Source organism: Paraclostridium tenue, assembly GCF_039521565.1.
Classification (GTDB): Bacteria; Bacillota; Clostridia; order Peptostreptococcales; family Peptostreptococcaceae; genus Paraclostridium; species Paraclostridium tenue.
The window spans coordinates 1-180,206 of record NZ_BAAACP010000007.1 but is presented as its reverse complement, the minus strand read 5'-3'; the positions used below and the strand labels follow the sequence as shown (position 1 = coordinate 180,206).

Below are 180,206 nucleotides of genomic sequence, written 5' to 3'. Positions count from 1 at the left end.
TTTAAATAAAATAAAAAAACTACCTTAAATTTAAGGTAGTTTTTTTATTTTATTTAAATAAGACATAAGAAAAGAAAAATGAAATTGAAATATTTTATAAATTAAAAAACGGAATTTTAAAAACAAATTGAAAATTTAAAAATATTTGTTGTGGTTGATAGAATTAATGTGCTACCATTATAGCAAATAGAAAAAAGGGGGATGTTTTATGGGAAAAGCAGAAGTTAAAAAAAGGAGTCTTTTGATGAAATGTCTAGACTCAGTAGAATATATAGGAAATAAGTTACCACACCCAGTTACATTGTTTGCAATGCTATGTGTGGCAATAGCAATTATATCTGCAATAGCAGAAAAGATGGATTTAAGTGTAACAGCAGAACTTATAAATAGAGAAACAATGAAAGTTGGAGAACAAACTATAAAAGCGATTAGTTTATTAAATGGAGCTGGGTTTAAATATATGTTAGAAAATGCAGTAACTAACTTTACATCATTTGCTCCTTTAGGCGTAGTGTTAGTAGGTATGTTAGGAATTGGGATTGCAGAAAGTTCAGGATACATAGGAACACTTCTTAAAAAAATTGTAAGTATAACACCAGCAAAGCTGATAGTTCCAACGGTTGTATTCCTTGGAATAATGTCAAATGTGGCGTCTGATGCAGGCTATGTTATATTAATTCCTCTTGGTGCTTTAGTTTTTATGGCTTATGGAAGACATCCTTTAGCTGGTATAGCTGCAGCTTTTGCAGGGGTTTCTGGAGGATTTAGTGCAAACTTACTTATAGGAACTGTTGATCCTATGCTTGCAGGAATAACAAATGAAGCAGCTCATATAATAGACCCAACAGTAAATATAAGTGCTACTGCAAATTATTTTTTTATGTTTGTATCAACATTTTTAATTACTATATTAGGAACTTTGATAACTACTAAAATTATAGAGCCTAAACTTGGAAAATATAATAATAAAGATGCTAAATTTTCAGATGGAATGTCAAGAGCTAATGATTTACAAACTATAAAACCTGAAGAAGCTAAGGCTATGAAAGCTGCAAACTTAACTTTACTATTTATGGTTTTAGGATTAATAATACTTGTAGCTATGCCAAATTCATTTTTAAGAAATTTAGAAAAACCAAACTTCTTAAATTCTATAGTAGATCATTCTACTTTGATGAATGGTCTTATACCGATAATAGCTATACTATTTTTTGTACCATCTGTAGTTTATGGGAAAATAGCTAAAACTGTAAAAAATGAAAAAGAAATAGCAGCTCATATGAGTAAAGCAATGAGTTCTATGGGTGGATATTTATGTTTAGCATTTGTGGCATCACAATTTATAAAATATTTTGAGTATACAAATTTAGGGACAATAATAGCTGTAAGAGGGGCTGAATTCTTACAATCAATAAATATAGGTGCAATACCATTGTTAGTAGGATTTGTATTTATAACAGGATTTATAAATTTATTTATGGGATCTGCATCAGCTAAATGGGCTATAATGGCACCGGTATTTATACCTATGTTTTTAAAATTAGGAATAAGTTCAGACGTTGTTCAAGCAGCATATAGAATAGCAGATAGTTCAACAAATATAATATCACCTCTTATGAGTTACTTTGCAATGGTTATAGTATTTATGCAAGCTTACAAGAAAGATACTGGAATAGGAACTGTAATATCACTTATGTTACCATATTCTATGACATTCTTAATAGCTTGGACTATACTATTTATAGTTTGGATGGTTACTGGAATACCGATAGGATTTTAGGTTAATATAAAAAGAGTTATTTTTTAGATAACTCTTTTTTAATTGTTATAAATTTTATGAAGTTTAACTTTTATTGAGAGTTTAAAAAAATTTGATATTATATTTTTCTAAATTTAATAAACATTTTATTTTGAGGATTTTATATTTAACTATATTTGCTATAATTTCAGGCATAGCCACATTTTTAGGACTTGGAACTATGGAGATTAATAGTGGATTTAGTTCTTATGGTAATCTAAATAGCTTATTATTATGAGTGAATTGTAAACTTATGTAACATTTAAATATGCTTAATTGTGATAGAATTAATATAAATATAACTATTAATTAGGAGGAATTAAATGTTAGTATTAACTACTGAAAATATTCCAGGAAAGAAGATAACAAAAGTTATTGGTTTAGTAAAAGGAAGTACTGTAAGGGCAAAACATATAGGGAAAGATATAGGAGCTAGTTTTAAACAATTAGTTGGAGGAGAATTAACAGGATATGATGAAATGCTGGAAGAAGCTAGAAAAATAGCTATAGAAAGAATGGTAGAAGAAGCTAAAAATAAAGGAGCAAATGCCATAATAGGATTTAGATTAACTTCAGCTGCAGTTATGCAAGGAGCAGCAGAGATGTTAGCTTATGGAACTGCAGTAGTTATAGAAGATAATGAGTAATTTGCATTTATGAAGTTATATAATAATTAATAAGATAAAAAAATCTATAGATATTTCTATGGATTTTTTTATTTTTAAAATAAATACTTTATGATAAAAAAGTAAACTATTATAATATAATATATTTAATAACTAAATTAAGTTGGTTTTTATAAAAAGCAACAAGGAGGTACAACTATGGAATTTATACTAAATATATTAAAACGCATAGATATTCCACTTTGGATAAGAAATAAAGAAGGTAAAATTATTTTTATAAATAACAGTTTGCAAAAAAAATTTGATATAAGTATAAATGATATAAATTTTAGTATGGAGAAAAGTGTAAGCAAAGAATTAAAAAAGTTATATGATATTATGATTATGCCTAAATTTAATTCATCTTTTACATATGAAATAAAAAATAAAATATATAAACCAATAATTCTTTTTTGTGATGATAAATCAAAAAATGAAGTAGCAATATTAATAGATGTAACTGATGTTTCTTTTAAATCGAATAACCAACAAATAAATATGTTAAAAAATGTAATAGACAATATACCTGAGTTGATTTTTTATAAAGATGATAAGCTTAGATACGTTAGTATAAACAAAGAATTTAAAAATTTTTATGAAAAAATAGGAGTTAAAGATATAATAGGTAAAACAGATTTAGAATTTTCACTAGACAGCAGTTTTACTAGAGCATGTAAAGAGCATGATGATATAGTTTTAAAAACAAAAGAAACATTATACTCAGAAGAAGAATTTCCTATACCAGGAAAAGATGAATTCTGTACTTTAAACAGCGTAAAAGCACCTATAATAGGAGAAGATGGTAATGTATTAGGATTAATTGGAGTTGCAAGAGATATAACAGAACAAAAAAAATTAGAAAAAAAACTTAGATATTTAAGTTATACAGATAGATTAACAAGTTTATATAATAGAGCATATTTTGATGAAAAAGTAAGTGAATTTATAGAAAATAAAAAATTTCCTATAGGAGTTGTAATAGGTGATGTAAATGGACTTAAAATAGTAAATGATACATTAGGACATTTAGATGGAGATAGGCTTTTAAAAGAAATGGCTAATGTACTTAAGGAATCATGTGGTGATAAAGGATTGGTATTTAGGTGGGGTGGAGATGAATTCATAACACTTATCCCAAATTCAACCGAAAAAGATTGTCTAAAGCTTATCGAAAAAGTAAATAATCTTTGTGATAAAAAAATTTATGATAATTTTAAATTAAGTATATCACAAGGTCATTCTATGATTAATGAACATACAAGCTTAGATGATGCATTAAGAGATGCTGAAGATAAAGTGTATAGACAAAAAATATTAGATAATAAAAGTGTTAGAGTATCTATATTAAATACTCTAAGAGAAAGTTTAGAAGAAAAGAATCTAGAAACACAAGAACACACAAAAAGGGTCGCAAAGTATTCTGTAAAGGTAGGAAAAGCCTTAGGTTTAAATGATGAAATCTTGGAGAAACTGGCTTTGGTTGGAGAACTTCATGATATAGGAAAAATTGGTATACCAGAACATATATTATTAAAACCTGATAAACTAACAAATGATGAGTATGAAATTATGAAAACTCATGCTGAAAAAGGCTATAGATTAGCATTATTACTTCCAGAATTAAGCTATATTGCAAGGGATATATTAACTCATCATGAAAGGTGGGATGGAAGAGGATATCCACTTGGACTTAAAGGAGAAGAAATACCATTAGTAGCTCGAATCGTTTCTGTTATAGACTCATTTGATGCTATGACAAATGACAGAATACATGAAAGAAGAATGAGTAAGTATAAAGCTATCAAAGAAATTAAAGCATGTTCAGGCAAGCAGTTTGATCCTAAAATAGTTGAAGTATTTTCAAATATAATTGAAAATGAATTAGAAAATAAAAAATATTGAATAAATTTAAAAAAGTATTGACAAAATAAAGGTAATAATCATATTATTAAATTAAGTAAATAAACTAATGCGTTGATGAGAAAAAGTAAAATTAATGTAGTCTTACAGAGAGTTTCCGGTTGGTGAGAGGAGCAAAGGCAAGTTAATTTGAATACCTCTCTAAGCAGCACTCCGAAAGATAACACCCAGTAGGCAGTAGCCGGATTTTGCACACGTTATAGTGCTAGAGTATCCCAAAGTAATTGGCGTACTTGAAGAGGTCGTTATCGTGAGGTAATGATAAATTAAGGTGGTAACACGTGAGTAGTACTCTCGTCCTTTTATATAAGGACGGGAGTTTTTTATTGTATTGGCGCCGTATAACAATTAAATTACTATCCTTAAAGATTAAATATTAATTATAAATTTTAGGAGGATTAATTATGAAAAATATACAGGAGCAAATAAGGATAATATCTAAAGGTGTAGATGAAATAATAGGTCTAGAAGATCTTAAAAATAAATTAGAATTATCACAAAAAGAAAATAAACCATTAACGGTTAAGTTAGGGCTAGACCCTAGTGCACCAGATATACATTTAGGTCATACTGTTGTTTTAAGAAAAATGAAGCAATTACAAGACTTAGGTCATAAAGTGGTAATAATTATAGGAGACTTTACAGGAAAAATAGGAGATCCAACTGGAAAATCTAAAGCTAGAAAAGCACTTACAACAGAGCAAGTATTAGAAAATGCTAAAACATATAAAGAGCAAATACTTAAAATTTTAGACAAAGATAAAACCGAGATAGTTTTTAATAGTAATTGGTTATCTAAGTTAAGTTTTGAAGATGTTATATGGTTAGCATCAACAACTACAGTAGCTAGAATGCTTGAAAGGGAAGATTTTAAAAATAGATACGAGAGTCAAACTCCAATATCTTTGCATGAGTTTTTCTACCCTTTAATGCAAGGATTTGATTCAGTTAAAATAAAAGCTGATATAGAATTAGGCGGAACAGATCAAAGATTTAATGTTTTAATGGGAAGGTCTTTACAAAAAGCATTTAATCAAGATTCTCAGGTAACTATATTTATGCCATTATTAGAAGGATTAGACGGAAAAAATAAAATGAGTAAAAGTTTAGGTAATTACATTGGAATAGATGAAGAAGCTAGTGTAATGTATGAAAAAGCGATGACTATACCAGATGATTTAATAATAAAATACTATGAACTTGTAACAGATATACATCCTGATATAGTAGATGATATAAAAAGAAACTTAGAGGAAAATAAAGTAAATCCTAGAGATATAAAAATGAATTTAGCTAAGGAAATAGTGAGATTATACCATGGAGAAGAAAAGTCCAATGAGGCTGAAAATAGATTCAAAGAAGTTTATCAGAAAGGCCAAATACCTAATGATATAAAAACTGTAGAAGTTTTAAAAGAAAAATTTGATTTAATAGAAGAACTAGTTAAAAATAGTTTGGTAAGTAGTAAAAGTGAAGTTAGAAGACTTATATCACAAGGTGGTATAAAAGTAAATAATGAAAAATTAGAAGATATCAACAAATTAAATATATCTGATACTATGATAATACAAATAGGTAAGAAAAAGTTTATAAAGATATGCATTAAATAATATTTTTTAGAAAATAAACATTTATTTAATATAAATTAATTAATATGAGTATATAGTTTAAAATTAAAAACTATATACTCATATTAAAAAAATTAATAAAAATCTGGTTTTTTATCGTTTAATTCATCTTGTCTTTTTTTAATTACATTTTTAACTTCTTCTTCACTTAAATTTGATTTAGCTATTATATCTGATATTCCCATATTACTTTCAAGCATTCTTTTTACATGTTCAACAGCTTTTTCATATTCACCTTTTTTTAAAGTATGACTCATATAAACACATCCTTTCTAAACTTAAATTTCCACAAAAAACTTAAGTTATAACTGTAAAATAATACACATAAAAATATTAATATTAATAAAAATTGATATTAAAAGAATATACAGGTATAATTATTTTAGAATAAAATTAAATAAAAGGAGGGAATAATAAATAGTTTGTCAAATGAAATAAATAATGTATAATATTAAAATAAGAAACATGGTATAATTAAAAATAATAGAAAAATTAAGTTGCTTTATAAAGGGAGTTATAATATGAGTAATATAAAAATAATCTGCGATACAATGAATGATGTGCCAAAGAACATAATGGATAATTATGATATAGAAATACTTCCTGCTACAATCATATTTGAAGGAAAAGAATATAAAGCAGGAGTAGATATAGATGGAGATGAGTTTTACAAGTTATTAAGAAGCACACAAAGTATACCATCAACATCACAAGTAACTTATGCTACATTTAAGGAAATTTTTGAAAAGTACGTAAGCGAAGGTAAAAAAGTTTTATATCTAGCAGGTTCTTCTGCAGCATCAGGAACTTATCAATCAGCTATGTTAGCTAAAAGCGATATAGAAGGAGATGTATATATATTTGATACATATGGACTTTCTATCGGAGGTGGCCTTTTAATAGGAGAAGCAGCAAAGCTTTCAAGTGAAGAGCATGATATAGACTACATAATAAGTAAGTTAGAAGAATATAAAGAAAAAGTACAAGTATATTTTTCAGTTGATTCATTAGATTATCTACAAAAAGGTGGAAGAATATCTGGCACTAAGGCTGCAATAGGTACTCTTCTTAATATAAAACCTATATTAAAGATAGAAGATGGATTAGTTAAGCAAAAAACTCAAGTTAGAGGAAGCAAAAAGATAATATCAACATTAATAGAACAATTAAGATCTGAAGTAGGAGATAATTTTTCTGATAAAGATGTCTATGTTGGATATGGAGATGACATAGAGGAACATAAAAAATTTATGGAAAAGGTAAAAGAAGAATTAAATCCAAGAAATGTATATCCATTTAGAATAGGAGCTTGTGTTGCTTGCCACTCAGGACCTAGTGTTTTAGGAATTGGATGTTTTAAATAAGGAATCATAATATATTTATAAATACAAAAGCCCTCTAAATTTAGAGGGCTTTTATTTGCAATTTTTTTGAATATATAGTAATGAACTTTTCATATCATTAAATTCATTTTTAGAAATTATCAATCTTTCTATACCATTATAAAAACCATATACATCAAATATTTTATCCACTTTAACTTGTATAATATTATCTATAATATTTATATAAATGCATTTAGAATACTTATTAAAAGATTTAAATATAAGTAATTTGCTACTAGTTAATTTAATCATTTTAAATCCATTAAGAAATAAATTATTATTTAAAAAATTTATAAATTCATCCATATAACTACCTCCAATTTAAAGTATTAACATACAAATGAATTTATATAACCTATATTGTAGTAAAAATTTTTGGCTTGTATAAATTTACCTATTGTAGTAAATTAAAATCGTAAATGAGTGACATAATATATACTACTTAGGAGGATTAAGCTATGAAGATTAATAAGGATAAATTCATATATGAATTTACTAGAAATCAAGCTACTCATGAAGAAATACATGAAAATATATTAGAAGGTATGAATGTTCACGGTGCAAATTTTATCATATTAATATGTGCAATAATAATAGCATCAGTAGGGCTTAACATGAATGCAACAGCAGTAATTATAGGTGCTATGTTAATATCTCCTTTGATGGGATCTATAATAGGGATTGGATATGGAGTAGGAACATACAATGTTAAATTATTAAAAGATGCATTTAAAATATTGATGCTTTCAATTGGAATAAGTATAATAACATCAACACTTTACTTTTCTTTAACACCAATAACAACAGCAGGTAGTGAAATATTATCAAGAACTAGTCCAACAATATGGGACGTTATAATAGCATTTGTTGGAGGTACAGCTGGAATGATAGGTATAACTCGTAATAAACCTAGTAATGTTATACCAGGAGTTGCTATAGCAACTGCGCTTATGCCACCTCTTTGTACAGCAGGTTATGGACTTGCTACTAAGCAGTATGATATATTTTTAGGTGCAGGATATTTATTTTTTATAAATTGCTTTTTTATAACCATATCAACACTTATAGTTACAAAAGCTTTAAATATACCAACTAGAATAAACATATGTGATGAAAAGCAAAAAAACGTTAAGAAATTTATAATAATAGCATCAATTATAGTAATAATCCCTAGTATGTTTTCCGCTGTTAACATGATAAGAGAAACCATAGATGAAAGTAACTTAAATACTTTTATTAATCAAGAGTTAAATGGACAATATGTAATAAGTAAAAATATAAGTGAAAAAGATAATACAATAACTTTGGCTCTTATGGGTAAAAGAATATCTAATAGTCAATTAGATGAATTACAACAAAGCCTTCATCACTATGGATTTAGCAATAAGAAATTAATTATTAAACAAGATGATAACAATTTTAATGATATAGAAAAATACATAAATGATATAAAAAATAAAAATAGTGATTTTATAAAAGATAATAATATTTCTAATAATAAAGAAGAAAACAATAAAGAAATATCTAATCAAACAGAAGTAGAAATGATAGCTAGTGAACTAAAAGCTATATACCCTAAAATAAATGACGTATATACAGGGTATGTTTTTGGAGAACAAGATAAAAATAAAGAAATACCTATACTTATAATATATAGTGAAGATGATTCTTTAAATAAAAATATAGAAACTATTAAAAATTGGTTTAAAACAAGAGTTAAGGCAGATGATGTTAAAGTTTATATACAAAATCCCACTATAAAAGAAGAAGTTGAAACTAACAATTAATAGAAAGCTAATTTTAATTATATAGTTATATATGTAAAAATATGATATATTTTATATAAACAGGTTACTATAGAGTATTTTATTAAAAATACTTTGTAGTAACCTATTTTAATACTTTATATTGGAGGAATATATGAATAAAACAATAGGAGTACTGGCTCATGTAGATGCTGGAAAAACTACGTTTTGTGAACAGTTACTATATCATACAAAGTCAATTAGAAACAGAGGGAGAGTAGACAATAAAGATACTTTTTTAGATAATCATGAAATAGAAAGACAAAGAGGAATAACCATATTTTCAGAACAAGGAAAATTTATATATAATAACTCAAATTATAATTTGATAGATACTCCAGGGCATATAGACTTTTCACCAGATATGGAAAGAGCTATAAGTATAATGGATTATGCAATTGTAATAATAAGTGCTGTAGAAAAAATACAACCACATACTAAAACAGTTTTTAGACTACTTAAAAAATATAATATTCCTGTATTTTTCTTTGGAAATAAAATAGACAGAGAAGGTGCAAATATTGAGAAGTTAATAGAAGATATAAAATTAAATTTAAGTGAAGATGTAATAGATATAAGCACTAATCTGTATATAGATAATGAAATAAATTTAAGTGAAGAAATTATTGAATTTATAGCTGAAAGAGATGAAGAATTACTTGATAAATATTTAAATGGAGAATATAATAAAGAACTTTGGGTAAATAAATTAATAAAAAGTATAAAAAATTGTGATATATACCCATTTCTTAAAGGTTCAGCATTGCAAGATATAGGTATAGAAGATTTTATAAAAAAGTTAGATTATTTGACATATACAAATTACCAAGGAAATAATAATTTTATAGGTAAGGTATATAAAGTTAGATATGACGAAAATAAAAATAGATTAACTTATATAAAAGCTATTAGTGGGAATTTAAAAGTTAAAGACGAACTTAAATATATAATAAATGACGAAGTAATTACTGAAAAAATAAATAATATAAGAGTTTATAATTCAAATAAATATGAAAATGTCAATGAAGTCTTTGCAGGTCAAATATTTGCGGTTACAGGACTAACTAATATTATAACCAATGAATATATATTAGATAAAAATCTAGATATAAATAAATTTTACGAAAATTATAGTATAGATAAAGAAATTGATATAGTACCAACACTAAAGTCTAAAATTAAATTTGATGAAAGCCTTAATATAAAAGATGTGTTAAATGTATTTAAAATATTAAATGATGAAGAACCAGCATTAAATGTAAAATGGAATGAAAATTTAAAAGAAATACATATTCATGTTATGGGAAAGATACAGCTAGAAATATTAAAAGAGATAGTTAAGAATAGATTTAATATAGATGTAGATTTTGGAAAATGTGAAATATTATATAAAGAGACTTTAAAAGAAAAAACTATAGGATATGGACATTTTGAACCATTAGGACATTATGCTGAAGTTCATTTACTTATAGAGCCATCTACTAGAAATAGTGGGATTATATTTAAAAGCAATGCTCATGTAGATGATTTAACTATAGGGCATCAAAATCTAATTAAAACTCATATATTTGAAAAAGAACACAATGGAATACTTGGTGGATATCCTCTTACAGATATTAATATAACACTAATTACAGGAAGAGCACATACTAAACATACTAGTGGTGGAGATTTTAGGCAAGCGACTCTTAGGGCGTTAAGACAAGGTCTTGAACAAGTTGACAATCTATTACTAGAACCATTTTATAAATTTAAAATTGAGATAGGCATTGATTATATAGGAAGAGTATTATCTGATATACAAAAAATGAGTGGTACTTTTAAAGATCCTATTATAAGTGAAGAAATGTGTATTATAGAAGGAAGAGGACCTGTGTCTACATTTATGGACTATCAATTGGAATTAATTAGCTTTAGTAAGGGAACTGGAAGCATTAGTTTTATATTTGATGGATATGATGAATGTCATAATAGGGATGAAATTTTAGAAAATAGAAATTATGATAAAGACAGTGATAGTGAGTATACCTCTAACTCTATATTTTGTTCTAAAGGACAAGGATACATAGTAAAAGGAAGTGAAGCTAAAGAATATATGCATTGTCTAAAATAACTTTAAATAAACTACTTAATTATATTATTCTAACTAAAATATAGGTTAGTATATTAATTTAGGTAGTTTATTTTTTATTAAAATACCATAAAATCAAAGCATATATATAATAATTGCAAATGGAATATGTATATGTATTCATTAATATAATATAAAGGTTATATAATATATTTATAGGGGGGATAATTTGTGAAAACATGCAAAAACTGTGGCAAAATCTTAGAACAAGAAGCTCGTTTTTGTGATGGATGTGGTTATGATACTACTAAAGAATTATATAAAAAAACTATGAAAAAGAAAAATAACTTATTAAAAGTAGTTGTGGCTTTATCACTTTTAGGGATAATATCTGTAATATTATTTTTCACACTTAAAGATACAATTTTATTAAATTACTATAGTAAAAAAGGAGATATAGAAAGTTCTAATATAAAATCTATTGATTATTATATTAAAGCTATAGATATTAAATATACAGAAGAGTTAGTGGAGAAAATAAGAAAAGAAGTAAGCGAATGTAGAAGTTTTGAAGAAGAACTAATTAAATTAGAAAAGATTATAAATAGCAAAGACTTGAGTAGTATGTATATTGAAAATTATGTAAAAAAAGCAGAAGAACATTTTGAGAATGGAGATTATGACCAAACATTAAAATATCTATCAAAAGCTAAAGAATATAATTTTAAACAAGAAAATTTTAAATATTATAATAAGCTGATAGAAATTCAAAATCAAAAAATTAATGAACATATAAAAGAAAATAACTTACCTGAGAATAATAATGAATATATTATATATGATAGTCATATTAGATATCTAACTAAATCAGAACTATATAAATACAGTAAAAATGAATTAGCATTAATTAGAAATGAGATATTTGCAAGATATGGATATATCTTTAATAAAGATGAATATTTCAATTATTTTATCAATACTAGTTGGTATATCCCAAATCCAAATTTTAATGGAAGTATAAATGAATTAAATACTATAGAAAGATATAACGTTGAGCTTATAAAAAGTTTAGAGCAAGGTTATTAGGGGGGAGAGTTTTTGTATTGTAAAAATTGTGGAAGCAAGTTAAATGAAAATGCTAATGTTTGTACTAATTGCGGAGTAAAAGTAGGAAATGGCAATAGCTTTTGTAAGTTTTGTGGGAATGAAACTAATAAAGATTCAAAATTTTGTATAAGTTGTGGAAATGAATTAAATAAGCCATATATACCAAAGAATACAAATAATAATAAAAATATATATTGCAAAAATTGTTCTAATGAAATGAGTTCACAATCATCTGTTTGTACTAAATGTGGGGTTAAAAGAGGAAATGGAAATTCTTATTGTCCAGAATGTGGAAAAGAAACTGATAAAAATGCAGATGTATGTGTTAATTGTGGAGTTAATTTAAATAATAAGTTTTCAGTTATAAAAAGTATAAATAAATCAAATTCTAAAGTTGGTTCTGTAGGTAGTAAGAGTAAATTATTAGCTATAGTACTATGTTTGATATTTGGAACAATGGGAGTTCATAGATTTTATGTAGGTGATAATTCTCAAGGATTTATTATATTAGCACTTACTTTAGCTGGAATAGTTACTTGTGGAATAACTACTATAATTAGTTGTATATGGGTGATTGTAGACTTTATATTAATAATATTAGACAAGATAACAGATGAAAATGGCGAAGCACTTCAGTGGTAAAAGAATTAGGTTGTGTGTATATATAATAGGAATTATAATTATATATTCTATACCTATTAGTTTTATCGAAAGCAGAAGCTTTTGCCTTTGGTATAATTTACTTGGGAAAAAATGTTTTGGTTGTGGAATGACTAGGTCATTTTTTAATTTATCTAGATTTAAAATATTAAAAGCTATAGATTATAATTTTATGATAGTTTTTATGATTATACCTATATTTTTAATTATTAAGGATATGTTTAATATATTAAGGCATGAGTTAAAAAAATTAAATAAAAAGATTAATTAGTAAAAAGAAGTATGTAGAAAATTTTCTACATACTTCTTTTATTGCTATTTATATACAATATGTTACAATAATATACGGCTAAAAACATATTAGGAGGAAGATGATGGACATTTTAAAAAATTTTCGTAAAGTTATAACGCTGATGATAATTCTATTTGTGATTATATCAATATCAGGTTGTTCAAAAGATAAAATTTCTGAAGTTAAAAATAAAACTAATGTAAAGGCTTATAATAATGAAAACTTATTAAATACAGAAAATCAAGAAGCACAACTTCACTTTATAAATACTGGAAATAGTGATGCTATACTTATAAAACAAGGAAATCAAGCAGCATTAATAGATGGTGGAGATAATGATGATGAACAAAGAGTTGTAAATTATCTTAAAAACAATGGAGTAAAAGAATTACAATATGTATTTGCAACACATCCACATGCAGATCATATAGGTGGACTTGATGCAGTAGTAAAAGAAATACCTGTAAAAAATGTGTATGTTAGCAATGGAAGTGCAAATTCAAAGACATATTCAGATTTTATAAATGCTATGGCAAATAAAGGATTACATCCTAGTGTACCTTTATTAAATAGTGAATTTAAATTAGGAACATCAAAGTTTAAAGTTTTATCTGTAGCAAATTGTGATGATCCTAATAATAATTCAATAGTACTTGAATATACAAATGGAAATGATAAAGTACTTTTAATGGGGGATGCAGAGTCTGAAATAGAATCTAAGATAAATGTAGAAGATGTTGATTTGTTAAAAGTAGGTCATCATGGATCTCATAGTAGTTCAACTCCTTCATTTATAAATAAAGTAAATCCAGAATATGCTGTTATAACAGCTGGTGAAAACAATAAATATGGACATCCTCATAAAGAAACTATGGAGACTTTAAAAAGTAAAAATATCGAAGTACATAGAAGTGATGAGTGTGGAAATATAATATTTATATCTACTGGAAATGGCTTAAAAGTAGATTGTAAAAAAGGAAGTTATAAAAGTGGTAGTGAAAAAGGATATATAGTTACTTCTAATGATAATTCAAGTGATAAGAACTATAGTAAACACCCTAAAAATAATATATCAGCTACAAAGCCGAAAACATCACAAAAGTTAGCACAAGAACCTGTAAAAAATAAAGGAAAAATTGTTTATTGGACGCCAAACGGAAAGTCATATCATACAACTAAACAATGTTCTGCATTAAGTAAAAGTAAAACTATATTTTCAGGAACACAATCTGAATCAGGTAAAACTGATCCTTGTGATAGATGCCATTAAAAGATAAAACAAATAATTGAAAAATCTATTATAACTAATATTTTAATTGAACAATTTATCAATTGCTGATATATTATAATACTGTAAATAAATCAGTGAAAATTTAAATTATAGAATTTAGACATAAGTTTTTAGCATCAGGAGGAAAAAATGATAGATATAGCAGATTTAAGATTTGAATTTACAGAACAAGGAGAGTCTAAAGAAGTTGATTTTATGGGACTTTGTCAAATAACAGAAGACCTTTTATGGTACTGTGAAGATACAGATACTATAGTATTTGGATTTGAAGATGATAGTGAATATAGATTAAGTATAGATGAAGACACAGAATATGAAGATATACAAGATTTTTTTGATAATATAGCTGAAGATCAATGTATATCTGATAGTGTAAGTATAAAATTATTAAATAGTAGAGAATAATTAAACATAATAAAAGCTAGTAAAAATTACTGGCTTTTTATTATGTTTAATTTACTGTGAGTTAAATACAAAAAAATTAAAAATAAAAAATATTTCTAAAAAATGTATACATATTTGAAATAAGTGTTATAATAAGTATTACAGTAGTTAAAAAGATTACTGATATTAAATAAATGAAGCAAAAGTTTCATGTAGGTATTTAGGAGAACATTTCAATGACTAATGGAATAGTAAAATGGTTTAACAGTGAAAAAGGATTTGGATTCATATCAGTAGAAGGTGGAGATGATGTATTTGCTCACTTCTCAGCTATACAAAAAGATGGATTCAAAACTTTAGAAGAAGGTCAAAAAGTAAGCTTTAATATAGTTGAAGGTGCTAGAGGTCCTCAAGCAGAAAACATAACTATATTATAATTATAGATTGTCTTTAATAAGATCCCAATTAGGGATCTTTTTTAATTTCTATAATAATTATTTTTTATTTTTAATTAATACATTATTATAATAAAATATTAATTTTCAGAATATAATGAATATAAAGAACTTAAAGTTAAAAGGGGGGATTACATATGGTTTTATTTAATCCAGTAGTAATTTCTATTGCTGTAATGATAATTCTTTGTTTATTTAAATTCAATGTTTTTTTATCAATACTTATAGCAGCAATAGTTGCAGGAGTTTGTTCAGGTATGCCAATAGGAGATACTATGAGTATTTTAGTTGGAGGAATGGGAGGAAACGCTGAAACAGCACTAAGTTATATATTACTTGGAGCTTTAGCTGTAGCAGTTAGTAAAACGGGGCTTGCATCAATTTTAGCAAAAAAAATATCTAAGATAGTTAAGGGCAAAAAATTAACACTTATCTTATTGATAGCGTTCATATCATGTTTTTCACAAAATCTTATTCCAGTACACATAGCATTTATACCAATATTAATTCCATCACTGTTAGGTCTTATGAATAAATTAAAAATAGATAGAAGAGGGGTAGCTTGTGCATTAACTTTTGGATTAAAAACCCCATATATTGCAATTCCAGTTGGATTTGGATTAATATTTCAAAATATTATAAGAGATCAAATGATAGCTAATGGAATGGGAATAACTACAAGCATGGTAACTAGTGTAATGTGGATAGCCGCACTAGGAATGATTTTAGGTTTATTAGTAGCTGTATTTATAACTTATAGAAAGCCAAGAAATTATAAAGATGCAAATATAGAAGCGATTGAAGAAAATGAAATAGAAGAGAAAATGACTAAAAAGCATTGGTGTGCGCTTTTAGGAGCTGTAACTGCATTTATTATACAAATTTTAACAGGGTCATTACCTCTTGGAGGCCTTTGCGCAATAATAGTGCTATTTATAACTAAATCTATAAAATTTGATGAAATAGATGAGTTAGTTGATGGTGGTGTAAAGATGATGGGTCTTATAGGCTTTATCATGCTTGTAGCTGCTGGTTATGGAAGTGTATTAAGAGAAACCGGAGCTGTTGAAAGCTTAGTAGCATCTGTTTCAGGGTTAGTTGGAAATAGTAAGCTTATAGGGGCTGTACTTATGCTTTTAGTTGGACTTTTAGTTACTATGGGTATAGGAAGCTCTTTTGGAACATTACCTATAATAGCTGCTATATATTGCCCATTAGGAGTTAGTTTAGGATTTAGTGTAAAAGCAATAATACTTTTAATAGGAGTTGCGGGAGCATTAGGAGATGCAGGTTCTCCAGCGTCTGATAGTACACTAGGGCCAACTGCAGGGCTTAATGCTGATAAACAACATGATCATATTTGGGATACTTGTGTTCCAACATTTATGCATTATAATATACCTTTGTTAGTATTTGGAGTAATAGGTGCAATGATATTATAAAATATATTAAAAAAGCTTATCTAAAATAATTAATTGAAATTAACTATATTTAGATAAGCTTTTATTTATTATACACTAAAGAGATTTTTATTAATGCCGATATAGCAAACAGTATATCTAATATTTTTATTCATATCAAAGATTTATTTTAGTTAAAAGTATGGGGAGAAGTATGAAGACAATAGAAGTATTAAAAATATTAAAAAAATATAATAAAGTAATATATGAGGTTATATATAATTTAAAAAGGGAAAAAGAAGATGATGTATTAAAAGCATTAGTAGATCAAGTATATAAAAATAGGGTTGAATTGAAAAAGTGTATAAATAAAGAAAGTTTTATAAAGGATAAAACTATATATTCTTTAGTTATAAATTTAACTAAAGAAGAAAGAAAATCACTTTTAGAAAGATTAAATATATTTAATGATGTGGATATTGAAAAATTAGAAGATGTACATAAGGCTATAAAAAGTAATTATGATAATTTAACTTTAAATAAGAAGTTAAAAGTACCAATAGATTTAGAAGAAACTATAGAAAAGTATTTTTATGATATAAGAAATGAAAGAAATAAAAGTTGTACTAAATTTATGATTTTTTTAATTATAATTGTAGTATTTACAGGATTTATAGCTTAGCTGTATTATAAAATATAAATTGGTAGCAATTATTAATATAACTAAAAAAACAAGAGTAATTAAATTCTATATTATGAATATAAGAACAAAATATATAAAAATAATTAATTAAGATAAAATATTACATTTTATCTTAATTAATTTAATTAATTTAAAAAAATTCAAAAAAAATTAAAATATAATTAAATTTTCTGAAAAAGTAAGTTTTCTAAATAATGTGATATAATAAATACAATCAAACAAAAGGAGGGTGAACTCTAATGAGTGGTAAAAAATTACCTAAGGGAGCTTATGGAGGAGTATCTGGAAAAGATTACGTTCCTTACATAACAGACAAATCTAGAACAGGTGCAAATATAGCTGTATTAATCATTGGTATCATCTTAGCAGTTATTTTCTCAGCATCTACAGCATATTCAGGAATGAAAGCTGGTCTTACAGTTGCTGCAGGGATTCCTGGTTCTATAATCGGTTCAGCATTTATCGCAGCTTTTGCTAGCGGAAAAGGTATTCTAGGTAAAAATATAGTACAAGGTATGGCCAGTGGTGGAGAATCAGTTGCCAGTGGTATGATTTTCGTATTACCTGCTATCTTATTAATTGGTAGTCAAGTTTCATTTTTAGAAGGATTCATAGTTGGAATAGGTGGAGTTTTATTTGGTATTGGAGTTGCATCCCTTGTTCATAACTATTTAATTATTGAAGAACATGGTAAACTTATGTACCCAGAATCAATGGCAATTTCTGAAACACTTGTTGCTTCAGATGGTGGTGGAGATTCAATGAAATACATGGGTATGGGATTTGGTATAAGTGGACTTATTACTGTATTAACAGGTTCATTTTTAAACGTAGCCAATAATGTTATAAGTTTTATCGGAAGTAAATTTTATAAATTTAAATTTGAAGTTGAAGTTAACCCACTTCTTTTAGGAATTGGATTTATAGTAGGACTTGAAGTAGCATTAACAATGTTTGCAGGTTCTTTATTATCACATTTTGGTATTATGCCTTTAATAGGATACTTCACTGATATGGCAGGAGAAGGAGCTAAAGTATGGAATGACCCAACAATGGCTATTAACCAAATGGATGTAAATGCTATAGCTGGTAACTATGTAAAATACATAGGAGCTGGTATGATGCTTTGTGGAGGTATAATAGGTGCAGTTAAACTTATACCAACTATAATAGCTTCTGTAAAAGAAACATTAAAAGCTAAATCATCAACATCAGGAGATGCTGATGCAAACTCAACTCTTCAAAATATAATCTTATTAAGTGGAGCTGTAATTGCATTTGTAGCAGCATTCTTTATTTCAGGAAGTATAGTGATGGCAATAGTAGGAGTTATAGTATCTCTTTTATTAGCAGCACTATTTGTTATAGTTGCTGGACGTTTAACAGGTACAATAGGTACATCAAATCTTCCAGTATCTGGTATGACAATAGCATCTTTAGTTATAGCAACATTAGTATTTGTTATAATGGGATGGACTGATTTAGCAGATAACAAATCATTATTATTATTTGGTACATTCATAGTTGTTTCTATATCTATAGCTGGTGGATATACTCAATCTCAAAAAGTAACTTACATAATAGGTGGTAGTAAAAATGAAATGCAAAAATATTTTGCAATAGCTGGTATAGTAGGTGTAATAGTTGTTGTAGGTACAACAATATTACTTTCAGATCAACTTGCAGTTGCAGGAGATAATCCTCCATTTGCACTACCTCAAGCAAACTTAATATCAACACTTACTTCAGGTATAATGTCTGGTCAATTACCTTGGGTTATGGTAATCGTTGGAGTATTTATGGCAATAGTTTTATACTTCCTAGACTTACCTATAATGACTGTTGCTATAGGATTTTACTTACCAATTGCAACAACTTCTATAATATTAGTAGGAGCATTAATCCGTGTATTTGTTGAAAAAACTTCTAAGAGTGAAAAAGAAAAAGAAGTTAAAGTTTCTAATGGTATAAGTTTATCATCTGGACTTGTTGCAGGTGGTTCTATAATAGGATTAGTAGGTATAATATTACAAGTATCAGGTGTTATAAAAGGAGCTGGACCTAGTGGATTTGCTGCTGGAAATATGATGGCAACAATTCTATTGATAGTGTTAGTTGGACTTACTACATGGCCAATTATTACATCTAAGGTAAAGAATAAAGAATAATGAAAAATAATGAAGATGTTTTAAACATAATATTTAAAAGAAGTGACAAAATTGAATATGAAGTAAATGAAGAGGGAATTGTTACAATACTTGAAAAGCAAGATCATAAAATACAAAGATTTTTTAGAAAATTAAAATTTAAAATTCCTATGTATAAAAAAACTGAGCTTGATAAGTATGGTAGTTTTGTATTTTTACAAATTGATGGTAAAAAGACTGTTAAAGAAATTGGTGAAAATTTAGAACTAAAATATAAAAAAGAAGCTCATCCACTTTATGAAAGATTACTTCTTTTTTTAAACCATATAGATGTTAATTGTCACTACATTGAAAAAATAAACTACTAAAAATAAAAAGGATATCTTAAAATACATTGTTATAAAACAATAAGTTTTAAGATATCCTCTTTTTATATCTTCTAATGTCTATTGTATAATTCAAATACTTTGTTCCAATCTATAATTTTCCACATATTTTTAACATATTCAGCTCTAAGGTTTTGATATTTTAGATAATAAGCATGTTCCCAAACATCAATTGTAAGTATAGGAATTAAACCATCTTGAAGAGTAGTATCTTGGTTTGATGTTGCTTTAATAAATAAGTTTTTATCTTTATCCATAACCAAAGATGCATACCCTGATCCAAATAGGCTTATAGCTTTTTTATTTAATTCATCTTTTAAACTTTCAACACTTCCAAAAGTTTGATTTATTTTTTCTAGTAAATTTCCACCAGGCATTGTAAATGCTCTTGGAGATAAAATAGAGAAATACAAGTTATGATTATAAACTCCACCACCTTGATTTATAACCCCTTGTCTTATTTCTTCTGGTAATTCAGATGCATTTTTAAGTAATTCCTCTAAAGTTTTTCCTAGCGTAAATTTTTCATAACCTTTTAAAAGATTATTTAAATTATTTACGTAAGTTTGAAGATGTTTACTATAGTGAGTTTCTATAGTTTTAGCATCTATATGTGGTTCTAATTCATCAAATTCATATGGTAATATTATTTTATCATACATTTTAAACACCTCTTTCTTAGTAATACCATATATATTCCCATTAAATATACAATATAAACCAATTAAATTAAAATTTTTTAAAAGCTTTTTAAGGTATAAAAGTAAATAGTAACTATCATAAACTTAACCATTTTTGCTTTTTATAATTATTTATATATAATGATATTAGAAAGCATATTAATAAATAAGTTTTATAAAGTCATAAGGAGACATTCTATGAAAATAACATTTATTCATAAAGATAGAGAAATAAGCTTTAATATAATATATAGAAAAAGAAAGACTATGAGTTTAGAAATTAAACCAGATGGTGTTATTAATGTATTAGCTCCAAATGGAGTGGATAAGAACTTTATAATAGATAGAGTAAAAGATAAAGCTGACTGGATAGTCAAAAAATTAGAAGAACTTAAAGTGAAAAATGATAAAAAGATTATAAGAAATTATGAAAATGGAGATATATTTTTGTATTTAGGTAAAGAGTATAAGCTTCAAGTTATAATTGATAAAAACTTAATAAGACCTAAAGTAAATTTAGAAAATGAAAAACTAGTAGTTAGAACTAATATTGACAATAAAGAATATATTCAACAAAGTTTAAAAAGATGGTATGCTGATGAAACTTTAGATATAGTAAAAAAAAGAATTGATTATTATAAAAAATATTTTAAAGATAGCGTAACTTCTATTAAGATTAAAGATCAAAAAACAAGATGGGCTAGTTGTACCTATAAAAATGAAATATTATTTAATTTAAGATGTTCTATGGCACCTATGGAAATAATTGATTATATAGTGGTTCATGAAATGTGTCATATGGAACATAGAAATCACTCTAAAGATTTTTATAATGCAGTAGGACAAGTTATACCAGATTACAAACAGAAAATTAAGTGGCTAAAAGATAATGGAATAAAAATGAATATTTAAAGAATCAGTGGAAAATAGTTATATAAAAGTCAAACTGAAAAAATTTAGAAAATTAAAAAAATAATTGACAAACTAAATTTAAGTGTATATCATTAAAAATATAAACAAATAAAAAGTTAAATTAAATGCTATGAAAAGGAAAGTAACTTTAAGAATACTTTTACAGAGAGCTTTTATTGGTGAGAGAAAGCAAAGGATATTAAAGTGAAAATGGCCTTGGAGCTGTGTACCGAGATCTTTTAAATTTAGGCTACAACGGGTTCACCCGTTACAGTGATAGAGTATAACCAAAATTTTGGCGTACTTGATGAGGTTTGTATTGTGAAATACAAATAAATTAGGATGGTAACACGAAGTCAACTCTCGTTCCTAAGATTAATTTCTTAGGGATGGGAGTTTTTTAATATCCCAAATTAAGGTTAGCAAGTAAAAAATATATAAAGAAGGGAAGATTAATAGTATGAAAAAAGAAATTAAAAAAGGAAATCCATTAGCATTATTACCACTAGGAATATTTTTAATATTATTTGTAGGTAGTGGGATTATAACTGGAGATTTCTATAAAATGCCAGCTCTAGTAGCATTTTTAGTAGCAGGGGGAGTAGCTTTACTATTTAATAAAAAAGAAAGCTTAGAAACTAAAATGAATGTATTTTGCAAAGGAGCAGGAGATAATAACATTATATTAATGATAATAATATTTTTACTTGCAGGGGCATTTTCAAGTGTAGCTAAAGCAATGGGTGGAGTAGATTCAACAGTAAACTTAAGTTTATCTATACTACCATCTAACCTTTTAGTAGCAGGACTGTTTATAATAGGATGCTTTATATCTATATCTATGGGAACTTCAGTTGGAACAATTGCAGCGCTTTCGCCTATTGCACTTGGAATTGCACAAAAAACTGGCATACCAGTTCCTTTAGTAATGGGAGCAGTTGTAGGTGGAGCGATGTTTGGCGATAACTTATCTATGATATCAGATACAACTATAGCAGCAGTAAGAACACAAGGATGTGAATTAAAAGATAAGTTTAAAGTAAACTTTTTAATAGTTTTACCAGCAGCTATAGTTACAGCTATATTATTGACGTTAGTGACATTAGGTTATAAAAGTGCAGGGAGCCAAACTTATGAATATGAAATAATAAAAGTATTACCATATATATTAGTTTTAACAGGTGCTTTACTTGGAGTAAATGTATTTGCTTTACTTGGAGGTGGAATTTTATTTGCAGGAATTATAGGACTTTTTTCAAAATCTTTTGATTTATTAGGACTTATAGGTGCATTATCTGAAGGAATGGCTGGAATGTATGAATTAAGTCTTTTAGTTTTAGTAGTTGATGGAGTTGTATCGCTTATTAAATTTAATGGTGGTATAGATTATATACTTTACTTTATAACTAGTAAAATAAAAAGTAAAAAAGGTGCAGAGTTTGGGATTGCAGCATTAGTTAGTGTAATAGATTTATGTACGGCTAATAACACTATAGCAATAGTGACAGCAGGACCTTTAGCTAAAGATATTGCTGATAAATATGATATAGACCCAAGAAAAACTGCTAGTATATTAGATATATTTTCATCTTGCTGGCAAGGAGTTATACCTTATGGAGCTCAACTTTTAACAGCAACAGGTATAGCTGGTATATCTCCAGTTGAGATATTAGGATATCTTTACTATCCAGGGTTAATGTTTTTATGTGGTATAGCATCTATTACCTTTTCACAAGTAGTACTTAGAAAATCTAAGTTAGAAGAAACTATATAACAAAAAAGAACTGTTAAATTTTATATGAGTTTAACAGTTCTTTTTTATTTATTAGATTTTAGTTAATATAATTTCATTATTTTTAAGTTTAATATTATAATCTGCAAATATAGCTAAAGTTTCATGTAACCCAACACTAGAAATTACACCCATAGCTTCCATAAAAGTAATATTACCCATATCAGAAATCATAGGAGCAAAACCTATAAATCCTAAAAATGCAGAATCATAACTTTTACTTTTAAGAGAGTATTTACATCTATTTCTATCACTATTTTTTATAACTACATTATCAAGAACTTTAAGGCCTTTGATTATTTTTTTATCATCAATAATAATTGTCTTTTCTTGACTATCAAGAGCTTTACTCAACATAGATTTGTTATTTACTTTATCCATATAAATATCCTTTCTAAAACACTATAAAATAATACCAATATTATAACACTAAATTACAAATTATGAAGTTAAAGCTAAAATTTTGAGTATACAAATCTTAGAATTATTTTTGTATGTCATATAAATGAATGTTATTTATTTTTTGAAAAAATACATTGAAAGTTATTGATAATCAATATCAAAAATGCTACCATATACAATATAGTGATAATTAATATCAATTGAAATGAATATATATAATATTTAATGTAAATAAGGGAGGAAATGAATGAGTATTTATGAATTAAATGTAGGAGATAGCGGTGTAGTAGATTATATAGATGGGGAAAATGATTTTACTAAAAGATTATTAGCATTGGGATGTACAGAAGGAACTCATATAACACTAAAAAAAATAGCACCTTTGGGAGACCCGATAATAATTAATTTTAGAGGATTTGACATAGCACTAAGAAAAAAAGAAGCTAAATATATAAAAATAAAGTAATTAATTAGGGGGATAATTATGATTAAAGTAGCTTTACTAGGTAATCCAAATGTAGGTAAAACTACAATATTTAATGCACTTACAGGTCTTAAACAAAGAGTTGGAAATTGGCCGGGAGTAACAATAGAAAAACGTGAAGGTAAGCTAGGAAATGATATAAATATTGTTGATTTGCCAGGTATATATGCAATGGATACATATTCAAATGAAGAAAAAATTTCTAAAAACTATTTAGATAATGAAAATGTAGATGTAATAGTAAACATAGTAGATGCATCTAATTTATCTAGAAACTTATATTTAACAACTCAACTTATGAAATACAATAAACCTATAATATTAGTTTTAAATATGATAGATATGGCAAAAAGTAAGGGAATAGATATAGATGTTAAAAAATTAGAAAAAGAGCTAGGAGTAAAAGTAGTTTCCATGGTAGCTAAGAAAAAAGCAGATATCGCTATACTTAAACAAGATATCATAGAAGCTTCTAAATCACTAGTTATATACAAAAACTATCCAGAAGAAGAAATAAAGGTATATAACGAATTAGAAAAAACTTTAAGTAAATGTCTAAATACTAAAAAAGAAAATAAAAAAACTTTAAGTGATAAGATAGATAATGTTGTTTTAAATCCAATATTTGCATATCCAATATTTATAGGACTTTTATACATACTATTTAAATTTACTTTTGATTGGGTAGGAGGACCATTACAAGAGTTTTTTGCAGGTGCAATAGAAACATACATACAAACACCAGTAAGTGAAATGATGGTAAATTCGAGTGAATGGTTTTATTCTTTAATAGTAGATGGAATAATAGGCGGTCTTGGAGGAGCATTACCGTTTTTCCCACTAATATTTGTATTATTTTTAGGAATAACTTTACTTGAGGATAGTGGATATATGTCTAGAATAGCTTTTTTAATGGATAAAGTAATGGTTAAGGTTGGATTATCGGGAAAAACATTTATACCTATGGTTATGGGAATTGGCTGTTCTTCACCAGCTATAATGGCAACTAGGACATTAGATAGTGAACAAGATAGAAAAATAACTGCACTGATAGCACCACTTATGACTTGTGGAGCTAAGTTACCTATATATGCAATATTTGCATCAATATTTTTTCCGAAGAATGAAGCAATAGTTACGACTTCACTATATTTAGTAGGTATATTGGTTGCAATAGGAGTTGCATTATTTATAACTAGAAGTCAAAATAGTTATACTTCAGCGCCATTTATATTAGAACTCCCTAAATATTCAATGCCAAAAGTTTCTCAATTACTTAAAAATACTTGGAATAAATCTAAAGGCTTCTTAGTTAGAGTTTGTACTATAATGTTTGCTATGTCTATAGTTATATGGGGATTATCTTCATTTAATTTTAGTGGATTTACAGCTGAAATAAATGAAAGTTTCTTAGCAAGCCTTGGAAACTTGGTATCACCTATGTTTAAACCACTTGGATTTGGTGATTGGAGAGCAGGAGTAGCTATATTAACAGGACTTTCCGCTAAAGAAATAGTAGTAGCTACTATGGAAATTTTATATGGTGATTTAAATACGGTATTGCCAACATTGTTTACTTCGGTAAGTGCATATGGATTTTTAATATTTAGTTCATTATATACTCCATGTATAGCAGCACTTGCGACTATGCAAAAAGAGTATGGAATTAAGATGACTTTAATATCATTTTCTTATCAATTCTTTGTTGCATGGGTTGGAGCTTTTTATGTATATCAAATAGGAAGCTTAATAACTATAGGATTTAAAATTTCAAATATTATTAACCTGAGTGTAGGAACTATAATTATATTAGGTATATGTTTTGTTATTTATAAGAGATTACAAAAATTAAATTTAAATAAAGAAATAAATTTAAAAAATAAATTGGAGACAGTTATATAAAATATAATTAAGTAAAGATGGTGATTTTATGTGCGTATTGATTTTAGGTGGGCACGAATGTATGGAAAAAGATTATAAAAAGATGCTAAATGAAAAGGGATATAATACTAAAATATATACGAAGATGCCTTCAGGACTTAAAAAAAGAATTGGAAATCCTGATGCTATAGTATTATTTATGTCAACAATATCTCATAGCATGGCAGAGATGGCAATAAGAGATGCAAGAAAGAAAAAAATACCTGTTATAAAGGTTAAAAATAGTAGTAAGGTAGCATTTAGGACTTGTATAAAAGATATCGATAGATGTCTAGGAAATTGTAGTGAATGTAAATTAAAATGTAGGAGCTAGTCAATTTTGACTAGCTTTTTTTACAAATATTTACAATGAAGTTAAAAATTAGAATTTATACTATTAATTTTCTAACTATTAATGTAAAATTAAATTATGTCTAAAATTTAACTTAAAAAGTTAAGTACATAAAGAATAAAGATAATATACATTTTAAATTTAGGGAGATGAATTTTATGAATAAGAAAAAATTAATTATAGGGATAATAGTAGCTATTATAATTTACCATATATTTGCATTAGGTTTAAAATTAGATGAAACTGGTTTCCATGGATTAATTCGATATGGAGATAACTTTATTAATTTATTTTAATGTTTAAAAATGATTATAAATCAATAATTTAAGATATAAAAAAATCCATTATATAAATTTATATAATGGATTTTTTTATATGATTTTGGAAAAATTTATAAATATGTTAAAATAATAAGATAATATTAAATTCAATTTATAAAAATGTAAAAATGAGGTAAAAATATGAAAAATAAGACATTAGTAAATTTTGAAGAAATACAAAAATTAACTTCAATAGATACAAAGACATTAGTAGAAAGAACATTAAAATTAGCAGAAGAAGTAGGAGAAGTATCACAAGCAGTATTAAGTCATTCTAATGCTTGTGGATGTGGATATAAAAACAAATCAAAAGAAGATATAGTCGAAGAATGTTTAGATGTTATAATAGTTGCTAGTTCAATAATAAGCCAAAGTTATGATAATAATGTAGATATAGAAAGTATAAAAAATGTTTATAACAAAAAACTTAATAAGTGGAAAGAAAAATGTGAGTGTAAAAATGATTAACTATAAATGATATAAAAAGGTAATAAGGGGATGAAGAATATGAGATTAATAAGTTTAATAGTAGTAACTAGTGTATTAATATTAATGGTTGGATGTAATAGTGATGTAAATAAAAATGAAAATTTAAATGTTTCTAATCAAAAACATTCAAATGAAAATTATGTTGAAAACAACATAAAAAAAGAAGAAAATGATAAAGAAGATTTAAACCAAAAATTAAAAGAAAAATCTTATAGTAGTGAGTCAAATCCTAAAGAACTTACTATGGAAGAATCTTTAAAATATGTAAAAAGTGTTTTACCTAAAGGAATTGAAGAAATTGAAAGTAAATTTGAAAAAGAAGTTGGTGTAACAGAAGTAATATACAAATATGGAGATTCTAAGTTTGAAGTAAGATACATGCATCCATATAAACAATATGGAGATATGGTAGATGAATATGATTTAAATAAAACTGTTGGAATAAGTTTTAAAGAACTAGATAAATAATTAGAAATATTTATAGATTTATATTTTAAATAAATATAAAAGCTGTATCATAAAAAAATGATACAGCTTTTTGTATTTTAATTAGAAATTAAAAATAAGTAAAATTACTATATAAAAATTATTTCTAATTAATAAAAGATTCTATAAATAATATTTAGAAAATCTTTAGATTTATATACAATTTATCTTAAAAAATTGATATTAACATAAAGGTATAGAAAATCTTTTAAAGGAGGTTAAAACAAAATGTTAAAAACAATGAATGCCTTATGATATTATATACTAGAGAAAATAATATAGTGGGGTAAAGATAATGAAATTTAATATTTTAGTTGTAGAAGATGAAAAAGACATAGCTTATGCTATAAAAGCTTATTTAAATAATCAAGGATATAAAGTATTTATTGGAAACAATGGGGTAGAAGGTCTAGAGATATTAGAAAAAGAAACTATACATTTAGGTATTGTAGATATAATGATGCCTAAAATGGATGGTATAGAATTTACTATGAAATTAAGAGAAAATTATGATTTTCCAGTAATAATGTTATCAGCAAAATCTGAAGAAATAGATAAAATAACAGGTCTTAATATAGGGGCTGATGATTATGTCACAAAACCATTTAGACCTCTTGAACTTTTAGCTAGAGTCAATTCTCAGCTTAGAAGATATAAAAAGTTTTTAAATGTTGTTCAAAAAAGTGTAAGTGATGAAAATTTTTATACAATAGGAGGACTAGAACTAGATATAAACACTAAAGAATTAAGTGTTGATGGTAATTTTGTAAAAACAACTCCTATAGAATTTAAAATATTAACTTTACTTATGAAAAATCCAGGAAGGGTATTTTCAGCAGATGAAATATATGAAAAGGTATGGAAAGAAAGAGCAGTAAACACAGATACAATTATGGTTCATGTAAGAAATATAAGAGAAAAAATAGAAGTGAACCCTAAAAATCCAAAATATTTGAAGGTGGTGTGGGGCGTTGGATACAAAATTGAAAAGCAATAAAACTGCTATAAGTATAATAATAATTATGACAATACTTATAGCTTCAATTGGAATGGTATTAGTATATCCTAAGATAAAAAAAGACAGTGATAAATTTACCTATAATGTTTATGAAGAAAATTATAATTTAATAGAGAGTATTGAAAAGTCTATATATAGTCTTTATTATAAGCTATACGATGAAAATAATAATAACAAAATAAGACCATCAGAACTTATGTTAGAGTTAAAACCAGGATTAGATAGTACTTATACTGAAGATAAAATGGCAGCTAGAGATAGTTTTGATGAAGATATAGATCAAAATAATGAATATATAAATTCAAATTTAAGAAACTTAGAATATTACATACTAGATAAAGAAAATAAGTTAGTAAAACATAATATGAATTTAGCATTAAATTTATTAGATGATAATGAAAGCAATAGTTTAAAAGAAAAATTAAAGAATAAATATAGCTTTTATATGATATTAGATTTTGACGATAAAGGAAATATGAAGATTGAGGCTATATATGGAGTTAATAAAAATAAGATAGAGCACCAGTTAAGTATAGGTTCAGAAAATAACTTATTTGATTATGATGTAGATAGTAATTATAACTTAAAACCTATAAAAAATATGAAATATGTATATGCAATACCTAAACATCTTAAATACATAGATGATATATCTAATAGTGAACAAAGAGTAAAAGATTATTCGTATACTAAAGCTTCATATTTATTTATAAATATAGCTATAACATTTGTTATACTAGTAGCTATAATAATTCCATATAAAGAATTAAAAGAGATAAAGATATTTAAAAAAATATTTAATATACCTATAGAAATATTATTAATAGTAATATATTTAGCTTATATATATATATATTATGAATCTAATCAATTAATAATTAAAACTGTAAATAACGATCCAATTATAAAATTTACACAGCTACAAGTAAGTCAAGATTTTTCAAATATAGTAAATTATTTATTAAATGTTGCCTATTGGTCAGTTTTATTTTCTATAGTATTTATATCAATAGTTGTATTAAAGCATATCTTAAAATCTAATACTAAGAAATACTTAAAAGAAAATTCACTAATTTATAAAGTATCAAATTCTATAATTAATAAGTTAAAAGATGTTTACAATATAGAAATAGGTAGGGAAAATAATAAAAAATTGATAACTATATTACTTATAAATTTAATAGTAGTAGGGTTGATGTGTGCTACATGGTTTTTTGGACTAGTATTATTGCTTCCAATATACACTATTACTTTATATATGATTATCAAAAAGAAATATTCAATAATAAATAAAGATTATAAAAAGCTACTAAATATAACTAAGGATATTGCAAATGGAAATTTAAATACTAATCTAGAAGAAGATTTAGGTACATTTAATTTATTAAAGAATGAAATAGGTAATATTCAAATTGGATTTAAAAAGGCTGTAGATGAAGAAGTAAAAAGTCAAAAAATGAAAACAGAGTTAATATCTAATGTTAGTCATGATTTAAAAACTCCTCTAACATCTATAATAACCTATGTAGATTTATTAAAGGATGAAAACTTAAGTGATGAAAAACGTAAGTTGTATATAGATACATTAGATAGAAAATCTGAAAGGTTAAGAGTTTTAATAGAAGATTTATTTGAAGTTAGTAAAGCTAACAGTGGAAATGTAAATTTAAATATCGTAGATGTAGATATAGTTTCTCTTATGAAACAAACATTACTTGAAGTTGATGATAAAATGAAATCTTCAAATTTAACACTAAGAAATAATTTTCCAGATGAAAAATTAATACTTAAGTTAGATAGTCAGCGTATGTTTAGGGTATTTGAAAATTTATTAATTAATATAACTAAATATGCTATGCCAAATTCTAGAGTTTATATTGATATATTAGATAAAACTGATAAAGTTGAAATAGGCTTTAAGAATATGACAGCTGAAGAAATTACTTTTAATGTAAATGAATTAGTTGAAAGATTTGTAAGAGGGGATAAAGCTAGAAATACAGAAGGAAGTGGACTTGGGCTTGCTATAGCTAAGAGCTTTGTTGAGCTTCAAGGTGGAAGTATTGATGTTAGTATTGATGGAGATTTATTTAAAGTTGTTATAGTTTTTAAAAAATAAATTATTTAATAAATTTAAACTTTGTTAAACTAATGAAATTAAAAAAGGATTTAAACGGTAAAATAAAAAGAAGATATAATATATTATATCTTCTTTTTTTATTATGAAAAAATATTTATAAACATTATTATAGTAGGAAGTGCTACTAAATCTATTAAGAAAGCACATACTATAGGAATTGTGAAAAATGCTCTTTGAGAATACCCATATCTACCACATATTGAATTTAAATTTGCAAGTGCGTTTGGAGTAGCACCAAGTTCATGTCCTATAAATCCACCGACCATAACAGCTGAATCATAATCTTTACCTAATAATTTAAACATTACAAATACAGTAAACAATACTATAAATAATACTTGCATTAAAACTATAATCAACATTGGAAGTCCAAGTGTTTCTAATTCCCAAAGTTTAATACTCATAAGTGCCATAGTTAAAAATAATTTTAAACTAACATTACCTAGAAGTTCAAAATAAGAGTAATCTACTTTAACAATTTTAAATGCATCATTAGTATTTCTAAAAATCATAGCTACTATAATACCACCAACATATTCTGGCAGAACATATCCTGTAAGTGTAGTTAAAAATCCACTAAGCATATATCCAATAGTCATACAAGTACTTATTATAAATAAATGTTTTATAAATTCTGATGTATCTAATTTAGATGCAGTTGGAAGTGATGCATCTGAATCTGTAACTTCACTATGTACACCTTCTTCATCAGGAATTCCTTCATGAAAATTTACTACAGGTTCTTCTTTAGGCTTTAATTTGTATTTTTCTATTAAAAATCTAGAAGTTGGAGCTCCAACTAATCCTCCAGATATAAGACCTAAAGTTGCAGCAGCAAGCCCTATTGTATTAGCACCTGTAACTCCCATTGCTTCTAATGTTGGACCAAAAGTGGCACTTGTACCATGACCACCACCCATTGATATAGCCCCACACATAAGACCAAGTAATGGTTCAATTCCTGTTAAAAATGCACCTAATAATCCGATTATATTTTGTGCGAATATAAGTATTATACAAAATATCCAATATGTAAATACTGATTTTCCACCTTTTTTTATAAGTGTGAAACTTGCATCTATACCTACAGTTGAGAAAAATGCAACCATAAATGTAGATTGAAGACTAGTGTCTAGTACAATGTTTAATATATTAAATTGCTTAAGTAAAAATACTAAAATTGAAAATAGTATACCTCCTATAACAGGACCTGGTATACATAGTTTATCTATTATCGAAATACGTTTTCTAATAAACCTACCAAGTATCATTAATAGACAAGCTAGTGATATGGTAGCGACGATATTTAAATTAAGAGTAAAGATTCCTTTGACATAATTAAATTCCATTAAATCACTCCTTTATTTTGTTAGAATGTATAATTAGATATCTAACTATTATAACATAAAATCATAAAAAAGCAAAACATTATAATTTAATTTTAAAATTACTACGATTTTTAATTGATTATTGTATAAGTTATATTAATTTATACAATAAAATGATTATATATACAGATAAGTGTTTTTTTATATCAATTAATAAATTGAACTAAATATAATTATTTTTATGATGAAAAATTAATATTAAAATTCGATGAGTTGCATAAAAATTAAATAAAAAATTGTTTTTATATATAATAAATATACTTTTTATAAAGGTAATATTTTACTTAAATAAATCAATTGATATATAGAAAATATAAATAGTATGAATGAGAACTATTTATATTTTCTATATACGTTGGAGATTTTTATGAATTATGATAAAATTATCGGTGGAAAACTTCTGATAATTTAAATTTTTTAGATTTATTTTAAATATAGCAATCTTTTATGATTAAAAAAATAAAGCGTGATATTAAAATTAGCTACAATTGCAATTATTTTAAGACGATGGAAAATGACGGAGGACAATTATGAAAAGAAAATTAATGAGTGCATTAGTTGGTATTACATTGGTAGCAACAATGGCAGTAGGATGCAGCAAGTCTTCAAATGATTCTCAAAAAACAACAGAAAGAAAATCAAATGTAAAGGCAGAACAGGTAGACACTAAAAAAGTCTTTGTGTCACCAGAATGGATACAAAGTGTAATAGATGGAAATCAACCAGAGTCTAAAAATTATACTATATTAGAAGTTTCATGGGGAAATTACAAAGATAGCCCAACTTATACAAAAGGGCATATTCCAGGAGCTTTACATGTAGATACTTCAAGTATTGAATCTGAACCAATTTGGAATATATCAAAACCTAAAGTTGTTGAAAAAGGTATGTTAGATTTAGGAGTAACAAAAGATAAAAATGTTATCTTATATGGAAATGATGTTTCAGCAGTAAGTAGAGTAGCACATGCATATCTTTGGGCCGGTGTTGACAATGTAAAAGTATTAAATGGTGGAATTGATGCATGGAAAAAAGCAGGTTATAAAACAGAAACTACAATAGAAAAAGCAACACCAGCAAAAGATTTTGGAACAACTATTCCAGCACACCCAGAATATGTGATGTCTATAGAAAAAGTTCAAGATAAATTAAAAGATGATTCTAACTTCCGTTTAGTAAGTATAAGAAGTAAAGATGAGTTTGATGGTAAAACAAGTGGATATACTTATATTGATAGAGCTGGTGAACCTAAAGGTGCAGTTTGGGGACATGCAGGAACTAATCCGTACAATATGAAAGATTATTTACATAAAGACGGGACTGTTATAACTGCTGAAGAAATGGAAAAGTTATGGTCAGATTCTGGTTTTAATAAAGACAATGAACTTTCATTTTATTGTGGAACTGGTTGGAGAGCTTCAGTTCCTTGGTTAATAGCTTATGATGCAGGATGGAAAGGAATGACTGTTTATGATGGTGGATGGAATGAATGGCAAATGCATAATAACCTTCCTGTACAAGTAGGAGACCCAAATAGCAAAAACTGTGAATATACTACAGTAGGTAAATTGCCAACAGATAAAGCTGCAAAATAAATTATGTAAAATAATTAATATAAAAAAGCACTGTACTAATTGCAGTGCTTATTTTATATTAATTATAGACAAGGAAGGTGATACTTTTATGAAAAAAGTAAAAAATTTTTTCTATATACTGACAACAATCCTAGAAGTTTTGTTTTTAATTGGGGCGTATATGGTCAATTATTTCACACATAAGAAAATGGGAATGTTACGACATGTTATACATAAAAATTATGTTTGGGAGGAGAAATATCCTATAACAAATATACAATATGCTTCTATAATAGCACTAATTATATTAATGTTATTAGTATTAATATTTTATATGAAAAGAAAGTCAATGTTAAAGAAAATAGTAGCTATTATGAATATTACTATGGTTATATTTGTACTTTTCTTTACGGGATTTGTACTTGCATATTCAGCGGAAGAAATAAGAGCATTTTACTATATAAGTTTTATGCTTTTTGTGGTTACATTAATCCAAATTATTAAGACATTTATAGGAGTTATTTGGTTCAAAAATGAAAATTAATGTTATTGGTTTAAGTTATATTTATTATATAAATTAACTTATTATTTATATAATATAAAACTATGAAAAAGGTATTGATTATAACATCAATGCCTTTTTCATTTTTAGCATAGTTTACTTTGTTATATAGTTATAAAAATCTAAGTACTACATACAAAATGTTGCAAATAATAACATTTTTGAAGTTCAAATCATAATATATAAAGTGGAATAAACTTAAAATAATAAGGAGGCGCATTATGGATAAGTCTTGTAAAAAATATGATATTAACAAAGTATTTTCTAGTTATAATCCATCTAAACCAAATGCATATGCTAAAATAAAAGGAGGGCCTTTAGCTCCGTGTATAAGAGGAATGGTATATTTATACCAACTAGAAGATGGAGTATATGTAAAAGCTTATATAACAGGAATTCCTAATATAAATAATCAAACTAGTTCTTTCCATGGATTCCACATTCATGAGGTTGGAGATTGTACTATAGGAAATGAAAGTGATCCATTTACTGCTGCAAAATCTCATTATAATTCAACAAATGAAGAACATCCAATGCATGCAGGAGATTTACCACCGATTTTGTCTGCTGATGGAATAGGTGTACTTTCTACATTGACTAATAGATTTACCGTAAATGAAATTATAGGAAAATCTTTTATTCTTCATGAAGGTTATGATGATTTTACTACACAACCTGCAGGAGATGCAGGCGCAAGATGGGCTTGTGGAGTTATTACTACTTATTCAAGATAATAAATTAATTAATGAAATTGATATACTAAACATAAAAAAACTCATATTAAATAAATATGAGTTTTTTATGTTTAGTAGTTCTTTATATTATTAGAACTTTAATCGAAATAAAATATATGTAATAATAGACTTATATTAATGCAACAAGGGGGAAAAGAATGAAAAAAGAAATATATGCAAAACTAGATGAATTAGAAATAAAATACAAAGTTTTAGAACATGATGAAGTATTTACAGCAGATGAATTTTACAGTGTAACTAAAGATATGCCAGGACATCACTGCAAAAACTTATTTTTAAAAAACTCAAACCAAAGCCAAAATTATTTAGTAGTAGTAAAACATGACAAAGCAGTAGATTTAAAAGATATAAGAGCTCAAATAGGAAGTAGTAGGCTTTCATTTGAATCACCAGAAAAATTATATGAACTTATGAAGGTAACACCTGGAAGTGTAAATCCATTCAGTATTATAAATGATATAAATAGTAAAGTAGAAGTATTAATAGATAGTGATTTATTAGATGGTCAAAATCTTAACTTCCATCCTGCTATAAATACAGAAACTTTTAATATATCTGGTGATGATTTTAATAAGTTTTTAAATTATATTAACAATAAAGTAATTAAAGTTAACATATAAATTATTTTGCAAAAGTTGATATGCAAAGAATAAATCCAAGTATAGACACTATTAAATATATATAATTTAAAGGATTGTTAGTTTTTTCTTACTAATTAGAAATTAACTATATAGATTACCTATACATAGAATAAGGGAATCCAAAATACCAAAAAATTTATTTCTATTTAATAAACTTATTAGTAAAAATTTATCGTAATAAATGATATAACTCAAGTAATTATCTCATGAGATATATAAATATTTTTAACTAATTTATTTTTCATAAAAATCAGCCCTTAGTAGATTTATTTAAATTATATAAATTTGTGATATTTATTGTAAAACACAATGAATTTTATTATGAAGTTTAATCAAAATAAGTATTATTAAAAAAAGAAAAAGAATATAGTTCAAATTATAGTTATTTTTGTTTATATTAAGGAGGAGTTTGCATGATTCAAAATTATTATTACTATTACGAGTCGCCTATAGGAATACTAGAAATAAGAACAACAGAAGAGGAATTAATATCAATTTTATATGTAGATGAAAAAAGAGAAAATACAGAAACACCAAAAATTTTAAAAGAAGTAATTAAACAGCTACAAGAGTATTTTAATGGAGAGAGAAAAAATTTTGATATAAAATTTAAACTTAAAGGAACAAAGTTTCAAGAAAAAGTTTGGAATGCTTTAACAGATATCCCTTATGGAGAAACTGTATCTTATAAATATATAGCGACAAAAATAGGAAATGAAAAAGCTGTAAGAGCAGTTGGAAATACCAACGGCAGAAATATTATAAATATAGTTGTACCATGTCACAGGGTTATAGGAGCTAATAAAAGTCTTACTGGCTATGGTGGAGGATTAGATAAAAAATCGTGGCTTTTACAACATGAAGAGAAATTTTCAAAATCTAAATATTAAAATTCATATTGAAAAATCCAAGAAGGAAAGTATGAAGTAGACAAAAAAGACAGGTGATAGACCTGTCTTTTTACTTAATATTTATATTGTTAATACTTTTTAAAACTTATAATAAATAAGACTAGTTAGAAGTATGAAAACTTATATTAGATATAAAATGCTAAGATTAATTTATATAAATATAAATTACCTGGTAGATGTAAGGAAAAGGAAAAATTAAATTATGTAGATTATAAGTGAAATAAAAATACAATTAAAGTTTTATATAAAAATAAACGATAACATTTAATATAGAGCATATTTAATTATATTTTTTATAAAAATTAAAGTCTAGTATAATTACTGAGCTAGTCTTTTAAGTGGGGAAAATAAGCATAGAAAGGTAGTAGAAATGAAAAAATTAGCAATTATAAGTGTTATAGTGGGAGTTATAAGTATGGCATTAACAGTAGCTTTTTTTATGATGAAATTAAATAATAATGATTTAGCTAATAATAATCCACCAAAGAAAATTTACAAAATTGAAACTAAAAAAATTGAAAAGAGTAAATCTGAACAGAAAAAGGTTAAAAAAACTGATAATGTTCAAAAAATAGAAGCTAAAGTTAAACAAGCAAATAAAATAGAGTATAAAAATGGTAAAATACCTGATTTTATAGGATACAAACAAATTCAGGTGTATGAATTTGCTAAAGAACATGGTATAAAATATGAGTTAGGTAAAGCTATACCTACACCAGTATATAATTTAAAAGGAATAGTTGCTAAACAATCAATTGAACCAGGCAAAGAGATTCCAAAAGATGAAACATTGAAAATAAGTATATATATATTTGATGGACATTATAATCCTGTGGTTGGAGAAGATAATTATCATGATGAAAATGGGAATTTAATAAAAAGTAGTAAATAGATAAATGTATAACTATTTATTCATCCTTGTAAAAGTGAGATTTTTGTTTATACTTTTAGGGAAATCTAAATTAGTGTATATATTATAAATAAATTTTTAAAAAAGTATTTACAATATCAATTGATATTGATTAATTTATAAATTGTATTAAAGTTATAGGGTGTGTAGAATATATTAATCTAATTTTGTAAGTAGTATAAACATTATAGATAAAAATATATAAGTGATAAAGAAGTAGATTATAAATTAACAGGAATGGACTTTATTTTTGTTTATTAGGGGGAAAAATTAATGAAAAGGTTAAAATTTTTAGCAATATTTCTATTTATATTTATTATGTTTACAACAGTATCTTTAGCTAGACCTAGTGGTGGAGGATCATTAGGAAGGTAGTCGATCAAGAGGTGGTTCTTCAAACAATATAATCCTAATTCAGGAGGAGTAGCGACGCTTGCAATGAGCACCACTATTATAATAATGTCTAAAACTAATTATATAATTAGTTGATTTAAGGTAACAAAAAAGAAAAAACAATGTAGACGTGTATTAATGGATTTAAGTAAATACAACTCTAATTGGGAGTTAGATAAAATAAATAAAGATATAAAAGATACTTTTTATATTATGTCAAAAGCTTGGACAAATATGGATCAAGATATAGCAATAGAATACTCAACTAAAAAACTTTATGAAAATCATAAAACTAAACTTGAATGGATGAAAATAAGAAATGAAAGAAATATATTGAAAATGGAAAAATTAAAATAAAATGAATTTATAGTTTAGTTTATTTTAAGTGTATCTTAAAAAATCTCTTCTTATATTTAAGTATAAATAAGGAGAGATTTTTATTTTTCTTACTAATTATAGAAAAAATCTATATAAAACATTACGTATATAGAAAAAAACTTTTGGAATTAAAAATAAACAAATGATAATATTTATTAGGGATATATGTAGAAAAAAGGAAAATGATATCATAAGTTACTAGAATTAAATATTTACTTCAAAAAGCAAATCAAAAAATAAATCAACAAAACAGGGGGAAAAAATGAGAAAAAGAAAAATAATAAGCTTATTAATAGGAGCAAGTTTAGTACTATCATTAACAGGGTGTAGCTCAAAGTCAAACACAAATGAAAAGTCCCAAAGTAAAGAATTAGAGAAAAACTTAGTAATATATTCTACACATCCAGAAGATTTATTAGAATCAGTAGCAAAAGACTTTGAAAAAGAAACAGGAGTTAATGTCGAATTTATAAACTTAAAAGGACAATTAGCTGAAAAAGTAGAAGCAGAAAAAAATGACCCACAAGCTGATGTAATGTATGGAGGGTCTTCAGCTACATATTTAGAACTTGAAAATAAAGATGTATTTGAAAAAACTCAGCCATCGTGGGCAAAAGACTTAGATCCTTTATTCAAAAGTAAAGATGGATTATGGTATGGAACTATCCAAACACCAGTAATGATGTTTTACAATAGTGAAATGTTAAGCAAAGATCAAGCTCCAAAAGATTGGAGTGATTTAGCAAATGAAAGATTTAAGGATAAACTAGTATTTAGAAATGCAGGATCATCTTCAGCAAAAGCAACATATTCAAGTCTATTATACCAATACGATAAAGTTGGTAAACTTGATGAAGGTTGGAAGTATATGAAAGATTTAGATAAAAATACAAAAAAATATTATGAAAGTGGATCACTGCAATTCCAAGCTATAGGTAGAAAAGAAGCAGCAGTTAGTTTTGCAGTATTAAGTTCTATTATAGAAAATAAAAACAACGGACTACCACTTGAAATAGTAAATGCAGAAAGTGGATCACCAGTTATTACTGATGGAGTAGCTAAAATTAAAAATTGTAAAAATCCAAATGCAGCAAATGCATTTATAGAATATGTAGGAAGTGTAAAAACACAAGCAAAATTAGCTAATGAATTTGATCGTATGCCGACATTAAAAGCAGCTATTGAAAAGTCTCCTAAATGGATGCAAGATGCAAATTACAAAGTTATGGATGTAGATTGGTCAGTAATAGCTAAGAATCAAGGTGCTTGGATGCAAAAATGGGACTTAGAAATAAAAGATTCAAATAAAGAAGTAAAATAAGCAATGGAGGCATATAAATGCCTCTTTTTGTCTTATAAAAAATGAAAAGGAGTTTTAAAAATTGAAAGGTCTTACTATAAATAATCTAAAGAAAGTATTTGAAAATACAACAGCTATAAACAATGTGTCCTTTGACATAGAAGAAGGAGAGTTTTTTACCTTTTTGGGGCCATCAGGATGTGGGAAAACTACTTTATTAAGAACAATAGCTGGATTTACCCAACCAGAGGAAGGAAGTATATTCATAGGAAATATAGACATAACAAAAGTACCAGCAGAAAAAAGAGAGGTAGGTTTAGTATTTCAAAATTATGCATTATTTCCGCATATGAATGTTTATGAAAATATTGCTTATGGACTTAAAATAAAAAAATTATCAAAAAAAGAAATTCAAACCAAGGTTTTAAATGTATTGAAGTTAATGAGATTAAATGGTTATGAACAAAGAAAGATAACTGAACTTTCAGGAGGAGAACAACAAAGGGTGGCTTTAGCAAGAGCATTGGTAATAGAGCCTAAGGTTTTATTATTAGATGAACCATTATGCAACTTAGATGCAAAGTTAAGGGATGAAATGCGAATTGAAATTAAAGATTTGCAAAAAAAATTAAAAATAACAACTATATTTGTAACTCATGATCAAAATGAGGCTTTAACCATGTCGCAAAGAATTGCTGTTTTCAACAAAGGAAAATGCATGCAAATTGGAACTCCAAAAGAAGTTTATTTAAATCCTAAAAATACATTTGTTGCAAGTTTTATAGGAGTTACAAATCTTTTTAATATAAAAAAATATATAAAAGAAAACAACAATTCATTCGCTTATGTTAATGAAAAAATAAAATTACATATAAATGAAGGTGCTAAAGGGAAATTTATGTCAATAAGACCAGAACATATTAATATGTTAAAAGAAGAAAAACACTCAAAAAATACATTAAAAGGAATTATTAATAAGATACAATTTAATGGTAATATCAGTGATTATATTGTAAATGTAGAAGATTTAAAATTTAAGGTTAGTAAAATAAACTCTAATTTAGGTGATAAATTTTGCATAAATGAAGAAGTGTTTATTGAAATACCAAAAGAATCAATAAAAGTTTTACAGGAGTAGAGATATGATTGATAAATTAAAAGATAAGAGAATAAATTTATTTAAAAATTTAGTTTTCATAGGGGTATTATGGGTACTTCTTGGATATATTCTATTTCCAGCTATTAGAACTTTAATTTTAAGCATTAGAGGAGATGAAGGGTTTACATTAAGTTATTATAAAGAATTTTTCTCTGTAAAACCTAATATTGTGGCTGTAAAAAACACGCTTTTTCTTGGATTTGCATCTGTGATTGTATGTGGGATAGTTGGAACATTTTTAGCTTTTGTAGTAACTTATTTTAAATTTCCATTTAAAAATATTATTAGCAAATTATTATTAACTCCAATTATGGTACCAGGAATAATAATAGTTTTAGCTTTTATACAACTTTATGGGGAAAGTGGGATTATTACAAAGTCTATAGAAATACTTTTTAACTTAAAAGAGGAACCTTTTAGATTTACAGGATTTTGGGGAATTTTATTTGTACATGCATATACTCAATATGTTTACTTTTTTATGAATATATCTGTAGCAATAAAGCATATAGATTATTCTTCTATTGAAGCGGCAAAAAACTTAGGTGCTAATAAGTTTTATATATTTAAAACTATAATAATTCCTTTTATAAAGCCAGCTCTAATAGCTTCAAGTTTAATTACATTTATATCTTCTATAGGTTCATTCTCAGCACCAAGTTTAATTGGAGATAGCTATAAAGTAATAACAACGCAAATGCTTTTTGCAAAATCTAATAATCGTATGGATATAGCGTCTGTACAAGTAGTTATCTTAACTCTTATGGCAATAACCTTTTTATTAGTATGTAGATACTATGAAAAAAAGAGTGCAATACAAGGTATTGTAAAAGGAACTCCTATGAATGAAGTTAAAATTCAAGATAAATTATTAAAAGCTATATTTATACTTTTTTGCTTTATAACAATAGGTTTTATTTTACTTCCTGTTATAACTATATTTATATTGTCTTTTGTAACTCCAGGAACTTGGCTTATAGAAATTTTTCCTAAGGATTTTTCAATAGAAAATTATACAAATATTTTTACTAAATCAAGAGCTATAAAACCATTTTTAAATAGTATAAATATGTCTTTAATAGCAGCTATTATGGGCGTTGTAATTTCAATACCGTGTTCTTATATAATTGTAAAAACAAAAAGTAAATTTAAATTACTAATAGAAATTTTAGCTATGCTACCTTTAGCAATACCAGCAAGTGCTATAGCTGTAAATTTAATTAATGCTTTTAATCATCCTAATATTTTCTCTTTTAATCAAGCTTTAGTAGGAAAGTATATGATTTTACCTATTGCATATTTTATAAGTATACTACCACTTATTCTTAGAAGTACAAATATATCAATGTATAATTTAAATCCTAACTACGAAGAAGCTTCAAAAAGTTTAGGAGCAAATTTTTGGTATACATTGAGAAAAATTACTATACCAATAATCAAACCAGGTATAATATCTGGAGTTTTATTAGGGTTTGTTAGATGTGTAGGAGAATATACAAGTTCTGCATATTTATATAGTATAAATAACAGACCAGTATCGATTGCAATGGTTAGTGGAGTGTTTGAATATAAAATAGGTCTGGCTATGGCTTATGGAGTTCTTGTAATATTAATAACTACGATACTTAGTTTTTTAATTCAAAAAATAGGAACTATAAAATAATTATTTTTAATCTTTCAAAAATATTATTTTATTAAAAAGCTTTAGTTAAAGTTTTAATAGGCGTATAAATATATAAAATAATGTAGTATGGAGGATAAAATGGCATATAAATGGACTGATGACTTACTAACGGGTAGCACTCAAATTGATAATGAACATAAAGAACTTATAAAAGCGATTAATGATTTATTAGAAGCTTGTAGCAAAGGGAAAGGAAGAGCTGAACTAGAAAAAACAGTAAAATTCTTATCTTCTTATACAAAAACCCACTTTGCTCATGAAGAAGTTTTACAAATAAAATCTAAATACCCAGATTATAATAATCATAAAAAATATCATCAACACTTTATAGATACTGTTGAAAATATAAATAAAAAACTTTTAGAAAATGGACCAAGCATTGTTTTGGTTGGAGAAATCAACAGTAAAGTTGCAAACTGGATAATCAATCATATAAAAAAAGAAGATGTTAAAGTGGCGGCACATATAAGAAACAACTCTAAATAAGCTTATAAATAAATTGAAAAATAAATAATTTGTTAAATATTTTATATAACCTTATGAAATGTATACACAAAAACCTTTTTAGTAAAAATTAGGATGTAGACAAATTTATCTACATCCTTTTTAAAATAAAGTTAAAAATTAATTATACGTTAAGTGCATTTTCACTATCTAAATTAAGTGCAATCTCAATGCCTTCAAGAGTAGTGTTTAAAGCTACACGAGGGCTTTTCGCATCTCCAATAATATGGAAAGGTATTTCTAAATCTCTACATTTTGATTGAACGTCTTCTAAAGCTACTGAAGTTGCACCAAGAGCAATTACTACTGCATCACAATTAACACTAGTTTCAGTTTCATCTTTAACATATACAACTTCATTTTCTTTTATTTCCACAACCTTAGCACCAGTAACTTGATTAACACCTATTACATACATATTTTCAAGCATATTCATACTTCTAATCCATCCTAAATCGGCACCAAGCTTCTCGGCTTCATCAATAACTGTACATTTTACGCCTTTATCAGTTAAATATTGAGCAGTTTCTAAACCTACCATTTTTCCGCCAAGTATAACTACATTACCAGAAAGTTCTACACTACCAGATAAAACTTCTTCATAAGTAAATACATTTTTACTTTCTATACCTTTTATTTCAGGTTTTGAAGCAACAGCACCAGTTGCAATTATTACTTCATCAGGATTAATTTGAGATACTAACTCAGGAGTTACAACTGTATTTAATCTAACATCAACACATAAACGAGTAGCTTCTTTAGATTCCCAATCAACAGCATCAAGCATCTCTCCTTTATATGGAGCAGCACCAGCTAAGTTAAATTGACCACCTAATTTATTGCTAGCTTCACATAAAATTGGGTTATGACCTCTAACTTTTAGCATATTAGCAGTCATCATACCACCCATACCACCACCAGCTATTAAAATTGTCTTAGGTCTAGTTGTCTTAGTAATAGGTTGACCTTCTTTACCAACCATAGGGTTTCTCATGCAAGTAATTGTAGGAATAGTTGGATTCATTATAGAGTCAAAGCAACCTTTCAAGCAACCAACACATAAACGTATACTATCAGTTTTACCATCTCTTGCTTTATTACAGAATTCATGATCTGTAATTTGACCACGACCTATGGCAACTAAATCACATTTTTCTTCTTCTATAAATTTATTTGCAATTTCAGGATGATTGATTCTACCAACTCCAACAACAGGCATTTTAATAGCGTCACGTATTTTTTTTACATTTTCAATGTTATATCCGCGAGGAGTGTCAATTGAAGGAACTTCATATTTTAAAGCAGCAGACTTATTATTACCTCTTGAAATATCAATTACATCAACACCTTCAGCTTTAGCCATCTTTAAAAACTCAATTACATCTTCTATAGTAAGTCCATTTTGAACATAATCATCTAATGCATCTACACGCATAAATAAAGGCATAGTTTCTGGCATATTAGCACGCATAGTACGAATAACTTCAAGTGAAAATCTTGCTCTATTTTCTAAAGAACCACTATATTCATCATCACGTTTATTAAAAGCAGCACTTAAGAATGTATGAGGAAGATAAGTATGAGCAGCGTGGAATTCTATAGCATCACAGCCAGCTTCTACTGCCATTTTAGTTGATTTTCCATAACAATCAACAATTTCTTTTATATCTTCATGAGTCATACATTCTGTAACCATAGGAGTTCTATCTTTTGGAAGTAGAGCTATTGCAACTTGACCACCATGCCAAATTTGAACACCTATTTTACCACCAGCGCTATGTACGTTATCTATAAGTTTTTTCATACCTTCAAAATGTTCATCTTTGTAAAGAGCTACATAACCATTACCATGAGTACTTGTGTGTATAGCACAGACCTCAGTAAAATTAAGCCCACATCCACCTTTTGCAATTGCTACGTGATAATCAATTAAATTTTGCGTAACAAGTCCAGTAGGAGAAGCCATTTTTGTCATCATTGCTGGAAGTATTACACGGTTTTTTATTTCTAAATCTTTTATTTTAAATGGAGAAAATAAAGAATTATATTTCATAATCATATCACCTTTCACTATTAAAATTTATTATTTAGTTATACGTTATATTTATAAAATTACATTACAATTCCACCATCAATATTTAATATTGCACCAGTTGTATATGAAGAATCATCTGAGGCAAGGTACACATAAGCACCAGCCATTTCATAAGGCTCAGCCATTTTTCCAAGTGGAGTTACTCGTCTCATATATTCAACCATTTGATCTGTAACAAATTCTTTTACCATTTCAGTAGCAACAGAACCAGGAGCAACAGCATTAACTCTTATATTATATTTACCGAGTTCTCTAGCAAATGATCTTGTAAGACCATTTACAGCAAACTTAGAAGCAGTATAAGCACATTGTCTTCCAGCACCATTTACACTTACTAAAGAGCTTGTATTAATTATATTACCACCGTGTTCTTTCATAATTTTAACAGCAGCTCTTGTACAACGGAATATTCCTGTAACATTTACGTCCATAACTTTTTCAAACTCTTCATCTGTTACTAAATCAACATCTTTTGTAGCTGTAATACCAGCATTATTGACTAATATGTCAACATATCCCCATTTATCAACTACTTGTTTAAACATTTCATTGATTTCATCACTACTTGACATGTTTGCGTAAACTGCCATAACATCAGCATTAGGATATTTTTCTTTGATAAGATTTAGTGCTTTATTTGCAGTTTCAGCTTTACTTCCACATATTGCAACTTTAGCACCTTCTTTGACATATCTATCAACTATAGCAAAACCAATACCACGTGATCCACCAGTAACAATGGCAACTTTATTTTTTAGTTTCATAAAATTAATTCCTTTCAAATTTAGTTTATATGTTAATTACAAAACAATTACAATGGATTTACAAACTAGAGAAGATAAAACAAAACTAAAAAATTTAATTTAAGGTGATAAATAAATTTTTATTCAATTAATAGAATTGAGTGTTCGAAATAATTATATTATTAGAAATGATTAAAATTTTCAAAACAACTATTGAGATAATCGTAAGATACGTAATTTAATTTGTCAATAAATTTTTAAAAATTTAAAATTGTAAAGTTTTATAAAAAATTAAAAAAGCTGCAAAATTTAATATTTGCAACTTTTTTAACTGTTAGAAAGTAAATCAGATATTGTTTTTGAAATATTTAATAAATCTTTAATAATATCTTGTTTATGAAACTTATTTAAGTAAGATTTGTGTCCGTATATGCTAAGTGTTGCTATAGCTTTTCCATTATTTAAAATAGGTGCACAGTAGCAAAGTTCATCGAAGTGATACTCCCCAGATTCATAAGCATAGCCATCATTTTTTATCTTTTTTAAGTAATTAACTAAATCATCAATATTTGTGAAAAAGTTATCCTTGAATCTGCTATTAGATACTTTTGAAAGGTAAATCTGTATTGCTTTATTAGAAGATTCCAACTGGCAGTTATAAGCTAACATACAATGAGCCACAGCAGGACGATAAGCCTCACAATTTAGAGGGTCATCATGTAGTGAATAAAAAGTTGTAGTGTAGTAACCAGAGTAGTTTCCTATCACAAAAACATTTGAACCTTCAATTACCGATAGAGAAACTGAACTATTGTATTTTTCTGCTAAAAATGCCATATATGGTCTTGCAGTAGTAGCTAATGGTAAATTATTAGCAGCTGAAAATCCAAGAACAAGTGCTTTATTACCTATTGTATACAGCCCTGTTTTAGGATCTTTTGACAAAAAATCTTTTTGATACATTGTAGTTAAAGTTCTATGAACAGTACTTCTGTGTAAGTTCATAACTTCAGCAATAGAAGAAACGGACATTTTACCACCATTTGCATGAATAAGACTTAACATATCTAAAGCCCTATCTAAACTTTGTAAAGAAGACAAACTTATATAAACCCCTTTCGAAATATATAATTTTTTCTTATAGTATAGCATAATTTAATGAAAATTAAAAAAATAATAAAAAGCTATTCCACATAGCGCAACAACTGAAAATAAATAATAGCTAAAAAATTTGAAAAATAAATTAAGCATATAATAAAAATCCTGAATTTACAATGTATTAATAATTTTTCATAAGAAAATAGTTTGAAAATAATGTTGCGTTATATGGAAAGTATTGCTAGAATAAAATTGAAATATATTTTAATCACTTAAAAACTTATTATTTTCAGTAAAATTCAAAACAGTTACATTTAAATCAATTCAAATATAATCAGATTAAATTCAATTAATTCAAAATAATAAAATTTAAAACAACTAAATTCGAAATAATTACACTTAATTAAATTCAAAACAACTATTAAAATTTATTTAGGGGAGAAGTAATTATGGATAATTTTAAACTATATACACCAATTAACATCGGTAATGTTGAAATAAAAAACAGAGTTTTAATGGCACCTATGAGCCTTGGTTATGAAGAAAAAGATGGAAATGTAAGTTCCAGACTTAAAGACTTCTGGATTGAAAGAGCCAAAGGTGGGGTAGGTCTTATTGTTGTAGATGCAGTTACAGTAGATAGCTCAGTTCCATATCTAGGATTTACAATTAGTTTAGGAGAAGATAAATTTATTCCTACATTTAAAGAATTTGTAGATGAAATTCATGCTAATGGTTCAAAATTATTTCCTCAAATTACACACCCGGGACCTGAATCTATTTCATGGATGTTTGGGAAAACACCAGTAGCTTCTTCAAACTATATAAATGGTTTAGGAAAATCAGTTAGAGAACTTAAAATAGAAGAGATTGAATCCATAATTGAACAATATGGTGATGCTGCAAGAAGAGCTAAAGAAGCAGGTTGCGATGGAGTAGAGTTTCATTGTGCCCATGCATATATGTTAGCAGGTTCTTTCTTATCGCCGCTTAGAAATAAAAGAAGTGATTGCTATGGAGGAAATTTAGACGGTAGAGCTAAGTTTGCACTTGATGTAATTAAAAATATAAAGAAAAAAGCTGGAGATGATTTCCCAATACTTATGAGAATTTCAGGTGATGAAAGAGTATTAGGTGGAAACACATTAAATGATATGTTGTATTTAGTACCTAAATTTGTAGAAGCCGGGATAGATGCTTTTGAAATTTCTGGAGGTACTCAATATGAGTTGTGTTGGAAGATAATTCCTTGCCACTATGAATCACCAGGAGTAAACATAAAAGAAGCTGAAGCCATTAAAAAAGTTTCTAAAGTACCTGTATTTGTAGTTGGAAAGATTAATGATATAAAACTTGGTGAAAATTTAGTTGAAAGAGACGTTGTAGATGGAGTAGTATTTGGTAGACCTTTACTTGCTGATCCTGAACTTGTAAATAAAGGATTTGAAGGAAGATATGAAGATATAAGACCATGTGCAAGTTGTGGTGGACCTTGTATAACAAGAGAAAGATCTAACCCAGTTGCAAAATGTGCAATAAATCCCGAACTTGGTCGTGAAAAAGAAATGGCTATTACAGAAGCAAAAATAAAGAAAAATGTAGTAATAGTAGGTGGTGGACCAGCTGGATTAGAAACTGCAAGAATTGCAGCTAAAAGAGGTCACAAAGTTACTTTAATTGAAAAGTCAGATAGACTTGGAGGTCAAATAAATCTTGCATCTATTCCTCCTCACAAACAAGATTTAACAAGATGGGTTAAATATTTAAAAACTCAAGTTGAAAAATCTAATGTTGAAGTAAAATTAAATACAGAAGCAACCGCAAAATATATAAAAGAATTAAATGCAGACGTATGTATTGTCTCAACTGGTTCAACTCCATTTATACCAAAGGTAAAAGGAATAGAAAATATTGAGGTTATTACAGGTAGTGATGTATTATCTGCAAAAGTTAAAGATGCAATACATGGAAAGGTTCTTGTAGTTGGAGGCAGTCTTGTAGGATGTGAAGTTACAGAAACAATATTACACAATGCAGTAGGACCTGTACAAATTCATATGATTGAAATGTTAGGTGAAATTGCACCAAATCTATGCCCAAATAATAAAGTACCTCTTATGAAAATGCTTAATGAAAAAGGTGTTGTAATGAGTACTAATACAAAACTTTTAGAAATCATAGAAGATGGTACAGGAGTTATCGTTGAAAAAGATGGAAAAGAAGAAGTGCTAAATGGATTTAGTAAAATAATTTTCTGTTGTGGTGCAAAACCAGTAAATAATTTAGCAGAGGAGCTAAAAGATATTGAAGTACATGTTATAGGAGATGCAAATAAGCCAGGACAAGTGCATCATGCTATTGAGGCAGGAGCAACACTTGCAAGAAAAATAGGAGATGTAGAAAATCCAGATGGTGAAAAAGTACTTGCAAATTAAAAAAGGGGGAGCAATTATGAGTACTATTGAAAAGTTAGAACAAAGATTAATAGCAATGGAAAAAGAAATTACAAGACTTAAAGATATAGAAGCTATAAAAAGTTTAAAGGGAAAATATCTACGTTGTTTAGATTCAAAGTTATGGGATACAATAGGAGAATGTTTTTGTGAGGATGTAACTACAAGTTACTCAGATGGAAAACTTTCTTTTACAGGTAAAGAAGAAGTTGTAAATTTCTTTAGAAATTGTATGCCACCAGAACATATAACCATGCATCAATGTCATACGCCTGAAATTGAGTTTGAAAGTGATACTAAAGCTTTTGCATACTGGTATTTAGGAGATAATTTAATATTATTAGATAGAAACATGGGAATTAGAGGCGGAGCATTTTATCGTGAAAGTTATGAAAAAGTTAATGGAGAATGGAAGATAAAAACGATTGGATATAAACGTACATTTGAAGAAAGATGGGATAGAAATGATCCCAAAAGTGCAAAAATTACTTACAATATGCATAGTAAAGAATAAAATAAAAACAGGTGTTGATAAAAATCAATACCTGTTTTTATTTTATAGATTTTTTATATTAAATATAGTGATAGCCTTATTTTTAATAATATGTATTTATATATGTTACTTTGAAGGTACATAATATACATTTAAAAGAAATATTAAAAATTAGAATAGTATAATTGGAAGAAATAATATATCAAAAATAATAAAACTAGCTAATATTTATTATTTGTGTTATAATAAATATTGTAGCAATACAAAAGTAAATCAAGAAAAATCTTGATCGGTTTATAGGAGACAGTCAAAATGACTAATGGAATAGTAAAATGGTTTAACAATGAAAAAGGATTTGGATTTATATCAGTAGAAGGTGGAGATGATGTATTTGCTCATTTCTCAGCTATACAAACTGATGGATTCAAATCATTAGAAGAAGGTCAAAGAGTAAACTTTAATATAGTTAAAGGTGCTAGAGGTCCTCAAGCTGAAAACATAACTATATTATAATATATATATTGTTTTTAAAGATCCTTGCGGGGGTCTTTTTTTATATCTTTAAAAATAGAGTACAAGTATAATCAGATTCGCTAAATTTTATTTTATGTATAAAATATAAAGGAAGATGGGAGATGTAGAGCATGTACAAAATTGGAGAATATATTATTTATGGTAATGATGGTGTATGTAAGGTAGAAGATGTGGGTGTACTCAATATTTCAGGGATTAATAAAAAAAGAGTTTACTATACACTTAAACCATTATATGAAAATGGAAAAATATTTACACCAATAGATACTAGTGTGTTTATGAGAAGCTTAATTACTTATGAAGAAGTTCAACAATTAATTGAAAGTATTCCTTATATAAAAGAAAAAAAATGTAATGAGAAAAATTCAAGGTTATTACAAATTTATTATAAAAATCTATTGCAAACACATGAATGCTCAGATTTATTAACTTTAATAGAAGGTGTTTATGAAAAAAAAGATAATGCTATAAAAAAAGGAAAAAAGCTTGGGCAAATAGATAACAGATTTATGAAAGTAGCTGAAGATCTAATCAAGGATGAGTTCTCAGTTGTTTTAGGAATACCTAGAGAAGAAGTTAAAAATTATATTAAAGAAAAAATAAAAGAGCATGAAAATAAATAGTGAGTCCATAATTAAATTTATACACTGTTACTTAAATATTGTTACTGTTTTTTAATAAATACAACATCAAAATCTAAATAAATATAATAACAATATTTAAGTAAATGGCATATATAAAATAAGTAAGTATTTTAATGTTTATATAAAAATAAAATTAAGGGGGAGTGGATATGTTTGATAATATATCTATCACTGGAATTACATCTTTAGATAAATATCCAAACTCTAAATGTGAAAAATACTATAAACAATGTTTAGATGATATTATGTTATGTATTCCATCTGAAAAGCCTGAGATAGAGTGTATAAATGAGGTTAATGCCAAAATATGCATAGAGGATTATACTGTTTTAAATACGATATTAGGTCCTAAATTATTTATAACAGGTAAAAAAAATATTAAAATAATATATACAGCTGATAATTGTCAACAATCTCTTCACTCAGCTCATTGGAGTATTCCATTTTGTGAATTTGTACTTTTAAAAGACCTTTCCTATGAAGAATGTAAAGATATCATAGAATCTATTTTTATTGGATTAGAGAATATATGTGTTAGACATTTTGAAAAAAATATTATTGATATTTCATTGTTATTTATTATTTGTCCTAAATTATATAATTTTAGTTATTGCCAAGAGTGTAAAAATTATTGCAACAATAACTTAAATAAATACTATCATGATATAGAAGATAAAGCATATAGGGGTAATGCAAATCATGATTTTTATGATTCGAAATGGAATAAATACCACAAGTAAATTTATATAAATAAAAAACATTACCGAAAGTTTTAACTTTCGGTAATGTTTTTTATTTATAATTTAAATATTGAATTACCTTCTTTAATTGTTTCTAAAATTTTTATATCTTTAATATCCATAGGATTAACTTTTAGTGGGTTTTTATCTAGAATAATTAAATCTGCTAATTTACCTTCTTTTATACTACCTTTTGTATTTTCCTCGAAATATTGATAAGCACCATTTATAGTGACTGCTTTTATGGCATCTAGTGGAGAAATTCTTTCATCTTCGCCTAATAATACTTTATTTTTAGTTACTCTATTTACAGCACACCATATAGTTTCTAACATATTAGGTTTTATAACTGGAGAGTCTTGATGGAGTGTAAATCTTATATTTTTTTTCAAGCAAGAATTAGAAAGGCTTATTTCACTAGCTCTTTTAAAACCAAAGTTTTTAATATGAATATCTCCCCAATGATAAACATGAGCTAAAAAGAAAGATGGTATCATTTTAAGAGATTTTACATCATCTAATTGATCTTTAGGAAGTAATTGAGCATGTATAATTACAGGCCTAATATCATTATCTAAATTACATATTTTTTTTGCAATTTTATATTGATTAATAAATTGATAACTAGCAGCATCTCCATTGCAATGTGCTAATAGTTGCATGTTATTTTTTATAGCCAACTCTATGTATTTTTCTAACTCACAATCTTTATAAGTAGGATAGCCTCTATATCCATCTTTTGCATCTATATAAGGATTTAGCATATAAGCTGTACGACTTTGAGGAGATCCATCTAAAAATATTTTATATCCACCTATTTTAAAGCGATTGACATAATTTTTTATACACCCATTAAAAGATTTAAGTAATACATCAGATTCTTTTATATCTATATATCCAACATAGTCTAACTCTAGCATATTTGATTTTTTTATGTAATTTAATATATCTGTCATTAAAGGAACTATCATACCTTCTTGCATAGTCGTAATACCAAAAGACTTATATATTTCTTGAGCTTTAGAAACTGATTTTACCAATTCATTAAATGAAGGCATAGGTATTTTTTGAACATAATTTATAAAAGAATTTTCTTCAAGGTAACCAGTAGGCTCATTATTTTTTTTGTATATGATTCCACCTTCAGGATTTTTAGTATCGCTAGTAATATTTAATTCTTTTAATCCAAGAGAGTTTAAAACACCACTATGTCCAGATTGATGTTTTATTACAACTGGGTTATTAGGTGCTGCTTTGTCTAAAATCTCTTTAGTAGGATTAATTTTTTCATCTAGGTTATTATGGTCATAATTAGTAGCTACAACCCATTTTCCATTGGGAATATTGTTATCTTTAATAAAATTACTTATTATATTAATAATTTCATTAAAATTAGAAGCATTTTCTAATGAGGGTTGAAGTAAAGATTGAGAATAAGCAAAAAAGTGACTATGACAATCTATAAATGAAGGCATTAATGTTTTTCCTTTTAAATCTATCATTTGTGTATTTTCACTTGTAAATTTTAATAAATCATTTTTTTCTCCAACTTTAAATATTTTACCATCTTTGACTAATATTGAGTTACAATACAGCTTATCCTCTAGTGTTAATATGTCTCCGTTGAAAAATAATTTCTCGTTCATAAGAACATCTCCCTAAGTTAAAATTGAATAATGTTTGTCTATAGTATTATTTAACATTATACTATAAATTTATACTGATGTTAATTTACAATCTCATTTTTACATGCAGTATATTGCACTCATTATAAACTTTAGATATTTCCTTAAACCCAAGGGATGAATATAGACTTTTTATGTATTCCTGAGCTGATAAAGTTATATGGTCTTCTTTTAAATTATCTTTAACAAAATTAATAGCTTCAATCATCATATTACGGGCTATACCATATCCTCGAGACTCCTTTAAGACTAATACACGACCAATAGATACATCTTCATAAGAGCTAAATTCTTTTGGTATTATCCTAGCGTAAGCAATTATTTTATTACTTTTTTCAAGAAAGATATGATAACAATTTTTATCTATATCATCAAAATCATTTTCTTCAAATATATGTTGTTCACATGCAAAAACTTCGTATCTAGCTTTAGCTATTTCATAAAATTCGTTTGTATTTAAATCTTTAAAATGTTTTATTTTATACATAATACTATCCACCTTTTCAATTAATTAAGTTAAGAATATAACTATATAATAACTTAGTTAATATATAATTAGAAGTATAAATATAAATAGCAATTTACAAAACATATATAATTTACTATTATATAATCAGTAATGTACATATAATCAAACACTAAAGCTATGACTAAAGAAAGGGGAAAATATGAAGAAATTACTAATATCTATTGTAATATTTATGACTGTTGTAATTTTAACAGGTTGTGTAGATTCAGATATAACTTTAAATGTAGATAAAAAAGGAAATGTAAGTGTATCTACTCAAATATTAAGTAACGATTATTTAATGAAAAATATAAAAGAACAAGATTTAAAATCAAAATTTGATAACGTTGAAAAAATAAAAGAATCAGGTAAAAGTGGTTTTAAAATAACTGAAAATCTAGGAAATATTACCGATTTAAAAATAAAGGATAACAAAAATCTTAGTGAATATGCTGACATTATAGACATAAAGAAAAATGAGAAATTCTTATACACAATGTATGATGTTAATATAAAATTAAAAGACTATATGCAAAAAAATATGGGTAAAGAAGAAATGGGAGTGCTTAATTTATTTGGTTCAGGATTTAATTTAGGACTTCATTTAAATGTACCAATAGAACTTACTGAATCAAATGCTACATCTAACTCTGTAAAAAATGGCATATACACATATAACTGGGACTTTACATTAAATAATTTAAATAACATACATGTAGAGGGTAAAGTACCAAATATAAAAAATATATTAATATTATCAGTAGCTATACTAATATTAATAATAATATTAGCAATATTAATAATAAGAAAAATTAAAAACAAAGCAGATAAAAAATAGTTGGCAAGTTGCCAACTATTTTTACTAAATTATGAATATAGTTTATAAACTAAAAATCTTTCACAACAATCTTTTTCATATAACCCATGTAGTTTAACTTCTTCAAATAATAAAAAACCGGTATTATTTTCAAGAAAATATATATAATCTTCAGAAGGATAATAAAGTATTACATCTATAACTCTTGGATTTTCATCATAAGAATCTAAAATATTATTTATAATTTTTCTAAATATGTTAACTGAGAAAGGATTGAAAAAATAAAATTTATTTTCTAAAGGTTTAATTTTATAATCTTGACCTAACATACACTTAAAATCTATTTGATTAGATAATCTTTTATGTTTATCTAAGTAATTTTCTTTATTAATTAAACAGTCTTTGTAATAAGTTTCATCCATTTCAATTCCAGTAACATTACATTTAAAAAAACTATTTAAATAAAATATAAGTCTTCCTTTACCACAGCCAAAGTCAACCACATAATCACTTTTATCCATAGTATAATTTTTAAACAATATATGAAGGGCAATATATGAAGTAGCTTGATAAGGATGGTAATGTGTTATGCTTTCATCCCAAAGTTTTTCACCTGTAGTATCTATATTTAATAATTTTTCATAAAACTTTTCATCCATTTAATTTCCTCTTTCATTAGTATTAGTTACTATATTGTATAGGTTTTTAAGTATGTAGACAACAGTATATTAAATATTTGCAATATTATATGCATATCTTTTAGTTTTTACATTTTTTATGTATAATAGTAATAAGTAAAGTCTAGGGGGTAGTGAATGTATTATAATGAGAATTTAAAACAACTTAACATAGGATTATGTGTAAGTATATTTATATGTGCATTTTTATCTATGTTAAAAATAGTTGAAGGAGACTTTATAACTAAAATGATATTAGTTGGATTATCACTTCAACAATTAACATTAGCGTATAATGAATACAAATTAAAGAAAACACATAGAGCAGTTTTTTCTTTATTGGTAGCTATACTTATAGGGATAGTTTTTATGAAAATGTTTAAATAAACAGGAGGAGTATCATGGTTAAATTAATAGCAACTGATATGGATGGGACATTACTAAATAGTAATCACGAAATTCCAAATGACTTTAAGGAAACTATAGAAGCTTTAAAAGAAAGAAATATAATATTTGCTATATCTACAGGAAGAAATTATTTAGATATAGTTTATAAATTCAATGAGTATAAAGATGAATTACTATTTATATGTGAAAATGGAACAGCTATATATTATAAAGACAAGTGTATATATTCTAAGTTCTTGGAAAAAAGCACTGTAGAGAAACTTGTAAAAATAGGTCGTGATGTGAAAGATGCATACCCTGTACTTTGTGGAACAAAGGGGTTATATTTAGAAAATAATGAAGCAATAGAATTGCTTAATATACATTTTCCAATGAATGTTCCAGTGATAAAAGTAGATTCATTACTAGATGTAGATGATGTAATATTTAAAGTTAATATGTTTGATATGAAAGATGCAGAAACAAATAGTTACTCTAGATTTAAAAAAGAAAATATAGAAAATGTAACATTAACTCCATCAGGTAAATATTGGCTAGATATGTATAGCTTAGGAGCTAACAAAGGAATAGCAATAAAAAAAGTACAAGAGATGTTTGATATAAGTTATGAAGAAACTATGGTTTTTGGAGATCATTTAAATGATATAGAAATGATGAAAAGTGCGTATTATAGTTATGCCATGAAAAATGGACATGATGATGTAAAAAAAATCGCTAATTTTGAAACTAAGTATACTAATGAAGAATGTGGAGTTACTAAAACTATACAAGAAGAAGTTATACAAAAGGAAACATTAGCATTATAAAAAAACTATCTTAAAATACTAAGCTTTATATGTATTTTAAGATAGTTTTTTTATTTAAATAAATTTAGTAAATATTGTTGCATGTGATATTAAAATATTATACTGTTGTATTAAGTAATTAATACAATAAGGAAGTGATAAAACTTGACCTGGGAATTTGACAATAATAAACCTATATATTTACAATTGGTAGATATATTAAAATTTAAAATAATATCAGGGGAATTTGAAATAGGATCTAAATTAAATTCTGTAAGAGATATGGCATCAGAAGCAGAAGTTAATCCAAATACTATGCAAAGAGCATTGGCAGAGCTAGAGAGGGAAGGGCTACTACATAGTCAAAGAACAAGTGGAAGATTTGTTACAAGTGATGAAGATAAAATAAAAAACATGAGAAAAGAAATAGCAAACAAAGAAATAAATTCATTGAAAGAAAAACTAATACAATTAGGATATAAAAAAGATGAAATTAGAAACCTTATAAAAACTAATATAATGGAGGGGTAATAATGAATGAAAGTATAGTAGAATTTGAGGGAGTATATAAAAAATATGGGTATAAAGAAGTATTTAAAGATTTAAATATAAATATTCCAAGGGGAAAGATAGTAGGACTATTAGGACCAAATGGAAGTGGTAAAACCACTATGATAAAAATTATAAATGGATTAACTCAATGTGATAAAGGTAAAGTTAAAATAAATGGATTAAAGCCATCAATAAAAACTAAAGAAATAATATCTTACCTACCAGATAGAAATCATTTAAACGAAGATATGAGAGTTAAAGATGTATTAAAGTTTTTTAATGATTTTTATAAAGATTTTGATATAAAAAAAGCAAATGATATGATTAAAAAACTTAACCTAAATATAAATGAAAAAATAAAGTCTATGTCAAAAGGAACTAAGGAAAAAGTAGCATTAATTTTGGTTATGTCAAGAAATGCAAAATTATATATACTAGATGAACCTATAGGTGGCGTAGACCCAGCATCAAGAGCTTATATAATAAAAACTATATTAAAAAATTATAAAGAAGACTCAACTCTTTTAATATCAACACATCTTATAAATGAAATTGAAAATATATGTGATGAAGTAATAATAATTTCTAATGGAAAAATTATATTAAAGGGTGAAGTAGATGATATAAGGGAGAATAAAGGTATGTCTATAGATGCTTTATTTAAGGAGGAGTTTAAATGTTAAGAAAACTATTAAAATATGAGTTAAGAGCAACTGGTAAAGTTTTAATACCGATGTATCTTGCTATATTAGGTATGTGTATTATAAATAGTATATTTATAAGTAGCAACGTATCATTAATTAACAAACAAATTTTTGGTATAGTTACTATGGCATTGCTTGTAGCATTAATTACATTAACAATAGTAATATGTATACAAAGGTTTAAAAAGAATTTACTAGAAGATGAAGGATATTTAATGTTTACTCTTCCTTTAAGTAGTACTAAATTAATACTATCTAAATATATATCGTCTGTATTATGGATTATTGCAACTATTATAGTTACTATAATTTCTTATAGTATATTTATGATTCAACAAGCGACATCTATAGGAATGATATATGGTTCAGGAATTACCTTGTATATAGATGATAAGGTAATTAGTTTTCAAGAGTTAACACGTACTAATAAAGATTTAATAGTTATTATTCTTTCAATATTATTGTTTATTAGCATATTATCTATAATAGTATTTATAGTTTATAATTCAATTGCAATATCTCAATTATCTATATTTGCTAAGTACAAAAACATCTCAGCAATTTTGATTTTTATTACAATAAGTAGTTTAGTAACCATTTTAAATACAATAAATAATAATATAGGATTAAAACCAGATATTTCAAATTTAGAATTTATGGGAGCATTTATTAAAGTAATGACTCTTGGAATATTACAAAATATATTTATAATTATTATTTTATATATAATTTAAATTTATACATTAACCAAGAAACTTAATTTAGACTAATAAGGTAAATTTTATATCGTTTAAAAAACTTTAAAAATCATAACCTAATCTTAAGAAATTAAGAAAGGGTGATTATATGAAAAAGTCTAAAAAATATGATGAATATAAAAATGAAGCTCAGACAATGCATGCTATGGTAAATTATACTCAAACAAGTAAAGAATTTGAATCAGAATATGAAGAAAGTCAAACTGTAGATAAAAAAATGTCCTCAAAAAGACAAGGAGCTTTAACTAAACAAATAACTAGCTAATATATATTTAAAGGTAGCTTAAAAGCTACCTTATTTTTATTTAATAGTTATTAAATATTTAGTAGGTATATTAATATGAAAAATAGAATTATTATTAAGAAGATTAAATTTATTTTTAAAATTTAATAATAAGGGGGATAACATGGAAAAATTAAACTTTAGACAAATACATTTAGACTTTCATACGAGTGAATATATTAATGATATAGGTGCTGATTTTAATAGTAATAAATTTGCACAAACTCTTGATGAAGCATGTGTAAATTCCATAACATGCTTTGCTAGGTGTCATCATGGATGGTTATATTATCCATCTAGAAATAAACCAGATATGATTCATCCAAACTTAAAAAATAAAAATTTATTAATTGAACAAATAAAAGCATGTCATGAACTAAACATAAAAGTACCAATTTACACGACTGTCCAATGGGATGGATATATAAGTGAAAATTATCCTCAGTGGTTAAGTAAAGATATTAACGGAAATCCGATTTGTACTCAAAATGTAGATAAGCCACACTTTTATAATACAATATGTTTAAATTCACCATACCGAGAATATTTTAAAGAGCATATAATTGATATAATTGAATCAGTAGGGTATGAAAATATAGATGGATTTTTTATGGATATTTTGTTTGCAGTAGATTGTAGTTGTGATTATTGTAAAGAAAAAATGAAAGGTTTAAATATAGACATTAATATAAAAGAAGAAAGATTAGCTTATTCAAATATAATGTTAAATGAATTTAGAAAAGAAGTAACAGATTTAATAAATTCTAAAGTAAAAGATGCTACTATTTTTTATAATAGCTCACATATAGGACCTAGATTTTGGGATTCTTTAGGTGCATTTACACATTTAGAATTAGAGTCACTTCCAAGTGGGGGATGGGGTTATGATCATTTCCCAACAACTGTAAGATTTGCAAGACTTTTAGGAAAGGAAATTTTAGGAATGACAGGGAAGTTCCATACTTATTGGGGAGACTTCCATTCTTTAAAAAACCAAGCAGCCTTAGAGTTTGAATGTTTTAATATGTTAGCACAAGGATGTAAATGTTCAATAGGAGATCAATTGCATCCAAATGGTAATTTATCAAAATCAGCTTATGAATTAATTGGAAAAGTATATAAATCTGTTAAAGAAAAAGAAAAATATTTATCAAATGTTAAAGTTATATCTGAAATAGGATTATTAACACCAGAAGGTTTTAACAATGAAAAAGGAACATCTCAAGCTTTAATAGGAGCTGTTAGAATGTTACAAGAATTATCATATCAATTTGATATTATTGATATGAACATTGATTTTAATAACTACAAATTAATAATCATACCAGATACTATAAAAGGAAATTTAAAATTAAAAGAAAGACTTGAAGCTTATGTGGAAAATGGGGGAAAAGTAATAGGAAGCTATGAAAGTTTAGATTTAAATGAAGAAATAGATTTCTTTGGAAATAAGCGATTAGGAAAATCAAAGTATGATCGAGACTTTATAATGCCAAATGATAAAATAGGAAAGAGTTTGCCAAAAGAAGAATTTGTAATGTACTTAAGTAAAATAGATACAAAGTGTGTTAATTCAGATATCTTATTAGATACAATAAATCCATATTTTAATAGGGGAGAAGATGGAAAGTTCTGTTCTCACCAACACACTCCATCTAGTAAAAAAATAGGTAATCCAGCTGCCACTTTACATAAAAATAAAATTTATTTTGCTCATCCTATATTTAGTATATATAGAAAAAATGCAGCTAGATGGTGTAAAGAAATTATAAAAGATGCAATTGATTTATTAATGGGTAGTAAGCTAGTAAGTCACAACGGGCCATCAACAATATTAACAACATTACAATATGATTTAGATAATAATGGATATGTACTACATTTACTTCACTATATAACAGAAAAAAGATCTCAAGATATTTATACTATAGAAGATATAATACCTTTATTTAATATTGAATTTACTTTAGAAATAGAGAATTTTAATATAAGTAGTATTAGAAAATATCAAAGTGATGAAAGTATAAGTTTTACTAAAGATAATAACAAAATCAAGTTTAAAATTGATAAAATTTATGGACATGAAATGATAATAATTAGATAAAATTAAAGTAATGTAAAGACTGTAGTTTAAAAATAATAAACTACAGTCTTTATTATTTTTAACAAAAAATATATAATAAAAGTCATGACTTAAAAGAAATTAGGTGAGTAAATGGATTTTAAAATAGTAAATGAAGTATTACTACAAAACATAGATAAATATAGATTAGATAGAGGAAGAGACTATTATAAAAAAGGTTACATAGAAGAAAGTAATTATTCTAAAGAAGAAAATAAAATTAGTTTTTATGGAAGCATAGTTTCTAAATACCAAAGAGAAATTTATGATAGCTTTTTAATTATAGACATAGATAATGAAGAGATTATAAGTAGTGGTTGTACTTGTGAAGATTTCAATCAAAACACTACACTCCACAATAACTTTATATGTAAGCATATAGCATCAATCACTTTAAAAGGAATTGATGAACTAAAAGTAAATATAGTTTATAATTTAAAGCTAAAAACTCTTGATATAAAAGAAAAAACTAAACCTAAAGTAAATACAAGATTTATAAATAAAGATTTATTAAATTATTTTAAAGTAATTCCAAAGGAAAAAGTTAATATAGAAGTAGATATAACAAATTACCTAAATGATACCTTAGAAGCAGAATTTAAAATAGGTAATGATAAAATGTATGCGCTAAAAGATTTTAAGCAATTTGCAGCAGCTAGAATAGAAGGAAACAGCATAGTTTATGGAAGAAGTTTTGTATACGATCCTAAAAGTAGTTATTTTGAGGATGATGAAAGCTTGGCACAGTTTATAGAAGACTATGGATTAAGTTTAGCTGATAATATAAATGCAAGAAAAAATAGATATATGATATTAAACTCAAGTTTACTTAAAAGGCTTATGAAGTGTATGAAGTATAAAGAATTTAATTTTAACTTTGATAGAAAAACGTATAATCCACAAATCATAGATGATAATGTTCCAATAAATGTAGATATAAAAAAAGTAGAAGATAAAATAGTTATATCAAGTAATAAGAAACTACCAATACCTTTATCCAATAAAGGAGATGTAGTGTTTTATGAAGGTAATATTTATTTGCTTTCAGATATGAATGGAATTTATTATAAAAAGCTATACGAAGTTTTAAAGGAATATAAAACTATAGAGTTTGAAAAAGAAGAAATAAGTGAATGTCTAACAAACTTGATACCAAAACTTAAAGAAATATCAAGAAGTATAAATATAGATGACAGTATAACTAATAATATAGCAAAAGATTTAATTGTAAAATATTACTTTGATCTAGAAGAATCTAAAATAATTTGCAATGTAAAAATGTACTACGAAGGTGAAGAAGAAGGTAAATTTGTAATTAGAGATGTTGAAAAAGAAGAAGCAGCAATATATAGACTATATACAAATTATTTTGAAAAAGACAAAGATAAGTATGTATTTAGAGGTGCAGATGCGCAACTATATGATTTTTTAAGTAAAGAAATAAATAGGCTTAAAAATATTGGAGAAGTTTATTACTCAGACAAATTCAAAGAAAAAAAAGTATATAACTCTTTTAATATAAAAGTTGGATTAGGTGAACAAATAAATCACTACTTAGAATTTAAGTTCAAGATAGAAGATATAGATAGCAAAGAATATAAAGAAATACTAAAAGCATTTAAAGCTAATAAAAGATTTTATAAACTTAAAAATGGAAACTTCATAAATCTAGAAGAAGATGAAACTAAAGAAATGTTTAAACTTATGGAAAGTTTAGGTTTTACTAACAGTATAAAAGAAATGAATATACATCAAAGTAAAGCTATGTATATAAATGAAATATTAACAGAAAAGAAACTTCCATATATAGATGGTATTGAAAATGTTAATAAAATAATTGATGAGTTTAACAATATTGAAAATATAATTTATGAAGTTCCTAATGATTTAAAAGCTAATCTTAGAGACTATCAATTAGAAGGTTTTAAATGGTTTAAAACACTAGATTATTGTGGATTTGGGGGTATACTAGCAGATGAGATGGGTTTAGGTAAAACTCTTCAAACAATAACATTTTTACTGTCTAAAAAAGGATGTAAAAGTATTGTTATAACTCCAACATCACTTATACATAACTGGAAAAATGAGTTTGAAAATTTTGCACCAAGCTTAAATATAGGTATAGTTCATGGAAGTAAAAAAGAAAGAGAATCAATAATTGATAATCTTGAAAACATAGATGTGTTACTAACTACATATGGTTCACTAAGAAATGACTGTGAAAAATATGAAAATATAAATTTTGATTATATAATTATAGATGAAGCTCAAAATATTAAAAACCCAACATCTATAACTACTGATGCAGTTAAAAGTATAAAAGCTAAATGTAAATTTGCACTTACAGGTACACCTATAGAAAATAATTTATTAGAATTGTGGTCAATTTTTGATTTCATAATGCCAGGGTATTTATACAATGTAAGTAAGTTTAATGCTATCTTTATAAGAGATGAAAGTAATATTATAAGATTAAAAAAACTTATAAAACCTTTCATTCTAAGAAGAACTAAAAAGCAGGTTATAAAAGAATTACCTGATAAAATTGAAAAAAAGTTTTTAGTAGAATTAAGTAGAGAACAAAGAAAAATATATAAAACTTACGTAGATGAAATACAAAGAAAGCTACAAGATAAATATGAAAGTAATGATAAAATTACTGTATTGTCTTATTTAACTAAGCTTAGACAATTATGCTTAGATCCAAGCTTAATAGTAACTGACTATAAAGGAAAAAGCTCAAAAATAAGTGCTTGTATAGAAATACTAAAAGATATCATAGAAAATGATGATAAAGTATTGGTATTTTCTCAATTTACAAGTGTATTACAAAATATAGCAGTTGTCCTTGATAAAGAAAACATAGAATATAATTATTTAGATGGACAAACTAAAGCTACAGATAGAATTAAATTAGTAGATGATTTTAATAAAAATATTAATAAAAAAGTGTTTTTAATATCTTTAAAAGCAGGAGGAACAGGACTTAATTTAACTTCTGCAAATACAGTAATTCACTTTGATCCATGGTGGAACATATCAGTTGAAAATCAAGCAAGTGATAGAGCACATAGATTTGGACAAAAACAAACAGTAGAAGTTATAAAGTTAATAGCTAAAGGAACAATAGAAGAAAAAATTGTTAAGCTTCAAGAAAACAAAAGCAAGTTAATAGATGATATAATAAGTAATGAATTGTCAGACTCAGGAGTGCTTAAAAATTTATCTAATGATGAAATATTAGATTTATTGACATAAATAGAAAGGTAAAATAATATGAGTAAAAAAATATTTAACGGAAAGAAACTAAAAAATGCTAGAGTATATAGAGGAAAGACTGTAGATATTTTAGCAAAGGAAACTAAAATAAACAAAAAGGATATATTAGCTTTTGAAGGAGATAAATATAAGCCAACATTAGAAAATGAAATGAAATTAGCTAATGCCTTAGGTTTCCCAAAAGATTACTTTAGTGAAAAAGATGCTGTAAATGTAGTAGTTGAAAATACGCATATCAGAACGGAATCTACATTACCAAGAGTAGATGATATAGCCTTTAAAGAAAAATTAGTAATGACTCACAGATTACTTAAATTTATACAAGGATATATAAAATTCCCTGAAATGAATTTACCTAATAATTTAAATAGAAATAATGATATAGAAGAATTAGCTCAAAAGGTAAGAGAATTTTTTGATTTAGGCAATGGACCTATAGGAAATATGGTTAGTTTACTTGAAATAAATGGTATATTTATATCAGCTACAAATATAGACAAAAAAGGGGCTTTAGCTTTTAGTCAAAAACAAAGCATCGACAAAGAATCTAGATACTTTATAGCTTTAGGAAATGACAAAAAATCAGCTCCTATAAGAAATTACGACTTAGCTTATGAATTGGCATATATAATATCAGCTGAAGCAAATATTCAATCTAAAAAGTTTTCAAAAGATGAATTTGCATGTGCATTTTTAATGCCAAAAGAAAGCTTTTTAGAAGATTTAGAAGGGGTACATGAATTAGAAGATTATATAGAACTAAAGAAAAAGTGGATAGTTCCTATATGGGCTATGATTTTAAGAGGATATCAATTAGGAAAAGTAAGTTACAAAAAGTATATGTATTTAATGAATGAAATTGATAAAAAAGGGTGGTCTAAAAAAGAACCACTAGATGACAATATAAAATCTACTCATCCAATATTACTAAAAAAAGCATTTGATATGTTAATTGAAAGTAAGTTAATGAATGAAGGCTTATTTATGAATAATTTAGCTAATTATGGTCTTAGCATATATCCACAAGATATAGAAGAATTACTTGGATTAAAAGAAGGAACTTTATCTAAAAATATAAATAAAAACAATAAAGATAATGTTAGAACAGTTAACTTTAGAAAATAAATTAAAATGGGGATGACTTTTGTCATCCCTTAAAAAATATATTAAAAATTTACATTAATATAAGCACATAACCCATAGCAACTATTGCAACAGCACACCAAGTTATACCACCTAAAATCATAGGTTTTGCACCTTTTGTAAACAAGTCTTTTATATTTATTTTATAACCTACACCTACTAAAGCAGTAGTTACCAAGAATTTATAACCTTTTTTGAAAAATGGAGATATGGATTCGGGAAAAAATCCAAATGTATTTAGTATAGCCATACCCAAAAAGCCTAGTATAAACCAAGGAAACACATCTATAATTATTTTCCCAAAAGATTTTTTAGGTTCATTAGATGAATCTCCCAAAGCATTTGCACTTATAAGTTGAGCTTCTTTTCTTTTTTCATTTACAACAACGATTGTAAATACAATAGCTACTACAACTAAGAAAGTAGTCCTAGTAAGTTTAACTATAACTGGCAATTCAGCAGCGGAAGATATACCTATAAGTTTTGCAAAAGTATCACCAGCAGCAACGACACTAGATGTATCACTTATGGCTGTACCAGCAAGCAAACCAAATTGATTTGGAGTTAAGTTTAAGCTATTAGCTATAAATGGAAATGCTAGAGCCGCGAAAACATCAAATAAAAATATTGCTGTCAAAGCATAAGCCATTTCATCATCATTTGCATTTATTATTGGACTAACAGTAGCTATAGCAGTACCACCGCATATAGCAGTACCAGAGCCAACCAATCTTCTTGTATTTATAGAAACTCCTAGAGCTTTACCAACCAATAAGGCAGTTAAGAATGATAGACATATATTTGTAATAATTAGTGGAAGTGCATTTCCACCAGTTTGAATTATTGCATTAAAGTTAAGTGTAGCACCAGCTAAAATAATACCAAACTTTAAAAGTTTTTTTGCTGCATAGGTAGTTCCTTTTTTATAGTCTCCTTTTGCGGGCTTTATATTTCCTAATAAAGCGCCTAGAAATAAACCTATCATAGGTGCACCAACTATATGTTGAAGATTTCCTAAAAATGTAGAAATACTAGCTAAAATTACACAAACTCCTAATCCCATCAACATTCCTGTTGACATAAAATCCCCCCCTAAAAATAAATATTGTTAATTAAATATTTATCCAGCTCTTGATTTGAATTATAGTGTTAAGGAAAAGGTTTTTGCAACAAGTTTTTTTAAAATTAAAAAATTAAAATAAATAAAAATGCAAATTTGAACTTTCTAAAACGTGAGAATTAACAGTAGTTAAGGTGTTTAAAAATTGTTTATTTTATTAAAAAAATCTACATATTCTGAAGCGAATATAGAATCTTTTAAATATATAAAATTAAATTCATGAGATAACTTCATAGAATTTATATCTAGCATTATCAATTCTTTTTTTTCTAATTCATCCATTACAGCAACTTTATAAATTATAGATATACCAAAATTATTTTTTACTAAATCTTTTATTAAATTAATATTACCTACTTGAAGTAGGGAGTTAAAATTTTTATGAGAATAATTTTGTTCATAAAGCCACAGCTCAAAGATATCTCGGCTACCTGAACCTTGTTCTCGAAGAATTAAATTTTCTCCAAATAAGTCATCAATAGATAAATTAGATCTTTTAGCAAGGTGATTTTCTGGAGAAGCAATAAAAATAAAATCTTCATAACTAAATAAATGAGTTTCATAATCTGCTTTATTAAAATGGCCTTCAATAAAACAAAATTCTAAAACACCTTTTTTTAGCATATCTAATAATGTTTTTGTATTATCAACAACCATGGATAAATTAGCATTTGGACAATCTTTTAAATAATTTTTTATAATATTTGGCATAACAAACTCACCAATACTACGAGTTGCTCCAAATGATAAAGACTTAGATATACATTTTGAATTTTTTAAATCATTTTCAATAGATAAAGATAGGGTTTTTAATTTTAAAATATTATTTAAAAAGTCTTGACCTAGCTTAGTTAGAGTTAAATTTTTTCCTATGTAATCAAATAATTTTATATTATATTTAGATTCTATGTATTTGATATGTTGGCTAACGGCAGGTTGAGTAATACATAGTCTCTGTGCTGTTTTTGTATAACTTCTAGTTTCACATAAGTCTATAAATGTTTTTAATCTAAAATCTATCATAGTATCCCCCCAATACACTTTTGATAAGAAAAGTGTACTATAAGTTAAATTTATAAATCAATAAGATTTTATAATTTTACATTATACTAGACAGTTGATACACTTTAGTTAAATAGAACTTGTTAAAAATATAATTAATATAAATTTTTGGAGGGGTAATATGAAAGTATTAGTAATTGGGGGAGTTGCTGCAGGAACTAAAACAGCTGCAAAACTAAAACGTGAAAATAGAGATTTAGATGTAACTCTTATAACTAAGGGAGAGAATATTTCATATGCAGGATGTGGACTTCCATACTATGTCGGGGGAGTTATAGAAAATAAATCAGATTTGATAGTAAATACTCCTAAGAGTTTTTCTGATTTAACTCAGGTAGAAGTTAAAACCGGAATAGAGGCTTTATCTATAGATAGAAAAGAAAAAATAGTAAATGCAATGAATTTAAATAATAATGAAGAATTTAAATTTAATTATGATAAATTGGTTATAGCAACAGGTGCAGATCCAGTAAAACCACCTATAGAAGGAATAGATTTGGAAGGAGTTTATTATATGAGAACTCCAAATGATGCTATAGCTGTTCGTGAAGTTGTTGAAAATGATAATGTAAAAAGAGCTGTGGTAGTAGGAGGAGGATTCATAGGACTTGAAGTTGCTGAAAATCTTCATGAAATGGGAGTTAAAACAACTTTGGTTGAAGCTATGGATCACATAATGCCAGGATTTGATGATGAGGTATGTTCCTATGTTGAAGATGAATTAATGGAAAATGGAATAATGGTTTTAACAGGAGAAAGATTAATTTCTATAGAGGGAGATAATAAAGTAAAGAAAGTAAGAACAGATAAAAGAGCTATGAAAGCAGATATGATAGTAATGGCTGTTGGTATAAGAGCTAATACAAAGATTGCAAGTGATTGTGGTTTAGAATTAGAGGAAAATAAGACTATAAAAGTTAATGAATATATGCAAACCAATGATGAAGATATATATGCAGTAGGTGATTGTGTAACAGTAAAAAATATACTAAGTGGAAAGCCTGTATGGTCTCCAATGGGATCATCTGCAAATAAAGAAGGAAGATGTGTTGCTAAAACTATAAGTGGAGAAAAGACTCCATTTAATGGTGTATTAGGAACTGGAATAGTAAAGTTATTAAATTTAAATGCAGCAAGAACTGGACTAACTGAAAAAGATGCAAAAAATTTAGGATATGAAGTAGAAAGTGTCATAGTTCCAATAGATGATAAAGCTCATTATTATCCAGATTCTAAAATGATAATTATTAAGCTTATAGCAGATAAAAACAGTAAAAAGGTATTAGGAGCTCAAATATTTGGAGAAGGAAATGTTGATAAACAAATAGATATAGTTGCAACAGCAATAACTTTTAATGCTACAATCGGTGATTTACAAAATTTAGATTTAGCATATGCACCACCTTTTTCAACAGCTATACACCCATTAGGTCATGTGGCAAATGTACTTTTAAATAAAATTAATGGAGATGTAAAAATAGTAAGGTACAATGATTTTGTTGAAAATCAAGAAGATTATAAATTAGCAGATGTAAATAAAAAACCTCAATTAGAAGGTATACCATTTATAGATTTAGCAACGCTAAATGGAAAGTTAGATGAGTTTGAGTATGATGATAAAATTCTTTTAGTTTGTGCTAGAGGTAAAAGAGCTTATTTAGCATACAATAGAATGAAGCATTTTGGGTATAAAGATGTACAAATTTTAGAAGGTGGATTAGCTTTAAATAGAGAGATAAACACTGAAATGGGGGTAAATTAATTATGAAAATAACAGATGCAATGAGAAAAGAAGTTAAGGGACAAGGATTTTTATCAAATAATGATGGGAAACATTTTTCTTGTAGGGTTATAACTGAAAATGGAGCTATAACTGCAGACCAATTAATAAATGTTGCAGAAATAGCTAAGAAGTACGGAAGCGGAGATATATCGTTAACATCAAGACTTACTTTAGAAATACCTGGAATTAAATATGAAGATATAGAAAATACTAAAGAGCATTTAAAAAAGGATAATTTAGTTTCAGGTGGAACTGGTTCTAGAGTAAGACCTATAGTTCCATGTAAAGGTACAGTTTGCACATTTGGACTTTGCAATACACAGGGAATAGGAACTAAGCTTCATAAAGAGTTTTATGAAAAATGGTATGATGTAAAATTACCACACAAATTTAAAATAGGAGTTGGAGGATGTCCAAATAACTGTATAAAGCCTAGTTTAAATGATTTTGGAGTAATAGGACAGTTTGTACCAGACTTTGATGAAGATATGTGTTCAGGATGTAAAAAATGTGCTCCTAGAGATACTTGTAAGGTAGGAGCTATAAGCATGGTTGATGGTAAAGCTTTTATAGATAGAGAAAAATGCAATAACTGTGGGTTATGTATAGGAAAATGTCATTTTGATGCAATTGATGAAGGGAAAAAAGGTTTAAAGATATATTTAGGAGGTAAATGGGGTAAAGCCTCAAGACCAGGAACTCCTATATCAGGAATACATAGTGAAGAAGAAATGATGAATATATTAGAAAAGACTCTTCTTATATATAGAGAACAAGGTAAAACAGGAGAACGCTTTGGAGATATGATAGATAGAATAGGTGTTGAAAACATAGAAGTTCAAGTTTTAGGAAATGAAGTACTTGAAAGAAAAGAAGAAATATTAGAAGCTCAATTACATACTGTAGGTGGAGCTACTTGTTAATAAAAAAACTTGCAAAATTTTAATTTTGCAAGTTTTTTTTTATGTTTAATTTTAATACGAATTTAGAGAATTTTTAAGATTTTATAGACATATTCTTACGGATAAGGTATATTTTTAATGTATATTGTATACTTGAATAATTTTCTAAAATAGGAAAAGTTTATTTTGGACATATTAAATAAGTAAATATGAGTAAAGGAGATACACTATATGACGAAAAAAGGAAAAGAGTTTGAAGAAGATCCTAGATATAAACAATGTAATAAAGAGGCTATAATGGGATTAGTATTAGGTATAGTCAATTTAATCTGGTGGTTTGGATTTGGATATGGTTTAGGATCAAAACCTGTATCAGAATATACATATATGTTTGGTTTTCCATCATGGTTTTTTATGAGTTGTATAGTAGGAGGAGTACTATTTTCTATATTAACCGTTATAATGATAAATAAATTTTTCAAAAATATGTCATTAGATGGATTAAGTGAAGATGAGTTAAAAGAATATAGAAAGGAATATAAATAATGAAATCTATAAACTTTCAAGTTTTAATTCCTATTATAATATACTTTATAGTTGTGTTTGTAGTAGGTTTTTATTCAATGAAATTTGTAAATAGAGCTAAAAATAAAGCTGCCGGAGAAAAAGGATTTATGGATGAATACATGACAGGTGGAAGAGATTTAGGTGGGTTTGTTTTAGCTATGACATTGGTTACAACTTATTTAAGTGCAGGAAGTTTTATTGGAGGACCTGGAACTGCCTACACTCAAGGATTAGGATGGGTATTTTTAGCTATGGCTCAAATGCCAACAGGTTATTTTACGCTTGCAGTTCTTGGTAAAAAATTTGCAATTATAGCTAGAAAAATAAATGCAGTGACAATCACTGATTTTTTAAGAGAAAGATATAAATCAGATTCAGTAGTTATATTAACATCTATATCTATAGTAGTATTTTTTATAGCAGCGATGGCAGCACAATGGGTAGGAGCAGCAAGACTTTTACAAGGAGCTATTGGAATCGATTATAAATTAGCTCTTACAGCTTTTGGAATAACAGTAATTGTACATACAGTAATAGGTGGATTTAGAGCTGTCACTATATCAGATGCAATACAAGGCGTTATAATGACTATTGCAACCATTGCAATATTTATAGGAACACTAATAGCTGGTGGAGGAGTAGAGAGACTTATAAATAATATGCAAAGTATAAATAAAGGACTTATAACTCCATTTGGTGTAACTCCAGGGCATATGAGTATAGCATGGGTAACTTCTTTTTGGATTTTAGTTGGGTTTGCAGTAGTTGGTATCCCATCTGTTTCTCAAAGGGCTATGAGTTATAAAGATACTAAGAGTTTGCATGATGGAATAAAATATGGAACTATAGTATCTATGGTATTACTTTTAGGGATGCATTTAGTAGGTGCTTTTTCTAGAACTTTAGTTACAGGGATTGAATCTGGAGATTTAGTTATTCCAACTATAACTACTCAATTATTTCCGCCTGTAATAGCAGGTATAGTTTTAGCAGGGCCACTAGCATCAATAATGTCGACTGTGGATTCTCAACTATTAGTTGCCTCTGGTTCTATAGTAAATGATATATATACTAACTATATAAATCCTAAAATAAAAAAAGATGCTAAAAAAACTGCTACTATAAGTTTATTAGTTACAACAGTTTTAGGTATAATTATATACATTGTAGCTATAAAACCACCAGATTTAATAGTATGGTTAAATTTATATGCAAATGCAGGAATAATAGCTACATTTTTATGGCCAATTGTTTTAGGACTATATTGGAAAAGGGCAAATGCAAGTGGAGCTATAGCATCTATAATAACTGGTATTTTAACATATATATTATTTAGTTATATTTGGCCAAGACCATTTGGAATGCATACTATAGTTCTTCCTTTATTAATATCACTACTTTCTTTTATTATAGTATCAAAAATTACAAAACCTCCAACAGATGAAACAATTGAAATTTTCTGGGGAGTTTATAAAAAATAGTTTAAAAGCTATCTTTTTAATATATTAAAAGGATAGTTTTTTTATTTATAATTATAAATTTGGGCAATCATATAATATAAAGTAAAAATTTTATAAAATAAGTAATTAGAGGATTGTTAGTATGTGAATATTATAATCATTGAAAAATATAATGATTATAATAGAAAGAATCAATTTCTAATTTGTAGAAAAGTGTCATAAAATAAAAATATAGGAAAAATACTTTTATTTCATTAGAAAAGGAGACATAATATGGAAAGTTATAAACAAGTATTATTAGATGAAATTCCAGCATTTAGAGAAAAAGGGCATAAGTTTTTAGAAAAAGAAATGTCAAAGATGGATTTTAAACATGCTTCTGGAGGTATGGGGGTTTACGCTCAACGTGATGGACAAAGTTTTATGATAAGACTTAGAGTTGCATCAGGAATTTTAAATTTAGAACAATTAAAGTTAGTTCAATATTTTTCACATAAATACAATTTAGAGCAAATACATTTAACTACTCGTCAAGCAATACAACTTCATGGGTTAACTATAGATGAAGTTTGTGACATAATGGAAGAAGGGATACATAAGGATATGTACACTAGAGGTGGAGGTGGTAACTTCCCAAGAAACGTTGCTATATCACCTTTATCAGGTGTTGATCCAGAAGAAGCTTTTGATGTAACACTTTATGCAACAAAGGTAAATGAACACTTTATGAGTAAGATAACTACTTATAAATTACCTAGAAAATTAAAAGTATCTTTTTCAAGTTCACCTAAAGATGCAGCAAATGCTACTATAAATGATTTAGGATTTTTAGCAGTAAAAAAAGACGGCAAAGATTATTTTAGATTATTTATAGCTGGTGGAATGGGAAAAAATCCTATAAAAGGTGCTGAATTTGATGAATTAGTTGAGCCAAAAGATGTATTATATCATGTAGAAGCTATGACTAATTTATTTATAGAAAAAGGAAATTATGAAAATAAAAACAAGGCTCGTACAAGATACATACTTATGGAAATGGGAGAAAAAGCTTTAATAGAGTGTTATAAAAAACACTTAAAAGAAGTTAAAGAAAAATGCAATTTAGATTTAAACTTAACTCCTAAAGAATATAATAAAAAGGGTATAGAATCTAATATAAAAGACAATAGATTATTTAGTCAAAAACAAAATGGATTATATGCAGTTTATGTTCATCCAGTAAATGGACAATTAAAAGTATCAGATTTAGATAAAATAATAGATACTGTAAAAGATATGGATGATATAGAAATAAGACTTGCTATGAGTGAAGGATTCTATATAAGAAATTTAAATGGAGAAGAAGCTAAAACAGTTTTAGATTTAACTGAAAACATGACTGGAAAATATAAAATAGAACAAAGTACAGCATGTATAGGAGTGCCTATTTGTCAGATGGGTATAGCAGAAAGTCAAGATACTTTAAGTGAAATAATAGCTTATTTGAAAGAGAAAAACTATACAAGTGACACATTACCAAGAATACACATTTCAGGATGTAATAACTCTTGTGCAACGCATCAAGTGTCTCCTATAGGATTTGCTGGTAAGAAAAAAAGAGTTAATGATAAAACAGAAGATGCATTTGAACTTCATATGGGAGGATGCGTAGGAGAAGATAAAACTAAGTTAGGTAAAATATATGGAGATATATTAAGAAAAGATGTTCCAAGCTTTTTATATGATATGGCAAAAGCAATAGAAAATTCTAACTTAGAGTTTTATGAATATTTAGCTCAAAATGAAAATGAAGTAAATGAAATAGTAAATAAATATTTAGTATAATAAAAAAGAACCCTATAAATTTATAGGGTTCTTTTTTGTAATAATCTTGGATTTAAAGGAAAAGCTAAACCTATAAATTTATATTTGAAAGGAGAATTATATGAAGGTAAGGCTAGGATATGTAGCTATAGCTTTAAATTTACCAAAGGTAACTTCATCAAGCACATTAACCTATGCTAGATATACTAAATTAAATAGCAGTATAGATAAAATAAATAAACTTAAGGAAGTTACAAGATCAAATATAGAAGATTTAGAAAAAATTTTAAGATATAATATTGAAAATAATATACATTTTTATAGAATTACATCTAACTTAATTCCGTTAGGAACGCATCCAGAAGTAAATTTTCAATATAGAACGTATTTCAAAAAAGATTTTGAGTATATAGGTAAACTTATAAAAGATAATAACATGAGGGTTGATACGCATCCAGATCAATTTAATGTAATAAATAGTTTACGAGGTGAGGTTGTAGAAAACACTATAAAAAGTTTAAAGTTTCAAAGTCAATTATTTGATGATATCAATTATAAAAATGGAAAAATGGTAATTCATATAGGTAGTTCACAAGGTGGAAAAGAAGAGAGTATTAAGCGATTTATAAATAATTTAAAGTATTTTCCTAAAGAGGTTGTAAGTAGGTTAATTTTAGAAAATGATGACAAAGTATTTAGTGCTATAGATGTACTTAATATATGTAAGGATATAAAATTACCTATGGTTTTAGATGTTCATCATCATATATGTAAAAATAATGGAGAAAAATTAAGTGATATAATAAATGAGGTTTTTGATACTTGGAAGAACGAAGAATTGCCTCCAAAGATTCACTTTTCAAGTCCTAAGGAATTTGAGAAGGATAGAAAACATGCAGATTTTATAGATAGTAAAAGTTTTATGGACTTTATATACTTAGCAAAAGAAAAAAGTAATAGAAATTTTGATATTATGATAGAAGCTAAGAAGAAGGATTTAGCGTTATTAAAATTAGTTGAGGATATAAAATCTTTAGATAAAGATATAAAATTTATAGATAATTCAACCTTTGAGATATAAAAAAGCTCCCTATAGGGAGCTTTAATTACTTTTTAGGTTTAAAAGAACTTTTTAAAGGAACTATTCTATTAAATACTAACTTATCTTCAGTAGTATATTTATCATCTACATTAAAGAATCCATGTCTTACGAATTGGAATTTATCTTGAGGTTTAGCATTTTCTATAGCAGTTTTTTCTACAAGACCTTGAACAATTTCAAGAGAATTAGGATTAATTTGTTCTAAGAAATGCTTACCTTCATTTTCAGGAGCATCATCTAATATTAATGGTTCAAATAATCTAAATTCACAAGGAACACAAGAAGCAGCATCTACCCAATGTATAGTAGCTTTAACTTTACGTCCAGTAAATCCAGAACCACTCTTAGTTTCAGGATCGTATGTACAATGTATTTCAGTTACGTTTCCTTCTTCATCAGTTATAAAGTCATTACACTTAACAAAGTAAGCACCTTTTAATCTAACTTCATTACCAGGGAATAGTCTAAAGTACTTCTTAACTGGTTCTATCATAAAGTCTTCTTGTTCTATATATATTTCTCTAGAGAATGGAACTAATCTTTTTCCTTTAGTTTCATCTTTAGCATTGTTTTCTATTTCAAGCATTTCAACTTGGCCTTCTGGATAGTTAGTTATAACTAATTTAAGTGGCTTTAATACACCCATAGCAAGTGGAGCTTTAGGTTGTAAATCTTCTCTTACAAAGTAATCTAACATTTGACTATCAACAGTAGAATCTGCTTTAGCTACACCTATTTCATTACAGAAGTTTCTTATAGCTTCTGGAGTATAACCTCTTCTTCTAAGACCTGCTATAGTTGGCATACGAGGATCATCCCAACCATCAGTTACACCTTCATCAACAAGTTGTTTTAATTTTCTTTTACTCATAACAGTATTTGTAAGGTTAAGTCTTGCAAATTCTATTTGACGAGGAACTTTAGGCATTTCACATTCAGCTACAACCCAATCATATAAAGGTCTTTGATCTTCGAACTCTAAAGAACATAGAGAGTGAGTGATTCCTTCTATAGCATCTTCTAGTGGATGAGCAAAAGCATACATAGGATATATACACCATTTATCACCAGTGTTGTGGTGGTGAGAATGAGATATTCTATATATTGCAGGGTCTCTTAAGTTGATATTAGGAGAAGACATATCTATTTTAGCTCTTAATACTTTTTCTCCATCTTTAAATTCTCCGTTTTTCATTCTTTCAAATAAATCAAGGTTTTCTTCAACAGTTCTGTTTCTATAAGGACTTTCCTTACCAGGCTCTGTTAATGAACCTCTGTATTCTCTCATTTGTTCAGCATTTAAATCACATACATAAGCTTTACCTTTTTTTATAAGTAAAACTGCTCTTTCATACATTTCATCAAAGTAGTTAGAAGCAAAGTATAAATTAGTCCAGTCAAAACCTAACCACTTTACATCTTCTTTTATAGAGTTTACATACTCTACATCCTCTTTAACAGGATTTGTATCATCGAATCTTAAGTTTACGTTACCGTTAAATTCCTCAGCTAAACCAAAATTTAAGCATATAGATTTAGCATGACCAATATGTAAATATCCATTTGGTTCTGGTGGGAAACGAGTTATGATAGTATCGTGTTTTTTAGATTCTAAATCATTAACTATTATGTTTCTTATAAAGTTTGATGACTTATTTTCATTTGACATATTCGTTACCTCTTATCTATTAAATTTGTATTATTATTATATAATTACTATTATTAATAATTTTAATTCAAATTGCAAAAAAAATAAAGGACTAGGAGGCAATTTATTGCATTTATAAAGAAAAATATGTAAAGAAAATGTTTGCGAAGTATAAAAAATAAAATAGATATTAAACTTATATTATAAAATTATTTGGTAAAAGAAGTAATCCACAGACTTACTAACAAAATATAAACAATATTAACAATATTAACAATTTAATAATGAAATTTATATATAATCTTGCTATAATTTAATTAGAGTATTTTTATTAGGGGTGGGGAGATGCTAAATTTTAAGTTTTGTAGTGAAATATTAAAGACATGTCCTTTTCCATATTTATATGGAAGGGTCGTAAAAGATGAAAATGAAATTTTTACTGACTTTATAATAAAAGACTTAAATGAAAAAACTTGTGAATTATTAAACCTAGAATTTACTGACATAGAGGGAAAGAGTATAAAGGATGTAATACCTGGAATATTAGATAAAAATTTAAAAGAAGGAAAAGAAGATCAAGATTCATATATACCTTATTTAGATGGGTGGTACAAAATATCTATATCATCAGTATCTAAAGATAGATATGTATTGTGGATTATAGAAAATAAAAAATTAGAACATTTAAAAATTTTACAAACTCTAGTGGATGCTATTCCAGATTATATATTTTACAAAGATAAAAATAGTAAATTGATTGGATGCAATAAAAGTTATTCAGATAAATTAATAAAACTTGATAGAAGTAAAATAATAGGAAAAACTGATGAAGAGTTACCTGTAGTTGATATAAACTCTAAAAGATATAGGCTTAAGGATTTAGAAGTAATGGAATCTAAGACTACTAAAACATATTATGAAAATGTTACCTTAAATAGCGGAGAAATTATACACCTAGAAACGGTAAAAACACCAATAATATCTGAATCTGGAGATGTTTTAGGAGTTATAGGTGTAGCTAGAAATATAAATGAAAGAAAAAAATATGAAGAAGATATAGAAAAAATAAGAGCAGAATCTTTAGCAAACATAGCACATGAATTAAGAACACCACTAAATCTTATATTTAGCTCTGTTCAAATGCTAAATTATAGATATGATATTATAAATAATAAAACTGGAGAAAAAGATGATAAATATTTAACTATAATAAAGCAAAATGGGTACAGGTTATTAAAATTAGTTGATAATATAATCGACTCTACTAAATTAACTTATGAAAATGTAGAATTTAATCCTAAAAACTATGATATAGTTAAGTTTGTTGAAAGTATATGTGATTCTGTTAGCGATTTTGCTACTCAAAATGAGATGAATATAATATTTGATACAGATACAGAAGAAAAAATTATAGGGTTTGACTTAGATAAGATGGAAAGAATAGTTTTAAATTTATTGTCTAATGCATTAAAATTTAACGAAAAAGGTAAAACTATACAAGTTACTATTAAAAACTATAAAAACAGTATAAAAATAAGTGTTAAAGATGAGGGAATAGGTATACCTAAACATGATTTACATAAAATATTTGATAGATTTAAGCAAGTAAAACATAAAAGTGTAAATAGTAAGGTAGGAAGTGGAATAGGTCTATCTTTAGTTAAATCATTAGTAGAGTTACATAAAGGAAGTATAGAGGTAAAAAGTGTATTAGGAGAAGGTAGTGAGTTTATAATAAGTATACCTAATAAATTATATAACAATAAGTTAGAATTAATAGATGAAACGATTTTAAAAGAAAAGTTTGTACAAAAGATAGATGTAGAATTTTCTGATATATATGCTTAAAAGTGGATGATTTATAAATAATCATCCACTTTTTTATTTTTGTATTTTTTCATTAGATTATTTTTAATTTAAGTATAACGTTTTTTGTGTGCATTATAACATAATTTAAAGTAAATAATAAATTTTAAACATAAAATTTGATTATAAAAATAAAAATTTTTCATAAATTAAAGAAAAATAAGAATATATTTACATTGACAACATGTGTTTAAATTGTATTTGTAGTGGTATAAGAATATTAAAATTATAGATTAAAAGTTTGGAGGAGTTTTTTATGGAAGTAGATAAAATGACACAAAGAGTCCAAAAAAGCTTAAATGATGCTTTTAGTGAAGCTGTTAAAAATCACAATCAACAAGTAGATACAATTCATTTACTTTATGCATTGATAGACCAAGAAGATGGATTAATTCCTAGAATAATAGAAAAAATGGGTATATCTGTTGAAGGCCTAAAAGCTAGTGTAAAAACTGAACTTTTAAAATTACCTCAAATACAAGGTGAGGCAGCTAGTTCACAAGGTGTAGTAGCTACTAGAAAATTAAATGAGATACTTTTAAAATCAGAAGAAATATCTAAAGAATTTAACGATTTATATATAAGTGTTGAACATGTATTTTTAGCTATAATAGAATTAGAGAAGCATTCAAATATAGGTAAAATATTTAAACAATTTAACATAACTAAAAACAACTTTATGGAAGTATTATCAAAAGTTAGAGGAAATCAAAGAGTTGAGACTCAGGACCCAGAAGGAACTTACGATGCATTAGCTAGATATGGAACAAACTTAATAAATTTAGCTAAGAAAAATAAATTAGACCCGGTTATAGGTCGTGATGAAGAAATAAGAAGAGTTATAAGAATTTTATCAAGAAGAACTAAAAATAATCCTGTACTAATAGGTGAACCTGGTGTTGGTAAAACTGCTATAGTAGAAGGATTAGCAGAAAGAATAGTAAGAGGAGACGTTCCAGAAGGTCTTAAAGATAAGATTATATTTGCACTTGATATGGGTTCATTAATAGCAGGTGCAAAATATAGAGGAGAATTTGAAGAAAGATTAAAAGCTGTACTTAAAGAAGTTCAAGCTTCTGAAGGTAAAATTATATTATTTATAGATGAGATACATACAATAGTAGGTGCTGGTAAAACTGATGGTGCTATGGATGCAGGAAATCTAATTAAACCAATGTTAGCACGTGGAGAGCTTAACTGTATAGGAGCAACTACTTTTGATGAATATAGACAATATATAGAAAAAGATAAAGCACTAGAAAGAAGATTTCAACCAGTTATAGCAGATGAACCTAGTGTAAGTGATACTGTATCTATACTTCGTGGACTTAAAGAAAAATTTGAAATACACCATGGTATAAGAATACACGATTCAGCAATAGTTGCTGCAGCTAAATTATCTGATAGATATATTCAAGATAGATATTTACCAGATAAAGCAATAGACTTAATAGATGAAGCTAGTGCAATGATACGTAGTGAAATAGATTCTCTACCAACAGAGCTTGATATTGTTAGAAGAAAAATATTTACATTAGAAACAGAAAGAGAAGCACTTATTAAAGAAGATGATGAAGCAAGTAAAAGAAGAGTTGAAAAACTTCAAAATGAACTTGCAGATTTAAAATCAAAAAATGACGATTTAACTGCAATATATGAAAAAGAAAAATCTCATATAATGAATATAAGAAACCTTAAAGCTAAGCTTGATGAAGCTAGAGGAGAGGTTGAAAGATATGAAAGAGAATACGATTTAAATAAAGCTGCTGAACTTAAATATGGGGTAATCCCAAATCTTGAAAAAGAGATAAAAGAAGCAGAAGATAAAATGGAACAAGACAATGAAACATCTTTATTAAAAGAAGAAGTAACAGAAGATGAAATAGCACAAATAGTAGCTAAATGGACTAATATACCTGTAACTAAGTTAGTTGAAAGTGAAAAAGAAAAATTACTTAGACTAGAAGATGAACTTAAAACTCGTGTTATAGGACAAGATGAAGCAGTAACTGCAGTAAGTGATGCTGTTATTCGTCATAGAGCAGGTCTTAAAGATGAAAATAAACCAATAGGTTCATTTATATTCCTAGGACCTACAGGAGTTGGAAAAACAGAACTTGCTAAAACTTTAGCTAGAAATTTATTTGATAGTGAAGAAAATATAGTAAGAATTGATATGAGTGAATATATGGAAAAACATGCGGTATCTAGACTTATAGGACCTCCTCCAGGATATGTAGGATATGAAGAAGGTGGACAATTAACTGAAATAGTTAGAAGAAATCCATATTCAGTTATATTATTTGATGAGATAGAAAAAGCACATGAAGATGTGTTTAACTTATTCCTTCAAATACTAGATGATGGTAGACTTACAGATAATAAAGGTAAAACTGTTGACTTTAAAAATACTATAATAATAATGACTTCAAATATAGGAAGCTCATACTTATTAGAAGGAGAAGGTAAAATAACAGATTCAACAAAAGAACTTGTTATGAATGAAATGAAAAGAAGATTCAAACCTGAATTTTTAAATAGAGTTGACGATATAATAATGTTTAAACCACTAGATAAAGAAGGTATAAGAAAAATAATAGATATATTCCTAGATGATTTAAGAAGAAGATTAAAAGATAGACGTATAACTTTAAGCATAACAGATAGTGCTAAAGATATATTAATAAATGAAGGTTATGACCCTATATATGGAGCTAGACCATTAAAAAGATATATAGGAAATATACTAGAAACTAAGATAGCTAAAATGATAATAGCAGGACAAGTATATGATGGTTGTCATGTAATTATAGATGCAAATGATGAAAACATAGACATCAAAGTAGAGGATATGTAATTCACAAAAGGAGATGACAGCAATGATAAAGATCTTAATGAAAGATGGAAATGAATATGAAGCTGACTATAAACATGTAAAAGACTTTATGGAAAACTTTTTAGAAGATAAATTAAATGAAAATGGAGAATTACCATGTAAGTTAGTTGAACTTAAAAGTGGTGTAAGTATAAATTTAAGTTCAATATCTTCAATAGAAGAGGAAAAGTATATAAATGGAATTGATACATTAATTCCATAAAAAATAAAAATGTGTATCTCAGGTATTGAGATACACATTTTGTTTTTATTAGTTTTATATTTTATAATATATTTAAAATTTCTAAATAGTCATTAACTGTATCAGATAAATATTTTCCTTTATAGTAATCTATTTTTACATCTTCAAAATTTTCAAATTTAAGTACTGACTTTGGTCTTTCTTCAAATGTGCCAATTACATTAAAATTTTCATCTAAAAAAGCAATCGTTGGACCTTTAAAGTTTTCTTTTTCTATATTCAAAGCCTCACTCATAAATTTTTTACCTCTACCCATAGTTATGACTGATATATCAAAATTGTCATTAATATCAACAAATTTTTTTAAAACGGATATATTAAGCTGAAAATCAGGACACCATATTTCTCCAGAAACAAGGCAGTTAACTTTATTTGGATAAGTAGCTATTTTATTTATAATATCTTCACTTAAATTGATTCTAGATGTATTTTTAGGTATTCTAGCTCTTTCAGATTTACTACCGCTACCAACACAACTTTCAAAGCTTTCACCAACTTTATATAAGTCTTTAATACTCATTTCAATTGCCATAACAAATCTCCCCTATTATTATATATTTATAAAAATTATATCCAAATAATTTAAATTAGTAAACCTATATACTTATTAAAAAGTTGACGATTTTAAAAATATAGTTCAAAATATAAAAGTAAGTATTTAGAGAAAGGATTTTTTTTAGTATGACAGATTGTGAAAGATGTACAAAAAATGAAAGTACTATGATGATAGTTATGACATTAGCTGTTATGTTTTTTAACATAATAGGAGCTATAATAGTATATGTTACATGTCAAGTTTATGGAAAACAGTCGGCATTTATTAAAAGAAATGGAACAAGACTTATTGATTTTTACATATCCTTCGTAATATATGAAATTATAGTCTTATTATTATGTTTTGTAGAAGTTGGAAAATATTTATTGCCTATAATGACACTTGTATATGCAGTTATATGTATAATGGCTATAATACAGTATTATAAACATAAAGAATTTATATATCCTTTAACTTTAAAAATTCTTCAAAAACTAAAGTAAATAAAAAAGAAATATGGACTAGTTTTAAATTAGTCCATATTTCTTTTTTATTTTACTATCGTATTATAGTATATATTAAGTAAATAAAATAAATTATTACAAAAATTATACCGTGAATTTTAGTAAGTGAGTTATTCTTTTTAATAAATATGTATAAAAGAATTGTTACAGCAGTCATAAAAATAGTATCTATTATAGCTACCATACTAACAGCCATAGGATGTATTAAAGCAGCTAAACCTAGAACTAACAATATATTAAATATATTAGAACCTATAACATTTCCTATAGCAATTTCTGTTTCACCTTTTTTTACTGCTATTACAGAAGTAACAAGTTCTGGAAGTGATGTTCCCATAGCAACGATAGTAAGGCCTACTAAATTAGGACTCATACCAAATGATGTTGCTATATTAGTTGCAGAGTCTACAACTAAATCTCCACCAAACACTATTCCAACTATACCAATTAAACAAAGTAGTAAAGTCTTAGGCATATGTATAGTCTTTGTGTCTATAGCTTCAATGGCTATAGCAGCTTCCCCACTAGAACTTTCAACATCTTTTGAGCTTATATTAGACTTTATCATATTTATTAAGAATAAAACAAATAATACTAAGAAAACCACACCATCTAATCTGCTCAAATTAAAATTAAAGCTTAAAACTAAAAGCAGTATACTTATAAAAATTAAAAATGGAGTATCTTTTTTTATAGTTTCTTTTTCAACTGGCAATTTAGCTATGATAGATGAAACTCCTAAAACTATAAGTATATTAAAAAAGTTAGAACCTACTACATTAGCAATACTCATATCATTTTGACCAGCTAATGAAGATGATACACTAACAGCTGCTTCTGGAGCACTAGTTCCCATAGCAACTATAGTTAAACCTATTAGCATAGGTGAAACATTAAACTTTTTTGCTATGGAAGATGCGCCATCAACAAATATATCTGCACCTTTAATAAGTAGGGCAAATCCAATTAATAAAGTTATAAATGGCATAAAAACCTCCTAAAATTGACATTATCATAATAAATAGTATAACACAAAAAATACCAATATAAAATATTAACCCATGCATAATAAATCAAGTAACTTTTCAATATTATAAGCATAAGATATATAAAAGAAAATAAAGGGGACTTGTAAATGGTAGCGATTGGATGTATTTTAATAGGTATTGGAATAGGTTTAATTTTAGGGCAGATACAAGGCACCATAATATTATCTTTAGTGGGGCTAATAGTTGGAGCTTTTTTATACTCAAGAATGGCGGTATACATCAAGTTGAAATTAAACCCTAAAGTGAAATCAATAATATATATAATTTTAGGAATTTTAATAGGAATAGTAGTTGGAATTATAACAGGGGAAATGAAAGGTGCTGTGATTATTGGTATAGGTGTTAGTTTGGTAGCCATAGATATGATGAATTACAGAAGGTATATAAGGAATAAAAATAGTGAAAATAATAAAATTTAAAAATTTAAGATATACCAAAAAGGATTTAAATACAAAAAAATTTATAATCACTTTTGGTATATCTATTTTTTATATAATAATAAAATTATAAATATAAAATTTAGCCTATGAGTACAAAAATATTAAATATTGCTACAATATAAGTTAAGGTAAAATATTGGAGGTTAAAGTATGGAGAAGTTTATAAACTATAAGGGGAGTTATCTATGATTAGTTATTTAAAGATAACTCCTTTTTATTTATAAAAACATGTGATATTAATTTTGTTGATTAAGTATATTATATTGAGGTGATAAAATGAAAAACAATATTTTAAATAAAGTAATGCAAATATATTTTAAATATTTAAGTATATCAAATATTATTTTTTACTCAATGTATATAATATTTGTTAAACATTCAAATTTAAGTTTTAAAAATATTATATTTATAATGATATCTTCAATTTCAATGATATTTATACCAATACTATATTTAGTAATTAAAACTAAAAAAGAAAAACTAAAAAATACATATATGTATATGAACATTATAATAGTTACTATGTGTTTTGATATATTATTATTAAGTATGGAAAGAAACTTTAGTTTTATATACTTGGTTAAATCCATAGTAATATCATTAATTTTATTCACTCCAATAAGAATAACTATATCATCATTAATTAATTTTGTTATGAATAGATGTAAAAAATTAAATTTCAAAAATGCATCTAATTAAAAAAATTAAAGGAGATAGGTTACCTATCTCCTTATTTATTATCTATATTGATTTTAGGTGATCTTTTTTTAGAGTTTTCAAATAGATTTAGTATATCATCAAGTTCAGCTTTTAATTTTTCTAAATCCATTTTATCTATGTTGTAATTTAAAAATAGTTTTTCGATATCTAAACAGATAGTATTTAGTTCGTTGTTAATTTTTAAGAATAAATCAAAATTATTACTTTTTTTAGCATTGGTAAATTTTTTTATATCTTTTTCTATAAATGAAACAACTTCATATTCTTTTTCAAATACTCCTTCTGGTATAGGATATGGTTTGATTCTTTGTAAATAATATTTATTTTTAGTATTTATGTTATAAGTGTAGGAAACTTTCAAGTTATTATCAATTTCAAACTCAATAAAATATAAAATTCCATGAACTTTTCTTATGTCAGTAGCACCGATGTATCTAAGTCTAGCTTCTATAGTGTCCCCATAAGCGTTGTTTAAAATGCTCATTTATAAACCTCCTAAAATTTTTTATTAGAAACGGGCTAATAGATAAAGAGTTGAAATAATTATTGATAAAATCATAAGCGGAAAACCTATTTTAAAGTACTCTTTAAATGTTATTGGATATCCATTTTTTTGACCAATATTAGATAAAACAATATTAGCAGAAGCACCTATTAATGTACCATTTCCTCCTAAGCAAGCACCTAAGGATGTAGCCCACCAAATTGGAGTTACATCAACACCTTGAGATTGCATGGTTAAAATTAGTGGTATCAATGTAGCGACAAATGGTATATTGTCCAGAAAAGATGATATTATAGCTGATAACCAAAGGATTACTAACATAGTAATTATTAAGTGACCCTTTGTAGCATTTATTAAGTATTCAGCTATAAAATTTATAATACCTATCTCTACAAGACCACCGACTACAATGAACAAACCTCCAAAGAATGCTATTGTAGACCATTCAATACTTGAAAGAATTTCATCTACATCTTGCTTACCTATAAAAATCATTAAAGTAGCACCTGTTAAAGCAACTATACTTGATTCAATGTGAATTATGTTATGAAGAGCAAATCCAAGCAAAATAAATATCATCATGATGATACTTTTAATAAGTAAAGATTTATCTTTTATTGCTTTATTTTCATCTAGAGATAATATTTTTTCTTTATATATGTCAGCTACTACTAAGTGTTTTTTAAATACAAACTTAAAACATACAATAGTAGAAAATAGTATTATTATAACTACAGGGCCAAGATTAACTACAAAATCCATAAAACTTAAATTAGCAGCGCTACCTATCATTATATTTGGAGGATCACCTATTAAAGTTGATGTACCCCCTATGTTAGAAGCGAGTATTTGAGTTATTAAAAATGGAGTAGGATTTATTTTTAATATTTGAGTTATGACTATCGTCATTGGACCAATTAACAAAACAGTAGTTACATTATCTAATACAGCAGATAAAATTGCTGTTAGTATCATAAAACAAAGCATTATTTTCCAAGGATCGCCTTTTGATTTTTTTGCTGAAAAGATTGCTATATACTCAAATAAGCCAGAGTTTTTAACAACTGATACAAAAATCATCATACCTATTAAAACACCAATAGTATTGAAATCAATATGTTTAAGGCTATTTTCAAATGATACGATATTAAATATCAACATAAGCAAAGCACCTGCTACAGCAGCAACAGCTCTGTTTACTTTTTCAGATATAATAGCTATCATAACTAGCAAAAATATAGATATGGCTATTATTTGATTAGTGTACATGACTATCGCCTCCTTAGTAAGTTTAAAAACTTAAAGCTAATAATTAAAGTATAGTTAAAAATTTGAAATGTTACAGAAATCAAAAAAGTTATTAAAAAGTAAAGAAAATAATTAGTTTTATAAATAATCACTATATACTAAAATAAACATATTATAATATATAGCTATATACCACTAAATACCAATAAATTAGTTTTAATTTGATATAGGAGATGGACAACATGAATGAAAATACAAAACAAATAGAATTGAAACTTAAAAAAGAAGAGATAGAAGCTATAAAATTAGTGGATATAGAAAGAATAAAAATAAAAACTTGTGCTAAAAAAATGAAAATGACAACGGAAGAATTTAATGAAACATTAAATAGTGCAAGAACTAAAATAGCAAAAAGTATAGGAAAAGATAGTATAATAAAGATTATATTAGAAGAAGAACAAATAGATAATAATTTATACTTTACATTTAGATGTGCAACTTGTGGAACTATATATAAAGTAACAGGTTATGAAGAAAGAATAGCTTGTCCACTTTGCACAAGCAATAAAGTTATGAGTGCAGAAGAAGCTGGATTTGATAAAAAAAGTTATTGGTTATAAATGCCAGTAACTTTTTTTATGATACAATTAAAGTAATAGTGAAAAAAATAGGAGGAATAATATGATTTCAAGAGAAATAGCTTCTAAGGTTTTATCAAAGTGTTTGATAACTGGTGGAGATTTTGCAGAAATATTTGAAGAGGATACAATAAGCAATTCTATAGGATTAATAGATAGTAAAGTTGAAAATGCACTAGGTGGAAGAAGTTATGGTATAGGCATAAGAATATTTAAAAATTTCAAAAGTGTTTATGCTTATACTAATGATAATTCTTTATCATCTCTTTTAGATACAGCTTATAAAGCAGCATTGGCATTAGGTAGTTTAAAAGAAGAAAAATCTATAGTTATAAATAATAATGTTAACTATGAGAATATGCACAACATAAAATTATATCCAAATGCTATAGACTATGAAAAAAAAATAAAAGTAATGAAAGAAGCATATAAAAGCGCAAAAGATTATAGTAAAGAGATATCACAGGTAAATGTAACTTATTTAGATAAAGCACAAAAAATATTAGTTGCAAATAGTGAAGGTTTATATATAGAAGATGAAAGAATAAGAACAAGACTTGGAATAAGCGCTGTAGCTTCTAAGGGAAATGAAAATCAAACAGGATTTGAAGGGCCAGGAAGAGCAAAAGGATTTGAAATGTTTGAAGAAATAGACCCAGTTTTCTATGGAAAAGAAGCTGCAAGAACAGCTCATACTATGCTACATGCAAGAAATTGTCCAGCAGGCAAAATGACTGTTGCAATAGACAATGGATTTGGAGGAGTTATATTTCATGAAGCTTGTGGACATTCACTAGAAGCAACATCAGTAGCTAAAGGAAATTCAGTATTTTCTGACAAATTAGGAAAACAAATTGCCTCGACAAAAGTAACAGCAATAGATGATGGAACATTAGCTAATCATTGGGGATCTAGTAATATAGATGATGAAGGCAACTTTACAAAGAAAAATGTATTAATAGAAAATGGAATTTTAAAATCATATATGATAGACAAATTAAATGGAAGACGAATGAACATGGAACCAACAGGAAGTTCTCGTAGACAAAGTTATAAATATGCTCCAACATCAAGAATGACTAACACGTACATAGCACCAGGAGATGATAATCCAGAAGATATAATAAAGTCAATAGATAATGGTCTATACGCTAAAAAGATGGGAGGAGGATCTGTAAATCCAGTTACTGGAGAGTTTAACTTTGCAGTAGCAGAAGGATATATTGTAAAAAATGGTCAGATACAAGAACCTGTAAGAGGTGCTAGTTTAATAGGTAAAGGTAGCGATGTACTTATGAATATAGATATGGTTGGAAATAATTTAGCTCAAGCCCAAGGTATGTGTGGTTCATCATCAGGAAGTATACCAACAAACGTAGGGCAACCTATGATAAGAGTTAAAGAAATTACTGTAGGTGGAAGATCGGAGGAATAGTTATGGACTTTAAAGAATTTAAAAATATACTGTTTGAGAAGGCTTTAAATGAAGGTTTTGAAGACTGTGAAATTTATTATACTGATGGTGAAGATATAAGTATAACAGTTTATGAAGGTGAAGTAGAAAAGTATAATTTAGATAAATCTTTTGGATTGTCATTTAGAGGAATGCTAAATGGGAAGATGGGGTATTCATATACTGAAATTTTAGATGATAAGGCTATAGATATGCTTATAAAAAATGCAAAGGAAGCATCTAAGTGCATAGAGAGTACTGATGAACAGTTTATATATGAAGGTGACAAAAATTATAGTAAAGTTCAAACTTATTCAGAAAAACTAGAAAACATAGATGCGGCGAAATTAATAGAAATTGCATTAGATTTAGAAAAACAAACTAAAGAATATAGTGATAAAGTAGTTAATATAAGTAGTTGTAAAGTATCTTATAGTTCTTCTAAAAATGGAATATATAATACTAAAGGTTTAGCGTTAAGTAATAAGGGAAATTTAATTATAGCATATGTTATTCCTATAGTTGAAGGTAATAATGAAAAGCAAGATGGAATGGGATATAAGATAGCTGATTCTTTAGAAGAAATAGATACTAAAGAAATAGCAAAGCAAGGTGTAAAAGAAGCTTTATCTAAATTAGGTGGAAGTACTATTTCTTCAGGCAATTACAAAACCATAGTATACAATGAAGCTATGGCTTCTTTACTTGAAACTTTTGCAGATATATTTAGTGGTGAGGCTGCTCAGAGAGGATTATCTTTATTGAAAGGAAAAGAAGGTGAGATTATAGCATCTGATATTGTTTCAATAGTGGATGACCCTCTTCTAGATAAAGGTTTAGCATCAACACCTTTTGATGATGAAGGAGTTGCAACATTTAAAAAAGATATAGTATCAAATGGAGTCTTAAATACCCTATTACACAACTTAAAAACAGCTCATAAAGCTAATGTAAAAACCACAGGAAATGGATTTAAAGCATCGTATTCTTCTCCGGTAAGTGTAGAGCCTACGAACTTTTATATAGAAAAGGGAGAAGCTAGTATAGGTGAGCTTATGGAAGAGATTAAAGAAGGAATTATGGTAACAGATTTTGCAGGTCTTCACTCTGGAGCGAACTCTATAACGGGTGATTTTTCTTTAGCAGCTAAAGGATTTTATATAAAAGATGGAAAAAAAGAATATCCAGTAGAACAAATAACTGTTGCAGGAAACTTTTTTGATTTATTAAAAAATATTAAATTAATAGGAAATGATCTAAATTTCCCAATAAGTAGTGTAGGGGCTCCATCAGTTATAGTAGAAGGTTTATCTGTAGCAGGTAAATAGCATAGAATTTATATATCAAAAATGTAAGAAAACTTAAAGGTTTTGGTAAGGATTTTTTTAGATTAAGTATGTATAATAAACTCACCAAATAAAATATTGGGAGGAGTTATACATGACAATAATATTAGGCGGATTAATGATAGTTCCATTTATATTAGCAGTAGGAGCTGGATTATTAGAAGATCAATTAGATAGTATAAATGAATAATAATTATATAGATACGAAGCATCCATTAAATTGGATGCTTTTTTATTTATTATAAACACCTATACATAGGATATGCTCACTTTGAGCAATTAATTAGTTATCTAAAGAAAAATTACAGTATACTATATTATTTTTTGTTTTTTATACATAATATTGAAGTAAATATTATACGGAATAGAGAAATGTTAAATTAAGTGTTTATGGAGCAAACTAAAAAAATTATGATATTTATAAAAAATTATATTGCTGTAATTGATTGTAAGAAGTAATAATTAAATTAAAATATTGGAGAAAGTTAATATGAGTAATTTAAGCGCTTTTTTTAGTCAAAATGTAGTAAAGAGTGAAAATAAGAAACATGTGGTTTTAAATAAATTTATAGATTCAAATAAAAATAGATGATTATAAAAAGGGACCTAGAGATATGAAGCGTAACAGTAGAGGGCGTAGAAAATAAATTTCCAAAACTTGAAAATAAATCCAAATTATAATATTATAAAAATTGACATTTTAAATTAAAGGAGGCTTATATATGGGTTTATTTTCAAAAAAAGAAACTTGCTCTATATGTAAAGATGAGTTAACAAAAATAAAATTATCTGATGGATATATCTGTGGAAAATGTTTAAAGGAGAGTGGTCTATTTCCCATAAAAAAGCCATTAAAAACTGTTACGATTGAAGAAGCAATCAATTTAATAAATAAAAATGCAGAAAATAAAGAGTGTGTTAAAAGTTTTAATCCAACAAAAAAAATAGGCGTTTATATTGAATTTGATGATAATAAAAAACAATGGCTTATACCAGATGGATTTGCTGGTAAAAAAAGAAATCCTAAAGTTTATAATTATAAAGATATCATTGAGTTTGAATTATTAGAAGATGGAGAGACTATAACAAAAGGTGGATTAGGAAGTGCTATTGCTGGTGGTGTTTTACTAGGTGGAGTAGGAGCTATTGTTGGTGGTGTTACTGGCAAGAAAAAAACAAATTCTATAGTTAATTCATTACAAATAAAAATAACATTAAATAATATGAATAATCCTAATGTATATATTAAATTGATAAAAGCAAAAACAAAAACAAATTCTTTTACATATAAAACATCATATAAATTAGCACAGGATATTTTATCTGTATTATCTATTATTGTGGAAAATAATGAAAAATCTAAAAATGAAGTTAAAAATATCTCATCTGAAGTTGATGAAATTCTAAAGTTTAAGAATTTATTGGATGATGGAATAATAACTCAAGAAGAGTTTGATAAAAAGAAAAAAATAATACTAGGAATATTGTTATAAATAGCTATGAATATTTACCATAGAGTAAAAATAATTGAGGATACTAATAATTATTCAACCAACGAACTGTAGTTGTAAAATTCAGTAGTTGCTAGACCTATTAACTAGCAAAAGGAATACGCAAGGCAACTGGTACTCCTTTTTTTATGCCTAAAAATACAAAAATTAAATAAATAATAAAATAATGACAAGAAATGACAAATTATGACAATATAAATAATGTATACTTATTATTGCTATCATAAATAAGTTTTAGGGAGGAATTAAAATGAAGAATCAATTAACTAATTGTAAAGCATGTGGTAAAGAATTGGCAAAAGGAGTTAAAAAATGTATTAATTGTGGTAAAGATCAAAGAAACTTCTTTATGAAGCATAAAATACTTACAGGATTTTTAGCACTATTAATAATAGGAGCTATAGGCTCTGGTGGTGGAAATAATACTAATTCTTCATCAATAAAAAGTGATAATAATGAAAGTCAAGAAATGGCGCAAAAAACAAACTCTGAATCAACAGAAAAAGTTGCAGCTAAAGAAAAAATAAAAGAAGATATTCCGACAGAATATAAATCTGCACTAAGAAAAGCAAAAGTATATAGCGATACGATGGCAATGTCTAAGGCAGGGTTATATGACCAGTTAACATCAGAATATGGAGAGAAGTTTTCACAAGAAGCTGCTCAATATGCTATAGATAATATAGATGCTAATTGGAAAGAAAATGCATTGAAGAAAGCAAAAACATATCAAGGAAGTATGGCGATGTCTCCAAGTGCAATTTATGATCAGTTAAAATCAGAACACGGTGAGAAATTTACGGAAGAAGAAGCTCAATATGCTGTAGATAATTTGGAGTAATATACAAGGCTAGGAAAAATCCTAGTCTTTTTATTTCTCTAAAAGGACAGGCAAGTTCTTAGCTAAGATTACATAATATTAACTAAAATATTCGTTCAAAGTGCTAAGTTTAAGTTGAAATATATACTGACTCTTCATAATTTAGAAGGACTATCAAAAGAAGTTAGAGCATCTTTAAAAGGAGCTAATACGACTTATACTTTAATAGCAGGTGTAGATAAAGAAGCTTTTGAATCTTTAGAAAAGGAATTTGCAGTACATGGATATTGTGTAGATGATTTACTTAACCTAAAAAGATATACAGCTTTACATTTAATTAAAGGTAATGATAGTTATAAAGCGTTGATAACCAATTTACCTCCAGAGTTAAAAGTTAATATCGAGGAACAAAATGTGGCATAAAAATAGGAGAGCAGACACTCTCCTGTTTATTTTTTATATAATTTAAAATAGCATAGAATGTGCCTAGGTTGCTATGAGATAACATAAACACTTCACTCACATTCCGTCAAGTTAACTGCGTTACACTTGCTACATGTTCGCTACGCATGTTATAGCATATGCTAAACACATATAAAAAGTTGCATGTCCTTGTATAAAAAATAATTTATATGTTAAATTTATGAAATTTATCTAATTCAATAGATTAATTATATTATTGAAAAAAAATAAATTTGAATGTATAATCAACTAGTAAAAGCAGTTGTATTAGTTGTTGATAATGTGAATAAAAAATTAAAACTGACTAATTACTGACTTTTATTCAATATAAATTAATGAATATATTGAAAATCCAATGTTACAATTTAATGTTGGGACTTGTTCGAGAACCTCCAAGTATAAAAAACTAAGGTATTTATATAGTGGCAGTATATAAGATATACCCTTAGCTATGACTTTTAATTAAAAAGTTGTAAGGTTCTCCTTTATAAATTTTAAGGAGGAGATTGTTATGCAAAAAAGAAAGGTAATAATTGACTGTGACCCAGGAATAGACGACTCTCTAGCTTTATTATTAGCAATAAACTCACCTGAGCTAGAAATACTGGGGATAACAACTTGTAGCGGGAATGTGCCTGCTAAAATGGGAGCTGAAAATGCTTTGTATACACTTCATAGATTTTCAAACGAAAACATAGATGTATATGTTGGAGAAGAAAATCCTCTAAAACGAGAACTTGTAACAGCTCAAGACACTCATGGAGAAGATGGATTAGGAGAAAATTTCTACGAAATACTGATTAATAAAAAGATTAAATGTGGTGGTGTAGATTTTATTATAGAAACATTAAAAAATAATAAAGATGTATCTATAATAGCATTAGGACCACTAACAAATATTGCAAAAGCACTTATGAAAGATAAAAAAGCTTTTAATAACCTAGATGAATTTATTTCTATGGGAGGTGCTTTTAGAATACACGGAAACTGTTCTCCAGTGGCTGAGTTTAATTATTGGGTAGATCCGCATGCAGCGGATTATGTTTACAAGAACTTACCTAAAAAAATTCATATGGTAGGACTAGATGTAACAAGAAAAATAGTATTAACACCAAATATAATAGAATTTATCAATAGACTTGATAAAGATTTAGCTAAGTACATTACACAGATAACTAGATTCTATATTGATTTTCATTGGGAACAAGAAGGTATTATAGGATGTGTAATAAATGACCCACTAGCAGTTGCTTATTTTATAAATAGAAGCTTATGTAGTGGATTTGAAAGTTATGTAGAAATAGTAGAAGATGGTATAGCTATGGGACAATCTGTTGTAGATTCTTTTAATTTTTATAAAAAGGAACCAAATAGTGTTGTCCTTACTCAAACTAATGAAAAAGAATTTATGTATATGTTTTTAAAAAGATTATTTCCATCTCATGTAGACAAAATAAATACTACAGGAGGAATAATTTAATATGAAAAAAAATTTATCAACAATAAATTTAACTTTAATATCATTGGGAATAGCACTAAATGTAATAGGAGCATTTATAGCTTTAAACTTGAGGCTTCCTATATACTTAGATTCTATAGGAACTATATTTATAGCATGTACATTAGGTCCTAAGTATGCAATAATTACAGGTGTTTGTGGGAGTATGGTAAGTGGAATAACTTTTGATATTTATTCATTCTTTTTTATGCCAGTTCAAATTTCAACAGGATTAATAGCTGGATTAATGTATAAAAAAGGTTTTTTAAATGGATTAAAAACACCTTTAGGGGTGCTTGCATTTTCGATTCCGACTTCTATATTAAGTGCTATAATAGCAGCTTTTGTATTTGGAGGAGTAACATCATCAGGCTCTTCTTATGTAGTACAAATATTGTCAACACTTGGAATAAATAAAGTTTTAAGTGTATTTTTAACTCAAGTATTTACAGACTATATAGATAAACTTATAGCTGTACTACTTGTAAATAGTGCTGTATTATCAATACCATCTAATTTTATATATAAATTAAAAACTAATAAAAACTAATGGAGAGAACAATGGATAGATATAGTGAAGTTACGAATAAAAATCAAAGAGAAATAGTATTATTAAAAGGATTTTCTTGTGTATGGGGTAAATGTTCATTTTGTGATTATACACTAGATAATGATGATAATGAAGATGAAATGAATGAAATAAACTTTAAAACTTTAGACAATGTAACAGGAAAGTATAAAGTATTAGAAGTTATAAACTCAGGAAGTTGTTTTGAGCTTCCTAAAAAAACATTAGAAAAAATAAAAAGTATAATAGAAGAAAAAAATATAGAAAAATTATTTTTAGAAAGTCATTGGTCTTATAAAAATAGATTAAATGAAATGAGAGAATTTTTTAATATACCTATAGTGTTTAAAATTGGGGTAGAAAGTTTTGACTATGACTTTAGAAATAATTTTTTAAATAAAAATGCTAAATTTAAATCAGTTGAAGAACTTAAAAAGTATTTTGATTCACCTTGTATAATGGTAGGTATAAAGGGTCAAAGTAAAGAAATGATTGATAAGGATATGGATATAGTTTTAAATAATTTTGAACATGCAACTATAAATGTATTTGTAAATAATACAACAAATATAAAAAGAGATGAAGAATTAGTAAATTGGTTTAAAGAAAAGTATAGTTTTTTAGATGAAAATAGCAAAATAGAAGTTCTTTATAATAATACTGATTTTGGAGTTGGAGAATAATTAATATAATGGATTAATATTGAAAAAAGATTACAATAATATTAAAAAAATTAAAAAAAAATTGTAACTGGAGTCATATATAGTATAATATAATAAAATAGAGATAGAACTGAGGTGCTAATATATGAACGACAGTGTAAAAAAAACATCTATAATATCCATAATATTAATATTTACAGTTAGCATTCTTTCAGGGTGTGCATCAAATGAAAATAATATTGAAAATGATAAAATAAATTTAGAACGTGTAAAATCAAATATGAGTTATAAAGATGCAAATGTATTAGAAATAAGTAAACCAATAGTTACAGATGATTCTAATGATAATAACGATAAGTTTATTGATACAAAAACTAAAGTTAAGAATATAAGTGATTTAAATATAAGAAATATAGAGTTAATATTTAGAGAATATGATAATGAGAATAATGCTTTAGCTAAGACTGAGGCTTTGTCTAAAATAACTTTAGAACCAGGACAAAGTGTTTATATTCAATCTGCTCATAAAAAGTTTACAAAAAAAATAGAAGTTATAGGTTATTCTTATAATTTAGATAATCAATTAATATATGTAGATTTATTAAAAGATAAGTTCAATGTCTTAAATACTAATGAAAAAATTGTTGCATATAAAAAGTATGATGTATTAGGGATATCTGAACCTAAAATAACAAATAAAGTTAAAGGTGGATATAATGCACAAATAACAATAAAAAATATTTCAGATAAAGATATTGGTAGTGTAGTTTTAGAAATTGCAGAGCTTAATGATAAAGGTGAATATATAAATGTAACACATTTAGATTCATATGAAGTAATAAAAAAATCTCAAGAGATAAAGTTAAATTCTGTTCATCCTAATGATGTAAAAAAATTAGAAGTGATAGGATATGTTTATGATGATATAAATAATAATACAACTGTAGAAGTGAACTTAAAGTTAAATGAAGCTATATTAATGAAATAAATGGATATTTAAAAGCCTAAAATCTATGATAAAAGATTTTAGGCTTTATTTTATATAAAAAGGTAATAATTTTCAAAAGTTGAATATAATAAAGTAAATATATATTTAAATGCATATCTAAAATGTTTATCAGTAATAATAATACTACTTAAGGAGATGATACTGATGACAGAAGAAAGTAAAAATCAAGGTACTAATTTTAATGAATTAGACTTCTTAAAACTTAATGAAACGCTAGCAAATCCAGAGTTTGCAAATTGGTATTACAATCAAATTTTAAATGGCACTGATGCTGATTTAGAAATATTAGGATTTGTAGATATTGTAAAAAATTACACAGAAGGAAAATATGATAAGTAAAATTTATTTTAAGAAAAAGATAAACTAAATAAATAAAACCTCACCTTAGGTGAGGTTTTATTTATTTAGTTTTTTTATAAAAAATTCGTAACTTAGAATCAATATGATAGATGCTAATAATGCATCAATCATATCAATCATAGTGTCATTAAGGCCTCCAATTTGCATATTAGTTAAGAAAAACTGATCTATTAAAAATTCAAAGATTTCCCATAACCCAGCTATAGCTAAATTAAAGAAAAATACAAATGAAATAGTTAATTTTCTGTTTTTATAAATATCTAAATTCTTTGGATTTAACATTTTGAATAAATCATATCCAAATAGTGTTACTAAAATTCCTGATAAAAAATGCATTATATCATCATAATGATTAACTATACCATAAAAATCAAAACTAGAACCTAAGTATGAAGCAATAAAAACAAATACAAGTATAGCAAATATCAATGCTGGAGATATTATATTCAGAAAATTTTTGGATATAATTTTTATAAAACTTGTTATAATAAGTGAACAAAAGCAAGGTGTTATTTGAAAAGTTTCACCATATAAAATAAAGTATATTAAAGATATTGTATAAATCAATATTAATATATTTGTAGTAATATTTAAATATTTTAAAACTTCTTTTTTAGAAAATGACAATTTAAAACACTCCTTATATAGATATATTAACTAATATATTATATTAAAAACATTTTTATTCGTAGCATAAAAATTCCTAATATGACAATAATTAATTGTGTTTTTTTTAGATAATATCAAATACTAATATCAATTAAGTAACAAATCTAAAATGAAAGAAAGGAAATTTTTAATATGCTAGTGACTAGAATGTATAAAGCTGTTAAAGAAGATAAAAATCAACAAAAAAGAAAACAAAAAAGATGTAAAGCTATAAAGTTTACTACACTTACGGCTCTAGGTATAGGAACAACTATAGGAGCTGCTATGATATATAAAAAATCTAAATCAAAACAATGTGAAGTTTATGATGATTACATGTATAATTTAGAAAATTATGATAATGAAGTTAAAGAAACTTCAGAATTAGAAGAAAAAATAAATGAATTTAATAGTAATAGATTAAGTTATGAAAATGAAGAACATCCATCAAATGAAGAAATCCAAAAGGTTATGAATAAAATAGATACAGTAGATAACGATTTAGATAAACATTAATACAAAAAAGTTATTCTAATATATAGGAGGCAACTATGAAAGAATATAAAATAGCTGATTTAAATAAAAAAGAAGAAGATGAAATAAAAAAAGCTGAAAAAATGATTAATGATATTACTGGTAAAGAATTTATATTTATAGCTTGGGAAAAAGATAATTCTAATTTAAAATAAAAAACTCCCTTAAGGGAGTTTTTTAATAATTTATATCAGCAGCTTTTATATTTTCCTTATTCATAGAACTACAAGGAGTAACTCCATAAGTCATATTACAATGAGGGCATTTATCCACATGAGTATTCATGATAAAAGATTTAGAACAGTTAACACAAGCTATTTCGTGAGGTGTTCTTAGTGGGAAATTTCCTTTACCTTTACTTCTTACTAAATCAACAACTTGCTTTCCATCATTTTTATTTGTATTTGCACATCCACAAGACATATAAATTCCTCCTAAACTTTAAATAATTCAACTTATTATAAATTAAATTAAAAAATAAATCTGTAACATATGTTACAAAAATTAGGAAAATGCAAAATTATCTGAATGTATTTATAAATATTATTATACAAGGGAGTGTAAATATATCAAGTAAGAAAGCACCTACTAAAGGAACTATTAACAATGCTTTTTCAGATATTCCATACTTATGAGTTACAGAATTCATGTTGGCTAATGCATTTGGAGTATTACCAAGTCCATGCCCTATAAGGCCAGATACCATAACAGCAGCATCAAAATTTTTACCAAGTAATTTAAAACATATAAAAACAGCATAAAGTAAAACAAATATCACTTGAGTAAGTATTATTATAAACATAGGACCTGCTATATGTACTAAATCTAATAAATTAATACTCATAAGAGCGATAGTTAAAAACATTGAAAGAGATATTTCACTTATAAAATTAAGAAGTTTAAAATCAAGTTTTATTATATTTATTGAATCATTAAAATTTCTAAATAAAAAAGCAACAACCATACACCCTACAACACTTGGTAAAATGATATTAGTTTTTATATATAATATTTTTGTAACTAATTCTCCTATGTTAATACATAAAAGTATGACTAAAACTTGTTCAAAAAAAATTGTAGTATTAAATTTATTAGATTTAAAATTTCTAGTTAAATAATTTTTATTAATATTAATAAGATTAGATTTAAAATTTGTTGGATTATTGGAACATATATAGCTAGGCTTAAGTTTATATTTTTCAATCAAGTACCTAGATACTGGAGCGCCTAAAACACCTCCTAAAATTATGCCTAAAGTTGCAGCAGCAAGACCTATTGTTACAGCACCATCTACACCCATACCTTCAATGGTTCTTCCGAAAGCTGCAGCATTTCCATGGCCACCTTCCATAGATATTGTTCCACACATAAGTCCTATTAATGGATGAACATTTGTAATTTTAGCCATTACAACTGATATTATATTTTGAAAAAGAGCTAAACCTCCACAAAGTATCCAATATGTAAATAAAAGTTTACCACCTTTTTTTATAAGTTTAAAACTAGCACTAAGACCTAGTACTATAAAAAATATACTCATAAAAAAAGGTACAATATTTTCTGAAATATTAATATTAATTAGATTTGAAAGTTGTAAAATCAATGATATTAAAGTAAATAATAAACCTCCTATAACTGGGGATGGAATGCAAAATTTATTGAAAAATTTAATTTTATTTTTTAAAAAAGACCCAATAAGAAATAATATTATAGCTATAGAGAGTGTAGCTATTAAATTTAAATTTATAGTTATCAATATATCACCTCCTCAAAAATTATATGTCTTCAATGAATGATTAATGAAGATAGTAATAAAAAATATTTTATAAATAAATATAAGAGTTTTTTGAAATAATATTTATACATTATTTTTTTTAAGGAGTATTAATATGTATGATAATAAAAAAAAATTCAATATAGATTATTTCTCAAAATATTATTTTTATGACTTAGATGAATTTAGGAAAGAAGATGATTCAGAATATATATTAGAAAAAATTAATGAATGTAATAGATTTAACTATAAAGGTTACACATATAAATATAGTAAATACAACAATATAGTAAAAGGTGAAACTAAAAAAAATATAGACATGACAATAGATGAGTCTAATGGAAATATAACTATAGAAGGAAAAGTAAATAGGTTAGATTTAATTTATAAATATCAAACAAAACAATTAGAAGATCATGTAAGAATAGCTACTAAAGTATGTGATAATATAAATGAGACTTCTTGTTTGATATACATAGATAATGCTCAATGCAAAGAATTTTTAAATTCATTAGACAATATAAAAGAAAATCAAGTTAAACTAATGAAAAATAGAGCACAACAATCGACAATTAATAAAAATGATAAAATTTAAAATAAAATATTGTTTTATCATGGCAAAATAGGGTAATATATAAATATAAAAATACATTACGGGGTGACAAATATGAACAGACTAAATGAAGTTTTAAAATTATTTAAAGATGAGGTAAAGGGCATAGTGGATACTATGTTAGTAAGTGAGAGAATTAACTCTCAAAGATGTATAGCAAAAGATGTAGATACCACAAAAACTATAATAGACAAAAAAGAAAGTAAGAATAAATTAAGTCAAAGTGAAATGAATAAATTATACAAAGAACTAAGCAATTTAGTAGAAAATTTAAAAGGCGTAGGAGAAGAATTATTAGTAAGTGAAAGAATAAATACACAAAGATGTATAGCAAAAGATATAGATACTACAAAAACTATAATAGATCAAAAAGAACATGAAAATATAGGAATTAAAGAAATAGAAGAATTAGCTGAAGAAGCTAAGGGATTAGTAAATGCAATGGTATCTGAAGAAAAATTAAATACAGAAACTGATTCAATAAAAGGTGTGGATACTACAGAAACGATAATCGATAGAGAAGAAAATTTAGAAAATACAGAAGAATTTAATAAGCTAGTAGAAGAATTAAAAACTTTAATGTCTACGATTTTAGTAGGAGAAAGAATAAATACACAAAGATGTATAGCAAAAGATGTAGATACTACGAAAACTATAATAGATCAAAAAAATAAAAAGTAAAATAGCTATGCTATTTTACTTTTTATTTTTTGTAACAATACAGACATATTTAACGTATATTAATGATGATAAAAATTAAAAAAATTGATTAATATAATGTTCATTGGACATAAATTAAAAAGTATAAGGTTCTTGCAAATGAAAAAGAAAATCATTTACGAATAAAAAATAAAATGTTATAATTTAAAATATGAAAATTAGAGGAGGCATGCTTATGAATATATTAGTAAATAGTGCTGAAGAAACCTTCTTACATGTAGGTTCATTAGTTAGTATATCTATATTATTATTTGGATATATAAACTATAAAACGAGCGGAAATTTTATAGATATAATAAGTAAAAATAAAAAATTACAACCACTTGTGGGAGCTTTGTTAGGAGCACTACCAGGGTGTGGAGGAAGTATAGTTTTAATGCCATTATATATGAGTAGTAAAGTTACCTTTGGAACTATAGTAGCAAGTTTGATATCAAGTATGGGAGACAGTGCATTTTTAGTTATGGCAACTGATTTTAAAGCATACATAAATTTAACTATAATAAGTTTTTTAGTAGGTATTATAACTGGATACTTAGTAGATTATTTAAAAATGGAACAAAGACTTGATTTACATAAATGTAAAAAAGATTCAAAATATAATCAAAAAGGTTTAGAATTAAGAAATGCAAGTGCAAAAGCTTGTGACATAAAAAATCACAATAAATTCTATCATATATCTCATAAAATAGTTCATGGGATTGGTTATAAAATATATTTATTTTTATTATTAATAGGATTTGTATTTATGGTTTTAGCCCATTCAGGATTAGAATTTGGATTTATAGAAAAGTTACATTCTTTCGAAGAAGCTATAGCTATATTAGGTATAATATCTTCATTTATATATATGATAATGACTAAAAAAGTTATAGAAAATGAAAATTTTGAAGAAAATGAACATAAATTAATGTCATTAAAAGAAACTATTATACATTCTGTAAGTGAGATATCATTTGTAATTGTTTGGATATTTATAGCTTATATAATTTATGATGTTGTTATATTTATAGCAGGTGGAGAAGAAGTATTAGTTAATTTAATATTAGGAGCTGGAGTTTTAAGTGTATTTGCAGGTGCTTTACTTGGAATAATACCAGGTTGTGGCATTCAAATTGTAGTTATGTCATTTTACTTAAAAGGAAGCTTACCATTTGCAGCATTAGTTTCAAATACAATATCTCAGGATGGAGATGCATTATTTCCATTACTTGCACTAGATAAAAAATCAGCTATGTGGGCTACTATAGTAACTACTATACCTGCTATATTAGTTGGACTAATAGTATATTTTATTTAGTATTAAAAATTAAGTACTAATATATTAACATAGACACATACTCTATAATATGAAATATATTATGGAGGAAATATATGAAAGATAATTCTATGATTGTAGGAATTGTAATAGGTTTATTAGCAGGCATATTATTTACAAAAATTAATTTTACAACGCTTATTACATTAGGCCTTGGAATATGGATTGGACATTATATATCTAATAATAAAAAATAAGAGATATCTCTTATTTTTTATTAAATTTTAAATTTACACTATAATATGTAGTATATAAGTTATTTCATAGGCTCAAAGATGTATATACAATTTAATACAATAGAAATTACATAAAATATCTTATAAAGTTTGTGTGTTCATTGAAAATATTAAATCCTATTAATATAAGTATAATTCCTCCTATAAATTTAGCAAATTTTCCTATGAAAGCTCCCATTTTATTTCCTATTAAAACACCTATAAAACAAACTGAGAAAGTTATAATCCCAATACAAATTACCATTGGAATTATAGGTATATTTAAAAATGAAAAGCTAATTCCAACAGCAAGGGCATCTATACTAGTAGCTATTGCCAATATGAATATATCCAAATTATTGCACTTAGAAGAATTATTTTTATCATCTTTAGAAAATATCATTTGATATCCCAAAAAGCATAATAATATAAATGCTATCCAGTGGTCTATAGATTTTATATATTCAGAAAGTCTAATACCCAAACTCCATCCTAAAAGTGGCATTAACCCTTGAAATAAACCAAATGCAAGACTAATTTTAAGAGCTAATTTAAAATCTATTTTTCTTACATTCATTCCTTTAGATAATGAAACTGTAAATGCATCCATAGATAAAGCAAAAGAAGTCATTAGTACAAATGTTATATTCATAAGGATCCTCCTTTTTAATAAAGTAATAATATAAAAAAATCAATATTAATATATATATAAATATATGGATAAATAGTACAAGTTTAATATAAAAAATAGACTATATAAATTATTGTATTTATATAGTCTATTTTTTATATTAATTATATAATTAATTTTATTTTCTAAAATTAAAGTATATTTAAATAGGTTAGAGGGACTTGCTATATTTAATATATGAAATATAGCAAATTTATATTGGTAAATTTATATCATATGATTAAGTTTATAATAATAAATAATTTGTATCTTATTTATTTAATTCTTTTAATTCTTTTCTTAATTCTTTATCTTCTTTTCTCATTTCTTTATCTATTTCTTTTATTATTTTTTTTGCTTCTTTTTCTTCTTCATGTTCTTCTTTTTTTATTTGATGTTTTAATTCTTTTGAGAATTTATGCTCTTCATGTTCTTCTTTTTTTATTTCTTTATCTATTTCTCTACCTAATTTTTTGTCTTCTTTTTCTTCTTCATGTTCTTCATGTTCCATTTGGTGTTTTAATTCTTTTGCAAATTTATGTTCTTCATGTTCTTCTTTTTTATACTCTTTTTTACTTTCATGTTTATATTTTAATCCTTCTATATCTTTTTTTAGCTCCTCTTCAACATGCTTTATTTCTTCTTTGAATTTCATTGTTAACATCTCCCTAAGAAAATTTAGATTTATTATAAATACATAGTAGCACCAGCAAAAAATATTGTAAATAAGTTTTGTTTTTTGTAGAATGTTTTATATTTTCGAAAATATTATATACATCAAAAATATGAATAAAAAACATATAGATATACTAATAAATAAAAATTTTTAGTATTCTGAAAATGATAATAAACACAAAGATTAGTCAAACTCTAGAAAAAATATACGATAACTAATATAATATGATTGTAGATGTTTAAAGGGGGGAATTTTTATAAAAAAATATAGTGGAGAAATAGGATTACTTTTAGTATCTTTAATTTGGGGAAGTGGATTCGTAGCAACACAACTAGGACTTGAAAATGGACTTACACCATTTCAGCTGATGACAGGTAGATTTTTTATAGGGGCATTTTTAATAAGTATTATATTTTTTAACAAGGTTAAAAATATAAATCAAAATGATATTATTGCTGGAATGATACTAGGTATATTTTTATTTACAGCATTTTCTTTTCAAACGTTTGGTCTTAGATACACAACATCATCAAAAAGTGCTTTTTTAACGGCAGCTAATGTTGTAATGGTACCATTTGTGGGATGTCTTTTATACAGGAGAAAAATTGATAAAATAGGAATTATGAGTAGTTTAATTGCACTTATAGGTATAGGAATAATATCATTAGATTCTAGTTTTAGTATAAGTTTTGGAGATAGTTTGACTTTAATATGTGCAGTTGGATTTGCTATGCACATATTTTTTACAAGTGAATTTACTAAAAAGCATGATCCTGTGGTACTTACATGTATACAAATGACAACAGCATTTTTATTATCTTTATTGTTACAGATATTAGTAGGAGAAATTTATACGCCTATAAATAAATTAACTTTATCATCCGTATTATTTTTAGGTGTATTTAATACAACTTTATGCTTTCTTGGGCAAACTGTATGTCAAACTAAAGTTGATGGAACAAAAACAGCTATATTGCTATCAACTGAAGCAATATTTGGGATGCTTTTTTCTGTATTAATAGCAAATGAAGTAATAACTCTCAGGATGATTATGGGCAGTATACTTATATTTACAGCAATCATATGTGCAGAAACAAAATTGTCATTTGTATTAAAAAAATAAAGATTTAAGTTTAATTAATTTAATAAAAATTAATAATGATAAAATTAGTTATATTAAAATATGAATATTTTAATATAACTAATTTTTTTTTTAGAAAATTTTAAAAAGTAGAAAATAAAAATTATATATAAGTATAAAGTAGATTATATTAAGTAATATATTATAGAATATTTTGATTAAGTATAATATAATATCTTATGTATAGACAATGTTTTCAAAGAAAGGGGAAGTATTATGACAAGACCCACATTAGTAGTTATGGCTGCAGGAATGGGGAGTAGATATGGGGGGTTAAAACAAATAGATTCAGTAGGACCACATGGAGAAATTATAATAGATTATTCTATTTATGATGCAATAAAAGCAGGGTTTTCTAAAGTAATATTTATAATAAGAGAAGAGGTAGAAGATGTATTTAGAGAGAAAATAGGTAAAAAAATTGAAAAAATAATAGAAACTGAATATGTATTTCAAGATATAAATTTTGGGATACCAAAAGATTTTAATTTACCAAAAGAAAGAAAAAAACCTTGGGGAACGGGACATGCAATTTATTGTTGCAAAGATGTTATAAAAGGACCTTTTGTGGTTATAAATGCTGATGATTTTTATGGCCAAAGTACTTATAAAATAATTTATGATTATTTAGTAAATAGTAAGGATGATTTTGAATATTTGATGGCAGGATTTGTTTTAGAAAATACTTTAACAGAAAATGGTACTGTAGCAAGGGGGATATGCGAAGTCGATAAGTACAACAATTTATTATCTATAACAGAACGAACTTCTATTAAACAGTTTGAAAATGGTATTAAATATACTGAAGATGATTTAAATTGGGTAGATATAAAAAAAGGAAGTATTGTTTCTATGAATATATGGGGGTTTAAACCAACAATTTTTAATGAACTAGAAAAAGATTTTAGATTATTTTTACATAATAACAAAGATAATATTTTAAAAGCTGAATTTTATATACCATCAGTTATTGATAGTATGATAAAACAAAAAAAAGCTAATGTTAAAGTTTTAGTATCTAAAGAGCAATGGTATGGGGTTACATATAAAAAAGATAAAGAAAATGTATGTAAAAGTATTAATAATTTAATGGGTGATATATATCCTGATAAATTGTGGGAGGAGTAATGTGATTAGGGAATATGATTTTAAAAATATTGTAAAAAACTTTAAGTTTAAAGGGAAATTTATAGATGCTAAAAGTCATACATGTGGACATATAAATGATACATTTATATTAACTTTTGAAAATAACCAAGAAATAGTAAGGTATATACTGCAAAGAATAAACACTAATATATTCGAAAATCCAGATGAATTAATGGAAAATATAAAAAATGTAACTGAGCATATAAAATCTAAAATAATAAAAGAAAATGGAAATCCACTTAGAGAAACTTTAAATATAATAGAAACTCTAGATAATAAAAATTATTATTTAAGTAGTGATGGAAATTATTTTAGGGCTTTTGTATATATAACAGATGCGAAAACTTACCAAATTGTTGAAGAGCCTATTCATATGTATAAATGTGGAAAAGCTTTAGGTAAATTTCAACAGCAATTATCAGATTTTAACGTTGAAAAACTATATGAAACTATAATAGATTTTCATAATACTAAAAAAAGATATGAAACTTTTTTAGAAGTAGTGAATTTAGACCCACTAAAAAGAGTAAATTTAGTTAAAGAAGAAATTAAATTTGTATTAGATAGAGCTGACGATTGTGAAGTATTAGTAAATATGATAGAAAAAGGAAATATACCTTTGAGAGTAACGCACAATGATACTAAATTTAACAATATAATGATAGATGAAAAAACGGATGAAGCTATAGCTGTTATTGATTTAGATACTGTAATGCCAGGATTAATTGCATATGATTTTGGGGATTCAATACGTTCTGGAGCAACTACAGCTTTAGAAGATGAAATTGATTTAAGTAAAGTTAATTTTGATATGAATTTATATGAAGAATTTGTAAAAGGTTTTTTAGAAGAAACTAAAGATTCATTAACGAATTTAGAAAAAGAATATCTTCCATTTGGAGCTAAGCTTATGACTTTTGAATGTGGAATGAGATTTTTGGTGGATTATATAAATGGAGATGTATACTTTAAGATACAAAGAGAAAATCACAATTTAGACAGAGCTAGAAATCAGTTTAAATTAGTTAAAGATATGGAAGATAGTATGGATAAAATGAAAGATATAGTTCTTAAATATTCTTAATAGCAATAAAAAAGGTTAACTTAAAGATTTAATTTAAGTTAACCTTTTTATATTTTGAAATACTACATGAAAATTTAAAATAAAGTGTAGGTTTTGCAAAGAATTAGGTTATAAAAATATATTAAAAAATAAACTAAATAAAGGAAAATAACGAAATGAGTCATATAAATATATAGAGAGATAAAATAAACTGTAAGAAGAGGTGTTTATATGAGTAAAAAAATTGCAGTTATATACAAAACAAAATATGGAAGTGCTAAAAAATATGCAGGTTGGCTTACGCTGAAGTTAGATGCAGATTTATATGAAATTACTGACATAAGACCGAAGCATTTACTTGAATATGATACTATAGTATTTGGTGCAGGTATATATAGAGGAAAAATAAATGGAATAAACTTTATAAAAGAAAATTATGATAAAGTAAGAGATAAAGATTTATTTATATTTACTGTTGGAATGGAAAATATAAGTGAATCAAAAAAAGAAGATATAATAAAAAATAACTTAGATGATTTTAAAGATAAAGATTTTAAACTATATAACTTTAAGGGTGCATTTGAATATAAATCTTTAAATATTTTAGACAAAATTATGATGAAGACTCTTAAGAAGCTTATAGAAAATAAAAATAAGGTAGATTTAACAGAAGATGATTTAAATATATTAAAAGGTTTTAAAGAAAAAGTAGATTTAACTGATAAAAAATCAATAAATGATTTAATTGAAAACATTAATAAAAAAGTAAATAGCTAATGATAATTGTTTATTTGACAATTATCATTAGCTATTTTATTTAATTATATAAATAAAAATATTCTTAAAAATTCATAATAATCATTTGTATAGAAATTAATAGTTTGAGAATTTATAAGTTTAACACCAGGATAAAAAGAAGCTTTAAATGCATCTTGATGTTTTTTAAATCTTATTTCTATATTAAATTCATCTGGAAGCTTTATTATATGTCTAGATAAATCGCCAGACAAAGCCTTAAATACACCTTCTTTTATATTTTCAAGTGCAGTTTGAGGATGAATAGATATAGCTGCATCGCCAATTCCCTTAGATACAGCAACTGTAATTATATTAGGATTTAACTTTTTTGCATTCTCACAAAGCATTTCATCTCCACTTAAAAAGGCAACAGGAACATTGTAATAAGCACTAGTATAGGCGTTTATCATAAATTCGCTAGCTATGTTTTCATTAATTTTCACATAATCGTACTTAGAATTATTCATAGTATGTGATAATGGATTTCCAGTTTGACCACCACCACTATGATAACCTACAAAAAGTGTAGCATCAAAAGTTTTATCTATGCCTGACATCATAATATGTGGATCATTGGTCCATCCTCTAATTAAGTGAGTATTTGGGGGAAGCAATGATTGATTTATACTTCTTGCACTTCCATGTGCATCTTTAATTAATATATAATCGCAATTACACTTATTTGCACCATTACAAGCTGAACTTACTTCTTTAGTCATTTGTAATTTATGATATTCTCCACAAGGAGAATTAAGATGAGTCTCTTCCCAATTTACAATTCCACACGTACCTTCTATATCAGCACTAATATATACTTTCATTATTTTCCTCCAAATAATAATATTATAAAGTTCATATCTTTATATAATAGATATAGTATTTAGAATTTAAAAATATACATATTTTATTGATAACTTTCATATTTTTAGTACATAAAATATGTATTTAATAGATTTGAGGTGGAAATATGAATTTACTCAGACCTACCTATGCACAAATTAATTTAGATAATATAAACAACAATATAAATGAAATAAAAAATTACATATCAAGGAAAACTAAATTAGCTATTGTGGTTAAAGCGAATGGATATGGACATGGAGCAGTTGAAATATGTAAAAATATAAATAAAAATATAGTTGATTACATATGTGTTGCCACTTTAAGTGAGGCTTTAGAATTAAGAAATAGTAATATAGATATACCTATATTAGTAATGGGATATATACCAAAGAATTATTATAATTTAGCTATAAAAAATAATATAACTATAACTATTTTTTCTATAGAACAAGCTATAATAATTGATAATCTGTGTAAGAATTTGAATATAATTGGTAAAATTCATATAAAGATAGATACAGGTTTTAATAGGCTAGGATTTAAAATAGAAAATAGTGACATTAGTGATTTAAAGCATATATTAAATCTTAAAAATATATTTATAGAAGGAATTTTTACACACTTAGCTCTTAAAGATAAAAAGTCAGATTATGAACAGTTTAATAAATTTAAATTATTGACACAAGAACTTTTAAAATACAAAGATATACCTATAAAACATATTTGTGACAGTATAGGTATGGTAGCTTATAAAGAATTTCATTTAGATATGGTAAGAATAGGAGCTAGTATATATGGATACAACAGTAGAGAATCTAATTTAAATTTAAAAGAAGCTATAAGTTTTAAATCTAAGATTATTCAAATAAAAAAGGTACTCAAAGGAGAGGGTATAAGCTATGATTATTCTTATATAGCTCCTAAAGATATGTATATAGGCGTTATACCTTGTGGATATTATGATGGTATACCAAGAAAATTATCAAATAAAGGATATGTAATTGTCAATAATAAAGCTTGCAAAATAATCGGTAAAATATGTATGGATCAGATGATTATAGATGTAACAAATTTAAAAAAAGAAGATTATGATAAAGATGTTATATTATATGGGGATAATGGACCAAATGTTTTAGAAATTGCCAATATGTGTGATACGAATAGAAATGAGATACTTAGTTTATTGTCAAGAAGAGTAGATAGATTATATATCAAAGATAATAAGATTATAAAAAAATTAAATTATATATTGGGAGATGATTAATTTGATATATCCAAAAAAATTAAATAAAGGAGACACTATAGGTATAATAGCACCATCAAGTCCATATAGACCTTTGTGTAAAGAATCATTAAATTATGAATTAGATAATATAAAAAAAACTATAGAGAATTTTGGATATAAAGTTAAAATGGGAAACACTTGTTATTTAAGTTATAAAGGATATTTAGCAGGTACAGATGAAGATAGAGTAAAAGATATAGAAACTATGTTTGAAGACAAAAACATAGATGCAATATTATGTCTTAAAGGAGGATATGGAACTCCTAGAATACTTGATAAAATTAATTATGATATTATAAAAAACAATCCGAAAATATTTATAGGATACTCAGATATAACAGCACTGCATATAGCATTTAATCAAATTTGTAATTTAGTAACTTTTCATGGAATAATGGCAGCAACAGTTTCTAATTGGGACGAATTTACATATAATTCTTTTATGGATATTGTAAATAGTAAAGAAAGTTTAGAACTTAAAAATCCAGAAGATGAAGAGTTATACACTTTGGTAAAAGGTAGCGCAAATGGTATTATAATAGGTGGAAATCTATCTTTAATAGCAAGCACTATAGGTACTAGTTATGAAATAGATGTAAAAAATAAAATTTTATTCATAGAAGAAATAGGGGAAAGTATATATAAGATAGATAGAATGTTAACTCAATTAGAGTTATCTGGTAAATTTAATGATTGCAAAGGTATTATATTTGGAGATTTTGAAGATTGCAATAAAGAAAGAGTAGAAGATTATGACTTATATGATTTGTTGTTAAATAAAATTAAAAAGTATAATAAGCCATGTGTATATAATTTACAATCAGGTCACTGCAAACCTATGATAAGTATGCCTTTGGGTGTAAATTGTAATTTAGATGCTACTAATAAGAAGATAATACTAACAAAATAAATATTAAAAATAAAAAACATTCGTATATATACTGTTTTTAGTATATATACGAATGTTTTTTATTATAATAATCGTGATCATTGCTATCTAATATTAGCAAAATATGATAAAATTAGACATGAATATAAATGTAATTTAAGGGGTGAATATATGTTCAATGTTGCAATAATAACTTTAAGTGACAAAGGTTCTAAAGGAGAAAGAAAAGATATAACTGGAGAAAATCTTGTTTATTTTATAAATAATGAAAATAATTATGAAGTTAAATATTATAATATGATTCCCGATGATAAAGTTATGTTGAAAAATGAAATTATAAAACTTTGTGATAGAGATATAGATTTAATATTAACTAATGGAGGAACTGGTTTTTCAAAAAGGGATATAACACCAGAAGCTACAAAAGAGGTTATAGAAAGGGAAATACCAGGTATTAGTGAATATATAAGAATGAAGTCTTCTGAAAAAATTAAAAGAGCTATACTAAGTAGGGGAATTAGTGGAATAAGAAAAAATACAGTTATAATAAACTTGCCAGGAAGCCCTAAAGGTGCTATAGAAAGTATAGAGTTTGTAATAGATGTGATAGGTCATGGAATAGATATATTAAAAGGTGAAGCTACGGAGTGTGCAAATGATAGACAAGTATAATAGAGAGATTGATTATTTAAGAATTTCTTTAACTGATAATTGTAATTTAAGATGTATATATTGTATGCCAAATGATGAGGATTTTAATGGTATAAATAAAATATTAAATTTTGATAATTATAAATTTATAATAAAATGTTTTTCAAAAATTGGTATAAAAAAGATAAGATTCACTGGTGGAGAACCACTTCTTTATGAAAATTTAGACAAGCTTATAAAATATACAAAAGATGAATGTTGTATAGAAGATATTTGTATGACAACAAATGCTATAGGACTATATGATAAAATAGAAAATTTAAAAAACAATGGTCTTAAAAAAATAAATATAAGTATAGATTCTTTAAATGATAATAAATATAAGAAGATAACTAGAGGTGGAGATTTAAAAGAAGTATTAAAAGCACTTAATAAGTGTATTGATTTAAATTTAAAAGTAAAGGTAAACTGTGTTTTAATAAAGGGATTAAATGATGATGAACTTTATGATTTTATAAATATAGCTAAATACAAAAATATAGATGTTAGATTTATAGAATTAATGCCTTTAGGTGAAGGCATCAAAATGTTTGATAAAGGATATATAAATTTAAAAGAAACTTTAGATAAAATAGATATTTTAAAAACTACAAAATACAAAGAAAAAAGTGTAGCATCATATTATAAAATAGATAATTCAAATGGTAGGATAGGTATAATTACTCCAATGAGTTGCTCATTTTGCAATAACTGCAATAGAGTAAGAGTAACATCAAATGGTAGTATTAAGTTATGCTTGCATTCTAGCGAAGAAATAGATATAAAACCTTATTTAAGTGATGGCAATAAATTATTAAATGTTTTAAAAGAAGTTATATATATAAAACCAGAAAAACATAATTTAGTGGAAAATAAAAAGAGTGATACTAAGAGAAATATGTATCAAATCGGAGGTTAATATGCTTACACATATAAATGATAAAGGATATGCTAAGATGGTAGATATAAGTGGTAAAGATGATACTACAAGAAAAGCTATAGCAACATGTAAAATATATATGAATAAAGAAACTATACAAAGAATTAAATTTGGTGGAATAAAAAAGGGAGATGTATTATCTGTAGCTCAAGTTGCAGGTATTATGGGGGCTAAAAATACTCCAATAAATATCCCTATGTGTCATCAGATAAATTTAGTTGGATGTGATTTAGAATTTAATATAGATGAAGAGAAAAACTATATACAAGTATTTGCAACTACTAAATCAGTTGGTAAAACTGGAGTAGAAATGGAAGCTTTAAGTAGTGTGTCAATAGCAGCTCTTACAATATATGATATGTGTAAAGCTATTGATAAATCTATGGTTATAAGTGAAATAAAATTAATAGAAAAAACTGGGGGAAAATCTGGGGATTATAGAATTGATGAATAGAATTTAATTGTGGTATGTATTTTTTAATATATACCATTTATTTTTATATAAAAATAAAAATTATAAAAGAGTAAACTACTATACAAATGGAATTTAATGGTATATAATTAAAATGTGTTAAATAAAAAACAAACTAGGATTTGTTTAAAAACATATTATCAAGGGGGAATACAATATGAGTTATACATTTTTTATGCCAAATGTAAGTTTAATGGGACCAGGATGTGTTAAAAAAATAGCAGAGGAGATAACTTCTAGAGGACTTAAAAAAGCCTTAATAGTATGTGGAAAAAGATCTTCTAAGAGTGAAGAATTCAAAGGGGTAACTGATCTTTTAAAAGAACATAATATAGAATATGTAGTTTATGCAGGCTCTCAACCTAATCCAACAGTTACTAATGTTATGGATGGTGTTGATATATTAAAAGAAAACAATTGTGACTTTGTCATATCTTATGGAGGAGGATCTCCACATGATTGTGCTAAAGGTATAGCTTTAGTTGCAACAAATGGTGGAAATATAAAAGATTATGAAGGAATAAATAAATCTTCAAAACCTCAACTTCCACTTATATCAATAAATACAACAGCAGGAACTGCCTCAGAAATGACCGTATTTTCTATAATAACAGATGAAGAAAGACATGTTAAAATGGCTATAGTTGATAAAAATGTAACACCAATACTTGCAGTAAATGACCCTGAATTAATGGTAAGTATGCCAAAAACTTTAACTGCAGCAACAGGTATGGATGCGTTAACTCATGCAGTAGAAGCATATGTATCAAAAGCAGCAACACCAATTACAGATGCATGTGCTCAAAAGGCTATAGAATTAATAAGTAATAATTTAAGAGATGCTGTAAAAGATGGTAATAATATAGAAGCTAGAGATATGATGGCTTATGCTGAATATTTAGCAGGTATGGCATTTAATTCAGCTTCACTTGGATATGTACACGCTATAGCTCATCAACTTGGAGGGTTTTATAACTTACCACATGGAGTTTGTAATGCAATATTACTTCCAGAAGTGCAAGTATTTAACTCACAAGTAAGTAAAAATAAATTAAGAGATATTGCTAAGTTTATGGGAGTAGATACTAGCAACATGAATGAAGAAGAAGGAGCAAAAGCTTGTATAAAAGCTATAAGAAAATTATCAAAGGACATAGATATTCCTTTAGGACTTAGAGAATTAGGTGTTAAGGAAGAAGACTTTGATATATTAGCTGACAATGCACTTAAAGATGCTTGTGGATTAACTAATCCTATACCAGCAACTCATCAAGATATAAAAGATATATTAACTAAATCAATGGATACTGAAGTTGAATTTGCTTAATATTAAGATATATTTAAAATAAAAAAGACTAGGATAACATCCTAGTCTTTTTATTTTAAATTATCCAACTATACAAATTTCTTTGTCATGGTGATTTAAAATTTCATGACCATCTTTAGTTACTAAAACTAAATCTTCTATTCTAACTCCAAATTCACCTGGTAAGTATATACCTGGTTCAACAGAGAATATCATTCCTTCTTCAACGCAATCAGTATTAACAGAAGATACATCTCCCATATCGTGACATTCAAGACCTATAGAATGACCTGTTCTATGAGTAAAGTATTTACCATATCCTTTTTCAGTTATATAGTCTCTAGCAGCAGCATCTATATCGCAGAATCTAACTCCTGGCTTAACTAAAGCTATAGCTCTTTTGTTGGCTTCAAGAACTATTTCAAATACCTCTCTAGCTTTTTGAGGAACTTCTTTATAAAATACTGTTCTAGTCATATCAGAGCAGTAATGATCTTTTATACAACCTATATCAAGTATTATAGCATCTCCAACATTAACTTTTCTATCTCCAGGTGTACCATGTGGATCAGCACCAGTAGGACCAAAACCTATAATAGGAGAGAAAGAGAATCCATCAGCTCCTAAATCTTCATATATACCTGATAACTTATTAGCAAGTTGTTTTTCAGTTAATTCATCAGATATTAAAGCTTTAAGTTTACTCATTGCCTCATCATTTAAAAGAGAAACTTTTCTCATTAAATCCTTTTCCTCTTCATCTTTAGAAGATCTTAATGTATCTATTATGTAAGATGAATTAACAAACTTATTTTCCTTACATAAATCCATTAAAGCTAATAAAAATCTTGATGGCCAGTTTTTATCAACACCTATAGTACCAGTTTTATCTATATATTTAGAAATGATTTCAATAGGATTTTGAGTATCATTAAACCAAACCATTTCAACCCCTAAATCTTCACTAACAGGGAATAATTCATTTATGAACATTTTGTGATTTCCATTAACATTTAAATATAATGCTAATAGTCTTTCTCCTGGATGTATCATTTTACCAGTTAAATAAAATATTGCATATGGATCACTAACTAACATTTGATCTATGCTATCTGCTTTCATTTTATCAAGGACAGCATTTAGTCTTTGAGTTTTCATATATCCATCTCCCTCTTAAATTGTTAATTTTTACTACAATTAAATTTTACCATAAATTAATATCAAATGGAGAAAAAATTTGCAGGTACTTACATGTTAAGTATTATAATATATTTTCTTTATATAGTATAAGATGCAGGTTAATTATAATACCAGAAATATAAAATAGAGATGAAAAGAAATTAAATATTATATAGATTAAAGAGAATATAAATTTATTAGAAAATATATGAATTTATATTATACATAAAATCGAAAAAATTAGGAATAATTATTAAAAACAAATAAATTAACAAGATATAATATTGATAAATTAAGGCAAATGAAAATAATTATCAATTTTTATTTTGTTTTTATTGATAATTAATATCAATTCTGTTAGTATTATAAATAATAAATGAAAATGATTATCAGTCCAGGAGGTTTATAATGTCTATAAAATGTGATTATTCTTGTAAAAATAATATAAATTCATCGTATATAAAATGGTTATTAGAAATTTTAGGACCAGTAATATTAGGGTCAAAACCATGTGAAATAATAAATATCTCATCTAAAGATAGTAAAGGTAGAGAAAAAATAAAAGATATAAAGAGTTTTTTTAAAGACTGTTCAAAAATATCGTATGAAATTATAAATTTAAATAATGATTCTATAAGAATTTTATTTATAAATAAAGAAGCATTAAATAATGCCTTAATTAATAAAAAGTGTTTAAGTTTTTTAAGATTTTTAGGATATCCAAAAGAGTACAGTATAGATATGTATATGCAAAAACTAATAGAAAAATTGAAAACTAAAGATTTTCCTCATGAAATAGGTATATTTTTAGGATATCCACTTAAAGATGTAGTAGGTTTTATGGGATATGGGAGATATAAATTAAGCAAGATAAATTATTGGAATATATATGGAGATACTGAAATATCAGATAAAGTATATAATAAGTTTTTAGAACATAGAGAAAAAATGAGATCTATTATAGAATTAAATACTTTAGAAACTATAAAAGCTGCGGTTTAATTAAATACTCATACTATTAATTTATATAGAAATTATGATGATATAAAGGATTTATTGGGTATATGTAGAATATGTAAAAATAAATAAAAATCATGACTTAAGGAGGAATTATGACTTATAAATTAATAGTAACAGATATGGATGGAACTTTGCTTAATGGAGAACATGAAATAAGTGATGAAAATAAAAATGTATTAAAAAAAGTAGCTGACAAGGGTATAAAGGTAGCTATAGCAACAGGTAGAATATATGAATCAACTATAAAATATGCAAGAGAATTAGACATTAAAACTCCTATAATATGTTGTAATGGGGCTTTAATAAAAGAAGAAAATGGAAACATAATTTATATAAGTAAAATAGAATATGATTTATGTGCCAATATTATAGATATATTAGAAGATTATAATATATATTATCAATGTTTCACAGATGATACTATATTTACTCCTTATATAAATGAATGGCTTAGAAAGTATCAAATGCAAGAAGATTTAAACATAAAAATAATAGAAAGTAATAATATAAAAGAAATTATAAAAGAAAAAGATATATTAAAATTTTTAATAATAGAAAATGATTTAAGTTTACTTTCTAAAGTTGAAAAGGAATTGAAAAATATTAAAGATATAGAATTAACTAAGTCTTTTTTTGATAATATAGAGATTATGAAAAAAGGTGTTAATAAAGGAAGTGCAGTAGAAAGTTTAGCTAAATATATAGGAGTAGACAAAAGTGAAATTATAACTTTTGGAGACAATCATAATGATTTATCTATGATAATGTATGCTGGTATGGGAGTTGCAATGGGAAATGCTGAAGATATAGTTAAAGAAAATGCTAACTTTATAACTGATAAAAATACTGAAAATGGAGTAGCTAAAGCTTTAAAGAATATATTAAATATAGATTTAAAATAAAAACATAGGTATATTTATACCTATGTTTTTTTGTGAGATTTTAATTTTACATAAAAATAATTTAAAGTTAAATTATTAAATAGATCTTGATTATAGAAATATAAGTTAAATGGTATTTTTTGTACATGATTTATTAGAATTAAATTTAATAAATTAAGCATAATAAAAATAAGTACACTTTAGAAAGGAAGATAAAAAATGACTAATAAGAAAAAACAAAATTTGAGAAAAGTTGAAATTTATAATAACAATAAAGAAGAAATAGCTACTGAATTAGGTATACATGGATATGAAAATACAGAAGTAAATATAAAAATGGCATCTGAAGGAGAATCTAAATATAGTAAAAAAACTATGAATAGAAAAAGTCATATAGAAAATGGAAGTGGCGAATACAAAGGAAAAATGGATATATAATTTAAAAAAGACTATATAAAATTTTGTTAATTTTTTTATTTAGCAAATATTTTATATAGTTTTTTATTTTAAATTTTAATACTTAGAAAACTAACAAAAAATATTGATAGATGATATAATAATATTATATAGAATATAATATTGATAAATATATTAAGTATTAATGGAGGAGTTTATGTTAAAAAGTAATTTTACATTTAAAGGGGAAGAAGATTTAGATATTTATGTATATAAGTATGAGCCTAAAATTAAAGAAAATATAAAGGGGATTGTTCAAATTTCACATGGAATGTCAGAGGAAGCCAAAAGATATGAAAGATTTGCTAGTTTTTTAAATGAAAATGGATATATAGTATATATAAATGATCATAGAGGTCATGGTAAAAGTGTAAAGTCAATTGATGATATGGGAAAATTAGCAGATAAAGATGGACTTAACTGTGTGGTTAAAGATTTATATAAATTAACCAATATAATTAAGAAAGAAAATGATAATTTACCTATATTTTTATTTAGTCATAGCATGGGGTCATTTGCAGCTCAAAAGTATATTATGAATTATAGTAGAGAAATAGATGGAGTTATACTTTCGGGAACTAATGGGTTACACGGTATAGAAGTAGATATAGGATTGATGTTATCAAAAATTTTAATAAGTATAAAAGGAAGAAATAATAAGGCATATTTAATAGATAAGATAGCTTTTGGAGGATTTAATAAAAAATTTAAACCAAATAAAACTGAGTTTGATTGGTTAAGTAGAGATGAAAATGAAGTAAATAAATACATAGATAATAAAAATTGTGGAGTTGTTTTTAGCAATGGATATTTTTATGATTTATTTAAACTATTTAAAGAAATTAAAGATATAAATAATATAGATAAGGTTGATAAGAATTTACCTATATACATATTTGCAGGAGACAAAGATCCAGTTGGAAAATTTGGAAAAGGAATAATTAAGTTGTATGAAAATTATAAAATAGTTGGAATAAAAGATATCAAGTTTAAATTATATAGCGGTGGAAGACATGAAATGTTAAATGAAATAAATAAAGAAGAAGTTATGAAAGATACTATAGAATGGCTTAATTATATAGTATCAAAAACTATGGAAAGTAGTGAAGTGTAGTAAAAATTTAAGTTTGGTTTATATAAAGAAGTTTAAATTTATATGATATTTGGTAAATAAACAATTTAAACTTTGATATTAAAATATCAAAGTTTGTACTAAAAAGTATTTTTTTATGGTAATATATATTTATAGAGTGGATTTCTAAATTATATTTTCATGGGGGGAAGAATATGGGAAACTTTAGAGTTAGAAGATGTCACAAATGCAAGTATACTTTAAAAAGTAAAAACCTTGTTCAACTAAAAGATGGTAAGCCTTTGTGTGAAATATATAAAAATGGTATACCAGATGAAATATTCTTCAAAGGGAAATACTGTAGTAAATTTGAGCTAGCACGTAAATACAACATAGTTCACATGATAGAGAATTTAATTAAGAAATTTAAAAATAGAAAATCACCCAAAGTTAAAAATAAAGATAATAACAAAAAGAGTAGAGTAATATCAATAAATAAAAATTCAAATTAGCAAATAAATTAAATAAGAATTTGAAGCTTCTATAGATGATACATTTATAGAAGTTTTTTTATTTTAAAATAAAAAAATACATCAAATGACAATTATAAGTGTAAAAAATATCACTATATGATAAAAGAAAGAGAAAAATAGCTTAGATACAGTGATACCAATGGTTTTATTACCCAGGTAATATATTTACTAAGGGTTATAGTAGCAGATAATATAATAAATACATATAATAAATTATGTTTTTATTATAAAGGGGAGATATATATGAAAGTAAGGATTAATAATGAATCATCATATATAAGAATTTTAAATGCTACACCAAATAGTAATAAGATAGATATATCTATGAATGATATATCAGTATTTTTAAATGTTGGTTATAAGGAGTTTACTCCATATACGCCTACATTACCTGGAGATTATACTGTAAAGGTTTATGAATATGGAAATCAAGATAAGCTAATACTAGAACAAGATTTAGTTATAGCAGGAGGAAATGTAGGGACTCTAGTTATAACAGGGATATTTCCTAATTTGATGATGCTTGCAGTTTTTGAAGATCCAAATGAAAGCATAGATAATGAAGAATCAAAGTTTAGGATAGCGCATTTATCACCGACTACAGAACCGATAGATTTAACAGTAAATAATGTTAAGATGATAGATGAAATACCTTTTGGAAAGAGAACTAATTATGCACAAGTTCCAAGTGGTATATATGATTTTAATATAAAAGAAAGTGATATGGGGATTTATGAAAATAGAAATAAATTAAGAGTAAATAAAAAGATACAATTAAAAGATAAAAAAATATACACTATATATGTAATTGGAGATATACCTAATATTGAAATTATACAATCTTTGGATGTAGTGACATATATGAATAAATAAATATAGAAATGTCTCAAATATTTGAGACATTTCTTAATATAAATTAATTAGGAGATAAACAAACTATGAATATGTATCGAATAAAAGAAAATTTATTTAAATTTCCTTTAATATACAATACTGTAAAAGCAAATCTAAAGGATGGAGATATATGTAGTGAAGATATAAAATATGGAAACCATAAAAGACAATATTATAGGGTTTTTAATTATAAGGAAAATAATCCTATAATATTTTTTGTACATGGTGGTAGTTGGTGGCATGGTAGTCCTAGAAGGTATTCTTATGTTGGAAAATTTTTTTATAAAAAGGGATATAATGTAGTTTTAATTTCATATAGGCTTGTTCCATATTTTACATACCCAGCACAAATAGATGATATATTTAAAGGGTTTAAGCATTTCCTAAGCAATAAATATGTTAAAGGAAATAGAGATAAGATATATGTTGTTGGATTTTCAGCAGGAGGAGAGCTTGCAGCTAATCTAGTATTTAATAGATATTTTCATAAAAAATATAATATAGATAGAAATATATTTAAAAAATTTGTATCTATATCAGGGGTATTAGATTTTAGCAAATGCACTCAAAGATATGCTAAGGCAATTATAAAAAATTATATAAATAATAAAGATTTTAATTTAAAGAATCCAATTAATTTGATTAAAGGCGATGAACAAATACCTGTACTTTGCATACATGGAAAGCAAGATACACTAATAACCCCTCAGTGTTCTATTAGTTTCATAGAAAAAATTAATAATTCAAAATTAACTAGATTGGTTCTATTAGATAATATGTATCATAGTAATATTTTAAATATAATAAGAGGGAATGAGAGCAAAGAGTCGAAAATAATTTTAGACTTTTTAAACTAGAGAAAAGGGGCAATAAAATTGAAAGAATATAAAAATATACAAAATAGGAACTATCTTGTAGACAATTTAAAAGTTATCTTGATATTTGCAGTTGTATTTGGACATACAATAGAATACTACATAAATCAAAATGACATATTAAGAGGTGCATATATATATATTTATATATTTCATATGCCACTATTTGTATTTATATCTGGGTACTTATCTAAAAAAAGTACAAAATCTAATGAAGATATAGTTAGAAAACTTTTAATACCTTATGTATTTTTTAATACACTTTGGTATAGTGGAGTATATTTAGCTACAGGAATAAATATGTTTTCTATAGTATATCCAGGATGGACTTTATGGTATCTCATTAGCTTATTTTTTTGGAGACTATCACTTAAATATATAACAAATATAAAATTTATAATTCCTATTAGTTTTATATTAGGATTATTGATAGGTTTAGATAAAATGGGCGAAGATTTTTTATCACTATCTAGGACTATAGTATTTTTACCATTTTTTCTTATAGGGTATTACACAAATGAAACTTATTTAAAAAAGATGAATAATATTAATAAAGGTATTGGGAGTTTTATAGTTATTATATTTATAATAATAGCTATGTATATAGCAAAATATGAAATAATAGATTATAAATTTTTATACAATTCTCATGCATATGATACTAATAATCTTAGTGTGCTTGAAGGTATTATATCAAGAATTATATTATATATATCTTCAATTATACTTAGTGTGGGAGTAATAAGCTTAATGCCATCTAAGAAGGTTTTTTATAGTAAATATGGTAAAAACACCATGAATGTATATGTATTTCATATATATTTAATTGTAATTGTATTAGGAATTATACCGAAATGGGATATTAACTTAATTTCAAATATTATAATACTTATAAGTCCAGTTATAATATTTACTATACTATCATTGGAATTTGTAAAAAAAATATATGATTTTATATTTAATCCTATTAATAATATATTTGGATATATTTTAAATTTAATAAAAAGTTTATATTATAAAATTGTAAAAATATAAATATCAAAAATAATAGACGGGTAAATACCCGTCTTATAAAAGGAGAATGATAAATGCTAAGTTGCTAAAATGCAATATAACTGATTATAGTTTAGACAGTAAATTTAAAAATATACATAGTGTATAGATTATAAAAAGCAAAAATGCTATAATATTCAAAATATAATATAAATTGTAAACAAAGGGGAATCATATGAAAAAAATAATTAAAATAATTATAATAGCTATGTCTATTATAACTTTAGGTTTAATGATAGGATGTTCTAAGGAGGCTATAAGCAGTAAGGCAGTTACAAATGAACCTTTAAATCCTCCAAAAGAATTACCTATAGCTACTATAAAAGTAAAAGACTTTGGAATTATAGAAGCTGAATTATATCCTCATTTAGCACCTAATACTGTAAATAACTTTATAGAACTAGCAAATAATAAGTTTTATGATGGATTGATATTTCATAGAGTAGTAAAAGATTTTGTTATACAAGGTGGAGATCCTGAAGGAACTGGAATCGGTGGACCTGGATATTTTATTAAAGGAGAGTTTGAAGACAATGCATTTAAAAATGATATAAAACATGAAAGAGGAGTGTTATCTATGGCTAGGAGTCAACATCCAGATTCAGCTGGGAGTCAGTTTTTTATAGTAACTAAAGATTCACCAAGTTTAAATAAGCAATATGCTGCTTTTGGAAAAGTTATAAAAGGTATGGATGTAGTAGATAAAATAGAAGTTGTAAAAGTTGACAATCAAGAAAAACCAATTAAAAATGTTGTTATAGAAAGTATTAGAGTTGATACAAAAGGAATTGAATACAAAAAGACTGAAAAAATAAAACAATAAAACAAGGGCATTTTATATGCCCTTATTTTTATTTCATAATATAAGTAATATGAAAACTATTGAAAATGCATTAATAAATAGTATACTATAGAAGAATAATTTAAATTATTAGGAGAAATAGTATGGATATATTAAGTAAAAGACAAAAAGATATATTACAATATACCTTTTTATTATTTTTAATAGTATTAACCACTTATATTGTATTAACTACATTAGACATAAGTATATTGCCAGATATTATAAAAATAATTGATTTTAAATACATATTATTAGGGTTTGGATTAGTTTTATTATACATAGTTTTGGAAGGATATATTATAAGAATAATATTAAATTCTATACATAATACAAAGTGTAAACTTTTAGGATTTAAGGTTGGAGCAATAGGGTTATACTACAACTTAGTAACTCCATTAGCGTCTGGAAGTCAACCTATGCAAGTTTATGTACTCAATAAATTTAATGTACCTATTAGTAAAGCAATAGCTGTAATAGTTAATAAGACTGTAGTATTTCAAACTATAGTCACTGTATATACGGGAGTATTATTACTTACAAATTGTATTTATTTAAAAAATCAAATGAATTCTATAATGCTATTAATATCTACAGGGATGATTATGAATATAATAATGCTGAGTTTTGGATTTTTAATAATATATAATCCTAAAAAAACTAAATTTATAGTTAATTTAATTTTAGACATATTAAAAAAAATTAAGATTTTAAAAAAAATAGAAAATAAGAGAAAAAATATTGATAAATTTATAGATGAATATTATTATTCTGTGATGCTATTTTTAAAAGATAAAAAGAACTTAACAAAAGTATTTATACTTACTATAATTCAATTAACTTTCCATTTTAGTATAGCATATTGTATATACAAATCTTTTAACTTAACTTCAGCATCATTTATACAAATGGTAGCATTACAAGCTTTTTTATATATGGCTGTATCACCAGTTCCAACACCTGGAAATGTAGGAGCAAATGAAATTGCATTTTTTACAATTTTTAAAGGTATATTTCCTAAAAATTTAATAGGATATTCTGTGTTTATATATGGAATATTCGTATATTACTTTATATTACTATTTTGTGGAATATGTACGATTATAATTCATTATAAAATTAAAAAATGCAAGGCAAGTTAGATTAAATATAGAAAAAATTATAAGTTTAAAATAAACATCTTATGGACATTCTAATATTAAACGATATAAAAAGGAAGGTAATTATATGTCCAATAAAAAAAATATTCATATAAAAAAAGAAGAAATAGATAATAATCCAAAAGTAAAAGAATTATTAAAAGAAAATAATAGTACAGAAGAAATAGCAAATGAAATATCTCAAAACAAAAAGATAGCAGATATATTAGGAAATAGATTAGCAAGTAAGAATTTTTTTCCTCCATGCTAAATCAATTTTAAGGAGTGAAGCATATGACAGAAAATAGATTTAAAAAAGGACAATATGATAATGCTTTACAATATACAAAAGATATTTTAAGTAATAGTTCATCTATACATGAGATAATAATTAAAAATAACATAAAAGAACAAGTTAGCAAAAATTTAAAAAGCGATATATATAATAAAAAATAGATAAAAAGCTCTTACATATTTATAATGTAAGAGCTTTTTAGTTTGAATCCGGATTATTTATTAAAAAATTCAAAAAAAAATTCGTGTTTTATATTGATAAAAATATAAAAGATGTTATAATTAACTTATAAACACGAATATTAATTATTAATTTGACTATTAATATACGATAAATAAGGGGGAGAAATTAATTTATGAATGATAAAAATTCAGTTATCTATCAATTAGACGGTAGGCCTAGATTAAAAGAAGCTATACCTTTAGGATTACAGCATGTGCTTGCAATGTTTGTTGGTAATGTAACACCACTAATAATAATTTCTGGAGCTCTTGGGCTTAGTTTAGAAGATAAAACTATGTTGGTTCAATGCGCTATGTTAGTATCAGGATTGGTAACTTTAGTTCAATGTTATAGGATAGGACCGTTTGGAGCAAGACTTCCTATAGTTATGGGAACTAGTTTTGGATTTGTATCAGTTGCAACTGCAGTAGGCAGTAAATATGGATATGAAGGTATATTAGGGGCTTGCTTAGCTGGAAGTATGATTGAGATATTATTTGGTACATATGTAAAAAAAATAAGAAAGTTTTTCCCTCCAGTTGTAACAGGTACTGTAGTATTAGCAATTGGAATATCTTTATTACCTACAGGAATTAATTATTTTGCAGGAGGGGTTGGAGCAAGGGATTTTGGATCTATATCTAACTTATTGTTGGGAAGTATAGTATTAATAACAGTATTATTCTGTAAGCAATACACAAAAGGAATAACTAGTATTGCATCAATATTAATAGGGCTTTTAGTAGGATATATAGTAGCTATACCTATGGGTAAAATAGATTTTTCTCAAATAGCTCAAATGTCTTTAGTTTCTATACCTACACCACTACAATTTGGATTTGAATTTCATATAGATGCTATATTTGCATTTGTATGTATGTTTATAGTATCAGGAGTTGAAACTGTTGGAGATATAACAGCTATAGCTCATTCTGGAATAGGTCGTGATGCTAAGGATGAGGAAATATCAGGAGGAGTAATGGCTGATGGATTTGGAAGTATGATATCAGCACTATTTAATTCTATGCCAACTACATCATTTGGGCAAAATGTAGGACTTATAGCTATGACTAAAGTTATAAATAGACATGTAGTTGCAACAGGAGCTATATTTTTAATACTAGCTGCAATATTCCCTAAATTTGGAGCTATAATATCTTTAATGCCATCGAGTGTATTAGGAGGAGCAAGTGTAATGATGTTTGCTATGATTGCGGTAAGTGGAATAAAGCTTATAACATCAGAGCCTTTAAATAACAGAAACAGTACGATAGTTGCAGTAGCACTAGGTATTGGAGTGGGATTATCTTTAGTTCCTGATGTATTATCTAAAATGCCAGAATCTATAAAACTTATATTTGGAGATTCAGGACTTATAGTAGTTGCTATTATAGCTATATTTTTAAATATAGTATTACCTAAAGAAGATACAGAATTAAAAACTAAAATAGAAGTTGGAAATTCTAGTACACAAGTTTCATAAAATAAGTTTAAAAATTAAATTGTAAAATAATATAAAAAACTCCTAAAATTTAATTTATATATAAGTAAAAATAAATTTTAGGAGTTTTTCTATGAAAATACATTTTTAGGCTATAGTTATTAATACTTTTCCTTATATATTTGTTTTAACAAATATATAAGGAAAAGTATTAAGTATGTTATAATTAATGAAAAATTATATAAATAAAATGGACAATTAATAGGGAGGAAGAGTATGTTTACACTTACTGAAATAGTACAGCCAAGCACATTAGAAGAAGCCTACTCAATACTAGTTAAAAGGAAGAATAATCAAATCCTTGGAGGAACAGCTTTTTTGAGAATGGGTAATAAAAGAATAGGGACAGGTATAGAACTTTCAAATTTAAATCTAGATTATATAAAAGAAGATGAAAAATTTGTAGAAATAGGTTCCATGACTACACTTAGAAGCTTAGAAACTAGTGATATTATAAATAATAATTTTAGTATATTAAAAGATGCTGTTAGAGATATAATTGGGGTTCAATTTAGAAATGTAGTAACAGTAGGTGGGAGTGTATTCTCAAAGTATGGCTTTTCTGATTTAATAGTAGCACTACTTTGCTTAGACACAGAAATTGAAACTTATAAAGGCGGAAGGATACCTTTAGATGAGTTTTTAAATAAAGGATACGAAAAAGATATATTAACTAAAATATATATAAAGAAAAATAATAAAAAAGCAGTTTACAAATCTATGAGAAATGCTAAAAGTGATTATCCAATACTTAATGTGTCTGTATCTAAAATAGACAATAACTTTAAAATATGTGTAGGTGCAAGGCCACAAAGAGCTAAAGTAGCAATAAAAGCTAGTGGATTTTTATCAAACAACGAAATAAATGATAAAAATATTGATATTGCTTTAGATATGATGGTAGATGAAATTAGATTTGGTTCTAATATGAGAGCATCAAAAGAATATAGGCTACAAATAAGTAAGGTATTAGTTAAAAGAGCAATCATGGAGGTTACAAAATGCTAGTAGAACTTAAAGTAAATGGAAAATTAAGAAAGCTTGATATAGAGCCAGAAGAGTATTTAGTAGATAGCTTAAGAAAACTAGGGAACTTAAGTATAAAAAGAGGCTGTGATACAGGATGTTGTGGACTTTGTTCTATTTGGATAGATAAAAAACCTACATTATCTTGTGCAACATTAACAGTTAGAGCTTTAAATAAAGAGATAACAACTATAGAAGGATTAGAAAAAGAAGCTAGTGAATTTGCTGAAATTTTAGTTAATGAAGGCGCAGAACAATGTGGTTTTTGTTCTCCAGGATTTATAATGACAGTTTTAGCTATGAAAGAAGAACTTAACAATCCTACAGAAGAAGAGATAATACATTACTTAACTGGAAATTTATGTAGATGTACAGGGTATATGGGACAATTAAGAGCAATCAAAAGATATCTGGGGGTAAAGTAAATGAAAATAGTTGGAAAAGGAATACATAAAATAGATGGAATGGCTATAGCTACAGGAAAACCAGTTTATACTGACGATTTGGCAGCTAAAGATGCTTTAGTAGTGAAAATATTAAGAAGCCCACATGCATATGCAAAAATAAAAAATATAGATACTTCAAGAGCATTAAAAATAGATGGAGTTGAATGTGTTTTAACTTATAAAGATGTTCCCAATAATAGATTTACACTAGCAGGACAATCATATCCAGAACCATCTCCTTATGATAGATTAATTCTTGAAGATACTGTTAGATATATTGGAGATGAAGTTGCTATAATTGCGGCAATAGATGAAAAAACTGCTGTAAAAGCTATGAAAATGATAAAGGTTGAATATGAAGTTTTAAAACCTGTAATAGATATGGAAAAAGCTATAGATAATGAAGTAGTAGTACATGATGAAGATGTCCACTGTAATTTTGATATAGGTATGGAAAGAACAAGAAACATAGTATCAAAACACTTATATGAAAAAGGCAACATAGAAGAAGAATTAGAAAAATGTGATTTAGTAGTTGAAGAAACATATTATACTCAAGCTCAAGCCCATGCTATGATGGAAACTTATAGAGCATATAACTATTTAGATCATAATGGCAGATTAGTAGTAGTTAGTTCTACTCAAATTCCATTTCATGTAAGAAGACATCTATCTAGAGCTTTAAATATACCTTCAAGTAAAATAAGAGTTATAAAGCCGAGAATAGGAGGAGGATTTGGTGGTAAGCAAACTGCTTGTGTTGAAATATTCTCAGCTATAGTAACACTTAAGACAGGTAAACCTGCAAAATTAATATATGATAGAAAAGAAACTTTTAACTGTTCTACAAGTAGACATGCAATGAAATTAACTGTAAGAATGGGAGCTACTAAAGAAGGAGTAATAAAAGTTATAGATATAGATGCATTATCTGATACAGGAGCATATGGAGAACATGCTTCAACTACATTTGGTTTAGTTGGAGAAAAAACTATGCCAATGTATAATAAGTTAACTGCATCAAGATTTAAAGGTAATGTAGTATATACAAACAAAATGCCAGCTGGAGCACTTAGAGGTTATGGTGCAACTCAAGGATGTTTTGCTGTAGAATCAACTATAAATGTTTTAGCTCATAAGTTAAATATGGATCCAACTGAAATAAGACTTAAAAATATAGTTAAAGAAGGGGAAACTAGTTTTGCTTATAATAAAACATTAAATAGTGTAGATTTAGTAAATTGTATAAAAAAAGGTAAAGAACTTATAAAATGGGATGAAAAATATCCTTCTAAAAAAATGGATAATGGTAAAATTAGAAGTGTAGGAATGGCACTTACTATGCAAGGATCTGGTATTGCAGGAATAGATACTGCCAGTGCAGAAATTAGGTTAAATGATGATGGAAATTATACATTATTAATAGGATCAACAGATATGGGAACGGGAAGTGATACAATACTTTCTCAGATGGCTTGTGAAATACTTGAAACTTCTATGGAGAAAATAAATGTTATATCTGCAGATACTGATGTAGTTCCATATGATCCAGGTTCATATGCATCATCTACTACATATGTAACAGGTATGGCAGTTGTCAAAGCAGCTACTAAGCTTCGTGAAAAGATAATCGAAGTTGGAGCTAAAAGACTTGGCATAGATAAAGAATATGCTGAATTTGATGGAGAGTATGTGCACAGTGAATGCGATAAAATATCTGTGTTTGATATAGCTGTTGACTTTACAGTTGGCCCAGAAAAAGAGCAATTAATAGGTTATGCTTCTCATGGAAGTGAAGTATCTCCACCACCTTTTATAGCAGGATTTGTTGAAACTGAAATGGATATAGAAACAGGAAAATATAAGATATTAGATTATGTAGCAGTTGTAGATTGCGGAACAGTTATAAATAAAAAACTAGCTAAAATTCAAGTTGAAGGTGGAATAGTTCAAGGTATAGGTATGGCCATGTTTGAAGAAGTTAGACATACGGATAATGGACAAATGGATACAAATACATTTATGCAGTATAAAATACCTGCTAGATGTGATGTTGGTAATGTAATAGTTGATTTTGTAGAAACTCATGAGCCAACAGGCCCATTTGGAGCTAAATCTGTAGGAGAGGTAGTTATAAATACACCATTACCAGCTATACAAGAAGCTGTTTATAATGCTTGCAAAGTTAGGGTAAATAAACTACCTATAACACCTGAGAAAGTATTTTTAGGAATGAATAAATAATATAAAAAAGTTAGGATATACATCCTAACTTTTTTATTAACAGTCAATCCAAGTAGATTTACCTGTATATATAAACTCTGTATGCTTACATTTAGGGCATACATATATTTCAAACATTAAGTGTTCTTCAACGTCAAATATAGCTTTAAAAAAACCTCTATTAGCTTCTTGTGAATCAAATCTATACTCTTTTAAGAATTTAATTTCAGTATTACATCTTAGACATTTCATATGATTACCCCCTAAATAATTGTTAAAATAATTATAAACTATATATTTGTGTAATTGGTTTCAATATAGTTACATATAATTAAAAGATAAAATAGAGGATTGTAGATAAATTTGTAGTATATAAAATTCTAATAAATACATATCTTCAAATTTAATTTTATATAAATTGAAAAGAGGGATATTATGAGTAGAGAACATGATGTAGTTAAGTCAAGTCATAGAGCATACACTAAAAATTCATTGATAAAAGATTTTAAAAGTATTGGTATTAAAAAAGGGATGACCATAATAGTTCACTCATCACTTAGTTCTATAGGGTGGGTTTGTGGAGGACCTATAGCCGTTATAGATGCACTTATAGAGGTTATAGGAGAAGATGGAAATATAGTTATGCCTAGTCATAGTGGAGATTACTCTGAGCCTTCTTATTGGTGCAATCCTGAAGTACCAAAAGAATGGTATGAAATTATTAGAGAAGAGATGCCAGCATTTAACCCAAAAACAACTCCATGTAGAGGTATGGGAATAATAGCCGAGACTTTTATTAAATATGAAGGAGTTAAGAGAAGTTACCATCCACAAGTATCATTTAGTGCTTATGGCAAGGATAAAAATTTTATAATTGAAAATCATAGTTTAGAATATGGATTGTCAGAAAATTCACCAATTGCTAGACTATATGATTTAGATGCATATGTATTATTACTTGGAGTACCATATGATAATAATACATCGTTTCATTTAAGTGAATATAGAAGTGAATGTAGAGAAAAATTTATATCTGGAGCTCCTATATTTGAGAATGGTAAAAGAATTTGGAAAGAGTTTTATGATTTGGAATTAGATTCTGATGGTTTTGGGTACATAGGAGAGTTATTTGAAAAAAATTATAAAGTTGTAAATTATAAAATAGGCAATGCTAATTGTAAGCTATTTTCTCAAAGAGAATGTGTAGATTTTGCAACAAAATTTTTATCACAAAAAAGTTAAAAGATTATGAAAATTATGGGAATTAAGATATAGAAATGGTTAAATTTATGTTATACTTATAATAATATAGGGAAATGGGGGATATTAATGAAAAATATAGATTTAAGTAAACTAAGTATAGTAGATGATTTTAATTTACTTAATAGTCTAGTTGCAATGAGTAAAGTTTACAAAAATATAGAAGATAAGGATATACCTAGAATTGAAGAATACATACAAAATAAATTTACAGATAAAGAATTACTAGAAATAGGTTTAGAGATAGTGAAAAACAAACAAAATAATATGAGTTATGAAGATATAGAATATATAGCTAAAAAAAAGTTAAATGAATATATGGATAAAAAGGATGCACAAAGAGAAGCATTAAAAGTTTAAATACTATATAAAAATAAAAAAACTATACGAAAATTTAAATTTTCGTATAGTTTTTTTATTTATTATATTTCTGTAGTATTAACTTTATTATCATCATAGCTTACCCAGTCACTAAAACTACCAGTATAAAGCTTATGTTTAATACCTGCCTCACTAAGTGCTAAACTATTAGGACAAGCTGTTACACCAGAACCACAGTAAACTATGACTTCATTATAATCATTTAATTTACTAAAGTGTCTTTTTAGTTCATCTACAGATTTTAATTTAAAACTATCATCTTTTTTATCTAATATATCCATCCAAAAGTAATTTAAGGCACTAGGAATATGACCGGCTCTTTTGTCAACTGGTTCAAACTCTCCTAAATATCTTTTATGATCTCTAGAATCAACTATAGCTACACCATCTTTATATAATCTTTCTTTTACATAATTCATATCAACTCTCATAGAGTCATTTACCTTAACTTCAAAAGAACCTTTTTTAACATTAGGTATTTTATCATCAGTATTACCGCCAATTTTTATAAACTCATTTATTCCACCATTTAATACATAAACTTCACTGTGGCCTAAATACTTTAATATCCACCATAATCTAGATGGACCAGCTAAATCACCTTCATCATAACAAACTATTAAAGAATCATTGCTTATACCTAAGTTTTCAAATGTATTTTTTAAGTTCTCTGAATCAGGGATTGGATGTCTACCACCATGAGTTTTGACTTCACTAGATAGTTCAGTTTCTAAATCTACTCTTACTGCACCTTTTATATGATTTTTTTCATAACTTCTTTTTCCATATTCTTTATCCATTAAATCAAATCTACAATCGACTATAACTAAATTTTCATTATTTAAATTTTCTTTCAACCATTTAGCATCAACTAAGTTTGTCATAAAATTTCCTCCTAAGTATATATTAATTAGGTAATGGTTTTCATACCATTACCTAATTAATATATACTTAGATTGAAGAAATTTCAATACATTATAAAATTTACTTAAAATACTGAAAATAATAACTTTTTTAGATTTCTAAAAAAACGTTTAACTTATTGGGATAATGTGTTAGAATGTTTACAAGAAAAGAAACCTTGTATACTAAATACAGCAAGATACTATTCGTGACAATTAGGAGGTTAAGAGATGAAATTTTCTTCAAGAATAAAATCAGTAGAAGCTTCAACTATAATGGAGCTATTAACTTATGCAGCACAAGCTAAAAAACAAGGAAAAAAAGTATATCATTTAAATATAGGGCAACCGGATATAAAGACTCCAGAAAACTTTTTTGAAGCTATATCTAATGACAGGGAAAACGTATTAGAGTATGCTTTATCAGAAGGGTTACCAGAACTTAGAGAAGCTATACAAAAGTATTATAAAGAATATGATATAAACTTTGATATAGAAGATATATTAATATTAAATGGTGGTAGTGAAGCTTTATTTTTCACTATGATAACATTATGTAATGAAGGGGACAATATATTAGTACCTGAACCATTTTACTCAAACTATAACAGCTTTGCAAATGCAGTTGGAGTTGAAATAAAACCTATAACTACACTTGCAGAAAACGGATTCCATTTACCTGATAAAGAGGAAATCGTATCTAAAATAGATTCAAATACTCGTGCTATATTATTCTCAAATCCAGGAAATCCAACTGGAGTAGTTTACACTAAAGAAGAGATAAAAATGATATCTGATATAGCTAAGGAAAATGATTTATGGATAATAGCAGATGAAGTTTACAGAGAGTTTGTTTATGAGGGTGAATATACTAGCTTAGGTAATGTTAAAGAAGTAGAAGATAGAGTTATAATAGTAGATAGTGTATCTAAGAGATATAGTGCATGTGGAGCTAGAATAGGTTCACTAGCTTCTAAAAATAAAGAATTTATGGGTGAAATATTAAAACTTTGTCAAGCTAGGTTATCAGTTCCTACATTAGAACAAGTTGGAGCGGTAGAACTTTACAAAACTCCAAACTCTTATTTAAAAGAAGTAAATGAAGAATACAGAGAAAGAAGAGATGTATTATATAATGAGCTTATAAAAGTACCTGGAGTTATATGTAAAAAACCAACAGGAGCATTTTATATAGTTGCTAAATTACCAGTAAAAAGTGCTGATGATTTTGTTAAATGGATGCTAAGTGATTTTGAAATAGATGGAGAAACTGTAATGCCTTGTCCAGCAGAAGGATTCTATAAAACAGAAGGTCTTGGAGTTGATGAGATAAGACTTGCTTACATATTAAACAAAGAAGACTTATCTAAGGCTGCTAAGATATTAAAAGAAGGATTAGAAGCTTACTTAAATTTAAATAAGTAAATTATAAAAGACTTATACATTTGTATAAGTCTTTTTAATTATGAAAATACTATGATATAGCAAAATATGTATCTTGTACAGTTTTATAGAGTAGTATAAGAATTAATTTTTTGAATAGATTTGATATGAGGTGATTTTTTGAATATTAAACTATTTTTGCAATTATCATGTGGTATTTTCTGGATTATGGCTTATATAATAATAATTTATAAAAGTTTTAAAGATAAAACTTGTGGTACGCCTTTTTTTGCATTAGCCCTTAATTTAGCTTGGGAATTTACATTTAGCTTTATATATCCACCAGAAAATTTATTAATGGCTAGAATTATGTTCATTTTATGGTTAATTCTTGATTTAATAATATTATATACATTTTTTAAGTATGGATATAAAAATTTAAAATGTAAAAATCTTATAACTAAGAAAGGACTATATATATTTTCTATACTAGCCATATTATTTTCAATAATATTTGTAATTTTATTTGTTAATGATATTTCGATTTTATATAAAAATAATATAATTCAAGCATCAGGATTTATTGCAAATTTACAAAATTTAATTATGTCTATATTGTTTGTAGATATGATTTTAAATAGAGGAAATACTTTAGGTCAATCAATATTTATAGCACTTTTTAAGTGGATTGGAACTTTAGCTATAGTCATTTTAAAATTTTCCAATATGTTACCATCAACAAATACAGAATTATTTATGATAATGTTAATTCAAGTATTCGACATAATTTATATATATTTAATTTTAAAAATGTCTAATAGAAAATCTAATTGAAACTTTAGACAAATTAATATAAAATTTAAAATATATAAAATGTATTTTGGGGAGGGGATTATATGTCTAATCAAGTTTTTGATAAGGGAGTAAATAGAATAGGCACAAATTCGGTTAAATACGATAAATATAAAGAAAATTTTAATACAGATAGGGATGATATAATTCCTATGTGGATTGCTGATATGGACTTTGAAACTTGTGATGAAATAACAAAAGCATTAAGTAAAAAGTTATCAGCTGGAAATCTTGGTTATGATACAGTAAAAGGTTATAAAGAAGCTGTAGTTAATTGGATGAAGAAAAGACACGATTTAGATATAAATATAGAAGATGTAGTATATACACCTGGAACTATAACATCTATAAACTTTTTACTTAAAATTCTTGTAAAAGAAAATGATAAAGTATTAGTACAATCACCTGTATATCATTCTTTCTTTAGAATATTAAATGAAAATAAATGTGACATAATTCAAAGTGAATTATTAATAAATAATAATAGATATGAAATAGATTTTGATGAATTTGAAAGAAAAATATCTACAGGAGTTAAGATGTTTATATTATGCAATCCTCATAACCCTATAGGTAGAGTATGGACGTTAGAGGAACTTGAAAGAATAGTAGAAATATGTGAAAGCTACAAAGTATTTATAATAAGTGATGAAATGCACTCTGATTTAGTATTTAAAGGATATAAACATAATTCTTTAACAAAAGTAGCTCCATATTATAAAGATAATATAGTTACTTTAACAGCACCTAGCAAAACGTTTAACTTAGCTGGATTATATATATCAAATACCATTATAACTAATGAAATTTTGAGAAATGAATATAAAAAATTATTTTCAACAGATCCTAATGTACTTGGTGCTGAAGCTTTAATAGCAGCGTATAATAAAGGAGGGTCTTGGCTTGATGAACTTCTTGACTACATTGAAAATAATTATAACTATGTAGTTAAATATATAAGTGAAAATATACCTAAGATTAAAGTAATAAAACAAGAAGGAACTTTCTTAACTTGGCTAGATTGCAGAAATTTAGGTTTAGATGATGAAGATTTAGCAAGATTTTTTATAGATAAAGCAGGACTAGCATTAAGTAGTGGAATTGGATTTGGCAATGGTGGAAGTGGATTTATGAGAATGAATATAGGTTGTTCTATATCAACTATTAAAGAAGCTTTAAATAGAATTAAAAAAGCAGTAGATAATATATAAATACTGGAGGAGTATATGCTAAAAAAATTACTAGAGATAAAAGAAAAAGATATTATAACTGTTGTTGGAGCAGGAGGAAAAACTTCTTTGATAACCTATTTAACTAAAGAATTCTCTAGTGATTATAAAGTTTTATTAACTACTACAACTAAGATATATTTACCTAAGAAAAGTGATTACAATAATATTATATTAATTGGCGATAGTAATACCCTTATTGTTAATAAGGGTATTACTATTTGTGGTAAATATATAAATAAAGAAAAAAAGGTAGTAGGTTTAAACTTTAATGAACTAGATAATATATTAAACAAATTTGATATAAGTTTTATAGAAGGTGATGGTTCTAAAAGAAAAAAACTAAAAGGATGGAGAGAAGATGAACCATTAGTACATCCTATGACAACTAAAAATATAGGTATAGTAGATATAAGTTCATTTAATATGGATATAAATAATGAAAATATACACAGACTAGAAAAGTTTTTAAGTATATGTGGTAATTATACTGATAAAGTTAACTTAGAAAATCTTAAAAATATAATTTTGCATAAAGACGGTTTATTTAAAAATTCAGTAGGTGAAAAAATACTATATATAAATAAAGTTGATGGTAAATTTAAAGAGGTTTTAGCTAAAGATTTAATAAAACTTATAAAAAAGGAAGATGACAGCATGAAAATAATATATGGCAGTTTGACTAAAAATTATTACACGAAAGGATAATTATGATAAATGCAATAGTAATGGCATCCGGCTTTTCAACTAGAATGGGTAAAAATAAATTATTAATGGTATATAGAGGGAAAACTATTATTGAAAACACTTTAGATGTATTGAAAAAATGTAATTTTAAAGAAATTATAGTAGTAAGTCAATATAAAGAAGTTTTAAGTATAGCAAGTAAATATAATTTTAAAACAGTATTAAATAAAAAAGCTTACTTAGGGCAAAGCGAATCTATAAAATTCGGAATAAAAAATAGTAGTGAATGTGATGGATATATGTTTTTTGTAGGAGATCAACCCCTATTAAATAAAATGGATATAGATAATCTTATAAAGTGTTTTAAGGATGATAATAAATATATAATAATTCCTAAATATGAGAATAAAAAAGGTAATCCAGTTATATTTCCTAGCTGTTTGAAAAATAAACTATTAATGTTAAAAAATGACGAAAAAGGTAAGAAAGTAATAAGCGAGTATGATAAAATAAAATATATACATGTACAAAAAGAAACTTTATTAGATATAGATACTAAAAATGATTATGAGAACCTAATAAATATATACAACAGTTAGTGGAGGATTTATGAAAAAAATAAAAACAGTAGATTCTGTAGGTCATGTATTATGTCATGATATAACACAGATAATACCTGGAGAATTTAAAGGAAGAGCATTTAAAAAAGGGCATGTAGTAAAAGAAGAAGATATTAAAAAACTTTTATCATTAGGTAAAGACCATTTATATGTTTTTGAAAAAGAAGAAGGAATGGTACATGAAAATGATGGTGCAATATTTTTAAAAGATATAACTGCTGGAAAAAACTTAGAATTTAGTGAAATTAAAGAAGGTAAAATAGATTTTATTTCTAAGGTAGATGGACTTTTAAAAATAGATGTTGAAAAATTATTTAAGTTAAATTGTATTGATGACATAATGATGGCAACTCTTCATAATAATTATATAGTTCATAAAGGGCTTAAAGTTGCAGGAACAAGAGTAATACCTTTAATGGTAGAACAAGATAAATTAGATAAAGCAAAAGAGATTATAGGAGAAGAAAAAATTATAAATGTAATTCCTTTTAAGAAAAAGAAAGTAGGAATAGTAACTACAGGAAATGAAGTATACCACAAAAGAATAGTAGATAAATTTGGACCTGTTATGAAGGAAAAGATGAAAGCTTATGATTGTGAGATATTAGGACAAATTATATGCCCAGATGATACATTTATAATAAAAGAAGCTATAGATAACTTTTTAAATCAAGGAGCTGAAATAATACTTTGTACTGGAGGAATGAGTGTAGATCCTGATGATTTAACTCCTGCTGCTATAAAGATGTCTGGAGCAGATATAATAACTTATGGATCTCCAATACTACCTGGAGCTATGTTTTTATTAGCTTATAATAAAGATGCTACAATACTTGGAATACCAGGATGTGCAATGTATTCTAAAACAACAGTTTTAGATGTTATACTTCCAAGAATATTAATAGATGAAAAATTAACTAAAGAAGATATAGCAAGATATGGACATGGAGGTCTTTGTATGAATTGTGAGGTTTGTACTTACCCAGCCTGTAATTTTGCTAAGTAGTTGACTAAGTTATAAATTTATTATATTATTAGAAGAGTTGTAAAATTTTATAAATTTTAGTAGTTAGAAAGGAAATAAGCGAATGTTACAAGTTACTAATGTTGGTCTTAGATTTGGGGATAAAGAGTTATTCAAAGACGTTAACTTAAAATTCACTAAAGGAAATTGTTACGGGATAATAGGAGCTAATGGAGCAGGAAAATCTACTTTCCTAAAAATATTAGCTGGTGATATAGAAGCAAATACAGGAAGTGTATCAATAACTGAAAAAGAAAGAATGTCAGTACTTAGACAGGACCACTTCAAATATGAAGAAGATACTGTTTTAGATGTTGTTATAATGGGACATGCTAGACTTTATGAAATAATGAAAGAAAAAGATGCATTATACATGAAGCCAGATTTTTCTGAAGAAGATGGTATAAAAGCTGCTGAACTTGAAGGTGAGTTTGCTGAACTTGATGGATGGGATGCAGAAACAAATGCAGAAAAATTATTAATGGGTCTTGGTATAACTAAAGACTTACACTATAAGCAAATGAAAGAATTAACAGGTGGAGATAAAGTTAAGGTATTATTAGCTCAAGCTTTATTTGGTAAGCCAGAAATACTAATAATGGACGAACCTACAAACCACTTAGATTTCCAATCAATAAATTGGTTAAATAACTTCATAATGGATTTAGAAGATTCTATAGTAATAGTTGTATCACATGATAGACACTTCTTAAACCAAATATGTACAAATATAGTTGATGTTGACTTTGGTAAAATACAAATGTATGTTGGTAACTATGACTTCTGGTATGAATCAAGCCAATTAGCATTACAATTAGCTAAAGATCAAAACAAAAAAGCTGAAGAAAAAATAGCTCAATTAAAAGAGTTCATCGCAAGATTCAGCTCAAATGCTTCTAAAGCAAAGCAAGCAACTTCTAGAAAGAAACAATTAGAAAAATTAGAAGTTGCAGATATACAACCATCAAGAAGAAGATATCCATATGTTGGATTTACTCCTGAAAGAGAAATAGGAAATGAAGTTTTAGAAGTAAATAACTTAACTAAAACTGTAGATGGTGTTAAAGTTTTAGATAATGTATCATTTAGATTAGATAGAGATGATAAGGTAGCATTCTTAGGAGATGAGATAGCTATAACTACATTATTTAATATAATAATGGGTGAAGATACTCCTGATAGTGGAGATTTCAAGTGGGGTGTAACAACTTCTCAAAGTTATCTTCCTAAAAACCACAATAAATATTTTGATGGTGTAGAGTATTCACTAGTTGATTGGTTAAGACAATATTCAGAAGAAAAAAGTGAAAGTTTCATAAGAGGTTTCTTAGGTAGAATGTTATTCTCTGGAGAAGAAGCTTTAAAACAAGCTCAAGTTTTATCTGGAGGAGAAAAAGTTAGATGTATGTTATCAAAACTTATGTTATCTAATGCTAACGTTTTAGTACTTGATGATCCAACTAACCACTTAGACCTAGAATCTATAACTTCTGTAAATAAAGGGTTAGAAAAATTCCCAGGAGTATTAATATTTAACTCTCATGACCAAGAGATGATACAAACTCTTGCAAATAGAATAATAGAGATAACTCCAAATGGAATAATGGATAGAAAAACTACTCTTGATGAATACTTAGAAAATAAGGACATACAAGCTCAATTAAAGAAAATGTATGCTGTTGAAAAGTAATTAAGAAGTTTTTAAAGCACTAACTTATTCTATATAATTTTTAAAATTATATAGAATAAGTAGTGCTTTTTTATTTAGTGAATTTTGTTGAATAAAATATAAAAATATCGAATTATAGTGTAAACAAAATTTTTATAAAGAATATTATATATTAAGGGCTAGTTATAACTAGTCTTATTAAAGGAGGAATATAATAATGAGTGAATTTTATAATAAATTTTGTTGTGAAGATAACACAGACTCAGATTATGATGATATAAAAAATAAGATTAGTAGTGTTTGTTGTAATCCTGATTCATTTATCAAAGAACAATTTACTTTAAGAACAACTGCTACAACAGGAGTTAAAACAGTTTATATAGCGAATCCTGGAATGGCATTTGTACGAGGTACAGTAATACTGAGAAACTTATCAAGAGCAACTATAAATTTTGTAGTAGATGGGTCAAATATAGTTGTAGAAGCAAATGATGAGGCAGTAATTTCCGTAGCTGCTTTAAATGCTGTAACTGTTCAAATTCTTTCAGGAGCTCAAACAGCTAGAGTTTTATTATTCTTTGATATACAATACCCTTCAATTTAACACTAAATTTGATATGACATAGTATTTTAGGCAGAGATTTATTCTCTGCCTTTTTTATTATAGTAATCTGTTCCGATAATGACAAATAAAAGTAGTGATAATATTAAATTTACTTGATTAGATTTATTAATTCCAGTTTTGCACCATAATCCAAAATGTTCACAATTATTAAATATTAAATTGAAATTTTTTTCTCCTAAACGTGATTTAGCTCTATTTACCACATCACAGGAAGATATATTAGAATTTTTATCATTATATATCTTAAAACTATTTTTACCAGCTAAAAATCTATCCATATTAGTTTGACGAATACACATATGCCTTAAAAATTTATCGTCAATTTTACCATCATAATGTATAACGCAATCATCGTTTATATATATGCCAAAATGCTTATACAATCCATGATCAACAAAAATTAAATCTCCATATTGAGCATTAGACATAAAAATTCCTCCTAAAATCATGTATATGAATATAAATTATGATTTTAAGAGGATGATGTTGCTAAGCTATAGCTTTAAAACCTTCGCCTAAAACTTCATGAACATCAGTTACAATTATAAATGCAGAAGAATCTATACTTTTAATAACTTTTTTTAAATGAACTTCTTCATTTTTAGAAACAACAACTAATAATACGTTTTTGTCTTCGTTTGTATAACCACCCTTACCTTGAAGAAAAGTAATTCCTCTTTTAATTTCTCTATTAATGCCATCTCTTAAGTTATTTGGCTCATTAGATATAATCATAAATGCTTTAGAATAGTTAAAATCAGAAACTATAGCATCTACAACTTTAACTATAATATAAAGTGCAACACCTGAATAAAGTGCAGTTTCTAAGTTTTTACTAGCTACACCTGCAGATATAACAACCATTCCGTCTAATAAAATCATAAATTTAGAAAGTGGTATATTAGGAAAAATTTTATTTAGCATCAAAGCTATAAGATCTGTTCCTCCTGTTGACGCATCCATCTTAAGAACAATTCCAAGTCCAATTCCTAAACAAAGTGCACCAGATACTGCACATAATAATACATCCTCAGTTACGTGTGTATTAGATAGTTTGGATGTAAGACTTAATATTGCTGAGAATATACTCATGCCTATAAGGGTTTTGATTGAATCTTTTATACCTAATATCTTTATTGAAAATATTACTAGAGGAATACCTATTCCTAACATAACCACAGGTATAGGGAGACCTGTTAACTTACCTAAAACTACAGATAAACCGCTAAGTCCTCCAGGAGCTATAGTATAAGGTTTTAAAAACATATTTATACCTATACTCATAAAAATACATCCTAAAATTAACCCTATAGATTCAAATAAAAATTTTTTAAAAATGTTTTCTTTCATATAACACCTCACACACTATTTATTATAATTTCGTAAAATATAGTATAACAAATTTGTGTATGTGTTGGGAATATGATTTCCTTATGATGGAATTTTCGAATAATTTATAATAATAGATAAATAGAGAAAATAAGGAAAAAGTGATATTTTATAAAAAGTGCTAAAATTCATACGGGAAAAGGTTGACATAGGTAAAAAGATAATATAATATGAATAATCGAGGGGGAGATTGGTTAAATAAATAACCAGTTTCAAAAATTATAAATTATAATATTATACATCATGGAGGAACAATATGGGGGAGAGTTCATTTTTATCGCAATTTTTAATGGTAACAGACATTAAAACAGTACTTTTTATGATTGTTTTATTAGGAACATTTTTTATAGTAAAACAATTTGAAAAGAAAAAAGTAAAGTTCTCAACGAGAACAATTTATGCAACAATTATAGGACTTGCATTAGGAATTATAATTCAATTAGTAGCAGGACTTCCAGAAGATCCATCAAAAGTAGTTTGGTTACAAGAAGTAACTAAATGGTATGGATTGTTTGGATATGGATTTATGGATTTATTAAAAATGTTAGTTGTACCTATGGTATTTGTATCAATTATAAGAGTTATAATTAATATGAAAGAAGGAGATAATTTACAAGCACTAACATTTAGATCATTAGGTATGTTGCTTGGAACTACAGCATTAGCAGCTATTATAGGTATAGTAGTTGGTAATGTAATGCAATTAGGTGTTGGAACACAAGTAACAGGAATTGAAACTCCTGAAATGAGAGAAATAACACCTCTAGTTGATACTTTAAGAGGGTTACTACCATCAAATCCTGTAGGAGCTATGGCAGAAGGAAATATCGTTGCTATAATAGTATTTGCTACTTTCTTAGGACTTGCAACAAATAGAATGAAGAAAAAATATATGGATGTTGTAAAACCATTTATAAACTTAGTAGAAGCTTTTTACAAGATAATAGTAAGTGTTGCTATGACAGTTATAAAGTTTATGCCTTATGCAGTAGTTGCATTGCTTGCAAATACAATAACTGCAAGAGGGATATCATCCATGATATCAGTTGTTGAGTTTGTAGTAGCTTTATATGTTGCAACAGCTATATTATTTGTAGTGCATTTAGTTATAGTAACTTTAAATGGATTAAATCCAATAACTTACATAAAAAATGCTGCAGAACCTTTATTATTAGCATTTACATCTCGTTCAAGTTTAGGTACACTTCCTGTAACTATAGAAGCACTTGTTAAAAATCAAGGAGTTGATGAAGGTGTATCAAGTTTTACTGCAAGTTTAGGAGCTAATATGGGGATGAATGGTTGTGCTGGTATATATCCTGCCTTAATGGCTATAACTATAGCTAATATGGCTGGAGTAGATAAAGACATAAGTTTTTATGTTATGCTTTTAGTAGTTATAACAATATCTTCACTTGGTATAGCAGGTCTTCTATGATAAATGTAAACGGGGCTACTACATCATCTATAGTAGTGGGGAATTCACTAGGAAAACTAGATAAAGAAATATTTAATTCAAAAAATGATTAAATAATTAGTAGTCCAAAATATTAAATTGTAGTCAATTTGCCACCTTAAGTAAAATTAGGGTGGTTTTTTAATACCAATTATAACATACTCTCCCAAATGTTCACAATGTCATTATCAATTTTTTTACTAGATTTCAAATACGTTGAAAGAGTAGTCTCTATGTTTTTATGACGTAATCGACTTTGTATTCCCTTTATATTGGCTTTATTCTCTAGTAAAAGTTGACCATGAAGATGGCGAAATCCATGTGCATTTATTTTTATATTAAGTACATCTTTCATTTTGCTTATAATCCAAGAGATATTTGGTGTACTCATATTATCAAAATTAGTATTAACACATACAAAATTATGATTTAACTTTTTTTCAAGTATCCACTCTCTATACAATAATAATTCATTATATAAGGTGTCTCCCATAATTATGTCACCAATTGACGCCTCAGTTTTTGTAGGAGACAATACCATTTTACCATCTCTGTATATTGCTTGTTGTCTTATACAAATTGTCTTATTTTTAAAGTCTATATTATCCCATTGTAGACCTAGTACTTCACCTTTTCTAATCCCTGTATGATACATTATCAGAAAAGGAATATAGTAATTATAGTAATTATTTTGCAAATAGTTTAATGCTTTAAGTGCATCTTCATGTGTTATTCTATTACCTTCAGTTTTTTTAAATTTATATTTTAATTTAATCATTTTAGCAGGATTATATTTCATGTATTCGTAAGGAAATACAGCCATATCCAAAGCATATTTTAATACAGTAAATATATTCTCCATAGTCCTTTTTGCAATATTTCTTTTATAGTGGGTATCCAAGAACTCTTTAACTGTAGCAGGAGTTATGTTCTTTAAGTAGTAATGTCCTAAGTATGGGTTTATATGAGCATTTATTATAACTCTATATTCTAGTTGGGTTCTATATCTACAGTTTAATAAGACATGGTTATCATACCAGTATTTTAGATATTCTGATACACTTAATTTACTTTCATTTAAAACTCTTCCTGTATTTTCAAATTCTGCTAATGCTTGTGCTAATGCCTTTTCAGCATCAGATTTACTTTTAAATCCTGCTTTAGATTTACGTCTACGTTTACCATTTTCATCTTTTGCTAGATCAAAGTAGTATTCCCAAGTTGCTCTTTTTCTAACGCTTCCTTTCATTTCATCACCTCGAAATTTAATATAGCACATAAATTTATTTTAATTCAATAGCATAAAATGGAGGAATTTAGATATATATGTAGAATTAATTATAAATATGCAAAAAGCATAAAAATATATTATAAAATGCAAAGGAGTAATGTAAAATGAAAATAATTTTAAATCAACCTGTAATCGGTAATAAAAAAGGTGAGTGGCTTTTATTACAAAAGGAATTTAATAGTGACTTAATTCCTATGGAAGGATATCTTGTAGAAGATGCATTGTGGGACAAGGAAAAAAAAATAGAAGAAGTTCTACTAAGTTTTAATGATAATTGCTATTATGTAACTATGGAAGCAATTAAATTTACTGATAGCGCAACAATGACTATAGCTGAATATAAAGATATGGCAAAATTGCATGGATGGAAATAATAGAAGATTAATTAATACAAGAAAGGAGTTAATATGTGCAAACTAAAATTTTATGAAGGAAGAATAATACAATCAATGTCAAAATGTAAAAATAATTTATGTGGCAAAGAAATAGGATGGTATAATTTTTTTCCTCAACCTATAGGTAATGGGAAATTTATTAAAGATAATGTTGGATTAAATGACAATGTATCATCAGCTAATATAAAAATAATAAATGAGTATGAAGATAAATTAGATGTTGAGGTACATTATAGATGTAGATTTTGTGATGAACCACATGAGGTTAAGGGTATAATATTTAAGAAGGACAATAAGTTGGTATTTGAAGAAGATTAATTATTTTTTTAATATAGAAAGGTGGCTATTTAGCTGCCTTTTTTATTTGATATAATGTATTTATGAAATAAAAAATAATTTTGTGGTATAATATGGAAATGAAAAGGAGGGGAGTTATGGATAAATTTTTAGAAATTTGGACAAAATCTTTAGATAATGGAGAACATAAGAAATTACTTGAAATAGTTTTAAGTATATTTATTCTTATATCGCCAAGCTTTTCTTTTGTATTTATGTATAAGCGAGATTTATTTAATAAACTAGATAACATTAAGTTAATTTTACTTTGTCTAACAATAAATATAAGCTTATTTTTAGTTTTTTACTTTTTAATTTTATGGGAAAGTTATCAAAATAAATTATTGATTGAGTTGAGAGGACTTTTAGAAATAAAGGAAAATGAAGGAAATGATGAAGCATTAGAAGAAAATGATCAAGAACAAAAGGATAAAGTTAGGGAAGCGAAACTTGAAACTCTAATTAAGGTTACATATCTAATCTTTATGGTATCGATATTTCCTTTTGTAACTTATATATTAAATTACTTTACACATTGGGATGATAATTATAATAAAACTATACATAGTTATTATGTGATGGTTTTAACCATAGTAGTCGTAAGCTTTTTTAAAGGTATAATATGCACATTTAAGCTAAAGCGTATAAGTAAAGAACTAAAAGAACATGATATTAAAATTAATATATGGTAAAGAATAGATGTTAGTCAATTTAATTATAAACTAGTATTAAGTATATAAATCTTAATATTATTTTCACTTGTAAATACTCAGAATTTCATATTTATCAAATATAGTATTTTCAATATACTCATAAATAAAAATGACTAATTGTCACAACTATTTTATTTATGAGTATATAATATCATACAAATATAATCTAACATTTAAAAAATCTATACGCTGCATATCCATCTATAGAACATGATGCTTTGTTTGATATATCATATCCAAAATGATTAAGTTGATCTCTCAATTTATTTCTTGAAATATTTGTATCTAATATATCATTAAAAAAGTCATGTAAATCTTCTATAGATGTATATCCATTTACATGTTTTCTCGGTAATTTAGCTACTTCTTTATTATTCAATATATTATTTTCAATATATTTTCTTATCTTAAATTCTTTTTCATCAACTTTAACTCTATTAAACATGAATATTTCATTACTAGTTAACATGAAATTAAGATGATTATTTAGTATATTTAATATATATATAAATGTACTATTAGCATAATTTTCTTTATTATCAATTTCTTTATTTAACAACAGAGAAGTTAAGTTTTTTCTATACCTTAAATCTAAACTATAGATTAAATCACAAATAAAATTAGAAGCATAATTTTCTTGTTTCATATAATATACTAATTTATCTAATCTTTGAACATTATCTAATTGATCTAATATATCGATTAATGTATCTGCTAATGTATTTTTAATTAATGTAAATTTACCTTTTATAATATTTATGTTCTTATTATCTTTAAAGAAATCTTCTATTGATTTTCTTATTGCTATTTTTGTATGAGATATACTACTTAGACTATAATCAGATAAATTATTATTAAGACTATCATTAAAGAATTTAATTTGATGCTTAGTTAATATCTTTTCTAAATTATTAAATATATATTTATATAATTCAAATGAACTATAAACTAATTCACTATTATTTTCTAGCAATGTATCTAATATATGGTTATTATCTTCTATAATTCCATCTTGAACTACATAATCATAACTATTACTATCATTTGAATTATTATAGCTTGAATCTAATCTAAAATTATTATGAATAACTAACTGTGCTTTTTCTTTGCCATTTTTATTTTTTTTTCTGATAACATGATAATCATCATTTCTACCTTCATAAGCTTTGTTAAGAGCATGATTAGCTATAACTTTGTTTATATATTTTTTTACATTATCAGCTATATTTATATCTGATAATATTTTTTTGAAATCATCTATATCTGTTATATCTAAATTAAATGATTTTTTTAATGATGTATTAAATGATTTATTATAACCACATAATAGTTCAAAACATAATAGTCTAGCTTGTGAGCGATGATCTTCTTCAAAGTATCTTTCATGTAAACAACTTTCTAATTTACTCATATAAGATTTTTCTGCACCTCTAAATAGAGTGGAGAATGGGTGGAAATTAGTTGAATCTACTTTATCATATTTTAGGTAAAATCCATGTAATTCTTTTGACTTTCCATTTGGATTTTTTAAACATTGTTTTAGTTGATATTTATCATCTATATCTTTAAACGTCATTCTAACCATTTCGTCAACTATACCTCTATTGTCTATATCATATAGATAATTATCTAATACTTCGACTATTTCATACTCATACTCTTGTTTAGTATTTAATACTTTATTTGGGTTTTTGCATGTTTTTAATTCTTTTATATCTCCAATTGATTCAATTTTTTTATCTCTTAATCTATTTAATTTTAGTAATTCATCTATATCAAACATATACTAACCTCCTAATTAAAATAAAAAAATACTACTAAATTAATTAAAATCTAGTAGTACATATTTATATCTTCATAAATTTTCTTAGAATTAGCTAATGATCCATGAAGGCTACCATTACCATTTATAACACATAAATCTTCTAATTCATCTATTTGTATCCAATCATTTTGTAATGCATCATCACAATTTACAAATGAATAATCATTTTGTTTAATTGTAGATGTAAATATATATCCATCTTCATATAATTTATATTTATTATAGCTATAATACGTTTCAATTTCTTTATAAATAGTTTCTATATTTTCAAGTATATAATTATAATTTATATTATCTTCATTAGCATCAAATAAATCTAATGAATTGAAAAAAGTAGGGTATAGACAATAATCTTCTAATCCTTCCATTTCATTTTTTAATTTAGATAATATATATTCAGCTGATTCACAATTACTATTTCTATTGTTTTTAAAATTTATTATATCTTCCAATTTATTTATTATATTTTCTAATACTTCATATTGTACATTTTCCATAAATCATCTTCCTTTGTAATAAGCTAGTTTTAGTTTGTATGTTACATGCTTGAATTGATTTTCTATATAATCAATATTTGAATCTTTATCGTTTAATTTATCAATGATTGGTTTATAAAATTTAGTATCACAATCTAAGATTAGATCAAGTAATAGATCGCTTGTTTTATTATTCTTTTTTATAAATTCTATTAATGTATTAAATATTTGTTCATTTGTTCTTTGAGACAATATAATATCTAATGACTTCTTATAATCAGATGTTAATTCTATAGATTCTAACTTAGAATCTTCATTCAATTTAATTTTTACATTTTTATCTATACTTAATTTTCTAATAAATCTATCTCTAATTTGTGCGTCTGTTTTATAATTTCTCGTAGTTGCAGATTTTAAATAATATCTTTGATTTGAAGTTAATAAATTCAAATTCTTAGCTAGATAAGATATTATATTTCTATTATTTGGTTCATTAGTATATAAGCAATTATATTCATCTGTATCATATATACCTAACTCATCAGAACCATTATAATTTTGACTTTTATAAACTATATAATCATATAAATTCATTACCTCATCCTTGTTAGTAGATATAGTACTATCAAAATTTGCAAATTTAACAGTTTCATATTTCCATACCGTTTTTCCATTTATAGTAGTTGATTTAGCTATGACAGATGATAATTGATTCTTTTGTAATCTTTTCATATTTTTATTAACTATTATAGTAAGAATAGTTCCACAAAATTTATTAGAAGTTTGTACATTTTTAAATTGACTTTTTATATAATTAAATCCAAGTTTATTTTCTAATTCTTTAAGAGTGGAGTAAAGTTCTGTATATACTAGAGTTTCATAAAACTCAAAATCATTAAACTCATTTATATCACTATAGTATATTTGTAGTAATTTTTTTCTTATAGATGAACATAATATGTTTAAATTTGATAGAGGATTGTCAACACTAGCTTTTAAACTTAAATATAAACCTTCACTATGTTTCCAGTTCACAGTATTATTAAAGTCCTTTTTATGATGATAGTTATTTAAATAAATATTATAAGAGTTTTCAATTATTGTGGTAGTTATATCATTTATGTTCTTGCATTCTCTTATTTTATCTAACATAATATTTGTTTACCTTCTTTCGCATATTTTTATTGACAAGTGTAAACAATATCTATATACTTATAAGCAAGTTGAAGTTGTTGCAGCAACTAAAACTTAGATATTATTTACAATTTGAATAGTTTAAAAATTAATCTGTTATCTCAACTTGATACTTATACATTGCAGTGTATAATTTGGTTGGTATAACATGTTTGTATAAATCAGCTACATATTTAATGTGTAGTTCTTTTTCATGTTTATAACAAAAAAAAGCATCTTTAATTGTATTAAACATGCCTAATTGTTTGTTTGTATTGAATTTTGATATTCTAGAAATATATTTATTTTTTTTCTTATTATAAGTCACCCCGATTGGATATTTTCCTCTAATAGAGTTAGATTTAGTAAATAAAATATTTATAGACTGAGGTACAAATACACAGGTATCTTCACTATATATTTTATTTCCTTTACTTAATATATCTTTATCTAAATGTAATTTTTCATCTTTAAATTCATAATAGTTTTCATGATACCATTTTGCGAAATTTTGGAAATTATGCCATTTTGAATCTACGTTACAATCTGTATAAGTAGGGTATAGTTTGTGATATTTTTTGCTATAACATCTTTCAAGCATATGATACCAGCATCTATATGCATTAGTTGGAATTCCTTTTATTTTAGATTGATATTTACCTATACCTAAATACCCAACCCCATACGCAACAGGATTATAAGGGCATTTAATTAGACCTTTTAAAAAATTATGGTAAGTAGCGTAAGTATAGTAATCATATTTTTCAAAATAAACTTTAACTTTATCAACAGAAACATAATCAACAATTTTCATTTTAGATCCATAAGTGTTATATCTGACTTCGCCAATTCTATCTGTACGTTTATTCATATCTACATCACCTCGTTTTTTAAGACTCTAATAACTCTATTTGCATTAAGTTCATTTAGCCAAATTATTGGAAATGTTTTATCTGGATTAGCACTATCAGTATTGTATTTAAAGTTTTCTTCTGCCCATCCACGCCAACTATTTTTTAATGGTATTGATTTATCAATTACAGTATTGTATATATTTAAGTTATTCATTTTTAAAGTTGGATCTGTACATACGTCTAATATAGTTTTATTAACTCTTTCAACATCCATATTTAAGTAATTTGCTAAGTCTAAGCTATTACATAATTTACCATGTAAGATATTTTTTCCTTTTTGATTTACTTTTTTAGTACCAAAATTAGTGAAATGGAGCTTATTGTTTCTTTCATTGTAATAACCTAATTCTTCTTGATTAATTAATGCATCTCCAGATACAAAAGTTTTAACTTCTACAGTAGTTTTATTTAGTATATTTTTTTCACTTGCTATTTTCATATTTTTTGACCTTCCTTTTCTTTTATTAAATTTATAATTGTTCAATTACATAAAAAAAGAACTAGAAATTAATCTAGTTATATTACTTAAGTAGTTTTTATAAATACATCATTGATATCTAAATTTAATAAATCAATTAATTTTAATAATTGATCTGTTTTATAGGGAACTTTACCTTTACGATATTTCCAACACGATATTCTTGATACATCTAACAATTCACATATTTCATTAATTGAATAAGGGGATTGAGATATCTTTTTGTTTAAGAATTCATTATTTACTTTCATTTTTACCTCCATAAATGTATTAATTTTATTAACTTATCTTTATAAAAAAATGGATAGTTAATATGAAATTAATCACATTAACTATCCATTGTATTTTATAATTTATCTGTTAACTTTAAAAAGAGGTTATTTAAAACCCCCTTCATATATATATCTCTTTAGAATGACTTTTTCGGCTACCTTTTGGACACACTAATCCTTTGGTATAACACTTCTAATTTTAAATGTAAATAATTATTTTCCATTTATATTTATTGAAAAATGATGTATAATAATCTTAAGAGAAAAAAGATTGTAAGATTAAGAGGATTGCTCCCCTTAATCATTTAGCATTAATTCAACCGATTACTTAAAACTATTGATTAATGTTATGATACTTACTAATAAGTTTATGCAGGCTATTAGTAAGTTTAACTTAATTTCTGTTGAAACTTTATTATTCTTTTTTCTCTATATAAATTTTCATAATTTCAATTAAAACTGTGATTTTAAATATTTTATATCTTATTTCTTTTACAATATTATATAAAATATAAACCATTAATTAGTCGTTTTAGTAATCGCAATTCTCATAATATGAATCATTATATTCATTTTGATTATTTATTATTTGGGTTTCATATATATCATCCATACTTTCAATATAAAGCTCTTCATCTAAATCTTCATAATTTATATTGGTTTCTTCTACTTCTTCATCGTCACTTTGAATTTCATATTGATTATCATCTAAAATTTCATTATCATTTTCTATCATGAAATTTTCAGTATTATTATAACTAAATTTTTGATATGAAGCCATATTTTCTTTATTTGTTCTTTTTGCATCAAAGGAAGTCCAATAATTATAGTTGTAATTATAATTTTCATCAACTTCTATTTTTCCTTCAAGTATCATTTGTTTATTATAATTTATTTGTTCTTCCGTTAAGTACATATCTGCTAAAGCTATTTTCGGATCTAACTTCCTAAATGGTTTATTTGACTTAACGCACTTATAAATAGATACATAGTTTGTATTTGTATATGCATTTCTGATTTTATTTCTAATTCTTAAACATTTTTTATCTAAAGCAGTTAATGATAAACCTAACTTTTCTGCAACTTCTTTTTTTGATAAATCGACTTCACCTGTTTTATTAAATTTTAGAGAAATATCAGAGCATATATTACGAACATCTAATATAAATTGTTTTTGATTTTTATTTAAACAATTTATTTCAAGAATATCTTGATCTGAATAATATTTATATTCAAGACCAAACCATCCAAATAAGATAATGTTTTCTTTATTAATATATTTTGCATTTATTCCTTTAACATGAAATCTATAATATTTTAATTTTCTTTTTAAGTTTCCAAACTTCCATATAATTCTTTGATTAATATATTTAATTAATTGTTTTTCATCTAGTTCTAAATTTAATTTATCAAAATCAATAGAGTAATTTAATATATTAAATATTAATTCTTTATCACTCTTAATATTATTTGTAGCAATATCGACACATTCTAAATAGTATTTATAGTATCTATACATATAATCTATATCGATATCAGTTAAATCACAAGTAGGCAATTTAAGTATAGCTATAATAAGATCTTTATTACTTACTATTTTACTGAAATATTTAACTTGACTTTCATCTTTAGGTTTAAAGTATTTATTTAAATTTAAATTATTAGAAAGTATTAAATTATGAACTCTATAGAAATCTTTTCTACTAACATATCTTAAATTTCCAGTAGAATAATATTCATTAATATCTACAGTCTTATATTCAGGATTAAGTTTTCTATAAGAATTTAAATTAAAATCTTTTAAACTATTTGATATATTATTTATAATCTGACTGAAATCTGGATAATTTCCATATTGATTTAATTTTCTAACGAAACACTTTGTAATACTTCTTTGACTTTTTATATCTTTACTTTGAATAGTGTAGTAGTTTCCTAATTCAGATTTAAGTTTTGCACTTATATAATCTACACTATCAGTATAATTTTCTTCTAATAAATAATTTTTTGCAATACATCTTTCATATATTTCGTTTATTAACGCGTCTGTATTATCCTTGTAATCTTTTATCATACTTATCTCCTTTTGCTTAATTACAGAGTAGAGGTACAACTATAATTTTATACCCCGTTATAGTCAATTTGCTTATCTTCTTGATAATTTATTTTTTTACTTACTTTTACGACTTTAGTTTCAACAGCATTTAATTTTATATCAACTACATCAAATCTATCATTCATTTCTTGTTTTATATCTTTTATTTCTTGTTTCATTTCATTCATATCACTTTGAACATCTTTTAAATCTTTTTGCATATCTAAAAGTATTTCTAGTATTTTATTATCCATCTTACATTCCTCCTTGGAATTATTTTTGTGATTTTAATATAGTCCAATAGGTATATTTTTTTGGTTTTCCATCAACTCTCTTTGAAGTAGTAATTTGCTTTATAAGATATTTTAATTTTAAATCATTTTCTAATATGCTATTTAAAGTTTTTACTGTAGCTTTCTTTGTAGATTTTTTTATTTTATTAGATATTTCATTAAAATTAGCTTTAATCATATCTGATATTAATTGTTGTTCATCTTCTAATATCTTTTTATCAACTAAAGAATCTAAATAATTAATTAATTCACTTTTCTTTGATTTATTAACAATTTTATCATCTAAATAATTATTTTCACTGAAAGTCTCTTCTACACCTAACCACTGCAATTGCTCCTTTATATAAGCGAAATCACCTTCATTAGTAAATTTATCATACATATATTTAGCAAATGCATAATCTTTTTGTAATCTTATATATCCAAACTTATTTAATTCATATCCATTGTCCAATACCCTAAAAAGATCAGGTTTAACTAAATGCCCACAATCACTATATTTTACTTTAAACTCATCTATATTATTTTTGAATAGATTAACTTGCTTAAATTTTTCATTATAAACGGTATTAATCAATCTATTAAATGAATTTCTTGTAAATGTATTTAAATATAAATTTATAGTTCTGGCATTATTTATATTTACTCTTAATCTACCAATTTCTTGTATTAAAGTAGTTTGGTCATATGAACTCAATACTAAATGTTTTATCTGTTCATCATTTATATTTACTCCATTATCAAGAACTTTTGTGGTGATTAATACTTTAGTTGAAAATGTGTTATTAACCAATATATTTTCAATTTCTTCATCTTTGTTTTTTGCATCAATATATGAACATGATATACCCTGTATTTCTAATTTAGATTTAATTTTTTTACCATCATTTTTACTTTTAACAAATATTAACCACTTATCATTACTCAAATCATTTTTTATTGAAGTTACTATTGTGTCATCTTTTTTAAAGTACTTGATATTTAAATAACTATAATCTATACCACTCGAATAAGTATAAATATCTCTTATAGAACCATCTTTAAATATTTTTCTCATCTCATTCATAGTAGCAGTTATAAATATTCTCGTAGATACAAACGAACTCCATCCATTAACTAATAGCTCATATGCATATTCTGTTTCGCCATTGAAAGATGCATCTGTGAGAAAGTAATGACTTTCATCACATACTATATATTTAAATTCATCCAAATAAAAATCAGTGCCTTTTATAATGCTTTCTTTGTATTTACGACCTAAAGACTGATAAGTAGTCACATGAACGTTCTTAATATTTTTCAGCTTTTCAACTTTATCTTTATCTAATTCAACTTTTGAATTTTTATCGATTTTAAAATAATCTTTATACATATCATATTTTTTTAATAAAGATATTTTTATTTCATTTGCTAATTCTATTCTATTACATATATATAATAATTTAGAATCATTAATTCTATCTATAAATCCATCGGTTTCACGATCACCTAATATATAATAAGTTTTACCAGTACCAGTTTGGCTTTCTATTAAAACAACATCAGACTCATCCCACTTTTGTTCATCTTTTAGAGAAATGACTTCATTAATATATCTTAAATTTAATTTCTTTCCTACCATTTTCTTATACCTTTCTTTATATATGACAAATTAAAAATGTATCCCTAAAATGCAATTTACTATAAATATAGTATATTACAAAAAATGGATACAATCAATAATTAAAATAAATTAAATTGCAAAGACTTGCCATTGAATAAAAATTGGTTTTTATTTTTATGAAATGTAATTGAAAAAGGTTTTGATTGACTTTTACAAAAGGCATAGACAAAAGATATTGATACTTTTAGAAAAAGTATATCAAAAATACAACCCTGATCCATGAACAAGTCATGTATCTATCCCTTTGTTAAGGGATAATATATATTTTGTTATTTGAAAAGCGAATATAATAAAAATAAAATTTACCAAAATGTGACAAATAAATTGGTTAATGATATCATATAATCATAACAAAAAAGGAGAAATTCAGCATATGAAGAAACTATTTAATAAGAAAAATTTAAAATTAATAATTAAGCATGGTGGAGGATTTATATTAGGATCAGTATTATCCTTAGTAATCATGGCTATAGGGACATGTGAAATTTCAAATCAAAATGAAGAATATAAGCAAAAAATAAGTTCTATGGAAGTTGCAAGTGAAATGAAAAGTAATGAAATAGACAAATTAACGGCTAAATTAGATCAAGCTAAACCTTGGTTTGATATGAATAAAGAAGAACAGAAAAAACTTGAAAAGGAAGCAGATGAAGCGGAAACAGCTAGATTAAAAAATGAAGCAGCAGAAGAAAAAGAAAAACTAGAAGAGAAAGCAACAACTCTATCAAATGGTAACTATGTATCAGGTAAAGATTTCAAAGAAGGAATATATAATATAGTAGCTATAAATGGCAATGGTAATGTTTCGAGTAGTAATCTATACGATGGGGGAATAAATGCGGTAATGGGTACTTCTGGTGGAATGTATCAATCAGAATATAAAAATATAGAATTACCTTCTGGTACTAAATTATCTATAGATTCTGTACAAATAAAATTAATCCCAAGTAACTAATAACTCACTTAATTGTGGGTTATTTTTATTTAAAATGATTATTTTTAAGTTGATAATTATAGTTGTTAACTTAAATTATACAGTTTTTGACATGTAAACAGTACTATATATATGTAAGAGTAGTTTGTTATTTCTTTTACTTTTAATATTTGACCTCCTTCTTATTATTAATAAGTATGAATTAATTCATGCTTATTTTACATATATAAATACTCAGATATGATAGTTTCATAGTTGACTAGAATTGAGGCAGAACAAATTACTATCTAACGATACTTGAATCAAAAGAGAATATAGTTTCTTCTAATCTCTTTTTTGATTTCTTTAATAATATTTCAAGTTCAGGAACAAAATTTTTATTTAATTTATGAATAAAAATAAAAGGTTAATTAACGTCAACTTTTTTATTAGTGGTAGTATTATTTACTAAATTAAGAGATAACATATTTTTCAATGTTATCTCTTTTACATATTTTTGATCAAAGGTAGGTGTTAATGTAATGTGTTAATAGATAAAGAATATATAAAAAAACAAATTGAAAATGAATGTAACATAAGAAAAATAGATATTGAAATAGATGATGAATTACTAGATTTAATAATAACTATAGTTTTAGATGCAGAGTTATATGATCTTATATTAAGATTAAATTTGTAGAGTTTACTTATATTTGTTTTATTTAGACAAAGTAAAGAATATTACATTGGATGGATTAGAAAATTATCTAGGAGTTATAGAATTATTCTTTTAATTTAGCGGATCATCAATTTTCTTATGAAATTTATGTTACAAATAAGGAAAATGAAGAAATAGAATTTAAATTTACAGAATTAAAAAATTGGAAGGCGAAGTTATATAATGGCTTTAATGAAATGTTGTGCTAGATGTCAAAAGATAATTCCGATTGGTAATACTTATTGTAATGATTGTAATAAACTATATATTAAAACAAAAAGAGAAGGTTACAAATATTATAATAAAAATAGAAGAGATAAAGAATCTCAATCATTCTACAATAGTAAGGCGTGGAGAACTATAGCAACACAAATTAAATTGAGAGATAAATGTTTGTGTTTAGTATGTTTATCCAAAGATAAAATAAAGTATAAAGATGTTATACATCATATTGTTCCTATAAAAGAAAACAAAGAGTTATCCTTGACACCAAAAAATCTAATATCTTTATGTGATAAATGTCATAAACAGATACATTTACAGTATGATAAGAGTGATAAGTTAAAGCATGATATGCAAGACAAACTAAGAGAAATAGTTAACAATAGTATATTCAAGAGATAGATATCCATGTCTATCTCTTTTTTAGTTACAAAAAATGTTTGGGAGTGAATGTGTTAATGAAGAGATGTAAGGTGTGTGGAAAAAAACAAAGTTATTTAAGAAAAGGATTGTGCCACAAACACTATTATCAAGTTAGAAAGTATGGCGAATTATTAGATAATGATGCTACTACTAGATTAGATAAACATAAAGTAGTATCTAATGAAAATTACGATGAAGTAATAGTTACTGATAATAAACATAATGAAGTAAAAAGATTTAAAATAGACAAAAAAGATACTGATAAAGTATTAAGAATTAAATGGAGTTATGTATTTAGAGATAATTCTTTTGTAAATAGAAAGACCAATTACAGATTAGAGTATTACTTATTAGATATAGATAAAACAAAAAATAAAATTATATTTATAAATAATGATAAGTCAGATTTTAGAAGAAGTAATCTAAAAGTTGTTACCATTAAAGAATATAAAAAACAATTTAAGCATGTTAATAATACAAGTGGAATAAATGGTGTTTCTTTTGACAAATCAAAAAATAGATGGAGATCTAAAATATCTCATGCAGGAAGAAATATTAATTTAGGGACATTTCAGAATAAAGAAGATGCAATAAAAGCAAGGAAAGATGCAGAAAACTTATATTTTTAATTAAAGAAGATATAAAAATTATCAAAACAAATTGAAAGTATATAGATTAAAAAATTAATTTTGGTAGGGGGATGTAAAAAGTTTGTAAGTAGGGAACCGAAAAGCGTGGAAGGAATGACGCTTAAGAAATTTTGATAAAAATATTAAAAAGTTGAACATGATAAGAAATCTAACTAATATAAACATAAGGTAGGTGAATTTATATATCTAGTACTAATGAATATTATAAACAATATAGAAGAGCAGAACGTTCTATGAAAAATGGTGATCGGGAAGATATGATAGACACAAAAATCCTAGTAGAATTTAAAACTAAAAAAATAACATTAGCACAATTTAAAAAGTACTATAAGAATAGACTGACTAATAAAGAACAAGAATTGATATTTAACAATTGTTTAGATCTATTAACTCTAATAGAAAATAATAAAAAGATACTTGAATTGGAAGGAACATATATTAAGAACGTAACCGGAGTACTAAAAGTTAATCCCGCTAAAAAAGAACTAAGAGAAGATTTAAAAACATTTACTAATATGCTAACGATATTAAATGCAACTATTAATCAAGAAGATAATGAAGATATGGATGTATGGTTAAATGGATAAACGAATAAGACAAAGAATTATTAATTTAACTAAAGATGTAAACAATAGCATGATAGTAAATGATGAGTTGTTAGATTCTCTATTATATTTACAAGGATTAAAGTGGAATGATGATAAATATTATTTTGATGAAGAAGAAGCTAGAAGATTTGTTAAGTTTTCACAACGACTACATTTAGATAAAGGGAAAAAAGGAACTAATATAGAGTTATTAGTATTTCAATTTGAAATATGTACAGATATATTATGTGTTAAAAGAAAAAGCGATAATCTAAGAAGGTTTAGAGAAGCACATATTAATATACCTAGAAAAAATGGAAAGTCATTTGTTATAGCATTAATAATAACATATCTGTACTTCTTTAGAACTGAATATGGTGCAGAATATATAATAACGGCAAATACAACAAAACAAGCATCATTATTATATAATTCAATTAAACATTTTATTATTAATAGCCCATTAAAGAAAAGATGTAAGATAACCGATTCTCAAAAAGTAATATACAGAAAAGATGAGAATTCATATCTTAGAGTATTGTCTTCCGATGCTAAAAATGCAGATAGTTACGCAGACTTAGTGTTTTGTATGGATGAAATACATGAAGCACCAGATCAAAAACTATATGATAAACTTAAAACTGGACAAGGTATATTTAATGAACCTTTAGGTATAACAATAACAACTGCATCGAGTGGGGAAAATCCTTTGAATTTAGAAACTGAATTATATAATTTATCCAAAGCTATTGAAAACGAAGATTACGTTGACGATAGCTTTTATTATGCTATTTTTGAAGCTAAACAAGATTGTTCTTTAGATGATGAAAATGAATGGTATAATGCAAATCCAGCATTAGGGAAGTTTAGAAAATATGAAGATTTAAAGAACTTGGCACTAAGAGCAATGCAATCTAAGACAAGAGAAGCGAGTTTTAGAAGATTCTTTTTAAATCAACATGTATCAACTGAATTAAATGGTGCTATCAATATGATATTGTGGAATGAAGCATTAAGAGATATTAAGTATGATGAAGTTAAACATCTTCCTAGTTGGTGTGGATTAGACTTGTCAAGTTCTAAAGACATTACAGCATTTGTACAAGTATTTTATGATGAAGATAGAGATAAATATATTGTATATCCTCACCTATTTACACCTAAAGGAACACTAGATGAAAGAGAAGAAAGAGATAAAGTACCTTATAATATATGGAATAAACAAGGTTATATAAATACTTTAGAAGGCAATTATATTAACTTTAATCAGTTACATGGATTTATTAAAGATACCAAAAATGTACAACAAATATTATTTGATAGATGGGGATCACCGTAAACTCAATCTGCATTAGAAGAAGATTTTGATTTAGTTGGATTTGGTCAAGGTTTTAGGAGTATGTCTCCAGTAATTAGAGAATTTGAAAATTTATTAATAGATAAAAAAATTGAAATAGCTAATAATGAATGTTTTACATGGATGGCAAAGAATGTGACAGCAACATTAGATGACGCTGGCAATATAAAGTATTCTAAAGCAAAATCTAAAAATAAAATAGACGGTATTATAGCTATGGTAATGGGATTACATGGTGCAATACAAAGAGAAGAAAAAGTAGATTATAATGAATCAATTAATAATTATCTTAAAGTTATGGGGTGGTAATTATGTCATGAATTGAAAGGTAGGTGAATAAATGGGTATAAAAAATTTTGTCATCAATGTATTTAAGCGAACAGATTTTTATAAGAATCATGTAAATCAGTTATTTAAAGCTAATAATTTAACTATTAGTGACGAAGAAAAAATTTTGCTTAAGAATTTAGGTGTAAATGTAAGCGATTTAAATAATGATGTTAAAGGTGAAGTTACTTATTTTACATGTATGAAAGTATTATCAGAGAATATAGGTAAATTACCGCTTAAATTATATCAAGAAAGCAAAGAAGGTGTTAAGTTAGTAAATGATGATAATTTAAATATGATTAGATTGAGACCTAATCCATATATGACTGCTACTACATTTTGGGGAACTATGGAAAACTGTAGAAATCATTATGGAAATGCATATGCTTATTTAAACTTTCAAGGTTCTAAGTTAAAGGATATGTGGATATTACATCCTGAAAATGTAAGAGTTATGATTGATAATGGGGGATATTTCGGTAAAGATAATGCAATATGGTATGTATACTATGATTCTAAAAGTAGTAATGAATATGTCATAAATAAAGACAATATATTGCATGTTAAATCATCAAATACTTATGATGGTATTGTAGGAATATCAGTTAGAGATATATTATTTAATACGATTGAAGGTTCATTAGAACAACAAAACTTCTTAAATAATTTATATAAAAATGGTATGACTGGTAAAGCTGTATTACAATATACGGAGGATTTAGATGATAAAGCTGTAGCAAGATTGGTTAAAGGAATACAAGGTTTTGCTAATGGTTCAAGTAATGCAGGACAAATTATACCACTTGAATATGGATTAAAAATAACACCTTTAGATTTAAAGCTAACAGATGCACAATTTGCAGATTTAAAGAAATATAATTCATTACAGATAGCTGCGGCATTCGGTATTTCTCCAAATTTTATAAATGATTATAGTAAATCCAGTTATTCAAATAGTGAAATGCAACAATTATCATTCTTAGTAAATACTTTACAGTATATATTAACTCAATATGAACAAGAAATAACTTATAAATTATTATCTAATAATAAGATTAAACAAGGTTATTATTTTAAATTCAATGAAGGTGCATTATTAAGAACAGACTTAAAAACACAAGCAGAAATAATTGCAATGTTTACCAATAATGGTATAAAAACTGCAAATGAATGTAGGTTAATGTTAAATATGCCAACTAGACCAGATGGAGATAAACTTATTGTAAATGGTAATTTTATACCACTTGATATGGTCGGAAAACAATATATGAAAGGTGGTGAAAATATAAATGAAAAACAACAAGAGTAATCTTAATGAATTTTTAAAAATTAAAAATATTACAGATAATAGTGCTGATTTATATTTTTATGGAGATATAGTTAGTGATTATTATGATTCATGGGATGATACAGATCAATATCCAGAGCAAATAATAGACTTCTTAAATGAAGTTGGAGATAAGAATTTAAATATATATATAAATTCTCCAGGAGGAAATGTATTTGCCGGAATTGCAATATACAATATGTTAAAACGTCACAAAGGATATAAAACGGTTTATATTGATGGGATAGCAGCAAGTATAGCTAGTGTTATATCTATGTGTGGGGACAGAATAGTTTGTCCTTCAAATGCTTACTTTATGATACACAAGCCATTATTATCAACATATGGTAATGCTAATGATTTAAGAGAGATTGCAGAAACTTTAGATAAACTTGAAGAAGGTATATTAAATATATATAAAACTAAGTTACAAGAAGGTGTTGAATTAGAAACTATTAAAAAAATGGTTGATGAAGAAACTTGGTTGATTGGAGAAGATGCAGTTAAATACTTCAATATTGAAGTTTCAGATAGAGTGAATGTAGTAGCTAAATGTAATTCAGATTACCTTGATAAGTTTACTAAAACACCTAAAGATTTAATTTCAATTAAAGTTGATAATAAAGAAATAAAAAGCAAACAAGATATAGAACATGAAAAAGAAATGTTATTACTAGAACTAGATTTAATGTAGTTCTTTTTTTATGTTCAAATTTAAAAATGAAAGGAAACGTGTGATATATGAATAAAGAAATGAGAGAAATATTAGAACAAATAGAAGGTAAGAAAGTACAAGCTAAGAATTTAGTTGTTGAAAATAAAATAGAAGAGGCTAAAGCAATGAAAAATGAAATACAAGGATTACAAGATAAATTTAATCTATTGAAAGATTTAGAAGATGGGCAAATAAAAGATGTTGAAAATATGGCAGAGATAACAGGTAAAAATATAAAAGAAGCAGATAAAATAAAACAAAATAATAATGAAGTATTTGCTAAGTATATTAAAAGAGAAGCTTTAACATCTAAAGAACAAAATTTATTATTAGTTGATGTTAAAAATGGAATGAGTGAAGGTACTAAGTTAGATGGTGGAGCTTTAGTACCATTTGATGAAGATTGTTCAATAATAACATTAAGGGAAGCAAATGATGCACTTCAAAATTTAGTTACTGTAGTACCAGTTAAAACTTTAGCAGGGAAAAAGACAGTAAGAAAAAGACGAAGTGGAGGAAGTAATTTTAAGAAAGTGGGAGAAGGTCAATCAATAGGAAAAGGTAATACACCACAATTTGTAGAGTTAGAATATAACTGTGACAAATTTGCTGCAATATATGATGTAACAAATGAGTTAGTTGGAGATTCTACAGAAGATATAATAAAACAATTAAATGAATGGATAGGGAATGATTCAAGAGAGTGTAGAAATGCTTTAATACTAGAAGAGTTAGCTAAAAAGACTGAAAGAGTTGAAATAAAAGACTTTGATGATATAAAAGATATACTAAATACTAAGTTAAATACTGCTAATGTTAAATTTGCAAAAATAATAACAAACCAAGATGGATATAATTTCTTAGATAAATTAAAAGATTCTGACGGTAATTATATATTACAGCCGGTTGTAGGTGAATCTGACAAGTATATGATAAAAGGTAAGATTGTTCATGTGTATGACAATACTATATTACCAACTACAGCAGAAGGAAAAGCACCTGTAATAATAGGGGATATAGAAATGTCAGTAGTATTATTTGATAGACAAACTGTTGCGGTCAAGATTACTACAGATGGTGGAGATGCATGGGAAAATGATTTAACTTTACTAAGGGCAATAGAAAGAGAAGATGTTCAAACATTAGATGATGAAGCCTTTGTATATGGAGAAATATCTTTAACTTCTTCTGTAACAAAAACTAAGAAGTAATAATTATTTATGACTATATTAATTTATAGTCCTTTTTAAAGTAGGTGAGAGTTTGGATTTACAAGAATTAAAGGATTTTTTAAGAGTTGATACCAATTGCGATGATAAACAGATAGAATCTATGAAATTAGCAGCAGAAATATATTTGAAAAATAGTGGCTCACAAGTGGATACTTATGATAATGAATTATACAAATTAGCTATAAAGATGCTAGTTTCACATTGGTATGATAATAGACAAATAGTTGAAATTAATGAAACATCACCTTTGTTTTATTCATTACGCCATATAATGATGCAACTTAAGTATTGTTATTAGGTGGTGATTTTATGAAAAATGATATGAATATAGGTGAATTAAGAGATAAAATTGAAATCCAAGAATATGCAGAAGTCATAAATGAATACGGTGCTTCTGAAATGACTTATAATACTATTGCTATACCTAGAGCAAAAACTAAATATATATCTAGTAAAGAACATATATCAAATGGTTCACAAGAGTTTAGTTATTCTATAAAATTCATAATTAGATATAGAAAAGGTATTTCAAATGAAGATCATTATATTTTATTTGATAATATCAGATATAATATTACAAATGTATATCCTTTTGAGAACAGAAAATTCATGGAACTGAGTTGTGAAAGGGTGAAATAGTTTGGGATTAGAATTTGATATGAAAAAAGTAATGAAAAGATTTGAAGATATGGAAAAAAAATCTAAGAGTGAACTAGCTAAGAATGGGCTAAATAAAGGTGCAGATATATTAGTTGAGGGATCTAGAATAACATGTCCAAAAGATACTCATAAATTAGAGGAGTCTATTAATAAAACCGACTATAAAAGTGGGAAGAATCCCAGTATTAAAGTTACTATAGTTGGTGATGAAGATGTTAAAAGATATGGTTATTACCAAGAACATGGCACTGAAAGTATGGTTGGTAAGAAGTGGATGAAAAAAGCAGGTTTACAATATAAAAGTGAAGCCTTAGAAAAAATGGCAGAAAGTATATTTATTGATTTAGGTTTAAAGTAGGTGAATAACCTTATGATAAATAAAATAATTATAGATATTATGGAATCCTTACAAATACCTTGCTACTATCAAGAGTGTAATAATAAGAAGGATTACTATGTATTATTTAATATATTCTTAGAAAAAGATATTGAAGTTGCGGATAATATAAGTCAAGCAACAACTTATTATATAACAATTAATTATTGGTATAAAAAGGATTGTAAAGATTTAGTTAAATATAAAGAAATTAAACAGGCTATGAAGTCTAATGGGTTTAAATTTGATGATATTAATGATGTAGTTGGTAATACGCATTTTTGTAAATCAATGGATTTCATTATTAAAGAGTGGAACTAATTAATTAGTTCTTTTTTTATGCAAAAAATTAAATGGTAGTTGGTGGGCGTGCTAACAAATGAAAGAGGCTAAAATTATGGCAACATATAATGAAAAAATAGTATTTGGATTTGATAAAATACATGTGGCGAAAGTAAATGAAGATGGAACATTTGGTGTTCCAGTAGCGATATTAGGGGCAAAGTCTGTTGAAGCTACGTTTGAAACTTCTGAGAAAAAAGTACATGCAGACAATAAAATTGTTTGTTCTGATAAAAGAGTAAGTTCTGGAAAAGGTAAATTAGGCGTATTAGGTTTAACTATGACAGAAAAAGCATTATTAGCAGGTGGGGAAAATATGTCAGGTGGATTTGCTTTAAGTTCAACTACCAATGCACCAAATTTAGCGTTATTATTCTCACAAGACAAAAAAGATGGAGGACAAATTTTATCAGTTTTATATAACGTTCAATTTGATATACCTGGTATTAATGCAACTACTACAGAAGATGAAATAGAGGAACAAATATTTGAAATAGATTTTACTTCATTACCAAGTTCAGATGGGTATTATTACTATACAGTTGATACAAAAGATAAAGATGCAGATCAAGCTATAGTTAGTAAATGGTTTACAGAAGTACAAAAACCTAAAAGAACTGTAAGTGGAGCTAATGTTAAAACTGAAAAAGAAATTAAATAATTACACTAAGGTGGATTCTTAATTGAATTCATCTTTTTTTATTTGTTTTTATAAGATAGAGGTGAATACGTGTATAGTGAAAAAATACTTTACGGATTAGATAAGATACATTATTGCACGAATGATGGAATTATAAAACCTATAAAAGGTGCATTAGATATAGAAGTTAAAATGAACGAAGAATACAAATTTGCAACAATATATGGAAATGATGAAATTAAACTAAATGGCAAAATAACTGGGACAGGTACATTAAATATACTTTCATTAACATTTGACGAACAAAAAGACATATTAGGTTATAAGGGTGAAATAGGAGAAATATATTTAGATGATGCTTTTAATCCTCAGCCGATAACACTTTTATTTGCTAGAGAAAAAGCAGATGGATCGGAATTATATACAGTTTTATATAAATGTATATTTAATATAACCAATATTGATGCAAAAACATTAAAAGATAATGTAGATGAAGATACATTGGAATTAAACTTTAATGTATTAATTGATAGCAAGAGGAAAAATTTAATGTATTTTACATTAGATACAAAATACGCAGATAAATATAAAGTTGATAACTTCTTTAAGGAGATACAATTACCTAAAAATATGTAGAAAGAAGGAATATGGATGTTTAATGATATAGTTGAGATAAAATTAAATGATAAAAAATATAGTGCTAGGCTAGATATGGGAGCTATAGCAAATGCACAAAACAATTTACAAAAAACAAAGAAGAATATGACTATAGTTGAAATGTTTAATAATGTAGGTGAAGAAAACTATAGTGTTATAAACAATCTTATAATAGAAAGTATAAGAAGGTGTCATCCTCAATTAAATGCTGAAAATATACTTGAAGATATGAAATTAAAAGAAAAAGATCATATAACATTACAAGTTTATGAATTAATGAAGGTTGCATTACCAATAGATGAAAATGATAAAAAAAAAGTAATGGAAGACCAATAAATCCATATAAAAAAGTTAAAGATTGGGATATAGCTGAAATGGAATATTTTTGGTATTCAGTTTTAAAAAGAAATGAAAATTTTTATTGTATAACACCGAAATATTTCTTTAAGCAAAGAGATGCACACATTAAATTCAATGGATTAGATAAAGAAGATAAGAAAAAAGAATATGTAAGTGAGACTTCATGTGGTTAATAGGTACTAGCTTTTTAAGCTAGTACTTTTTTTATTAAAAATTATATAGGCAGGTGATAGTGTGGCGGGTGGAGTTGAAGATATTAGTATAAAGTTATCACTTGAAAGCGGAAATTTTACGCAACAAATGACAGCTATAAATAAAGAAGTTAAAAATTTAGATAGAGATTTAAAAAATGCAGGTAAAGGTGTGGATGGATTCTCAAAGTCTTTTAGTGGGATAGATTCTAAAATACAAACTACAACTAAAAAGATAGAATTATATAATACTAAATTACAAAAACAACAACAAGAATATCAACGATTAACTCAAGTATTAGATAAACAAAAATCAAAACTTACAGATTTAGAAAGTACTTTAGGTAAAGGTTCAGATGAATGGAAAAAACAAGCTGAACTAGTTGTAAAAAATAGTCAAAAACTAAATAAATTAAGTACTGATATAAATAGTACTAAATCTAGTTTATCTTTATTAGGTAATGAATTAAATAACTCTGTAAGAGATTTTGAAAATTTATCTAATAAAACTAAATCTATTGAAGAAAGACTTGCAGCAGTAGATAGACAAGCACAATTGTCAGAATCAGAGTTTAACAAATTAGGATCTGAACTAAGTCAAAATGGGCAATTCTTTCAAAAACTAGGATTAGAAATTGGACAATTAGCATCAAAGATAGATACAAATATAGCTAAAATGAATGCTTATGAATCTGAAATAAATAAGTTAAATACAGAAATAACTCAGAATAAAGAGGTTCATTCTAGGTTAGCATCAGAAATACAAAAGACTGAAACTGAGTTGAGTCAGGCTAAATCTAAATATGGTGAAAATAGTAATGAAGCACTACAATTAAAAAGTGCATTATTACAATTAAAAGATGCTTTTAATGCCACTGACGATGATATTGAAAAACAAGTAGATGAATTACAAAAATATCAAACTGAATTAAATCAAACTGAAATTGAAATAAATCAGATGTCTAGGACACTTGAAAGATTACCTAAAGAACAAATAGGTAAGAAGTTAATTGATAGCGGAAATCAATTAAAAAATATTGGTCAAAATATGAATCAGTATATAACTGTACCTACATTGGCAGCAGGAGTTGGAATAGGTAAATTATCATATGATTTCGATCAGGGACTAGGTAAAGTAGGTTCACTAGTAAATAAATCTGGCTCTGAAATGAAGCAATATAAAGATAGGATAATTGAATTATCAAATAAAAGCGGTGTTGGACTTAAACAAATGACAGAGTCAATGTATCAAGGTATATCTGCTGGTGCTAATCTTAATAATGTATTTAAATTATTAGATACAAGTTCCAAATTATCTATAGGTGGTTTCACAAGTCAAGAAACTGCAATAGACGGTTTAACAACTGCTATGAACTCATTTGGTATAAGCTATGATAATGTAAATAATGTTTCGGATAAATTTATATTAACACAAAACTTAGGTAAAACCACAGTTGATGAATTAGCAAGTAGTATAGGTCAAGTTGCACCAACTGCACATGCTGCAGGTGTATCATTTGATGAATTGATGTCAGGAGTGGCAGCATTAACTAAAAATGGTATAGCTACAAGTGAATCAATGACTGCAATGAAAGCAGCATTATCAAATATAATAAAACCGAGTGGCGAAGCACAAAAAATTGCTAAGTCATTAGGGTTAGAATTTAATACTACTGCATTAAAATCCAAAGGATTAGCAGGATTCTTAGAAGATGTTAAACAAAAAACTGGTGGAAACATTGACACTATGGGTAAATTATTTGGTTCTACTGAAGCACTTAATGCGATGCTACTATTAACGGGTAGTGGAGCAAAAGATTTCAACGGTGCATTATCTGAAATGGAAAAGAGTGCAGGATTAACAGATAAAGCATTTAAAAATATGAAAGAATCTTCTGGAGCAAAATTATTAGATAGCATAAATAAATTAAAAAATAGTTTAATTGGATTAGGTGATGTATTAGCACCTGCAATTGGATTTGTAGCAGACAAAATCTCTGAATTATCTGGATGGTTTGGACATTTATCAGATGATGGAAAAATAGCAGTTGTTGCAATAGCAGGAATAGCTGCAGCAATTGGTCCAGTTTTAACAGGTATAGGTAGTTTATTAACTATAGGTGGAAATGCAACCATTATGTTTAGTGCATTAGGTGTAAGTGCAAGTACAGTTGGAACAGTTTTAGGTGGAGGATTTATAGCTGCATTAGCATTAGTGGTAGAAAAATTAGGAAATTCTACAAGTGCATTACAAAGTTTACAAGATAACTTTGGAACATTTGGTACTGCAGTTGGTGCTGTATTAGAAGTATTATCTGGTGGTATAGAATTAACCTTTGGTAATATGCTTATATTCTTAGAACAAGTTGGTAAAGGAATGATGGCTTTTATTAAAGGTGATTGGGGTTCTATACCAAACATAGTTGACGAAACTACTGCTAAATTACATGCAAATGGTGCAAAGGCATTAAATAATTTGACTGCAACTACAACTAGAGCAATACAGATATTAAAACAATCTACAGCTGATGGTATGAAAGGTGTTAAAGATACATTTGATTTAGCATTAAAAGAACTACCTAAGTTAAGTAAAGATAATATAGGTAAAATATCAAATGAATTTTCTAATGGTTTATCTAAATTAGATGCAGATAGTATAACTATATTAAAAGGTACATCTGAATCTATGAATTTATTATTTAATGGTATATATGAAGGTATGTCTAAAGGTGAAGCCAAAGAAAAGTTTAAACAAAACTTAACAGATATGCTGCAAAGTGGACAATTTACAACATCTGAATTGCAAAATGACATAAAACAAGCAATGGACACTATAAACCACAATATTGCAGATGGATCAAGCACTATTAAACAAAGTGGTACTGATATGTTTAATGCTTTTAAGGAAAGTGCTAAATTTGGTGTTGAAGGTGCTGCTAGTGAAGTATCTTCTAAATTAAGTGGAATGAATCAAGAAACCTTAAATCAATTAACTTCATTTGGCTCAACATGGAAACAAGCATTTGATGGTATTAAATTAGATGGTTCTATGTCTAGTCAACAAATGAAAGATAAGATAATTGAGAATATAAAAGTATGGGATTAACTACAGAACAACTTATATCTCAATTAAGAAATGAATCTTCTCAGCATTGGGCAAACATGGCAAATGATGCACAAAATGCTGGTAATAAAGCCAAAGTTGCATTTGAACAAATACCCAAAGAAGTTGTTACAACATTAAAGAATAATGGACTAGAGTCTAATGAACAAATAACTACGTTGTATAATAGTTTAATGCAATTACCGCCAGAAGTTCAAACACTTATTAAAGCTAATAATTATGAGGCATTACAAGGGGTAACTAGTGTTCAACAAGTACTTCAAAATTTACCACTTGAAAAAGTAATTGATATTATAACTAAAATGTCTAAAGATACTAATTCAGATCCAAAAGTAATTAAACAGATGATAGATTCTTTACCTAAAGAAAAACGAACTAAAGTTATGGCAGAAGTAGGAGATGCTATAAAGAATATAGAATCAGTTCAAAATAAAAAGGTTGATGGTAAGAAAGTTAAAGTTTCAGAAGAAGGTTCTAGTAGAGTTAAAAATGATTTAGATAAAATAAATAGAACTAAAATGACACCTAAGAATACTAAAGTAAGTGAATCTGGTTCAGGTGTAGTTAATGCAATATTAGGTAGAATTAATAATACCCAAATGAAAGGTAAGAACACTAAAGTTACTGAAAATGGTGCTAGTCATGTAAAGTCACAATTAGATGGTGTAAATAGCAGAGCAAAAAGTAAAACAGTAACAATTACTACTGTATTCAAAACTATAGGTAATGCAGTTAAAGGTGTTGCACATTGGTTAACAGGTGGGACAATTGGAGCAGGTGGACAAACTAAACCTAATAAAGTTAATAAAAAGGTATTTCAAAGATTGAGTGTCGCACCTAGTCAATCACCAGTTCCAATGTCAACTGGAGCATCTACGGCTAATAGTACAGTTCCAACTAATAGTGAGTCAGTTGTCCCACAAGGATTTTCAACTGGAGTTAGCAATTCAACAGAAATATTACCTAATCAAGTTATACCAAGTTTTAATTATGATATAAATATGCTTAGAGGTATGGAAAATCAACTAAAGAGTATATCAAATCAACTTACTATTATAGATAATAAAGCAAAGAATGCATTTGGTAATGAGAAAATTAGTTATTTAAATACTCAAATTAAACTTCTAAAAAGACAACAATCAATTCAACATGAATTAGCTGAATCAATGAGGAAACAAAGAAATGAAATCATGTGGCAAATGAAAGATTTTGGATTCCAATTTGATGGAGATAAAGTTGTAAATGATGTTGATTTATTATTAAAAGCTAATCAAAGGCTTAATGATTTAGATTATAGAGTTAAAAAAGATACAGAAAATATAGATAAGCCGCTTAGAGAAGAGTATGAAAAATCTAAGTTAGCATTAGAACAATCTAAAAAATTGTTATCTGAATACGCTAACCTTACATTTGATAAAATACCAGCTTGTTCAAAAGAATGGTGGAATCTAAATGATAATATCAATGATGTTAATAAAATCATAGTAGAAGTACAGAGAAAAATAAACGATCTTAGGTTTGAAGTTAAAGATGATGCATTAAAAGATACTTTAACTAATATACAATCTCAAGTATCTTTATTAGATAAGCAAATAGTAAATAATTATGGTGGTGATGTTCAAAGCTTAATAAATAAGAAAATTTCATTATTAAGAAAAGAACAGGATGAAACACATAAATTAGCTGAATCATATAGAGAGCAAGCAAGAAATCAGGCTAATGTATTAAATCAACATGGATTCATATTTGATGGAAATGGTCAAATAACTAATAGAAATATATTAGAACAATATATAGGAACTGGTTTATTTGAAAAACTAAATAAACAAATTAATGAGTATAATAATCTTGTTAATGATAAAATACCTAAATTAAGTGTTGAATGGTGGAATCTTCAAGAAGAGATAAATAAAATAAATATTGCAGCTAAAAATAATTATGAAAATAATCTTCAAAAACAACTAGAAACAACTAAAAAGATACAAGATGAAATTCATAGTATATATAAGTCTCAATTAGATAAAAGAATTGATTTAATAAATTCTGAAACTAAAGCTAAAATCAAAGCAATTAATGAAGAAAAGGATGCTTATAATAAATCAAGAAAAGAAATTAAGTATAATGAAGAGTTAAAAGATCAGAAAGATGTAATTAATAAGTTAAATGAAGATATTGAAACTGCAAAAAGAGATACTTCTGTAAGTGGACAAAAACATCTTAAAGAATTATTGGACAAATTAAAAGATGAAAACAAGAAATTACAAGAGATGGTGCAAAACAAAAACGATGAAGTTGTAAATGAAATGTTTGATAGTGAGATTAATAGATTACAAAATCAATCCGATAGCATTATTGACAGAATTAACAAAACTTTTTCTGAGAGTAATATACTACAAAAAGTTAACGAATCTTTACTATCAGGTGTATTTACTGATATAGATGGAAATTTATCAAGTCTTGAATCAACAATAAATAATTTTTTCAATAATTCTATTGATTCATTTAGTTCATTAGGTGGAGTTATACAAAAAGAATTAAATGATAATTTAAGAGTTGCATTAGATAGTTTTAAAAACTTAGAAAATATATATAAAGGTCTAAATGTTGATTATGATTCTAAACAAAGATTTGGGAATATTGGCTCTAGCAATATTAATAATGATAATAGTAAAAGTGTAACAGTAGAATTTAATCAACCCTTAGTTAAAATAGATGGCATTGCAACTAGAGATATGATGCCAGAAATTGAAAGAATGATTAATAAGGCACAACAGGATTTAACTGCAAAAATAATTAAATCTATGTAATTTAATAAAAAATTAAAAATAGTAGACTTAATTAAGACCACATTAAAATAATTTACTTTTGTTTGCTTAATCATATTAATATATATGTTAGTGTTTTTATGAGAAATGTTGTATAATATTTTTAACATAAATTGGGAACAAAACAAGAGGATTTAATTAAATATGACTGAGGTGGTATTATGAGTGAAATAAATATTTTAGAATTAGATGAAATATTATCTAACAATAGATGTGCTTTTTTATGTGGAAATGGATTTAGCATGAATTTTGACGATGATTTTAGAAATATATTTGAAAGATTATATGAATCTCATAAAAAAGTAATATACAAATCTATATTTGATATTAATCCAAAGGTTAAAAATAAAATTTTAAAAAGTCAATATAAAAAAAACTTTAATAATATTTTAAGTTATACTAGAAATTTTAATGAGAAACAATTTTATAAAATATTTGACGATGGACTTAAATTTGCAGAAACAATTATAACAAATGATAGTTTACTTAATCAAATAAAAGATAATGAATTAATAAGAGAACTTGTTTTTGGGGAAAATCAACTAACAATGTTAAAAGAATTATACAATGTAGGGAAAAATTATGGAGTTAGAAGTATAAATATAGAATATTGGCCGATATTAATATATTTTTATTTTGCAATATACTTACTTAATCCTAGTGATTATGAATTTCCGGAGTGTAATTCTTTTATAACTTTGATTAAAGTTGGATCTGAAGATATGATTAATTTAACTCAACAAAATACTTTAATGGAAAGATGCGAAGATTTTGTATATTCAAGTGGATTCAATAATTATTATAGGATGTTATTTTCTATTGCAATATTCTCAGAAGGTAAACATTTAAATTTATCAAATTTAAATAATATTAAAAATCTAAACGCAGATAAAATAAAATGTTTTTTATCAAAATATGAAGAAATATTTACTTTGAATTATGATATTTTATTAGAAAAGCTTATGACTAATAGAGAAATTCACCACTTACATGGTAAGTTTATAATTAATGAAAAAGAGTATGTGTATAATCAAACATTAGGGATGGAATTTGGAGATGGAGATTATGTAAGCTTTTCTAATATACTTGTCGGAGATTACCTTATAAATAAGACTATGAGACAAATTATTAATAATCTATCTCAAAAATATGATTATAATAAAAAAGAAGAAAGCTATAAAAAAATACTAGAGAATACAATTAAAAATAAAAATCTTGATACATTTGTTATATTTGGCATGAATATACAAAATGACCAACATATACTTAGAACACTTATGACAGGATTCTTCTTTGCGAATATAATAAATCCAACAATAGTTTATTGCTATTTCTCAGAGGAAGATAAATTATCTTTTAAAAAGACATTCGATTCTGTTATTACTTTTGGAGATGAACTATCAAATTACTCAAGAAACATAAATTTAAAGTTTATAAAGACACCAGAATTACTGAATGTTTATTTTAAAAATACTATAACTGAGTTAAATTAATTTTAGAATTACGTTACTATAAATATAAAGACTATACAATTAGGTATAGTCTTTATATAATTTTATAAAATTTAAATAGCCTAGCTATTTGTTTGGTTTGCATTAGCGAATTTATTTATAATACCACCTAAACTAAATCTTATACCTTTTGTTCCTCTGATCATATAACTTTGTTTAAGCTCATTAATATATTGATTCCGGATAGATTTATCTATTTTATTATACGTATTTACTAAGTTATCTAAAAACTTGTTAGGTATTATTTCGAAGTATAATTCATCTTGTAATATCATCTTTAATTCAAATAAAAATTTATTTTCTATACAATACTGAACTTTTTTAAATAATATTGAAACTTTTTTTAAATCATTATTTTTTATTAAGTTAATTCTTAACTTATTTCTTTCTATTCTATTGCCAAGTTCTAATCCATTATAAATCATTTGTAACTCATACCTCCAAATTATTTATCAAATTTTAATATGACCTTATTGTGTTTAACTGTAAAAGCGAATTTAAGTTGTTTATTGTAGAGAAGTGCTTTTTCTAAAGTAATAAGGTTTATGTTTTTGAGTAGCAATTTCATCCCTCCGATGTTGATTTAATTTGACAACTACAGAGAATATAAGTTATAATCTATTTGAGTGTAGGTGCTATAAGTTATATTAACTGTAGTGCCTTTTTATTTTGAGGTGTATTTCCCTACCCTCAAATGAGTAGGGATAGGTTTACTTTTTCTTAACAATAATCTTATCATCATCAAGTATAGCAATTACTTCACGATTTTCTTTATCAATTCCTAATTCTCTTATCCATTTTATAGGTAGAGCAATTCTTGTTGATTCAGAACCAGATCCTGATGTTGTGAAACTTATTTTAAGATTTCTTTCTTCTTTCAAGTTATTCACCTCATTTTATTAACTTGTTTAATATAAATATACTACATAAAAGTCGGCACGTCAATATAGTTGGATAAAATTTTACAAATTATGCCAATTAGATTTGAAATATTGGTATAATTTAAAGTAAATACATTTTAAATTATAGGGGGAATGACATTGAGATGAAACCAAAAATAGAGGATTATCTTAAGATTGTTTGTCAATTAATAATTGATGAATTTAATGAAGAATACAGCCAGGTAGATAGTAATGAAGAATTAAGAAAAATTGCAAATGAACAATTCAGTCAGGCTGATATGTGTAATAGGATAGGAAATACATTTAAAAGTAAAGTACATTATAAGGACAATAATATTATTGTTACTAATAATGACTTTAACATATCCATACATTATTTAAAAAGTTATAAAAGTGACAAGGGGAATCCATCAAATAGAAAACCTTGGAAAGAACATAAGTCTCAATTTAACTGGATTGAAGATGAAATCGTATTAGGTAATAAGGGAAAGAATGCGTATATATTATGCTGGTTTAACTGTATAGATACATTTTGTCAAGTTATGCAATTAGGTCAAAGTACAGGTATCAATCCTTATATAAATGATAATAGATTTTTATACTTTCCTTTTTTGAAGAAAGTTAATATACCAGCAAAGACACTGGATATAGAGTATAATTATTCTCAATCATATGAAAAGTTAAAAGTAAACATAATAGGATGCAATAAAGATATAGATTATAGATGCATGTTTGTAGGAGCTAAAGAGGATAAACTACATTTTGCAATATATTATTAAAAATCACATGAATACTACATTTTGAACTTTGGAATAACTATATATTTAAAATTTCAAATATAGTATTCATATTTTACTTTGTATGTAAATTAATGTATTAATGTATTAATGTATTGATATATTGATATATTACTTCATTAATCAGTTAATTTGTTTATATAGTTGTATATTAATTAACAAGTTGATTAATCAATAAGTCAATAAGTTTAGGAGTTGATAAGTAAAGTAATATATCAATATACAAATCAATTAATTTAGATTTATATTAATTGATTTAACAATAGATATAAATCTAAATTAATTTTCAACTCTATATTTTATTTTTTCAAGAATATTTAACTTTTCTCTAGAGATTTTTAATTTTTCAGTATATTCATTTAATGCACTAACATAGTTATCTTTGGCGAAAATTGCAGATTGTATTTGAAGATCACTTATAGCAATAGCCTCATTAAGTTCTTTAACATCTTTTTCATAAACTTGTACCTCGTCTTTGAGTGAGCATATTTCATGTTCAATTGATTTTATATAAATATTGTTTTTCATAAGCGTCTCCTTTATAAAATTTCACAATTGCCATAGTTGATTAATAAATATATTAATATCGCCTCACATACCCAAAGTAGAGTAGTAATAGCTAATAAAAATAATTGTACATAGTCCATTTCATCACCTAATATGGTAATTGTGAACAAATCTTATATTATTTAAACCTAACTACTTGAATATAGTGGAAATTAAATCCCATATTGAAAAAGTGGATTTGTTATATGTATAATTATAAGCAGCATGTTTAGGATTTTTAATCCATCCAATACCTCTGCAACTATAACCAGGTATAACAGATTTTTTAATAGTTCTATTAGTACTATTGGTAGTTCTACCGATAACTATTTTCTTTAAACTTGGTTTTCTTATTCCATATTTCATATATCAAAACCCCTTTATTTAAATTTATTTTAATTCATCTTCTAAAACTAAATGTTCTTTCCAGTCTTTAAAACTTAAAAATACTATTCGCTTTCCGTTCTTACTTCTTTGATATTTAGCTTGTTTTTTAGTAGGTTCTTTTAAATAAGCCATTCCTTTATTTCCTTTGTCATCTATAGCATACCAAATGCCAGGTGATGTACTAGTCCATTCTAATATCTGATAAAAATTTAAATTTTTAATCTTACTTGAATCAGACATACTAAAATTTAAGCTTATATCGTCATATATATAGTTTTTTAAATTTAAAGCAAATTTAATTTGGGGCAAAGTATTATTTTTAAATATATCTTCAATAGTTTTTATATTTTCAGGTGTTAGAAGGTCTCCTCCATAACCTGTTGCCCATAATATTTGTTTAAATAATTCTAATTGTTGACCTTTGAAATAATGTCTTTCTGCATATCTAGAGACAGAAAAACCGTTATAAGAACTTATTTTTGATATTAGAAAATTACCTAATTCATTATTATCAAATTCTATGGTATCAATTAAGTTACCTTGATCGTCATATTCTTCTAGTTTGAGCTTTCTATTTTTTGTAAAGTATTGCATATCGTAAGTCATAATAAACCTCCTAAATTTATTTTACCATTCCCAATTAGCAACTAAAGCTATATCTTCTTGCTCTTTAGATAAATAAATCTCATAGAAGTAAGAGAATGTCATTCCAGCTTTTGCTATTGTTAAGTCTATTGATTTAATAGCTATATCATAAACACATTCATTTAACATTTTTATTTGTGCTTCTGAAACAAGTATATTAAATTCTATAAATTTATACATAAGAGCTTTTGTATGTTCAGTCATATATTGAATACCACTTAATAGTTGTATTTTTTCTTGAGTAGTTTTAGTTTCATCAAGTTGTATTTCATAAGCTTTTGTTTTTTTCTTTTCAATGCCATTTATAACAACAACTGATTTTTTAAATTCAGTCTTACTAAAATCAGTCTTACTCAATTCTTTATTACTTGACAGTAAATCTGACTGTACAAGTACTGAATTTTCGACTGTACAAGTACGGTCAATTTTGCCGTTCAAAGTATTTTCAACGGTTTCAGCCTTTTCTTTTCTGTATTTCTCAATTCTTAATCTTTCTGATTCCTTTTTATCAGCAACTACTTTTTTAAATTCACTTCTATACAAATTTATATTTTCTTTATTCGTTTCAACTATATTTAAGTAAAGTCTATTAGCTTTACCTAAACCTTGTCTTATTTCTTCAAGTAGATTATAACTTACCAATTCTTTTTTTACATCTCTACCTTTTTTCTCAGATAGGTTTAATATTTCAGCTATAGATTTATCATCAAAGTAAATAAATATATCTCCGTTTTCATCTATAAATCTAGTATCATTTTTTTCAGTAGCATTCCATACAGATAGACGAGTTCTTTCTAATAAAATACCATAAAGCATCTTAGCATCATTAGAAAGTCCTTTTTTACCAACTTCTTTATTTGGTTTATATTTTGGTTCATATATTAATGCTGATGGTATTTCTATGTATAATTTTTCTAATTCTTGACTTATATTAAATCTTTTATTTTTTGTACTCATTTTTTCATTCTCCTATTGAATAGAAGAAACCTAAAGCCACTATAAAAATTAAGCTTGCATAGTATTTATCTAATTTGTTATACTATTAATAACTTGAAAATTAGTTAGTAATGTTTTTTTGTGTGGCTCTTATCTATTCGCAGTAGATAAGGGCTTCTTCTATTTTTACCTGTTATTTTATTTAATAACATTTTGGAACTACTATTTTAATCAAACACCATGACATCAAATTTGTATCCATTTTGTCGTCAATAGAAAATATAATGTCTAAATTCTTATCTAAATTATCGTTAAATCATAGTTAAAAACTACCGAATCCATTGAAATAACTAGTATGGATAGATATCTTCACTTGGTATAGCAGGTCTTCCAGGAACAGCTACAATGGCAGTTTCAGTAGTTGTATCAGGTGTAGGATTAGGTGCATATTTCCCATTAGCT

The 180,206-nt window shown here is 25.9% G+C and carries 187 protein-coding genes, 1 pseudogene, 1 riboswitch and 2 other annotated features; of the genes and pseudogenes, 143 read left to right on the top strand and 45 right to left on the bottom strand.

What is annotated here, in order from left to right; genetic code table 11:
* Positions 1 to 208: 208 nt before the first annotated feature.
* From ABFX13_RS07570 to tyrS, 4 genes are all read left to right on the top strand, one after another.
* Positions 209 to 1,780, top strand: coding sequence for an AbgT family transporter (locus ABFX13_RS07570; RefSeq protein WP_346044525.1), 1,572 nt, complete (start codon positions 209 to 211; stop codon positions 1,778 to 1,780).
* Between the two features lie 341 nt (positions 1,781 to 2,121).
* A complete protein-coding gene (locus ABFX13_RS07565) occupies positions 2,122 to 2,445 on the top strand; it encodes a heavy metal-binding domain-containing protein (RefSeq protein WP_346044521.1) in 324 nt (107 codons plus the stop codon).
* 177 nt (positions 2,446 to 2,622) lie between these two features.
* Entirely contained in the window at positions 2,623 to 4,365 is a 1,743-nt protein-coding gene (locus ABFX13_RS07560; protein WP_346044514.1) for an HD domain-containing phosphohydrolase, read from the top strand.
* A 63-nt stretch (positions 4,366 to 4,428) separates the two neighbouring features.
* Positions 4,429 to 4,688: a binding site (T-box leader), on the top strand.
* A 99-nt stretch (positions 4,689 to 4,787) separates the two neighbouring features.
* The gene (tyrS, locus tag ABFX13_RS07555; RefSeq protein ID WP_346044512.1) at positions 4,788 to 5,993 is read left to right on the top strand and encodes a tyrosine--tRNA ligase; all 1,206 of its coding nucleotides are present in this window, start codon (positions 4,788 to 4,790) and stop codon (positions 5,991 to 5,993) included.
* 92 nt (positions 5,994 to 6,085) lie between these two features.
* On the opposite strand, the gene ABFX13_RS07550 is transcribed toward tyrS, so the two are convergent.
* Positions 6,086 to 6,268: a hypothetical protein gene (locus tag ABFX13_RS07550; RefSeq protein ID WP_270647255.1), complete on the bottom strand. Its 183-nt coding sequence runs from the start codon at positions 6,266 to 6,268 to the stop codon at positions 6,086 to 6,088.
* A gap of 264 nt (positions 6,269 to 6,532) precedes the next feature.
* Here ABFX13_RS07550 and ABFX13_RS07545 point away from each other — a divergent pair, with 264 nt between their 5' ends.
* Positions 6,533 to 7,375, top strand: coding sequence for a DegV family protein (locus tag ABFX13_RS07545; RefSeq protein WP_346044510.1), 843 nt, complete (start codon positions 6,533 to 6,535; stop codon positions 7,373 to 7,375).
* Between the two features lie 51 nt (positions 7,376 to 7,426).
* Here ABFX13_RS07545 and ABFX13_RS07540 read toward each other — a convergent pair whose 3' ends face one another.
* Positions 7,427 to 7,702, bottom strand: coding sequence for a hypothetical protein (locus ABFX13_RS07540; protein ID WP_346044508.1), 276 nt, complete (start codon positions 7,700 to 7,702; stop codon positions 7,427 to 7,429).
* Between the two features lie 152 nt (positions 7,703 to 7,854).
* Here ABFX13_RS07540 and ABFX13_RS07535 point away from each other — a divergent pair, with 152 nt between their 5' ends.
* The 12 genes from ABFX13_RS07535 to ABFX13_RS07485 all read left to right on the top strand — a co-directional run bounded on the left by ABFX13_RS07535 (position 7,855) and on the right by ABFX13_RS07485 (position 20,079).
* Positions 7,855 to 9,183: a DUF389 domain-containing protein gene (locus tag ABFX13_RS07535; protein WP_346044506.1), complete on the top strand. Its 1,329-nt coding sequence runs from the start codon at positions 7,855 to 7,857 to the stop codon at positions 9,181 to 9,183.
* Positions 9,184 to 9,316: 133 nt separating this feature from the next.
* Positions 9,317 to 11,314 carry a GTP-binding protein gene (locus tag ABFX13_RS07530; RefSeq protein WP_346044504.1) on the top strand — a complete coding sequence of 666 codons (1,998 nt, stop codon included), beginning with the start codon at positions 9,317 to 9,319 and terminating at the stop codon, positions 11,312 to 11,314.
* Positions 11,315 to 11,503: 189 nt separating this feature from the next.
* Positions 11,504 to 12,358 carry a YARHG domain-containing protein gene (locus tag ABFX13_RS07525; RefSeq protein WP_346044502.1) on the top strand — a complete coding sequence of 285 codons (855 nt, stop codon included), beginning with the start codon at positions 11,504 to 11,506 and terminating at the stop codon, positions 12,356 to 12,358.
* A gap of 12 nt (positions 12,359 to 12,370) precedes the next feature.
* Entirely contained in the window at positions 12,371 to 13,021 is a 651-nt protein-coding gene (locus tag ABFX13_RS07520; RefSeq protein WP_346044500.1) for a TM2 domain-containing protein, read from the top strand.
* Positions 12,993 to 13,310: a DUF2752 domain-containing protein gene (locus ABFX13_RS14750; RefSeq protein ID WP_428833865.1), complete on the top strand. Its 318-nt coding sequence runs from the start codon at positions 12,993 to 12,995 to the stop codon at positions 13,308 to 13,310. Before ABFX13_RS07520 ends, ABFX13_RS14750 begins: the two co-directional genes overlap by 29 nt.
* Before the next feature lie 103 nt (positions 13,311 to 13,413).
* Positions 13,414 to 14,601, top strand: a complete 1,188-nt coding sequence (locus ABFX13_RS07515) for a ComEC/Rec2 family competence protein (protein ID WP_428833864.1) — start codon at positions 13,414 to 13,416, stop codon at positions 14,599 to 14,601.
* 150 nt (positions 14,602 to 14,751) lie between these two features.
* A complete protein-coding gene (locus tag ABFX13_RS07510) occupies positions 14,752 to 15,027 on the top strand; it encodes a hypothetical protein (protein WP_346044496.1) in 276 nt (91 codons plus the stop codon).
* A 215-nt stretch (positions 15,028 to 15,242) separates the two neighbouring features.
* On the top strand, positions 15,243 to 15,443 hold the full coding sequence (locus ABFX13_RS07505) for a cold-shock protein (RefSeq protein WP_021125716.1): 201 nt from the start codon (positions 15,243 to 15,245) through the stop codon (positions 15,441 to 15,443).
* Between the two features lie 155 nt (positions 15,444 to 15,598).
* Entirely contained in the window at positions 15,599 to 16,903 is a 1,305-nt protein-coding gene (locus ABFX13_RS07500) for a Na+/H+ antiporter family protein (protein WP_346044493.1), read from the top strand.
* A gap of 172 nt (positions 16,904 to 17,075) precedes the next feature.
* Positions 17,076 to 17,543 (top strand): hypothetical protein, encoded by a 468-nt coding sequence (locus ABFX13_RS07495; RefSeq protein ID WP_346044491.1) that lies wholly within the window; start codon positions 17,076 to 17,078, stop codon positions 17,541 to 17,543.
* A gap of 260 nt (positions 17,544 to 17,803) precedes the next feature.
* Positions 17,804 to 19,732 carry an OPT family oligopeptide transporter gene (locus ABFX13_RS07490; protein ID WP_346044489.1) on the top strand — a complete coding sequence of 643 codons (1,929 nt, stop codon included), beginning with the start codon at positions 17,804 to 17,806 and terminating at the stop codon, positions 19,730 to 19,732.
* On the top strand, positions 19,732 to 20,079 hold the full coding sequence (locus ABFX13_RS07485; protein WP_346044487.1) for a PqqD family peptide modification chaperone: 348 nt from the start codon (positions 19,732 to 19,734) through the stop codon (positions 20,077 to 20,079). Before ABFX13_RS07490 ends, ABFX13_RS07485 begins: the two co-directional genes overlap by 1 nt.
* A gap of 71 nt (positions 20,080 to 20,150) precedes the next feature.
* Here ABFX13_RS07485 and ABFX13_RS07480 read toward each other — a convergent pair whose 3' ends face one another.
* Positions 20,151 to 20,759, bottom strand: coding sequence for a superoxide dismutase (locus ABFX13_RS07480; RefSeq protein ID WP_346044485.1), 609 nt, complete (start codon positions 20,757 to 20,759; stop codon positions 20,151 to 20,153).
* A 216-nt stretch (positions 20,760 to 20,975) separates the two neighbouring features.
* Here ABFX13_RS07480 and ABFX13_RS07475 point away from each other — a divergent pair, with 216 nt between their 5' ends.
* Complete coding sequence (locus ABFX13_RS07475) at positions 20,976 to 21,689, top strand: M48 family metallopeptidase (protein ID WP_346044483.1); 714 nt, start codon at positions 20,976 to 20,978, stop codon at positions 21,687 to 21,689.
* A gap of 121 nt (positions 21,690 to 21,810) precedes the next feature.
* Positions 21,811 to 22,063, top strand: a binding site (T-box leader).
* Positions 22,064 to 22,149: 86 nt separating this feature from the next.
* Positions 22,150 to 23,463, top strand: a complete 1,314-nt coding sequence (locus ABFX13_RS07470) for a Na+/H+ antiporter NhaC family protein (protein ID WP_346044481.1) — start codon at positions 22,150 to 22,152, stop codon at positions 23,461 to 23,463.
* Between the two features lie 51 nt (positions 23,464 to 23,514).
* Here the strand turns inward: ABFX13_RS07470 and ABFX13_RS07465 are convergent, their stop codons facing one another.
* Positions 23,515 to 23,862, bottom strand: coding sequence for a hypothetical protein (locus tag ABFX13_RS07465; RefSeq protein WP_346044479.1), 348 nt, complete (start codon positions 23,860 to 23,862; stop codon positions 23,515 to 23,517).
* A 268-nt stretch (positions 23,863 to 24,130) separates the two neighbouring features.
* On the opposite strand from ABFX13_RS07465, the gene ABFX13_RS07460 reads away from it, so the two are divergent.
* From ABFX13_RS07460 to ABFX13_RS07425, 8 genes are all read left to right on the top strand, one after another.
* Positions 24,131 to 24,349, top strand: a complete 219-nt coding sequence (locus tag ABFX13_RS07460) for a FeoA family protein (RefSeq protein WP_346044477.1) — start codon at positions 24,131 to 24,133, stop codon at positions 24,347 to 24,349.
* 18 nt (positions 24,350 to 24,367) lie between these two features.
* Positions 24,368 to 26,269 carry a ferrous iron transport protein B gene (feoB, locus tag ABFX13_RS07455; protein ID WP_346044475.1) on the top strand — a complete coding sequence of 634 codons (1,902 nt, stop codon included), beginning with the start codon at positions 24,368 to 24,370 and terminating at the stop codon, positions 26,267 to 26,269.
* Between the two features lie 28 nt (positions 26,270 to 26,297).
* Positions 26,298 to 26,621 (top strand): DUF2325 domain-containing protein, encoded by a 324-nt coding sequence (locus tag ABFX13_RS07450; RefSeq protein WP_346044473.1) that lies wholly within the window; start codon positions 26,298 to 26,300, stop codon positions 26,619 to 26,621.
* Between the two features lie 176 nt (positions 26,622 to 26,797).
* Positions 26,798 to 26,935 carry a hypothetical protein gene (locus ABFX13_RS07445; protein WP_346044471.1) on the top strand — a complete coding sequence of 46 codons (138 nt, stop codon included), beginning with the start codon at positions 26,798 to 26,800 and terminating at the stop codon, positions 26,933 to 26,935.
* A 165-nt stretch (positions 26,936 to 27,100) separates the two neighbouring features.
* Positions 27,101 to 27,427 (top strand): MazG-like family protein, encoded by a 327-nt coding sequence (locus ABFX13_RS07440; RefSeq protein ID WP_346044469.1) that lies wholly within the window; start codon positions 27,101 to 27,103, stop codon positions 27,425 to 27,427.
* 39 nt (positions 27,428 to 27,466) lie between these two features.
* Complete coding sequence (locus ABFX13_RS07435; protein ID WP_346044467.1) at positions 27,467 to 27,916, top strand: hypothetical protein; 450 nt, start codon at positions 27,467 to 27,469, stop codon at positions 27,914 to 27,916.
* A 313-nt stretch (positions 27,917 to 28,229) separates the two neighbouring features.
* The gene (locus ABFX13_RS07430) at positions 28,230 to 28,931 is read left to right on the top strand and encodes a response regulator transcription factor (RefSeq protein ID WP_346044465.1); all 702 of its coding nucleotides are present in this window, start codon (positions 28,230 to 28,232) and stop codon (positions 28,929 to 28,931) included.
* Positions 28,906 to 31,071 carry a sensor histidine kinase gene (locus tag ABFX13_RS07425; RefSeq protein WP_346044463.1) on the top strand — a complete coding sequence of 722 codons (2,166 nt, stop codon included), beginning with the start codon at positions 28,906 to 28,908 and terminating at the stop codon, positions 31,069 to 31,071. The genes ABFX13_RS07430 and ABFX13_RS07425 overlap by 26 nt, the downstream gene beginning before the upstream one ends.
* A 101-nt stretch (positions 31,072 to 31,172) precedes the next feature.
* Here the strand turns inward: ABFX13_RS07425 and gltS (ABFX13_RS07420) are convergent, their stop codons facing one another.
* Positions 31,173 to 32,441 carry a sodium/glutamate symporter gene (gene gltS / locus ABFX13_RS07420; protein ID WP_346044461.1) on the bottom strand — a complete coding sequence of 423 codons (1,269 nt, stop codon included), beginning with the start codon at positions 32,439 to 32,441 and terminating at the stop codon, positions 31,173 to 31,175.
* 569 nt (positions 32,442 to 33,010) lie between these two features.
* Here gltS (ABFX13_RS07420) and ABFX13_RS07415 point away from each other — a divergent pair.
* The 11 genes from ABFX13_RS07415 to ABFX13_RS07365 all read left to right on the top strand — a co-directional run bounded on the left by ABFX13_RS07415 (position 33,011) and on the right by ABFX13_RS07365 (position 43,233).
* The gene (locus ABFX13_RS07415; RefSeq protein WP_346044459.1) at positions 33,011 to 34,075 is read left to right on the top strand and encodes a sulfurtransferase; all 1,065 of its coding nucleotides are present in this window, start codon (positions 33,011 to 33,013) and stop codon (positions 34,073 to 34,075) included.
* A gap of 88 nt (positions 34,076 to 34,163) precedes the next feature.
* Positions 34,164 to 34,598 carry a hypothetical protein gene (locus tag ABFX13_RS07410; protein WP_346044457.1) on the top strand — a complete coding sequence of 145 codons (435 nt, stop codon included), beginning with the start codon at positions 34,164 to 34,166 and terminating at the stop codon, positions 34,596 to 34,598.
* A gap of 239 nt (positions 34,599 to 34,837) precedes the next feature.
* Positions 34,838 to 35,350: a superoxide dismutase family protein gene (locus ABFX13_RS07405; protein WP_346044455.1), complete on the top strand. Its 513-nt coding sequence runs from the start codon at positions 34,838 to 34,840 to the stop codon at positions 35,348 to 35,350.
* A 158-nt stretch (positions 35,351 to 35,508) separates the two neighbouring features.
* Positions 35,509 to 35,991, top strand: a complete 483-nt coding sequence (locus tag ABFX13_RS07400; RefSeq protein WP_346044452.1) for a prolyl-tRNA synthetase associated domain-containing protein — start codon at positions 35,509 to 35,511, stop codon at positions 35,989 to 35,991.
* Positions 35,992 to 36,425: 434 nt separating this feature from the next.
* Complete coding sequence (locus ABFX13_RS07395; protein WP_346044450.1) at positions 36,426 to 36,902, top strand: methylated-DNA--[protein]-cysteine S-methyltransferase; 477 nt, start codon at positions 36,426 to 36,428, stop codon at positions 36,900 to 36,902.
* 391 nt (positions 36,903 to 37,293) lie between these two features.
* Positions 37,294 to 37,815: a PASTA domain-containing protein gene (locus tag ABFX13_RS07390; RefSeq protein ID WP_346044448.1), complete on the top strand. Its 522-nt coding sequence runs from the start codon at positions 37,294 to 37,296 to the stop codon at positions 37,813 to 37,815.
* Between the two features lie 549 nt (positions 37,816 to 38,364).
* On the top strand, positions 38,365 to 38,583 hold the full coding sequence (locus tag ABFX13_RS07385; RefSeq protein ID WP_346044446.1) for a hypothetical protein: 219 nt from the start codon (positions 38,365 to 38,367) through the stop codon (positions 38,581 to 38,583).
* Between the two features lie 283 nt (positions 38,584 to 38,866).
* Positions 38,867 to 39,925 (top strand): extracellular solute-binding protein, encoded by a 1,059-nt coding sequence (locus ABFX13_RS07380; protein ID WP_346044444.1) that lies wholly within the window; start codon positions 38,867 to 38,869, stop codon positions 39,923 to 39,925.
* Positions 39,926 to 39,986: 61 nt separating this feature from the next.
* The gene (locus tag ABFX13_RS07375; protein WP_346044442.1) at positions 39,987 to 41,042 is read left to right on the top strand and encodes an ABC transporter ATP-binding protein; all 1,056 of its coding nucleotides are present in this window, start codon (positions 39,987 to 39,989) and stop codon (positions 41,040 to 41,042) included.
* Between the two features lie 4 nt (positions 41,043 to 41,046).
* A complete protein-coding gene (locus ABFX13_RS07370; RefSeq protein ID WP_346044439.1) occupies positions 41,047 to 42,726 on the top strand; it encodes an ABC transporter permease in 1,680 nt (559 codons plus the stop codon).
* A 99-nt stretch (positions 42,727 to 42,825) separates the two neighbouring features.
* Positions 42,826 to 43,233 carry a bacteriohemerythrin gene (locus ABFX13_RS07365; protein WP_346044437.1) on the top strand — a complete coding sequence of 136 codons (408 nt, stop codon included), beginning with the start codon at positions 42,826 to 42,828 and terminating at the stop codon, positions 43,231 to 43,233.
* A 142-nt stretch (positions 43,234 to 43,375) separates the two neighbouring features.
* On the opposite strand, the gene baiCD is transcribed toward ABFX13_RS07365, so the two are convergent.
* From baiCD to ABFX13_RS07350, 3 genes are all read right to left on the bottom strand, one after another.
* On the bottom strand, positions 43,376 to 45,304 hold the full coding sequence (baiCD, locus tag ABFX13_RS07360; RefSeq protein ID WP_346044431.1) for a bile acid Fe-S flavoenzyme BaiCD: 1,929 nt from the start codon (positions 45,302 to 45,304) through the stop codon (positions 43,376 to 43,378).
* A 59-nt stretch (positions 45,305 to 45,363) separates the two neighbouring features.
* Positions 45,364 to 46,110, bottom strand: a complete 747-nt coding sequence (locus tag ABFX13_RS07355; protein WP_346044429.1) for an SDR family NAD(P)-dependent oxidoreductase — start codon at positions 46,108 to 46,110, stop codon at positions 45,364 to 45,366.
* 306 nt (positions 46,111 to 46,416) lie between these two features.
* A complete protein-coding gene (locus ABFX13_RS07350) occupies positions 46,417 to 47,190 on the bottom strand; it encodes an IclR family transcriptional regulator (RefSeq protein ID WP_346044427.1) in 774 nt (257 codons plus the stop codon).
* Positions 47,191 to 47,636: 446 nt separating this feature from the next.
* On the opposite strand from ABFX13_RS07350, the gene ABFX13_RS07345 reads away from it, so the two are divergent.
* From ABFX13_RS07345 to ABFX13_RS07325, 5 genes are all read left to right on the top strand, one after another.
* Positions 47,637 to 49,622, top strand: coding sequence for an FAD-dependent oxidoreductase (locus ABFX13_RS07345; protein ID WP_346044423.1), 1,986 nt, complete (start codon positions 47,637 to 47,639; stop codon positions 49,620 to 49,622).
* A 16-nt stretch (positions 49,623 to 49,638) separates the two neighbouring features.
* Positions 49,639 to 50,154 (top strand): nuclear transport factor 2 family protein, encoded by a 516-nt coding sequence (locus ABFX13_RS07340; protein ID WP_346044421.1) that lies wholly within the window; start codon positions 49,639 to 49,641, stop codon positions 50,152 to 50,154.
* Positions 50,155 to 50,445: 291 nt separating this feature from the next.
* Positions 50,446 to 50,646, top strand: a complete 201-nt coding sequence (locus ABFX13_RS07335; RefSeq protein WP_187005669.1) for a cold-shock protein — start codon at positions 50,446 to 50,448, stop codon at positions 50,644 to 50,646.
* Positions 50,647 to 50,777: 131 nt separating this feature from the next.
* The gene (locus ABFX13_RS07330; RefSeq protein WP_346044417.1) at positions 50,778 to 51,290 is read left to right on the top strand and encodes a CarD family transcriptional regulator; all 513 of its coding nucleotides are present in this window, start codon (positions 50,778 to 50,780) and stop codon (positions 51,288 to 51,290) included.
* A 170-nt stretch (positions 51,291 to 51,460) separates the two neighbouring features.
* On the top strand, positions 51,461 to 52,051 hold the full coding sequence (locus ABFX13_RS07325; protein WP_346044413.1) for a DUF3794 domain-containing protein: 591 nt from the start codon (positions 51,461 to 51,463) through the stop codon (positions 52,049 to 52,051).
* Positions 52,052 to 52,107: 56 nt separating this feature from the next.
* Here ABFX13_RS07325 and ABFX13_RS07320 read toward each other — a convergent pair whose 3' ends face one another.
* Both ABFX13_RS07320 and ABFX13_RS07315 read right to left on the bottom strand, forming a co-directional pair.
* Positions 52,108 to 53,697: an amidohydrolase gene (locus ABFX13_RS07320; protein WP_346044410.1), complete on the bottom strand. Its 1,590-nt coding sequence runs from the start codon at positions 53,695 to 53,697 to the stop codon at positions 52,108 to 52,110.
* 85 nt (positions 53,698 to 53,782) lie between these two features.
* Complete coding sequence (locus ABFX13_RS07315; protein ID WP_346044408.1) at positions 53,783 to 54,223, bottom strand: GNAT family N-acetyltransferase; 441 nt, start codon at positions 54,221 to 54,223, stop codon at positions 53,783 to 53,785.
* Between the two features lie 181 nt (positions 54,224 to 54,404).
* Here ABFX13_RS07315 and ABFX13_RS07310 point away from each other — a divergent pair, with 181 nt between their 5' ends.
* The gene (locus tag ABFX13_RS07310) at positions 54,405 to 55,082 is read left to right on the top strand and encodes a hypothetical protein (protein WP_346044405.1); all 678 of its coding nucleotides are present in this window, start codon (positions 54,405 to 54,407) and stop codon (positions 55,080 to 55,082) included.
* Positions 55,083 to 55,111: 29 nt separating this feature from the next.
* Here ABFX13_RS07310 and ABFX13_RS07305 read toward each other — a convergent pair whose 3' ends face one another.
* Positions 55,112 to 55,720, bottom strand: a complete 609-nt coding sequence (locus ABFX13_RS07305; protein ID WP_346044403.1) for a class I SAM-dependent methyltransferase — start codon at positions 55,718 to 55,720, stop codon at positions 55,112 to 55,114.
* A 156-nt stretch (positions 55,721 to 55,876) separates the two neighbouring features.
* Here ABFX13_RS07305 and ABFX13_RS07300 point away from each other — a divergent pair, with 156 nt between their 5' ends.
* The 9 genes from ABFX13_RS07300 to ABFX13_RS07260 all read left to right on the top strand — a co-directional run bounded on the left by ABFX13_RS07300 (position 55,877) and on the right by ABFX13_RS07260 (position 65,754).
* The gene (locus tag ABFX13_RS07300; protein WP_346044401.1) at positions 55,877 to 56,125 is read left to right on the top strand and encodes a hypothetical protein; all 249 of its coding nucleotides are present in this window, start codon (positions 55,877 to 55,879) and stop codon (positions 56,123 to 56,125) included.
* 14 nt (positions 56,126 to 56,139) lie between these two features.
* Positions 56,140 to 56,952 carry an HAD family hydrolase gene (locus ABFX13_RS07295; protein ID WP_346044399.1) on the top strand — a complete coding sequence of 271 codons (813 nt, stop codon included), beginning with the start codon at positions 56,140 to 56,142 and terminating at the stop codon, positions 56,950 to 56,952.
* A 186-nt stretch (positions 56,953 to 57,138) separates the two neighbouring features.
* Positions 57,139 to 57,462: a GntR family transcriptional regulator gene (locus tag ABFX13_RS07290; RefSeq protein WP_346044392.1), complete on the top strand. Its 324-nt coding sequence runs from the start codon at positions 57,139 to 57,141 to the stop codon at positions 57,460 to 57,462.
* 2 nt (positions 57,463 to 57,464) lie between these two features.
* Entirely contained in the window at positions 57,465 to 58,166 is a 702-nt protein-coding gene (locus tag ABFX13_RS07285; protein ID WP_346044389.1) for an ABC transporter ATP-binding protein, read from the top strand.
* Complete coding sequence (locus ABFX13_RS07280) at positions 58,160 to 58,921, top strand: hypothetical protein (protein WP_346044387.1); 762 nt, start codon at positions 58,160 to 58,162, stop codon at positions 58,919 to 58,921. Before ABFX13_RS07285 ends, ABFX13_RS07280 begins: the two co-directional genes overlap by 7 nt.
* A gap of 112 nt (positions 58,922 to 59,033) precedes the next feature.
* Complete coding sequence (locus ABFX13_RS07275; protein ID WP_346044385.1) at positions 59,034 to 59,210, top strand: hypothetical protein; 177 nt, start codon at positions 59,034 to 59,036, stop codon at positions 59,208 to 59,210.
* Between the two features lie 142 nt (positions 59,211 to 59,352).
* On the top strand, positions 59,353 to 61,332 hold the full coding sequence (locus ABFX13_RS07270) for an alpha-amylase family protein (RefSeq protein WP_346044383.1): 1,980 nt from the start codon (positions 59,353 to 59,355) through the stop codon (positions 61,330 to 61,332).
* 111 nt (positions 61,333 to 61,443) lie between these two features.
* Positions 61,444 to 64,608, top strand: coding sequence for a DEAD/DEAH box helicase (locus tag ABFX13_RS07265; RefSeq protein ID WP_346044381.1), 3,165 nt, complete (start codon positions 61,444 to 61,446; stop codon positions 64,606 to 64,608).
* A gap of 18 nt (positions 64,609 to 64,626) precedes the next feature.
* Positions 64,627 to 65,754 carry an XRE family transcriptional regulator gene (locus ABFX13_RS07260; protein WP_346044379.1) on the top strand — a complete coding sequence of 376 codons (1,128 nt, stop codon included), beginning with the start codon at positions 64,627 to 64,629 and terminating at the stop codon, positions 65,752 to 65,754.
* Between the two features lie 49 nt (positions 65,755 to 65,803).
* Here the strand turns inward: ABFX13_RS07260 and ABFX13_RS07255 are convergent, their stop codons facing one another.
* Positions 65,804 to 66,853, bottom strand: coding sequence for a YeiH family protein (locus ABFX13_RS07255; protein ID WP_346044377.1), 1,050 nt, complete (start codon positions 66,851 to 66,853; stop codon positions 65,804 to 65,806).
* Between the two features lie 177 nt (positions 66,854 to 67,030).
* A complete protein-coding gene (locus ABFX13_RS07250) occupies positions 67,031 to 67,915 on the bottom strand; it encodes a LysR family transcriptional regulator (RefSeq protein WP_346044375.1) in 885 nt (294 codons plus the stop codon).
* A 160-nt stretch (positions 67,916 to 68,075) separates the two neighbouring features.
* Here ABFX13_RS07250 and ABFX13_RS07245 point away from each other — a divergent pair, with 160 nt between their 5' ends.
* The 6 genes from ABFX13_RS07245 (at position 68,076) to uvsE (ending at position 75,550) form a co-directional block, all read left to right on the top strand.
* A complete protein-coding gene (locus ABFX13_RS07245) occupies positions 68,076 to 69,716 on the top strand; it encodes an FAD-dependent oxidoreductase (RefSeq protein ID WP_346044373.1) in 1,641 nt (546 codons plus the stop codon).
* Positions 69,717 to 69,718: 2 nt separating this feature from the next.
* Positions 69,719 to 70,660 (top strand): 4Fe-4S binding protein, encoded by a 942-nt coding sequence (locus ABFX13_RS07240; RefSeq protein WP_346044371.1) that lies wholly within the window; start codon positions 69,719 to 69,721, stop codon positions 70,658 to 70,660.
* A gap of 210 nt (positions 70,661 to 70,870) precedes the next feature.
* Entirely contained in the window at positions 70,871 to 71,185 is a 315-nt protein-coding gene (locus ABFX13_RS07235) for a YhdT family protein (RefSeq protein ID WP_346044369.1), read from the top strand.
* Positions 71,185 to 72,687, top strand: a complete 1,503-nt coding sequence (gene panF / locus ABFX13_RS07230; RefSeq protein ID WP_346044367.1) for a sodium/pantothenate symporter — start codon at positions 71,185 to 71,187, stop codon at positions 72,685 to 72,687. The genes ABFX13_RS07235 and panF overlap by 1 nt, the downstream gene beginning before the upstream one ends.
* A gap of 252 nt (positions 72,688 to 72,939) precedes the next feature.
* Positions 72,940 to 74,490 carry a nitrite/sulfite reductase gene (locus ABFX13_RS07225; RefSeq protein WP_346044364.1) on the top strand — a complete coding sequence of 517 codons (1,551 nt, stop codon included), beginning with the start codon at positions 72,940 to 72,942 and terminating at the stop codon, positions 74,488 to 74,490.
* Positions 74,491 to 74,590: 100 nt separating this feature from the next.
* Positions 74,591 to 75,550, top strand: coding sequence for a UV DNA damage repair endonuclease UvsE (uvsE, locus tag ABFX13_RS07220; RefSeq protein WP_346044362.1), 960 nt, complete (start codon positions 74,591 to 74,593; stop codon positions 75,548 to 75,550).
* 25 nt (positions 75,551 to 75,575) lie between these two features.
* Here the strand turns inward: uvsE and ABFX13_RS07215 are convergent, their stop codons facing one another.
* Positions 75,576 to 77,240, bottom strand: coding sequence for a glutamine--tRNA ligase/YqeY domain fusion protein (locus ABFX13_RS07215; protein WP_187005608.1), 1,665 nt, complete (start codon positions 77,238 to 77,240; stop codon positions 75,576 to 75,578).
* Positions 77,241 to 77,564: 324 nt separating this feature from the next.
* Between ABFX13_RS07215 and ABFX13_RS07210 the strand changes: the two genes are divergently transcribed.
* The 3 genes from ABFX13_RS07210 to ABFX13_RS07200 all read left to right on the top strand — a co-directional run bounded on the left by ABFX13_RS07210 (position 77,565) and on the right by ABFX13_RS07200 (position 82,183).
* Positions 77,565 to 79,067 carry a PAS domain-containing sensor histidine kinase gene (locus ABFX13_RS07210; RefSeq protein WP_346044359.1) on the top strand — a complete coding sequence of 501 codons (1,503 nt, stop codon included), beginning with the start codon at positions 77,565 to 77,567 and terminating at the stop codon, positions 79,065 to 79,067.
* Positions 79,068 to 79,341: 274 nt separating this feature from the next.
* Positions 79,342 to 81,942 carry an ATP-dependent chaperone ClpB gene (gene clpB / locus ABFX13_RS07205; RefSeq protein WP_346044357.1) on the top strand — a complete coding sequence of 867 codons (2,601 nt, stop codon included), beginning with the start codon at positions 79,342 to 79,344 and terminating at the stop codon, positions 81,940 to 81,942.
* Between the two features lie 22 nt (positions 81,943 to 81,964).
* Entirely contained in the window at positions 81,965 to 82,183 is a 219-nt protein-coding gene (locus tag ABFX13_RS07200) for a hypothetical protein (protein WP_346044355.1), read from the top strand.
* A gap of 61 nt (positions 82,184 to 82,244) precedes the next feature.
* Here the strand turns inward: ABFX13_RS07200 and ABFX13_RS07195 are convergent, their stop codons facing one another.
* On the bottom strand, positions 82,245 to 82,754 hold the full coding sequence (locus ABFX13_RS07195; RefSeq protein WP_270647665.1) for a thioredoxin family protein: 510 nt from the start codon (positions 82,752 to 82,754) through the stop codon (positions 82,245 to 82,247).
* A 149-nt stretch (positions 82,755 to 82,903) separates the two neighbouring features.
* On the opposite strand from ABFX13_RS07195, the gene ABFX13_RS07190 reads away from it, so the two are divergent.
* Positions 82,904 to 83,260 carry a magnetosome magnetite crystal formation protein family gene (locus ABFX13_RS07190; protein ID WP_346044353.1) on the top strand — a complete coding sequence of 119 codons (357 nt, stop codon included), beginning with the start codon at positions 82,904 to 82,906 and terminating at the stop codon, positions 83,258 to 83,260.
* A gap of 55 nt (positions 83,261 to 83,315) precedes the next feature.
* Here the strand turns inward: ABFX13_RS07190 and ABFX13_RS07185 are convergent, their stop codons facing one another.
* Positions 83,316 to 84,269, bottom strand: a complete 954-nt coding sequence (locus ABFX13_RS07185; protein WP_346044350.1) for a calcium/sodium antiporter — start codon at positions 84,267 to 84,269, stop codon at positions 83,316 to 83,318.
* Between the two features lie 147 nt (positions 84,270 to 84,416).
* Between ABFX13_RS07185 and ABFX13_RS07180 the strand changes: the two genes are divergently transcribed.
* On the top strand, positions 84,417 to 84,749 hold the full coding sequence (locus ABFX13_RS07180; RefSeq protein ID WP_346044348.1) for a hypothetical protein: 333 nt from the start codon (positions 84,417 to 84,419) through the stop codon (positions 84,747 to 84,749).
* 297 nt (positions 84,750 to 85,046) lie between these two features.
* Positions 85,047 to 85,469 carry a hypothetical protein gene (locus ABFX13_RS07175; protein WP_346044346.1) on the top strand — a complete coding sequence of 141 codons (423 nt, stop codon included), beginning with the start codon at positions 85,047 to 85,049 and terminating at the stop codon, positions 85,467 to 85,469.
* Between the two features lie 31 nt (positions 85,470 to 85,500).
* Here the strand turns inward: ABFX13_RS07175 and ABFX13_RS07170 are convergent, their stop codons facing one another.
* Together ABFX13_RS07170 and ABFX13_RS07165 are read right to left on the bottom strand one after the other, a co-directional pair.
* A complete protein-coding gene (locus tag ABFX13_RS07170) occupies positions 85,501 to 85,974 on the bottom strand; it encodes a hypothetical protein (protein WP_346044344.1) in 474 nt (157 codons plus the stop codon).
* Positions 85,975 to 85,998: 24 nt separating this feature from the next.
* Complete coding sequence (locus ABFX13_RS07165; RefSeq protein WP_346044342.1) at positions 85,999 to 87,264, bottom strand: ArsB/NhaD family transporter; 1,266 nt, start codon at positions 87,262 to 87,264, stop codon at positions 85,999 to 86,001.
* 221 nt (positions 87,265 to 87,485) lie between these two features.
* Here ABFX13_RS07165 and ABFX13_RS07160 point away from each other — a divergent pair, with 221 nt between their 5' ends.
* The 11 genes from ABFX13_RS07160 to ABFX13_RS07110 all read left to right on the top strand — a co-directional run bounded on the left by ABFX13_RS07160 (position 87,486) and on the right by ABFX13_RS07110 (position 97,549).
* Positions 87,486 to 87,863, top strand: coding sequence for a DUF134 domain-containing protein (locus tag ABFX13_RS07160; protein ID WP_346044340.1), 378 nt, complete (start codon positions 87,486 to 87,488; stop codon positions 87,861 to 87,863).
* A gap of 61 nt (positions 87,864 to 87,924) precedes the next feature.
* Positions 87,925 to 89,316 (top strand): TldD/PmbA family protein, encoded by a 1,392-nt coding sequence (locus ABFX13_RS07155; RefSeq protein ID WP_346044338.1) that lies wholly within the window; start codon positions 87,925 to 87,927, stop codon positions 89,314 to 89,316.
* Between the two features lie 2 nt (positions 89,317 to 89,318).
* On the top strand, positions 89,319 to 90,662 hold the full coding sequence (locus ABFX13_RS07150; RefSeq protein WP_346044335.1) for a TldD/PmbA family protein: 1,344 nt from the start codon (positions 89,319 to 89,321) through the stop codon (positions 90,660 to 90,662).
* Positions 90,663 to 91,402: 740 nt separating this feature from the next.
* Complete coding sequence (locus tag ABFX13_RS07145; RefSeq protein WP_346044333.1) at positions 91,403 to 92,173, top strand: DUF4428 domain-containing protein; 771 nt, start codon at positions 91,403 to 91,405, stop codon at positions 92,171 to 92,173.
* A gap of 268 nt (positions 92,174 to 92,441) precedes the next feature.
* Positions 92,442 to 93,032, top strand: coding sequence for an Ltp family lipoprotein (locus ABFX13_RS07140; RefSeq protein WP_346044331.1), 591 nt, complete (start codon positions 92,442 to 92,444; stop codon positions 93,030 to 93,032).
* A gap of 114 nt (positions 93,033 to 93,146) precedes the next feature.
* Positions 93,147 to 93,434, top strand: coding sequence for a hypothetical protein (locus ABFX13_RS07135; protein ID WP_346044329.1), 288 nt, complete (start codon positions 93,147 to 93,149; stop codon positions 93,432 to 93,434).
* Between the two features lie 410 nt (positions 93,435 to 93,844).
* Positions 93,845 to 93,889, top strand: a riboswitch (PreQ1 riboswitch).
* A 95-nt stretch (positions 93,890 to 93,984) separates the two neighbouring features.
* Positions 93,985 to 94,953: a nucleoside hydrolase gene (locus tag ABFX13_RS07130; RefSeq protein WP_346044327.1), complete on the top strand. Its 969-nt coding sequence runs from the start codon at positions 93,985 to 93,987 to the stop codon at positions 94,951 to 94,953.
* Between the two features lies 1 nt (position 94,954).
* Entirely contained in the window at positions 94,955 to 95,521 is a 567-nt protein-coding gene (locus ABFX13_RS07125; RefSeq protein WP_346044324.1) for an ECF transporter S component, read from the top strand.
* 11 nt (positions 95,522 to 95,532) lie between these two features.
* Positions 95,533 to 96,222 carry a radical SAM protein gene (locus ABFX13_RS07120; RefSeq protein ID WP_346044322.1) on the top strand — a complete coding sequence of 230 codons (690 nt, stop codon included), beginning with the start codon at positions 95,533 to 95,535 and terminating at the stop codon, positions 96,220 to 96,222.
* Between the two features lie 124 nt (positions 96,223 to 96,346).
* Positions 96,347 to 97,189: a hypothetical protein gene (locus ABFX13_RS07115; protein ID WP_346044320.1), complete on the top strand. Its 843-nt coding sequence runs from the start codon at positions 96,347 to 96,349 to the stop codon at positions 97,187 to 97,189.
* Positions 97,190 to 97,354: 165 nt separating this feature from the next.
* Positions 97,355 to 97,549 (top strand): hypothetical protein, encoded by a 195-nt coding sequence (locus ABFX13_RS07110; RefSeq protein WP_346044318.1) that lies wholly within the window; start codon positions 97,355 to 97,357, stop codon positions 97,547 to 97,549.
* Between the two features lie 57 nt (positions 97,550 to 97,606).
* Here the strand turns inward: ABFX13_RS07110 and ABFX13_RS07105 are convergent, their stop codons facing one another.
* Entirely contained in the window at positions 97,607 to 98,197 is a 591-nt protein-coding gene (locus tag ABFX13_RS07105) for a DUF2238 domain-containing protein (RefSeq protein ID WP_346044316.1), read from the bottom strand.
* Positions 98,198 to 98,371: 174 nt separating this feature from the next.
* On the opposite strand from ABFX13_RS07105, the gene ABFX13_RS07100 reads away from it, so the two are divergent.
* Both ABFX13_RS07100 and ABFX13_RS07095 read left to right on the top strand, forming a co-directional pair.
* A complete protein-coding gene (locus tag ABFX13_RS07100) occupies positions 98,372 to 98,734 on the top strand; it encodes a hypothetical protein (RefSeq protein WP_346044314.1) in 363 nt (120 codons plus the stop codon).
* Between the two features lie 35 nt (positions 98,735 to 98,769).
* Positions 98,770 to 98,907: a hypothetical protein gene (locus ABFX13_RS07095; protein ID WP_346044312.1), complete on the top strand. Its 138-nt coding sequence runs from the start codon at positions 98,770 to 98,772 to the stop codon at positions 98,905 to 98,907.
* 22 nt (positions 98,908 to 98,929) lie between these two features.
* Here the strand turns inward: ABFX13_RS07095 and ABFX13_RS07090 are convergent, their stop codons facing one another.
* On the bottom strand, positions 98,930 to 99,175 hold the full coding sequence (locus ABFX13_RS07090) for a hypothetical protein (RefSeq protein WP_346044310.1): 246 nt from the start codon (positions 99,173 to 99,175) through the stop codon (positions 98,930 to 98,932).
* A gap of 97 nt (positions 99,176 to 99,272) precedes the next feature.
* The gene (gene gltS / locus ABFX13_RS07085) at positions 99,273 to 100,508 is read right to left on the bottom strand and encodes a sodium/glutamate symporter (protein ID WP_346044308.1); all 1,236 of its coding nucleotides are present in this window, start codon (positions 100,506 to 100,508) and stop codon (positions 99,273 to 99,275) included.
* Between the two features lie 133 nt (positions 100,509 to 100,641).
* On the opposite strand from gltS (ABFX13_RS07085), the gene ABFX13_RS07080 reads away from it, so the two are divergent.
* From ABFX13_RS07080 to ABFX13_RS07065, 4 genes are all read left to right on the top strand, one after another.
* Positions 100,642 to 101,121 carry a hypothetical protein gene (locus ABFX13_RS07080; protein ID WP_346044306.1) on the top strand — a complete coding sequence of 160 codons (480 nt, stop codon included), beginning with the start codon at positions 100,642 to 100,644 and terminating at the stop codon, positions 101,119 to 101,121.
* Positions 101,122 to 101,193: 72 nt separating this feature from the next.
* Entirely contained in the window at positions 101,194 to 101,820 is a 627-nt protein-coding gene (locus ABFX13_RS07075; protein WP_346044304.1) for a hypothetical protein, read from the top strand.
* 214 nt (positions 101,821 to 102,034) lie between these two features.
* A complete protein-coding gene (locus ABFX13_RS07070; RefSeq protein ID WP_346044302.1) occupies positions 102,035 to 103,159 on the top strand; it encodes a putative manganese transporter in 1,125 nt (374 codons plus the stop codon).
* Between the two features lie 74 nt (positions 103,160 to 103,233).
* Positions 103,234 to 103,374 carry a hypothetical protein gene (locus ABFX13_RS07065; RefSeq protein WP_346044299.1) on the top strand — a complete coding sequence of 47 codons (141 nt, stop codon included), beginning with the start codon at positions 103,234 to 103,236 and terminating at the stop codon, positions 103,372 to 103,374.
* Positions 103,375 to 103,480: 106 nt separating this feature from the next.
* Here ABFX13_RS07065 and ABFX13_RS07060 read toward each other — a convergent pair whose 3' ends face one another.
* A complete protein-coding gene (locus ABFX13_RS07060) occupies positions 103,481 to 104,044 on the bottom strand; it encodes a manganese efflux pump MntP (RefSeq protein WP_346044297.1) in 564 nt (187 codons plus the stop codon).
* A 289-nt stretch (positions 104,045 to 104,333) separates the two neighbouring features.
* Entirely contained in the window at positions 104,334 to 104,717 is a 384-nt protein-coding gene (locus tag ABFX13_RS07055; RefSeq protein WP_346044295.1) for a hypothetical protein, read from the bottom strand.
* A gap of 277 nt (positions 104,718 to 104,994) precedes the next feature.
* Between ABFX13_RS07055 and ABFX13_RS07050 the strand changes: the two genes are divergently transcribed.
* The 4 genes from ABFX13_RS07050 (at position 104,995) to ABFX13_RS07035 (ending at position 108,868) form a co-directional block, all read left to right on the top strand.
* Positions 104,995 to 105,861 (top strand): DMT family transporter, encoded by an 867-nt coding sequence (locus ABFX13_RS07050; RefSeq protein ID WP_428833866.1) that lies wholly within the window; start codon positions 104,995 to 104,997, stop codon positions 105,859 to 105,861.
* A 234-nt stretch (positions 105,862 to 106,095) separates the two neighbouring features.
* Positions 106,096 to 107,007, top strand: a complete 912-nt coding sequence (locus ABFX13_RS07045) for a sugar phosphate nucleotidyltransferase (protein WP_346044292.1) — start codon at positions 106,096 to 106,098, stop codon at positions 107,005 to 107,007.
* 1 nt (position 107,008) lies between these two features.
* Positions 107,009 to 108,112 carry a phosphotransferase enzyme family protein gene (locus ABFX13_RS07040; RefSeq protein WP_346044290.1) on the top strand — a complete coding sequence of 368 codons (1,104 nt, stop codon included), beginning with the start codon at positions 107,009 to 107,011 and terminating at the stop codon, positions 108,110 to 108,112.
* A 210-nt stretch (positions 108,113 to 108,322) separates the two neighbouring features.
* The gene (locus tag ABFX13_RS07035; RefSeq protein ID WP_346044288.1) at positions 108,323 to 108,868 is read left to right on the top strand and encodes a flavodoxin domain-containing protein; all 546 of its coding nucleotides are present in this window, start codon (positions 108,323 to 108,325) and stop codon (positions 108,866 to 108,868) included.
* A gap of 44 nt (positions 108,869 to 108,912) precedes the next feature.
* Here the strand turns inward: ABFX13_RS07035 and ABFX13_RS07030 are convergent, their stop codons facing one another.
* Positions 108,913 to 109,710, bottom strand: coding sequence for a M55 family metallopeptidase (locus tag ABFX13_RS07030; protein ID WP_346044286.1), 798 nt, complete (start codon positions 109,708 to 109,710; stop codon positions 108,913 to 108,915).
* A gap of 146 nt (positions 109,711 to 109,856) precedes the next feature.
* Between ABFX13_RS07030 and alr the strand changes: the two genes are divergently transcribed.
* The 6 genes from alr to yiaY all read left to right on the top strand — a co-directional run bounded on the left by alr (position 109,857) and on the right by yiaY (position 115,335).
* A complete protein-coding gene (gene alr / locus ABFX13_RS07025; protein WP_346044284.1) occupies positions 109,857 to 110,996 on the top strand; it encodes an alanine racemase in 1,140 nt (379 codons plus the stop codon).
* Complete coding sequence (locus tag ABFX13_RS07020; RefSeq protein WP_346044282.1) at positions 110,989 to 111,927, top strand: S66 peptidase family protein; 939 nt, start codon at positions 110,989 to 110,991, stop codon at positions 111,925 to 111,927. Before alr ends, ABFX13_RS07020 begins: the two co-directional genes overlap by 8 nt.
* A 150-nt stretch (positions 111,928 to 112,077) precedes the next feature.
* Positions 112,078 to 112,578, top strand: a complete 501-nt coding sequence (locus ABFX13_RS07015; protein WP_187005568.1) for a MogA/MoaB family molybdenum cofactor biosynthesis protein — start codon at positions 112,078 to 112,080, stop codon at positions 112,576 to 112,578.
* Positions 112,562 to 113,515 (top strand): GTP 3',8-cyclase MoaA, encoded by a 954-nt coding sequence (gene moaA, locus ABFX13_RS07010; RefSeq protein ID WP_346044279.1) that lies wholly within the window; start codon positions 112,562 to 112,564, stop codon positions 113,513 to 113,515. The genes ABFX13_RS07015 and moaA overlap by 17 nt, the downstream gene beginning before the upstream one ends.
* A 1-nt stretch (position 113,516) precedes the next feature.
* Positions 113,517 to 113,990 carry a cyclic pyranopterin monophosphate synthase MoaC gene (gene moaC, locus ABFX13_RS07005; RefSeq protein WP_187005566.1) on the top strand — a complete coding sequence of 158 codons (474 nt, stop codon included), beginning with the start codon at positions 113,517 to 113,519 and terminating at the stop codon, positions 113,988 to 113,990.
* A 175-nt stretch (positions 113,991 to 114,165) separates the two neighbouring features.
* Positions 114,166 to 115,335, top strand: a complete 1,170-nt coding sequence (yiaY, locus tag ABFX13_RS07000) for an L-threonine dehydrogenase (RefSeq protein ID WP_346044276.1) — start codon at positions 114,166 to 114,168, stop codon at positions 115,333 to 115,335.
* 60 nt (positions 115,336 to 115,395) lie between these two features.
* Here the strand turns inward: yiaY and ABFX13_RS06995 are convergent, their stop codons facing one another.
* Positions 115,396 to 116,472, bottom strand: coding sequence for a M24 family metallopeptidase (locus tag ABFX13_RS06995; RefSeq protein WP_346044274.1), 1,077 nt, complete (start codon positions 116,470 to 116,472; stop codon positions 115,396 to 115,398).
* Between the two features lie 429 nt (positions 116,473 to 116,901).
* Between ABFX13_RS06995 and ABFX13_RS06990 the strand changes: the two genes are divergently transcribed.
* The 16 genes from ABFX13_RS06990 (at position 116,902) to ABFX13_RS06915 (ending at position 130,991) form a co-directional block, all read left to right on the top strand.
* Complete coding sequence (locus ABFX13_RS06990) at positions 116,902 to 117,495, top strand: DUF3793 family protein (protein ID WP_346044272.1); 594 nt, start codon at positions 116,902 to 116,904, stop codon at positions 117,493 to 117,495.
* A gap of 110 nt (positions 117,496 to 117,605) precedes the next feature.
* Positions 117,606 to 118,415, top strand: coding sequence for a Cof-type HAD-IIB family hydrolase (locus ABFX13_RS06985; protein WP_346044270.1), 810 nt, complete (start codon positions 117,606 to 117,608; stop codon positions 118,413 to 118,415).
* Between the two features lie 198 nt (positions 118,416 to 118,613).
* A complete protein-coding gene (locus ABFX13_RS06980; RefSeq protein WP_346044267.1) occupies positions 118,614 to 118,832 on the top strand; it encodes a hypothetical protein in 219 nt (72 codons plus the stop codon).
* Between the two features lie 175 nt (positions 118,833 to 119,007).
* Positions 119,008 to 119,964: an alpha/beta fold hydrolase gene (locus ABFX13_RS06975; RefSeq protein ID WP_346044265.1), complete on the top strand. Its 957-nt coding sequence runs from the start codon at positions 119,008 to 119,010 to the stop codon at positions 119,962 to 119,964.
* Between the two features lie 173 nt (positions 119,965 to 120,137).
* On the top strand, positions 120,138 to 120,434 hold the full coding sequence (locus ABFX13_RS06970) for a hypothetical protein (protein ID WP_346044263.1): 297 nt from the start codon (positions 120,138 to 120,140) through the stop codon (positions 120,432 to 120,434).
* A gap of 264 nt (positions 120,435 to 120,698) precedes the next feature.
* The gene (locus tag ABFX13_RS06965; protein WP_346044261.1) at positions 120,699 to 121,328 is read left to right on the top strand and encodes a DUF4397 domain-containing protein; all 630 of its coding nucleotides are present in this window, start codon (positions 120,699 to 120,701) and stop codon (positions 121,326 to 121,328) included.
* A 65-nt stretch (positions 121,329 to 121,393) separates the two neighbouring features.
* Positions 121,394 to 122,206, top strand: coding sequence for an alpha/beta hydrolase fold domain-containing protein (locus ABFX13_RS06960; protein ID WP_346044259.1), 813 nt, complete (start codon positions 121,394 to 121,396; stop codon positions 122,204 to 122,206).
* 18 nt (positions 122,207 to 122,224) lie between these two features.
* Positions 122,225 to 123,259 carry an acyltransferase family protein gene (locus ABFX13_RS06955; RefSeq protein WP_346044256.1) on the top strand — a complete coding sequence of 345 codons (1,035 nt, stop codon included), beginning with the start codon at positions 122,225 to 122,227 and terminating at the stop codon, positions 123,257 to 123,259.
* A 193-nt stretch (positions 123,260 to 123,452) separates the two neighbouring features.
* On the top strand, positions 123,453 to 124,100 hold the full coding sequence (locus tag ABFX13_RS06950; RefSeq protein ID WP_346044254.1) for a peptidylprolyl isomerase: 648 nt from the start codon (positions 123,453 to 123,455) through the stop codon (positions 124,098 to 124,100).
* Between the two features lie 122 nt (positions 124,101 to 124,222).
* Entirely contained in the window at positions 124,223 to 125,260 is a 1,038-nt protein-coding gene (locus tag ABFX13_RS06945; RefSeq protein WP_346044252.1) for a lysylphosphatidylglycerol synthase transmembrane domain-containing protein, read from the top strand.
* Positions 125,261 to 125,345: 85 nt separating this feature from the next.
* Positions 125,346 to 125,528, top strand: a complete 183-nt coding sequence (locus ABFX13_RS06940) for a hypothetical protein (protein WP_346044250.1) — start codon at positions 125,346 to 125,348, stop codon at positions 125,526 to 125,528.
* Positions 125,529 to 125,551: 23 nt separating this feature from the next.
* Complete coding sequence (locus ABFX13_RS06935) at positions 125,552 to 125,713, top strand: hypothetical protein (protein ID WP_346044248.1); 162 nt, start codon at positions 125,552 to 125,554, stop codon at positions 125,711 to 125,713.
* 194 nt (positions 125,714 to 125,907) lie between these two features.
* The gene (locus tag ABFX13_RS06930) at positions 125,908 to 127,257 is read left to right on the top strand and encodes a uracil-xanthine permease family protein (protein WP_346044246.1); all 1,350 of its coding nucleotides are present in this window, start codon (positions 125,908 to 125,910) and stop codon (positions 127,255 to 127,257) included.
* A 234-nt stretch (positions 127,258 to 127,491) separates the two neighbouring features.
* Entirely contained in the window at positions 127,492 to 128,283 is a 792-nt protein-coding gene (locus ABFX13_RS06925; RefSeq protein WP_346044244.1) for an FAD binding domain-containing protein, read from the top strand.
* Positions 128,277 to 128,726, top strand: a complete 450-nt coding sequence (locus tag ABFX13_RS06920; protein WP_346044241.1) for a (2Fe-2S)-binding protein — start codon at positions 128,277 to 128,279, stop codon at positions 128,724 to 128,726. Before ABFX13_RS06925 ends, ABFX13_RS06920 begins: the two co-directional genes overlap by 7 nt.
* Positions 128,727 to 130,991 carry a xanthine dehydrogenase family protein molybdopterin-binding subunit gene (locus tag ABFX13_RS06915; RefSeq protein WP_346044239.1) on the top strand — a complete coding sequence of 755 codons (2,265 nt, stop codon included), beginning with the start codon at positions 128,727 to 128,729 and terminating at the stop codon, positions 130,989 to 130,991.
* Between the two features lie 36 nt (positions 130,992 to 131,027).
* Here the strand turns inward: ABFX13_RS06915 and ABFX13_RS06910 are convergent, their stop codons facing one another.
* The gene (locus tag ABFX13_RS06910; RefSeq protein WP_346044237.1) at positions 131,028 to 131,222 is read right to left on the bottom strand and encodes a zinc ribbon domain-containing protein; all 195 of its coding nucleotides are present in this window, start codon (positions 131,220 to 131,222) and stop codon (positions 131,028 to 131,030) included.
* 183 nt (positions 131,223 to 131,405) lie between these two features.
* Between ABFX13_RS06910 and ABFX13_RS06905 the strand changes: the two genes are divergently transcribed.
* On the top strand, positions 131,406 to 132,212 hold the full coding sequence (locus tag ABFX13_RS06905) for an AAC(3) family N-acetyltransferase (protein WP_346044235.1): 807 nt from the start codon (positions 131,406 to 131,408) through the stop codon (positions 132,210 to 132,212).
* Between the two features lie 87 nt (positions 132,213 to 132,299).
* Complete coding sequence (locus tag ABFX13_RS06900) at positions 132,300 to 132,590, top strand: hypothetical protein (protein WP_346044233.1); 291 nt, start codon at positions 132,300 to 132,302, stop codon at positions 132,588 to 132,590.
* A 62-nt stretch (positions 132,591 to 132,652) separates the two neighbouring features.
* Here ABFX13_RS06900 and ABFX13_RS06895 read toward each other — a convergent pair whose 3' ends face one another.
* Positions 132,653 to 133,495 (bottom strand): sulfurtransferase, encoded by an 843-nt coding sequence (locus ABFX13_RS06895; protein ID WP_346044231.1) that lies wholly within the window; start codon positions 133,493 to 133,495, stop codon positions 132,653 to 132,655.
* 249 nt (positions 133,496 to 133,744) lie between these two features.
* Here ABFX13_RS06895 and ABFX13_RS06890 point away from each other — a divergent pair, with 249 nt between their 5' ends.
* The 8 genes from ABFX13_RS06890 to ABFX13_RS06855 all read left to right on the top strand — a co-directional run bounded on the left by ABFX13_RS06890 (position 133,745) and on the right by ABFX13_RS06855 (position 141,581).
* Positions 133,745 to 134,938: a pyridoxal phosphate-dependent aminotransferase gene (locus tag ABFX13_RS06890; RefSeq protein ID WP_346044229.1), complete on the top strand. Its 1,194-nt coding sequence runs from the start codon at positions 133,745 to 133,747 to the stop codon at positions 134,936 to 134,938.
* 138 nt (positions 134,939 to 135,076) lie between these two features.
* A complete protein-coding gene (locus ABFX13_RS06885) occupies positions 135,077 to 135,730 on the top strand; it encodes a transmembrane-type terpene cyclase (protein ID WP_346044228.1) in 654 nt (217 codons plus the stop codon).
* A gap of 62 nt (positions 135,731 to 135,792) precedes the next feature.
* Positions 135,793 to 136,959 carry a MalY/PatB family protein gene (locus ABFX13_RS06880; protein WP_346044227.1) on the top strand — a complete coding sequence of 389 codons (1,167 nt, stop codon included), beginning with the start codon at positions 135,793 to 135,795 and terminating at the stop codon, positions 136,957 to 136,959.
* A gap of 15 nt (positions 136,960 to 136,974) precedes the next feature.
* On the top strand, positions 136,975 to 137,685 hold the full coding sequence (yqeC, locus tag ABFX13_RS06875) for a selenium cofactor biosynthesis protein YqeC (protein WP_346044225.1): 711 nt from the start codon (positions 136,975 to 136,977) through the stop codon (positions 137,683 to 137,685).
* Positions 137,686 to 137,687: 2 nt separating this feature from the next.
* Positions 137,688 to 138,263 (top strand): molybdenum cofactor cytidylyltransferase, encoded by a 576-nt coding sequence (gene mocA / locus ABFX13_RS06870; protein ID WP_346044223.1) that lies wholly within the window; start codon positions 137,688 to 137,690, stop codon positions 138,261 to 138,263.
* Between the two features lie 10 nt (positions 138,264 to 138,273).
* A complete protein-coding gene (locus ABFX13_RS06865; protein WP_346044221.1) occupies positions 138,274 to 139,290 on the top strand; it encodes a molybdopterin-binding protein in 1,017 nt (338 codons plus the stop codon).
* Between the two features lie 82 nt (positions 139,291 to 139,372).
* Positions 139,373 to 140,998: an ABC-F family ATP-binding cassette domain-containing protein gene (locus ABFX13_RS06860; RefSeq protein WP_346044219.1), complete on the top strand. Its 1,626-nt coding sequence runs from the start codon at positions 139,373 to 139,375 to the stop codon at positions 140,996 to 140,998.
* 196 nt (positions 140,999 to 141,194) lie between these two features.
* Positions 141,195 to 141,581 carry a hypothetical protein gene (locus tag ABFX13_RS06855; RefSeq protein ID WP_346044216.1) on the top strand — a complete coding sequence of 129 codons (387 nt, stop codon included), beginning with the start codon at positions 141,195 to 141,197 and terminating at the stop codon, positions 141,579 to 141,581.
* A gap of 38 nt (positions 141,582 to 141,619) precedes the next feature.
* Here ABFX13_RS06855 and ABFX13_RS06850 read toward each other — a convergent pair whose 3' ends face one another.
* The gene (locus ABFX13_RS06850; protein ID WP_346044214.1) at positions 141,620 to 142,030 is read right to left on the bottom strand and encodes a lecithin retinol acyltransferase family protein; all 411 of its coding nucleotides are present in this window, start codon (positions 142,028 to 142,030) and stop codon (positions 141,620 to 141,622) included.
* A gap of 61 nt (positions 142,031 to 142,091) precedes the next feature.
* Positions 142,092 to 142,952: a YitT family protein gene (locus tag ABFX13_RS06845; protein ID WP_346044212.1), complete on the bottom strand. Its 861-nt coding sequence runs from the start codon at positions 142,950 to 142,952 to the stop codon at positions 142,092 to 142,094.
* Positions 142,953 to 143,247: 295 nt separating this feature from the next.
* Here ABFX13_RS06845 and ABFX13_RS06840 point away from each other — a divergent pair, with 295 nt between their 5' ends.
* Positions 143,248 to 144,429 (top strand): cation:dicarboxylate symporter family transporter, encoded by a 1,182-nt coding sequence (locus ABFX13_RS06840; protein ID WP_346044210.1) that lies wholly within the window; start codon positions 143,248 to 143,250, stop codon positions 144,427 to 144,429.
* Positions 144,430 to 144,598: 169 nt separating this feature from the next.
* Here the strand turns inward: ABFX13_RS06840 and ABFX13_RS06835 are convergent, their stop codons facing one another.
* The gene (locus ABFX13_RS06835; RefSeq protein ID WP_346044208.1) at positions 144,599 to 145,696 is read right to left on the bottom strand and encodes a site-specific integrase; all 1,098 of its coding nucleotides are present in this window, start codon (positions 145,694 to 145,696) and stop codon (positions 144,599 to 144,601) included.
* A 146-nt stretch (positions 145,697 to 145,842) separates the two neighbouring features.
* On the opposite strand from ABFX13_RS06835, the gene ABFX13_RS06830 reads away from it, so the two are divergent.
* The 3 genes from ABFX13_RS06830 to ABFX13_RS06820 all read left to right on the top strand — a co-directional run bounded on the left by ABFX13_RS06830 (position 145,843) and on the right by ABFX13_RS06820 (position 147,161).
* Positions 145,843 to 146,112 carry a hypothetical protein gene (locus ABFX13_RS06830; protein ID WP_187526894.1) on the top strand — a complete coding sequence of 90 codons (270 nt, stop codon included), beginning with the start codon at positions 145,843 to 145,845 and terminating at the stop codon, positions 146,110 to 146,112.
* Positions 146,113 to 146,145: 33 nt separating this feature from the next.
* Positions 146,146 to 146,451: a hypothetical protein gene (locus ABFX13_RS06825; RefSeq protein ID WP_346044205.1), complete on the top strand. Its 306-nt coding sequence runs from the start codon at positions 146,146 to 146,148 to the stop codon at positions 146,449 to 146,451.
* Positions 146,452 to 146,567: 116 nt separating this feature from the next.
* Positions 146,568 to 147,161, top strand: coding sequence for a hypothetical protein (locus tag ABFX13_RS06820; RefSeq protein WP_187526892.1), 594 nt, complete (start codon positions 146,568 to 146,570; stop codon positions 147,159 to 147,161).
* 187 nt (positions 147,162 to 147,348) lie between these two features.
* Here the strand turns inward: ABFX13_RS06820 and ABFX13_RS06815 are convergent, their stop codons facing one another.
* From ABFX13_RS06815 to ABFX13_RS06775, 9 genes are all read right to left on the bottom strand, one after another.
* A complete protein-coding gene (locus ABFX13_RS06815; protein WP_346044203.1) occupies positions 147,349 to 148,965 on the bottom strand; it encodes a hypothetical protein in 1,617 nt (538 codons plus the stop codon).
* Positions 148,966 to 149,015: 50 nt separating this feature from the next.
* Positions 149,016 to 149,504, bottom strand: coding sequence for a hypothetical protein (locus ABFX13_RS06810; RefSeq protein WP_187526890.1), 489 nt, complete (start codon positions 149,502 to 149,504; stop codon positions 149,016 to 149,018).
* Between the two features lie 3 nt (positions 149,505 to 149,507).
* Complete coding sequence (locus tag ABFX13_RS06805; protein ID WP_187526889.1) at positions 149,508 to 150,635, bottom strand: hypothetical protein; 1,128 nt, start codon at positions 150,633 to 150,635, stop codon at positions 149,508 to 149,510.
* A 130-nt stretch (positions 150,636 to 150,765) separates the two neighbouring features.
* Positions 150,766 to 151,527 (bottom strand): AP2 domain-containing protein, encoded by a 762-nt coding sequence (locus tag ABFX13_RS06800; RefSeq protein WP_187526888.1) that lies wholly within the window; start codon positions 151,525 to 151,527, stop codon positions 150,766 to 150,768.
* A gap of 2 nt (positions 151,528 to 151,529) precedes the next feature.
* Positions 151,530 to 152,009 (bottom strand): hypothetical protein, encoded by a 480-nt coding sequence (locus ABFX13_RS06795; RefSeq protein ID WP_346044200.1) that lies wholly within the window; start codon positions 152,007 to 152,009, stop codon positions 151,530 to 151,532.
* A gap of 86 nt (positions 152,010 to 152,095) precedes the next feature.
* Entirely contained in the window at positions 152,096 to 152,299 is a 204-nt protein-coding gene (locus ABFX13_RS06790) for a hypothetical protein (RefSeq protein WP_195365895.1), read from the bottom strand.
* Between the two features lie 553 nt (positions 152,300 to 152,852).
* A complete protein-coding gene (locus tag ABFX13_RS06785) occupies positions 152,853 to 154,394 on the bottom strand; it encodes a hypothetical protein (protein WP_346044198.1) in 1,542 nt (513 codons plus the stop codon).
* Positions 154,395 to 154,441: 47 nt separating this feature from the next.
* Complete coding sequence (locus tag ABFX13_RS06780; RefSeq protein WP_346044196.1) at positions 154,442 to 154,669, bottom strand: hypothetical protein; 228 nt, start codon at positions 154,667 to 154,669, stop codon at positions 154,442 to 154,444.
* Positions 154,670 to 154,688: 19 nt separating this feature from the next.
* Entirely contained in the window at positions 154,689 to 156,329 is a 1,641-nt protein-coding gene (locus ABFX13_RS06775) for a DEAD/DEAH box helicase family protein (protein ID WP_346044194.1), read from the bottom strand.
* A 415-nt stretch (positions 156,330 to 156,744) separates the two neighbouring features.
* Between ABFX13_RS06775 and ABFX13_RS06770 the strand changes: the two genes are divergently transcribed.
* The 20 genes and pseudogenes from ABFX13_RS06770 (at position 156,745) to ABFX13_RS06675 (ending at position 175,513) form a co-directional block, all read left to right on the top strand.
* Positions 156,745 to 157,326: a hypothetical protein gene (locus ABFX13_RS06770; protein ID WP_346044192.1), complete on the top strand. Its 582-nt coding sequence runs from the start codon at positions 156,745 to 156,747 to the stop codon at positions 157,324 to 157,326.
* Positions 157,327 to 157,828: 502 nt separating this feature from the next.
* The gene (locus tag ABFX13_RS06765) at positions 157,829 to 157,984 is read left to right on the top strand and encodes a hypothetical protein (RefSeq protein ID WP_187526882.1); all 156 of its coding nucleotides are present in this window, start codon (positions 157,829 to 157,831) and stop codon (positions 157,982 to 157,984) included.
* A gap of 201 nt (positions 157,985 to 158,185) precedes the next feature.
* Positions 158,186 to 158,626: an HNH endonuclease signature motif containing protein gene (locus ABFX13_RS06760; protein WP_346044190.1), complete on the top strand. Its 441-nt coding sequence runs from the start codon at positions 158,186 to 158,188 to the stop codon at positions 158,624 to 158,626.
* 56 nt (positions 158,627 to 158,682) lie between these two features.
* Positions 158,683 to 159,276 carry a hypothetical protein gene (locus ABFX13_RS06755; protein ID WP_346044188.1) on the top strand — a complete coding sequence of 198 codons (594 nt, stop codon included), beginning with the start codon at positions 158,683 to 158,685 and terminating at the stop codon, positions 159,274 to 159,276.
* A 278-nt stretch (positions 159,277 to 159,554) separates the two neighbouring features.
* Entirely contained in the window at positions 159,555 to 159,884 is a 330-nt protein-coding gene (locus ABFX13_RS06750) for a hypothetical protein (protein ID WP_346044186.1), read from the top strand.
* Positions 159,877 to 161,550, top strand: a pseudogene (locus ABFX13_RS06745) (terminase large subunit). Before ABFX13_RS06750 ends, ABFX13_RS06745 begins: the two are co-directional and overlap by 8 nt.
* A gap of 31 nt (positions 161,551 to 161,581) precedes the next feature.
* Positions 161,582 to 162,880 (top strand): phage portal protein, encoded by a 1,299-nt coding sequence (locus ABFX13_RS06740; RefSeq protein ID WP_346044184.1) that lies wholly within the window; start codon positions 161,582 to 161,584, stop codon positions 162,878 to 162,880.
* Entirely contained in the window at positions 162,861 to 163,592 is a 732-nt protein-coding gene (locus ABFX13_RS06735) for a head maturation protease, ClpP-related (protein ID WP_346044182.1), read from the top strand. Before ABFX13_RS06740 ends, ABFX13_RS06735 begins: the two co-directional genes overlap by 20 nt.
* A 47-nt stretch (positions 163,593 to 163,639) precedes the next feature.
* Positions 163,640 to 164,824, top strand: a complete 1,185-nt coding sequence (locus ABFX13_RS06730) for a phage major capsid protein (protein WP_346044180.1) — start codon at positions 163,640 to 163,642, stop codon at positions 164,822 to 164,824.
* A gap of 52 nt (positions 164,825 to 164,876) precedes the next feature.
* The gene (locus tag ABFX13_RS06725) at positions 164,877 to 165,143 is read left to right on the top strand and encodes a head-tail connector protein (RefSeq protein WP_346044178.1); all 267 of its coding nucleotides are present in this window, start codon (positions 164,877 to 164,879) and stop codon (positions 165,141 to 165,143) included.
* A gap of 11 nt (positions 165,144 to 165,154) precedes the next feature.
* Entirely contained in the window at positions 165,155 to 165,484 is a 330-nt protein-coding gene (locus ABFX13_RS06720; RefSeq protein ID WP_346044176.1) for a phage head closure protein, read from the top strand.
* Between the two features lies 1 nt (position 165,485).
* A complete protein-coding gene (locus ABFX13_RS06715; RefSeq protein WP_346044174.1) occupies positions 165,486 to 165,863 on the top strand; it encodes an HK97-gp10 family putative phage morphogenesis protein in 378 nt (125 codons plus the stop codon).
* Between the two features lie 12 nt (positions 165,864 to 165,875).
* Positions 165,876 to 166,202, top strand: coding sequence for a hypothetical protein (locus tag ABFX13_RS06710; protein WP_346044172.1), 327 nt, complete (start codon positions 165,876 to 165,878; stop codon positions 166,200 to 166,202).
* A 76-nt stretch (positions 166,203 to 166,278) separates the two neighbouring features.
* On the top strand, positions 166,279 to 166,884 hold the full coding sequence (locus ABFX13_RS06705; protein WP_346044170.1) for a major tail protein: 606 nt from the start codon (positions 166,279 to 166,281) through the stop codon (positions 166,882 to 166,884).
* A 69-nt stretch (positions 166,885 to 166,953) separates the two neighbouring features.
* Entirely contained in the window at positions 166,954 to 167,499 is a 546-nt protein-coding gene (locus ABFX13_RS06700) for a major tail protein (RefSeq protein WP_346044168.1), read from the top strand.
* Between the two features lie 15 nt (positions 167,500 to 167,514).
* The gene (locus ABFX13_RS06695) at positions 167,515 to 167,856 is read left to right on the top strand and encodes a hypothetical protein (protein WP_187526868.1); all 342 of its coding nucleotides are present in this window, start codon (positions 167,515 to 167,517) and stop codon (positions 167,854 to 167,856) included.
* A gap of 38 nt (positions 167,857 to 167,894) precedes the next feature.
* Positions 167,895 to 168,053, top strand: coding sequence for a hypothetical protein (locus ABFX13_RS06690; protein WP_195365919.1), 159 nt, complete (start codon positions 167,895 to 167,897; stop codon positions 168,051 to 168,053).
* 61 nt (positions 168,054 to 168,114) lie between these two features.
* Positions 168,115 to 171,177 (top strand): phage tail tape measure protein, encoded by a 3,063-nt coding sequence (locus ABFX13_RS06685; protein ID WP_346044165.1) that lies wholly within the window; start codon positions 168,115 to 168,117, stop codon positions 171,175 to 171,177.
* Positions 171,168 to 174,002: a coiled-coil domain-containing protein gene (locus ABFX13_RS06680; RefSeq protein WP_346044163.1), complete on the top strand. Its 2,835-nt coding sequence runs from the start codon at positions 171,168 to 171,170 to the stop codon at positions 174,000 to 174,002. Before ABFX13_RS06685 ends, ABFX13_RS06680 begins: the two co-directional genes overlap by 10 nt.
* A gap of 179 nt (positions 174,003 to 174,181) precedes the next feature.
* Entirely contained in the window at positions 174,182 to 175,513 is a 1,332-nt protein-coding gene (locus ABFX13_RS06675; RefSeq protein WP_346044161.1) for a hypothetical protein, read from the top strand.
* An 80-nt stretch (positions 175,514 to 175,593) separates the two neighbouring features.
* Here the strand turns inward: ABFX13_RS06675 and ABFX13_RS06670 are convergent, their stop codons facing one another.
* Complete coding sequence (locus tag ABFX13_RS06670; RefSeq protein ID WP_346044159.1) at positions 175,594 to 175,956, bottom strand: hypothetical protein; 363 nt, start codon at positions 175,954 to 175,956, stop codon at positions 175,594 to 175,596.
* A 285-nt stretch (positions 175,957 to 176,241) separates the two neighbouring features.
* Positions 176,242 to 176,412 carry an AbrB/MazE/SpoVT family DNA-binding domain-containing protein gene (locus ABFX13_RS06665; protein ID WP_187526863.1) on the bottom strand — a complete coding sequence of 57 codons (171 nt, stop codon included), beginning with the start codon at positions 176,410 to 176,412 and terminating at the stop codon, positions 176,242 to 176,244.
* A 164-nt stretch (positions 176,413 to 176,576) separates the two neighbouring features.
* Here ABFX13_RS06665 and ABFX13_RS06660 point away from each other — a divergent pair, with 164 nt between their 5' ends.
* The gene (locus ABFX13_RS06660; RefSeq protein WP_346044157.1) at positions 176,577 to 177,212 is read left to right on the top strand and encodes a hypothetical protein; all 636 of its coding nucleotides are present in this window, start codon (positions 176,577 to 176,579) and stop codon (positions 177,210 to 177,212) included.
* A 297-nt stretch (positions 177,213 to 177,509) separates the two neighbouring features.
* On the opposite strand, the gene ABFX13_RS06655 is transcribed toward ABFX13_RS06660, so the two are convergent.
* From ABFX13_RS06655 to ABFX13_RS06640, 4 genes are all read right to left on the bottom strand, one after another.
* Complete coding sequence (locus ABFX13_RS06655; protein ID WP_346044155.1) at positions 177,510 to 177,758, bottom strand: hypothetical protein; 249 nt, start codon at positions 177,756 to 177,758, stop codon at positions 177,510 to 177,512.
* 171 nt (positions 177,759 to 177,929) lie between these two features.
* Complete coding sequence (locus ABFX13_RS06650) at positions 177,930 to 178,142, bottom strand: hypothetical protein (RefSeq protein WP_346044153.1); 213 nt, start codon at positions 178,140 to 178,142, stop codon at positions 177,930 to 177,932.
* Between the two features lie 24 nt (positions 178,143 to 178,166).
* On the bottom strand, positions 178,167 to 178,769 hold the full coding sequence (locus tag ABFX13_RS06645) for a hypothetical protein (protein WP_346044151.1): 603 nt from the start codon (positions 178,767 to 178,769) through the stop codon (positions 178,167 to 178,169).
* Positions 178,770 to 178,790: 21 nt separating this feature from the next.
* Positions 178,791 to 179,765 (bottom strand): replication initiator protein A, encoded by a 975-nt coding sequence (locus ABFX13_RS06640; RefSeq protein WP_346044149.1) that lies wholly within the window; start codon positions 179,763 to 179,765, stop codon positions 178,791 to 178,793.
* Positions 179,766 to 180,206: the final 441 nt, after the last annotated feature.

Coding starts and splice junctions, on each gene's coding strand:
- ABFX13_RS07035 (WP_346044288.1), top strand. CDS start 108,323: ATGAGTAAAAAAATTGCAGTTATATACAAAACAAAATATGGAAGTGCT.
- ABFX13_RS07495 (WP_346044491.1), top strand. CDS start 17,076: ATGAAGACAATAGAAGTATTAAAAATATTAAAAAAATATAATAAAGTA.
- ABFX13_RS06985 (WP_346044270.1), top strand. CDS start 117,606: ATGACTTATAAATTAATAGTAACAGATATGGATGGAACTTTGCTTAAT.
- ABFX13_RS06845 (WP_346044212.1), bottom strand. CDS start 142,952: ATGAAAGAAAACATTTTTAAAAAATTTTTATTTGAATCTATAGGGTTA.
- ABFX13_RS06965 (WP_346044261.1), top strand. CDS start 120,699: ATGAAAGTAAGGATTAATAATGAATCATCATATATAAGAATTTTAAAT.
- ABFX13_RS07095 (WP_346044312.1), top strand. CDS start 98,770: ATGAAAGAATATAAAATAGCTGATTTAAATAAAAAAGAAGAAGATGAA.
- ABFX13_RS07285 (WP_346044389.1), top strand. CDS start 57,465: ATGAATGAAAGTATAGTAGAATTTGAGGGAGTATATAAAAAATATGGG.
- ABFX13_RS07450 (WP_346044473.1), top strand. CDS start 26,298: ATGTGCGTATTGATTTTAGGTGGGCACGAATGTATGGAAAAAGATTAT.
- ABFX13_RS07430 (WP_346044465.1), top strand. CDS start 28,230: ATGAAATTTAATATTTTAGTTGTAGAAGATGAAAAAGACATAGCTTAT.
- ABFX13_RS07020 (WP_346044282.1), top strand. CDS start 110,989: ATGATTAATTTGATATATCCAAAAAAATTAAATAAAGGAGACACTATA.
- ABFX13_RS07370 (WP_346044439.1), top strand. CDS start 41,047: ATGATTGATAAATTAAAAGATAAGAGAATAAATTTATTTAAAAATTTA.
- ABFX13_RS07160 (WP_346044340.1), top strand. CDS start 87,486: ATGAATGAAAATACAAAACAAATAGAATTGAAACTTAAAAAAGAAGAG.
- ABFX13_RS06830 (WP_187526894.1), top strand. CDS start 145,843: ATGAAAATAATTTTAAATCAACCTGTAATCGGTAATAAAAAAGGTGAG.
- ABFX13_RS06915 (WP_346044239.1), top strand. CDS start 128,727: ATGAAAATAGTTGGAAAAGGAATACATAAAATAGATGGAATGGCTATA.
- ABFX13_RS06695 (WP_187526868.1), top strand. CDS start 167,515: ATGTTTAATGATATAGTTGAGATAAAATTAAATGATAAAAAATATAGT.
- ABFX13_RS06900 (WP_346044233.1), top strand. CDS start 132,300: ATGAAAAATATAGATTTAAGTAAACTAAGTATAGTAGATGATTTTAAT.
- ABFX13_RS06905 (WP_346044235.1), top strand. CDS start 131,406: ATGAGTAGAGAACATGATGTAGTTAAGTCAAGTCATAGAGCATACACT.
- ABFX13_RS06645 (WP_346044151.1), bottom strand. CDS start 178,769: ATGACTTACGATATGCAATACTTTACAAAAAATAGAAAGCTCAAACTA.
- ABFX13_RS07210 (WP_346044359.1), top strand. CDS start 77,565: ATGCTAAATTTTAAGTTTTGTAGTGAAATATTAAAGACATGTCCTTTT.
- ABFX13_RS06895 (WP_346044231.1), bottom strand. CDS start 133,495: ATGACAAACTTAGTTGATGCTAAATGGTTGAAAGAAAATTTAAATAAT.
- ABFX13_RS07500 (WP_346044493.1), top strand. CDS start 15,599: ATGGTTTTATTTAATCCAGTAGTAATTTCTATTGCTGTAATGATAATT.
- ABFX13_RS14750 (WP_428833865.1), top strand. CDS start 12,993: ATGAAAATGGCGAAGCACTTCAGTGGTAAAAGAATTAGGTTGTGTGTA.
- ABFX13_RS07275 (WP_346044385.1), top strand. CDS start 59,034: ATGAAAAAGTCTAAAAAATATGATGAATATAAAAATGAAGCTCAGACA.
- ABFX13_RS07235 (WP_346044369.1), top strand. CDS start 70,871: ATGACGAAAAAAGGAAAAGAGTTTGAAGAAGATCCTAGATATAAACAA.
- ABFX13_RS07325 (WP_346044413.1), top strand. CDS start 51,461: ATGTTTGATAATATATCTATCACTGGAATTACATCTTTAGATAAATAT.
- ABFX13_RS07240 (WP_346044371.1), top strand. CDS start 69,719: ATGAAAATAACAGATGCAATGAGAAAAGAAGTTAAGGGACAAGGATTT.
- ABFX13_RS06820 (WP_187526892.1), top strand. CDS start 146,568: ATGGATAAATTTTTAGAAATTTGGACAAAATCTTTAGATAATGGAGAA.
- ABFX13_RS07265 (WP_346044381.1), top strand. CDS start 61,444: ATGGATTTTAAAATAGTAAATGAAGTATTACTACAAAACATAGATAAA.
- uvsE (WP_346044362.1), top strand. CDS start 74,591: ATGAAGGTAAGGCTAGGATATGTAGCTATAGCTTTAAATTTACCAAAG.
- ABFX13_RS06775 (WP_346044194.1), bottom strand. CDS start 156,329: ATGGTAGGAAAGAAATTAAATTTAAGATATATTAATGAAGTCATTTCT.
- ABFX13_RS07470 (WP_346044481.1), top strand. CDS start 22,150: ATGAAAAAAGAAATTAAAAAAGGAAATCCATTAGCATTATTACCACTA.
- ABFX13_RS07550 (WP_270647255.1), bottom strand. CDS start 6,268: ATGAGTCATACTTTAAAAAAAGGTGAATATGAAAAAGCTGTTGAACAT.
- ABFX13_RS07225 (WP_346044364.1), top strand. CDS start 72,940: ATGGAAAGTTATAAACAAGTATTATTAGATGAAATTCCAGCATTTAGA.
- gltS (WP_346044461.1), bottom strand. CDS start 32,441: ATGGAATTTAATTATGTCAAAGGAATCTTTACTCTTAATTTAAATATC.
- ABFX13_RS07410 (WP_346044457.1), top strand. CDS start 34,164: ATGAAAAAAGTAAAAAATTTTTTCTATATACTGACAACAATCCTAGAA.
- ABFX13_RS06960 (WP_346044259.1), top strand. CDS start 121,394: ATGAATATGTATCGAATAAAAGAAAATTTATTTAAATTTCCTTTAATA.
- ABFX13_RS07140 (WP_346044331.1), top strand. CDS start 92,442: ATGAAGAATCAATTAACTAATTGTAAAGCATGTGGTAAAGAATTGGCA.
- moaC (WP_187005566.1), top strand. CDS start 113,517: ATGCTTACACATATAAATGATAAAGGATATGCTAAGATGGTAGATATA.
- ABFX13_RS06920 (WP_346044241.1), top strand. CDS start 128,277: ATGCTAGTAGAACTTAAAGTAAATGGAAAATTAAGAAAGCTTGATATA.
- moaA (WP_346044279.1), top strand. CDS start 112,562: ATGATAGACAAGTATAATAGAGAGATTGATTATTTAAGAATTTCTTTA.
- ABFX13_RS07395 (WP_346044450.1), top strand. CDS start 36,426: ATGATTCAAAATTATTATTACTATTACGAGTCGCCTATAGGAATACTA.
- ABFX13_RS07200 (WP_346044355.1), top strand. CDS start 81,965: ATGATAAAGATCTTAATGAAAGATGGAAATGAATATGAAGCTGACTAT.
- ABFX13_RS06995 (WP_346044274.1), bottom strand. CDS start 116,472: ATGAAAACTCAAAGACTAAATGCTGTCCTTGATAAAATGAAAGCAGAT.
- ABFX13_RS07055 (WP_346044295.1), bottom strand. CDS start 104,717: ATGAAATTCAAAGAAGAAATAAAGCATGTTGAAGAGGAGCTAAAAAAA.
- ABFX13_RS07315 (WP_346044408.1), bottom strand. CDS start 54,223: ATGTATAAAATAAAACATTTTAAAGATTTAAATACAAACGAATTTTAT.
- ABFX13_RS07330 (WP_346044417.1), top strand. CDS start 50,778: ATGTACAAAATTGGAGAATATATTATTTATGGTAATGATGGTGTATGT.
- ABFX13_RS06860 (WP_346044219.1), top strand. CDS start 139,373: ATGTTACAAGTTACTAATGTTGGTCTTAGATTTGGGGATAAAGAGTTA.
- ABFX13_RS07070 (WP_346044302.1), top strand. CDS start 102,035: ATGAATATATTAGTAAATAGTGCTGAAGAAACCTTCTTACATGTAGGT.
- alr (WP_346044284.1), top strand. CDS start 109,857: ATGAATTTACTCAGACCTACCTATGCACAAATTAATTTAGATAATATA.
- ABFX13_RS07075 (WP_346044304.1), top strand. CDS start 101,194: ATGAACAGACTAAATGAAGTTTTAAAATTATTTAAAGATGAGGTAAAG.
- ABFX13_RS07175 (WP_346044346.1), top strand. CDS start 85,047: ATGAAAAACAATATTTTAAATAAAGTAATGCAAATATATTTTAAATAT.
- ABFX13_RS06980 (WP_346044267.1), top strand. CDS start 118,614: ATGACTAATAAGAAAAAACAAAATTTGAGAAAAGTTGAAATTTATAAT.
- ABFX13_RS06675 (WP_346044161.1), top strand. CDS start 174,182: ATGAGTGAAATAAATATTTTAGAATTAGATGAAATATTATCTAACAAT.
- ABFX13_RS07570 (WP_346044525.1), top strand. CDS start 209: ATGGGAAAAGCAGAAGTTAAAAAAAGGAGTCTTTTGATGAAATGTCTA.
- ABFX13_RS06750 (WP_346044186.1), top strand. CDS start 159,555: ATGATAGACACAAAAATCCTAGTAGAATTTAAAACTAAAAAAATAACA.
- ABFX13_RS06910 (WP_346044237.1), bottom strand. CDS start 131,222: ATGAAATGTCTAAGATGTAATACTGAAATTAAATTCTTAAAAGAGTAT.
- ABFX13_RS06810 (WP_187526890.1), bottom strand. CDS start 149,504: ATGGAAAATGTACAATATGAAGTATTAGAAAATATAATAAATAAATTG.
- ABFX13_RS07030 (WP_346044286.1), bottom strand. CDS start 109,710: ATGAAAGTATATATTAGTGCTGATATAGAAGGTACGTGTGGAATTGTA.
- ABFX13_RS07125 (WP_346044324.1), top strand. CDS start 94,955: ATGAAAAAAAATTTATCAACAATAAATTTAACTTTAATATCATTGGGA.
- ABFX13_RS07540 (WP_346044508.1), bottom strand. CDS start 7,702: ATGGATGAATTTATAAATTTTTTAAATAATAATTTATTTCTTAATGGA.
- ABFX13_RS06770 (WP_346044192.1), top strand. CDS start 156,745: ATGAAGAAACTATTTAATAAGAAAAATTTAAAATTAATAATTAAGCAT.
- ABFX13_RS07155 (WP_346044338.1), top strand. CDS start 87,925: ATGATTTCAAGAGAAATAGCTTCTAAGGTTTTATCAAAGTGTTTGATA.
- ABFX13_RS07165 (WP_346044342.1), bottom strand. CDS start 87,264: ATGTACACTAATCAAATAATAGCCATATCTATATTTTTGCTAGTTATG.
- ABFX13_RS07255 (WP_346044377.1), bottom strand. CDS start 66,853: ATGTCAACAGGAATGTTGATGGGATTAGGAGTTTGTGTAATTTTAGCT.
- ABFX13_RS06970 (WP_346044263.1), top strand. CDS start 120,138: ATGGGAAACTTTAGAGTTAGAAGATGTCACAAATGCAAGTATACTTTA.
- ABFX13_RS07045 (WP_346044292.1), top strand. CDS start 106,096: ATGACAAGACCCACATTAGTAGTTATGGCTGCAGGAATGGGGAGTAGA.
- ABFX13_RS06795 (WP_346044200.1), bottom strand. CDS start 152,009: ATGAAAATAGCAAGTGAAAAAAATATACTAAATAAAACTACTGTAGAA.
- ABFX13_RS06755 (WP_346044188.1), top strand. CDS start 158,683: ATGAAGAGATGTAAGGTGTGTGGAAAAAAACAAAGTTATTTAAGAAAA.
- ABFX13_RS07120 (WP_346044322.1), top strand. CDS start 95,533: ATGGATAGATATAGTGAAGTTACGAATAAAAATCAAAGAGAAATAGTA.
- panF (WP_346044367.1), top strand. CDS start 71,185: ATGAAATCTATAAACTTTCAAGTTTTAATTCCTATTATAATATACTTT.
- ABFX13_RS06855 (WP_346044216.1), top strand. CDS start 141,195: ATGAGTGAATTTTATAATAAATTTTGTTGTGAAGATAACACAGACTCA.
- ABFX13_RS06925 (WP_346044244.1), top strand. CDS start 127,492: ATGTTTACACTTACTGAAATAGTACAGCCAAGCACATTAGAAGAAGCC.
- ABFX13_RS06945 (WP_346044252.1), top strand. CDS start 124,223: ATGGATATATTAAGTAAAAGACAAAAAGATATATTACAATATACCTTT.
- ABFX13_RS06890 (WP_346044229.1), top strand. CDS start 133,745: ATGAAATTTTCTTCAAGAATAAAATCAGTAGAAGCTTCAACTATAATG.
- ABFX13_RS07065 (WP_346044299.1), top strand. CDS start 103,234: ATGAAAGATAATTCTATGATTGTAGGAATTGTAATAGGTTTATTAGCA.
- ABFX13_RS07515 (WP_428833864.1), top strand. CDS start 13,414: ATGGACATTTTAAAAAATTTTCGTAAAGTTATAACGCTGATGATAATT.
- ABFX13_RS07150 (WP_346044335.1), top strand. CDS start 89,319: ATGGACTTTAAAGAATTTAAAAATATACTGTTTGAGAAGGCTTTAAAT.
- ABFX13_RS06785 (WP_346044198.1), bottom strand. CDS start 154,394: ATGATAAAAGATTACAAGGATAATACAGACGCGTTAATAAACGAAATA.
- ABFX13_RS07535 (WP_346044506.1), top strand. CDS start 7,855: ATGAAGATTAATAAGGATAAATTCATATATGAATTTACTAGAAATCAA.
- ABFX13_RS07415 (WP_346044459.1), top strand. CDS start 33,011: ATGAAAAGAAAATTAATGAGTGCATTAGTTGGTATTACATTGGTAGCA.
- ABFX13_RS07260 (WP_346044379.1), top strand. CDS start 64,627: ATGAGTAAAAAAATATTTAACGGAAAGAAACTAAAAAATGCTAGAGTA.
- ABFX13_RS07295 (WP_346044399.1), top strand. CDS start 56,140: ATGGTTAAATTAATAGCAACTGATATGGATGGGACATTACTAAATAGT.
- clpB (WP_346044357.1), top strand. CDS start 79,342: ATGGAAGTAGATAAAATGACACAAAGAGTCCAAAAAAGCTTAAATGAT.
- mocA (WP_346044223.1), top strand. CDS start 137,688: ATGATAAATGCAATAGTAATGGCATCCGGCTTTTCAACTAGAATGGGT.
- yiaY (WP_346044276.1), top strand. CDS start 114,166: ATGAGTTATACATTTTTTATGCCAAATGTAAGTTTAATGGGACCAGGA.
- ABFX13_RS06710 (WP_346044172.1), top strand. CDS start 165,876: ATGATAAATAAAATAATTATAGATATTATGGAATCCTTACAAATACCT.
- ABFX13_RS07300 (WP_346044401.1), top strand. CDS start 55,877: ATGTATTATAATGAGAATTTAAAACAACTTAACATAGGATTATGTGTA.
- ABFX13_RS06735 (WP_346044182.1), top strand. CDS start 162,861: ATGAAAAACAACAAGAGTAATCTTAATGAATTTTTAAAAATTAAAAAT.
- ABFX13_RS07565 (WP_346044521.1), top strand. CDS start 2,122: ATGTTAGTATTAACTACTGAAAATATTCCAGGAAAGAAGATAACAAAA.
- ABFX13_RS07355 (WP_346044429.1), bottom strand. CDS start 46,110: ATGAAACTAAAAAATAAAGTTGCCATTGTTACTGGTGGATCACGTGGT.
- ABFX13_RS06815 (WP_346044203.1), bottom strand. CDS start 148,965: ATGTTTGATATAGATGAATTACTAAAATTAAATAGATTAAGAGATAAA.
- ABFX13_RS06835 (WP_346044208.1), bottom strand. CDS start 145,696: ATGAAAGGAAGCGTTAGAAAAAGAGCAACTTGGGAATACTACTTTGAT.
- ABFX13_RS06930 (WP_346044246.1), top strand. CDS start 125,908: ATGAATGATAAAAATTCAGTTATCTATCAATTAGACGGTAGGCCTAGA.
- ABFX13_RS07190 (WP_346044353.1), top strand. CDS start 82,904: ATGACAGATTGTGAAAGATGTACAAAAAATGAAAGTACTATGATGATA.
- ABFX13_RS07560 (WP_346044514.1), top strand. CDS start 2,623: ATGGAATTTATACTAAATATATTAAAACGCATAGATATTCCACTTTGG.
- ABFX13_RS07380 (WP_346044444.1), top strand. CDS start 38,867: ATGAGAAAAAGAAAAATAATAAGCTTATTAATAGGAGCAAGTTTAGTA.
- ABFX13_RS06670 (WP_346044159.1), bottom strand. CDS start 175,956: ATGATTTATAATGGATTAGAACTTGGCAATAGAATAGAAAGAAATAAG.
- ABFX13_RS07385 (WP_346044446.1), top strand. CDS start 38,365: ATGGATTTAAGTAAATACAACTCTAATTGGGAGTTAGATAAAATAAAT.
- ABFX13_RS07310 (WP_346044405.1), top strand. CDS start 54,405: ATGAAGAAATTACTAATATCTATTGTAATATTTATGACTGTTGTAATT.
- ABFX13_RS07340 (WP_346044421.1), top strand. CDS start 49,639: ATGAGTACTATTGAAAAGTTAGAACAAAGATTAATAGCAATGGAAAAA.
- ABFX13_RS07345 (WP_346044423.1), top strand. CDS start 47,637: ATGGATAATTTTAAACTATATACACCAATTAACATCGGTAATGTTGAA.
- ABFX13_RS06825 (WP_346044205.1), top strand. CDS start 146,146: ATGTGCAAACTAAAATTTTATGAAGGAAGAATAATACAATCAATGTCA.
- ABFX13_RS07180 (WP_346044348.1), top strand. CDS start 84,417: ATGGTAGCGATTGGATGTATTTTAATAGGTATTGGAATAGGTTTAATT.
- ABFX13_RS07185 (WP_346044350.1), bottom strand. CDS start 84,269: ATGCCATTTATAACTTTATTAATTGGATTTGCCCTACTTATTAAAGGT.
- ABFX13_RS07170 (WP_346044344.1), bottom strand. CDS start 85,974: ATGAGCATTTTAAACAACGCTTATGGGGACACTATAGAAGCTAGACTT.
- ABFX13_RS07305 (WP_346044403.1), bottom strand. CDS start 55,720: ATGGATGAAAAGTTTTATGAAAAATTATTAAATATAGATACTACAGGT.
- ABFX13_RS06975 (WP_346044265.1), top strand. CDS start 119,008: ATGTTAAAAAGTAATTTTACATTTAAAGGGGAAGAAGATTTAGATATT.
- ABFX13_RS07080 (WP_346044306.1), top strand. CDS start 100,642: ATGTATGATAATAAAAAAAAATTCAATATAGATTATTTCTCAAAATAT.
- ABFX13_RS06940 (WP_346044250.1), top strand. CDS start 125,346: ATGTCCAATAAAAAAAATATTCATATAAAAAAAGAAGAAATAGATAAT.
- ABFX13_RS07280 (WP_346044387.1), top strand. CDS start 58,160: ATGTTAAGAAAACTATTAAAATATGAGTTAAGAGCAACTGGTAAAGTT.
- ABFX13_RS07530 (WP_346044504.1), top strand. CDS start 9,317: ATGAATAAAACAATAGGAGTACTGGCTCATGTAGATGCTGGAAAAACT.
- ABFX13_RS07335 (WP_187005669.1), top strand. CDS start 50,446: ATGACTAATGGAATAGTAAAATGGTTTAACAATGAAAAAGGATTTGGA.
- ABFX13_RS07460 (WP_346044477.1), top strand. CDS start 24,131: ATGAGTATTTATGAATTAAATGTAGGAGATAGCGGTGTAGTAGATTAT.
- ABFX13_RS06730 (WP_346044180.1), top strand. CDS start 163,640: ATGAATAAAGAAATGAGAGAAATATTAGAACAAATAGAAGGTAAGAAA.
- ABFX13_RS07505 (WP_021125716.1), top strand. CDS start 15,243: ATGACTAATGGAATAGTAAAATGGTTTAACAGTGAAAAAGGATTTGGA.
- ABFX13_RS06850 (WP_346044214.1), bottom strand. CDS start 142,030: ATGTCTAATGCTCAATATGGAGATTTAATTTTTGTTGATCATGGATTG.
- ABFX13_RS07115 (WP_346044320.1), top strand. CDS start 96,347: ATGAACGACAGTGTAAAAAAAACATCTATAATATCCATAATATTAATA.
- ABFX13_RS07015 (WP_187005568.1), top strand. CDS start 112,078: ATGTTCAATGTTGCAATAATAACTTTAAGTGACAAAGGTTCTAAAGGA.
- ABFX13_RS06655 (WP_346044155.1), bottom strand. CDS start 177,758: ATGAAAAACAATATTTATATAAAATCAATTGAACATGAAATATGCTCA.
- ABFX13_RS06950 (WP_346044254.1), top strand. CDS start 123,453: ATGAAAAAAATAATTAAAATAATTATAATAGCTATGTCTATTATAACT.
- ABFX13_RS07390 (WP_346044448.1), top strand. CDS start 37,294: ATGAAAAAATTAGCAATTATAAGTGTTATAGTGGGAGTTATAAGTATG.
- ABFX13_RS07510 (WP_346044496.1), top strand. CDS start 14,752: ATGATAGATATAGCAGATTTAAGATTTGAATTTACAGAACAAGGAGAG.
- ABFX13_RS06935 (WP_346044248.1), top strand. CDS start 125,552: ATGACAGAAAATAGATTTAAAAAAGGACAATATGATAATGCTTTACAA.
- baiCD (WP_346044431.1), bottom strand. CDS start 45,304: ATGAAATATAATTCTTTATTTTCTCCATTTAAAATAAAAGATTTAGAA.
- ABFX13_RS06805 (WP_187526889.1), bottom strand. CDS start 150,635: ATGTTAGATAAAATAAGAGAATGCAAGAACATAAATGATATAACTACC.
- ABFX13_RS07440 (WP_346044469.1), top strand. CDS start 27,101: ATGAAAAATAAGACATTAGTAAATTTTGAAGAAATACAAAAATTAACT.
- ABFX13_RS06650 (WP_346044153.1), bottom strand. CDS start 178,142: ATGAAATATGGAATAAGAAAACCAAGTTTAAAGAAAATAGTTATCGGT.
- ABFX13_RS07475 (WP_346044483.1), top strand. CDS start 20,976: ATGAAAATAACATTTATTCATAAAGATAGAGAAATAAGCTTTAATATA.
- ABFX13_RS06840 (WP_346044210.1), top strand. CDS start 143,248: ATGGGGGAGAGTTCATTTTTATCGCAATTTTTAATGGTAACAGACATT.
- yqeC (WP_346044225.1), top strand. CDS start 136,975: ATGCTAAAAAAATTACTAGAGATAAAAGAAAAAGATATTATAACTGTT.
- ABFX13_RS06640 (WP_346044149.1), bottom strand. CDS start 179,765: ATGAGTACAAAAAATAAAAGATTTAATATAAGTCAAGAATTAGAAAAA.
- ABFX13_RS07465 (WP_346044479.1), bottom strand. CDS start 23,862: ATGGATAAAGTAAATAACAAATCTATGTTGAGTAAAGCTCTTGATAGT.
- ABFX13_RS06680 (WP_346044163.1), top strand. CDS start 171,168: ATGGGATTAACTACAGAACAACTTATATCTCAATTAAGAAATGAATCT.
- ABFX13_RS07365 (WP_346044437.1), top strand. CDS start 42,826: ATGGCATATAAATGGACTGATGACTTACTAACGGGTAGCACTCAAATT.
- ABFX13_RS06790 (WP_195365895.1), bottom strand. CDS start 152,299: ATGAAAGTAAATAATGAATTCTTAAACAAAAAGATATCTCAATCCCCT.
- ABFX13_RS06740 (WP_346044184.1), top strand. CDS start 161,582: ATGGGTATAAAAAATTTTGTCATCAATGTATTTAAGCGAACAGATTTT.
- ABFX13_RS07090 (WP_346044310.1), bottom strand. CDS start 99,175: ATGTCTTGTGGATGTGCAAATACAAATAAAAATGATGGAAAGCAAGTT.
- ABFX13_RS06660 (WP_346044157.1), top strand. CDS start 176,577: ATGAAACCAAAAATAGAGGATTATCTTAAGATTGTTTGTCAATTAATA.
- tyrS (WP_346044512.1), top strand. CDS start 4,788: ATGAAAAATATACAGGAGCAAATAAGGATAATATCTAAAGGTGTAGAT.
- ABFX13_RS07270 (WP_346044383.1), top strand. CDS start 59,353: ATGGAAAAATTAAACTTTAGACAAATACATTTAGACTTTCATACGAGT.
- ABFX13_RS07100 (WP_346044314.1), top strand. CDS start 98,372: ATGCTAGTGACTAGAATGTATAAAGCTGTTAAAGAAGATAAAAATCAA.
- ABFX13_RS07130 (WP_346044327.1), top strand. CDS start 93,985: ATGCAAAAAAGAAAGGTAATAATTGACTGTGACCCAGGAATAGACGAC.
- ABFX13_RS06705 (WP_346044170.1), top strand. CDS start 166,279: ATGGCAACATATAATGAAAAAATAGTATTTGGATTTGATAAAATACAT.
- ABFX13_RS06880 (WP_346044227.1), top strand. CDS start 135,793: ATGTCTAATCAAGTTTTTGATAAGGGAGTAAATAGAATAGGCACAAAT.
- ABFX13_RS07110 (WP_346044318.1), top strand. CDS start 97,355: ATGACAGAAGAAAGTAAAAATCAAGGTACTAATTTTAATGAATTAGAC.
- ABFX13_RS07490 (WP_346044489.1), top strand. CDS start 17,804: ATGAGTGGTAAAAAATTACCTAAGGGAGCTTATGGAGGAGTATCTGGA.
- ABFX13_RS06990 (WP_346044272.1), top strand. CDS start 116,902: ATGTCTATAAAATGTGATTATTCTTGTAAAAATAATATAAATTCATCG.
- ABFX13_RS06760 (WP_346044190.1), top strand. CDS start 158,186: ATGGCTTTAATGAAATGTTGTGCTAGATGTCAAAAGATAATTCCGATT.
- ABFX13_RS06800 (WP_187526888.1), bottom strand. CDS start 151,527: ATGAATAAACGTACAGATAGAATTGGCGAAGTCAGATATAACACTTAT.
- ABFX13_RS07145 (WP_346044333.1), top strand. CDS start 91,403: ATGGGTTTATTTTCAAAAAAAGAAACTTGCTCTATATGTAAAGATGAG.
- ABFX13_RS07400 (WP_346044452.1), top strand. CDS start 35,509: ATGAAAAAAGAAATATATGCAAAACTAGATGAATTAGAAATAAAATAC.
- ABFX13_RS07545 (WP_346044510.1), top strand. CDS start 6,533: ATGAGTAATATAAAAATAATCTGCGATACAATGAATGATGTGCCAAAG.
- ABFX13_RS06690 (WP_195365919.1), top strand. CDS start 167,895: ATGGAATATTTTTGGTATTCAGTTTTAAAAAGAAATGAAAATTTTTAT.
- ABFX13_RS07480 (WP_346044485.1), bottom strand. CDS start 20,759: ATGTATGATAAAATAATATTACCATATGAATTTGATGAATTAGAACCA.
- ABFX13_RS07405 (WP_346044455.1), top strand. CDS start 34,838: ATGGATAAGTCTTGTAAAAAATATGATATTAACAAAGTATTTTCTAGT.
- ABFX13_RS07245 (WP_346044373.1), top strand. CDS start 68,076: ATGAAAGTATTAGTAATTGGGGGAGTTGCTGCAGGAACTAAAACAGCT.
- ABFX13_RS07320 (WP_346044410.1), bottom strand. CDS start 53,697: ATGAACGAGAAATTATTTTTCAACGGAGACATATTAACACTAGAGGAT.
- ABFX13_RS06780 (WP_346044196.1), bottom strand. CDS start 154,669: ATGGATAATAAAATACTAGAAATACTTTTAGATATGCAAAAAGATTTA.
- feoB (WP_346044475.1), top strand. CDS start 24,368: ATGATTAAAGTAGCTTTACTAGGTAATCCAAATGTAGGTAAAACTACA.
- ABFX13_RS07250 (WP_346044375.1), bottom strand. CDS start 67,915: ATGATAGATTTTAGATTAAAAACATTTATAGACTTATGTGAAACTAGA.
- ABFX13_RS07060 (WP_346044297.1), bottom strand. CDS start 104,044: ATGAATATAACATTTGTACTAATGACTTCTTTTGCTTTATCTATGGAT.
- ABFX13_RS06720 (WP_346044176.1), top strand. CDS start 165,155: ATGAAAAATGATATGAATATAGGTGAATTAAGAGATAAAATTGAAATC.
- ABFX13_RS07485 (WP_346044487.1), top strand. CDS start 19,732: ATGAAAAATAATGAAGATGTTTTAAACATAATATTTAAAAGAAGTGAC.
- ABFX13_RS07215 (WP_187005608.1), bottom strand. CDS start 77,240: ATGTCAAATGAAAATAAGTCATCAAACTTTATAAGAAACATAATAGTT.
- ABFX13_RS07195 (WP_270647665.1), bottom strand. CDS start 82,754: ATGGCAATTGAAATGAGTATTAAAGACTTATATAAAGTTGGTGAAAGC.
- ABFX13_RS07435 (WP_346044467.1), top strand. CDS start 27,467: ATGAGATTAATAAGTTTAATAGTAGTAACTAGTGTATTAATATTAATG.
- ABFX13_RS07445 (WP_346044471.1), top strand. CDS start 26,798: ATGAATAAGAAAAAATTAATTATAGGGATAATAGTAGCTATTATAATT.
- ABFX13_RS06865 (WP_346044221.1), top strand. CDS start 138,274: ATGAAAAAAATAAAAACAGTAGATTCTGTAGGTCATGTATTATGTCAT.